At 62.8% G+C, this 215,479-nt stretch carries 218 protein-coding genes, 1 tRNA gene and 1 CRISPR repeat array; of the genes, 127 read left to right on the top strand and 92 right to left on the bottom strand.

All coding sequences use genetic code 11. From position 1 onward, the window contains the following. Nucleotides 1-1,108: a CRISPR direct-repeat array (repeat unit 26 nt; unit sequence ACCCACGCACCCGTGAAGGGTGCGAC). Between the two features lie 294 nt (nucleotides 1,109-1,402). The 8 genes from cas2 to QMC96_01510 all read right to left on the bottom strand — a co-directional run bounded on the left by cas2 (nucleotide 1,403) and on the right by QMC96_01510 (nucleotide 10,113). Continuing rightward, nucleotides 1,403-1,690, bottom strand: coding sequence for a CRISPR-associated endonuclease Cas2 (gene cas2, locus QMC96_01475; GenBank protein MDI6875422.1), 288 nt, complete (start codon nucleotides 1,688-1,690; stop codon nucleotides 1,403-1,405). 13 nt (nucleotides 1,691-1,703) lie between these two features. Further along, a complete protein-coding gene (gene cas1c / locus QMC96_01480; protein ID MDI6875423.1) occupies nucleotides 1,704-2,735 on the bottom strand; it encodes a type I-C CRISPR-associated endonuclease Cas1c in 1,032 nt (343 codons plus the stop codon). A 65-nt stretch (nucleotides 2,736-2,800) separates the two neighbouring features. Continuing rightward, nucleotides 2,801-3,487 carry a CRISPR-associated protein Cas4 gene (gene cas4, locus QMC96_01485; protein ID MDI6875424.1) on the bottom strand — a complete coding sequence of 229 codons (687 nt, stop codon included), beginning with the start codon at nucleotides 3,485-3,487 and terminating at the stop codon, nucleotides 2,801-2,803. Further along, nucleotides 3,484-4,335 (bottom strand): type I-C CRISPR-associated protein Cas7/Csd2, encoded by an 852-nt coding sequence (gene cas7c / locus QMC96_01490; protein ID MDI6875425.1) that lies wholly within the window; start codon nucleotides 4,333-4,335, stop codon nucleotides 3,484-3,486. Before cas7c ends, cas4 begins: the two co-directional genes overlap by 4 nt. 2 nt (nucleotides 4,336-4,337) lie before the next feature. After that, nucleotides 4,338-6,230: a type I-C CRISPR-associated protein Cas8c/Csd1 gene (cas8c, locus tag QMC96_01495; protein MDI6875426.1), complete on the bottom strand. Its 1,893-nt coding sequence runs from the start codon at nucleotides 6,228-6,230 to the stop codon at nucleotides 4,338-4,340. Continuing rightward, the gene (gene cas5c, locus QMC96_01500; protein MDI6875427.1) at nucleotides 6,227-6,892 is read right to left on the bottom strand and encodes a type I-C CRISPR-associated protein Cas5c; all 666 of its coding nucleotides are present in this window, start codon (nucleotides 6,890-6,892) and stop codon (nucleotides 6,227-6,229) included. The genes cas8c and cas5c overlap by 4 nt, the downstream gene beginning before the upstream one ends. A 7-nt stretch (nucleotides 6,893-6,899) precedes the next feature. Further along, nucleotides 6,900-9,167, bottom strand: a complete 2,268-nt coding sequence (gene cas3 / locus QMC96_01505) for a CRISPR-associated helicase Cas3' (GenBank protein ID MDI6875428.1) — start codon at nucleotides 9,165-9,167, stop codon at nucleotides 6,900-6,902. 712 nt (nucleotides 9,168-9,879) lie between these two features. Continuing rightward, nucleotides 9,880-10,113 carry a DUF2795 domain-containing protein gene (locus QMC96_01510; GenBank protein MDI6875429.1) on the bottom strand — a complete coding sequence of 78 codons (234 nt, stop codon included), beginning with the start codon at nucleotides 10,111-10,113 and terminating at the stop codon, nucleotides 9,880-9,882. Between the two features lie 1,085 nt (nucleotides 10,114-11,198). On the opposite strand from QMC96_01510, the gene ruvC reads away from it, so the two are divergent. The 3 genes from ruvC to ruvB are packed head-to-tail and all read left to right on the top strand — an operon-like array spanning nucleotide 11,199 to nucleotide 13,274. Beyond that, nucleotides 11,199-11,693 (top strand): crossover junction endodeoxyribonuclease RuvC, encoded by a 495-nt coding sequence (gene ruvC / locus QMC96_01515; GenBank protein MDI6875430.1) that lies wholly within the window; start codon nucleotides 11,199-11,201, stop codon nucleotides 11,691-11,693. Next, nucleotides 11,671-12,267 (top strand): Holliday junction branch migration protein RuvA, encoded by a 597-nt coding sequence (ruvA, locus tag QMC96_01520; protein MDI6875431.1) that lies wholly within the window; start codon nucleotides 11,671-11,673, stop codon nucleotides 12,265-12,267. Before ruvC ends, ruvA begins: the two co-directional genes overlap by 23 nt. A 2-nt stretch (nucleotides 12,268-12,269) precedes the next feature. Further along, nucleotides 12,270-13,274, top strand: coding sequence for a Holliday junction branch migration DNA helicase RuvB (gene ruvB / locus QMC96_01525; GenBank protein MDI6875432.1), 1,005 nt, complete (start codon nucleotides 12,270-12,272; stop codon nucleotides 13,272-13,274). Between the two features lie 49 nt (nucleotides 13,275-13,323). Here ruvB and ligD read toward each other — a convergent pair whose 3' ends face one another. Further along, on the bottom strand, nucleotides 13,324-14,715 hold the full coding sequence (gene ligD / locus QMC96_01530; protein ID MDI6875433.1) for a non-homologous end-joining DNA ligase: 1,392 nt from the start codon (nucleotides 14,713-14,715) through the stop codon (nucleotides 13,324-13,326). A 1,487-nt stretch (nucleotides 14,716-16,202) separates the two neighbouring features. Between ligD and QMC96_01535 the strand changes: the two genes are divergently transcribed. Together QMC96_01535 and QMC96_01540 are read left to right on the top strand one after the other, a co-directional pair. Beyond that, on the top strand, nucleotides 16,203-17,360 hold the full coding sequence (locus QMC96_01535) for a Xaa-Pro peptidase family protein (protein ID MDI6875434.1): 1,158 nt from the start codon (nucleotides 16,203-16,205) through the stop codon (nucleotides 17,358-17,360). A gap of 624 nt (nucleotides 17,361-17,984) precedes the next feature. Next, the gene (locus QMC96_01540) at nucleotides 17,985-18,290 is read left to right on the top strand and encodes a hypothetical protein (GenBank protein ID MDI6875435.1); all 306 of its coding nucleotides are present in this window, start codon (nucleotides 17,985-17,987) and stop codon (nucleotides 18,288-18,290) included. 115 nt (nucleotides 18,291-18,405) lie between these two features. On the opposite strand, the gene QMC96_01545 is transcribed toward QMC96_01540, so the two are convergent. Further along, a complete protein-coding gene (locus tag QMC96_01545) occupies nucleotides 18,406-18,792 on the bottom strand; it encodes an HNH endonuclease signature motif containing protein (protein ID MDI6875436.1) in 387 nt (128 codons plus the stop codon). A 446-nt stretch (nucleotides 18,793-19,238) separates the two neighbouring features. Between QMC96_01545 and QMC96_01550 the strand changes: the two genes are divergently transcribed. Next, nucleotides 19,239-19,601: a VOC family protein gene (locus QMC96_01550; protein MDI6875437.1), complete on the top strand. Its 363-nt coding sequence runs from the start codon at nucleotides 19,239-19,241 to the stop codon at nucleotides 19,599-19,601. 461 nt (nucleotides 19,602-20,062) lie between these two features. Further along, nucleotides 20,063-20,617, top strand: coding sequence for a hypothetical protein (locus tag QMC96_01555; GenBank protein MDI6875438.1), 555 nt, complete (start codon nucleotides 20,063-20,065; stop codon nucleotides 20,615-20,617). 126 nt (nucleotides 20,618-20,743) lie between these two features. On the opposite strand, the gene QMC96_01560 is transcribed toward QMC96_01555, so the two are convergent. Together QMC96_01560 and QMC96_01565 are read right to left on the bottom strand one after the other, a co-directional pair. After that, nucleotides 20,744-21,613, bottom strand: coding sequence for a universal stress protein (locus tag QMC96_01560; protein MDI6875439.1), 870 nt, complete (start codon nucleotides 21,611-21,613; stop codon nucleotides 20,744-20,746). 474 nt (nucleotides 21,614-22,087) lie between these two features. Continuing rightward, the gene (locus QMC96_01565; GenBank protein ID MDI6875440.1) at nucleotides 22,088-23,458 is read right to left on the bottom strand and encodes an MFS transporter; all 1,371 of its coding nucleotides are present in this window, start codon (nucleotides 23,456-23,458) and stop codon (nucleotides 22,088-22,090) included. A gap of 305 nt (nucleotides 23,459-23,763) precedes the next feature. On the opposite strand from QMC96_01565, the gene QMC96_01570 reads away from it, so the two are divergent. Then, a complete protein-coding gene (locus tag QMC96_01570; protein MDI6875441.1) occupies nucleotides 23,764-25,044 on the top strand; it encodes a WS/DGAT domain-containing protein in 1,281 nt (426 codons plus the stop codon). A gap of 217 nt (nucleotides 25,045-25,261) precedes the next feature. Further along, nucleotides 25,262-25,981: an AAA family ATPase gene (locus tag QMC96_01575; GenBank protein ID MDI6875442.1), complete on the top strand. Its 720-nt coding sequence runs from the start codon at nucleotides 25,262-25,264 to the stop codon at nucleotides 25,979-25,981. Here QMC96_01575 and QMC96_01580 read toward each other — a convergent pair. The 7 genes from QMC96_01580 to QMC96_01610 form a co-directional block, all read right to left on the bottom strand. Then, nucleotides 25,978-26,796 (bottom strand): methyltransferase domain-containing protein, encoded by an 819-nt coding sequence (locus QMC96_01580; GenBank protein ID MDI6875443.1) that lies wholly within the window; start codon nucleotides 26,794-26,796, stop codon nucleotides 25,978-25,980. The genes QMC96_01575 and QMC96_01580 overlap by 4 nt on opposite strands. A gap of 97 nt (nucleotides 26,797-26,893) precedes the next feature. After that, entirely contained in the window at nucleotides 26,894-27,481 is a 588-nt protein-coding gene (locus tag QMC96_01585; GenBank protein MDI6875444.1) for a YIP1 family protein, read from the bottom strand. 617 nt (nucleotides 27,482-28,098) lie between these two features. Beyond that, nucleotides 28,099-28,767: a fasciclin domain-containing protein gene (locus QMC96_01590; GenBank protein ID MDI6875445.1), complete on the bottom strand. Its 669-nt coding sequence runs from the start codon at nucleotides 28,765-28,767 to the stop codon at nucleotides 28,099-28,101. A gap of 93 nt (nucleotides 28,768-28,860) precedes the next feature. Continuing rightward, a complete protein-coding gene (locus QMC96_01595) occupies nucleotides 28,861-29,919 on the bottom strand; it encodes a DUF2795 domain-containing protein (GenBank protein MDI6875446.1) in 1,059 nt (352 codons plus the stop codon). A 184-nt stretch (nucleotides 29,920-30,103) separates the two neighbouring features. Continuing rightward, nucleotides 30,104-30,343, bottom strand: coding sequence for a hypothetical protein (locus QMC96_01600; protein MDI6875447.1), 240 nt, complete (start codon nucleotides 30,341-30,343; stop codon nucleotides 30,104-30,106). Between the two features lie 141 nt (nucleotides 30,344-30,484). Beyond that, entirely contained in the window at nucleotides 30,485-32,005 is a 1,521-nt protein-coding gene (locus QMC96_01605; protein MDI6875448.1) for a family 43 glycosylhydrolase, read from the bottom strand. Nucleotides 32,006-32,020: 15 nt separating this feature from the next. Continuing rightward, on the bottom strand, nucleotides 32,021-32,203 hold the full coding sequence (locus QMC96_01610; protein MDI6875449.1) for a hypothetical protein: 183 nt from the start codon (nucleotides 32,201-32,203) through the stop codon (nucleotides 32,021-32,023). 237 nt (nucleotides 32,204-32,440) lie between these two features. Between QMC96_01610 and QMC96_01615 the strand changes: the two genes are divergently transcribed. After that, nucleotides 32,441-32,944: a GNAT family N-acetyltransferase gene (locus QMC96_01615; GenBank protein MDI6875450.1), complete on the top strand. Its 504-nt coding sequence runs from the start codon at nucleotides 32,441-32,443 to the stop codon at nucleotides 32,942-32,944. Nucleotides 32,945-33,521: 577 nt separating this feature from the next. On the opposite strand, the gene QMC96_01620 is transcribed toward QMC96_01615, so the two are convergent. Beyond that, nucleotides 33,522-33,755 carry a hypothetical protein gene (locus QMC96_01620; GenBank protein MDI6875451.1) on the bottom strand — a complete coding sequence of 78 codons (234 nt, stop codon included), beginning with the start codon at nucleotides 33,753-33,755 and terminating at the stop codon, nucleotides 33,522-33,524. 164 nt (nucleotides 33,756-33,919) lie between these two features. On the opposite strand from QMC96_01620, the gene QMC96_01625 reads away from it, so the two are divergent. After that, nucleotides 33,920-34,135, top strand: coding sequence for a hypothetical protein (locus QMC96_01625; protein ID MDI6875452.1), 216 nt, complete (start codon nucleotides 33,920-33,922; stop codon nucleotides 34,133-34,135). 52 nt (nucleotides 34,136-34,187) lie between these two features. On the opposite strand, the gene QMC96_01630 is transcribed toward QMC96_01625, so the two are convergent. Next, on the bottom strand, nucleotides 34,188-36,164 hold the full coding sequence (locus QMC96_01630) for a PAS domain S-box protein (GenBank protein ID MDI6875453.1): 1,977 nt from the start codon (nucleotides 36,162-36,164) through the stop codon (nucleotides 34,188-34,190). Between the two features lie 1,176 nt (nucleotides 36,165-37,340). Here QMC96_01630 and QMC96_01635 point away from each other — a divergent pair. Continuing rightward, nucleotides 37,341-37,736: a HEAT repeat domain-containing protein gene (locus QMC96_01635; protein MDI6875454.1), complete on the top strand. Its 396-nt coding sequence runs from the start codon at nucleotides 37,341-37,343 to the stop codon at nucleotides 37,734-37,736. A gap of 174 nt (nucleotides 37,737-37,910) precedes the next feature. Here QMC96_01635 and QMC96_01640 read toward each other — a convergent pair whose 3' ends face one another. The 3 genes from QMC96_01640 to QMC96_01650 all read right to left on the bottom strand — a co-directional run bounded on the left by QMC96_01640 (nucleotide 37,911) and on the right by QMC96_01650 (nucleotide 40,917). Then, the gene (locus tag QMC96_01640; GenBank protein MDI6875455.1) at nucleotides 37,911-39,311 is read right to left on the bottom strand and encodes a M20/M25/M40 family metallo-hydrolase; all 1,401 of its coding nucleotides are present in this window, start codon (nucleotides 39,309-39,311) and stop codon (nucleotides 37,911-37,913) included. A gap of 106 nt (nucleotides 39,312-39,417) precedes the next feature. Continuing rightward, the gene (locus QMC96_01645; protein MDI6875456.1) at nucleotides 39,418-39,951 is read right to left on the bottom strand and encodes a DUF1579 family protein; all 534 of its coding nucleotides are present in this window, start codon (nucleotides 39,949-39,951) and stop codon (nucleotides 39,418-39,420) included. Between the two features lie 342 nt (nucleotides 39,952-40,293). Beyond that, complete coding sequence (locus QMC96_01650; protein ID MDI6875457.1) at nucleotides 40,294-40,917, bottom strand: hypothetical protein; 624 nt, start codon at nucleotides 40,915-40,917, stop codon at nucleotides 40,294-40,296. 291 nt (nucleotides 40,918-41,208) lie between these two features. Here QMC96_01650 and QMC96_01655 point away from each other — a divergent pair, with 291 nt between their 5' ends. Further along, nucleotides 41,209-41,424 carry a pyridoxamine 5'-phosphate oxidase family protein gene (locus QMC96_01655; protein MDI6875458.1) on the top strand — a complete coding sequence of 72 codons (216 nt, stop codon included), beginning with the start codon at nucleotides 41,209-41,211 and terminating at the stop codon, nucleotides 41,422-41,424. A gap of 147 nt (nucleotides 41,425-41,571) precedes the next feature. On the opposite strand, the gene QMC96_01660 is transcribed toward QMC96_01655, so the two are convergent. From QMC96_01660 to QMC96_01670, 3 genes are all read right to left on the bottom strand, one after another. Then, nucleotides 41,572-42,117, bottom strand: a complete 546-nt coding sequence (locus QMC96_01660; protein ID MDI6875459.1) for a cupredoxin domain-containing protein — start codon at nucleotides 42,115-42,117, stop codon at nucleotides 41,572-41,574. Nucleotides 42,118-42,205: 88 nt separating this feature from the next. Further along, nucleotides 42,206-42,973 carry an ABC transporter permease gene (locus tag QMC96_01665; GenBank protein MDI6875460.1) on the bottom strand — a complete coding sequence of 256 codons (768 nt, stop codon included), beginning with the start codon at nucleotides 42,971-42,973 and terminating at the stop codon, nucleotides 42,206-42,208. After that, the gene (locus QMC96_01670) at nucleotides 42,960-43,916 is read right to left on the bottom strand and encodes an ATP-binding cassette domain-containing protein (GenBank protein ID MDI6875461.1); all 957 of its coding nucleotides are present in this window, start codon (nucleotides 43,914-43,916) and stop codon (nucleotides 42,960-42,962) included. The genes QMC96_01665 and QMC96_01670 overlap by 14 nt, the downstream gene beginning before the upstream one ends. Before the next feature lie 528 nt (nucleotides 43,917-44,444). Here QMC96_01670 and QMC96_01675 point away from each other — a divergent pair. Continuing rightward, nucleotides 44,445-44,822, top strand: a complete 378-nt coding sequence (locus QMC96_01675; GenBank protein MDI6875462.1) for a DUF5518 domain-containing protein — start codon at nucleotides 44,445-44,447, stop codon at nucleotides 44,820-44,822. Between the two features lie 37 nt (nucleotides 44,823-44,859). Here QMC96_01675 and QMC96_01680 read toward each other — a convergent pair whose 3' ends face one another. Further along, entirely contained in the window at nucleotides 44,860-45,702 is an 843-nt protein-coding gene (locus tag QMC96_01680) for an alpha/beta fold hydrolase (protein MDI6875463.1), read from the bottom strand. Nucleotides 45,703-46,004: 302 nt separating this feature from the next. Between QMC96_01680 and QMC96_01685 the strand changes: the two genes are divergently transcribed. From QMC96_01685 to QMC96_01700, 4 genes are all read left to right on the top strand, one after another. Continuing rightward, nucleotides 46,005-46,481: a pyridoxamine 5'-phosphate oxidase family protein gene (locus QMC96_01685; GenBank protein ID MDI6875464.1), complete on the top strand. Its 477-nt coding sequence runs from the start codon at nucleotides 46,005-46,007 to the stop codon at nucleotides 46,479-46,481. Nucleotides 46,482-46,524: 43 nt separating this feature from the next. Continuing rightward, entirely contained in the window at nucleotides 46,525-47,880 is a 1,356-nt protein-coding gene (gene ftsA / locus QMC96_01690; GenBank protein MDI6875465.1) for a coenzyme F390 synthetase, read from the top strand. Between the two features lie 58 nt (nucleotides 47,881-47,938). Beyond that, nucleotides 47,939-48,535 carry a DNA-3-methyladenine glycosylase gene (locus tag QMC96_01695; protein MDI6875466.1) on the top strand — a complete coding sequence of 199 codons (597 nt, stop codon included), beginning with the start codon at nucleotides 47,939-47,941 and terminating at the stop codon, nucleotides 48,533-48,535. A gap of 97 nt (nucleotides 48,536-48,632) precedes the next feature. Then, nucleotides 48,633-49,169, top strand: coding sequence for a heme-binding protein (locus tag QMC96_01700; protein ID MDI6875467.1), 537 nt, complete (start codon nucleotides 48,633-48,635; stop codon nucleotides 49,167-49,169). A 152-nt stretch (nucleotides 49,170-49,321) separates the two neighbouring features. On the opposite strand, the gene QMC96_01705 is transcribed toward QMC96_01700, so the two are convergent. From QMC96_01705 to QMC96_01725, 5 genes are all read right to left on the bottom strand, one after another. Then, nucleotides 49,322-49,939: a hypothetical protein gene (locus tag QMC96_01705; protein MDI6875468.1), complete on the bottom strand. Its 618-nt coding sequence runs from the start codon at nucleotides 49,937-49,939 to the stop codon at nucleotides 49,322-49,324. Nucleotides 49,940-50,580: 641 nt separating this feature from the next. Continuing rightward, nucleotides 50,581-51,330, bottom strand: a complete 750-nt coding sequence (locus QMC96_01710; protein MDI6875469.1) for an ABC transporter permease — start codon at nucleotides 51,328-51,330, stop codon at nucleotides 50,581-50,583. Beyond that, nucleotides 51,330-52,319, bottom strand: coding sequence for an ATP-binding cassette domain-containing protein (locus QMC96_01715; GenBank protein MDI6875470.1), 990 nt, complete (start codon nucleotides 52,317-52,319; stop codon nucleotides 51,330-51,332). The genes QMC96_01710 and QMC96_01715 overlap by 1 nt, the downstream gene beginning before the upstream one ends. Next, the gene (locus QMC96_01720) at nucleotides 52,297-52,797 is read right to left on the bottom strand and encodes a PadR family transcriptional regulator (protein ID MDI6875471.1); all 501 of its coding nucleotides are present in this window, start codon (nucleotides 52,795-52,797) and stop codon (nucleotides 52,297-52,299) included. The genes QMC96_01715 and QMC96_01720 overlap by 23 nt, the downstream gene beginning before the upstream one ends. A gap of 88 nt (nucleotides 52,798-52,885) precedes the next feature. Next, the gene (locus QMC96_01725) at nucleotides 52,886-53,053 is read right to left on the bottom strand and encodes a hypothetical protein (protein ID MDI6875472.1); all 168 of its coding nucleotides are present in this window, start codon (nucleotides 53,051-53,053) and stop codon (nucleotides 52,886-52,888) included. Between the two features lie 218 nt (nucleotides 53,054-53,271). On the opposite strand from QMC96_01725, the gene QMC96_01730 reads away from it, so the two are divergent. From QMC96_01730 to QMC96_01750, 5 genes are all read left to right on the top strand, one after another. Then, nucleotides 53,272-53,544, top strand: coding sequence for a hypothetical protein (locus tag QMC96_01730; protein ID MDI6875473.1), 273 nt, complete (start codon nucleotides 53,272-53,274; stop codon nucleotides 53,542-53,544). A gap of 180 nt (nucleotides 53,545-53,724) precedes the next feature. Then, on the top strand, nucleotides 53,725-53,898 hold the full coding sequence (locus tag QMC96_01735; protein MDI6875474.1) for a hypothetical protein: 174 nt from the start codon (nucleotides 53,725-53,727) through the stop codon (nucleotides 53,896-53,898). After that, the gene (locus tag QMC96_01740) at nucleotides 53,880-54,269 is read left to right on the top strand and encodes a DUF1003 domain-containing protein (GenBank protein ID MDI6875475.1); all 390 of its coding nucleotides are present in this window, start codon (nucleotides 53,880-53,882) and stop codon (nucleotides 54,267-54,269) included. The genes QMC96_01735 and QMC96_01740 overlap by 19 nt, the downstream gene beginning before the upstream one ends. 571 nt (nucleotides 54,270-54,840) lie before the next feature. Continuing rightward, nucleotides 54,841-55,320, top strand: coding sequence for an Hsp20/alpha crystallin family protein (locus QMC96_01745; GenBank protein ID MDI6875476.1), 480 nt, complete (start codon nucleotides 54,841-54,843; stop codon nucleotides 55,318-55,320). 1,153 nt (nucleotides 55,321-56,473) lie between these two features. After that, nucleotides 56,474-56,683 carry a YHS domain-containing protein gene (locus tag QMC96_01750; protein MDI6875477.1) on the top strand — a complete coding sequence of 70 codons (210 nt, stop codon included), beginning with the start codon at nucleotides 56,474-56,476 and terminating at the stop codon, nucleotides 56,681-56,683. A gap of 29 nt (nucleotides 56,684-56,712) precedes the next feature. Here QMC96_01750 and QMC96_01755 read toward each other — a convergent pair whose 3' ends face one another. The 5 genes from QMC96_01755 to QMC96_01775 all read right to left on the bottom strand — a co-directional run bounded on the left by QMC96_01755 (nucleotide 56,713) and on the right by QMC96_01775 (nucleotide 61,312). Beyond that, nucleotides 56,713-57,543, bottom strand: coding sequence for an META domain-containing protein (locus QMC96_01755; GenBank protein ID MDI6875478.1), 831 nt, complete (start codon nucleotides 57,541-57,543; stop codon nucleotides 56,713-56,715). A gap of 45 nt (nucleotides 57,544-57,588) precedes the next feature. Continuing rightward, a complete protein-coding gene (locus QMC96_01760) occupies nucleotides 57,589-58,158 on the bottom strand; it encodes a hypothetical protein (protein MDI6875479.1) in 570 nt (189 codons plus the stop codon). 600 nt (nucleotides 58,159-58,758) lie between these two features. Beyond that, the gene (locus tag QMC96_01765; protein ID MDI6875480.1) at nucleotides 58,759-59,502 is read right to left on the bottom strand and encodes a PRC-barrel domain-containing protein; all 744 of its coding nucleotides are present in this window, start codon (nucleotides 59,500-59,502) and stop codon (nucleotides 58,759-58,761) included. 102 nt (nucleotides 59,503-59,604) lie between these two features. Next, nucleotides 59,605-60,354: a DUF2795 domain-containing protein gene (locus tag QMC96_01770; GenBank protein ID MDI6875481.1), complete on the bottom strand. Its 750-nt coding sequence runs from the start codon at nucleotides 60,352-60,354 to the stop codon at nucleotides 59,605-59,607. Between the two features lie 199 nt (nucleotides 60,355-60,553). Beyond that, on the bottom strand, nucleotides 60,554-61,312 hold the full coding sequence (locus QMC96_01775) for a hypothetical protein (GenBank protein MDI6875482.1): 759 nt from the start codon (nucleotides 61,310-61,312) through the stop codon (nucleotides 60,554-60,556). A gap of 318 nt (nucleotides 61,313-61,630) precedes the next feature. Between QMC96_01775 and QMC96_01780 the strand changes: the two genes are divergently transcribed. Together QMC96_01780 and QMC96_01785 are read left to right on the top strand one after the other, a co-directional pair. Continuing rightward, nucleotides 61,631-62,443: an ABC transporter substrate-binding protein gene (locus QMC96_01780; GenBank protein MDI6875483.1), complete on the top strand. Its 813-nt coding sequence runs from the start codon at nucleotides 61,631-61,633 to the stop codon at nucleotides 62,441-62,443. Nucleotides 62,444-62,575: 132 nt separating this feature from the next. Next, the gene (locus tag QMC96_01785; protein ID MDI6875484.1) at nucleotides 62,576-63,664 is read left to right on the top strand and encodes an EamA family transporter; all 1,089 of its coding nucleotides are present in this window, start codon (nucleotides 62,576-62,578) and stop codon (nucleotides 63,662-63,664) included. Nucleotides 63,665-63,789: 125 nt separating this feature from the next. Here QMC96_01785 and QMC96_01790 read toward each other — a convergent pair whose 3' ends face one another. From QMC96_01790 to QMC96_01805, 4 genes are all read right to left on the bottom strand, one after another. Beyond that, nucleotides 63,790-64,476 (bottom strand): amino acid ABC transporter permease, encoded by a 687-nt coding sequence (locus QMC96_01790; protein ID MDI6875485.1) that lies wholly within the window; start codon nucleotides 64,474-64,476, stop codon nucleotides 63,790-63,792. Further along, nucleotides 64,477-65,238, bottom strand: a complete 762-nt coding sequence (locus tag QMC96_01795) for an amino acid ABC transporter ATP-binding protein (GenBank protein MDI6875486.1) — start codon at nucleotides 65,236-65,238, stop codon at nucleotides 64,477-64,479. A gap of 5 nt (nucleotides 65,239-65,243) precedes the next feature. Then, nucleotides 65,244-65,921 (bottom strand): amino acid ABC transporter permease, encoded by a 678-nt coding sequence (locus tag QMC96_01800; protein MDI6875487.1) that lies wholly within the window; start codon nucleotides 65,919-65,921, stop codon nucleotides 65,244-65,246. Nucleotides 65,922-66,049: 128 nt separating this feature from the next. Beyond that, nucleotides 66,050-66,844, bottom strand: a complete 795-nt coding sequence (locus tag QMC96_01805) for a transporter substrate-binding domain-containing protein (protein MDI6875488.1) — start codon at nucleotides 66,842-66,844, stop codon at nucleotides 66,050-66,052. 381 nt (nucleotides 66,845-67,225) lie between these two features. Here QMC96_01805 and QMC96_01810 point away from each other — a divergent pair, with 381 nt between their 5' ends. Beyond that, nucleotides 67,226-67,849 (top strand): hypothetical protein, encoded by a 624-nt coding sequence (locus QMC96_01810; protein ID MDI6875489.1) that lies wholly within the window; start codon nucleotides 67,226-67,228, stop codon nucleotides 67,847-67,849. Then, nucleotides 67,828-68,049 carry a hypothetical protein gene (locus QMC96_01815; GenBank protein MDI6875490.1) on the top strand — a complete coding sequence of 74 codons (222 nt, stop codon included), beginning with the start codon at nucleotides 67,828-67,830 and terminating at the stop codon, nucleotides 68,047-68,049. The genes QMC96_01810 and QMC96_01815 overlap by 22 nt, the downstream gene beginning before the upstream one ends. Before the next feature lie 423 nt (nucleotides 68,050-68,472). On the opposite strand, the gene QMC96_01820 is transcribed toward QMC96_01815, so the two are convergent. Then, on the bottom strand, nucleotides 68,473-70,284 hold the full coding sequence (locus QMC96_01820) for a thiamine pyrophosphate-binding protein (GenBank protein MDI6875491.1): 1,812 nt from the start codon (nucleotides 70,282-70,284) through the stop codon (nucleotides 68,473-68,475). Nucleotides 70,285-70,614: 330 nt separating this feature from the next. Between QMC96_01820 and QMC96_01825 the strand changes: the two genes are divergently transcribed. The 10 genes from QMC96_01825 to QMC96_01870 all read left to right on the top strand — a co-directional run bounded on the left by QMC96_01825 (nucleotide 70,615) and on the right by QMC96_01870 (nucleotide 78,763). Further along, the gene (locus tag QMC96_01825; GenBank protein MDI6875492.1) at nucleotides 70,615-70,980 is read left to right on the top strand and encodes a hypothetical protein; all 366 of its coding nucleotides are present in this window, start codon (nucleotides 70,615-70,617) and stop codon (nucleotides 70,978-70,980) included. 97 nt (nucleotides 70,981-71,077) lie between these two features. Continuing rightward, nucleotides 71,078-71,569, top strand: a complete 492-nt coding sequence (locus QMC96_01830; GenBank protein ID MDI6875493.1) for a hypothetical protein — start codon at nucleotides 71,078-71,080, stop codon at nucleotides 71,567-71,569. A 442-nt stretch (nucleotides 71,570-72,011) separates the two neighbouring features. Continuing rightward, on the top strand, nucleotides 72,012-72,467 hold the full coding sequence (locus QMC96_01835; GenBank protein ID MDI6875494.1) for a hypothetical protein: 456 nt from the start codon (nucleotides 72,012-72,014) through the stop codon (nucleotides 72,465-72,467). Nucleotides 72,468-73,485: 1,018 nt separating this feature from the next. Beyond that, nucleotides 73,486-73,902 (top strand): hypothetical protein, encoded by a 417-nt coding sequence (locus QMC96_01840; protein MDI6875495.1) that lies wholly within the window; start codon nucleotides 73,486-73,488, stop codon nucleotides 73,900-73,902. A gap of 24 nt (nucleotides 73,903-73,926) precedes the next feature. Continuing rightward, complete coding sequence (locus QMC96_01845; protein MDI6875496.1) at nucleotides 73,927-74,250, top strand: hypothetical protein; 324 nt, start codon at nucleotides 73,927-73,929, stop codon at nucleotides 74,248-74,250. A gap of 73 nt (nucleotides 74,251-74,323) precedes the next feature. Further along, the gene (locus tag QMC96_01850) at nucleotides 74,324-74,773 is read left to right on the top strand and encodes a hypothetical protein (GenBank protein MDI6875497.1); all 450 of its coding nucleotides are present in this window, start codon (nucleotides 74,324-74,326) and stop codon (nucleotides 74,771-74,773) included. A gap of 214 nt (nucleotides 74,774-74,987) precedes the next feature. Then, nucleotides 74,988-75,398 (top strand): hypothetical protein, encoded by a 411-nt coding sequence (locus tag QMC96_01855; protein ID MDI6875498.1) that lies wholly within the window; start codon nucleotides 74,988-74,990, stop codon nucleotides 75,396-75,398. A 744-nt stretch (nucleotides 75,399-76,142) separates the two neighbouring features. Further along, a complete protein-coding gene (locus QMC96_01860) occupies nucleotides 76,143-77,279 on the top strand; it encodes a protease inhibitor I42 family protein (GenBank protein ID MDI6875499.1) in 1,137 nt (378 codons plus the stop codon). 130 nt (nucleotides 77,280-77,409) lie between these two features. Then, nucleotides 77,410-77,898 (top strand): NAD(P)H-dependent oxidoreductase, encoded by a 489-nt coding sequence (locus tag QMC96_01865; GenBank protein MDI6875500.1) that lies wholly within the window; start codon nucleotides 77,410-77,412, stop codon nucleotides 77,896-77,898. A gap of 238 nt (nucleotides 77,899-78,136) precedes the next feature. After that, the gene (locus tag QMC96_01870; protein MDI6875501.1) at nucleotides 78,137-78,763 is read left to right on the top strand and encodes a fasciclin domain-containing protein; all 627 of its coding nucleotides are present in this window, start codon (nucleotides 78,137-78,139) and stop codon (nucleotides 78,761-78,763) included. Between the two features lie 66 nt (nucleotides 78,764-78,829). On the opposite strand, the gene QMC96_01875 is transcribed toward QMC96_01870, so the two are convergent. The 4 genes from QMC96_01875 to QMC96_01890 form a co-directional block, all read right to left on the bottom strand. Continuing rightward, nucleotides 78,830-79,381 (bottom strand): hypothetical protein, encoded by a 552-nt coding sequence (locus QMC96_01875; GenBank protein MDI6875502.1) that lies wholly within the window; start codon nucleotides 79,379-79,381, stop codon nucleotides 78,830-78,832. A 73-nt stretch (nucleotides 79,382-79,454) separates the two neighbouring features. Next, complete coding sequence (locus tag QMC96_01880; GenBank protein MDI6875503.1) at nucleotides 79,455-79,652, bottom strand: hypothetical protein; 198 nt, start codon at nucleotides 79,650-79,652, stop codon at nucleotides 79,455-79,457. 22 nt (nucleotides 79,653-79,674) lie between these two features. Continuing rightward, nucleotides 79,675-81,069: a radical SAM protein gene (locus QMC96_01885; protein MDI6875504.1), complete on the bottom strand. Its 1,395-nt coding sequence runs from the start codon at nucleotides 81,067-81,069 to the stop codon at nucleotides 79,675-79,677. Beyond that, nucleotides 81,066-81,878 (bottom strand): hypothetical protein, encoded by an 813-nt coding sequence (locus tag QMC96_01890; protein MDI6875505.1) that lies wholly within the window; start codon nucleotides 81,876-81,878, stop codon nucleotides 81,066-81,068. Before QMC96_01890 ends, QMC96_01885 begins: the two co-directional genes overlap by 4 nt. 221 nt (nucleotides 81,879-82,099) lie before the next feature. Between QMC96_01890 and QMC96_01895 the strand changes: the two genes are divergently transcribed. Next, the gene (locus QMC96_01895; GenBank protein ID MDI6875506.1) at nucleotides 82,100-82,483 is read left to right on the top strand and encodes a hypothetical protein; all 384 of its coding nucleotides are present in this window, start codon (nucleotides 82,100-82,102) and stop codon (nucleotides 82,481-82,483) included. A 503-nt stretch (nucleotides 82,484-82,986) separates the two neighbouring features. Here QMC96_01895 and QMC96_01900 read toward each other — a convergent pair. From QMC96_01900 to QMC96_01910, 3 genes are all read right to left on the bottom strand, one after another. Continuing rightward, nucleotides 82,987-83,757: a CPBP family intramembrane metalloprotease gene (locus tag QMC96_01900; GenBank protein MDI6875507.1), complete on the bottom strand. Its 771-nt coding sequence runs from the start codon at nucleotides 83,755-83,757 to the stop codon at nucleotides 82,987-82,989. A gap of 815 nt (nucleotides 83,758-84,572) precedes the next feature. Next, nucleotides 84,573-85,151 (bottom strand): YIP1 family protein, encoded by a 579-nt coding sequence (locus tag QMC96_01905; GenBank protein MDI6875508.1) that lies wholly within the window; start codon nucleotides 85,149-85,151, stop codon nucleotides 84,573-84,575. Between the two features lie 283 nt (nucleotides 85,152-85,434). Beyond that, nucleotides 85,435-85,890, bottom strand: coding sequence for a ferritin family protein (locus tag QMC96_01910; GenBank protein MDI6875509.1), 456 nt, complete (start codon nucleotides 85,888-85,890; stop codon nucleotides 85,435-85,437). Between the two features lie 405 nt (nucleotides 85,891-86,295). On the opposite strand from QMC96_01910, the gene QMC96_01915 reads away from it, so the two are divergent. The 8 genes from QMC96_01915 (at nucleotide 86,296) to QMC96_01950 (ending at nucleotide 90,797) form a co-directional block, all read left to right on the top strand. Further along, the gene (locus QMC96_01915; protein MDI6875510.1) at nucleotides 86,296-86,721 is read left to right on the top strand and encodes a hypothetical protein; all 426 of its coding nucleotides are present in this window, start codon (nucleotides 86,296-86,298) and stop codon (nucleotides 86,719-86,721) included. An 8-nt stretch (nucleotides 86,722-86,729) separates the two neighbouring features. Beyond that, on the top strand, nucleotides 86,730-87,128 hold the full coding sequence (locus QMC96_01920) for a hypothetical protein (protein ID MDI6875511.1): 399 nt from the start codon (nucleotides 86,730-86,732) through the stop codon (nucleotides 87,126-87,128). Beyond that, on the top strand, nucleotides 87,125-88,057 hold the full coding sequence (locus QMC96_01925) for an ABC transporter ATP-binding protein (protein MDI6875512.1): 933 nt from the start codon (nucleotides 87,125-87,127) through the stop codon (nucleotides 88,055-88,057). Before QMC96_01920 ends, QMC96_01925 begins: the two co-directional genes overlap by 4 nt. After that, nucleotides 88,054-88,752 carry a hypothetical protein gene (locus QMC96_01930; GenBank protein MDI6875513.1) on the top strand — a complete coding sequence of 233 codons (699 nt, stop codon included), beginning with the start codon at nucleotides 88,054-88,056 and terminating at the stop codon, nucleotides 88,750-88,752. The genes QMC96_01925 and QMC96_01930 overlap by 4 nt, the downstream gene beginning before the upstream one ends. 12 nt (nucleotides 88,753-88,764) lie before the next feature. Beyond that, nucleotides 88,765-88,959, top strand: a complete 195-nt coding sequence (locus tag QMC96_01935; GenBank protein MDI6875514.1) for a helix-turn-helix transcriptional regulator — start codon at nucleotides 88,765-88,767, stop codon at nucleotides 88,957-88,959. A gap of 794 nt (nucleotides 88,960-89,753) precedes the next feature. Beyond that, complete coding sequence (locus QMC96_01940; GenBank protein ID MDI6875515.1) at nucleotides 89,754-89,957, top strand: hypothetical protein; 204 nt, start codon at nucleotides 89,754-89,756, stop codon at nucleotides 89,955-89,957. Beyond that, on the top strand, nucleotides 89,954-90,172 hold the full coding sequence (locus QMC96_01945) for a hypothetical protein (GenBank protein MDI6875516.1): 219 nt from the start codon (nucleotides 89,954-89,956) through the stop codon (nucleotides 90,170-90,172). Before QMC96_01940 ends, QMC96_01945 begins: the two co-directional genes overlap by 4 nt. A 352-nt stretch (nucleotides 90,173-90,524) precedes the next feature. Continuing rightward, nucleotides 90,525-90,797, top strand: coding sequence for a hypothetical protein (locus QMC96_01950; protein ID MDI6875517.1), 273 nt, complete (start codon nucleotides 90,525-90,527; stop codon nucleotides 90,795-90,797). 56 nt (nucleotides 90,798-90,853) lie between these two features. Here QMC96_01950 and QMC96_01955 read toward each other — a convergent pair whose 3' ends face one another. Continuing rightward, the gene (locus tag QMC96_01955) at nucleotides 90,854-91,180 is read right to left on the bottom strand and encodes a hypothetical protein (GenBank protein ID MDI6875518.1); all 327 of its coding nucleotides are present in this window, start codon (nucleotides 91,178-91,180) and stop codon (nucleotides 90,854-90,856) included. Between the two features lie 306 nt (nucleotides 91,181-91,486). Here QMC96_01955 and QMC96_01960 point away from each other — a divergent pair, with 306 nt between their 5' ends. The 5 genes from QMC96_01960 (at nucleotide 91,487) to QMC96_01980 (ending at nucleotide 95,369) form a co-directional block, all read left to right on the top strand. Continuing rightward, on the top strand, nucleotides 91,487-92,830 hold the full coding sequence (locus QMC96_01960) for a PAS domain S-box protein (GenBank protein ID MDI6875519.1): 1,344 nt from the start codon (nucleotides 91,487-91,489) through the stop codon (nucleotides 92,828-92,830). A gap of 11 nt (nucleotides 92,831-92,841) precedes the next feature. Beyond that, nucleotides 92,842-94,140 carry a GNAT family N-acetyltransferase gene (locus QMC96_01965; protein ID MDI6875520.1) on the top strand — a complete coding sequence of 433 codons (1,299 nt, stop codon included), beginning with the start codon at nucleotides 92,842-92,844 and terminating at the stop codon, nucleotides 94,138-94,140. 19 nt (nucleotides 94,141-94,159) lie between these two features. Further along, nucleotides 94,160-94,606, top strand: a complete 447-nt coding sequence (locus QMC96_01970; protein MDI6875521.1) for a DUF2115 family protein — start codon at nucleotides 94,160-94,162, stop codon at nucleotides 94,604-94,606. Continuing rightward, nucleotides 94,504-94,773 carry a DUF2115 family protein gene (locus tag QMC96_01975; GenBank protein ID MDI6875522.1) on the top strand — a complete coding sequence of 90 codons (270 nt, stop codon included), beginning with the start codon at nucleotides 94,504-94,506 and terminating at the stop codon, nucleotides 94,771-94,773. Before QMC96_01970 ends, QMC96_01975 begins: the two co-directional genes overlap by 103 nt. Nucleotides 94,774-94,871: 98 nt before the next feature. Further along, nucleotides 94,872-95,369: a flavodoxin domain-containing protein gene (locus tag QMC96_01980; GenBank protein MDI6875523.1), complete on the top strand. Its 498-nt coding sequence runs from the start codon at nucleotides 94,872-94,874 to the stop codon at nucleotides 95,367-95,369. A gap of 496 nt (nucleotides 95,370-95,865) precedes the next feature. On the opposite strand, the gene QMC96_01985 is transcribed toward QMC96_01980, so the two are convergent. Beyond that, on the bottom strand, nucleotides 95,866-96,447 hold the full coding sequence (locus tag QMC96_01985; GenBank protein ID MDI6875524.1) for a PHP-associated domain-containing protein: 582 nt from the start codon (nucleotides 96,445-96,447) through the stop codon (nucleotides 95,866-95,868). Nucleotides 96,448-96,597: 150 nt separating this feature from the next. Continuing rightward, nucleotides 96,598-97,107, bottom strand: coding sequence for a hypothetical protein (locus tag QMC96_01990; protein MDI6875525.1), 510 nt, complete (start codon nucleotides 97,105-97,107; stop codon nucleotides 96,598-96,600). 186 nt (nucleotides 97,108-97,293) lie between these two features. Here QMC96_01990 and QMC96_01995 point away from each other — a divergent pair, with 186 nt between their 5' ends. Beyond that, complete coding sequence (locus tag QMC96_01995; GenBank protein ID MDI6875526.1) at nucleotides 97,294-97,854, top strand: manganese efflux pump; 561 nt, start codon at nucleotides 97,294-97,296, stop codon at nucleotides 97,852-97,854. A 416-nt stretch (nucleotides 97,855-98,270) separates the two neighbouring features. On the opposite strand, the gene QMC96_02000 is transcribed toward QMC96_01995, so the two are convergent. After that, nucleotides 98,271-99,683: a dihydropteroate synthase-like protein gene (locus tag QMC96_02000; GenBank protein MDI6875527.1), complete on the bottom strand. Its 1,413-nt coding sequence runs from the start codon at nucleotides 99,681-99,683 to the stop codon at nucleotides 98,271-98,273. Between the two features lie 43 nt (nucleotides 99,684-99,726). Between QMC96_02000 and QMC96_02005 the strand changes: the two genes are divergently transcribed. From QMC96_02005 to QMC96_02020, 4 genes are read left to right on the top strand one after another with little or no spacing between them, the layout of a single operon-like run. After that, nucleotides 99,727-100,392 carry a PHP domain-containing protein gene (locus QMC96_02005; protein ID MDI6875528.1) on the top strand — a complete coding sequence of 222 codons (666 nt, stop codon included), beginning with the start codon at nucleotides 99,727-99,729 and terminating at the stop codon, nucleotides 100,390-100,392. Then, entirely contained in the window at nucleotides 100,389-101,180 is a 792-nt protein-coding gene (gene truA / locus QMC96_02010) for a tRNA pseudouridine(38-40) synthase TruA (GenBank protein ID MDI6875529.1), read from the top strand. The genes QMC96_02005 and truA overlap by 4 nt, the downstream gene beginning before the upstream one ends. A gap of 57 nt (nucleotides 101,181-101,237) precedes the next feature. Then, nucleotides 101,238-102,095, top strand: coding sequence for a Clp1/GlmU family protein (locus QMC96_02015; protein MDI6875530.1), 858 nt, complete (start codon nucleotides 101,238-101,240; stop codon nucleotides 102,093-102,095). 55 nt (nucleotides 102,096-102,150) lie between these two features. Further along, the gene (locus QMC96_02020; protein ID MDI6875531.1) at nucleotides 102,151-102,597 is read left to right on the top strand and encodes a VOC family protein; all 447 of its coding nucleotides are present in this window, start codon (nucleotides 102,151-102,153) and stop codon (nucleotides 102,595-102,597) included. Between the two features lie 103 nt (nucleotides 102,598-102,700). On the opposite strand, the gene QMC96_02025 is transcribed toward QMC96_02020, so the two are convergent. Continuing rightward, entirely contained in the window at nucleotides 102,701-102,913 is a 213-nt protein-coding gene (locus QMC96_02025; GenBank protein MDI6875532.1) for a hypothetical protein, read from the bottom strand. Nucleotides 102,914-103,113: 200 nt separating this feature from the next. Here QMC96_02025 and QMC96_02030 point away from each other — a divergent pair, with 200 nt between their 5' ends. Then, the gene (locus QMC96_02030; GenBank protein ID MDI6875533.1) at nucleotides 103,114-103,320 is read left to right on the top strand and encodes a hypothetical protein; all 207 of its coding nucleotides are present in this window, start codon (nucleotides 103,114-103,116) and stop codon (nucleotides 103,318-103,320) included. 6 nt (nucleotides 103,321-103,326) lie between these two features. Here QMC96_02030 and QMC96_02035 read toward each other — a convergent pair whose 3' ends face one another. Then, nucleotides 103,327-103,980 (bottom strand): hypothetical protein, encoded by a 654-nt coding sequence (locus QMC96_02035; protein ID MDI6875534.1) that lies wholly within the window; start codon nucleotides 103,978-103,980, stop codon nucleotides 103,327-103,329. A gap of 124 nt (nucleotides 103,981-104,104) precedes the next feature. On the opposite strand from QMC96_02035, the gene QMC96_02040 reads away from it, so the two are divergent. The 4 genes from QMC96_02040 to QMC96_02055 are packed head-to-tail and all read left to right on the top strand — an operon-like array spanning nucleotide 104,105 to nucleotide 106,854. Next, nucleotides 104,105-104,989, top strand: a complete 885-nt coding sequence (locus tag QMC96_02040; GenBank protein ID MDI6875535.1) for a thiamine pyrophosphate-dependent enzyme — start codon at nucleotides 104,105-104,107, stop codon at nucleotides 104,987-104,989. Beyond that, nucleotides 104,980-106,092 (top strand): transketolase C-terminal domain-containing protein, encoded by a 1,113-nt coding sequence (locus QMC96_02045; GenBank protein MDI6875536.1) that lies wholly within the window; start codon nucleotides 104,980-104,982, stop codon nucleotides 106,090-106,092. Before QMC96_02040 ends, QMC96_02045 begins: the two co-directional genes overlap by 10 nt. After that, nucleotides 106,085-106,612, top strand: a complete 528-nt coding sequence (locus tag QMC96_02050) for a 2-oxoacid:acceptor oxidoreductase family protein (GenBank protein ID MDI6875537.1) — start codon at nucleotides 106,085-106,087, stop codon at nucleotides 106,610-106,612. The genes QMC96_02045 and QMC96_02050 overlap by 8 nt, the downstream gene beginning before the upstream one ends. Continuing rightward, complete coding sequence (locus tag QMC96_02055; protein ID MDI6875538.1) at nucleotides 106,609-106,854, top strand: 4Fe-4S binding protein; 246 nt, start codon at nucleotides 106,609-106,611, stop codon at nucleotides 106,852-106,854. Before QMC96_02050 ends, QMC96_02055 begins: the two co-directional genes overlap by 4 nt. A 1,253-nt stretch (nucleotides 106,855-108,107) precedes the next feature. Here the strand turns inward: QMC96_02055 and QMC96_02060 are convergent. The 3 genes from QMC96_02060 to QMC96_02070 form a co-directional block, all read right to left on the bottom strand. Next, nucleotides 108,108-108,473: a hypothetical protein gene (locus QMC96_02060; GenBank protein ID MDI6875539.1), complete on the bottom strand. Its 366-nt coding sequence runs from the start codon at nucleotides 108,471-108,473 to the stop codon at nucleotides 108,108-108,110. A 366-nt stretch (nucleotides 108,474-108,839) separates the two neighbouring features. After that, on the bottom strand, nucleotides 108,840-110,492 hold the full coding sequence (thsA, locus tag QMC96_02065) for a thermosome subunit alpha (protein ID MDI6875540.1): 1,653 nt from the start codon (nucleotides 110,490-110,492) through the stop codon (nucleotides 108,840-108,842). Nucleotides 110,493-110,546: 54 nt separating this feature from the next. Next, the gene (locus QMC96_02070) at nucleotides 110,547-111,458 is read right to left on the bottom strand and encodes a transcriptional regulator (protein ID MDI6875541.1); all 912 of its coding nucleotides are present in this window, start codon (nucleotides 111,456-111,458) and stop codon (nucleotides 110,547-110,549) included. Nucleotides 111,459-111,505: 47 nt separating this feature from the next. Here QMC96_02070 and QMC96_02075 point away from each other — a divergent pair, with 47 nt between their 5' ends. From QMC96_02075 to QMC96_02095, 5 genes are all read left to right on the top strand, one after another. Continuing rightward, nucleotides 111,506-112,783, top strand: a complete 1,278-nt coding sequence (locus QMC96_02075; protein ID MDI6875542.1) for a tRNA(Ile)(2)-agmatinylcytidine synthase — start codon at nucleotides 111,506-111,508, stop codon at nucleotides 112,781-112,783. Between the two features lie 81 nt (nucleotides 112,784-112,864). Beyond that, nucleotides 112,865-113,788, top strand: coding sequence for a deoxyhypusine synthase (locus tag QMC96_02080; protein MDI6875543.1), 924 nt, complete (start codon nucleotides 112,865-112,867; stop codon nucleotides 113,786-113,788). Beyond that, complete coding sequence (gene pyrF / locus QMC96_02085) at nucleotides 113,785-114,420, top strand: orotidine-5'-phosphate decarboxylase (protein MDI6875544.1); 636 nt, start codon at nucleotides 113,785-113,787, stop codon at nucleotides 114,418-114,420. Before QMC96_02080 ends, pyrF begins: the two co-directional genes overlap by 4 nt. A 165-nt stretch (nucleotides 114,421-114,585) precedes the next feature. Then, on the top strand, nucleotides 114,586-114,948 hold the full coding sequence (gene nrdD, locus QMC96_02090) for an anaerobic ribonucleoside-triphosphate reductase (protein ID MDI6875545.1): 363 nt from the start codon (nucleotides 114,586-114,588) through the stop codon (nucleotides 114,946-114,948). Further along, a complete protein-coding gene (locus QMC96_02095; protein ID MDI6875546.1) occupies nucleotides 114,945-115,835 on the top strand; it encodes an adenosylcobinamide amidohydrolase in 891 nt (296 codons plus the stop codon). The genes nrdD and QMC96_02095 overlap by 4 nt, the downstream gene beginning before the upstream one ends. Here QMC96_02095 and QMC96_02100 read toward each other — a convergent pair. Beyond that, nucleotides 115,832-116,026 carry a DUF1858 domain-containing protein gene (locus QMC96_02100; GenBank protein MDI6875547.1) on the bottom strand — a complete coding sequence of 65 codons (195 nt, stop codon included), beginning with the start codon at nucleotides 116,024-116,026 and terminating at the stop codon, nucleotides 115,832-115,834. The two genes, QMC96_02095 and QMC96_02100, sit on opposite strands and share 4 nt — an antisense overlap. Before the next feature lie 115 nt (nucleotides 116,027-116,141). Here QMC96_02100 and QMC96_02105 point away from each other — a divergent pair, with 115 nt between their 5' ends. Together QMC96_02105 and QMC96_02110 are read left to right on the top strand one after the other, a co-directional pair. Continuing rightward, nucleotides 116,142-117,365, top strand: coding sequence for a nucleotide-binding protein (locus QMC96_02105; GenBank protein MDI6875548.1), 1,224 nt, complete (start codon nucleotides 116,142-116,144; stop codon nucleotides 117,363-117,365). 1 nt (nucleotide 117,366) lies between these two features. Further along, nucleotides 117,367-117,957 carry a nucleic acid-binding protein gene (locus tag QMC96_02110; GenBank protein ID MDI6875549.1) on the top strand — a complete coding sequence of 197 codons (591 nt, stop codon included), beginning with the start codon at nucleotides 117,367-117,369 and terminating at the stop codon, nucleotides 117,955-117,957. A 23-nt stretch (nucleotides 117,958-117,980) separates the two neighbouring features. Here QMC96_02110 and QMC96_02115 read toward each other — a convergent pair whose 3' ends face one another. Beyond that, nucleotides 117,981-118,328, bottom strand: a complete 348-nt coding sequence (locus QMC96_02115; GenBank protein MDI6875550.1) for a hypothetical protein — start codon at nucleotides 118,326-118,328, stop codon at nucleotides 117,981-117,983. A 522-nt stretch (nucleotides 118,329-118,850) separates the two neighbouring features. Here QMC96_02115 and QMC96_02120 point away from each other — a divergent pair. Then, nucleotides 118,851-119,021, top strand: a complete 171-nt coding sequence (locus QMC96_02120) for a hypothetical protein (protein MDI6875551.1) — start codon at nucleotides 118,851-118,853, stop codon at nucleotides 119,019-119,021. Nucleotides 119,022-119,045: 24 nt separating this feature from the next. Here the strand turns inward: QMC96_02120 and QMC96_02125 are convergent, their stop codons facing one another. From QMC96_02125 to QMC96_02135, 3 genes are all read right to left on the bottom strand, one after another. Then, entirely contained in the window at nucleotides 119,046-119,678 is a 633-nt protein-coding gene (locus QMC96_02125) for a recombinase family protein (protein MDI6875552.1), read from the bottom strand. A gap of 113 nt (nucleotides 119,679-119,791) precedes the next feature. After that, the gene (ribB, locus tag QMC96_02130; GenBank protein MDI6875553.1) at nucleotides 119,792-120,499 is read right to left on the bottom strand and encodes a 3,4-dihydroxy-2-butanone-4-phosphate synthase; all 708 of its coding nucleotides are present in this window, start codon (nucleotides 120,497-120,499) and stop codon (nucleotides 119,792-119,794) included. Next, the gene (locus QMC96_02135) at nucleotides 120,492-121,160 is read right to left on the bottom strand and encodes a DUF120 domain-containing protein (GenBank protein MDI6875554.1); all 669 of its coding nucleotides are present in this window, start codon (nucleotides 121,158-121,160) and stop codon (nucleotides 120,492-120,494) included. The genes ribB and QMC96_02135 overlap by 8 nt, the downstream gene beginning before the upstream one ends. Nucleotides 121,161-121,282: 122 nt before the next feature. Between QMC96_02135 and QMC96_02140 the strand changes: the two genes are divergently transcribed. From QMC96_02140 to QMC96_02155, 4 genes are read left to right on the top strand one after another with little or no spacing between them, the layout of a single operon-like run. Continuing rightward, on the top strand, nucleotides 121,283-121,993 hold the full coding sequence (locus tag QMC96_02140; GenBank protein ID MDI6875555.1) for a helix-turn-helix domain-containing protein: 711 nt from the start codon (nucleotides 121,283-121,285) through the stop codon (nucleotides 121,991-121,993). Then, nucleotides 121,987-123,042 (top strand): hydroxymethylglutaryl-CoA synthase, encoded by a 1,056-nt coding sequence (locus QMC96_02145; GenBank protein MDI6875556.1) that lies wholly within the window; start codon nucleotides 121,987-121,989, stop codon nucleotides 123,040-123,042. Before QMC96_02140 ends, QMC96_02145 begins: the two co-directional genes overlap by 7 nt. Further along, nucleotides 123,039-124,199 (top strand): thiolase domain-containing protein, encoded by a 1,161-nt coding sequence (locus QMC96_02150; GenBank protein MDI6875557.1) that lies wholly within the window; start codon nucleotides 123,039-123,041, stop codon nucleotides 124,197-124,199. Before QMC96_02145 ends, QMC96_02150 begins: the two co-directional genes overlap by 4 nt. Nucleotides 124,200-124,201: 2 nt before the next feature. Beyond that, the gene (locus QMC96_02155; protein MDI6875558.1) at nucleotides 124,202-124,600 is read left to right on the top strand and encodes a Zn-ribbon domain-containing OB-fold protein; all 399 of its coding nucleotides are present in this window, start codon (nucleotides 124,202-124,204) and stop codon (nucleotides 124,598-124,600) included. A 3-nt stretch (nucleotides 124,601-124,603) separates the two neighbouring features. Here the strand turns inward: QMC96_02155 and QMC96_02160 are convergent, their stop codons facing one another. Beyond that, nucleotides 124,604-125,521, bottom strand: coding sequence for a methyltransferase (locus QMC96_02160; protein MDI6875559.1), 918 nt, complete (start codon nucleotides 125,519-125,521; stop codon nucleotides 124,604-124,606). Between the two features lie 44 nt (nucleotides 125,522-125,565). Between QMC96_02160 and hmgA the strand changes: the two genes are divergently transcribed. Further along, nucleotides 125,566-126,774 carry a hydroxymethylglutaryl-CoA reductase (NADPH) gene (gene hmgA, locus QMC96_02165; protein ID MDI6875560.1) on the top strand — a complete coding sequence of 403 codons (1,209 nt, stop codon included), beginning with the start codon at nucleotides 125,566-125,568 and terminating at the stop codon, nucleotides 126,772-126,774. Nucleotides 126,775-127,320: 546 nt separating this feature from the next. On the opposite strand, the gene rimI is transcribed toward hmgA, so the two are convergent. Continuing rightward, nucleotides 127,321-127,803, bottom strand: a complete 483-nt coding sequence (rimI, locus tag QMC96_02170; GenBank protein MDI6875561.1) for a ribosomal protein S18-alanine N-acetyltransferase — start codon at nucleotides 127,801-127,803, stop codon at nucleotides 127,321-127,323. Nucleotides 127,804-127,878: 75 nt separating this feature from the next. On the opposite strand from rimI, the gene QMC96_02175 reads away from it, so the two are divergent. Further along, entirely contained in the window at nucleotides 127,879-129,135 is a 1,257-nt protein-coding gene (locus tag QMC96_02175; GenBank protein MDI6875562.1) for a DUF1015 family protein, read from the top strand. 43 nt (nucleotides 129,136-129,178) lie between these two features. Next, on the top strand, nucleotides 129,179-130,051 hold the full coding sequence (gene hisG / locus QMC96_02180; protein MDI6875563.1) for an ATP phosphoribosyltransferase: 873 nt from the start codon (nucleotides 129,179-129,181) through the stop codon (nucleotides 130,049-130,051). Nucleotides 130,052-131,046: 995 nt separating this feature from the next. Here the strand turns inward: hisG and QMC96_02185 are convergent. Beyond that, nucleotides 131,047-131,214: a DNA-directed RNA polymerase gene (locus QMC96_02185; protein ID MDI6875564.1), complete on the bottom strand. Its 168-nt coding sequence runs from the start codon at nucleotides 131,212-131,214 to the stop codon at nucleotides 131,047-131,049. A gap of 376 nt (nucleotides 131,215-131,590) precedes the next feature. Here QMC96_02185 and QMC96_02190 point away from each other — a divergent pair, with 376 nt between their 5' ends. From QMC96_02190 to QMC96_02215, 6 genes are read left to right on the top strand one after another with little or no spacing between them, the layout of a single operon-like run. Next, nucleotides 131,591-132,109, top strand: coding sequence for a hypothetical protein (locus QMC96_02190; GenBank protein ID MDI6875565.1), 519 nt, complete (start codon nucleotides 131,591-131,593; stop codon nucleotides 132,107-132,109). Further along, nucleotides 132,106-133,212: a hypothetical protein gene (locus QMC96_02195; GenBank protein ID MDI6875566.1), complete on the top strand. Its 1,107-nt coding sequence runs from the start codon at nucleotides 132,106-132,108 to the stop codon at nucleotides 133,210-133,212. Before QMC96_02190 ends, QMC96_02195 begins: the two co-directional genes overlap by 4 nt. Then, the gene (locus tag QMC96_02200) at nucleotides 133,206-133,748 is read left to right on the top strand and encodes a hypothetical protein (protein MDI6875567.1); all 543 of its coding nucleotides are present in this window, start codon (nucleotides 133,206-133,208) and stop codon (nucleotides 133,746-133,748) included. The genes QMC96_02195 and QMC96_02200 overlap by 7 nt, the downstream gene beginning before the upstream one ends. Next, nucleotides 133,736-134,119: a hypothetical protein gene (locus QMC96_02205; protein MDI6875568.1), complete on the top strand. Its 384-nt coding sequence runs from the start codon at nucleotides 133,736-133,738 to the stop codon at nucleotides 134,117-134,119. Before QMC96_02200 ends, QMC96_02205 begins: the two co-directional genes overlap by 13 nt. Continuing rightward, nucleotides 134,100-134,549, top strand: a complete 450-nt coding sequence (locus tag QMC96_02210; protein ID MDI6875569.1) for a hypothetical protein — start codon at nucleotides 134,100-134,102, stop codon at nucleotides 134,547-134,549. Before QMC96_02205 ends, QMC96_02210 begins: the two co-directional genes overlap by 20 nt. A 9-nt stretch (nucleotides 134,550-134,558) precedes the next feature. Beyond that, the gene (locus QMC96_02215; GenBank protein MDI6875570.1) at nucleotides 134,559-135,338 is read left to right on the top strand and encodes a hypothetical protein; all 780 of its coding nucleotides are present in this window, start codon (nucleotides 134,559-134,561) and stop codon (nucleotides 135,336-135,338) included. Between the two features lie 294 nt (nucleotides 135,339-135,632). Here QMC96_02215 and eif1A read toward each other — a convergent pair whose 3' ends face one another. Beyond that, nucleotides 135,633-135,941, bottom strand: coding sequence for a translation initiation factor eIF-1A (eif1A, locus tag QMC96_02220; protein MDI6875571.1), 309 nt, complete (start codon nucleotides 135,939-135,941; stop codon nucleotides 135,633-135,635). Nucleotides 135,942-136,238: 297 nt separating this feature from the next. After that, complete coding sequence (locus QMC96_02225) at nucleotides 136,239-137,144, bottom strand: flavodoxin family protein (GenBank protein ID MDI6875572.1); 906 nt, start codon at nucleotides 137,142-137,144, stop codon at nucleotides 136,239-136,241. Nucleotides 137,145-137,309: 165 nt separating this feature from the next. Here QMC96_02225 and QMC96_02230 point away from each other — a divergent pair, with 165 nt between their 5' ends. Then, entirely contained in the window at nucleotides 137,310-138,491 is a 1,182-nt protein-coding gene (locus QMC96_02230) for a PLP-dependent aminotransferase family protein (GenBank protein MDI6875573.1), read from the top strand. A gap of 290 nt (nucleotides 138,492-138,781) precedes the next feature. Here the strand turns inward: QMC96_02230 and QMC96_02235 are convergent, their stop codons facing one another. Further along, nucleotides 138,782-139,111, bottom strand: coding sequence for a type II toxin-antitoxin system PemK/MazF family toxin (locus QMC96_02235; GenBank protein MDI6875574.1), 330 nt, complete (start codon nucleotides 139,109-139,111; stop codon nucleotides 138,782-138,784). Nucleotides 139,112-139,377: 266 nt separating this feature from the next. On the opposite strand from QMC96_02235, the gene QMC96_02240 reads away from it, so the two are divergent. The 5 genes from QMC96_02240 (at nucleotide 139,378) to QMC96_02260 (ending at nucleotide 143,105) form a co-directional block, all read left to right on the top strand. After that, nucleotides 139,378-139,539 carry a hypothetical protein gene (locus tag QMC96_02240; GenBank protein MDI6875575.1) on the top strand — a complete coding sequence of 54 codons (162 nt, stop codon included), beginning with the start codon at nucleotides 139,378-139,380 and terminating at the stop codon, nucleotides 139,537-139,539. Between the two features lie 545 nt (nucleotides 139,540-140,084). After that, nucleotides 140,085-140,708: a hypothetical protein gene (locus QMC96_02245; GenBank protein ID MDI6875576.1), complete on the top strand. Its 624-nt coding sequence runs from the start codon at nucleotides 140,085-140,087 to the stop codon at nucleotides 140,706-140,708. Between the two features lie 125 nt (nucleotides 140,709-140,833). Then, nucleotides 140,834-141,727 (top strand): metallophosphoesterase, encoded by an 894-nt coding sequence (locus QMC96_02250; protein ID MDI6875577.1) that lies wholly within the window; start codon nucleotides 140,834-140,836, stop codon nucleotides 141,725-141,727. 63 nt (nucleotides 141,728-141,790) lie between these two features. Continuing rightward, nucleotides 141,791-141,973, top strand: coding sequence for a hypothetical protein (locus tag QMC96_02255; GenBank protein MDI6875578.1), 183 nt, complete (start codon nucleotides 141,791-141,793; stop codon nucleotides 141,971-141,973). Nucleotides 141,974-142,403: 430 nt separating this feature from the next. After that, nucleotides 142,404-143,105 carry a PIN domain-containing protein gene (locus tag QMC96_02260; GenBank protein MDI6875579.1) on the top strand — a complete coding sequence of 234 codons (702 nt, stop codon included), beginning with the start codon at nucleotides 142,404-142,406 and terminating at the stop codon, nucleotides 143,103-143,105. Between the two features lie 150 nt (nucleotides 143,106-143,255). Here QMC96_02260 and QMC96_02265 read toward each other — a convergent pair whose 3' ends face one another. Next, nucleotides 143,256-143,495, bottom strand: coding sequence for a YwbE family protein (locus tag QMC96_02265; protein MDI6875580.1), 240 nt, complete (start codon nucleotides 143,493-143,495; stop codon nucleotides 143,256-143,258). 2,899 nt (nucleotides 143,496-146,394) lie between these two features. Between QMC96_02265 and QMC96_02270 the strand changes: the two genes are divergently transcribed. Beyond that, nucleotides 146,395-146,838: a DUF3887 domain-containing protein gene (locus QMC96_02270; GenBank protein ID MDI6875581.1), complete on the top strand. Its 444-nt coding sequence runs from the start codon at nucleotides 146,395-146,397 to the stop codon at nucleotides 146,836-146,838. Between the two features lie 27 nt (nucleotides 146,839-146,865). On the opposite strand, the gene QMC96_02275 is transcribed toward QMC96_02270, so the two are convergent. Continuing rightward, entirely contained in the window at nucleotides 146,866-149,415 is a 2,550-nt protein-coding gene (locus tag QMC96_02275) for a cation-translocating P-type ATPase (protein ID MDI6875582.1), read from the bottom strand. An 884-nt stretch (nucleotides 149,416-150,299) separates the two neighbouring features. After that, nucleotides 150,300-151,532 carry a hypothetical protein gene (locus QMC96_02280; protein ID MDI6875583.1) on the bottom strand — a complete coding sequence of 411 codons (1,233 nt, stop codon included), beginning with the start codon at nucleotides 151,530-151,532 and terminating at the stop codon, nucleotides 150,300-150,302. An 886-nt stretch (nucleotides 151,533-152,418) separates the two neighbouring features. Between QMC96_02280 and QMC96_02285 the strand changes: the two genes are divergently transcribed. Continuing rightward, nucleotides 152,419-152,751 carry a GlpM family protein gene (locus tag QMC96_02285; GenBank protein ID MDI6875584.1) on the top strand — a complete coding sequence of 111 codons (333 nt, stop codon included), beginning with the start codon at nucleotides 152,419-152,421 and terminating at the stop codon, nucleotides 152,749-152,751. A 220-nt stretch (nucleotides 152,752-152,971) separates the two neighbouring features. Beyond that, on the top strand, nucleotides 152,972-153,493 hold the full coding sequence (locus tag QMC96_02290) for a tetratricopeptide repeat protein (GenBank protein MDI6875585.1): 522 nt from the start codon (nucleotides 152,972-152,974) through the stop codon (nucleotides 153,491-153,493). Between the two features lie 65 nt (nucleotides 153,494-153,558). On the opposite strand, the gene QMC96_02295 is transcribed toward QMC96_02290, so the two are convergent. The 6 genes from QMC96_02295 to QMC96_02320 form a co-directional block, all read right to left on the bottom strand. Beyond that, nucleotides 153,559-154,104, bottom strand: a complete 546-nt coding sequence (locus QMC96_02295; GenBank protein MDI6875586.1) for a hypothetical protein — start codon at nucleotides 154,102-154,104, stop codon at nucleotides 153,559-153,561. 1,134 nt (nucleotides 154,105-155,238) lie between these two features. Further along, nucleotides 155,239-155,559 carry a hypothetical protein gene (locus QMC96_02300; GenBank protein MDI6875587.1) on the bottom strand — a complete coding sequence of 107 codons (321 nt, stop codon included), beginning with the start codon at nucleotides 155,557-155,559 and terminating at the stop codon, nucleotides 155,239-155,241. A 70-nt stretch (nucleotides 155,560-155,629) separates the two neighbouring features. Then, nucleotides 155,630-156,967, bottom strand: coding sequence for a diadenylate cyclase (locus QMC96_02305; GenBank protein MDI6875588.1), 1,338 nt, complete (start codon nucleotides 156,965-156,967; stop codon nucleotides 155,630-155,632). 264 nt (nucleotides 156,968-157,231) lie between these two features. Continuing rightward, on the bottom strand, nucleotides 157,232-157,693 hold the full coding sequence (locus QMC96_02310; protein ID MDI6875589.1) for an LEA type 2 family protein: 462 nt from the start codon (nucleotides 157,691-157,693) through the stop codon (nucleotides 157,232-157,234). A gap of 117 nt (nucleotides 157,694-157,810) precedes the next feature. Next, nucleotides 157,811-160,237 carry an ATP-binding protein gene (locus QMC96_02315; GenBank protein ID MDI6875590.1) on the bottom strand — a complete coding sequence of 809 codons (2,427 nt, stop codon included), beginning with the start codon at nucleotides 160,235-160,237 and terminating at the stop codon, nucleotides 157,811-157,813. A 406-nt stretch (nucleotides 160,238-160,643) separates the two neighbouring features. Then, entirely contained in the window at nucleotides 160,644-160,922 is a 279-nt protein-coding gene (locus tag QMC96_02320; protein MDI6875591.1) for a 2TM domain-containing protein, read from the bottom strand. A 199-nt stretch (nucleotides 160,923-161,121) separates the two neighbouring features. Between QMC96_02320 and msrB the strand changes: the two genes are divergently transcribed. The 3 genes from msrB to QMC96_02335 all read left to right on the top strand — a co-directional run bounded on the left by msrB (nucleotide 161,122) and on the right by QMC96_02335 (nucleotide 164,717). Further along, entirely contained in the window at nucleotides 161,122-161,610 is a 489-nt protein-coding gene (gene msrB, locus QMC96_02325; GenBank protein ID MDI6875592.1) for a peptide-methionine (R)-S-oxide reductase MsrB, read from the top strand. 496 nt (nucleotides 161,611-162,106) lie between these two features. Then, the gene (locus QMC96_02330) at nucleotides 162,107-162,934 is read left to right on the top strand and encodes a YhfC family glutamic-type intramembrane protease (protein ID MDI6875593.1); all 828 of its coding nucleotides are present in this window, start codon (nucleotides 162,107-162,109) and stop codon (nucleotides 162,932-162,934) included. A 355-nt stretch (nucleotides 162,935-163,289) separates the two neighbouring features. Continuing rightward, on the top strand, nucleotides 163,290-164,717 hold the full coding sequence (locus QMC96_02335; protein ID MDI6875594.1) for an amino acid permease: 1,428 nt from the start codon (nucleotides 163,290-163,292) through the stop codon (nucleotides 164,715-164,717). On the opposite strand, the gene QMC96_02340 is transcribed toward QMC96_02335, so the two are convergent. Next, nucleotides 164,698-165,435 carry a hypothetical protein gene (locus tag QMC96_02340; GenBank protein ID MDI6875595.1) on the bottom strand — a complete coding sequence of 246 codons (738 nt, stop codon included), beginning with the start codon at nucleotides 165,433-165,435 and terminating at the stop codon, nucleotides 164,698-164,700. The two genes, QMC96_02335 and QMC96_02340, sit on opposite strands and share 20 nt — an antisense overlap. A 251-nt stretch (nucleotides 165,436-165,686) precedes the next feature. Here QMC96_02340 and QMC96_02345 point away from each other — a divergent pair, with 251 nt between their 5' ends. Further along, on the top strand, nucleotides 165,687-166,058 hold the full coding sequence (locus QMC96_02345) for an ATP cone domain-containing protein (protein ID MDI6875596.1): 372 nt from the start codon (nucleotides 165,687-165,689) through the stop codon (nucleotides 166,056-166,058). Nucleotides 166,059-166,549: 491 nt separating this feature from the next. Here QMC96_02345 and QMC96_02350 read toward each other — a convergent pair whose 3' ends face one another. After that, a complete protein-coding gene (locus tag QMC96_02350) occupies nucleotides 166,550-167,623 on the bottom strand; it encodes a TIGR00341 family protein (GenBank protein ID MDI6875597.1) in 1,074 nt (357 codons plus the stop codon). 159 nt (nucleotides 167,624-167,782) lie between these two features. Further along, nucleotides 167,783-168,934: a DUF11 domain-containing protein gene (locus QMC96_02355; GenBank protein ID MDI6875598.1), complete on the bottom strand. Its 1,152-nt coding sequence runs from the start codon at nucleotides 168,932-168,934 to the stop codon at nucleotides 167,783-167,785. Nucleotides 168,935-169,183: 249 nt separating this feature from the next. On the opposite strand from QMC96_02355, the gene QMC96_02360 reads away from it, so the two are divergent. Continuing rightward, entirely contained in the window at nucleotides 169,184-169,720 is a 537-nt protein-coding gene (locus QMC96_02360) for a tetratricopeptide repeat protein (GenBank protein MDI6875599.1), read from the top strand. Nucleotides 169,721-169,947: 227 nt separating this feature from the next. Next, entirely contained in the window at nucleotides 169,948-170,439 is a 492-nt protein-coding gene (locus QMC96_02365) for a hypothetical protein (protein ID MDI6875600.1), read from the top strand. A gap of 648 nt (nucleotides 170,440-171,087) precedes the next feature. Here the strand turns inward: QMC96_02365 and QMC96_02370 are convergent. Next, nucleotides 171,088-171,471: a hypothetical protein gene (locus tag QMC96_02370; GenBank protein MDI6875601.1), complete on the bottom strand. Its 384-nt coding sequence runs from the start codon at nucleotides 171,469-171,471 to the stop codon at nucleotides 171,088-171,090. A 439-nt stretch (nucleotides 171,472-171,910) separates the two neighbouring features. Further along, entirely contained in the window at nucleotides 171,911-173,986 is a 2,076-nt protein-coding gene (locus QMC96_02375) for a cation:proton antiporter (protein ID MDI6875602.1), read from the bottom strand. A 386-nt stretch (nucleotides 173,987-174,372) separates the two neighbouring features. On the opposite strand from QMC96_02375, the gene QMC96_02380 reads away from it, so the two are divergent. From QMC96_02380 to QMC96_02415, 8 genes are all read left to right on the top strand, one after another. Beyond that, complete coding sequence (locus tag QMC96_02380) at nucleotides 174,373-174,603, top strand: hypothetical protein (protein ID MDI6875603.1); 231 nt, start codon at nucleotides 174,373-174,375, stop codon at nucleotides 174,601-174,603. Nucleotides 174,604-174,733: 130 nt separating this feature from the next. Continuing rightward, a complete protein-coding gene (locus QMC96_02385; protein ID MDI6875604.1) occupies nucleotides 174,734-174,913 on the top strand; it encodes a hypothetical protein in 180 nt (59 codons plus the stop codon). 176 nt (nucleotides 174,914-175,089) lie between these two features. Then, nucleotides 175,090-176,064: a TIGR03885 family FMN-dependent LLM class oxidoreductase gene (locus tag QMC96_02390; GenBank protein ID MDI6875605.1), complete on the top strand. Its 975-nt coding sequence runs from the start codon at nucleotides 175,090-175,092 to the stop codon at nucleotides 176,062-176,064. 9 nt (nucleotides 176,065-176,073) lie between these two features. Continuing rightward, a complete protein-coding gene (locus QMC96_02395; protein MDI6875606.1) occupies nucleotides 176,074-178,053 on the top strand; it encodes a glycoside hydrolase family 15 protein in 1,980 nt (659 codons plus the stop codon). Between the two features lie 222 nt (nucleotides 178,054-178,275). Beyond that, a complete protein-coding gene (locus tag QMC96_02400) occupies nucleotides 178,276-179,283 on the top strand; it encodes a TIGR03885 family FMN-dependent LLM class oxidoreductase (protein MDI6875607.1) in 1,008 nt (335 codons plus the stop codon). After that, on the top strand, nucleotides 179,255-181,216 hold the full coding sequence (locus tag QMC96_02405) for a glycoside hydrolase family 15 protein (GenBank protein ID MDI6875608.1): 1,962 nt from the start codon (nucleotides 179,255-179,257) through the stop codon (nucleotides 181,214-181,216). The genes QMC96_02400 and QMC96_02405 overlap by 29 nt, the downstream gene beginning before the upstream one ends. Before the next feature lies 1 nt (nucleotide 181,217). Beyond that, complete coding sequence (locus QMC96_02410; GenBank protein ID MDI6875609.1) at nucleotides 181,218-182,642, top strand: Nramp family divalent metal transporter; 1,425 nt, start codon at nucleotides 181,218-181,220, stop codon at nucleotides 182,640-182,642. A gap of 153 nt (nucleotides 182,643-182,795) precedes the next feature. Continuing rightward, nucleotides 182,796-184,091: a sodium-dependent transporter gene (locus QMC96_02415; GenBank protein MDI6875610.1), complete on the top strand. Its 1,296-nt coding sequence runs from the start codon at nucleotides 182,796-182,798 to the stop codon at nucleotides 184,089-184,091. 664 nt (nucleotides 184,092-184,755) lie between these two features. Here QMC96_02415 and QMC96_02420 read toward each other — a convergent pair. Together QMC96_02420 and QMC96_02425 are read right to left on the bottom strand one after the other, a co-directional pair. Further along, entirely contained in the window at nucleotides 184,756-187,278 is a 2,523-nt protein-coding gene (locus QMC96_02420) for a cation-transporting P-type ATPase (GenBank protein ID MDI6875611.1), read from the bottom strand. Between the two features lie 1,706 nt (nucleotides 187,279-188,984). Beyond that, nucleotides 188,985-190,406, bottom strand: coding sequence for a sodium/glutamate symporter (locus QMC96_02425; protein ID MDI6875612.1), 1,422 nt, complete (start codon nucleotides 190,404-190,406; stop codon nucleotides 188,985-188,987). Between the two features lie 926 nt (nucleotides 190,407-191,332). Here QMC96_02425 and QMC96_02430 point away from each other — a divergent pair. Beyond that, nucleotides 191,333-191,803, top strand: coding sequence for an Hsp20/alpha crystallin family protein (locus QMC96_02430; GenBank protein MDI6875613.1), 471 nt, complete (start codon nucleotides 191,333-191,335; stop codon nucleotides 191,801-191,803). Nucleotides 191,804-192,111: 308 nt separating this feature from the next. Here QMC96_02430 and QMC96_02435 read toward each other — a convergent pair whose 3' ends face one another. The 3 genes from QMC96_02435 to QMC96_02445 all read right to left on the bottom strand — a co-directional run bounded on the left by QMC96_02435 (nucleotide 192,112) and on the right by QMC96_02445 (nucleotide 195,017). Then, entirely contained in the window at nucleotides 192,112-192,738 is a 627-nt protein-coding gene (locus QMC96_02435) for a PAS domain-containing protein (protein ID MDI6875614.1), read from the bottom strand. A gap of 217 nt (nucleotides 192,739-192,955) precedes the next feature. Beyond that, nucleotides 192,956-193,354 carry a response regulator gene (locus QMC96_02440; protein MDI6875615.1) on the bottom strand — a complete coding sequence of 133 codons (399 nt, stop codon included), beginning with the start codon at nucleotides 193,352-193,354 and terminating at the stop codon, nucleotides 192,956-192,958. A gap of 1 nt (nucleotide 193,355) precedes the next feature. Next, nucleotides 193,356-195,017 carry a PAS domain S-box protein gene (locus QMC96_02445; GenBank protein ID MDI6875616.1) on the bottom strand — a complete coding sequence of 554 codons (1,662 nt, stop codon included), beginning with the start codon at nucleotides 195,015-195,017 and terminating at the stop codon, nucleotides 193,356-193,358. Between the two features lie 164 nt (nucleotides 195,018-195,181). On the opposite strand from QMC96_02445, the gene QMC96_02450 reads away from it, so the two are divergent. The 18 genes from QMC96_02450 to QMC96_02535 all read left to right on the top strand — a co-directional run bounded on the left by QMC96_02450 (nucleotide 195,182) and on the right by QMC96_02535 (nucleotide 210,473). Continuing rightward, complete coding sequence (locus tag QMC96_02450; protein MDI6875617.1) at nucleotides 195,182-195,652, top strand: RDD family protein; 471 nt, start codon at nucleotides 195,182-195,184, stop codon at nucleotides 195,650-195,652. A gap of 156 nt (nucleotides 195,653-195,808) precedes the next feature. After that, a complete protein-coding gene (locus QMC96_02455) occupies nucleotides 195,809-196,099 on the top strand; it encodes a hypothetical protein (protein MDI6875618.1) in 291 nt (96 codons plus the stop codon). 54 nt (nucleotides 196,100-196,153) lie between these two features. Beyond that, entirely contained in the window at nucleotides 196,154-196,582 is a 429-nt protein-coding gene (locus QMC96_02460) for a hypothetical protein (GenBank protein ID MDI6875619.1), read from the top strand. 4 nt (nucleotides 196,583-196,586) lie between these two features. After that, a complete protein-coding gene (locus tag QMC96_02465) occupies nucleotides 196,587-196,976 on the top strand; it encodes a zinc ribbon domain-containing protein (GenBank protein MDI6875620.1) in 390 nt (129 codons plus the stop codon). Between the two features lie 401 nt (nucleotides 196,977-197,377). Continuing rightward, on the top strand, nucleotides 197,378-197,851 hold the full coding sequence (locus QMC96_02470) for a DUF1890 domain-containing protein (GenBank protein MDI6875621.1): 474 nt from the start codon (nucleotides 197,378-197,380) through the stop codon (nucleotides 197,849-197,851). Beyond that, on the top strand, nucleotides 197,830-198,117 hold the full coding sequence (locus tag QMC96_02475; protein MDI6875622.1) for a DUF1894 domain-containing protein: 288 nt from the start codon (nucleotides 197,830-197,832) through the stop codon (nucleotides 198,115-198,117). The genes QMC96_02470 and QMC96_02475 overlap by 22 nt, the downstream gene beginning before the upstream one ends. A gap of 28 nt (nucleotides 198,118-198,145) precedes the next feature. Beyond that, the gene (thiM, locus tag QMC96_02480; GenBank protein MDI6875623.1) at nucleotides 198,146-198,955 is read left to right on the top strand and encodes a hydroxyethylthiazole kinase; all 810 of its coding nucleotides are present in this window, start codon (nucleotides 198,146-198,148) and stop codon (nucleotides 198,953-198,955) included. Beyond that, nucleotides 198,945-199,595: a thiamine phosphate synthase gene (gene thiE, locus QMC96_02485; protein ID MDI6875624.1), complete on the top strand. Its 651-nt coding sequence runs from the start codon at nucleotides 198,945-198,947 to the stop codon at nucleotides 199,593-199,595. The genes thiM and thiE overlap by 11 nt, the downstream gene beginning before the upstream one ends. A 157-nt stretch (nucleotides 199,596-199,752) precedes the next feature. Then, the gene (locus QMC96_02490; protein ID MDI6875625.1) at nucleotides 199,753-201,819 is read left to right on the top strand and encodes a copper-translocating P-type ATPase; all 2,067 of its coding nucleotides are present in this window, start codon (nucleotides 199,753-199,755) and stop codon (nucleotides 201,817-201,819) included. Between the two features lie 533 nt (nucleotides 201,820-202,352). Then, a tRNA-Cys gene (locus tag QMC96_02495) sits at nucleotides 202,353-202,425 on the top strand. Between the two features lie 13 nt (nucleotides 202,426-202,438). Continuing rightward, nucleotides 202,439-203,800, top strand: a complete 1,362-nt coding sequence (gene pscS / locus QMC96_02500) for an O-phospho-L-seryl-tRNA:Cys-tRNA synthase (GenBank protein MDI6875626.1) — start codon at nucleotides 202,439-202,441, stop codon at nucleotides 203,798-203,800. Next, nucleotides 203,797-205,092 (top strand): O-acetylhomoserine aminocarboxypropyltransferase/cysteine synthase, encoded by a 1,296-nt coding sequence (locus tag QMC96_02505; GenBank protein ID MDI6875627.1) that lies wholly within the window; start codon nucleotides 203,797-203,799, stop codon nucleotides 205,090-205,092. Before pscS ends, QMC96_02505 begins: the two co-directional genes overlap by 4 nt. Before the next feature lie 2 nt (nucleotides 205,093-205,094). Beyond that, entirely contained in the window at nucleotides 205,095-206,567 is a 1,473-nt protein-coding gene (locus tag QMC96_02510) for a homoserine O-acetyltransferase (protein ID MDI6875628.1), read from the top strand. After that, nucleotides 206,564-207,088, top strand: coding sequence for a threonyl-tRNA synthetase editing domain-containing protein (locus QMC96_02515; protein ID MDI6875629.1), 525 nt, complete (start codon nucleotides 206,564-206,566; stop codon nucleotides 207,086-207,088). The genes QMC96_02510 and QMC96_02515 overlap by 4 nt, the downstream gene beginning before the upstream one ends. Nucleotides 207,089-207,122: 34 nt before the next feature. After that, nucleotides 207,123-207,611: a DUF1890 domain-containing protein gene (locus tag QMC96_02520; protein ID MDI6875630.1), complete on the top strand. Its 489-nt coding sequence runs from the start codon at nucleotides 207,123-207,125 to the stop codon at nucleotides 207,609-207,611. Continuing rightward, the gene (locus tag QMC96_02525) at nucleotides 207,590-207,874 is read left to right on the top strand and encodes a DUF1894 domain-containing protein (GenBank protein MDI6875631.1); all 285 of its coding nucleotides are present in this window, start codon (nucleotides 207,590-207,592) and stop codon (nucleotides 207,872-207,874) included. The genes QMC96_02520 and QMC96_02525 overlap by 22 nt, the downstream gene beginning before the upstream one ends. After that, complete coding sequence (gene thiI / locus QMC96_02530) at nucleotides 207,875-209,059, top strand: tRNA uracil 4-sulfurtransferase ThiI (GenBank protein MDI6875632.1); 1,185 nt, start codon at nucleotides 207,875-207,877, stop codon at nucleotides 209,057-209,059. It begins immediately after the preceding gene. Nucleotides 209,060-209,528: 469 nt separating this feature from the next. After that, nucleotides 209,529-210,473: an ABC transporter substrate-binding protein gene (locus tag QMC96_02535; GenBank protein ID MDI6875633.1), complete on the top strand. Its 945-nt coding sequence runs from the start codon at nucleotides 209,529-209,531 to the stop codon at nucleotides 210,471-210,473. A gap of 86 nt (nucleotides 210,474-210,559) precedes the next feature. On the opposite strand, the gene nadA is transcribed toward QMC96_02535, so the two are convergent. Next, nucleotides 210,560-211,468, bottom strand: a complete 909-nt coding sequence (gene nadA, locus QMC96_02540) for a quinolinate synthase NadA (GenBank protein MDI6875634.1) — start codon at nucleotides 211,466-211,468, stop codon at nucleotides 210,560-210,562. A 237-nt stretch (nucleotides 211,469-211,705) separates the two neighbouring features. Between nadA and QMC96_02545 the strand changes: the two genes are divergently transcribed. From QMC96_02545 to QMC96_02555, 3 genes are read left to right on the top strand one after another with little or no spacing between them, the layout of a single operon-like run. Further along, entirely contained in the window at nucleotides 211,706-212,821 is a 1,116-nt protein-coding gene (locus tag QMC96_02545; protein ID MDI6875635.1) for a SufD family Fe-S cluster assembly protein, read from the top strand. 21 nt (nucleotides 212,822-212,842) lie between these two features. Continuing rightward, nucleotides 212,843-213,187 carry a hypothetical protein gene (locus QMC96_02550; GenBank protein MDI6875636.1) on the top strand — a complete coding sequence of 115 codons (345 nt, stop codon included), beginning with the start codon at nucleotides 212,843-212,845 and terminating at the stop codon, nucleotides 213,185-213,187. A gap of 22 nt (nucleotides 213,188-213,209) precedes the next feature. Next, entirely contained in the window at nucleotides 213,210-214,205 is a 996-nt protein-coding gene (locus tag QMC96_02555) for a radical SAM protein (protein ID MDI6875637.1), read from the top strand. A gap of 58 nt (nucleotides 214,206-214,263) precedes the next feature. Here the strand turns inward: QMC96_02555 and fdhD are convergent, their stop codons facing one another. Continuing rightward, entirely contained in the window at nucleotides 214,264-215,034 is a 771-nt protein-coding gene (gene fdhD / locus QMC96_02560; GenBank protein ID MDI6875638.1) for a formate dehydrogenase accessory sulfurtransferase FdhD, read from the bottom strand. Further along, nucleotides 215,024-215,479, bottom strand: a 456-nt coding sequence (locus QMC96_02565; GenBank protein MDI6875639.1) for a TIGR00268 family protein, incomplete at its 5' end; no start/stop codon positions are given. The genes QMC96_02565 and fdhD, both read right to left, overlap by 11 nt.

Consider the following 215,479-nt stretch of genomic DNA (forward strand, 5'->3'; position numbering starts at 1 on the left):
ACCCACGCACCCGTGAAGGGTGCGACCCGACCACCCTTCCAACCCCTACCCTGGATTACCAATTTCAACCCACGCACCCGTGAAGGGTGCGACACAGGTACTTGGGGGGATACGGCTGCCTGCATACGGGACAATTTCAACCCACGCACCCGTGAAGGGTGCGACATTAACATCTATAAATGTTACTGGTTCCGATGATAATTTCAACCCACGCACCCGTGAAGGGTGCGACTCCCGTTTCTGTAGTTGCTTTACAGACAACTCCCTATTTCAACCCACGCACCCGTGAAGGGTGCGACCCGTTTATAGTCCAGTTACCAGTTTCGGCAGCATAATTTCAACCCACGCACCCGTGAAGGGTGCGACTTCCTGTAATCGTCAATTTTTTTAGCAATTAAAAATTTCAACCCACGCACCCGTGAAGGGTGCGACCCTATTTGGGCTTCTATTATTACAGCTAATACCAATTTCAACCCACGCACCCGTGAAGGGTGCGACTTCGCGGATTATGGAATACGTCTCCCCCGAAACATATTTCAACCCACGCACCCGTGAAGGGTGCGACCTTGCCTCCCGCCGTTTGTATAAATTTGCCATACAAAATTTCAACCCACGCACCCGTGAAGGGTGCGACTGGCAATTAAAAAACAGAATACACAAATATAGAAATTTCAACCCACGCACCCGTGAAGGGTGCGACGTTAATCAGTTCGCGCTTTTTGGCTTTAACCTCTTCTATTTCAACCCACGCACCCGTGAAGGGTGCGACCCCCGATAGGACGTGCGTGGCGGTCGATGTATTGCTATTTCAACCCACGCACCCGTGAAGGGTGCGACTGTATACGTATCGTCGGGATTAACGTAAAATGCTAATTTCAACCCACGCACCCGTGAAGGGTGCGACCCGGGGCGGAGCTCTACCGGGTGCTATCAGCACTATTTCAACCCACGCACCCGTGAAGGGTGCGACTGCGGCACATCTGCACTCAGGCACGGGTATACTGGCTATTTCAACCCACGCACCCGTGAAGGGTGCGACTTTTTCTCTATCTGTCATAATATTAAATGATACTAAAATTTCAACCCACGCACCCGTGAAGGGTGCGACTGCAAACAATCCGTATCGGCCCCTCACCCATGCATGAGACAGGCGGGAGGATACCGGATCTATTGACACTCTATCCGCAGGCGGATAAATGTTATTTTCAACAGACAAACAAATCAAATATATATATTAAAACAATTATATTAATTACCGCATATATTCCAGAGTAGATCTCCCCATCGAGCTCAATCGCCCATCATATATACAGGTGTTGCCATACCGCAAAGATAAAATATTGTTATAAGAAGAACCCCGCGAACCTCTCGAGAAATCACTGTTCGCCGGAGGTTCGCAGAGTTATGCAACTAATAAACCTTCCGGATCGTATCCACCCTTTGCACCAAAATGCTCCACACGGTTTTTCCAGTTTTTCCCAAGGTAGTAGAACCGGAGACTATCCTTATCCTGGTCAATGATTCCGCAGAGAGCATGTTTAAGCTTTATGAATTGAGCGGGATCGACAAGACATTCGAATACTGAGTTCTGAACACGCTGCCCATAATTCACGCACTCGGCCGCCACCCTGCGAAGCCGTTTCCTTCCTTCGGGAGTCTCTGTATTAACATCGTATGTTACCAGAACCATCATCCAGAACACCTCAATTCATGAAAAACGGCGGATAACCGTCGATATCCCTCCGCAGGAAACGGGCCATCAGCATTGCCTGCACATATGGGAGGAGTCCGATGGGTATCTTCTCGTTCAGGTACGGGTGTGAAATCGTATCTTGCTTCCGTTTCTGCCAGGCTCCAATGACCGCTTTCCGCCCCCCATCCGTAAGGATAACACCCCCATTCTCCTTCCTATAAAAATCGCCACTGCCGATCTGTTTCATGTTCACAAGGTTCAGGGCAAGACGGTCAGCCATAAATGGTCGCAGTTCCTCCATCATGTCAAGTGCCAGCCCAGGACGCCCAGGTCGGTCGGTGTGGAAAAACCCAACGTAAGGGTCAAGCCCCACGGTCTCCAAGGCGGACTCGACGTCATGCGCAAGGAGTGTGTACAGAAAAGAGAGTAGCGCGTTCATGTTGTCCAGTGGCGGTCTTCGGCTCCGTTCACGCAGGTAAAATTCATCCTTCTGCTTTAGGATTAGCTCATCAAGCGTTATGAAGTAGAATTTTGCACAATTCCCCTCAATTCCACGGAGCGCATCGGCAGAATCAGAATCTTCGATCTTTAAGAGATTCTCGATCAGTAAAGCATCCACCGCCCGGACCCTATCGCAATCAATGATGTCCCTGTGATCGCGGATGCCCCGTCCGAGAACTGTTCTGCAGTTCACGATCTTGGCAGTGATGAAAGCCTTCGCAATCTCCAGTGACTCTTCGCGATTATCCGCTTTCCGGTACTGCGCCCGCCGGAGCAGAACATTGCCACGAACTCGCCCGCTCACCCGTGCCAGGAACTTCCCTGACGGCGTTAAAAACGAGAGACCGACATTGTTGTCTGCACAGAGCCGCATCAGCTGAGGGCTTGTCCCCATGTATCCAAAACAGACGATACCCTCGAGGTTGTGGATGGGAATACGGAATCTCTCCTCGTTGTCAACCCTGACAACGACGTTTTCCCTCTCGCGAGTCAGGAACGCATCCGGAGTTGTCACGTACAGCGTATTCAACAGTTTTCTCATATGTAGTGTCTCCTGACTGAAAGGTCGGTCTCTGGGAAATCAGCTAACTATTTATCCCTCAACACTCACACATCCCCTACACAGGCGTCTTTTATGTGTTTTCGCACATACCTGTGGACTGAAAGGTTCTTCTTCGTCAACTTCGGCATACAGACATGCTGAAGCGAACAGAGGTTGCACCTCCGGGAGGGATCGGCAGGAGGCGTGGCACCCTTTATAAAGAGGTCATGCATCTCTTCCGATAACGAGTGCACCCGATCTCTGAGCACATCCGATATCAAAAGCGGCACTCTCTTCCGTATCTTGTGGTAGTAGAAATCTCCCCTATCAACGTGAACGCCGAACATCTCCTCAAGACATATAGCCTGTGCGCACAGCTGAACCTCGTCACGTTCGTCGATCTTCGGTTTTCCCCGCTTGTACTCCACCGTCCTCATCGTCCAGAGTCCAGCGCGGCCTGGAAGGGAGACACCATCCTCAGAGCGGACGTACTCGACCACGTCTGCCACGCCGTAGAGCCCAAGAGCGTACGAGACAAGAGGAAATGCTCGTGAGATCACGACATCGCCGCGGCTCTCGGTGAAGAACGAATCCTCCACCCGCTCGTGGACGAGACGACCCTCCGCCGTCTGCAGGTTCTCCTCCCACTGGCGCTCGACGTGAATGAGCGCCCACTGCCGCCGGCAGAAACAGAAGTGCTGGATGCCCGACAGTGCCAGCAGTTCATCGTCGGTATACCGCACCGCACTCATATCTTTTCGATTATCTCGACGCCAGAAGGCACGTTTTTATCAACGGTGATCCGATAATCCTCAAAGGAACGGGGCGGCATATCCCCCGATATGCGCTCCACTCTTACCTTGTCGAACAGAACGTGGGATTGACAGCACCCCAGCGGCGTGTCGTGCTTGAAGACGATGAGTTTCCGAGCGGACATCTTGCCTCTCGATGCCGAGTGGTCATGCTCGAACATATTGATCAGGCTCTCCCAGAAGAGTGCCAGGTCGTCCTCGGAGAACCCCGTAGTCTTCTGAGCAAGGTGTGCGGAGATGTACCCCTCAACGCGGTAGAGCGCGTACGGGACGATCTGTTTCTTCCCCATCGTCTGGCCTTTCTCAATGTCTTTCTCATTCGTAACCGCCTGTCGGGTGATTGTAACTTCCTGCTGGAATATCGGGTCGATACTGCGGGCAAAGTTGAGCTGCACAGGCCCTCTCACCTGCCCGCAGTTCACTTCCGTTGTCATCACTGCACCGAATGTACGGATATCGAAGAAGTTCCTGCACATGAACTGGGTCAGTTCATTATCCTTCGGTTTTTTGCTGCTGGGTTCGATACCGAGATAGTTGTATGCCCTCTTGTTCTGTTCATTCAGGATCAAACCGGACTTGACATAGATCTCATACCCGGGAACACCGCTCTTTACCAGATCGACATAATCCCTGACTTTCCTCTTGAGGCAGACATCTGTTACGATACCATGTCCGGTCTGTGGATCAATCCGCGGCATATTCCCCATATCGGGATCGCCGTTCGGATTGCCATTCTCGACATCGAATAACAGTACAAACTCATACCGGTTTTTGATAGGTTCGCTCATAATCACTCACTCTCACGTGCAATCTCGTCTCTCTTCTTGAAGAATGCCTTTCGCTGGTGGTAATAGCCGAGCATGAACATCCCCTGCTCCTCCAGGCTCAGATATGCGGGAAACTCATCCACGCCCTCCAGCGTTTCTTCGATACCTTGGGATATCTTGAATCCCCATTCGGACTTGGCGATATGGTGCTGTGCAAGTTTCAGCAGAACTGGGAAGACCACCGCGGGTGTCGTCGATGCGCTGGCGAAGTACTTGCTGTTAATCGTGCTCTTCATCTCTCTGTTTGTTTCGGCCTGCGCCTTTTCAAGCACTGCAAACAGCCGCCCAAGGCGATACGCCACATTCGAGTTCTCTACATTCAGACTCACGTTAATCATATCCTCCCTTAAATTCGTCAAACCGGCTCTCGCAAGCCGCAGCAGGTAGGCTTTGATAAAGCCTGCCCTGATTGAGTTAATCGACCGCTCAACCTTCGTCCTGTTGAGTATAGCACTGTACATCTGGACAGGATACGGCGTGCCAGTCAGGATCGACCTCATAACGAGACCGCCGAGGAGAGGGGAAGCGGCTTCATTATCGGAACTTTTTGCGACGGTCTCCTTTAGCAGACGGTACAGCGAAACGTACCGCGGGTCGTAATCATCCCTGACAATCTCCATATCCAGATGATGACGCGCCGCTCTCACGATGAAATTTCCAAAACTGTCCACATGCCAGAATCGCACCGCGAGTCGCGCGTTGTTGGGGGAGAGTCCAAGCATATAGAAATTTGTCTCGGGGTTCGCCCCGATATCCTCGGTATGGATCTTCTGGCCCTTCCGAACCTTATCGAGAATATCCCTCATCTGTTCAATCTTTAGCCAGTTTTCTTTTCGCACCGGATCGGAGGGGATCTCACCATTGCTCTCCGCCACACCCTCATGCGGATCGAAAAAGAAGTTCACAATCTCCTCGCAGGCGGTTCCACTCGTCTCTGCCCAGAAGATTACCGTTGTATCGGCAATTTGCATGCGGTACTCCGGGTGGGAAAGGAGGTAGTTCAGGGCGGTGGTGTATTTGAACACCGACAATTCACCTACAGGGGCATTGAAACTCTGTTTTTTCCCGTACGAACAGAACGAGTCATCATTGAAGCTGACAAGAGAAGCGCCCGACATCTGGGCACCGACAACATTCTTGATAGGATACTGGTGTATGCGGGCTACTGTATCCAGTTCCCCCGTAACGAGACACTGAGCAGTAAAGGTGTCATCATCTTCGTTATTGAAGTAATATTGCTCCCAGGCTTTCATCACGGAAGGTTTTTTGTGCAGAAGTGTCCCTTCACATTCAAAAACACAATTCCCGCCATTAAGGAGCTCATTCATATATTCCACGATCTTAGGATGCTTGTTGAAGTTTTCCGGGTTCCAAGCATCCAGGAATTTAAAGAGAGCCCAAATACCGGAGTCGTCTAGGAAATCGAATACCTCGTGCTGTCGGGCCTTGAAGGCCTCAAAGCAGTCGCGCGAACGCTGATGGACTAAAACGACCTCTGTTTCACTCTCGGCCAGAATTTTGCAATTGAATGGCTCATCCTTCTGGGAAATCTTCAGGAATTTATTTTCAAACTCGCTTCTTTTAATCTTCTCGACACCGAAAATATACCTCGCGTTGTCACACAGGACGTAAGGTGCAATACCTGATGTACGCGTCGGTTGCAGAGGCACATCCATAACCCTAGGCCGCGGTTTTTTGTCATCGCTCCGGAGATCGGCGATATACGACAGCTCCCCCTCGCGACTGAGAACCAGCGCAAACGAGATCTTTCCGCTGCTATACCCAGGACGGGAGATCGCCGCATCCTCGTCCTCCGCCAAAATGTCGTAGTATCGGCAAAGGGACTGAATGATCATGTGACCCCTCCGAAGGCAAGACACCGTTGTACATCGATGACACCGCCCACCATGACTGCACGGTAAAAGATTGCCTTCATATTGTCATCAAAATCTATATCATAGAGCATAAACCCGAGATCCTTCTCTCCGGTGTAGCAAGATCTCGGCATCTCACCCTCGATAAGCTCGAACCGAACTGGGAACTCACGGCAACCGAAATAGGGTTGGTGGAAACACTGCCCCTTCCGAATTCTACGGAGTGCCATGTTGTAATGCTTCTCGATGGTGTCCTCGGAGGTAGCCTCGTTGGTCACTTCGAAATGTGCTTCTATCCCATAGCAGACGTCGCGCAGCACCAGAGATGCCCGTTGAACCGCGTCTTTCGTTGCATCCTGAAAAAGAGTTACATCTTTTCCATGAAATGCACTCTGGACTTTTCCCACGGGGATTTTGCCTGACCTCTCGTTCCGGCGAACATTATCGAACTTTATCGGATTTAGAACATGAATTTTGTCGATTTTCCAACGAATAGCAGGTTTCCAATGTATTGCTTCGAGAATACCCCGTGCAGCGGAGGGTGTTATAACGTCATAGCTCACCCGCTCTGTCTTCATCTCGGGTCGAGTGAAGCAGGCGTAATCGCCCCAGACTTTCAGCCGTACTCCATATCCAATTGCCATCACCACCTTAAACAATCAATAGTGATCCCTCCCCACCAATACTTTTTCTATTTATAAGTCCGATAACTTCGGAGTATTCGCTCATATCGTTGAGCACATAGAATCTATCGCCGAAAAGGTTGATTTTACCTGCGCGTTCCAGATCCCCAAACTCATCGGGGTAGATGCTGATCGTATACCCCTGCAGGCGTCGTGTGTACTTCCAGGGCGACTCGCTGTTACGCAGTTCATCGGCGAGAGCTCTCCCCTCGTCGCCATAGGGAATGATGAGATCCTTCGTGCCCTGCTCGATAATACTGAACTTCCATCCAACATCTTCAAACGGGAATGCTAATTCGCTTAACCCCTTCTCAAACGACGGCAGTATTTCCCTTCGGTCGAGCCCTTCGTCGCCCTTGTACGAATAGAGCTTCTGGAAATAGGCCTCGACAGCCGGAAGAGAAAGCGGATCGCCATGCGCATCCATGACCATCCTGCCGATCTCCGCAGTCAGTCGTTGCCAGCTGGTAGCCTGGCCGTACCGCTCCGCCGACCGGAAGATATAGACATCGCCCCGCTCAGCCCTCCCCTCGCGGTTGCACCGACCGGCAGCTTGGGCGATGGAGTCGATGCCGGCTATTGATCGATAGACGACGGGGAAATCGATATCCACACCGGCCTCAATCAGCTGGGTAGAGATGACGCGGCAGTCGGCACCCTGACGGAGCAGTTCTTGAATCTCCTTCAACTGCCTTCTCCTGTGGACGGGGCACATCCGTGCGCTCAGGTGGTAGCACTTGCCGTGCTTCGAGAGCGCGGCATGCAGATGTTGCGCATGCGCCCTAGTGTTGACGATGCACAGAACCTGCCTATGCTCTTGCAGCCTCGCAGAGAGTTCCTTATCGCTCAACGACCCGAGATCGTTCACGCATACCCGCCGAAACGCTTCATATAACTCAGCGGGCGACTGCACGATCTCGACGGGCTTGATGCTATCGTCCAGAAGATCTCCAAGTTTCGGTTGGGTTGCCGTGCAGATAACGACTGTTGAGCCGTAGTTACAGACGAGCTCGGAGAGAGCCTGAAGGCAGGGCCTCAGGTAGTCTGTCGGCAGCATCTGGGCCTCGTCGAGTATAATCACGCTCTGCGCAAGGTTGTGGATCTTTCTGCATCTCGACCGTCTGTTCGAGAAGAGCGACTCGAAGAACTGGACGTTTGTCGTCACGACGATCGGCATATCCCAGTTCTCCGCCGAGAGTTTAAGGAAATTCTCCACAGAGGCGGCATCATCATCAGCTATGGTCTTCGGGTCGAAGTTGCTGTGATGCTCAAGCACATTCCGGTTCCCGAAAATCTCTCTGAACTTCCCGGCGTTTTGCTCGATGATGCTCGTGTAGGGGATTACATAAAAGATCCTCCTCAGCCCGTGCTGTCTCAGGTGGTCAAGCGCAAACCCCATCGATGAGAGCGTCTTCCCCCCGCCGGTCGGGACGGCCAGGGTGAACATCTGTGGAGGGGAGACTGCCATCTTTCTGCATTGCTCGTAAATCCCCCTCCGTCGCGTGTTGATCTCGGTCTTCTCTGCTGTCGAAAAGAGAGTCGCCATATAGTCATCGAACTTCTGCGACAGTCTCTCGAATGAGTCGTACCGCCCCCGGAGGGAGGCAGAATCGGGGTCCGCAAACGCTTCCGTGTCAAGGGAATCCGCATCGACGAGACACGAATAGAGCATGCGCGTGAAAAAGGCTATCGAATAACCTTTTTTCTTCTGAACCGGTTTCAGTTTAGGGCGGAATCTCGTAAGATCGGGAGCCTGGATCTCGTCCGAATAGGCCGAATAGTCTGGAATAAATTTATTTCCCATACGCCCCTCAAGTCCGGTTTCGCTGCTGCCGTAGTTCAAGAGGCCGCCATGATGCCCGGTGATGATATACTCGAGAATACGGCTGAGATGCTTTGGGTACAGAGCCCTTGCTTCTCGCGCGCCGGCGGTCGAGTGATCGACCCGGATATCGACACCTTCCAGGCGTTTCTGGAACTCGGACGAGTATTTTCCGATATCGTGCAACAAGCCTCCGGCATAGGCAATATCGGCAGCACCGAAACTATCTCCAAATTTCGATGCAATATCTGCCACGTTGCGAAGGTGATCAGAGAGCACCTGCCAGCCCCGCTTGTCGGGAGCGCCTGTAGAATGCGCATAATACATGGATGAGGCCTCAGATCTTACGGTTCGACGTAAGGAGAATAAACATAGCCGTTTTTCATCAAGTACAATTCTGTATGTGTGGTACATCCCGCTATCCGCTGAGAAGCACGAAGATCTTTGTTTGGGGCCCGGCTCGAATGGCCGGCTTTCGGATTCGTGAAGAAGCCCAAGCATCCGCAGGTCATGCAGCAGAAGCGGGAGGATCTGGCATGCTGGTTGGGGGAGGATGGATGTCCCTGAGAAGGAGAGAACTTTCGATCTCGAAAGCATCGTTGGAGAGTCGTCCAGCATCCCGGAGAGCGATTGTCAAATGCGAGAGGGAGGGGGTGCGCCCCCTCCCCCTCAAGGTCCCCCTCCCCCCATGGTGCGATAGGGGGGCAGGATCCGGGTCGCAGGATGAGGACGTGTATTGCGAGATCCGATGTTCCAGTACAGAAATGGGCGGCTATCCTAAGTATCCTAAGCAGGGTCTATCGCAATTCGTTGAGACACGACGGATGAATACCGGCCCTTCCTCGTGACCCTCGCCCGGGATCGGCGGCCCGGTGCCCCCAGGGCTCCTTCGCGTTCACCCACTGGCGCAAAGAGAACGGGCCGTATTGTTCGACCACAGTTGCAGAAGAACAGGGCGTGGCGACCCCGTCGGAATCCTTAGGAACCGATGCAGCGAGGAATTCGGGCCCGAGCTGCCCTCTATGACGGCCTGGTTCACCCACAGCAGCCGATCCACCGGCATCCCCCGCATGCGATCGGGGCGATGAGGTGCGTAGGGGGTGTTGTCCATAAAAAAGAGTATGCCTTATCGGATCTCTCCAAAAGCCCGGCTGACATCGGTGGGTCCGTTGAAATCCCGGTCCGGCAGCCTGCGGATCACATCCATGATGGTGTCGGGAGCGTTGTGTTCCCGAGCGGTGTTCATCAGCTTCTGTTTGTCCGCGGGATAGTCGATGCCTGCGAGGTACTTCTGGAGCGATGCGGGACTGACTTCCCCCTGCCCGGTGCTCATGCCTCTTCTACCTTCCTCTCGAACCATGCCGTTCAACTCCCGTGCGCTAGGCGCACCGCCCCCCTTCACACCCCCATAGTTTATATACTTTCCCCAAATCCGGACGATAAAGCGCGGGCGTAAACCGTGATTGGAGGAGGATCTCCTCCCGATGCCGGGGGCGATCTGCGGTCCCCCCGAAGTGTGCATCCCGGACGCGGTAAACGCCGCGCGCCCCGGTATGCCGTGCGGCGTGGGACACCGCCGAAATCTGCAGGGCTGCCAGGAACCCGGCTACGGGTCAGCGATGATCTCCAGCCCCGCGAGAGGGGAAGGGCGAAGGCCCCGAGCGGGGCGCATCGATCCTATCGCCTCTATCCGGGGCTGGATTAAAAAAAGGCACAGGAAGAAGGTATCCCTGCTCCAGCTCGCATTTGGGTGGTAGATGCAGTCTCCTGCAAGGCCTCATGAGGCCCCCTCTGCCCCACTCCATGCCCCGCAGGGGCTGCAGCCCCGTAATGGTTATAGATGTATATATATCTTTGGGCATCCGAAGTCACGGAGGAGCCCCATCGGTGTATCCGATGCCGGATGCGGCCGATGGGAGAGGCAGGAGCGTGCCGCCCTGCGGGAGAGCCAGAGTGACCCGGGGCCGTCGAATACCGGAAGGCGAAGCCGGTAACCTCGTTTCGCTGGGCGGCATCCGTGGGCGGACAGGCAGGATCTGCTGCAGGGATGCGCACGGTCCGTCCGCTACTGCCATAGCGCACCTCCCTGACCGCCCCCGGGCCCCCACCACGGCTACGATGGATCTCTCCCGGAGGTCCACCCCCGGGGGGAGCGGGAGGGGGGAGCACGCATTGCGGCAGTCCCGCCCATCCTGCGGCGGCCGGTATCGCGCTGGTGCTGCAACATACCCGCTCGTGCGGTGGAGATACTCCCGCAACGCCCTGACAGCGCGACAACGGGACTGCCGGAGAGACCGCGGCAGTGCAGGACGCGAAATGGAGCGGCGCACGGATGCTGCCTCCCGTGTGTCGCATCCCGCCGTCACTTCCACGGTGCATAGATTAGATTGAAGGCAGTCTGCCGCCAACACTGTGTGCAGGAGTCTGGAGAGCAGGGGGTCCGCGATGATCGTCATCGGCATCGATCCCGGGCTGGCGCGCGTCGGGTATGGGGTACTCGAGGTAGAGCGCGGTGCCGTGGAGCCGCTCTGCTATAACTGCATCGAGACCTCGGGAGAGACGATGCGGACGTCCCGCCGCCTGCTGGACATCCACATCGCCCTGGAGGCGATCCTGGATGAGTATCCCCCGCAGTGGCTCGCCGTGGAGAAGCTCTTCTTCTCCCGGAACATCACCTCCGCGATGAACGTCAGCGAGGTGCGCGGGATCGTGCTGCTCACCGCGGAGCAGCGGGGGATCCCCATCGCAGAGTACACCCCGAACCAGGTCAAGCTGGCGATCACCGGTTCGGGAAAGGCGGACAAGCGCCAGATGCAGGAGATGGTGAAACGGCTCCTCCGCCTGGCGGAGCTCCCGAGACCGGACGATGCGGCCGATGCCCTCGCCATCGCCCTCTGCCATATCCATACGATGAGACATGATCGCACATCTGAACGGTGAACTGGCCGCAATCGGCGACAGATGGGTGGTTCTGGACGTCAACGGCATCGGCTACCGCGTGTACGTGACCCGCCCCACCCTGGAGGAGCTGCAGTCCCGCGAGGGGCGGGTGCGTCTCTGCACGCACATGGCGGTGCGGGAGGATGCCATCGCCCTCTACGGATTCCTGAACCAGAACGAACTCGAGGTATTCAGGATCCTGATCGGGGTGAGCGGGATCGGCCCGCAGATCGCGATGAACATCCTCTCCCAGATCGGGATCGAGGATCTTGTGCTCGCAATCGTCGGCCAGGACGAAGGGATCCTGACGAGCATCTCCGGCATCGGCCAGAAGAGCGCCAAACGTCTGATCCTGGAGCTGCGGGACAAGATGCAGAAGGTGAACGGGACCCTGCTGCCGGCGGCGGGGGTGCAGGGGCGGGCTGCCGTGCGGGATGCGGTGAGCGCCCTCGTCTCGCTCGGATTCACACCAAAAGAGTCGAAAGACGCCGTCCTGGCCGCGGCGGGTGAGATCGGGGACCCCACGGTCCAAGTCCTGATTAAGGCGGCTCTCGCGAAACTGAAGGAGCGATAGGTATGACAAAACGCATCGTCACCCCCCAGATTCGGGCGGACGACATCGAGGATCTGGCGATCCGCCCGGCCCGCCTGGAGGATTTCGTCGGGCAGAACCAGCTCAAAGATACCCTGAAGATTGCGATCGAGGCGGCCCGCCTCCGCGGGGAGCCGCTGGACCATATCCTCTTCTCCGGGCCGCCGGGCCTCGGGAAGACCACGCTCGCCCATATCATCGCCCGCGAGATGGGGTCCGAGATCAGGACGACGACCGGACCGGTGCTGGAGAAGCCCGGGGATGTCGCCGCGATGCTCACTGCCCTGAACCGGGGGGACGTCCTCTTCATCGACGAGATCCACCGCATGAACCCGATCGTCGAGGAGATCCTCTACCCCGCGATGGAGGACTTCTTCATCGACGTGATGATCGGGGAGGGTCCGAGCGCCCGCTCCGTGAAGCTCACCCTGGAGCAGTTCACGCTGATCGGAGCCACCACAAAGCAGGGTCTGCTGGGATCGCCCTTCCGAGACCGCTTCGGGATCCTGTCGAGGCTGGATCTCTACTCGAAGGAGGACCTGTCCCGGATCGTGACGCGCAGCGCCTCGATCCTGCAGATCCCGATCACGGCCGATGGAGCCCGGGAGATCGCCGCCAGGAGCCGGGGGACCCCGCGGGTCGCGAACCGCCTCCTGCGGCGGGTGAGGGACTACGCGCTCGTCAGGGGGGACGGCACCGTGACGGCGGAGATCGCCGACCAGGCTCTCGCCATGCTGCAGATCGATCCCCTGGGTCTGGACGAGCTCGACCGCCGCATCCTCTCGGTGATCGCCGAGGACTTCGGCGGGGGGCCCGTCGGGGTGAAGACGATCGCCATCTCGGTCGGGGAGGAGGTGCGGACGATCGAGGACGTCTACGAGCCCTACCTGATCCAGATCGGGTTCCTGAAGCGGACGCCGCAGGGGCGGGAGACGACGGCTGCGGCGCGGAGCCACCTGAAGCACCCGCAGAAGACTCTGCCGGGATAGAGGCTGCCGCATGCGGTCGGCGGTGCCCCCGCGCGGGCACGGCATCTCCTCATTCGGACGCCTTGAAGAGGAGCCAGCTCCCCTCCTCGGCCTTCTTGAAGCGGATGAAGACGTAGCGGCCGTGCAGCCGCTGCCCGTTCAGCATCACCTCGATCTTGTCTGGCTCCCAGGTCCTGGCATCGTAGGTGCCGGCGTCCCAGATGGAGATGGTGCCGGCCCCGTACTCCCCCTCCGGGATGGTCCCCGCGAAATCGATGTACTCCAGAGGGTGATCCTCGGTCTCGATTGCCAGGTGACGCACCCCCGGCCGCTCGGGCACCCCCTTCGGCACCGCCCAGCTCTTCAGCACGCCGCCCCGCTCCAGGCGGAAGTCGAAGTGGAGGCGCGTGGCGCGGTGCTCGTGCACCACGAAGCGGCTCCCCCCCTCCCCTGCCGAAGCACCGCCCGCGGGCTCCGGGGTCCTGACGAAGTTCCGCCGCTCTCGGTACTCCGCCAGGGTCTCGCTCCCCCGGGACCGGGCTGCCGTCCGGCCGGAAGGGATGGGATCCAGGGCGGGCAGGCGCTGCCGCTGCTCGAAGATCCCCTTCCAGGGGTCTTCCCGCTCCAGAACCGTGCGGAGGGTGAACGCCTCAGGGCGGACGCCCCGTGCGAGTTCCTCCCAGGCGAGCGGGGTGGAGACCGTCGCCGCGGGAGTCGCCCGCAGGCTGTAGGGGGCGATCATCGTCCGCCCCTTCGCGTTGAGGAGATAGTCGAAGAAGACGATGCCTGCCTCGCGGGTGCGTGCGACCTCCGGGACGATCCAGGGATTCTCGCGGGCGAGGTTCCGCCCCACCCGGTGGACGAACTCCCGGGTCTGTTCGAAGGTGTGGACCCCGTCGAGCGGGACGATCACGTGGACGCCCCTCTTGCCGGATGTCTTCGCATAGCCCGCGAGACCCAGGTCGTCGAGCTTCTCCCTGAGCAGCAGCGCCGCCCGGGCCGCTTCGGGGAAATGCGCCGGAGGCTCCGGGTCGAAGTCGAAGACGGCGCAGTCCGGCACATAGATCGAACCGCCGCGGGAGAGGGGGACATGGAGCTCAAGAGCCGCCAGATTCGCCAGCCAGAGGAGGGTGTCGGTATCGCCGGCCACAACGTAGCGCACGTCCTTTCCCTTCGACTCCGAGGGCTGGAGCGACGTCTCCACCCAGTCCGGGGTGCCCGGAGGGGCATTCTTCGAGAAGAACCGTTCCCCCGCGATGCCGTCCGGGTAGCGGACGACCGAGAGGGGGCGATCCTTCAGGAAGGGGAGGAGGCGGGGGGCCGCCTCACGGTAGTAGCGGATCACGTCGGCCTTCGTGATCCCCGCCTCGGGGTAGAGCACCTTCTCGGGACGGGTGAACGCCACGCGGGCGGACGGATCTCCTGCACGAAGTCGCTCTCCGGCTTTCATATCCTCTCCCATCAGGAGAGGATGGGGAGTCGATGTATTTAAATTCCGTCGGGTCCCCGCGAGATTCTGGGCCTGACGGGATGATGGGCCGGAAAGGTGGACTTCATGGTACCATACGGCCCCGCGAGCAGGGGAATATTCGATGCATCCCCGTTCATGCAACGGGCATGCCTCGGGCCGGCAGGCAACGAGTGGAATCGAACCCGGAAACGAATCATTTCCCGTGACAATTCCTCTTCCTGCAGAGGCGGTAAATGACTCTGGAAGAACTCCGCCTCTCAATATGCGGCGATGAGCGGACTGGCGAACGGCTGGGTGAGACCGGGGGAGATCGGGGGATCCTCTGCCCTGAGGCAGCGTCTCGCAAGGCTCCTGTCCATAGCGCAGAATTGCGTCCCCCTTCGTCTGCCAGTTTGCCAGCACCGCGAGGCGGTAACATCCTGCAATCATGAGCGAGTGACCCGGTTCGCTCTATGCTGCGGGTGCGCGCGAAGCTGCGGGAGCCCGCGGAGCTCGGGGGACGGGCAGGAGATACCGGCGGATCTCCCGCGACGCCTGAAGCAGACAACCCGTCGGCCTCAACCGTTCGGGCTGCCCCAGGCAGCCACTTCCAGAGAGGAATGAAGCGGACCGCCCCCCCCTCCGTCTTCTCCACCTCGTTCGGGAGAAGGAGTTCCTCCCGCACCCGGGAGCCGTGGAGGTCTGCCAACGCGATCAGCGCTCTCTCCTCCCAGGCGGAGCGGGCATCCGTATTCGAGATGTCGGTTTCCAAGAGCGAACGGTCCGCAATATCTGACGACGTAATCGAATTTGTCCTGTTTCTTCCAGTAATCGACTTCGTGGCCATGATTCTTGAGTTCGATGAAGACGAGGTTCTCTGCAGGCCTTCCCTCGTCTTCCGGAGGCCGGAACGATACGGCTTCCGGAGGCCGTCGCCGGTGCAGCAGATATTCGTTTTTATTCCTTCCCTGATGCGCTTGCCGAGCAGATGCGAAAGCCGGCACTCCGCCGACGCGAGCGTGACGGGATCGTGCGGCAGATCCCCGTCCGAGAAGCTCGCACATTCCCAAAAAGTCGAGAGGGCGGACCGCTTCCGGTCGCAGGGCGACTTCGCCCGCCGCTCCCCGCCTTCGACAGCCTGGATTCCATCGCGAGGATGAGGCATGCCGCATCCGCGAGTTCGATTATCGAGCCATCCGGTTCGATCATGCCCCCCCTTCGGAGCAGAGGAATATCGGATGCCCTGCGGAGAGAGCGGCAAACTCACATCCATGGGCAGGAGGGGGGGTAAAAGCGTTATTCCCGGGATGACGGGCCATTCCGATTGCATCGAGCCAATGCCCCGCCCTTCGATGCCGCGACTGCGCACCCGTGTCGCTCCTGCAGGAGGGGCGACGCCCCTGCGCACCACCGGGCGGGAACTGTTCGGTGCGGTAAAATAGGATCGTCGCCATACTCCCTGTATGCAACGAGTCCCGCGGGCGGAACTGGATAACCGGATGACCCGGTTCCGGGATCGGATGGATGCCGAGAACCCGGACTGGGAGCTGTCCGCCATCTTCGGGCGGATCAACATCTACTACTATACGGGCACGATGCCGGATGGGATGCTGCTGATCCCGCGGGACGGCGAGGCGGTGCTCTGGGTCCGCCGTAGCTACGAACGGGCGGTCGACGAGTCCCTCTTCGCCGACATCCGGAGGATGGACAGTTACCGGGACGCGGCGCGCGACTGGGGACGGGTGCCGGATGCGGTGCACCTGGAGACCGAGGTGGTGCCCCTCGCGCTACTCCAGCGGTTCAGGAAGCACTTCTCCTTCTCGGAGGTGCGGTCGCTGGATCCGGCGGCGGCGAAGGTTCGATCGGTGAAGAGCGCGTACGAGCTGAGTCTTCTCGAACGGGCCGGAGCGATCCACCGCCGCGTGCTGGAGGATGCGGTGCCCGGCATCCTGAGGGAGGGGATGAGCGAGGCGGAGTTCGGGGCCGAGGTCTTCGCCGCCATGGTGCGGGAGGGGCACCACGGGCTGGTGCGGTTCGGCATGTTCGGAACCGAGATCGTCGTGGGTCAGCTCGGCTTCGGGGAGAACTCCCTCTATCCGACCTCGTTCGACGGTCCGGGCGGATGCCGCGGGATCGGGCCTGCCGCGCCGGTGCTCGGCAGCCGGGAGCGGCGGCTCGAACGAGGCGACCTGGTCTTCGTCGACAATGCCTGCGGCGTCGAGGGCTACCACACCGACAAGACGATGATCTACATGTTCGGCAAGGCTCTCCCCGAAGCGGCGGTGGAGGCCCACCGCCGGTGCGTCGGGATCCAGGAAGAGCTGGCATCGATGCTGCGGCCCGGCGTCACCCCGTCGGAGATCCACGGGAGGATCGCGGAGGGCCTGACGGCAGAGTTCCGGACGAACTTCATGGGTTTCGGGGAGCGGCGGGTGAACTTCCTGGGCCACGGCGTCGGGCTCCAGGTGGATGAGCCGCCGGTGATCGCGAGGGGATTCGACGAGCCGCTGGAGGAGAGAATGGTCATCGCGCTCGAGCCCAAGAAGGGGATACCGGGCGTCGGGATGGTCGGCATCGAGAACACCTTCGTCGTCACGCCCTCGGGCGGGCGGAGCATCACGGGAGAGAGCCCGGGTCTGATCCCGGTGGGATTCTGAGGAGCCGTGGCTCCGCATCATCCCGAAGGATGAGGGGCGATAGCGGCCTGAACGTGCCGCGTTGCCGCAGCCGGGGGCGGCGGCTGCGCTTCGGGGAACATGCAGGCGTTTCTCCGTCCATGCTGGTGAGCGCGAGCGACTTTCGGTTTACGGGTCAAGGAATAGCCTGCGATAGTCGATCCAGGGAAGGCTGTGGACTGTACGGCTTCCCGATCTCCGGACGGGGGCGCATGGCAGCGATGATCCCGAAAGAATGTTACGGAATACATCATTAAAGGTCATTGTCGCGTCTTCCGAACGGGAATGCCGCCTGCCGGGCCTATCTTCTGGCTGGCGTTCATGGCGGATGCAGGGGCGTTGTTCTTCCGTGCCGCATGCATCCGCTTCCGGTTGTCCGAAGAGTAGTCGATCCCTTCCGGAGGGGGATATGCCGGATTCCCCGATACTCTGTTTCGTCTCCTGGGAAGCCAGGGTCTTCTCATCCCCCTGCCGTGCCGGCACCGCCCGTTCTTCCAGGGGCAATCCGTCTGAAGCGGTATGCGTCACCGGCGCATGCCGGGCGGCAGACGAGAGCCGGTTAGGAATACATTTATACCTATCAGGGGAAATGGCAGGCGAGAGAGCATGATAGTAGTCGTGACCATTCGGCATCCCCCGGAGCTGTGTCTGGCGCGGAGCGAGTACGAAGCGCAAGGAATGCGGTGGATCGAGACGATGGAGGATCGGGCGAAACAACTGGGGATCACGATCCACGGTGCCTATCTATCGACGATAGAGCATACGTTTTACTTCGTCCTCGAGGTGGATCGGGTCGCTGCGATGGCAGAGTTCTTCGGACCGCCGATGCTGACGCATCATACGGCCCGCATCTCGCCGGTGATCAACCTTCAGGAAGCAAAGAGTCTCACGTTCATCTCGGAAGCCACCTGAGCCGGTCGCTCACGGCGGCTGGACCGCAGGTTGGACCCGTACCGCGACGGATCTCTCAAAGGAGTAGCATCCTCTCGGCTGAGATCCTGGCCGGGGGAGCTGCGAACCCTCGCTGTCAGGCCACCCGGTAGGTCATGTCCATCTGGGTCGCCTCGTAGAAGACCCGCTCGAGATCGACCTCCGGCGGCGTGTAGGGCGGCGGATTGTAGGACAGGATCTCTTTTATATGTTCCCGAACGGGCACAGGGCGATCGCGGACCAGCTGCCGCTGCTCTGCCCGCGAGCATCCTAGGGCGTGGATGTCGAAGTGACAGCCGGGGCACAGGACGAGGATCCAGGAATCGAGGTTCTCCACCAGAACATTCTTCCCGGGGATCCGGTGAACCTCCAGGTTCCGCAGGGGATACTCGCGGCCGCAGAGTTCGCAGGCTCCGCCGACGGCCAGTTTGATCTTCTTGGCCTTCAGCGGGGAGAGATCGGAGGGGAAGGTCACGATGCCCACCCTGTACGCAGGGGTACCTCCCGGTATCTATAAAAGTTTGCCGTGCAAGGCCATTCCGATGGAAGTGGACAAGAGTGCAGGTTCCATCGGGGCAGTTCGCATTCATGCAACCGGATGCCCCATCCCCCCCTCGCCCGGTGAAGGGGACCATGCGCGGCTGCGGTCAGTGAAGGGGGGGATACCTGCATAACTGCCTATCCTGAAGCGAAAGCCTGCCTGAACCGGAAGATGCTGTCACGGCACAGATGGCTCGTCGTCTCGATGACAGATGCGGGGATCCCCCGATACGCGGCGGATGCAGGCACGCACGTCCTCGAGAATCGGATAGGGGCCAGCGATCTTCGGGGTGCGGCCCTTTCCCCCTGTCGGCACGATACAGGATTCAACAGGCTCGAATGGTTTCACGAATAACAACCTGCATATGGGAGGAGGTTGCAGGAGCGATCATGCCGAACGTCGTGCATGTCGATATCCCGGCGGACGATACCGAACGGGCCCGGAAGTTCTACGAGAGGCTCTTTGATTGGAAATTCGAAGCCCCTCCGGGAGAAATCGAGTACTACCTGTTCGAGCCGACGGGTGCGCCCGAAGCCCCGGGCATGGGACTCGGAAAACGGGGAGCCCCGGACCAGAGGATCACGGTCTACTTCGGCGTGGACTCGATCGCGAAGTACCTGAAGAGGGTCGAGGAACTTGGGGGAAAGGTCTCGCTGCCCTATATGCCGGTCCCCAGCTTTGGAGGCCTCGCCATCTGCGTGGATACGGAGAACAACACCTTCGGTATCTTCGAGCCGCATCCGGAATCCTAGAGTGGCGACACCTCCCTGCGGCGCCGGGGAGATCCTGTGACGGTCTCCGTTTCCGGATCCTCCGGGTCCCGGGAGTACCCGATCGTGCCGGAATGATCCGCAGGACCCTGCAATGCGGATTGCCCGAGCCCTGGCCGCACGATGCCGGCGGGGCTCCGGAGATTCGGCCGAATCTCCCGATTTTCGCTGATCTCTTTCCGCATCGTGATACGCAGGTCTGCGAACTGGCGTCAGGACCCGATCGCCGCCGCAACGCAGGGATTGTTCCGGATCCGGCGAACCCCCCGATGCCCCCGGCGCCACCCGGGTTCGCCCCGATCGCACTACGGCTCGTTCGGCAGACATCCCCTGAATGTCGCGTTCCCGCATGCGTCGCCCTGCATGCCAGGATCTCGCGGGGTAAGTTCCGCCATGCACGCCGAGCACAACGATTATTGCCTCTGTCGGAGAGGGAGACATCCATGCGAATTCCTGATCTGCGTACCATCCTGGTCGTTGGGATCGTCCTGACGGTGCTGTGCATCCCGGCGTCCGCGCACTCCCCCTCCAACCTCGTTCTCTCCTACGATCCCGCGAAGGGGGAGCTGCAGGCAACCCTCACCCACCGGGTGGAGGATCCTGCCACCCATTACGTGCGGAGCGTCAGCGTGGAGGAGGACGGGGGCCCGATGCTGCTGGTTACAGAGTACACGGACCAGCCCTCCCATGACATCTTCACCTACTCGTATCCCCTCCCGATCGCGCCGGGGACACGGGTGCGGGTGACCGGGGAATGCAACGTGGCAGGAGAGATCCAGCGGGATTTGGTGATCGGCGGAGAGGCGACGCCTGCGGCAACGACACCGTCGGGGGCAGTGACCCCCAGGATCGCGGGATTCACACTGGTCGCGGTCTGCATGGCCCTGGCGGTTGCAGGCGTGACCGCCCCCAGGATCAGGCGACTGGCGGGCGCTGAACAATCCTGCATGAACTGCGATCGGCCGGACTGCGCCAGAGAGGGTCGCGGGGAAAAATAGCCGGTATAGGGCTTTCCTCGATTTCTCAGACGGCATCGCCATACGTATGGACCTGTATACCCGCGGCCCCGAAAGGCGGCAGGTATGCCGGGTGCAATGCGGTGTCCGGGAGGATAGTCCCGGGACTCACCCCTGAGCCCCGCGGGATTCAGGCAGTCTCACGACAAGGACCGGCCGTCTCACCGTATTGACGATATTGAACGCGGTGCTGCCGAGGAGGGCCGCGTTTGCCCGCCCCCTGCCGCGGGAGCCCATCAGGATGAGGGAGACGTCCTCCGCCTCCGCGACGCGGTCGATCTCATGGGTGGGAAGACCTGCCCGCACCCGCACCCGCACGGAGAAACCCCGGCGGGCCAGATCGTCGCGCAGTCTCCCAAGAGCCGCCTCCGCGTCCTCCGTGCGGGCCTGCAGGACCTCCGGCGCGACCGCCGGGGCATCTCCGGGAGAGACGACATGCGCCAGGATGATCTCGCCGAGGGACGGCAGGCGGGGCAGGAGGTCGAGCGGAGCGCTCGACGATTCCGCGAGGTCGATCGGCACCAGGATGCGGGAGAAGATCATCGGGCAGAACTGCTCGTATCGCGGCCCTTCCAGTGTGTCGAGGACGCGGTGACGCATGATGAGCACGTTCGTCCGCGCTCCGCGGAGGACCGCGGAGGAGACGCTGCCCAGGAGGGCCCGCTCCAGGATCCCTTTCCCCCTCGCGCCGATGACGATGAGGGAGACCCGCTCGGACTCCGCGATGCGGAGGATCGTACCGGCTGCATCGCCCGCCGGTTCGACCCGTGCCGTAACGGAGACTTCCCCGGCCTGCAGCATCTTCTCCTCCTCCGCGAGCTTTAGCCGGGCGGCATCGGGCGATAGCCCCTCCTTCCCGTCCGGCGAGATGGCGTGAAGGAGGATCACCTCCCGTATCCCCGGTATGGAACGGACGCAGCGTACGACAGCGCGGGCATAGGGGGAGAAGTCCGTGGGCAGGAGCACTTTCTCGAACATCTTACCTCCATCCTGAGCGGGCGACCATAAAAAAGGCTCCCCCTGCGGCTTACAGGCATGCTGCTCGGAGGATTCTCTGCCCCCATTCGTTCGATGTCCGGTCGGACGGTGAAGGTAGCGCAGGAGACTGGCAATGCATTCCTCTCTTACTGCCGACTCCCTTGAAGATCGTCGCACTGGCGGAGGGGGACGGGGAGAGGGTGCGCTCCCCTCCCTACTCCGGTGGATCACCCGAACATCGGGACACCAGTAAGGGGTTTGGAGGGCAGGCAGACCCTATCGACCTCCCTCCATTAAAATCAGATAGTAATAACACTTTGTTGGAGTCCCTCGCATCTCCAGGGACATCCGGGAGGCTCGGTGGACATGACACGCGGGAGCTCACCCCCTCTGGCCTGACCCTGTCGCAACTCGGGAGGTGGAAACAAGCCATCTCCCTGCATGGATCGTTCGACGAAGGATCCACCCTGCCGATCACCGCACCGCTCCCCGTACGGAGGAGAAAACCACGCCGAAGATGCAGAGGACGGTGAAGACGGCAAAGGCCGTATGAACGACCATGAGGAACTGCGCCGAGAGTTCCGGCGTGATCTGGACCCTGCCCAGGTAGACGGCGAAGATCAGCACGGCGATGGCCATGCTGAGCATCTGCCCCAGGAGCCGCATCGTGCCCAGCGTGCCTGACGCCACGCTGTAGAACCGCTTCTCGACCGAACTCATGATCGCGTTCGTGTTGGGCGAGGAGAAGAAGGCGAACCCGAGCCCGAGCAGAACAAGGCATCCGACGAGGTAGAGGAGGGGAGTATCGGGATTCAGGAAGGTGAGGAGGAAGAGGCCGACCGCGATCACCGCCATGCCGGCCGAGGAGACGATGCGGGGCTCCACGCGGTCGGAGAGCCTGCCGGCGTAGGGAGAGAGCGTTGCCATGACGAGCGGCTGGGAGACAAGGATGAGCCCGGCCGTCTGCGGGGTGAATCCCCCGATGTACTGGAGGTAGAGGGAGAGGAAGAAGGTGACCGCGAACGTGGCGCTGTAGTTGATCAGGGCAGCGAGATTGGAGAACGCGAAGACGCGGTTGCGGAGGAAGAGGTTCACGTGCAGGACGGGGCTCTTCTGGCGGGCCTCGACGGCAAAGAAGAGCAGGAGACCGGCGGTGCCGGCGGCGGCGAGGGCGATGCCGCCGATCTCGGGGAGGAGCGTGAACCCGGACAGGAGGCTCGCAAGGGAGAGCCCGTAGATGACCGACCCGGCGAGATCGAACGGTTCGCCTCTCGCCTCCGCCCATTCTCCCGCGAGTCTCCAGTGGACGAGCGCCACCGTGAGGATACCGAGCGGGACGTTCACGAGGAAGATGCCCCTCCAGCCGACGTACTGCGTCACGAGCCCGCCCAGGAAGGGGCCGGCAGAGAGCCCAACGTAGACCGCCGTGGTGTAGAGGCCGAGCACCCGCCCCCGCTCGCCGGGAGGGAATACCGAGGTGAGAATCGCGACACCGGTGCCGAAGATCATCGCCGCGCCCATGCCCTGGAGGACGCGGAGGACGATGAGCACGATCGATGAGGGGGAGAAGATGAGTAGCAGGGAAGCGGCCGTAAAGATGGAGAGTCCGCTCACGAAAACCTTCTTCCGTCCGTGGATATCCGCGTAGCGTCCGAGCGGTACCAGAAAGATGGCGGAAGCGAGGAGGTAGGCCGTCGAGACCCAGCTGAGCGCCACGGCGTCCATGGCGAACTCCGTGCCGATGGTCGGCAGCGCGATGTTGACGGCAGAGTGGTCGAACGGCGTGATGAAACCCGCGAGCACGGCCACCAGCAGGGCCACCCCCCGCATCCCGGTATCGTTCATGCAGGTCTTCCTCCTGTACGGAGATAGATCAGCCCCGCAAATATAGGTGCATGGTTCGCGGTATCCGCTTTAGCAGAGGTTTCGCGCCGGACGACAGGGCTTCCGCATGCAGGAGAGGGGGATGAGGCACGCGAGAGGCAGATCCCAGGGCAGCGCCGCTTGCCGCCCGTGGCAACCTGCCCGAACAGGATACGCTCCCGGGGATTCGGAAGGCATTCTGGCGACCGCTGCAGAACATTGTCTTTCTGAAAGTATTTCTGCCGGGAGGGTCGACCTATTCTGGAAAATCAGGCAGGGAGCTCTTCGTGCATACCGATCAGAGAGTGTTTCCGGCGTCGCCCCAGGACCAGATGCAGGCGATTGCGCGGGCGTACGTCGACCAGCAGATCCACTGCGTCGTCTCGTTCCGGGGGAGGCTCGATATCCCCGCCCTGAAGAGCGCGCTCCGCGCCCTGGCATCCGTCGAGCCGTCGCTGGGCTGCCAATTCACCGTCCGCGGCGGGAAGGGCTGCTGGGAGCTCCGGGAGGACGCGGGTGGAGACGGATGCCTCTCCACAGTCTGCACCGATACGCCCGATGCAGCGGTGCAGCGGTTTGCGGCAGGAGAGGCGCGCGCCGAGCGGGATCCCCTGGTGCAGGCGCTCCTCGTGCGTTCGGACTCGTGTGATACGCTCTGCCTCAAGGTCAACCATGTCGTCTCCGACGCGGCGGGCGTAAAGGAGATCGCCTGCCTTCTCGGCGATCTCTACTCCCGCTACCTGTCCGACGGCGACTATCGCCCCCTTCGGGGCACGTTCCGGGACCGCAGCCCCTGGCAGCTGCTGCAGCGAGCCGGGCTCTGGAACCTGCTCCGGTCCGTGCCTGCAGGCATGCCGGCGTGGCCGCGGTTCCGCCTGCCGTGCCGCAGACAGGGCAGGCCCGGGGGCGCGTTCGCCCTCCGGACCGTGGGGCCGGAGCAGTTCCGGCAGATCCGGCGGCGTTCGAAGGCTGCGGGCGCGACCATCAACGACGTGCTGCTGACCGCCTTCTTCCGGGGCCTCTGCCGCACCCTGGACCCGCCGCAGGGCGTGCCGCTCCCCGTCCAGGTCTCGGTGGACATGCGCTACCTCCTGCCGGAGGGGGAGAAGTGCCCCATCTGCAATCTCTGCGGGGCGCTCTTCCCCGCATTCGCCTGGCAGCCGGACGAACCCTTCGACGCCACGCTCGCCCGGGTGAAGGAGCGGATGGACCGCTGCAAAAAGGTGAACCAGGGTCTTGCCAGCATGCTGTTTGCCTCGGGCGCCATGATGCTCGGCTACCGTACCAGCGAGAGGCTCCTCCGCAAGGGGGCGCCGGGGAAGAGGACGTACCCGCTGCTGAGCAACATCGGCATCATCGACGAGAAGCGGCTTCGGTTCGGAACCGTACCGGTATCCTCGGCATACTTTCTGAGCCCCATCATGCTCGGCAGCAGCCTGATGATGGTCGTCTCCACGTTCCGCGAGACCATGACCTTCTCCATCGGCTACAACCCCGGGTCCGTGGCGACGGAGTGCATCGAGGGGCTGATCGGCACCATCCTGCAGGAACTCTCCTCCTTCGCCTGACGGCGGTCAGGCCGCAAAGGGGGCAGCCCGTTCGCCGGGGCCGTCCTGTAGCCTGCCCGGTGACCCGTGCGATGGCAGGGCAGGCCAGGCTGTTCCTGCCGGCAGTGCGGGTGCAGCACCCACGCATCTCCGGCCGGTATGCAGGAGGGCGTCCGCCATTCCGGCGGAGGGGGCTTTCTGCAGAGAAGTATATGAGGGGATGGAGTAGAGTAGGTACGTGCACATCCGGAGCGTCCGCCTCCTCCACGACTGCTATCCGACACGGGACGACTACCCGTTCAACCTGGAGATCTTTCAGGAAACGGACTCGCTCGAGTTCCAGAAGGCGGTGACGTTCTTTATCGGGGAGAACGGGACTGGAAAATCCACGCTGCTTGCCGCCATCGCCCGGGCATGTGGCATCGCCATCTGGGAGGACACGGATGGGCGGCGCTTCCACTACAACCGGTTCGAGCAGGAGCTCTACCGCTGCATCCGGATCGGGTGGATCCGGGAACGCGTTCCGGGCGCCTTCTTCGCCTCCGAGATCTTCCGCAACTTCGCCCGCCTGCTGGACGAGTGGGCGGCAGCCGATCCGGATTTGCTGCATTACTTCGGCAGCGAGTCCCTGATGGAAAAGTCCCACGGTCAGAGCCATATGGCGTTTTTCCGGAGCCGTTTCCGCATCAAAGGGCTGTACCTTTTGGACGAACCGGAGAACGCTCTCTCGCCCCGCATGCAGCTGCAGCTGCTGGGGCTGCTGCGGGAGATCGGCGCGGCGGGTGACGCCCAGTTCATCATCGCCACGCACTCCCCTCTGCTGCTCGCCTGCCCCGATGCGGAGATCTTCAGCTTCGACGCCCGCCCGATCCGCAGGGTGTCGTACGAAGATACCGATCACTACCGGATCTGCAGGGATTTCCTGAACGATTACCGGCGGTACCTGGCAGATCGCTAGGGGGAGCGCTTCACTCCGATCCCCTTGAAGAAGGTGTAGGAGAACGAACCGCCGGGCTCTGTCGTGCGGTAGAGGTCGCGGATCCCCCGCTCCCAGGTCTCCCCGTCAACGAGACCCCGAGCCAGTGCCTCGTCCCGCACGCCCTCGACCATGGCGATGAAGATGTTCCGCACGCCCTGAATGGTCTCCGGGCGGCTCGCGTCGGCGTAGGTGCAGCGGGGGGTGACCGAGACATCAGTATAGCCGGCGTCCCGCAGCAGGTGGAAGAGCTCCCGCCCGATGAAGGCGTTGCCACCCATCCCCTTCTGGAGATCGACCAGGCACCGGATCGTCCGCCGGGCGTGCTCGCTGTCCGGGTGGAAGAAGGCGGAGCCGTGGTCGCCCTCGATCACGGTGATGGTCCCGCCGGGGCGGAGTACGTCCTTCAGCCCCTCCAGGGCCCGTAGCGGATCGGGGAGGTGCTCGAGAAGGAAGCAGACGAAGACATGGTCGAAGGTTTCCGCCGCGAATGGCAGGTGGTATACATCCGCCTGATGGAATGCCACGTTCGTGCAGCCGGCTGCCCGCACCCGCTCCTCCGCCCGGGCCAGGGACTCACGAAATATGTCCACCGAGACGAATGCGGCCCCGGGGCTGTTCCGGGCCAGGATCACGGTCTGGGCCCCGACGCCACAGGCGGCCTCGAGAACCCGGCTTCCGGGCGGGTAGCGTATGCCGCCGTGCAGGAGATCGGAGAGTCGGTTGGCCTGGTAGGCCAGCCGCTCTGCTTCCGCATCCGAGCGGCCGTGGACATAGTCGGAGGATGTGCGCGCCATGGGGCGTTCGTCTGTACCAGTGGCCTCGCATGCACTTAAAACCCACCAAATACGCTCGGGGAGGTCCCGGGCACTCCCGGAAAAATGCGGATTCGGTTCAGGCAACCATTCCCGTGACCTCCTGCACAACCCCGGCGATCAGGAGGACGAGCGCGGCCACCAGCAGGACGAGAAGGACGATGGCGATCACGACGGGGATGATCACGGCGAGCGCCGCCCGCAGGGTGGAGATCTGGTGGAGCTCCCGGATACCGATGATCCAGAGAAAGACAGTATAGATGAATGCCAGGAATCCGACGATGGGAATCCAGCCTAGGAGCATCACCGGGGTGTCGCCGTAGATGAATGCCTTCAGCGTCTGCACGACGCCCATCCGTCCACCGGCCAGGACGACAAAGAGATGGACGATCAGCCCGCCGACGAACAGCAGAACGATGTTCCCGATCAGCGACCCGAAGAACGAGACGATAAACGAGAGCGGCCCGACCGCCGGTGCCCCTCCCATCGACCATGGCGCCGCTCCGAACCCGATAAGGGAAACGAGCGCCGTCAGGACGGCGTTGATCAGGATCAGGATGACGAAGTATACGAATGCGGACTCGAAACTGTCCGCCCTCGATCTGCGGAAGGTCTCCACCGGCTCGAGCAGGAACCCCCGCGCCTTTGCGACGAATCCGTCGGGCATGCAGCGTAGTGGTTCCAGCGGAGGATAAAAAGGTGTCGGGCATCCCGAGATTCCCAGTGAGTAAGAATCAATCCGGCCACGGAGAGGCCCGGAGAAGGATGCTGAATGGATCCCGGGAACGTGGGAAGCGCGGGGTATGAGCGAAAGCGATCCAGGAGCGCCGCAGGTCCGCGTACGGGATAAATCAGCCCAGAATCCTCCGCCCCTGCATTATGGGCAGATGCAGCAGACCGGGGTTGAGAACTCATCACATACGGGGCGGAGAATACCACGGAAGGCGCCGAACGGGCATTCATCCCCCCTCCGGGTGAGCCAGCCCCGCCTCTCGAGAAAGCCCTCCACTGCGGCACGGCGTGCGGCCGGGAGCCGTATCACTCCCGCCCGCAGTAGCGGCGGGCGGGGGGCAGCGGCGTAGGTCGAGCCCGATCTCACCTGTCCGGCGGTCCCGCACCAGCGGGCTACCGGTGCCGTGAGATGGCACCAGAGCCTTGCCGTCCCCCGAGAGGCTCTGCAGCGGCAGGGAGAGCCGCCGCTGGCGGATGCCCCCTGCTCCACGGCAGTCCGAACCCACGGTGAACCCCGGGGACGGCGCCGCCCGCATCCTGTCCGAGAGCGGATCAGCCCGAGGGGGTGGTGTTGGGCGGAGCGGTGGTCGCGGTAGGGATGGCCGTCGGCGTCGGCGTGTAGGTCACGTTGGGACGCATCAGCACGGCATCGATCGGATAGACGTAGCCGTTGGACGCCTGGATGGCGCCGGCGGTATCGATGGCGGCGCCGTTCACCATCAGGTTGCCGCCGGTTCCGGCGAACGTGAGCGGATCCCCGCTCAATCCGGAGACGTTGCTATTGACCAGATGCGGGAGCCTGTCGGGCGCGTAGCTGCCGGGGACGATATGGTAGCGGACCAGCTGGGTCAGCTCCCCCTCCGGCTGGTTGAGGAGGATCTCGATCGTCTCGTTGGAGAGCCGATCGAAGGCGTCGTCGGTCGGTGCGAAGAGCGTGAAGGACTGGTTTCCGCTCAGGGTAGTGCGGAGGAACGTCGTGTCGGCCTCCCGAATCACCCGGGCCAGCGTGGTGAACCGATTGTCCGACTCTACGGCCTCGATGACGGTCGGGGCGGAGGGGCGGACCGCAGGTGTCGGCGTTTCGGTCACGGTTCCCGCTGCCGCGGTCGTGGCGGTCGGAGGGGGGGTCGCATTCCCCTGAGGGGGTGCCGTGCAGCCTGCCAGGAGGGCCGAGACGGCCAGAACTGCCAGCAGGATCAGGATGGCATGCCGGATCTGCATGGCCGAGACGGATACCATTCCAGGCAATAAAGGTTCCGCCCGACCGCCGCTGCACTGCGCGGCAGTATCGTCGGCGCACAGCAAAAAAAAGAGTTATTTGATCCGCCCGAACTCCTGACTCACTTCCGCTGCGGAGCGGTACTCCCTCTCCTCGAACCGCCGCAGCGACTCGACGACGGCTGGCGGGGCGTTGTTCGCTTCGGCATGGCGGATGAGATCCTGCTTTCCCGCGGGGTAGTCCATGCCCCTCAGGTAGGACTGCAGGCCCGCCGCACTCACGTGCTTCAGGGCTTCCTCTTCGGCCATCGGCCGCATCTCCCGCGGCGCCTCGGAGATGGTCCGCATGCGACCCGGTTCTTTCACGAGACCGAACTCCCTGCTGACGTCGGCGGCAGAGCGGTACTCCCTGTCCTCGAACCGGAGCAGGACTTCGTGCACGCTGGACGGGGCGCGCTGCTCCTCGGCGTGGCGGATGAGATCCTGTTTCCCGGCGGGATAGTCCATGCCTTTCAGGTAGGACTGGAGATCGGCAGCGCTGAGGTGCTCGAAGCCCGCTCCGGTGGCGGCCATCCCGCGCTCCTGCACGATCTCGGTCCGAGCGGCGGGCGGCATCTCCTCCTGCGTCGGGACACGTTCCTCACGCCGCCCGCCCCTCATGGCGGTTGTCATCTGCTTGAAGCTGGTCGCAGTTGCCGCTGCCTCTATCGGCACCTCGGCGCGTTCCCGCTCTGTCGGGGGCGGAGGCGTCACCCCCGGGGCGGCCTCCATCGGGCGGGCAGCGGGCGGACGGGCTGTCTCCACGAGATCCCAGTTCGGCTCCACGGGCGGATTGTCCATGTCGATGCCTTCTGCCTGTTCGAGCCGCTCCTTCGGGATCGGTGCGACCAGCACCTTCTCCTCGGGGCGGGGCGTTATGGCTTCCCAGGGAATGGCGAAGTGCTTCGCCCCGACGCCGGGGACGCCCCCGTACGCGAGGACGGCATAGACCACTTCCCCCGCGCTCACGTCCAGCATCAGGTCCTCGATCGTCCCGAGATCCTCCCCCCGGGTATTCTGGATCCTGGTCTTTTTCAGGTCCTTCGCGGAGAGAACCCGCAGTCCTGCAGTGCTGCGGCTCCCTTCCACTCTCCTGTATCCCGTCTGTCTTTCCATAGGCTACCATCTCTCGGTTTCTTATACACGCTTGAGGCGTAAGGCCCTCAAGGCGGGCGGAGGGTAGTGTCAGTTGAATGTTATAAGGTTATCGCGGATCCGCTGCATCGACGTGGGTCCTGCCGTGACGCACCGCACGAGGAGGCAGGGTTCGCGGTGGCGGGTGCCCCCGGGAAAAAGATGGTCAGGTGGAGACGATCAGGATCGCGCCCATGGCGAGGAGCACGATGAGCGCAACGAAGAGGTACGTGATCGGGATGCAGCCCAGGCTCGCCCCAGGGCCTCCGGACCGTCTCCCGGCTCGCCCCAGCGCGACGATGGCGACGCCGGCGACAGCAACGAGTGGCAGCGCGAGCCCGAGGCGGGTCCCGGAGCTGCCTGCCGCTACATCTTCGGGTCCGTGGATTCCGGCGGATCCGTCCACCTGGAGCCCGGAGGCGGGATGAACGCGCTCACCCCCGCTAAATCCGGTCCGCGTGTCGTCCCCGGCGTCGTCTGCAAAGGCGGCTTTCAGGAGGGCATCCCCGGAATGTGCCGAGGCAGAGAGTTCGGCCCGGGGGAGAGGCTAGATTCGGAGATCGTCGATATAGAGTGCACCTGCGGGATTTTTGACGCGGTAGAACAAGAACGCGTTGATCCGGGAGGGGCGGGAGGCGAGTGCGATGTCGGCGATCTGCTCCCGCACAACGCCAGATGCGTCGAGAACGGTGTAGCTCCAGGTCCCGTCCGCAAGGGAGTAATCGACGACGATGCGATACCATTCACCCTTCATTCGCACGAAAGTGCCAGATTTTAGCATGTCTCCATCTTTGTACTGGAGTTTCATGTTCGTGTACATCTGGAGGGCGATCACCTCGGCGTTCCTGTCGCTCAGGCCGTAGAGGGCCGAACTGGACGAATCTTTCGCGTTGACCCAGAAACTGATGCGGCCTGAATCCGAGTTCGTGAAAACGCGATAGCACTCATTGGAGGGGGTTACGGCGATCTTCAGGGATCGGCTCCCGCGGATCGAGGTATCCGTGGAGAGACTGAACGCCGTCGAGGGTTCATTCTCCGAGGTATGCACATCCGGGAAGAGAGTGGTGTCGCCGAGGGCGGAGTGTGCCAGAGTAAACAGGCCCATCTTCCAGGCAGAGCCTGATTCGACGGCATAGTAGAACCGGACCGGATCTTCTGCCAGGACGAACGTTGCGTCGGTGAAGACCGGGGCCGGAGTATCGAGATCCCTGCCGAAGCCGGAGGTGCTGCTGCGCGGCGTGTTCAGAACGACCCCGACGAACTCGCGGTCCTCCGGGTGGAACAGGGGATTGCAGCACCGGTAAAGCTCCAGAACAGCGTAATCGGACCCCGCGTATTGGTGTGTCACGAGGAGGTAGTACATCTCCCCGACCCGGAAGGGGAAGGGGCAGAACCTCTGCCCGACGAACAGGGGGTTGTCCGGATCGCCCCTCCACTCCCGCAGGTTCGGGGATGTAACCAGCCCCAGTTGGCGCTCCCCGACGCCCCCGTGGCCGGCGCCGCCGTAGTTGTTGACCCAGAGGTGATACACGCCGTCAACCTTCTGGATGCCCCAGGGTTCGGCGCCGCCGCCGGACCAGCCCGTCGCGGGCGGATTCTGATAGACCGGGTTCGCGGGGTCTTTCCTCCAGACCCCTTCGGGGTGCGAGGCGGTGGCAAGACCGACGGCGGTGATGCCCCCGTCGTCGTACCCGCCGTAGATCATGTAGTAGGTTCCACCTTCCTTCCAGACCATCGGGCAATAGACTTTCGTGCTGTCCCACCCGCCGGCGCCGCCCCGGGTCAGGACCAGCGATCTATCGTCCCAGGTTCTGCCGTCGGTCGCCTTGCGAACGTAGATGTTCGCGGCGTAGGAGGTGTAGAGATAATAGGTTCCCCCCTCCCGGTAGGCTGCGCCGAACGTCTCGCCGGCTTCCAACGCCGCAAACGGCGTTGCTGGGTCTATAACGCCTTTGACTACCGCCGATTCGAAATCGTCAGCATAGATCCCCAGCCCCATCGCCGGCGAGGCCAGCAGCACCAGCAGGACTGCAGCCAGATACTTTTTAGCATTCCGGCCAGTAATCATGCCCTCAGCCTCCAGTCACATCAGAGACGAGGTAACCGCCCATTGTGGTCGAAAATCGTCCAGCCCTATCGCCAGGGTGGGAAGAGGTACGGCAGCAGCAGGCGAAACCATGAATGCAACGCTATGCTTCGAGAGATCGCAGAGAGTGGAGGGTGTGGCATCCTGCGGCACGTCGGCAATATCCTGGACGATATTCATCTGGGTTCTATGGGCGCAGACAAAGGTATTAATGTATTGGTCAATGTAAAATTCGCACGGCGCTGCTGGTGCGTCGAGATGCACCAGCACCTCCACTCCACCGGATCCAGGCAAACGGCCGGGTATCAGGGCACGGGCACCGTATCCTCGTGCTCCCTCCCGCAGGATTCCGGGCGGGCGGTCCCTGCATAACCCTTATCCTCTTCTCCGCAGGAGAAGCTATCCGGGGAACGAGCCATGATCCGCCACGCCGCCGTCGCGCTGGAACCGCTGGACGAAGACGACCTGCCCGCCCTGCACGCAATCGTCTCGGAGCCGGAGGTGAACCGCTATCTCGACCTGATCCCGCCCATCCCCCTGCAGAAGACACGCGAGTTCGCCGCCACCGCGACGGCGGGCGGCGGCAGGATCTGGGGCATTCGCGTCGATGGGATGCTGGTCGGGGCCGTCGGGATCCTGCCGGGGGAGCCGGGCACGAAGCTCTCCCACAGCGCCAGCCTCTTCATCTACCTTACTCCCCGCTGCTGGGGCCGGGGCATCGGTTCGGCGGCGCTGCAGGCGGCCCTCGGCGAGGCGGAGAGACTGGGCTTCGAGCGGATCGAGGCGCTGGTCGCGGAGTCGAACGTGCGGGCGCTCGGGCTCTTCCAGCAGAACGGGTTCGCGGTGGAAGGGCGCCTGCGGCGCGCCTTCAAGACGGGATCGGAATACCAGGACCTGATCCTGCTGGCGAAGCTGCTGTAACCATCGATCCGCCTCGATAGGCTCCGGAGCAGAACATGCGTCCTCACCGCCCATGCTACAGTGGCAGGGGAGAGTCACCCCACCGGACTCCGTTCGCTGAAGCGGGTGCGGGTGTCTTTCCCGTCCATATGGCATCCGTCGAACGATGCCGGGAATGCCGTTCTCTCCCCCGCTGACTCTTCGCCTTGGTGTGACAGATCGGGGGCGGGGATTATTCCAAAAAGCGATGTACCGGACGGATACGCGTACTCCCATCCCGCTCACCCCGGAGAGCGATCAATTCGATCGCATGCGCAACGATGAAGGAGGGATCTGTCGCAGCGAGACGTGTCGGGGCAGTGGGGGGAGAGAGGTGCGCCACGAAGAACCCCATAGGTGCGATGGGGGGATATGGAAGGGTACGCAATCCTGAATAGGCATCTGAAACGCCCCGGGGGAACGGGAAGTTCTCCCGCGGAAGCCGACTCGTCACTCTTCCGAGCGGCTCGGGCTGATGCCCCTTCCCCGCTCGGGCTTTGCCATTCCAGCGATACACGCGAATGCCGCTCCGCTGCAACGATTATACACTCCTGCATCCTCACCGGGGACTTCTATAGCCGCTACAAGGAATTCCAGCGCGCTGCAGAATGCCGGAACGCTGCTGTTCATCGCCGGCGCGGTCATCCTCGTGGAGATCATCACTGCCGAAGCCGCGTATCCGGCCTGCAGCACGTCTCGGAACGAGATCGGCGATCGGGGAGCGGGCGCGTCCGCCGAACGGCATCATCGTGCAGCCGGACGCCAGCATCTTCAATGCCACGATGATCGTCACGGGCCTCCTCATTCTCGCGGCCGCCTGGCTCGTTCACCGGGGCTTTCGGGATCCTCCGGCGGCCGTCCTCATCGGCCTGGCGGGCATCGGCGCCGCCGGGGGATCTTCCCCGGCACCACGGGAGTTCCGCACACCCTCTCCGCCCGGATCACCTTCATCGCCGGATGGCCGTCGGCCATTGCCGTCTGCCGGGGGGACTGTGCGCTGTTCCGCTGCATCCCGTTGGCGAGGGGCTGATCGCGCTCGTCACCCTCTTCCTCGCCTGCATCCGGGGCGAGGGGCACCCGCTCATCTTCCCGGGCCCCGGCGGGATGGAGCGCTGGGTGGCCAACCCGATCGTGCTCCGGGAGCTACCCGATGGGAGATGCGGCAAGGTATGAGCCCCTGCGAGCGTGAGCGGCGCCGTATGGCAAGAGACGCGCATCCCGCAGGCTACAGGTCCGGGAGGGTGAATGAGAAAGTCGAACCCTTCTCCGGCTCGGACTGGACCCAGATCCGCCCGCCGTGCCGCTCCACGATCCGTTTTGCAATCGCCAGGCCCATGCCGTTTCCAGGGTAGCGGTCGCGGTGATGCAGCCGCTCGAAGATGACGAAGATCTTCCCGTAGTAGTCCGGGTGAATGCCGATTCCGTTGTCCTTCACCACGAACCGCCATGCTCCCTCCTCGCGGCAGGCGGAGATGCGAATGCGGGGCGGGACGCCCTCCCGCCGGAACTTCAGGGCGTTACCGATCAGGTTCTGGAAGACCGTCCCCAGCTGGAGGTCGTCAGCCCGGACGGTCGGAAGTGGATCGCACTCGACAGTGGCGCCGCTCTCGGCGATCTGGGGCTCCAGGATGGCGAGGGTCTTCTCGATCACCGACCGGATGTCCGTCTCCTGCAGCCGGAGCCCCTGCATGGCCAGCCGGGAGTACTCCAGCAGGTCGTTGATCAGAGCGTTCATCCGGCTTCCGGCCGCGACGATGTTCCGGATATACCGCACCCCCGGTTCGCCCAGCCGGTTCCCGTACTCTGCGTCCAGGAGCTGGGAAAAACTCACGATCGCGCGGAGCGGCTCTTTCAGGTCGTGGGACGAGACGTAGGCGAACCGCTCCAGGTCCTCGTTGGACCGCTTCAGCGTCGCCGCAAAGACCTGCAGTTCATCTTCCACCCTCTTCCGCTCGGTGATATCCCGCAGGAAGACCTGGACTGCGGGCCTGCCCCCGATGAAGGTGCGGCTTCCCCGACCCTCCACCCAGATCGGCGTCCCGTCCAGGCGGAGCACCTGGAGCGGGATTATGGGGGAGACCTCCCCCGCCAGATCGATGCGGATATTCTCGCGGATGGCATCCCGATAATCGGGATGCACGATGCTCATCACGTCCCTGCCGATCAGATCGCCAGTATGCGAGGCGCCCAGCATCTCCATCCCCGCCGGATTGATGTAGACGATCCGCCCGTCCTGGTGCACCAGGATCCCGTCGGGGGAGAGTTCCACGAGGCTGCGGTACTTCTCCTCGCTCTCCCGCAGGGTCGCCTCCATATGTTTGCGCGCTGTGATATCGATCGCCATGGACTGCAGCGCCAGCTCTCCCTCGAAGAGGATCGGCGCGACCGACTGTTCCACCCAGCGGATTCCCCCATCCTTCCGCAGGACGCGGTACTCGATGGATGGAGGAGCAGGAGTTCCCCGGAGGCTGCGTGAGATATGTTCGCGGAGCCGTTCCCGGTCCTCGGGATGGGCCAGGCGGATCACGTCCTCCGTCGAGAAGGAGAGGAGCTCTTCCCGTGAATAGCCGCAGATCTCGAGTGCCCTGCGGTTGGCGAAGACGGGGCCGCTACGGGTGAAGATGGTGAGAGACTGGAGCGATCTGTCCACCAGCAACCGATAGACCTCTTCATGACCGCAGCGATCGGTGATATCCCTCATGTGGACCTGAACCGCGGGGGATCCGTGGATCTCCACAGGCGCGGCGGTCACCTCGACCGGGACATGCTTCCCGCCGGGAAGCGTCATGGGCATCAACAGGGGAGGGAGTATCTCGCCCGCCATGACCTTATGGATGTCGCCCTGGAGGGCGTCCCGCTCCCCCGACGGGAGGACGTCAAGAACCGACCGATCCTTCATATCCCCGATGCCGGTCCCTGTCAGCCGCAGGGCAGAGGGATTGGCGTAGAGGAGCCGGCCATCGCGGTCGTGGACGACGATCGCGTCGGGAGATGCCTCCACGAGGGTGCGGTACAACCGCTCGCTCTCCCGGAGGGCCGCGTTCTGCTCGCGGAGGCGCCGGATCTCCGCTTCGCAATCTGCCGCGAGACCATCCAGCAGTTCCCGCGCTCGGGATTGCCGTGCAGGAGGGATCTCCCGGATGATGTCCTGCAGGCGGTCATGGAGCGCCTCCACCTTCGGCCGAACGTCCTCTGCAGGCATGGATCTTCGCCCTGTCTCCCCCGCTGCACCGTCCCGTGGGCGGAGAGGCTTCAACTATCATATCCATGTGTATACAATTAACTTTCCCCTTTATTCTTCCCTCAGGCGTTCCGGCATGCCCGCACTCGAGACGAGCGCTTCGGGAGGGCCGGCCATGTTCGGGGATGATGCGGCATTCTCCCGGGGCGGCAGGGGATCGCGGGCACGACCGCCTCTTGCCCCTCAAGCACGGGCGGAGGGCGAGAAGGGTCCGCTCCAGCGCCCCTCCGCCGGTGAAATGTCCAAAGGGCGGATCCTGTCAGGCGCGGGCAGGCAGCAGAGGTCGCTCACCGGCGCCTGCATCTCTCCCGCTGCCGGAGATGGGATGGAGAGAGGCATCGGCACCCCGCCTCCCGCGACAGCGGCGCAGCGGGAGCCTGGAGAAGCCGACGATCGCCCGCAAGGGCTCACGGGATGCAGTTCCGTCCTCTCGCATTCGGAGACGTCGCGGATCGCCTATCGCAGAATCATGGAGCCCGGCCGGTCGCACAGCTGGCTGACAGAGATCGATGCGGGGAAAGGATTTTGCCCTTCCGCGGCGGCTTCCCCTGCGAGAGGCGCCAGATCCTTCCTTCGGACGAGGCGATGCAATCGGGGGGGTCCTCGAAGGCGCTCTCCGCCGGATGCGGCAGCGGGCCGCCCCGGGGCCTTCCCGATCGTCGCGGTTGCTTCCTAAATGACGACGCCCGCATCGGTCGTCAGGTAGCCGTCCGGCGCGAAACGGGAGGGATTCCGTTTCGCGCCGGTGCGCGGCCCTGAAGGCCCTCGAGAATTCCTTTCGTTCTCCCGGACCTGCGGAATCCCGGCCGGATCGGGCCGTTCACCGCTTTCCGGGTCGCCACTGTGCCCGGGCGTACCGGAAGGCTCTGGATCGGTGCAGCCGGATCCACCCATCGGCGGGCACGGCGGGCCCGCTATATTGTCAATGATTAATTATTTATAATTTGAGGGTCTACAGAGTCACCGATGTACCTGACCATCCCTTTGCCAGACGGAACGGGTACACACGTCACTGCATCGACCGGAGGTGCCGCAGGGCATGGCAAGCGGCACGCCATTTGCGCATGAACGGCCATATTCTGCATGTTATGGCAGAAAGGGCGTTTTTTTAATAGTTCCAAAAAAGTGGATGATAGCATGAGCGCGGAAGCAGAAAGGCCACGGAGATACCAGGACGTATACACCTGGATAGGGCGGCTGCGGGACCGGAGCCATCCCGATGAGCGGCTCCGTGCCATCGAGGCCCTGGAATCGCTGAACGATCCGAGAGCCGTCGCTCCCCTTGTCGAGGGGCTCAACGACGACGACCCCGAGATCCGGAAGCGGTCAGCACAGGCCCTGCTTCGCCTGCAGAGCGTCCGTGCGGTGGATGCGCTGGTAGAACGGCTGATGGACCAGAACGAGCACTGGATGACCCGGCGTCTGGCCGCAGAGTCCCTGCGGAGGATAAGGGGGGCCCGTGCCCTGGAGGCGCTGGCACAGTTCCAGCCACGGCAGGACCCTGCCGGGGTGCCGACCGGGTCAGGCAAGTAGATCGAGGAGAGCGCCGGTCGGCGAACACCGGGGCATCGCGGCCCGGCGTCCCGTGGATCGGGCCCCCGGTGCGGGAAAACGCCGCCCCGATGATGGTCATCCGTAGGGAGAGCGCACCTGCCGAAAGACAGGCTCCGCCGCCCGGACCGGACCCGGGACGAGATCCGCTCCCGCTCAGGGAGGCCGTCGATTCGCCCCGGCAGGCGGCTCATGATTCTCCTCCCGACAGCCCCGGTCGGATCTCCCCAGACGAAGCAGAAGAAGGCACGGGGCCAGGATCGTCCGCTCGAAATCCCCGAGATCCAGGCTCTCGTTCGGGCCGTGGATGCGGGAGCGGGCGAGATCTTCGCTGCCCCAGAGCACGAACTCCGCATCCGGCACCGCCTGCCGCAGGGTGTGCAGGAGGGGGATCGAGCCCCCGCCCCCGATCTCCTGTACGGGTCTGCCATATGCCGTCTCCATCGCCCATTTTGCCGCCATATGTACGGGCCCCCCGCGAGGACATACGAATCCCCTGGATGCCCGGAACTTCTCCACCTCCACCTGCACGCCCCAGGGAGCGGAGCGGCGGAGGTGCTCCATCAGGTGCTCGAGCTCGCGATCGGCGTCGGCTTCCGGAGCGGTGCGCATGCTGATCCGCGCCCGGGCCGACGGGACCAGGATGTTGGATGCATCCTGGACGCTCGGGGCATCGATTCCCACCACGTCGATCGCAGGCCCGGACCAGAGGCGGGAGGTGATCGTGCCGCTGCCGATCAGGTCGACGCCGTCCAGCAGCCCGGCGGTTCGGCGGTAGAGCTCCTCGGGGAAACCGGCCCCCTCCCAGAGGTGGTTCGTGAGGGCGGGAACCGCCACATCGCCATTCTCGTCATGGAGACTGGCCAGGATCCGGCAGAGAGCGGTCAGAGCATCCGGGGCCGGGCCGCCGAACTCACCGGAGTGGACCGCATGGTCGAGAGTGCGGACCGTGATCGTGCTGCCTGCCTCGCCCCGCAGGGTGGCGGTTAGCGCCGGCTCCCCCGCGGTGAGATTACCCATGTCGGCGATCACGAAGGCGTCGCAGGCGACGAGGTTCGGATTCTCCGCAACGAACCGGGCGAGGGAGTCCGTTGACTCCTCCTCCCCCTCGATCAGCACTTTCACGCCCACGGGAGGGCGGCTCCCGAACGCCCGTATCGTTGCCGCGTGAGTCAGGATCCCGCACTTGTTGTCTGCAGCACCCCGCCCGCACAGCCGCCCGTCCCGCACGAGCGGTGTCCAGGGATCGGTCTCCCAGCCCTGCTCCCGCGGCGCCGGCTGCACGTCGTAGTGAGCGTAGAAGAGCACGGTCGGGGCGCCGGGTGGAGGGCGGATCTCGCCGTACACGGCCGGGTAGCCGTCCGGTATGGGGAGCAGCCGGGCGTTCGGGAGGCCGTATGCCTGCAGGAGGTCCAGGGTCGCGTTCGCCATCCGAAAGACCGGTTCGGGCGGAAAACCGCTGAAAGCCACGGAGGGATGCCGGATCAGCTCGCCCAGATCCTCGATCGCCGCGGGCATCAGAGCATGTATCATTGACCGGAGCGGTTCGGGATCCATCATCCTCCCCCAGCTGCACCCGATAATACCCTGCCCATCGGAAACGAGCAGGAATGCGGAGCCTCTCCGGCACTGCGCGGCGGGATCGACAGCAGGGCAGGGCGTTTCATGCCACGGGCTTCAGGATCCGCTCTCCCACCGGTTGCCACGGTCCGCCGTCGACCGACATCTCTGCCGTCCAGACGATGGCATTGGGGTCGCTGATATCCCAGGTGAAGCGGAGCTGGGCCGGGGTTTCCCGCGCCGAGTACATGACCAGCCGGTCCCCTTCGAACTCCCCGCCGAACAGGAAGGCGACACCGTTGCTGTCCACCCCAACAGCGCGGTATTCCTGGGCCACCATATCCCAGCCGATCAGGAGGCGGGCCTTCCAGGTCAGCATTTTCCTGCCCTGGATGTACTGGTCCTGCTCGAGCTCGCAGGAGAGCCAGAGCCCGTCCAGGATCCACGCGCCCGTCAACCGCCCCTCCGTCTCCATCTCCGGGGATCCGGGACCCGCCGCGTTGGGAGGGATCGTGCCGCTCCACCGGAAGGTGCGGTTGAAGAGCGCCAGAGAGCGCGTCTCGACGCCGGGCGAACAGGGGCGGGGGGTCCACTGCATGCCGGTGAAGGGGCGCGGTTCTGTTGAGCCGTTTGACATCGATCTCACCGGAGAGCCAGTGGTGCTTGCGTGGATATAAACAGTTTGCGATCGGGAGGGATTGCGCTGTATACCCGCGAGGTAGGGAAAAGGCAGTCAGAGCCTCTGCATATCGGAGGCGGGATGCCTCGAAATTGTCCGAATAGCCAAAAAGGCGATGCCGGATCCTTGAGATCGGTAATAGGCATCGTTGTTCGTTTCGATATGGGCGTCGCCCTTCAGGACAGGTCCCCCGGCACCTGCAGGTGCCGGATCGGCGGACTCCGCAGGGCCGGGTGACCGTTCCACCAGTACAGAGGATTATGAAATCCCGTGAACGGCGAGGCTGGGCTAAACACCCGCTCAGCGACGATCGTCGTCATCGTCCCGATCGTCATTTTCGTCGCCTCTTGTTGGACTTCCCGTGGGCAGGGTCCCTGCCGGCGTCGGCAGCGGGGTTGGGATACGGCTCGCCGAGGGGGTGGCGTTCCGGGCCAGCCGGGTCAGGTTCAGCAGCGTGAAGTTCTGGGCTGTCACGTTGAAGGGCACGATCGCGATCCGCCCGTTCGCCGTCTGCTCGGTATCCACGGCCGGATACTCGAAGACGTCCGGCTGGCCGGCATCCCTGTGCAGGATAGCATAGAGCGTATCGGCGGCGACGAGAGTATGGACGGTGACTGTTACGTTGGTCGTGGTTCCATTCTCAACTGCCGTGTAGCCGATTACTCCGCCGGGGTTGCCGAAGAGGTTATTGTGGATCACCAGCCAGCCGCTGCCATTGCTCGTGACCGACTCGACCGCCACAGTTCCCAGGGTGGCATTGCCCGCAATCCTCTGGTCCGCGACGGCGATGGCCGGCGTCACGTTCGCTGTGATGTTCTCCCCCGAAGACGGGGCTGTCACATTCTGGTCACCGACCTGGGCGCAGGCCAGGCCCGCCAGGGAGACCAGTACGGCTGCCATCATTATCCAGCGCAACGATTTCATGCTCATTCTCTCCCGGTCAGGGGAGGGCGTCCGAACGAGAGCCGGGCACGCCCCGTCCTGGAAGCAATCCCCCCCTCTCATCCCGGTCGCCCCCGCAAGGGGGGACCGCTGCACATGCCTGTAAGGGTTTAATAAGTTTCGGGTGCTCCCGCGTCCATGCGGAACCGGAGGTTGCGAGGAGATCGGACGTGATGGCCGGAATTGCAGGGGAAGTCTTCGGCCCGGCTGCCGCAGAGTCCTGATAGCAGGGGTTTAACGGGTTCTCGATCTCCCGCCCGACGGTGCCTGTCCATGGTCAGGAGGCCCGAAGAACTCGTCGAGATGCCGGAAGAGCGGCACACGGTCCCGATAGCCACCGCGGGGGAGGCTGGACAGCCGAACGTGACTCCCAAGTACTGCATGGTTCGCGGCGAGGAGACCCGGATTCTCAACGAACTCTGCGTCCGCCAGACGTACGAGAACCTGAAGGAGGCTTCTGCCCCCTTCCGTGCTGCGAATCTCCAGTAACCGGTGGAGGATGACGGATGGGGCTAGGGGCCGTTCTGCGCTGCTGAGTTCGAACCAGACCGCCGTCCCGTCATCGCCCCGCTTTCGATTCCGCAAATCCCGCGGCGATCTCCCATCCCTCATTTTCTGGGAGATGCATTCCTCCCCCTATTCCACGATGAAATCCCCGTTCATCTGCTCCGGATGGACATCGCACTGGAAATAGTAGGTGCCGGGCTCCTCCGGAGCCGTGAAGGTGTACTCGATCGCAGCGGGTCCGGTCACGATCTGGCCCTGGAAGATGGGATCCCGGGCGGTGGAGTCCTCGTACACGGCGAGATTGTGCGGGATGCCGTCATCCCGGTTGTCGAAGTTGATCGTCACCTCGGCTCCTGCGGGCACCGTGATAGTATCCGTATCGAAGGCCATATTATCGGCCGCGATGTTCAGGGTCACGGTCTGGTTCTCGCCGCCGGGCACGGGGGTGGCTGTCGTTGTGGTGGTGGGCGCGGTTGTTTCGATGGTGGTGGGAACGGTTGCAGTCTCTGCAGGCGTGGTGGCGGGAACCGTGGTGATTGTTCCTGCCGGTGTTGTCGCAGGAACAGTGGTCAGCGGCGCTGTCACGTTCTGGCCGCCCGGCACGGTGCATCCGGCAACAAGGATCGCGCACGCCAGGAGCACCAGGGATACGAGGAGTGTCTGTCTCGGTCGCATGGAGCGGGCATAGGATGAAGGACGTATTTCAACTTTATCCCCGGCAATTGGAATCTTGGCCAATCCCCCCTATGAGGGCATGCCGCTCTTACTGGTTGAACCTCCGATAGAGCCTGTCCGCTGCGAACTGGAAGGTAAGGACGAATGCCAGGAGTACGAGAAAATCCGTAATCGGCCCGAATCGGGAGGCGCCCTGGTAAGCATACTGTATCATGTCGTTTCCATAGGTGAGCGGAGAAAGGAGCGCGATAGCCTGCCCGGCCGCGGGCATGGACTCCAGGGGGATGAAGACCCCGGAGACGAAGATGAGCGGCAGCCGCACCAGATTCAGCAGGGACATCACCTCTCCCACGTTCTCAGTCGGATAGGCAGCAAAAAGGGTTCCCATCGTGGCGAAGCAGAATGCCGTCAGCACCATGCCCAGGCCCAGCAGGACGCCTGACAAGATTGGCGTTCGGAACAGCAGGAGGCCAATCACAAGCGGCAGGGCGGCGATGCCAAGGCTGTACAGGAACCCGGAGAGGCTTTCGCCCAGCACGAGGGCATGGAAGGAGATAGGGGCGGAGAGAAGACGGTCAAAGGTCTTCACCCGCCGCTCGATGGGGATCGAGACCGGCTCGATGGACGAGGCCGAGAAGAGGAGGGTGATCGCGATCAACCCCGGAATGAGCATACCCGGCGGAGCGTTCCTCCCGCTGGCGAAGGCGAGGAACATGAAGAGAGGGAAGAGAAGCCCCGAAACGATGATGTTGGGTTTGAGGTAGTAGGTGCGCATGTCCTTCCGGGCAATCGCCCAGGCAGCGGCGAGCTCGCGGTGCAGGCGGGCAAGGGAGCCGGAAAGGTTAATCGATGGCACGGATGCCGGCCTCCCCCCGCTGCAGTCCGGTCAGGCGGATGAAGACATCCTCCAGGCTCGGGCGAAGCGTGGCGATGCTGATCACCCGCAGGTGATTCCGGCGGGCGTACCCCAGGATCTCCAGAAGCACGCTAGAGGGATCCTCCGTGAAGAGCCGGAACTTGTCGCCCTCCTTTCGGACTTCATTCACGCGGGGAAGCATCTGGAGCTCGACCGAGCGTGCGGGGTCGCTTCGGTCGAACGCGACCTCGATCGACTGGACAATCTGGATCGTTCGCTTCAGCCGCTCCGGTGTATCGATGGCGGCGATCTGCCCGTGGTTGATGATCGCCACGCGATCGCACATCAGGTTTGCCTCCTCGATGTTATGCGTCGTGAGAAAGACGGTCACCCCCTGCTGAGCCAGATCCCCGATGACCGTGCGGATGATCAGGTTGCTCTCGACGTCGAGCCCGGAGGTGGGCTCGTCTAAAAAGAGGAGCCGGGGGTTGTTCACAAGACCCATGGCGATCGTAAGCCGCCGTTTCATCCCCTTGGAGAACTCCCGCGCCCGGTCGTGGCGGCGTGCATGCAGCCCGAAGGTGCGGAGCAGCGTTTCGGTACGCTCCTCACGCTCGATACGGCCTACATGGTAGAGCTCGGCCGTAAAGATCATGTTCTGCCAGGCGGTGAGATCGTCGTAGACGTTGGAGGTCTCGGGGACGATCCCCATGCACTGCCGGGCGAAGAGCATCTCCCGCTGGATATCATGGCCGAAGATCGAGGCCGATCCCGAGGTCGGGCGGGTGATCCCGGTCAGGATGCGGATGGTGGTGGTCTTTCCGGCCCCGTTCGGGCCCAGGTATCCAAAGATCTCCCCGGCCCGGACGGAGAAGTTCACGTCCTGCAGGGCGACCACGCGGTCGAACCTCTTGGTGAGATGTGCAACCTCGATGGCATCCATGCACTTAAAAGTTCTATACCGGAAAGCCGTAAATACCCTTTGAGCGCCACCCGGCAAAGGATGGTCTTTACTCACGGGAGGGCTCCATGAGCGCATAGGATAGAGCGAGGTTGCCGGCATCGGGCGATGGCGAGTATCCGTGGCGTATCGATCCAGCAGCATCCTTCCGGGCCGTGCGAGAGTGCCCCTACCGCAGTGAGAGGACGATTCCGCGGCGCCCATGGATTGCCGCAAGCCGGATGCCCCCCCGTTCTCCTACCGCGATGCAGGCGACCGGGCGTGAAGCCCGGTCGTCTCACTCGTCCCGATACCCGTCCGAAAGCGCCCGTCCCCGGAGCGGGATAGAATCAGGCAGTCTTCGAGAAGTTCACGCCGCGGTCGCGTAGTGGAATCAGCGGTGGGGGGAACATCGGCTACCAAATCCCATAACCTATCCCCTCCTGATCGATCGGCGGCTTCACTACCTGTCAGTAAAACCTGCCCCAAGAGTTAAATATCCGGTCACCGTTAACCCCCGCGGGCGAATACATGGCGTACTACTATACGACGGGCAACTTCTGGTTTGGCGTGATCGTAGGCTGGGTCGTGATGGTCCTCTTAAACATCTGGGTCCCCGTGCTGGGGCCCATCCTGGGCGGTCTGGCCGCCGGGCTGATCGCCGGGCGGGGAGCGGGCAACGGAGCTCTGGCGGGGCTGATCGCGGGGGTGCTGGGAGCCATCATCGTCGCGATCTTCCTGGTGCTCGGGATCACCCTGCTGACTGCAGGCATCGACTTCCTGAATATCGGAGGCATCCAGACCATCACAGGGCTCGCAGCAGCCGTGGTCCTCTCCATCCTCGTCCTCGGCTACATGGCCATCCTGGGCCTGATCGGCGGGGCGATTGGGGGAGCGATCCGCCCGTAACCGGATTGACCTGAAAAAGTATCGGACCCTCTCCGGGCTATTCGGAGGTGCCGCTCCCCGGGCAGAAGGCCTGCGGTCGGGTATCCGGGTCCCGGAGGTACTCCAGGATCCGTTCGATCGCTTCGGTATTCCGGGGAAGGCGAACGTGGCAGTAGCGGCCGGGGGCGCAGGCGAGCTCCGCCGGGTCCGCGGGAAGGATGTCGAACCCGGCGCCGCTCAGATACGAGTCCGAGTGCGGCACGACGCCGTCTCCATGGTAGGTCAGCCGCCAGGCGCCGCCGGGAGCGATCTCCCAGGTCCGTCCACCGAAGCAGGGAAAAAGGTCGGGCGTGGCCGTGCGGTTGGCGGCGAGGATCATGCGGTAGGCGACATCGTCGCGGGTGCCGGCGTCCCGCAGGCGGGCCATCGCGCGGCTCTTCGGACGGAAGTCCTGGACAATAGGGTCCCGGGAGGGATCGTAGCCAGCCGGCACGAAGACCCCGGCCAGCTGCCGGATGATCGCCTCGCCGTGTTCGGGATCATGGAAGAGTTCGGCCATCGAGGAGCCGTTGTTCGGGGATCCGATCTGGATCAGCTGCCGGACCGGCTCGCTTCGGGCATCCCCGTCCAGCACCTCGAGCAGGTATCGGGCGATGACACCTCCCATCGAGTGGCAGACCATGTCCAGGGGGCCGCTGTATCCCCGCTCCTCCCGCCGCGTTGCGACGTACTCCTGCAGTGCAGCGGCAACATCGTGGAGGGGCGCATCCCGCATCCCCGCATGGCTGAAGTTCCAGCACTCGAGCGACTCCTGCCCCAGACGGGGTATGAGCCGGTTCCAGATGCCGGGGTGGCTCTTCCAGCCGTGCACCAGGACAACGGGAATGCCTCGGGGACACATGCAGGAGAAACGTTGGGCTTCAGCCCATTTGGCTTTTTTCATACCGGCAGCCCCTCAACCCCGCCCCAAGGTGCTGCTTTGCTGCCCCCTCGCCTGCATGAGGCCGCATGAAAGACAGGCCCTCTTCTCGGTCACGGGCTTTCCCGGCCCGGTGAGCGACAGCGACCGAATGCCGTGTATGCGGCGGATCCATCGAGACGGGAGTGAACGGCTGCTGCAATCAGGCCACCATATGTCGATGCCGGATGCATGGGGGGAGGGGGCGGATAAGTTAAATAACCTGTAGAGACGGAGGGGAGAGCATGGAGATCGTAAAGATACCCAGGATGGAGAAACAGGACTACGATCGGCTCATACGGGACAACTACATGAGCCGGATCGCGTTCCGGGGAGAGGAATTCCCGTACATGGCCCCCTTCCTGTACGTCTTTGACGGACGCTACCTCTACTTCCTGCCGACCAAATACGGGAAGAAGATAGAGCTCTATAAAAACGACCCATCCGTGATCGTGGAGATCGAACAATATGCACCGGACCTTTCCAGCTACCACTTCGTCACACTGCAGGGGGAGCTTGCCGAGGTGACGGGGGAGGACGCAAAGCGGGCGATCAAGGAGCGTTTTGTTGCCCGGATCAAGGAGAAGCGGATCTCGAAGAAGTTCCTGGCCGCGCTCGGACACTCCCCCGCAGAGCCCGTCGAAGCCCTCCTCCACGGCGATCGCACCCTCGTATGGAAGCTGACCAACGTCCGGGAGATCGTGGCCCTCAAAAACCCCTGACGCAAAACGCCACCCCCGCGATACGAAAAGCGCACATGCGATCATGACCGGCCAGAACTTCTTCCGCCCCGATATCGAGACGCTGGAGAGGGACGCCCTCGACGCCCTGATCGATGAGCGGATCCGCTATACCGTTGCCTACGCGAACGAACACTCTCCTTTCTACCGCTCCTGGTTCCGGACACATCAGATCAACCCGGCAGAGATCCGCACGCACGAGGATCTCCTGACCTTGCCCATCATCTCGGGGTCCGATATCCGCAGGCACCAGCCGCCGGAGACGGAGGAGTTCGAGTTCCGCAGCGCCGACTGGGAGGATCTCTTCACCATCCACGAGACGAGCGGGACCAGCGGGACGCCCAAGAGCTTCTTTCTGACCTGGCAGGACTGGGAGCGGTACGCGGAGAAGTACGCCCGGATCTTCGCCTCGCAGGGATTCGTTCGGGGGGACAGGATCATCATCTGCGCCTCGTACGGCATGAACGTCGGGGCGAACACCATGACGCTCGCCGCACGGGACCTCGGGGTCACCATCGTTCCCACGGGGAAGTGCTCCTTCCCCTCCCGCATCCTCCGCAGCTACCGCCCGACCGGGATCGTCGCGAGTGTCTTCAAGCTGATCCACCTGGCCCGCCAGCTCCGGCTCGACGGCATCGACCCCCGCGACACCACCCTGGAGAGGCTGGTGGTGGGCGGAGAGGCCTTTGCCGACGAGGCGAGAGACTTCGTCGCCGAACTCTGGGGCGTCGACGCCTACAACACCTACGGCAGCACCGAGGGGACGATGTGCGGGGAGTGCGTCCAGCGAGCCGGGCTGCACGTGCCGGAGGATCTGGTCCACATGGACATCTACGACATGTCGACGCACCGCTTCGTGGCGGACGGGGAGTGCGGGCGGATCGTACTCACCACGCTCCTCCCCATCGGGGCGAAGGCAGGGATGCTGCTCCTGAACTACGACACCGAGGACACCTCTGTCGTCCTCTCGCGGGAGAAGTGCCCCTGCGGGAGAACCCATATGCGGATCTACAACCCCCAGCGGGAGGCGGAGACCTTCTGGATCCGGGAGACGCCCGTCAATCGCGTGGACATCGAGCGCGGAGTCTTCCAGCGGGAGAACATGGACTACCTGACGGGGGAGTACGAGGCATTCCTGTATCCGGGGGAGGACCCCGATGCGACCGTCCTGCAGGTGAGCATGGAGAGCAGCGACCCGGCGAGCTGCAACCGGGACCTGATCTCGGAGAACTTCGCCCGATCCTTCTTCCACTGGAAGCCGGAGCTTAAAAAGCAATATCAGGAGGGGCTCTTTACGATCGCATTCAACTTCACGGCCCCACGCGAACTGGAGCTCTACAGCCTCTCCGGGCGGCCGAAGAGGCTCGCGGACCGCCGCTGAACGGGCGGAAGGTGCAGGACGCCCACTCATATACCGGTAAGTCCACAATACTACCGGCATGATCCTTCAGCAGGCCTTCTACGAGCAGGATACCGTAGGCGTCGCAAAGCAGCTCCTCGGGTGCTACCTGGTGCACCTGGAGGGTGAACGGACCGCGATCGGGCGAATCGTCGAGACGGAGGCCTACCTGGAGAAGGATCCGGCGGCCCACTCCTATCGGGGGATGACGCGGCGGAACAGCGTCATGTTCGGCCCCGTCGGGCACGCTTACGTCTACCTCATCTACGGGCTGCACACCTGCATCAACGCCGTCAGCGGGCGGGAGGGCGCCGGGGAGGCGGTGCTGATCCGTGCCCTGGAGCCGCTCGAGGGGGTCGCCTGGATGCAGCAGCGGAGGGGCGTCGAGAAGATACCGCTCCTCTGCAACGGGCCGGGGAAGCTGACGGAGGCCCTCGGAATCTCGCTTGCCTGCAACGGGATACCGCTCTACGAAGGTCCGATACAGATCTGGGGAAGGGACAGCCTGCCGATCCACCGAATGGCGGAGATGCCCCCGATCGTGCAGACGACCCGCATCGGGATCACGAAGGCGGCAGAGCGGCCTCTGCGGTTCTACCTGGCAGGGAACCGGTTCGTCTCGCGGCGCGAACGCTGACCCGTGCAGAGTTCCCTCGTTCATCCGGGAGAAGGCCGCCGGCAAAAGATACGGGAACCAGGATGTGTCGGGACGTCCGGGACTGCGGACGAGTGCGATGCGAAAATTAATCATCCCGTACGGTGTCAGCCCGGCGCGGCGAAGATCCGTGGCAGTGACCCTGCAGTACGAGAAGGTGGGCACCATCGGGGAGGTAGAACTCCGAAGATATCCGAAACTGCTGGTGGCGTGCGCACCCCGGGTCTCGGACTACGAGGCCCACATGATCCTGTATCGTTACTTCTCCGGCAGGAACCGGGGGAACGAACGTCTCGAGATGACAGCGCCGGTGATCTCCGACGAGGATCGGATGTGCTTCGTGATCCCCTCCGGGATCTCCCGCGAGAAGGTTCCGGAACCGCTGGACGACCGGATCCGGATCCTGGAGATGCCGGAACGGGAGATAGCGGCACTGCGGTTTTCAGGGCACGCCGACGAACCTCTGGTGGCCCGGGAGACGGTCCGCCTCCTATCCATGCTTCGGGAATCCGGGTACAACATCGCGGGATCACCCTTCCTGATGCGCTACAACCCCCCGACCGTAGCCGGACCGCGGAGGCGGAACGAGGTGGCAGTCGAGATCCGGCGGGTGTAGAGGGGACCGCAGAACCTCGACGATACTCCGTGTCGGCTACCTTCATCCGGTGCCGATGCCCCTCTCCTGAGCGGGGGGGCGTTAAAAAAGGGGTGAACGGGGAGAAGATGCCCGTCCGCGCGCCCATCAACCGCTGATGACCGGTCGGGCTTCTAGAAGGACGCCCCCGCGCCCATCTGCTGCGGTGTCTCTTCGGGGGTCATATTGGCCGTCATGTTGGCAACCGGTCCGGTCACGGCTCCGGGGGGTACGCTCTGGCATACCTGCGTCAGATTCTTGAGAGTGAAGTTCTCCGCCGTGACATTGAAGGGCGCCTCGAGGATCGTACCGTTGACCATGACGGGCGTGTCGGTGGGCGGCCATTCAAAGGCACCCGGCTGCCCGAGATCCAGGTGCAGTTCGGCGATGAGCGTATCCGTCGCCGTCACGGAATCGATGAGGACCGTTACATTCTGGGTCGTACCGGGCTGGACGGGTGCGAATCCCACGAGTCCTCCGGGCTCCCCGAGGAGGCTGTTGTGGATCGCCACCCATCCGCTGGTGTTGATGGAGACGTTCTCGACAACGACCGTTGCGAATGTGGCGTTGCCCGTGATGGTCTGATCGGTCACGGTGATAGCCGGCGTTACATTCATGGTCACGTTCGCTCCGGGAGTTTCGTTCGCTCCCGGTGTCACGTTCGTCACGTTCTCCTCCCCGTTCTGGGCGTATGCGATGCCCGCAACGGAGAGGAGCAGAGCCGCAACGAAGATCAGTTTCAGTATTCTCATGCTCTTCCTCCTGATACCGATTTGTCTGCCTCGACCGCACTCGAGCCCTGCTGCGGGGTCGACAGGAACGGCGCGAATCCCCTCCGGGGGTGTCGCATCCCCCGCAGGACAACCCGCACGGGGAACTGACACCCGCACGGGGGATCGGTCTCCATGATCGCACACCTTTATAGCGTTTTGGGTGCTTCGGCGGGGTATTGCCAGATTCCCGGAAAGCCGGGGAGGCATGGCAATGCTATTCTGCCGGAACGACAGCAACGGGGAACCGGAGCCGGTCGAAATCCCGGGCTGCCCCGAAGCCCCCCACAGCCCTTCTCGACCTCATGGATTGGGTCCCGGTGCGGGGGGTAGAGCTTCGCATGGACGGGAATGATGACAGGGGGCGAACCTCCTCCGGAATCCCTGCGCAGGGAGTTGCGGAACGCGACCATGCAGAAGCTCCTGCCCCGGAAGAACCGGGAGACGGGAATGCGGGGGGATGCGATGGTTCCCGCCGGAATATGTTCTGCTCCGCAGCACCCCGCAGAGTGCGATAGACTCCGACACTCGAGATGCCGGATTTCGGATCCTGGTGGCCGCTGCGTATCCCGCTTCTGTATCTCGCAGGGCTGGAGGAGGGGGGCGGGGCGGGCGCTCCCGCCTCAGAGGCGGATCTTGCGGAACAGATAGGCTCCGCTCACCGTCGTCGCCAGGGCGAAGGTCCCGAGGACCGCCAGGCTCATGATCGGGTTCACCTGCGAGACGCCCGACAGCCCGTAGCGGATCCCCTCCACCCCGTAGGTGAGGGGATCCAGGAGCGTAACCGGCGCCGCCCAGGAGGGCAGGCTGCTGATGGGGAAGAGGGCGCCCGACAGCCCGAAGATGGGGAAGACCACGAAGTTCATGATCAGCTGGAACCCGTGCATGTCCTCCATGCGGGATGCGATGGCGATGCCGAACGCGGTGAACGAGATCCCGATCAGCACCATGAACAGGATCGCGATCAGGAATCCGGGCGGGCTGGCAATCCGGAGCCCGACAGCGAGCGACAGCACGAGAATGATCATCCCCTGGATGAAGGCGGTGGTCGCCCCTCCAAGAGTCTGCCCGAGCATGATCTCCAGGCGGGAGACCGGCGCGACCAGGGTCTCTTTCAGAAACCCGAACTGCTTGTCCCAGATGATCTGGATCCCGGCAAAGACCGAGGTGAATAGCACGCTCATCGCGACGATGCCCGGGATCAGGAACTGGATATAGTCCGCCCCGAACTCCGGGATATGGACGACCGAGTTCAGTCCGAACCCCAGGAAGAGCAGGAAGAAGAGCGGCATGCTGACGCTGCCGATGATCCGGCTCTTCGAGCGGAGGAACCGCTTCAGGCTCCGCAGCCAGATGGTGTAGACGATGTCCATCAGGACCGCCTCTGCCGCCGCTGGAAAGCGCGTATCATCTCTTTCGCGTCCGTCTCCTGCGCGCGGATTGTCTTGCCGGTGAAGTGGAGGAAGACGTCCTCGAGCGTGGGTTTGTGGATCGCGATCGACTCGATCGGAACGTTCTCCCGGCTGAGCAGGGTCACGATGGCGCTGAGGTGCTCCTCCGCGTTCTGGAGGCCGATTGAAACGGTGCCGTCGTGCTGCTCCAGGCGGGCGACCCAGGGTTCGCGCAGGGTCGCAGCAACCCCCTCGGGGCTGGGGGTGCGGATGGTCACCACATCCCTGCCGATGCTGTTTTTCAGGCTCTCCGGCGTCCCGAGGGCGACGATCCGTCCGTGGTCGATGATCGCCACGCGGTCGCAGAGGCGGTCCGCCTCCTCCATGTAGTGCGTGGTGAGGATGATCGTGATCCCCTTCTCCCGGCTGAGCCGGGCGATGTACTCCCAGATGAGGTTCCGGGTCTGCGGGTCCAGCCCGAGCGTCGGTTCGTCCAGGAAGAGCACGCGGGGGTGGTGCAGCAGCCCGCGGGCGATCTCCAGGCGCCGCCGCATCCCCCCGGAGAAGGTCTTGACGGGGTCGTCTTTCCTCTCCTCGAGACCCACCAGCCCCAGGAGTTCGGCGATCCGCTGACGGCGGATCTCGCCCGGGATGCGGTAGAGCCGCCCGTGGAAGTCCATGTTCTCGTAGGCGGTGAGCTCCTCGTCCAGGCTCGGATCCTGGAAGACAACCCCGATCGACCGCCGCACGCCGTCCTCGTCGCGCTCTATGTCCAGGCCGTTCACGGTGGCCGTACCCGCCGTGGGCTTGAGCATGGTGGCGAGCATGGAGATCGTGGTGGTCTTGCCGGCCCCGTTCGGGCCGAGCAGCCCGAAGATCTCCCCCGGCTCGATCTCGAAGGAGATGCTGTCCACCGCGGTCAGGCTGTCGTAGCGTTTGGTTAGGTTCTCAACGCGTATGGCTGCAGGCATTGTTCCTCTTCAGTTCCTCAAGACAGTGTTCCAGAATTCTTTCAGCGTGGCCTTCCTTTCCGGGGGGACACTCCTCCAGTGCGCCCTGGATTTCGTTCTGAAGGGCTTTTATGCGGGAATTCTCGGCTCCGAAGATGTCGAGGATGAGGTTTCTGTACGCCTCCATCCTCTTGTGCGACTCCTTTCCCCGCTCCCGTATAGCGCGCAGCGTGGCTCTCCCCTTCGGCGTCGGTCCGTAGAGGGTGCGGGAACGTTTCCCGGTAGCCAGCACGGCGATCAGGCGTTCCTCCTCCAGCTGGTGAAGCACCGGGTAGAGAGTCCCCTTGCTCGGGATCCACTGGCCGCCGCTCCTCTCCGCGATCTCCCTCCGGATATCGTAACCGGATTTCGGGCCCTGCTGGAGGGCGTGGAGGACGAACAGCGCCAGCAGACTCCGCCTCTTGCCGCTATGGGATCCGAACTTCAACAGGCTGGGCATGGAATAGTCCGTTTTCGAACTGTCATCACGTATGGAGCGGGGGAGGAGATAAAAAGCGATCGCCCCCTTTCCAAATCCTGATCACCCGTCAGGGCGACGCGCCGAATTCACGGATGCTGCCGCGCACGCAGCTGGCGAAGACGCCGAAGGTGCAGAGAGCGGTAAGGATCAGGAAGACGACCTGCATGCTGGTGAGATTGAGAGGGTAGACCCCGGGGGTCACCTGCACCCGCCCCAGAACGAGCGAGAAGACCATCGGGACGGCTGGCTGCGCGGCCAGGATCAGTCCGGCCGCTGCAGGGCTCAGGCGCGGGGGTGCGGGAGATAGAGGGCGAGGAACCGACGGTATAGGTCGGCGCGCATCGATCAGGGCGGCGAGGCTCGAGAAGGAGGATCCGGCGTTTCCCGGGAAGATGCGGATGTCGGGGACCGGGCTGTCGCACCGCAGCTCCCACCCCCAGGAAGCCTGCGAGGATGAACGTCCCGAGCGTGATACTGGCCGCTGTCAAGGGGTCCGGGACGGCGGCCAGCCCGTACATCACGCCGGAGAGGGCGCCGGCGCAGAGAATCGAGTCCGGCAGGTCGAACCGCGCACCCGCTGCCGCGATCCACCCCGTCTGCACTCTCCGAACGGTGAGCCCGAGGACCGGCAGGCCCAGCGGGACGATCGCAAAGAAGATGCTCCGCCAGGCGATGTACTCCGTCAGGATGCCCCCGGTGAACGGACCGGATGGCAGACCGGCATAGACCGAGTCGAGCGTGATCCCCGGCGCTACAGGGCAGCACGCAACCGGTGCAGTCGGACCTCCCGGAGCAAGGGCCTGCCAGGTCTGCGGAAGAGATAATTTGCGGAGCCAGACGGTGCCCGTTCGGGCGGTTCCCTCCGGGATCGCGAAGCATATTCGGCGGGAACACTCCGAATGTTCTTTGGATGGGTTTGTCTGCATGGTGGATCTCAACCGTTACGGCACGGCGTACCTGGCCGGGATGCGGGAGAGGGAGCGGGACGAGATTGCCCGTCTCGAGGAGCGTGCGGAGAGACGGTGGGAAGACCTGGAGCTCGTATCAAAAACGTCGGCACCATGTACGACGAAATTCTGACGCTCGGGGAGAGACTGGCAGACATGCTGGCCGATTTTACCGGCAGCTGGCTCTTTATCGGGCTGTTATTATTGGGCCTCATCGCCTGGACCGCGATCAATGCCGCTCTGCTCATGATCCGTCCGATCGATCCCTACCCCTTCATCCTGCACAACCTCATCCTCTCCTGCATCGCGGCTATCCGGGTCCCGGCTATCATGGTGAGCCAGAAGCGCGAAGAGGTCCGTGACCGCCTCCCTGCCGAGCAGGACTACCAGGTGAACCTGAAGGCGGAGAGGGAGATCGACCTCCTGCACGAGAAGAATGATCGTCTCCTCCACGAGCAGGGGGAGGGAGGCTGCTCGGGATCCAGAAGATCCAGGTGGACCTGAGGGAGGAGTTGGCCCGGCAGATGGACGCAGCCGCATCGGCAGCCCCTATGCAGTCCGCAGAGCCATCCTCTTGAATATGCAGGCATGTACGGAGTTGGTTTCCGGCTCGGCCCGGTAGTGTTTCGAAAGAGCCAGATCTTCCAGGCATTCTCCGGTGCGGACTCGGGCGAAGCACCTGGGACTGCCCTCCAGGTGCCCCGATACCCTGCGGGCAGTGGTTCGCCGGAAGCATATGTCCGGTTATTCGTTCTTTTCCTGTGTTCCCGTGGCATCGAGGCGGATGTCCGCAGGGATTCCGAAGACATCGCGTCCTCTCTTACGCCATCCGACCTAAAAGAGCGGGCAATTCCATCGCCTTCCCTCATCAGGCTGCGAAATGCCTGCAGAACGGCACGGATGGCCGTTCCCCGGTTTCAAAGCGATGGCAAAATACAATCCGCAGCCGGCTGTTCTCGAAGGGCGAGGGTGGCGGCGGTAGAGGGGTCTTGCCGCATGCTGACGGATGGGGCGGTTGTGGCCGCGAATGCTTTTTATATTCGGGATCCCTCAAGATGACCTGCAGGTGAATGACATGGCATGGAGAGGGCCACCCTATGGGTTCCGTCGGCAGTTCGACGAGATCATGGCGGAGATGCAGCGCCGATTCGACGAGATGATGACCGGGCTCGGGGAGTTCGGGCAGCAGGCCGGAAGGCAGGCGGGACGGATGCTCCCCGCGCTCCGCAGCGCCGAGATGCATGTCGATGTGCGGGAGCACGGCGACGAAGTGATGGTGGTCGCCGATCTCCCGGGCGTGGAGCGGGAGGATATCTCGATCCGGCTCCTCGATCCCCGGACGCTGCACCTAGCCACGCGGCGGGAACGGACGGTGGCGCAGGAGGAGGGGGGTTACTACCTGCGGGAGCGCACCTACGGGGCGATGTCGAGGACCATCCTCCTGCCGGCCGAGGTCGCCGAGGAGGGGGCGCAGGCGACGTTCCGGAACGGCGTGCTGGAGGTACGGCTGAAGAAGACGCCCGAAGCCCGCGGAAAGGAGATCCCCCTTGCCTGATGGAGCGGGATGGCGGAAGGGGCTTCCCGCACGATCGGGCCGGGGCCGCTCCAGGAGTCCGTGAGCGGGAATCATCCCGCGGACTCCCCCCGCGGGATCCGCCGGCATGCAGACGGCGCAGAAGGAGAACGCGGAGTCGATCGGGCCCGCAGCAGGTCCGAACCCCGAACGGAAAAGCGGCAGAGGATCTGCGGAAGCGCATGATGCGTGCGTAGCCGCCCGGAAACAGTCCGGGTGATGCGGGGTGCCGAATCGGTGCGGGCAGACGATCGCGATCAGTCTCCCTGCAGCCTGCCGCCTTTTCCGGCCGTTCAAGGCCCTCCTGCGAGGAGAGCGATAACGGTTGCGCCTCGTGGGGGAAAGGGCGATCCGGCACTGTCCGCCCGATCGTGCACGGCGCGATGCCAGCTTCTTCCGATCGGGGGGCATACCGGCGCGATCGGATGCCGCCGCCGGTCCCTGCGGACTGCCTGCCGGTAAGTGCGTTCCCGGGATGTGTGCGATTGGTGGATCCGCCAACCGGTGACCCCCGATACGAGGGCGGTTCGCCGTATCCAGGGGGCACTGGTGGGGGGTGCCGTCAGGATCGGGAATGCTCCCGTTTGGGAGAGAATTTGAGGCGGGGATGCCCCCCCTCTCCCGGGCAAAGGAGGCGCCAAGCCCGATACCCCGGGGGCGCAGCACTCCGATGCGATTTCGCGGTCCATCCGATCCGCACAGGATCGGCCCCCGGGGGGGGGAGTGGGCGTCTTTTCGTCCATCCCTGCAGACGCCCCTGCCAGGTCCGGTTCATCCCGCCGATCGGAGCCTGCGCCAGCGGGATGCGGCCATCTCCGATCTCGCAGGAAGTGTTCGGGCTCGACCGATCGCCATCCTGCTCCCCGCGTACAGCCCCCTTTTCGCCGGGGGTACACCTTCCTCAACCAGAATCCCTGCTCCTTCCGTGCGATGCGAAATGGACGGCCATCTCTCCACGGCTCCCTGCAGGATCCTTTCCCATCCCCCGAGAAGGGGCCGCAGAGTGCGGAAGCGGATCTTCCAGGGGATGGTCCCGCCCTCCCGTGGCGCAGTTCATGCTCGCGGTCGGGGTGCGGAGTCGCCACCGCCGCAAAGGATATCAGGAAGGAGATGCATCAGGAATCAGGATGCGAACATGATAATCGATCCGGTATGTCAGAAGGAATTGAACGGGGATATCGTCCCCCTGTCCAGCCGATACCGAGGTGTGACCTACTACTTCTGCGATCTCAGCTGCAAGAAGCAGTTTATCATGAATCCGGAGCGCTACTGCGAGAGTATGCAGATGTCATCCGGGGTGATCGCGGTGCCGCTGCACGAGGATCAACGGGCCGTCCCGCTGTGAAGGGATTCCGGAATCTCGATACCCTGTTTTCATCGAGAGTCCTCGGCGGCAGCGCGGAAGGAGAGGACTGTCCTGTTGGCAGCCCGGATCGAGAGCCAGTCTCCGTACATCGCATACTCCTCCGCCGATCCGAGGAGATCGAGGAATACGGCCTCCTGGGCCGCGACAGGCGCCGGACAGGATCTGCTGCTGGCGACCCGCACCGCTCCCACCCTGATCGCAGGGCCGTTGCTGGCGAATTCCGCGGCGTACTGGTTGCACCCACCGGAACCCGTCACCCGTCCGTCCGCCGAGAAGACCGCCGTGACCGTCGAACCGGCGCGGGGCAGGACCACGGCATTGTCGGAGGCATAGCTCTCAAGCACCCAGACCGTGCCGCTGAACGGCCGTGGGTCGGGCCCGGTGTCCTCCTCCATTACGAGGAGCGCTGACCCGTCCGCGGACATGAGTGTCAGACGCCCCCCGTCGATGCGGTATTTCTCCACGGCTGCCAGCAGGTCCAGGTAGGCGCTCTCCTGGTCCATGACCCCCTGCTCCACGCAGTGGATTTCTGTCTGCCCGATCGGATCGAATCGGAGCGACGAATCCCGGATGGTGTACTCTGCGAAGTAGACGTTGCATCCCGAGGAACCTGACGCCAGGGAACCTTCGAAGCGAAGGGTGATCGCCGTTCCGTTCAGGACGCCAGTGGGAACGCCGTCGTCCCGATAGGAGACGAGACTCCAGCCGCGGGAGGTCAGTTCTGATGCGCCGCCTTCCGTCGGCAGCGGCACCACGCATCCGCTGCCGAATATGGTCGCCGCTGCCAGTACCGCCAGGATGATCAGGGCTTCCGCCCCTTCGGACCGCAGGGCATGCATAGGGATATCCTTGCAATCGCTATTAGATAAACGCTGCTTTGCCCCCTAGAGGATCAGCGAGACGAGACCGAGAGCGGCTGCCATCACCACCGCGGATGCAACCGTCCAGCCGAAGATCATGACGGCGACCGAGATCGGGCGATCGAACCGCAGGATCCAGGCCACGATGGGAGTGCCGTAGAGGGCGATCCCCGGGATCCAGATGGTGGGGATGAGCATCAGCACACCGAACCGCTTGAGTACCGGGTACTGGAGGATCCGCTCGTCGATCCTCTGGATCCATCCCTGGAACCGCCGGGATTGCTGCGCGAAGATGTCGAGCGCATAGAACACACCCAGCATGACTGCAACGGCGACCGAGGTGGTGAGGACCAGCACCAGAATCGGGTGGATCCCGAACCCCAGCCCCACCGCGGCCGCCGCTGCCTGCAGGAGGAGCGTCGATCCGACGAGGGAGAGCACGACCGGCGGGGCGATGCCGAATATGAGGCCGAGCCCAAGCGGAAGGACCAGCAGAAAGAGGGGAACGAGGATTGCTGCCCGCAGGATCAGGAAGTAGCACCCTCGGCGGGAGAACTGCCGTATGCAGGCCCGAAGGGCGGGAACACCGTGCATGCCCGGCACTGTAGCGCAGCCCCTGTATAGAACCCTTGCCCCGAACGGCACGGCGCCCACGACCCCCGAAGCCCGGCATCCCGTCCCGGGAAGAGCTGGCCTTCAGGTGTGGGGACGGGTGCCATCCGCCGGGTACAGTGCACGAGCCTCCCGATCCGTCTCGGATACCTCCTCCTCGTACCGACAGAAACTGCACAGGAAATGCCAGACGGGGCCTCGGGCTCCCGGTACGATCTCCAGCAGGGTCCTCTCCTCGGATCCGCAGATAGGGCACCGGAATGGGTTGTACACGACTCCTCTCCGCTCAGGTGTGATGCGGGCTCCCTCCCGGCCACACCTCTGATCACTGTCTCGACGGCGCACCCGCCGCCCCCAGTGCCGCGCGGCAGCCGAACTCCCGGTGCAGAGAACTGATAGCGGGGAGCGGGATTGCGGATCTGCACCCGCGCGGCTGCCGCGGGATCGGCAGGCAGGCCCGTGCGGATCGACCGGATTCCGGCAGATCCCACGGAGGGTTATCGTATCCGTCCAAACTCCTGGCTTGCGTCGATGGCGGAACTGTACTCCCGCTCCTCGAACTGCTGCAGCGGTTCCAGGGCCTCAGGAGAGGCGCCGTGCTCCCGCGCCCTGGCGATTCAGCCCCTGCTTGTCGGAGGGGCAGTCCACGCCCCTGAGGGACTGCTGCAGGTCGGCGGCGATCAGACGGGTATGGGCGGCTCCTGCATGCCGCTCCGCCCCTGCGAGGGATGCCGGCGGGGTGGCCAGCGGCATCTCCGCGGGAGGGGACGCACGGGACGCCCCTTCCGCAGGCAGCGGCTCGGCGCGGGATTCGACCGGGATCACCACCTCTCCACCGGATCGAGCCGTCTGCGTCGCACCCACGGGCGCGATCGGCGTGAGGGGCCGGATCGGGGCGATCGCCGTGGCGGCCTCCTCCCGCAGACGGGAGGGTTCCTGCACCTCCACCGGCAGCGGTCGGGCCGATCCGACCGGCGTCCAGTCACCGGCGATCGGCCGGGCGGTTCCATCGAAACCGGGCAGACGTTCAAGCCTCTCCTTCTGGATACCTGCGCAGAAGGCGCCCTGGCCCGCCTCCGGAACCAACGCCTCCCGGGGGATGGCGAACATCTTCTCCGCGACACCGAGCATGCCCCCGAAGGCGAGGGCGGCATAGACGATCGCCCCGCTGTTCAGGTCCAGCACGTAGTCGCGGACGGACCCTATCTCCTCGCCCTCCGGGTTCCGGACCCTTGCTCCCCGCATATCCTCGATTCTAACCAGCCGAAGGTGCGTTACAGCCTTCGCCCGGCCTTCCGCGATCGTCGCTACCCGCACGTCTGCCATCGCTATCTTCCCGATGTCACGGCAAGATGGGACATGACGCGGCGGAGTTCCAAATAGGTTTCGGCGCTCCCCGGGGTCCGCCGGATCCTCCCTGCAGCAGGATCAGCGGATCCTGCCGAACTCCCGGCTCACGTCGGCAGCGGAATGATACTCACGGTCCTCGAACTGCCCCAGCACCTCGATGACGGAAGACGGAGCGTCGTTCCCACGCGCGCGCCCGATCAGGTCCTGCTTCCGGGCGGGATAGTCCAGGCCCCGGAGGGCGTCTTGGAGATCGGCGGCGCTCAGATGTTCCTCCGCCGCCGTAACGCGTTCCTGCATGATCTCCGGTCGGGCCGCCGGCATCTCCTCCGTCGCAGCCACCCGCTCCTCCGCCGCAGGCCGCATCGTCCCGCGGGGCTCGGTCGCAGCGACCAGCGTCACCTCCGCGGGCTGCGAAGCCGCGATCTCCCGCTCGCGGGGCGGGATATAGGTCTCGGTCGTTGCCGGTCGCGCCGGTTCCAGAGGGCGGCGCAGCTCCTCCTCGCGCCGGGGTGCCGTCGCGTGCGGGCCGGTGATCAGCGTCCAGTCCCCCTGGCGGGGCCACTGGTTCCGGTCGAATCCGGGATCGCTCTCCAGCCTTTCCCTAGCCGCATCGATGATCACCTCCCGCTCCTCCGGGCGGAGGGTGATCGCCTCCCAGGGGATGGCAAACAGCTTCTCGCCGTAGCCGAGAATCCCTCCATATCCCAGCACTGCATAAATCACCTGGCCGCTGACAGCGTCGAGCACCAGGCTCTCGATCGCGCCGAGGTCTTCCCCGGCCGTATTCCGCACATGAGCATCCCGGATATCCCTCGTGGAGACCAGCATCTCGCCTTCTCTTCTCCGCGGTCGGATTTCTGGCGCAGTTTCTGCTCCTGCATTTACCATCTCTTCACCTCCTGCTTCGTCTGCTGCGAGCACCCGGCTCGCGTGGCAGGTTGGCGGATGGAGTCCGGCACTACATAAAGGTTGCTTCAAATATGCAGAAGGGTGTTGAGGGCTGGTCTACACGGGAACAAAAAGGATGTTATTTCTTCTGCTCCTGCTGCCTGACCTTCTCCGTTTCATGCTGCATGGAGCTCATCAGGTCCCCCATCATCCGTGGGGCACGGTCACGGAACCCGAAGAAGAAGAAGAATGCAATCGCCGCACCGACGCCCAGGCCCACGCCCCAGGCAATCGGCGTGATGAAGGTGTAGATGATCGTGAGGTCGATCAGCAGCTGCTCGAGCGCGAGGATCGCGACCACGAAGTAGAGGAACGCCCGCAGGACCATGGCGAACAGTCCCATGAACTCGATGTTCTGGGATCGCCCGTAGGAGTGCAGGAAATCCGCCAGCCAGTCGACCAGGATAAAACCCACCACCAGGATCAGGATAAAGGCGATGACGTTGGGAATGTACGCCGCGATGTTCGCCACCAGGACCGTGAGCACGGTGATCTGGAGCACCGCAATCGCCGCCAGGATGGCAATAAGATAAATGAACCACCGGACAAGGAGATCCATCAACCGGACGATACTGGTTCCGGTCTGTTCGATATACTGGCCTACGGAGGTCTTTCGAACGGCATCGTCGACTCCTATCCGATCCAGAACTTCGGCAACGACCCGGCCCAGGAATCTCCCGAGAAGCCAGCCAACGATGAGGATGATGATGGCTACCACGAGATTGGGGAGAAACGCGATGATCGAGGCGAGCGTCTCCTCGATCTGTCTCTGGACCGCGCTTATCTGAAACATCATGAGCGAAACCGTCATGGGATCACCGAGGGGGTAGTCCCTCATGGAAATATATATAGGTTTCGCAGATTCGGCCATCTAGAGGCTCTGTGAGGGGGTTATTGATGCAACGGGAGGGCAATAGCCCTTACATTCACCTTTCACGCCTCAAGATAGAGCCTATTGCACGCAGAATTCTCTATCTCCCCCGGATGGCCGTGGATCGCTCCGCCCCTCCCCGCGGAGCGGTGGCCCCCACCGCCGTATCCCACCGATCCTGGAGGGGAGACGTGAATTGAGGCATTTTAATACTGTGCAATAAGAAAATATCGCAGAATACGCAATTAAAAAGATATTTACATCTGCATTGTCAATCAAAATCTCATGAAGAAGGTTATACTCCCTTCTCTGGTTGTGTCCGCGGTAGTTCTGGCCGTCCTCTTGGCAGGATGCGCCGGCACCCAGACACAGGTTCCTGCCACGGATGCAGGAACCCCGACGACGAGCACACCCCAGATGAAGACATATAAGGTCGGCATCGACGTGCCCTACCCACCCTTCTCGTATATCGACGAGAAGGGCGTGGCCACGGGCTTCGACGTGGAGTCCATGCGCTGGATCGCCGAGAAGAAGGGCTTCAACGTAGAGTTCCAGCAGACCGCCTGGGATGGGATCATCCCGGCGCTCGAGGCCGGCAAGATCGATATCATCCACTCGGGGATGACGATCACCGAGGAGCGCGCCCAGAAGGTGAACTTCACCATCCCCTACTGGACCGTGAACCAGGACGTTGTAGCCCTGAACACATCCTCCATCACACTCGAGGACGTGCTCGCCGGAAGAGCGAAGATCGGCACGCAGCGGGGCTGTACGGCCGCCATGTGGATCGAGGAGAACCTGATCGAGAAGGGGCTGATGCCGGAGGACAACCTGAAGACCTACGATAATACGCCGCTCGCCGTGAACGATCTCGAGGCGGGACGGATCGATGCGGTCATGTACGACGACCTGGTGCTCAAGGACATCGTCGCCGGCAAACCCGTCAAGACGATAGGATTTGTCGAGACGAAGGAGCAGTTCGGGATCGCGGTGCGGAAGTCGGATGTGGAGCTCCTGAACACTCTGAACGAGGGTCTCGCGGAACTCCAGGCCGATCCCTACTGGCAGGAGCTCATCGAGAAGTACAACATGAAGTGAGCAGGTCTCTCTTCTCTTTTTCGGCAGTTCCGGGGCGCTCCGTGGGGTGCAGCAGGGCGATGGCCGGACGAAGCGGCGTGCGGGGATTCGCACCCTATATCACCCCGGAAGACGGATAGATACGGTATATCCATGCCCTCCTGGTCGCGGAACCCGCTGATCTTCGGCCTGATGACCGCCGCCCTCTTCGGCGTCGGCACGCCATTCTCCAAGCTGCTGCTCTCCGAGGTCCATCCGCTGACCCTCTCCGCCCTCCTCTACATCGGGAGCGGAATCGGGACGCTCGGGCTCCTCCTGCTGGTCACGCGCGACGGAAACGGCAGGGCGCATCGGGAGGCGGCCCTGCAGCGCGGAGACCTGCCCTGGCTCTGCGGCGTGATCGTATTTGGCGGCTTCCTGGCCCCGATCGCCCTCATGAACGGGCTCGCGAACACCCCTGCGGAGACCGCCGCCCTCCTGCTGAACTTCGAGGCGGTGGCGACGACGCTCATCGCCGCGTCTCTCTTCCGCGAGTCGATCGGGAGCAGGGTCTGGCTGGCGCTCGCGCTCGTCACGGCGTCCTGCATCATCCTCTCCTGGGACCCGCAGGCGATCGGGGGCATCTCGATCCCGGCGCTCGGAGTGATCCTCTCGACCGTCTTCTGGTCGCTCGACAACAACGTCGCCCGCAACATCTCCGCCAAGGATCCGATCGTTATCGTCTCCCTGAAGGGGCTTCTCGGTGGATCGATGGCGTTTGCCGCCGCTCTCATGCTGGGGGCGGCCTGGCCGGACCTGAACACTACCGTTGCCGCGATGATCCTCGGGTTTACCAGTTTCGGCGGGCTCACGAGCATGCTCTTCATACACGCCCTGCGGGGGATCGGCACCGCCCGATCCGCATCGCTCCTCGCCGTCTCCCCCCTCTTCGGGGTGACGGTCTCCCTGCTGATCTTCGCGGAGATCCCCGACCTGCGGTTCTTCCTGGCCGCCCCGGTCATGGCGTGCGGTGTCTACCTGCTCGTCGCCGAACGGCACTCGCACGAGCACCGCCACGAGCCGCTGATCCACGAGCACCGCCACTGCCACGACGACCTCCACCACAACCACGAGCATTCGGCAGAGACGCCTCCCCCCGGGCCCGATGGCGAGCACTCCCACCTGCACCGCCACCCCGAGCGGGTGCACGACCATCCGCACCGCCCGGATATCCACCACCGCCACCTGCACCGCAGATCGTAGGATGGGGCGGCGGGCAGCCTGCCGTGAACCCGCCCGGGGCCGCAACCGGTTGTCCGGGGGATGGGCCGGTCTGGCTGTCAGGCCAGCACGGGCGGGAAAAGGGATGGCAGTCCTGAAATTTCCGGTTACAGGGTTGCCCGGCTCTTCCCGTTGAGCATGCCGGGAATGGCGACCCTCTTCTCGAGGAGGTGGACGGCGAGCGTGGTGATGGAGACGAGCGCAAGGTATATCAGCCCGATCGCCAGGAACGTCTCGGTATAGGTGAAGTACTTCGTCGCCACCAGTTTCCCCGCCCCGCTCAGCTCGACGAGCGTGATCATGTAGGCAAGCGACGAGTACTTGATCAGATAGATGAACTCATTCGAGAGCCCGGGGATCGCCCTCCGCAATGCCTGGGGGAGCACGATCTCCCGCACGGACTGCATCCGGGTCATTCCCAGAGCCTGGGCGGCGGTGATCTGGCCTTCTTTTACCGATTTGATGCCGCCACGGATGTACTCCGAGTTGTACGCCGCGTTGCAGAGGACGAAGCCGATCACCGAGGCGACGAAGGCGTTGAAGGTGATCCCGATCGAGGGCAGCCCGAAGTAGAGGATGAAGAGCAGGAGGAGGAGCGGGGTGCCCTTGATGAATACAACGTAGGCCTTGCAGAGGCGGGAGAGGACCGGACCGCCGTACTGCCGACCGACCGCGATCCCCGTCCCGAGCAGGAGCCCGAACGGTGCAGTCCATGCGATGAGCGCGAGCGTGGTCCAGAGACCCTTTACCAGCGCCGGCCCGAGAACCACGGAGAAGTAGGTCGCCGTGTCCATCTACGCCCTCCGCTCCAGGACGTCCGAGAACTGGTTCAGGTAGCCCTTCGCCCGTGTGAACCGCGGATCATAGAGGAGGTCGTTCGGCGACCCCTGCTCCACGATCCTGCCCTTCTCCATGAAGAGGATCTCGGTCGCAACCGAGCAGGCAAACCCCATCTCGTGGGTGACGACGAGCATGGTCATCCCCTGCCGCGCGAGCTTCTTCATCACCTCCAGCACCTCCCGCGTCAGCTCCGGGTCGAGCGCGGACGTCGGTTCGTCGAACATGATCACATCAGGATCCATGGCGAGCGCACGCGCGATGGAAACCCGCTGCGCCTGCCCGCCAGAGAGTTCGGCCGGGTAGTGGTCCGCCCACTCCTCCATTCCCACCTGGCGGAGTTCGAAGAGCGCCTTCTCACGGGCCGCCTTCGGATCCATCTTCTTCACCTTGAGAAGCGCGATCTCCACGTTCCGCAGTGCCGTCAGGTGATCGAAGAGGAAGAAGTTCTGGAAGACCATCCCGATCCGCTGGCGGTAGTGGTGGATACGGTGGCCGCAGTTCGTCACCTCCTCCCCGTGCAGCCAGACCCTGCCCCGATCGGGCGGGGTGAGCTGGTTGATGCAGCGAAGAAGCGTGCTCTTCCCCGTCCCCGACGGGCCGATGAAGACCTTGGTCTCTCCCTTGTGCACCTCGAAGGAGACACCCCGCAGGATCTCCTTGTCCCCAAACGACTTGTGGATGTCCTCCACCCGCAGAATGCACCTGTCGTCTTCCATTGGATCTAGCCCTCCGTCGTCGCAAAGCCGGGAATGGCGATCCTACTCTCCGCGTAGGTGATCACCCGCATACCGGCGTAGTTCAGCAGGATAAAGATGAACGCGCACACCAGGTAGATGGGAATGGTCACGTAGGTCTGCGCCACGATCTGGGACGTCCGCGTGAGGAGTTCGGCCACGCCGATCGCATAGCAGACGGCGGAGTCGGTCAGGATCTCAGGGTACTCGTTGGACCAGCCGGGCAGCGCGATGCGGACCGCCTGCGGCAGGATGATGGAGCGGATCGCGGTGCCGCGGGGCATCCCGAGAGACATGGCGGCGATCATCTGCCCCTCCCCAATGGACTGAATCGCCCCGCGGAATATCTGGGACTGGTAGGCAGCCCCGCGAAGCCCGAGCACCACCGCTCCCACCACGAAGGCCGAGAGATCCTGAAGGCCTATGCTGGGGAAGATCCCGAAGTAGAAGAGGAAGAGCAGCACCAGGATGGGCAGACCGCGGAAGAACCATACGTAGGCGGCGGTCGCGGCCCGGATCGGCCACCCGCCGTACACCTGCGCCAGAGCCATGGGCAGCCCGAGAGTCACCCCGATGAAGAGCGCAATACCCACCAGCCCGAGGGTGACGCCGATGCCCGTCAGCAGATACGGCGTCCAGATGGAAAGGATCTCAAAAACATCCATGCATTCGTCACCCGGAAATCGCCCCGCCCGGTGTGCCAGCGGATGGAACGGGGGAATCGATAGTAATAGTGTTGTGGGGATGGAAAATATGTCTTGTTATTTTATCCTCAAAAACAGGAGATGGGCGTTCAATCCATCTCGTACTTCTGCTTCAGATCCTCCCAGTAGGGATCCGCCATCAGCTCGGTGAGCCCCTCGTTGATGGTCGCCAGGAGCTCGGGATCGGTCTTGCGGACGGCGACCCCGTAGAGCTCTCCCGTGTCGATCTCGCCGATGATGTGCAGGGGCTTACCGGCAATCGCATCGAGCATCGGCGGGGTGTCGTAGATGATCGCATCCACGCGCTTGTTCTGCAGGTCGGTGGCAGCGAGCGGGAAGCTGTCGTAGAGGACCAACCTGTTCTCCGCCATCAGGCCCTTCTCGATCAGGTTCTCCTCGACCCACATCGCTCCCGTCGTGCCCCGCTGGGCGCCTACTTTCAGGGTGCCGCCCAGGAAGTCGTCCATGGTGAAGTCCGTGTCGTCGTGGATGGAGACGGACTGGTTCACCTGCCAGTAGGGGATGCTGAAGTTCACCTGCTGGGCGCGCTCCTCGGTGATCGTCATACCGGAGTAGATCAGGTCGATCTTGCCCGCAATGAGCGAGGGGATGATTCCGTCCCAGGCAGTCGGCTGGAACGTGACCTTGAGCCCCTTCTTCTCGGCGATCCAGCGCATCGAGTCCACGTCGAACCCCGCGACGCTGCCGTCCGGGTTGACGTAGCTGTAGGGGGGATACTCTCCGTCGATGCCGACGATCAGCGTCTTCTGCTGGGGCCCCGTCGTCTGGGATGGGGTCTCTGTCTGCGTGCTGGCACAGCCCGCGACGAGGGCTGCCACTACTGCCATGAGCACCAGAACCGGAAAAAGGACTTTCCTGTTCATGATCGAACAGTACGGAGCCCACGCTATTTAGCATTTATTAAACTGATGGCTGTGTCGCACGATTGAAAATCGCCCTGTCCGTGGGTTGAAGGCGGTTCTGCTCGGGTTGCACGTCTGCCGGAGGGGTGCGGATCAGCCGTGAGATCCCGCGGTCAGGGCATCGCACACGGTTGGCATAGATTCAGGTTCGGGAGAGTGTACCGCGCTCTTCTCGGCCGCCTCCCCGGCAGTGGGCGGAACACTGGGAGAGCGGGGCTTCTGCACAGCGCCCGGTATGCCACAGCCAGCAGCACGGTTCGCCGCGAGCGGTGCAAAGCCGCCCCGAATCGTATACGGTTAAATGCCGGATCGGAGAACCTACACCCGGCAGGGATACGCGAGATGGTGTTCTGGGCAGAAAGAAGAGACCTCTCGAACAGGGAGATGGACGCGATCCGGGAGTGGATCCGGTCCGGCCACGGGGTCAATGTCTACCTGCGGGACCCGGGGCAGCTGCCCCCGGAGTACCGTACCGGGATGCGGGCGTACGTGCGTGCGCTGGATTCGGCCATCTACCGGTCGAGGCTGGACAGGGAGTCGGTCGATAGGATCCGGGCGGTGCAGGGCGGAAGGGCTCCGCAGGTGTTCAGGGGCATGGCCGGCCCGGACGCCGGGGCGGTGCTGGAGCGCGTGCGGACCGGCGTAGAGCGGTTCAGGGATGCCGGCTACCAGCCCTTCACGGCGAGGAGGGACGTCGTGACGGAGTGCATCTGGAGCGCTGCAGAGCCCCGGGTGGTGTTCGCGGTGCCCTGCACCGTGGGGGAGACCGCGCTGTACATCGGCGGGAGCGATCACGAGGTGATCTTCCCCCGGAACACCGCCTGGCGGGTCCGCAGCACCGAAGAGATCGTCCTGGCGGACGGGGTTGCCACCCTCGTGCGGATGGGGCGGGAGCCTGCAGAAGGGCAGGGCGGAGAGCGAAGAACGGCCGGAGGGGGTGTCCGATGGGCCGGAGTGAAAGGCTGATCGATACCGTGAGGGCGGTGGACGCGATCCTGGAAGCAGCCGGGATCGGCCGTCAGGAGCACCGACAGCGGTTCGTCTGGGAGAGCGGCGATCTGCAGGTGACGGGGACAGAAAATCCGGCTGAGCTGCGGAAGACGGAGCGCAAAGAGGCCCGGCGGCCGGAAGAGAGAAAGCCGGAGAGAGGGCGGCACGGATCCTGATTTCGATTCCATGCGGGCGGCAGCGTCCAAGTGGCAGTGCCAGCACCAACGCCGGTATCGGGGAGCAGGAACCCCATCCCCAGGGCTCCGCCCCCTCACGCGGATACGGCAAGCCCGCTTCTCGGGAGCACTCCCCGGGGAGTTCGGACAGGATGGCCGCCGGCTTCCGTTCCTGTACCGGGGAACAGTTCTATGAAGCAGGCCGCATCACAGGCACTCTCCCCTCGGGGCTGCCGCATCGCGGAGGTGGGCGCACCCTCTCTTCCCATTGACCGCCGGGGCGGTGCGATCAGACCTTGCGAGATCCTCCCAGGCAGAATTCGAACATTCACTCTTTTTTTGCGTCCGCCCTGCTCCGCGGTGCAGCAGGGCGGAAAGAGGAGAGGGACCGCTCGCAACGATCGGGGAGATGGGGTTGCCCCATCAGACTATCCTCCGCGGATCGGTCTCCACGTCCACGATGACGGGTCTGTTCAGGCGGATAGCCTCCAGGACCGCCCCGCGGAGCTCGGCAGGCCTCTCCACGCGGATGCCCGCTCCCCCGCAGTTCTCCGCGTAGGCGGCAAAGTCGGGGTTCGTGAGTTCGGTGCCAAAGCCGGGGTAGTGCTCCAGCTTCTGCTCCACCTGGATCATCGCCAGCTCGTGGTTGTTCAGGACGACGATGACCATCGGGAGGTCGTACTTCACCGCCGTCACGAAGTCCGCCATCGCCATGGAGAACCCGCCGTCGCCGCAGATGCAGAAGACGGTCTTCTCTGGATAGGCGAGTTTGGCGGCGATCGCCGCGGGAAACCCGTATCCCATGGTGGCCAGGTAGCCGGACATGGTGAACCGCTGCCGCTTCATCCGGAAGTTCCGTCCGAACCACCAGTGGTTCTCTCCCACGTCCACGGTGATCACCGCGTCGGGGGGAACCGTCTCGGAGAGGACCTTCATGATGTAGGGCGGGCGGATGGGAACGGCATCCGGATCGGCCTCCCGCTCCAGCAGGTCCGCCCAGGCACGCTTCATCCGGTCGATGCGGGAAAGAACGTCCTTTTCTGGCCGTGGAGCCACCCCGGCCGTCAGCCGGGGGATGACCAGGCGGCAGTTGCCCCAGAGCGGCACTCCCTTCGATCCCTTGCCCAGCCTGACCGGATTGATATCCACCTGGACGAGCGGCTTGTCCGTGGGGACGGCGGTGAGCTTCGAGAACCCGACGCCGAGCGTGATCAGGAGATCGGCCCCGTTAGCGAGTTCCCGCGCCTGCGGGGACCCGACCGAGCCCAGGATCCCGACGACCCACTCGTTGTCCTCGGGGAGAATACCCTTGGCGCGGTAGGTGGTCAGGATCGGGGCCTGGATCCGTCGCGCGAGGTCGAGCACCAGTTCTCCGTCGTTGTAGGCGCCAAATCCTGCGATGATGAGGGGATCCTCCGCCGCATCGATCGCTTCGATCGCCCTCTGCAGCTGCGCGGCGTCGGGCACGATGTGGAAGTCGGTGATGCAGGTCTCGCGGCGGCAGAATCGCACATCCAGACGCTGCTTCTGGATGTCGTTCGGGACCGAGAGCTGGGCCACACCCCGCTCCATGATTGCCGTCTTCAGCGCCCGGGTGAGCAGGAGCACCGCGACGCTCCGCTCGTAGACGGTGTTGTTGAAGACCGTGATCGGGCGGAAGAACGCGTCCTGGTCGATCTCCTGGATGTTGTAGGGTCCGGTATACTGCTTCTCCACCTGTCCGTTCAGGGAGAGGACCGCCGCCCCGTCCTCCCGGGCATCGTAGAGTCCGGTGGTCAGGTTAGTGGCCCCGGGACCGGCGATGGTGAGGCAGACGGCAATCTTTCCCGTGAGCTTGTTGTAGGCGGACGCTGCCATCGCTGCGTTCTCCTCGTGGCGGACCTGGATGTAGCGGATTTTATCGCTCTTCCGTACTGCGTCCACCAGGCCCAGGGAGGAGGAGCCGGGGATGCCGAAGACAAACTCCACATCCCAGGCCTCCAGTTCGCGGACGAGAACCTCCGAGACGGTCGTCTCCGCCACCGCGTGCACCTCTTCCCCGGGGAGGCGCTCGAATGCGTCTTTCTCCGCACCGCAGACCGGGCACCGCCAGTCATCCGGCAGACTCTCGAACGGGGTGCCCGGCAGGGTATCCGTCACCGGTTCTCCCCGCTCCTCGTCGTAGACGTAGCCGCAGACCGTGCATCGCCATAGAGCCAACCACATCTCCTCCGCTCCACCAGACAGGCGCATCATTCTATATAAATATCGGTGCGGCCGCATCCGGAGAGGACGGCGGAGTGAGGAAGGTCCGTCCTGCGGGCATCCGTTCGGGCTGCAGCCCGAATGCAGACCCCATCCTGCTCGTCGCCACCGGCAGAGATGCCTTGCTCCTTCGGGGCGGAAGCGGACGGGAGGCCGCGATCCCGCCGCGCTCCCCGTACAGCCGCCGGGAATCGTCATTTTCCCTGTAGAACGCTGCATGGCCATTCAGTGGCCATGCAGGAGGACAAATTGGGTCAAAACGGCAAATGCAGAAGAGAAAGTATATGAATCGGCAGCGGATCAACTTTGAATGAGCCGTCTATGCCTCTTTATCATGTTGAAGACGAGAAAGATAGACATATTGCTGCTATCATACGGCTCCTGAACGAAGTGGACGATCATGTGAAGCAGTTGAGGGACCTGCAGAACGTAAAGAACCGCCACCCTGCTTTTGTGATGCAGGATGCCGCAGAAATATTCGAGAAGTGTTTCTACAAGTGCCAGGTCGCCGAAGACCTGATCAAGCAGGGATATGGGCGGGCGTTCCTCAAGCGGCAGCAGAGAGACGATCTCAACCATCAGCTCGCGGAGGCGGTGCAGCGGATCATCGGACAGTCGCGGGAATCGGAGCTCCTGATGCAGGTTCTCCGCGAGCGGTTCGGCGTGGATGCGAGCGGTCAATCGTAGGAAATGCGGTCTGCCTTCCAGACCGGGCGGTGCCGGGAAGCCGCTGAGGGGGCGCAGGCACGGTTACCCGCGGGCACCGTACGGCAGGAGGACGACAGTGGCGACAGACGTTTACCTGAAATGGGATGGAAAGGATGAAGACGCCTTCCAGAGGAAGTGGCTGCAGAAGGGGGACTACAACGCCGGCGATATCGGATACCTCCACGCGCACGGGAACATGGTCAACGAGATCCGGATCCTCCACCGCCTCTTCCCCCCCGAGTACTGGGACGCGCTGGAACCCATCCCGTACGACTTCGAGGCGAACTGGAGCCGGCTGGAGACCTGGGCCCGTGTGTACCTGGCCGCGGCGCTCACCGGACGGGTGATCGATCCGCACCGGGAAGGAGTGCAGGATCTGCACGGGTTCTGCGTCCTTCTCTCGGAGTTCCTGCAGGGGCTCGAACAGGATGCAGGGATCGACACCGCCGCCACCCTCCCGGGAGATCTGAACTACTCCGTGATGTGGCTCAACTCTCTCTACAACTTCTTTCACCTGGGGTTCACGCTCCAGAAGAGCGGCAGGGATCCGAAGATCTTCATCTGCTGAAAACCAGATGCGGAAATTTCGATCGTCCATACGCTGGACGAGCCGGAAACATATTTTATATCTATTATTTAAATATATTCTTATTTCGAATAATTAATATTTCAATATATTATCATTTTTAATTAGATATTAAGACATATTTGAGAATACTTTATAAATATGAGAATTTATCTATTGCTTAAACTTTAATAGTTGAAAAAATACCTTCCCGTTAATGTCAGATCAATATTTCGATGCTCTCATTGACAGGGTTCAGTCAGCAAAGGCTGTACTGCTGCAGAACTGTGCGATTCCAGAGTCTGCCGGAGGCGGGGGGGGCTTCGGCGGAACCGCGCCGACGGTATACAATGCCGATTTGGAAGAGGCGCGTCGCTTCAAGAAAGCAGTCGATGAGGTCCGGTCATCGGACAGGTATGCCAGATCACCCTCGGAGGGGAAACACATGGGAATCAACGGTAAGATCCTGGAGAGTACGCTGGATGAACTGAACAACGCCATCGAGGATGGCAGGATCGCCTTCCGGAACCTCATCATCCTCTCGAATGCCACGTTTGCCATCGGGCTCCTGCTCCTGCTCATAGCAGCGATATCAGGACTGATCCTTCAGAATGAGATTCTTGCCATCATATTCGGATTCTTTGGCATCTTCGCCGTCGTCACCATCTTTGTCATGAAACCCAATGTGGAGATCCAGCGGGCCCTCTCCAACCTGATGCAGGCTCAGGCTGTCTTTTTAGACTATTACAATCAGCTGCACTTCTGGGCGCCCAACGTGGAAGTGGCAGGCAGCATGGAGGACAAGCGCCAGGCAAGCCAGGCCCTGCACGACTCCACCACGTTTGCCTTGAAGGCCATTCAGGAGTATGTGGAACCGGTGAGATCGGATCGATTGCGCTGATCCGGATACAGATCGGGGAACGATTGGTTCCCCAATTTCCTGATCCTCGGCCGGATCATATCCGCATTGAGCGAGGAACGGCAGGATTTGAGCGGATTCGCCATCTTCCTCCCCGAATGAGGAGATTCCGCCCGCAGGGTAATTTCGATAAATCCTTAATAATAGCAATAGCATTTTTACTAGACGGCGATGGTATAGATATTGGGTATAGAGATTCTGTTCATTTGACACCTTCCACCTTTCCACCCCCGGGGAGATGAGCCATCGTCGTCACAATACTTATTGTGGCACGGTGAAATTACTATTTCGCAAGGCAGCACTGCAGGCAAAAGCGCCGCGATGATGCAGGCCTGCTCAGCACATCCTCCGGCGGCAGATGCCACGCCCGCGCCCCGCCCCCTTCAGGGTCGTCGAAGGCCGGCGAGAGACACCCGTTTGCCGGGTGGCGTCCCCGGGAAGACTGCGGTTCCTGGTGCGCCGCGGCGACGATAGAATCGCTGTTTTGCCATGACAGCAGAGCGGATTCCCCTCACTATGTTCCTCGCGGGTCACGCAGATGCGCTCCGTCTCTTCGAGGGGCGGAGGCTGCTCGTACCGGCGGCATAGAACACCTGCAGTGATTGCCGCCACTGCGCGTGCACCGGATCGAAGTGGGCAATCCGTATCCGCAACCTGGCCGGGATAGGCTTCCCGCTTCGCGGGACTGGAGACCTGCCGGTGGCGATAGAGCGGAGCGATCTCGATCGGCTCTGCGAGCTCGTCGCAGCCCGGAGAACAGCCGTCGATGCTCAGATTGGGATGGTGCAGGCGGTGCGGCAGGCCCTGAACCTCGAGGCGTCCGGGTGCAGATTCCGCCTCTCCGTGGTGTCAGCAGACGGTAGAATGGCGTGTACAGGGTCGCCATTCGAAAAATTCGACAGCGAAATCGGCGCGTTCTTGTCCCTGCCGTCCGTACGGCCGACCTCTGCCAGGGCGGTCGGAGCGCCGATGGCGCTCCACCCCGGTACGGAGTATGGGGATGTCGAGAGTCAGTATCCCAGCGGGCGGACCGCTGCCGGGGATTCCTCGCTGGAGGGGCGGAACCTGCCCGGCTGCACTTTCGTCTCTGCGATCGAAACCGGGCCACGAACGGGCGCGGGAGTGCGCCCGCTCCATCCCGGAGGCGATCCGGCGGCAGGAGGGGATCACCGCCTCCCCGGGCATCGGCCCCTGCCAGGTGGTAGCCAAGATCGCCACTGACTTTAAGAAGCCAAACGGGCTCACCCCGGTGGAACCGGATGCGGTGCGGGAGTTTCTGGCACCGCTGCCCGTGCAGAAGATACCGGGCGTCGGACCGAAGACCGCAGGGGAGTTGCAACGATCGGCGATCTCGCGCCGCCCGCGACGTCCAGCAGCTCATATCCCCCTTCGGGCGGTGGGGCCTCGTCATGCATGACCTCTCGGCATCGACGATCGGGAGGTGGCGGGAGGATCGGGGTGCCGGTCGGTCAGCCGGGAGGTCACGTTCGAGCAGGATATCGCGGACCCTGGCGACCTCTACCGCACGCTGGATCTGCTGGCGGAGGATCTCGCCGACACCCTGAGGGACGAGGGGCTGCGTTTCCGCACGCGGGCCTGCACGCTGGGGCACACGGCAGACGACATCGCCCTGATGCGGAAGGGCGCCCGCGAACTGCTCGCCAGCCTCCTGGACGGGCGGAAGATACGCCTCCTGGGCCTGCGTCTCTCCTCCCTCAGCGCGGTTTGCGCACGGCAGACGCGCCTCGAGGACTTTGTCCTCTGACCACAGAGCCGGTGGGAGGGCCACCGGTGCCACCCTGCCACAGCCAAAACATTAATCTGGCATCGCCCGGCATATGCAGCCCCGATGGGGGATAGACGAAGAAGGGGGAGAGACGGGCATGGGCGGTCATGAACGGGGCGTCGGCGGCACGGGCGAGATTCCAGCCTCCCGCGATCGGTCCATCGTACACCACCTGGTCGCCATCGAAGGCTTCCAGGATGAGGCCCGGCAACGGTTCCGGAGGGTAATCGACGATAACCGGTTGACCGGCACGGAGATGCGGGAGTGCCGGGAGCTGCTTCTCGAGATGCAGAAGGTCTTCTCCTGGTTCAACAGCCGCGTCGCTTACCACCGTATCGCGATGATGCGGCTGATTCCTGAGTCGGAGGCCAAGCGGAAGGCCATCGCGGCACGGCAGGAGCAGAACCGTTCCCTGCGCCACGTCCACTGGTCCCGCAGACGCCCCCCGCACGATCGGGCGGAGAGGCGGGATTCTGCGGAGAAAGGTCTGAAGCCGGAGTAACTGCTGCCGTGAATGCGGATACCCTGCCGGCACATCGGACGGACCGATCCGTGCGATTCCGGCGGCCGAAGGGGCTGCTGCCGCCATCTTCGGCAATCCGGGAAGGAAACGGCCTTGCCCTCAGGAGAGCGGACCCCGGCGGTCAGCCTGAGACGCGAGATCGCGGCCACTCTCCAAAGGTATATGCCATAGCGGGTGGAAAAATCAATTCGGTATGGACGGATTCATCGCGCTCTCGCTCGTCATCATCGCCTGCATCGTCCTCCTCGCGATCGGGATCATCCTGCGGAAGCCCTGGGAGATGAACGAGGACGGTCCGGGTGAGTACTGGATGGGCACGGGGATCGCCCTCGGGACCGCGAGCGGTCTGGCGGCGGGGCTCGCTGCGGGATACGCCCTGGAGAACATTCCCGTCGGCGTCTCCCTCGGCCCGGCGATGGGTGCAGGGATCGGTATCGTCCTCGGGACGCTGCTGAAGTCCAAGTATGCGTCCCTGCACCGCAGACTGACTCCAGCGGAGCAGAATCTGCGGATGTGGCTGATGATCGCGTCCCTGTTCCTGCTGCTGGGCGTCATCCTCGCCCTGGTGGGGCTCTTTGTCGGGCGGGTGCTGGGCGTATACTGAGTCGAGTCGCTCCTTTTTAATTTTGTAAGATGACGGGCATCCAGAGGATCCTGCCGGAGAAGCATCCCGCATGCCCGACCGCCCCGGCCACGGCAGTGCCGCTCGGGCGTAGCGTTAAGGTAGCCTCCAGGCGCTTGCCCCTTTCCCCCGTCTCCCACTCGTGATGCGATAGGCTCGGTATCCGGATCTATCCAGGATCCGTTCTTCCGAGATAGATCGGGACCAGATCGTATTGGCATCCCAGACCCTATCGTAGAACGGGGGTGGGGGAAATTGGGGGGGGGCGCCCCCTCAGTGCGATAGGACCGAATCGTATTCCCGCCTAACACGAACCAGGACGACCGGTCAGCACAGGACTGAGCGTGTCCGCTCCTGCGATCCGAAGCAGACAAGGAAATGGTGGATTCACAGCGCCATCGCCTCGAAAGAGAGCCTTCCACATCCGCCCCGGGAGCGGGCGAACCTGCTGCCGGGGACAGGGGAACAGGAGCGTGAAAATCCCTGTCTCTGTACGAGGGCCTTCACCCGCCCCGGGCGAGGAGCGGGGGCATGGCAGGGAGAAGGGAGATTTCCACCGCCCGGGAGCATAAGTTCTGGGAATTTTCACAGACTGCTTCGGATGGACTTTTCCATCCCGGCCCACAGACGCCCTGAATCCGAATAACTCCAAAAATTTTTGGAGTTTACTAAAACCCTAAATAGATACAGGGCGATACCCATGGGTACGCGAAGGAGAAAGCACACATGAAAATACGCCATGCTGCGGCAGCGGGCCTTCTCGCCCTCTGCCTCGGATCGATCCTGCTTGCCGGATGCCTGGGAAGCGGAATCGGGAGTCCGGAGGGCAACACGACCCCGAAGGAGGCCCAGGTTGAGGGTGCGACCTATAGCTTCGACACCACGAACGATGGCGAGGCCTACTACGTGGGTCTGAACGCAACGGTCAAGCTCCGGCTCCCCGAGAACCCGAGCACGGGATACGGGTGGCAGCTCAACACCACGCCCGGTCTGGTCGTCACCTCGGACGAGTACACCCCGAACCGGACTGCCGGGGAGATCGTGGGAGGGGGCGGATACCATACCTGGCACATGAAGGCGACGACCGAGGGCATCGAGACGATCAGCGGCATCTACAAGCGTCCCTGGGAACCGACCTCCGGCAACGAGACGACGTTTGCGCTGCACCTCTGGGTGGTCTCCGGCGAGGCCGTACCCTACCTGCTCCTGACCATGGACGCGAACGGATCCGCCGTCCAGGTGGAGCCCAACCAGACGTTCCGGATCCTGCTGCCGGAGAACCCGTCCACGGGCTACCAGTGGCAGATGAGCATCCCGTCGGGGCTGCGCCTGGTGGAGCAGGGATTCGTCGAGCCCTCCGAACCGATGCCGGGTGCAGGCGGATTCCACTACTGGGACGTCACCGCTAACGGGAGCGGCGAGCAGACGATCGCCGCGATCTACAAACGCCCCTTTGAGCCGACCTCCGGCAATGAGACCCGCTTCGAACTGACCATCCAGGTGGGGAACGCGTCGATCCCCGCCACGCCAACCGGCATGCCGGCGCGGTTCAGCGTGTTCACCGCGGAGGATGACGGGAAGACCGTAGAGGTGCCGCTTGAGGACGAGTTCAACCTGCGGCTGCCCGAGAACCCCTCCACCGGCTACTCCTGGAACCTCACCCTGACGCCGGGGCTTGCGGTCGTGGCAGACGAGTACATCCCGCCGTCCGACTCGGCCCCGATGCTGGGTGCGGGAGGCGTCCGCTCCTGGCATATCAAGGCGATCGGGGAGGGGGAGCATAAGGTCGCTGCCGTATACAAGCAACCCTTCGACCCGACCTCCGTCGAGGACACCTTCAGCATGAACGTCACCGTGACCTGAATCGGGCACCCCCATCCATTTTTCTAAAGGCTCGGGAACAGCAATGGCCGGAAGCCTCTCCGTGCGAGTGCCGACATTCCCGCAAAATTAATACCAGCAGAGTCCCTTTCGTGCACGGGAAAGGGCTGCGATGAAAATTCTGATCGTCTACTACTCCTGGCAGGGCCACACCGAGAAGGTAGCGACCGCGCTTCGAGAGACGCTGGATGCCGATCTGGAGAGGATCGTTCCCCAGACGGAATCCGGTATGGGCTCCAAAGCGATGAAGGCAGCGCTCGGGCTGCGAGCGAAGATCCGCCCGGCCAGGACGGACCTGAGCGATGTGGACTACCTGGTCGTCGCGACGCCGATCTGGGCGGGCAGAGTGCCGCCCTATATCAACGAGTATCTGGCGCAGGTCTCGGGAGCGTCGGGAAAACCCTTCTCCGTGCTCACGGAATCGCGATCCCCGGGCGTGGCAAAGGCGGTGGCTGCCGTGCGGGGACCTCTGGAGAGGAAGGGCATGCGGTTTGTCTCATCCGCCTCCACCCTGGAGGCGAACGTCGATGCCGATGCCATCGATACCGTCCTCGCGGAGTTTGCCGATACCATCCGCAAGGCCAGGCCTGCCCGGGTATAGCGCCTGCGTCGCAGGAACGCTCTCTGGCAGCCGCAGGCCCTGGGGGAGCGGCACCTTGAACCGGCTGCCATGGATTCGCCACGGCAGGATACGAGGAATTCTGGGCGCATAACCCGACAGTGCCATCGGCAGACTGACTGTATCCCGCCCGGGGAGTCACCACAACCTTTATGAATGCCGAGAGAATTACTGTTGCCCTTTTCAAAAGAAGGGAGGGAAATAGAGCATGATCCGACGTATGGCACTCCTGTTCATACTCCTGATGTCCGGGGCGATCCTGATCAGCGGATGCACCACGGATACGGGACCCACGACCCCGACACCGACGGCAACCACGCCTGCTGGAAACGTCACTCCCACGACGACCCCCGCCCCTGCGGGGCAGACCATCGCGGAGATGGTGGCCGAGGGAGAGCGGTTCGAGACCCTGGCTGCCGCCCTGGATGCGGCGAACCTGACAGAGATCCTGGACGGGCAGGGGCCGTTCACGCTCTTCGCCCCGACGGACGATGCCTTTGAAGAGCTTCCCGATGGAACGGTGGAGGCGCTGCTTGCAGACCCCGAGGGAGACCTGAGGACTGTGCTCCTCTACCATCTCGTCCCGGGAGAGTACACGGCTGCGGAAGTGGCAAACCTGACAACCCTCGAGACGGTCGAGGGGAGCAACCTGACGATCAACGTCACGGGAGGACAGGTGACCGTAGACGGCGCTGTGGCGATCGTCCCCGACCTGCAGGCGGAGAATGGCATCATCCACGCGATCGATGCGGTGATGATGCCGCCCTCGGTCGACATCACGGTGAATCTCACTGCCCCCACCCCGACACCGACCACCGGGACCCCGGGGGGTGGAGGAGGCTACTGATCCTGCCACTCCACCTTCTTTCTTCGTTCCTGCCCCCGCACGGGGGAGTGTGAAAGGGTATTCGGGCTATGTACCCGGGAGGACCGTGAGGACCCCCATTGCGGTCAGGAGCGTTGCAGCGACGCTCGCGAGAAATCCAAGCATCATGAGCAGAATCGACTGCCGTCGGTTCCAGCCCAGGATCCAGATGAGCGGAGGACAGACATAGAGGCCAACCGTCATCACGCCGGGTACGAGGGCAATCAGACCGTACCGCCGGAGCATCCGCGAGCTGCCGTACTTCCGCTGAGCCCGCTCGATAAAGGCGGCTACCCGCGGCGATCGCTCTCCCAGCGCATCCAGGACGCTGAAAGAGAACAGAATAACGGAAAAAGCGCTTGAGGCCATGACGATGAGCACATATCCTGGCGGAAGCCCGCTGGCGAGGCCGATAGCCGCCGCACCGTACTCGATCGTGAACGTGGATACAACGAGAGAGCAGGTGAGCGGGACGGAGATGCCACATATTTGAGACAGGATCAGGGGGAGACAGATTCCAAAGAAAATAGAGGCAGCGACGTTTAGCAGAGTTGCTCTCTCACTCCCGGAGCCTGCAAGTGCGTAGTCGAGTAAATCCATGTTTCGCCCGGATAGTCCAGCCAGATCCTGCGGGGAGAACGTCCTATTCAGCCCCTCTCGCCTGCACCGGTGTTCACTTCCGCATCGCGATGGTGCGGGTGTCCGCGTCGATGAGATAGCCCTCCGGGTTGTTGAGAAGATCGAGGGCATTGATCTTCATATCGATCAGCTCGCGGTACTCCAGGAGTGTGTTCCTGGTTTCATTGCCCTCCAGCCAGTAGACGCGGATTCCATCCTCGCGCTGGACGCCCTGGATGATCACCTGCTGCATGGCGGATCGTGGTGCGGTGCTGCTATATTAAGGATCCGAAGCGGTCCGGGTCCGCCCCGTCACCCTCCCCGTGTGCATCGTGCATATCGATGCCCTCCGTCGCGTCAGCAGCCCTTCTGCGGCCGAACTTCTCCAGAGTATCCTCGATCCGATTGCGAAGCCAGGCTTCGTCGAACTCCGAGGGATACAGGAATCGCACCTCATTGGCGTGGCTCCAGTCCGTCATGGGGGTGTCCCCCATCACGCGGGAGAAGAGTGGCGTCCCCGGAAGAGGGAGGGGCACGTTGAAGGAGATGGACGAGAGGGGGAGGGGGAGCGCGAGGCTGAACGTGCTCTCGATGGACTCGACGCTCTCTCCGGGGTAGCCGACGATGAAGAATCCCGCCGTCTCGATCCCGGCTGCATGGAACAGCCGTGCGGCGGAGATGCCATCCGCGACCGTAGTGCGCTTCCCCATCAGCTGGAGCGTTTGGTCGCTCCCGGACTCCAGGCCCAGGTATACCCGGACGCAGCCGGCATCCCGCATCTGCTCCGCAAGCTGCCGGTTCAGCCGATCGACGCGGGACAGACAGGTCCAGGTGATCGGCAGACGCTCATCGATCATCCTTCGGCAGAAAGACAGAAGGAACTCCGTATCCAGGGTGAAGCAGTCGTCCGCGATCCACAGGCGGTCGTAGCCCAGGGCGAGGATCTGCCGGATCTCCTCGAAAACCCGGTCAAGTGAGGGTTTGCGAAAGAGGTCCCCCCAGACGGGGCGCGAACAAAAGTCGCAGGAGAAGGGGCAGCCCCGGGTGATCAGGATGCTGGTTGCCCTGCACCCTGCCTTCGTCTGCCAGTGGCGCTGATACAGGCTGTGCGGCAGGTCGCTCCGGTCCGGCAGAGGGAGCGTGTCCAGGACAGACACCGGGTGGTGAATGGGCGGCAGGGAGAGAGTGCCGCTCCGGGTGTGCAGGTAAATCCCGGGGTAGCGCGAGAGCTCCAGGCCTTCCAGGCCCCCCTCCGGAAGGGCGAGGTAGTCCCGGCAGAACTGGGGGAAGGTCACATCCGCCTCGCCCCGGAAGACCGCATCGAAGCGATCGGCGAACGGCCCAGGATGTACGGTGGGAAGCGGGCCTCCCGCCAGAAAAAGGGCCTCCGGCAGCCGATTCGCAAGGGCCGACCGCAGCCGGAAGGCCGGTCCGCTCAGGGTGACCATCACAGATATCCCCACGATGGACGGCTTGAAAGCGGCGATGCGTTCCACTGCGTCCGAAAACGTCTCGAAGGTGCAGTCGAAGATCCGCGTGGGAATCCCGAACTCCCGCAGCTGGCTCGCCAAGGATGCGATGCCGAGCGGCGGGAAGAGCAGGTCCACGGGATCGTTCTCCCGAAAATAGGGGTAGATCAGGGCAACAGCAGGATCCGCCTTCCGTCTCATCCGCGGGATGCCTCCGCGATTTCAATCTCGTAGCGGATGGCGGGCGCATCCGTCGGAGACTTCCCATCACCGGTCAGCTCGAGGATAAATCCAGCCCACGAACGCTCGTCTGTTTTTTCCCGTCCCCGGAAGATACGGAACATGGTTCCAGGACCCGGTTGCGCCGCGGTGATCCGGAAGAGGAGCCGGTGTGCGGGATCGTACAGGGCGTCTGTGGGGAATACGCACGGGATCCTCTCCCAGGGCGGCGGCGCCTGCAGGGGGCCGGCCCCCCAGGCGGCCGTGAAGTAATTCGCGCTGAGTTCGTTCATCAGGTAAACGGCTGGAGGGGGCTCCGTGAAGGCATCCACACCGCAGTTCACCACAATCGTCCCTCCCGAGACTCTGTACTCGAAACAGACCTCACCGACAGGACTCACGGGCTGTAAAGAGGGGTGAATGGAGAATAGGTTCCGGGTGGGAAGAATGCAGGGAAGCATATGGCGCTGGAAGGGTGTGAGCCGCATGTAGAGGTCGGCAGCCCTTTCCAGGCAGCGCGTGAGAGGATCCATGCATCTCCCGTGGATTCTCCATTCCAAGCAGGTGTCCAGGGTGTCCGTATGAATCCAGTGCTGCGAGTCGATCTGCCTCCTCCGGATCCGGCGGGAGAAGTAGGTTCTCTCCCCGGTTCGGAAGGAGGGTGCTCCAATCCCCATCCCTTCCCCGGTCAGGCTCGTCCCGTCCGCACTGACGAGGAGACCTCGAGAGAGCCCTTCCGAGATGCCCTGTCCCCGGTAGTCCGGATCCGTATAGATCGAAAACGAATGCACTCCAGGTAGAGTATAGCTCAGTACCATAAAAACCTGGATCTCCCTGCGCCAATCTGGCGTCGCCTTCCCAACAGAAGATCGTAGAAGGTGCCTGGAACCTGAATCCTGGGTACATGTCGCAAGGCAGGAAAGTTCCCGATTAAAAAAGATGCGTTTCTGCGGGGCACATGCAGAAAGCATATCGGAAACATCTTGAAGGGAGGATTGCATAAAAGTTTGCGATGCCCCTGTTGCTGGATCTCGAGGAAGCTGTAACTGACCGTATCGATGAAGAGGCGAAAGCAGAAAATATCAGCAGGGAACTCTGGATCCGCCTGGCCATCAACCAGAAGCTCAGGACTTTGGGCATGCACGAGCTCCCCGAAAATTCCCCCGATGAACCGCACATGCAACCGGAAGAGATCCAGGTGCTTCGCGAGCAGGTGAAGAGGCTGCGCACGATCCTCCGGACAAAAGACGATGAAATCCTATGGCTCCGCTGGGAGCTGGAAAAACTCCCGGATCGTCTGGAAGAGCTGGCTCATGAATCCTTCTGGGAATGCATCTCCCGATACTCGAGAAAAATTGCGCCTCCATCGGAGAGCGGACAGATCCATTCAGCGTGATGCATGTTGCAGGGATCCGGCCATTGTTCGAAGGTACCTGGAGTTTGCCGTACGATTTCCGCCTCGGGCAGCTGCATGAGATCAGTATGACCGTTGCCGCCATCCGGTGCTGACCACCCGACGGAGTCAGGCCCGATCGTGCAACAGCCGCAATCAGCCTCTGGCCCTCGACGGTTCGGTTGTGGCCTCACGGTGCTCTTGCGTGCAGGATGCACGCAAGGCGGGTATGGAGCGGAATCAGGCATCTTCAGCGATATCCTGCACATGCTCAACCGTCGGAGGAGGGATGGGCGCTCCGGACAGCGTTGAACGGCTCCGCCGTGATTCAATCGGAGAGACGGTGGCACGGCAGAAGAGACTCAATCGATCCTGCCGTGCATCCGACCGATGCTGCCCTTCCATCCCGACGGCGGGAGAAGGCGGGCAATGGAGCTGCTGGATTCCGAAAGGGTGCGATGGGATCGCGGGAGTGGCTGCATGGCTTCTCCGCAGCATACCCGAGGTTACCGCCCCGGGTCCTCCGGCGGAGACCTCCGCACCTGCCCCGGACGGAGCAGGTACAGGCCGTAGAGGCTGAAGACTGCCCCCAAGATCGCGGTCTGGACGAGGGACGAGAGAGCCTGCGGCGGCACGGCAATGCTTCCCTGGACCAGCAGGCTGTTGAAGTTGATCAGGGCGTGCAGGAGGATGGGCGGCCAGAGACTCCCCGTCCGCACCACGAATGCGGCAAAGGTGATGCCGATTCCCACTGCGGCCAGGCTGTCCACGAGGGTGAATACGGGATCCCACAGCCCGCTCAGGGCGTTGAGGAGATGGGGCAGCCCGAAGAGCAGGGCGGATAGGATGACGGCCAGGTAGAGGCCCACGGGACGGAGCGACCGAAGGATCAGCCCGCGGAAGAACGTCTCCTCGGCAAATCCCACGAGGAGCATGAGCACTGCGTACGTGACGATGGTCCACGGATCCGTGACCTCGATGCCCTCCAGAAAGGGCAGGAACGCGGCGACCAGGGGGAGCAGGTAGATCGGGAGGTGGCGCAGACAGCCCAGGGTCAGGAGCCCGCACTCCTTCCACCATCCAAGGGCAGTGAGGAGGAGAATCGCCACGCCGGAGAGGATGAGGTCGGCGGCGAGGAGCTGCCCGAGCGTGGGGAGGCGGAGCAGGATCTGCATGACGCCGGCGAAGACGAGAGTTGTCAGAAAGATAAGCCACAGGAGGAGCGCCAGTCCGATCGGATTTTCGTTCGCCATCCGATCCAGCCCGAACCACGCCATACCGACGCTCACTCCCCGTGAACAGTCCTTCTGCCTGCACGCGGGCATGGGTCTGTTCGCTCTCTCCCCGCGGTGCATCCATGCCGCACGAACCCCGGAGCGGATCGACCCCGAACCCGCTGGAGATTCGCATCTGCCCGTATGCGTGCGGACCATAGATAGTTTTGCCATGCGGGCCCGGGAAATTTCTGGATGGTTTGTGCCAGTATGCCTTCCAGATGGTTCCATAAAAAGCCTTTCCGCCCGCACAGCGCAGGCGGGGCTGAGGTAGGGGCGTGGCCGCGCATCTCCCCAGCCACGGAATGCAGAGGGTCCGGCGGCGGTTCGTGGATCGCCTGCGTGCCCGGCATTCCCGCTCCCGCTGCGCTCTCGCGGAGGCGGATGTGTCGTCCCCGCCCCTGCGCCTCGATGCGGATTGCGCCGGCGTCGGGTTCAGGAATCCCGTCCCGCCCGGTCGATCGCTGCATCGGTTGGTAATACTTTATTAACCCCGGTGGCAAGTGGAAATTATGGCAGGGCGAAGACGACGCAGGATCTGCACCCAGTGCGGCAGTACCACAGACACGGTCTACTCGGATGAAGAGTGGAAAAATATGGGGCAGATGTGTGAAGAATGCTATATCCTTGAGTTCCCCAAGGGGGAGTATGAGGAGGACGATCTGAGCGGTAACGCGGAGGATTGAGCGGAAGCCGTCTCTGTTCACGAATCCCTCGGCAGCCCGTGGGGGCGGTGCGTGAAAATCCCGATATGGCTGCTGCCCTGCTCCAATACTCCAATCCTTCTCGAAAAAAAGGTTCTGCCGATCCCCGAACCCTCACGCGATCTGCGACGATACTGCCGTTATGATGAATGCCGCAAAGAGTATGGCAGCGACGATCGCGATGGCGATGAGAATGAGGATCGGCGCGAGAACGGCAAGGACTGCCCGGGTCGTCGACATCTCCTGGAGTTCACGGATGCCAAAGACGAAGAGCACCAGGGTATAGAGTGCTGCCAGGAAGTTGACGATGGGTATCCAGCCGAGGATCAGCGAAGGCGTGTAGCCGTACGCGACTGCCTTGAGGGTCTCGGTGATGCCTCTTCTGCCTCCGAAGAGGTAGACGAAGATGTGAAGGATGACGCCCAGGATGAACAGCCCGATGATACCCCCGATGATGGAGGCGATGAAAGCACCAATCAGAAACACACCCGAGCCGAAGGGCATGCCCCCGGGAAATCCCGGTATGGCCGGTTGCGGCATGACGGCGGCAACGATGGTGGAGAGAACTGCATAAACGACGAGCAGAATGAGATAGTAGATGAATGCATCCTGGAACGTATCCCCTTTCGCCTTCTGAAAGCTCTCTACGGGACTCAGGAGGAATCCTTTGATTTTACCGATGATATCGTCCATCATGCGGGATATGTCAGGCGATCAGGATAAATGCTTTTCCATAGCCCCTTTGCAGGCACTGGTCTAACTGAGCTGCGCTAGGAGGCATTCGACGCAATATAATCGAGATCCAGGGAGTCGCAAAACATGCAGGCATGCAGCACCGAAAAAATCTTTCACGATACGGTCCCTTGTGCCAGGAATGCCGGGCCGGATCAGGGCGGTTCTGGCTCAGAACCGGCTCCAGCATGCCGCACTGGGATTGGTTCTGCCGGACAGCAGCCCGGCAGGAGTATCTGCGCCTTTACCAGACCTCGGGATAGGCCATGTCGGTGTAGATGTCCTCGAGATGGTTCTTGTGGCCGCGCTCCATCTTCACCAGCTCCTGGAACATCCGCTTCTGCTCCGGATCGGAGCTCGCGCTGGCGAGCTGGGTGTACATCTGCATCGCGTCCAGTTCTTTTTTCATGGCGAGCACGAGCCCGTCCAGGGGCTTCATGTCGGGCGAGAGCCTGGGTTCGCCTACCGTCTCTACGACTTTATAGTCTTTCGTCTCCAGAAATGCCAGCTGGCGAGGCTCCTTTGCTAGAAGCCCCTGGAGGAACTCGCGGTGTTTCGTCTCTTCGCCGGCGAGCTCGTTGAAGAGCTTCTTCAGGTTCTGGTCCTTCACCCTTTCAGATACAGTGCGGTAGAAGGAGTAGGACTCTACCTCGCGGTCAATCGCTTTCGAGAGAATATTCCTGTACTCTTCTGCTTTCATGTGACATACCTCCTGTCAGGAGGTCTAAAGGCTCAGGATCTATATAAGCGAATCGTGATTCTGAATGGCATGGTGGGTCGGCTATCGTATCCGACCTCGTCGCTTTGAACCTGCTCGCGTTGATTGTCGTTATAGAGGGAGGACACCGTTTTCAGATGCCAACGAGATCATCCCGGCGCCGTGTTGACCCGGACCGCCGGATACCGCCCCGTTTCCCCTGATTAAAGGGCCCGGCCCTATCAGCCTCCAGGTCGGTTATAATAGCAGAGATCGGGGGGATCTGAAACGAGCATTGCAGCAGCGGCACTGTCGCAGGTAAAGGAACGCCGGCTCCAGGGGGAGGCCGTGGAACCACGAGGAAAATAGTTAGATATTTATAACAATGTGTTGTAAATTTCTAACACAATGTGGCATGGATCTAACATCGGGCCTGGCACAATGGAACGGCGATACGCCCTCTGGTTCATCTGGGGGCTGGGGCTGCTCGCCATCGGCATTCTGGGAACGCTGATCTTTCCCCGCGGTCTCGGCGAAGGGAGCACTGCCATCCTGATCACCTCCGGCATCGTCGTACTGGTCGCTACGTCCGCCAAGCTGCTGCGGTGCGGTGAGGGGCCGCAGCAGGACGAGCGGACGCGGAGAATCGGGGCCTGGGGGCTCTCCTACTCCTGGTTCACCACGTTTCTGCTCCTGTTCGTCCTCTTCTGGATCGATTACCTGGAGCTGATCCGCCTGGAAACCCAGGCGGTGCTGCTCGTGCTGGTGTTGACGATGGCGCTCTCCGCACGCCTATTCCAGTGGCACTTCTTCCGCCGGGGGGACGTGGAATGAGCGCGGGAATGGTCAGCGTTGGGAACCGGTATGCGGTACAGACGCTCATCGGTCTCGCGGTTCTCCTCACCGGCGTCGTCACCCCTCTCCTCTGGCCTACGGCATCTCCCTGGATATCGCTCTTCCTGATGCTCGCCGGTATTGGCTTTTGCCTCACGGGTCTCGTGATGCTCTGGAAACCGCCAAAGGAGCCTGTACATGACGAGTGGACACGGAAAATACGTGCATACGCGTTCTCGTATGCCTGGATGGTCACCTTCTTCATGATAATCGGTCTGTATGTGGTCCAAAAAATCCAACTCGTCCTCCTCACGGCTGAAGAGACGCTTGTCGTGCTCTTCTTCGCCACGACGCTGAGTGGAGGGGTGCTCCAGTGGCACTTCGTTCGCCGGGGGGACGTGGAATGAGCGTGATCGAGGTGCAGGACCTGACGAAGGCCTTTGGAGGCAAACGGGTCCTGAACGGTCTCCGCTTCAGCGTCGAGAGGGGCGATGTATTCGGCTTCCTGGGCCCCAACGGCGCCGGAAAGACCACCACGATGCGCATCCTGCTCGGGCTCCTCTCGCCGACCGCAGGCGTTGCCCGCGTCCTGGGCGCCCGGCTCGCGGATAACGGCGAGCTCCGGAAGCGAGTGGGCGTGCTTCTCGAGAACAACGGGTTGTACGACCGCCTCTCCGCGTACGAGAACCTGGAGTACTACGCCGGGCTCTACGGCGTGGACAGACCCGGGAGGCGGATCGAGGAGATGCTGGAGTTCACCGCCCTTTCCGATCGCAGCACCGACATGGTGGGCACGTTCTCCGCTGGGATGAAGCGGAAACTGGGGCTCGCCCGGGCGATCATCCACGAGCCCGAGATCCTCTTTCTGGACGAACCCACCTCCGGGCTCGATCCCGAGGCGCAGATCCTGGTGCGGGAACTCATCCTCCGCCTCTCGAAGCAGGAGAATATGACCGTGTTCATGAGCTCCCACAACCTCGACGAGGTCCAGCGGGTCTGCTCCCGGGTCGCGATCCTCCAGGGCGGAACCATCCAGGCGTTCGACACGATGGACAACCTGCAGGCCCGTTCGGGACTCCCGCAGTTCGAGATCCGGCTCGCCGATCCCGCACAGCTCCCGCAGGCCCTGCAGCTCCTGGAACGGATGCCGCAGGTGGAGAAGATCTGGAGTGCGGACGGGCGTGTGCTGCTGGCGCTCGCCCCCGGCGCGGCCTCGGCGCCACTGCTTGCGGCCCTGATCGGGCAGGGGATCGGTGTGGAGGAGGCGCGAAGGGTCGCCCGCACGCTCGAAGAGATCTACCTCGGCGTGGTGCAGCAGGGCGAGGTGTCCCCATGAATGGCATTTTAATCGTTGCCCGAAAGGAGATCCGGCAGATCTTGAAGAGCCGCAACGTGCTCGCCACCGCGATTTTGTTCGTGATCATCTTCGGGGGGATGTCGGCATCCTCAGCTATCGGCCGCGAGGGGACGGGGCAGCTCCTGGATCAGCTCGGGTTCTCCCTGGTTCTCGTGCTCGGGATCCTCATGGGCTACATCTTCTCGGGCCAGGCGTTCCTGCGGGAGAAGCAGGGCGGGGTGATCGAGACGCTCCTCTGCAGCCCCCTCACCCTCGAAGAGATCTGGCTCGGGAAGGTGCTCGGGGTGACGGTTCCGGCCTACGGGATCACGCTCCTTGCGGCCGCCCTGATCGTCGGGATGGCAAATCTCCTCTCGACGGCGACCCTGATACCCTCCGTGCCCGTGCTCGTGCATATCGCTACAGTCGTCCCGGCCTTCATTGCGGCGGCGGTTGGTCTGCTCGGGTTCGGGCAGCTCCTCCTCGGACTGCGCGAGAACCAGTTCCTCAACTTCGCCATCATCTTCGCGCTGGTCTTTTCAATCAGCATCACGCAGGGTGTTCTCGGGCCGGACTTCATCGTCTCCTGGAGCGTGGTGGGCGGGACGCTCGCTCTCGCGGTATTCCTGCTCCTCCTCACCCGCTGGCTGACGCGGTTTCTCGACCGGGAGCGGATCGTCCTCACGATCCCCTGAGGGGGGGCAGCCATGAAGACACGCATTCGGGAACTGCGGGCGCGGCACGACCTGACGCAGGAGGAGCTGGCGAGGAGGGTGGGGGTTCGGCGGGAGACGATCGTCTTCCTGGAGAAGGGGACCTACAACCCCTCCTTAAAGCTCGCCCATGCGGTCGCCCGGGCGCTGGACACCACGATCGAGGACCTGTTCATCTTCGAGGACTGAAAAAGAGGCAGAAATCGTGTTCTCTGGGAGACCGTCCGAATCCTGTTTGCCCCCGTAAATTTTCCACCGCGGTACTCGACCCTTTGCGAGGGCCGGAACCCGATCTTCTCCCTTGCTATCCGCCCGGGTGGACGGTGAGACGTAAGGAATTTGAACCGTTGACGGGGGGCTTGGGCAATGTGAACATTACTTCCGTCGAATGGGGGGAGTGGTTCTTGAAGGGGGAGGGGGCGCGCCTCCTCCCCCTTTGCCCCTACCCCCGCGGTTCGATACCCTTCAAGGAAGGTGAATCAGGGGCGATACTTCCCCATGCCACTAACCCGCCAATCGTATGCCATCGAAGGGATGATAGATCCTGACCTTAACCTCTTCCTGTGCCCCATTCCACCTGCGATAGCCCATTCTCCGTGATACAAAAGGATATGGTCAGATCGCTTCTCATCGGAAAGGACGCGGCTGCGGTGCGAAGCCTCTCATCCCCGGGTTTCTCCAAAGAGCCTGAATATCCCACGCCGGATCCTGTAGCACCAAGGGGGAAGAAGATCCCGGGGGAGAGGACTCTGGTCGATCCCTGCACCCCATTCTGGGGACGCAGTGACGAGTGGGGGACGAAATACCTGTGACCGCACGTTCATGCATCCGGGATGATGCCGAAGACTCATCCCGGATGAACTCCTCCATTTCCATCCGGGATAGTGATAGCGGGGCTGTGCCGCCTTTTATCTGTCATCAGGTTATTGAACTGTGCGAACAGCGGTTTCATGGTCCTTCCGCAGTCAATATGAGGCAGTATTGTGGCGGTAGCAATCGCTGGAGAGAATCGCACCGGAACGTTCGGGGCGGTTACGGCGGTGGGCGAGATCCCGTTCAGCGTCGAAGACGGCGAGGTCTTCGGCGTCCCCGAGGGCGGGGTGCGGGATCGCGTCGAACGATCCCTGCAGGCCATCGGGCTCCGGGAGAGCGGGGACGATCGTGTGGGGGATTCTCCACGGGAATGAAGCAGCGGCTCGCCGCCGCCAGCGGTCGCCAGGCGCTCGCGGGGAAGGACGGTATATCATGGTTCTCTCTCGGGAAGATGCGCGGATCAGCCTGCAGGTCGATAGGAGAGACGATACCGGAGGTGATCGCCTCGATCGTGAGGAACGGCAGCGCGATCCTTCACGCGAAGTTCCGCGAATACTCCCTTGAGGAGATCTGCTTCGAGATCCGGTAGAGGGGGAGGGGCGGAGGAACCGGCGCAGTATCCGGGCCCTCGCCGCCAGGGATCTGGGGGGTGCGCAGAAACCGTATTGCCATAGCCGGGGCAGCGGTGCTCTTCGTCGTCTTGCCGTCGTCGCTCCCCTCATCTTCAGCGGACTGCTCACCGGGCCCTCTGCGGCAGAGGACGCATCCGCCGAAGAGTTCACCGGCCTCGTGCCGCCGCAGCAGCTGTCCATGACGGAGAATCCGACGCCGTCCCAGCCGCACATCGTGCTCTTCCTCGGGTACCTGTTCGCACCGCTCCTCCCGGTGAACCCCCTGATGGTCGCCCGCGTCGTTGCCGCTGAGACGTTCGTCGGGAAGAAGTGCTCCTCCTCACACCGACGGTTGCGCTCGTCGGCGTCTCCGTCGCGGTTCCCCTATCGGCGAAGGTGAGCACGGTCATGGAGGCCTGCCAGGCATCGAGTACGCTTGTCCTCGTTCTGGTCCTCCTGCTCTTCGGGCGGCTCGCCGGCATCCTCTTCCTCTCGCCGGCGGTGCAGGCGGTCATCGGTGAGGGGATCCTTCTCCAGGATCTGCTCCTGATCCGCATCGGCACACGGATCTTCTCCCGCAGCGAGCTGATCGCCCGCGTGTAGGGGACGACCGCGGGATGCCGCATGCTGGCCTGGAGGGAGTGTGAGACCTCCCTGCCTCAAATCTCCAGGATATCCTCCCTATCGGCGGACGCTCCCCGCTGCTGCGGCGCCACGCTCTCGACGCGGGAGATGAGGGCTTCGACCCTCCCGTCGTTGAAGAGCGCCTGGAATCCCAGATACTCGCGGCGGTTCAGGATCAGCACGCCTTTCCGCTTCATGGGACGTCCATCCTCCCCCGTCGGGTTGATCTCGACTGCCAGGGACGCGGAGCGGCTCTTCGTGGGGGGCAGCCGCAGTATCGACACCCCCGGGACCGAGCTCTTCTTCCGCTCCCAGTCGCTCCCGCCCTCCAGGAAACCCCTCAGAATCTCCGTCGTGTTCATGGGGGAGGCTTCGCAGTTCCGGCATATAAGCTGCCTGCGGGCAGCGTGAAAGAGAACCGCTGCACACGCGGTTCCGCAGACCCGCACTCTTCCTACGCTGCACCGTCGGCCTTGCCTGTCGCCCGCGAAACCGCTGCCGCGATGGTGAAGGGGCCATCGAAGACCCCTACTATTATCACTGGCAAGAGCAATCACTCTGTGTGACCAAGAGCGCAGGAGACCCCGAATGCGGTTCGGGGCAGTGTGAGGAAAACACGGGAGGCGGCGCTGCGATGGCGGCAGATACCTCCCGCGGAGGAGGGGACGATGCCGGGTAGATGGCGGGAATCGGCATTCCAGGAGGAATGGTCCTGGGTCCTGGCGATTGCTGCCTCTACTCTTGCCGCCTTCGCCCTGAACGTCTACGGGCTGCTGTACGGCATCACCATCGTCCTGCCCCACCTCATCTACCTGCCGATCGTGATCGCCGCCTACCGGTTCCCGCGGCGGGGTGTTCCCTTCGCCGTTCTGCTCGGGGCGGCGTACCTGGGCATCGTCTACGCGCTCGGGGATGCAGGTGCAGCCGTATTCGCATCGGCTGCGAGCCGGGCCGTCGTCTTTATCGCCATCGGTGCCGTGGTCGCCTACCTCTCCCTTCACCTGAAGGAGGAGGAGGAGCGATACCGCGGGCTGTTCGAGTACTCCGAGGCGGGATCGTTCCTGGTGCGGCTCGAGGGAGAGGATGGGCGGATCGAGGAGGCAAACCAGCGGGGGGCAGCGCTTCTGGGTTATCCGGCGGATCGGCTGGCCGGGAGACCGATATCCGAGTTCTGGTGCGACAGAGACGCCGCGAAACGGTTCTTCGAGCGGATGGCACGCGAGAAGCAGGTGTCCGGCCAGGAGGTTGCACTGAAGCGGGCGGACGGGAAGCCCGTGCAGGCTCTCTTCTCCGCCGGCACCCTCTCCGGCGGGCGGCTGATCCTCACCCTTGTGGATATTACGGAGCGGAAGAATACCGAGGATGCCCTCCGTGCGGCAAACGAGAAACTCAACCTGCTGGGAGGCCTGACCCGGAGCGACCTCCTGGCCTCGGTCGACCGCATCTCGCGGACGCTGGAGGGGGGCGAGCGGCAGTTCTCGGATACTGCGATGCTGCACTTCATCCACACCCTCCAGGACCTCGCCCGCTCGCTGAGGAGGCGGATCGAGCTCACGCGGGACTACCAGGATCTGGGGAGAGAGCCTCCTGCGTGGCAATACGTCCAGGGGCTGATCCGAAAGGAGGCGGAGAGTCTGGACCTGAAAGGGATCTCCCTCCGCCCCTGGGTGGAGCGTCTGGAGGTCTACGCCGACGGTATGCTGGGGAAAGTGTTCCACAACCTCCTCGACGACTCCGTGCAGCACGGCAGGACCGTCTCGGAGATCGTCATCACGTACCGCCGCACTGACAACGGTCTCGATCTCTACTACGAGGATGACGGGATCGGCATCCCGGATGCCAGCAAGAAGGCGATCTTCGAGCACCGATCGGATAGGCCTTCTGGATTCGGGCTATTCCTGAGCCGCGAGATCCTGGGAATCACCGGCATGCAGATCGAGGAGTGCGGAGAGTACGGCAAAGGGGCGCGATTTGTGATCCATATTCCTGCAGAGAGGTACCGAATCGTGTGAGGGGAGAGATCGTGCACTACAGAAAGGTCCTGGTTCCAACGGACTTCTCGGAGTCCGCAAGGAAGATCGTGGAGTCCATCCACGAGGTCCCCGGCGTGGAGGAGGTGATTCTGGCGCACATCCTCGCCGCCACACCCTATGCATCCCGATCCTGGACGGAGGGGGGCGGTTCTCCGCTGGAGACAGTCTATGCCGAGCTCCGTCCCCTGGAGCAGCACCTCGAAGGGCAGGGGATTCGGGTGACCACGATCGTGGAGACGATCGGGGATGCCGATGTGCAGGGGGCGATCGTCTCCCTGGCGGAGCGGGAGCACGTAGACCTGATCGTGATGGCGCCCCGCGGACAGGAGTACAGCGGCGGCTTTCTCATGGGATCCGTATCCGGGAACGTATTCCGGAACGCCAGAAAGGACATCCTGATCGTCCCGCCTGCATCCCTCCTCGGGGACGGTAGGCGGGCCCTCCTCTCGACCGTGCTCGTACCGACCGACTTCTCGGAACCATCCCTCGCGGTGCTCCGGAGGCTGGAGAAGGAGCAGGGTATCGGGTCGGTCGTCCTGCTGCATGTGGTGAGCGACGAGGAGCGGACCGATCTCCAGAAGCTGCGTGCACAGGGGGCCGAAAAGAGACTGGGGCTCCTCGTGGCGGATCTGGAGAAAGCCGGGATCCGGGCTGCTTCCGTCGTCCGAAGCGGCAAAGCGGCACCCGTCATCCTGGGGGTCGCCGCAGAGGAGGACGTCACCCTGATCCTGATGTCCCGCGTGGGGCGGATGGACTCCATCCGCAACCTCCCCCTCGGATCCGTGACCGCGGATGTGGCGAGGGATGCGCGGAGACCGATGCTGGTCCCCTTTGTAGCCGTGGAGGTGAAAGTCGCCACGCGGGAACTCCGGCGGGAGGAGTTCCCCCTGGCGGAGGAGATATGGCTGGACTACCACCAGACCAAGGCGGATCCCGAGAACGACCGCATCTTCGGGGTGTTCGTAGACACCACGCTGGTCTCGGTCGCGCGGTGCAAACGGCACCCGGACGGATACGAGGTCGACGCCATCTTTACCCCGCCGCAGTACCGGGGCCACGGATACGCAAACAGGGCGGTGGGAGCGCTCGTGGAGGCCTGCCACCACGATACGCTCTACATGCACTCGGTGCTGAACCTGGTCGACTTCTACAGGAAGTTCGGGTTCGAGCCGATCGACGAGAACGAACTCCCGCCGACGATCAAGGCGCGGTTCGGGTTCGCCATGGGGGCGCTCGAGGGGTCGAACGTCCGTCCGATGCGGCGGCTGCCCCGCCACCCGTACTGTTAAGGTCCTGCCGAGGAGGACCGTGCCAATCCTGGAAAAAACCTCCCCCTCCACGCATCCCGAAGAATTGAGAAGGGTCGCGACGATCTGCGACCGCCTCCGGGGAGCCCGGACGCAGGGGGAACTCGGGATGCAGATTGCCCAGGCGGTGACGGATTGCTCTCTCCACGATCTCCAGCGGATTGGCGGAAGGCTGAAGCGGGAGATCGATCGCCTTCCCTCCCCCTATCGCGAAGCGGTCCGCCCCTATCTGACAGAGCAGCTCTTCGGCAGTCACCACACGCTCCTGACCCTGTCCCGTGCAGGAGCCTTCCACAGGATGGGATCCCCCTGGCAGACGGAGACGCTGCCACGGCCTACTGGAGAATGGTTCCGGCCGGCTGTCTCTCCTGGGATCGTGCCGAGAGAGACCCGGATCTGCGGAGTCCGCGGCTCCGTTTTTTCTACTATCTGGTCTGCGGGTTTCTGATGTTTGTCAGGGACAGCCCGGGGCATCCGGTGGGAACGCCCTTTCCCGGAGGATTCCACGTAGAGGAGCGGAACCGCTCGTACTACTGTCCTATCCGCAACAAGGAGAAGGATGTGGAGTTCTCCATCTGTACCTTCTGCTCCACGAGGCAGAGCGATGTGCCCTGAAAGATGGGGGTGCGATCGCAACGGCAACGAAATCTCAAGAGCTCTGGAGCCCAGATGGATCCAAACATTTTTTTGAGGCGGTTCAAGAGTACTGGCAGATGAAGATTCTGGTCGCTTACGCAACGCGGGCCGGATCCACCGCCGAGATCGCCGGGGTCATCGGGAAGGCGCTGGAGGATGCGGCAATGGAAGCGGACGTGCGGAATATCGCAGAGATCGTCGATCTCGGATCCTGCGACGCTGCGGTGATAGGATCGCCGCTGTACATGGGCAAGGTGCTCCGCGAGGTCGCCCCGTTCATCCAGCAGCACAGCCAGGAGCTGGCGGAAATCCCCTTGGCCGCCTTCGTCGTCGGCACCAGCATGGTCGGCCGTGAGGAGAAGTTCCGCGAGCAGGCAAGGACGATCATGGCCGGGGCGATGCTCCCGATCCGCCCCCGCGAGATCGGCGTCTTTGCGGGCGCCCTCGATCCCGACAGGATATCTGTCGGGGAGAGGGCCGTCATCAAACTCGTCAAAGCCCCCTACGGAGATTTCCGCGACTGGGATGCCATTCGAGCCTGGGCCGGACATCTTCCCGCGATCCTGCGGGACTGACAGGGACGCCGCACCTTTCTCCCCCCGATCGGGCACACGAGTCCGCCGAAGGTGAGAATCGAAGATCCTTCCCGCGGACCGCCCGCGGCAGCGGGAAGGATCCTCGGGATCGAACGCGGAATCCCGCAGAAGGCCAAATCGGGATAGATGCACCGTACGCAGGGGACTATTCCCGGAAGAAAACACGCGCAACCCGTTTTCCCTGAGACGGTGCTGGAGATCGAGGACCGATTGCAGGGACGATGCCCTCGTTCCCGCACCCCGCATGGGCCCTATCGGAGGAGGGGTGCACCCTTCCCCGGAATCCCCGCACGCGGTACGCGATTACTCCCGACCAGAATCCTGCCTCTTTCGCCCTCCTGCGATTGATCCCCCGCTTAGGGATTCGCGATACTCCTGCAGATTCTTCGAACGGATCCCGACTGTTCGAAAGATGGAGGGAATTGAATGAACAGACGCTCACACGTACGAATCGCACGCCAGACCATTCTTGCTTCTACCGGAACGGCACCACCGCACATGAGGGAGGCTGCTCCAGGTACAGGGCGGCTCTCGAGAGGCTGGCCAGAAACTCCCGCGGTGTCTGGAACGGCTCCACCTCCACGTAGTTCTTGAAGAGCTCGATCGGGGTATGGGCATCGGAGCCCGCGGAGATGGGTTTTTTCATCCGCCGGGCGTACGTCACGGCCTTGTGGTTGTCCCCGGGGAAGCGGTTCCGTCCGTTGTAGCCCTCGATGATATCGATCCGCCCGATGACAGCGTCCAGCACGTCCCGCCTCAGCACCGACGTCCGCCGCCGTGAGAAAGGATGCGGGACCAGAGCCAGCCCGTCCTGCCCGGCGATGATATCGAGCGTCTCCTCCGCGGAGAGGCCGCCCTTCACCTCTTCCGTCAGAAACAGACCCACGATCTCGCCGCTCTCCGTCTTGATCTCCTCGGCGAGGATCCGGGGTACGGAGGGATCGGCGGCGCGGATTGCCTGCATCACCCTTCGGGATCCCTCGATACTGTCGTGGTCGCAGACCATGGGCACGATCCCGCGCTGTCTCCAGGCCTGCACCAGAATACGCGGCGGCATGGCCGAATCCCTGGAATGCTCCGAGTGTACGTGCATGTCTATCTTCAGGGTCCCGGACGGGGAATGCAACTCTGCCAGACCTCTCCTATCCATGGGGGTCTCCTCCTGCACGGAACCCGGTGCCCGGGAGTTCCGGTGGTGCCTCTCCGCTCACGCCGGCGGAGGCGGGGGGACGATGGCGCAGACCGGGAGCACCGTGTTCTTGAGGTTCTTCTCCCGCGCAAAGGAGTAGAGCGCTACCACCTTCTCGCTCCCGTTGCAGACGAAGATCTCTCCATCCCTCTCCAGCACCGCAACATCGAGCTTCAATTCCGCACGGTTCAGCTCCTGCCTGTGGGCACGGATAGCGGCGAGGATGTGAAGACGCTCGCAGTACTCCTCCATGTCGATGGGCGGCTCTGACAGGGCCTGCTCGACCTCCCGCACACGGAACCGCCGGGTCAGGCCTGTTCCGAGAGTTGCGGCCCGGATCGTGCCCAGATGCTTCCAGCGGGTGTACAGATCCCCGATCTCCTCGAGCCCCCGGATCTCCCCCGAGTACACACGCGCACCTTTCAGCACCTGCTCCAGCGCCCAGCGCTCCTGGGCGGCACACAGCCTCGAGGCGATGCCGTGCACCTCCTCCCAACGGCATTCCTGCCGGTTCCTCACGGTTGCCATGCTGCCAGCCTCGAACAGCAGAACGTGTCAGCAGGAACAGCTCTGTGTCCGCGATTCGATATAAATAGCTACGACCCTGCGAATCCTGCAGGCTTTCCGTCCATCGCATCCATCCATCGACCATCCCTTCCCGGCAGACCAAGGCAGCAGAGTAGTTATGCGATCCGACCGGAAGATTCCGGGGACATGGATCTCGTCACGCCGTTTCTCATTGGCATCGGCCTCGCGATGGACTGCTTTGCCGTGTCGCTCGCCATCGGAGCCGGAAAACCTGCAAACAGGGCTGCAGCCGCTCTCGTTGCCGGCCTGTTCTTCGGGGGATTCCAGGCGGGGATGACTCTCCTCGGGTGGGGGGCGGGAGAGGCGCTGCTGATCCTGCTCGAGCAGGTCGGTCCTGTCGTCGCTGCCGCACTCCTCCTCTTCATCGGCGCGCGGATGATCCGGGAGGGCCTGGAAGAGGGATCTCCGGCGGAAAGCACGGATCCGCTCTCGCTGGCGCCGCTGACCGTCCTCGCTCTGGCGACGAGCATCGACGCCCTCGCCATCGGGTTCGGCATCGCCGCCGTCAACCTCCCGGTCCTCTCTTCCAGCCTGATAATCGGCGGGATATCCCTGCTCTTCTCCGTCGCCGGGGTGCTGCTGGGCGTTCAGCTCGCCGCGATCCTGGGAAAGAGGGTCGAGATCCTGGGCGGGATCGTGCTGATCGGCATCGGGATCCGGATCCTGCTGGAGGCATTCCAGCCGTGAAGTGGCGAAGATGGCGCCGCCAGGATTCCGCACCAGGATGCCGATGGGAGCCGGGCGACCGATGTCCACGGCCTGCGGCGGCACGATGTGCGCATGGACGGATGTGCGATGACCGCATGAGGGGGTCGACGAGACCGCCACTCTGCACGCGGTGCACCGGGCTGCCTGCCTGCCGATAAAAAGGCCGTTGCGTCCACGGGGATGCCTGTGCAGCCCGCCCCACGATACTCGCCCCGCCTGACGACAGGCCGGATCCATTCTATTCCGCCGTGGGCGGATCCGATAGGGGACCGGCATAAACTGCGGGAGGAGGCTCCCGCCGGCCTCTGCATCGCCTCCCAGACCCCGACCCCGCACTGCTGCATGCTCCCGACCCGCTCCCCTCACCGCAATCGCAACCCCTGTAAGGATCGTGGTCAGAACGGCCCGTCCTGCTCGAAGCTCCTCCCGAAGCGGATCGCCAGCTCCGCTTTGTAGAGCTCCTTTCCCAGGTAGGCCGCATGGTCGAGTCGGGATAGGCTGCCCTCCGTCAGCAGCGTGTAGAAGACGTCCTCCCAGTGCCGCCCCCGAACGGCACGGCATCCGTGCACCGCCACGATCCACTCCCCCTCGATGCCGATGCGGATGTTGCCCCGCGGGTCGTAGACGATCTCCTCCGGCATGGGCGCCGCCCGCATATCGGCGGTGTAGGAGAGGGGGGGCTCGCGTCTCCGCCGCTTCTCCTTCAGGACCAGGAGGTCGAGGCCGAGATCCTTGGGGTAGGGGCGGTCCCGCGCCAGCAGCATCATCTCGGTCGCCCGCCGCATCTCCGCGATCGAACCGCGGGTCTTGTCGGAGTGCTCGCTGATGAAGATGACCGCCGCCCCGAGTTCGTGGGCGATGCCGGCAAGTACGGCGTTGGCGCCGATGGAGTCGGCATCCAGCAGCTCGACGACGTTTCCCGCACCGAAGAAGAGCGGCCTCTCGATCCCCTCGAACCGGGCGAGGGATGCCGTCAGGCCGGATCCCACGGGCATGAGCAGGGGATCGGCGACGATGCGGCGAATCCCCATCTGCTCCGCGGTCCGCAGATTCTCCGCAAGCGTCCGCTCCCCGGGGACGATCACGGCGGCAACATCCCGATCGGCCACCTGCGCCCCGACGACGGGGAGGTTGCCCTCGTGCAGGCTGAGCACCAGATCGGCGCGGGAGAGGGCGGCTTCGATGAGCACGGGATCCTGCGTATCCACGGCGAGCGGCCCGGGAGTACCATCGAGCATCGAAAAACAGCGTTCCACATCCTCGGGCGTAGCGTCGAACCCGAACCCGAGATCCACGATATCAGCCCCCCGCTCGAAACAGCGTGCGACCTCGGCAACGATGTCCCCCCGCCGGTGGGCGTCCATGATCTCCGCCAATACCTTCATCCTCGATCCCCCGCCGATCTTCACGCCACGGAGCGTGAACACGCAATCCGCCTCCTCTTCCGCCCGCGCGATCCTTCGGATCGCCTGCTCCCGCCGGATCCCGGCCAGGAACTCGTCGGCGGGGACGGTGCGGGAGAGCTCCACGCTCCCCAGGAGAGCGAGCACGCTGGCGAGGTCCGCCGCGTGACGGGGTCCGCGGTAGACCGGGACGCCCATCTCCCGCTCCACGTCGAGGAAGGACGCCGTGCACATGCCGGAGACGATCGCCATGTCGTACCGCTCCTCCTCAAGCAGGGTGCGCAGCTGGCGGGGGGTGAGGAAGGATGCGATCTCTCCGGTGACCACGACCTTCGCATCGAGCCCTCGGGCGGCATCCTCGACGATCGAGGCTGTGGCAGCCCCTGTGGGGAGCAATATGCGCATACGCACCCTTAATATGCGGGAGGATAAAAACGGATCTGATCCGATGCTCAAGTGCGACCTCCACATTCACTCCAATTTTTCGCGGGACGGGGAGAGCAGCGTGGAAGAGATCCTGGATCGGGCAGAGAAGATCGGGCTGGACGCCATTGCCATCACAGACCACGACCAGACGGGCGGTGCCCGCTTCGCCCTGGAATGCGAATCGCCCGTCTTGGTGATCCCCGGGATCGAAGTCTCGACCCGCCAGGGGCACCTGCTGGTGCTGGGCACGGTCACGCCGCTGCCGGCGAAGCGCGATATCCTGGAGACCGTGGCGCTCGCCCGCTCCCGCGGGGCCCTCACAATCCTTCCCCACCCCTACCACATGTGGCGGCATGGGGCTGCCCTGAAGATGCGGGCCAGCGTGGAGGCGGTGGACGCGATCGAGGTTTTCAACAGCCGATTCCTGGTCGGCACCGCCAACCAGAAGGCTGCTCGGATCGCCCGCCGCTACGGTAAACCGGTCGTGGGCGGGAGCGACGCCCACCATGCCAGGTTCGTCGGATTCGGGCTCACGTACATACGGGCAGAAAAGAACGCGACGGCCATCTTCCAGGCGATCCGCCAGGGAAACACCATCGCCGGCGGACGGATGACCCCGCTCAGGACCTACACCCGCCAGTCGATCAAGAGCGCATGGAAGCGCGTGGAGCGCCGAGTGCGGCGATGAGACTGGCATTCCGTGTCTCCTACCTCGGAGGGGGGTTCGCCGGCTCCCAGGTGCAGCCCGGCTGCCGCACCGTGGAAGGGGAGTTCGTCGCCGCCTGCCGCAGACTGCAGCTCTTCGCCGATCGTCGTGAGGCACGGTTCTCCTTCTCCGGGCGCACCGACAGGGGCGTGCACGCACGGGGGCAGGTCTGTGCATTCGACACGGACGAACCCGAGCGTGCCTTATCGGGCCTCAACCCCCAGCTCCCGCGGGACTGCTGGTGCACGGGGTACGCCGAGGTGGATGCGGCGTTCCACCCGCGCCACGATGCCCGATCCCGTACGTACCGCTACTACATACCCGAAAATGGCCTCGATATCTCCGCGATGGACCAGGCGAGCCGGCTCTTCCTGGGGCGGCACGACTTCTCGTGCCTGGCCCGGATGGAGGCGGGGCAGAACCCGGAGCGGACCGTTCTCGCCGCAGGCGTCACCCGCGAGGAGGGCTTCGCCGTTTTCGAGGTGACCGCGGAGAGCTTTCTCTGGAACATGGTGCGGTGCATGGCAACCGTCCTCACCTGGACGGGGTGCGGCATCTCCGACCCGGTCCTCGTGACGGATCTGCTGGAAGGGAGGTGCCGCGAGCGCCCCCCGGCTGCTCCGGCGGAGGGTCTCGTTCTCTGGGACGTAGACTGCGGCATCCCGTTCCTGCCGCTGCCGCGGGACCGCAGGAGCGTCGCACATCTGGAGACGGTCCGCCGCCACCACGCGGTGATGGAGAAGGTCTGCCGGGGGCTCATCCCGCCGTAAGATGCCGTATGCGTTTATATAGCTGGACCCCCACCCCTGCGGGCAGGTGAGGCTGCAATGACCGTGGTCGAACCGGAGTGGCAGGCGCTCTGCAGGCAGATCCGGGGATCGGCAGGACGGGATGTGGTCTACGTTCTGGGCGGAAGCGACCGGGGGAAGACCACGCTCGCCCGCCACCTCGCCGCCGCCCTCGCCCTGCACCATCCGACCGCATTCATCGACTGCGACATGGGGCAGTCGGGGATCGGGCCCCCTGCCACGGTGGGCATGCGGGTGCACCCCGGCGGCGAGCATCTCCGCTTCGTGGGGTCGACAAGCCCGAGCGGGCACCTGCTCCAGACGCTCGCCGCCGAAAAACGGCTGCTGGAGAGGGCGCTGGCGCTCGGCGCAGCGAAGGTGATCGTCGACTCGTCGGGGTTCGTCTTCGGATCGGTGCCCGAGGAGTTCCAGTTCCAGACGATCGATCTCCTCCAGCCCGACCACCTGGTGGCGATCCAGCGGGGAGAGGAGCTCGAGGACCTCCTGGACAACTTCCGGCGGCACCCGGCGATGAGGATCCACCGCCTCGCCCCTTCCTTTGCCGTTGTCGAGAGGGGGAGGGAGCAGCGGAGGGCATACCGTGAGCGGCTCTTTCGAGAGTATTTCCGGGACGCCCGAATTCAGGAGATCCCGCTTGCTGCCCTCGGCGTGCACGGAAGAGTGCCGGTGGGCGGTGCAGCAGACACCGAAAGAGGCCTGCTCGTCGGGCTGAACGACGCCGAGAACTTCCTCCTCGCCCTGGGAATCCTGGAGGACTGGAAGCCCGAAGAACGGACTCTCACGGTCTTCGCCCCGCCCTACGAGAGGGACTCACTGGCAACGATCCAGTTCGGCTCCCTGCGGCTGGACCGCAGGAGCCTGGAGCGGCAGGGGTGATAAGAGGGCTGCGGATACGATAGGTTCATCAGCGGGGAGGGCGAGTGGACCCTGCATGCCGTCAGTGACATGGTTCGAGATCCCTGCCCGGGATCCCGAGCGGGCGCGAAGGTTCTACGCAGAGATCTTCGGCTGGCAGATCCGCCCGTTTCCCGCCCCGAATCGGCGCTGGCTGATCCGCACCGCCGGTCCTGGCGCCAGCGCCGGGGCTTTGACGAGGCGCGAGGCGGCTGATCAGCCCATCACCCTGTTCATCAACGTCCCCTTCCTGGACGAATACATGCGGAAGGTGAAGGAGCGCGGCGGCGAGATCCTCTCCGATGTCGAGGAGGTCCCGGACTGGGGCTGCTTTGTCACCTGCAGGGATCCCGAGGGGAACCGCTTTGGACTCTGGGAGTCGGTGCAGGGCAGAATGCCGCAGGCGGGGCTGCCCGCAACTCCGCCGGTCGAGACGGAGTTCCTGTCTCCCGAGCCGGAGCTGGAGCCCCGTCCCCAGGAGTGAGGGCGGGACTGCTGCAGCCCCCTCGGAATCGGGAGCGCCGCCTGCCGTCGGGCGGGCAGATCCCCCCGCCGCTTCGCCGTACGGAACCGCAGAGAGCGGTTCGTCAGATTCTCTCCTCGAAGTACTTGACAGCCTCCGGCGTCCACTCCTCGACGCGGGTGTAGAAGTAGCGCACGAGATCCGGCGGGGACTCGTTGATGGACTCCCTCACCTCCCCGATCATGGCGGGCGGGAGGTCGTCCTGTTCGGAGAGCGTCTCCTTGATCTTGTGCACTGCCTCGTCCACGTCTTCGCGGGTCTGCCAGACATCAACCATGCTTCTGTCTCTCCTGCGGGAATCTGCTACTGCTTTTTCTTATAAAAAAGTATCCCCAATCCCATCGGTTCGATTCCGCGGGAGGGATCCCTTCCGGAGCGTCCTGCGGGTCCGGAAGACTCCTGGCGTTGCTGCGGGCGCCCCCGCTGCATCTTCAGCCGGACCGGTATGCCTTTAGCGTGAGCGATCTACGTACTGCCATGCCAGAGAAGCTCTGTCCCATCGACAAGCAGCCCTGCATGGGCGGGCGATGTGCCATCTACAACGAGGAACTCCGTCTCTGCTCCTGGGCGGCCCTCGGGGGCGTGCGTGCGTCCCGCGACGAGGATCGAACTGCGGAATACGAAGCGGCGAAAAAGGCCCGCGACGAGAGGTCGAAGCGCTACCGCGTCCACCTCTTCGACTGAGCGTGATCAGGCCGGGCGGGCCTGAATGTTCGACGGGAGGAGCCGGCCGACGATGAACTCCGGCATCTGGTCCGACGTCTTCACGGAGAGGTAAAACCGTGCATCCGTCCCCACCATACCGCGGTACTCCGCGAGCACCTTGAAGTCGAACTTCAGGACCGGGATCCCGAGGACAGCTATGATCGCCCGGCGGGCCGAGATCTCCTTGACCTCGTTCAGGGCGATATCCTCCCTCTGCTTGTTGACTGACAGGGTTACGCTCTCCGCGCTGGGAATGGCCAGGATCTCCACGTTCCCGAGCTGCACCTTCTCGCTGTTGGGAAATATGACATCGTAGGTGGTCGTATAGGGATATGCCGCGGCTCCCGGAGAGTCGGCGAACGTTACCCCCATGGTGAAGAAGGCCGCGAGAACGAGCACCAGCACCGCGCCGGCGGCGATCAGGATCCGTTGCGTCCGACGGGACAGGTTCTGTCTCCGTTCCCGTATGACCGGGCGAACTTCCCGATGGACTTCGGGGGGCTCGGCGCAACTCTCCACAGCAGGCCTCTCTGCCCGGACTGCGGGAGCTGGCGCTGCCGGCGGTGAAGTCCCCGTGACGGCTCCTTCCGGGATGACATCGATATCTTTCGGATCTTCAGCCATTTCTCCCACTTCCATGGAAAAGGGGGATTTTGAACTATATAAGAATGGTGTTTGTATTGGCTCTGCTCCCCGATCGATGGCAGCGAAGGCTCAAAAATATCATAATTGTTCGCGACAGACTGTACTGGCGAGGAACTGAATGGCTGAAATCCCGAAAGAGGAGTATATTTTTAAGTGCACGTCAGCCTGTGCTGGCTGCAGTTCAACCCTCTGCCTGCGGTACGTTCTCAAGGCCGCAGGTCCCGATACCGTTCTCATCGTGCCGGCCTGCTGTACGAGCGTGATCCAGGGGATCTACCCCCGCACGGCCATGAACATACCGGTCTACAACATCGCGTTCGCCGCAGCAGCCGCCTGCGCATCCGGCATGAGCTCGGCCTATCGCGCGGCAGGGAAGAAGACCAACGTGATCGTCTACGCCGGTGATGGAGGGACGGTGGATATCGGGCTGCAGGCACTCTCCGGAGCGTTCGAGCGCGAGACAGATTTTCTGTACATATGCTACGACAACGAGGCCTACGGAAACACCGGCATGCAGCGATCCGGCTCGACACCGCTCGGTGCGCTGACGACGACCACGCCGGGCGGCAAGATCCACAAGAAGAAGGATATCGACGGGATCGTTGCGGCGCATTCTCCACCCTACATGGCAACCGCCTGCAGCGCCTACCCCCTCGACCTCTACAAGAAGGTGCAAAAGGCGCTCTCCATCCGGGGCCCGACCTTCATCCACATCCTCGCTCCCTGTCCGCCGGGCTGGCGGTTCCCCGCGGATAAGACCATCGAGATGGGAAAACTCGCGGTCAAAAGCGGCATGTGGATCCTCTGGGAGCGCGAGCACGGCAGGCTCACCGTCAGCGGGCCCTCGCGGGCGGCGATGAAGAATCCAGCGCCTCTGGAGTCGTATCTCAAGGCGCAGGGTCGGTTCCGGGGTCTGGATGCGGCAACGGCGGATGCCCTGCAGCAGCAGGTGCAGGAGAATATCCGGCGCATCCGGTGCGAGGTGGAGGAGCCATGCGCATGATGGCGACGGGAAACAAGGCGGTTGCGGAGGCGGTGCGGCAGGCAAAACCCGCCGTCGTGGCCGCCTACCCCATCACCCCCCAGACCGAGATCGTGGAGACCATCGCCAGCTTTGTCTCCGAGGGGAGCATGGAGAGCCAGTACATTCCGGTCGAGAGCGAGCACTCCGCCATGGCCGCCTGCATCGGCGCCAGCGTGACCGGCGTGCGGACGTTCACGGCCACCAGCTCCCACGGGCTGCTCTACATGCACGAGATGCTGCACTGGGCGGCCGGCGCCCGGCTCCCCGTTGTCATGGCGAACGTGAACCGGGCGCTCGGTCCCGGCTGGAACATCTGGGCGGAGCACACCGACGCCTTCTCCCAGCGGGACACGGGCTGGCTGCAGGTCTACGTCAGCACCGTGCAGGAGGCCTATGATGCCACGCTGATGGCGTTCCGGATCGCGGAGCACGGGGACGTCCTCCTTCCGGTTATGGTCAACCTGGACGGCTTCTCCCTCTCCCACATCAATCAGCCCTTCGAAAAGGTGGAGCTCGGCGATTTCATCCCCGATATGCGGCTTCCGCACGCGATCGATACGGCGAACCCCCGCGGCTACGGGCCCCTCACCGGACCGGAGGAGTTCTACAGGTTCCGCTGGGATATCGAGCGGTCGATGCGGAACGCACGGGCGGTGATCGAGGAGACGGAGCGGGAGTTTGCGGAGCGGTTCGGCCGCTCCTACGGCTGGACCGAGGAATATCGCGTCGAGGATGCGGACGTGGTGATCGTGGCGATGGGAACGCTCGGAAAGGAGGCGGAGGTCGCCGTCGATCGCCTCCGCGAGGAGGGGGTGAAAGCCGGCTCCATACGGATCCGCTGGTTCCGCCCCTTCGCCCCGCTCGACCTCGGCGGGCGGGACGCGGTGGTGATCGACCGTGACTACTCCTTCGGATTCGGGGGAGTGCTCGCCCGCTCAATCCGCTCCACAACGGGAACCGCGCCGTACTCCGTGATCGCGGGGCTCGGCGGCCAGGAGGTCACCTACGAGGATATGGCCGGGTTCGTGCGGGAACGGCGGCCCGGGGAGGAACTCTGGTTCGGGGTGAACAGCCATGTATGAAGTGCGGGTCCACTCCCGGGGCGGCCAGGGCGGGGTGACGGCAGCCAAACTCCTCGCCGAGGCGGCGGTCCTCGACGGGCGCTACGCCACCGCCTGCCCCTTCTACGGGGCGGAGCGGCGGGGTGCGCCGGTCGTCAGCTTCGTGCGGATCGACGACCGCCCCATCCGCATCTACAGCCAGATCAAGCGGCCGGACCTGGTCGTGGTGCTGGACGCCAGCATCATGGATACGGTGGACGTGCTGCAAGGCCTCAAGGAAGGTGGGACGGTGCTCCTGAACAGTTCGAAAGACCTGCAGCTCGACGGCTACCGCACTCTCGAAGTGGATCTCACGGGCATCGCCCTCGCCCTCGACCTGGTGGTCGCAGGGAGCCCTATCCTGAACACGCCGGTTCTCGGGGCGCTCGCAAAGCTCGGAATCGTCAGCCTGGACTCGGCAAAGCAGGCGATCCGGGGGACGTTCAAGGACGAACGGAACGTGCAGGCCGCTGAAGCGGCGTATGCGGAGATGGTGGTATGAGCGAGCGTCTGGCGATGAGCCGCCCCGTCGAAGGGGCCTGCGGCAGGACCGGGGCGTGGAGGACCTTTCGCCCCGTGGTGGACAGAGAGAAATGCAACGCCTGCGGGCTCTGCGCCCTCTACTGCCCCGAGGCGGCGATCGACGAGAATCTCGACGTCGATCTCGACTTCTGCAAGGGCTGCGGGATCTGCGCCAACGAGTGCCCGAAAAAAGCGATCGCGATGGAGCGGGAGGAGCGGTAGAGGAAAAGCCTCTCCCCTCCCGAAGAGAGGGGAACGATCGCCACTCGTACAGGGCCCTTATCACTCCCCTGCACGGCAGAGAAGATCGAACCCGGGCCAGCATCCCCGATCCTCCCTCTGCCTCCGACTACCCGGGCTCATGCTGCACTGCAGTTCCATGCAATCGCGCCGGAATGCAGAAGAGCGGTGTGCGCAGTCAGCCTTCATGGAGGTCATCCCAAAACCACATTCAGCATCATTATTGCGAGGGACATGCAGGGCAATCGATCAGCTGCTTGACTCTGCAGAAAATGGCGACCTTATGATTTCGAACAAGAGAGGTAGTTCGCATGGTTCAGTTGACACCGGTACTCCCTGGCGATCGACGGCGGGGATGGTTCCAATCGCCTCGAAGATCTCCTTTCCTTCAAGCGGGGCAGCATGGGAGGAGAATCTGCCGCTCCACCTCCCCACCTCAATTTCCCGCAGCCCTGCAACCGGGACTCACGCGGGGAAGGTTTGTCTGCAGGTTTTTTTCTTTCACCCATCCCCCGGTTCACGCAGGAAATCCCGCCGCCGTGCAGCTGTTGCACACATTTGGTATCTCTTTGAAAATTCTTAATAATAATATAAATAATATTAATAAGTGTTACTAATAAGAAAAAATTTATTACCAATAACGCCTATCCTTCCATGAGGAGTGTGGAGCCTGTGCAGGGCAACAATCGCCTCAACCGACTGCACGTCCCATGATACCGATAAAGGAATTCGGGCTGCAATACTCCTCTCCTTCTCCATCTTTCTACCGGGTTTCTCGCTGCCCGCTCGCAGCGTCTCCTGCGTAAGACACGACTCTCGTACTCCGCGTTCGTTCTCCCCATGGCGAGCGGAATGCCATATTCTGTAACATTTCCCGCTGTCTCTTCCTGGGTGCGCCCCATTCCCGAAAACCGCCTGAAAGTGCCATGCTGCCGGGGCCGCCGTACTGCCATCGCGATTGTTCACGGCCTCTCCACGAAGAGGATGAAATTGCAGCAGGATGGACCTCGCGCGCTGTCCGCTTGAGGTGCCATATCCTCCAATCGGTCGGTAACCTTCTCTTTCGTACAGCGCGCGGGACCGGGATGGGGTCCTCCTGCCGGGGTTGCGGGAATGGTCCGGGGCGTGCATCGCCGTCTGAACGAAGACGGGAGGAACGTTCAGGCGCGCAGGGGTTGCCTTGCTCTCCGAACGGGACTGCGGGAGCCGCAGTGGGCACCGGCCGGCGGGACGACTCACTCCGCCTCGATCGGGCACTGGGCGATGTACTCCAGGTTGAACTTGTAGAAGTGGATGAAGTCGCAGTTGCGGCAGTGGACCGTGAACTGATCGCAGCCGATGGTCAGGTCGTGGGGCCCCTCCGCGCGGCAGTGGGGGCAGACCGCTGTGGCGACCAGGCTCCAGACATCGTAGCAGCCGATCTTCGTATAGAGCCCCTTCCGCCCCACCTCCTCGATCCGGGGGATGAAGATCCGCGTGGCCCCGCAGTTCGGGCAGACCACCTGGGCCTGGCTGCGCACCGCTTTTATCACCTGATCCACTTCCTTTCCGCAGTTATAGCAGGAGCAGCGGTGCTTGGTGAAGATGAAGCGTTCGCTCATGGATGTACCTGACGGTGCAGACATTAAAAGGTATGGTGAATGAAGCCGGTGGGATGCAGCGCTCCGAATCAAACCCGCTATCAAGGGCCGCATATTCACCGGGCGAGCGGGGACAGGAAGAGCGCATCGTGCACGCCTCCCTGCCGCTCGCTTCCCGGCCACCCTTATTTCAGACTCCAGGCCCGGAGGACGGCTTTACCCGATCAGATTCCCCAATCCGGTGCAGGATCCGGATCTCACACCGGGAAGTTGCGTTATTCCCACGGGAAGAAGGACATTCACCATGCTCTCCTGCCCGCATCCGTGGATCGTTGGTAAAATACGATTTCTGGTTGAGGGGGAAAAAAGATGAGGCGTATCCGGGACCTAGAACTCGCCGCCCATACCGCCCATGCCACCCATGCCGCCCGCTTCTCCCGGAGGCATGCCACCTTCCGGCGGTGCGGGGGTCTTGGATGAGGCGATGACGTCGTCGATGCGCAGGATCATCATGGCGGCTTCGGTCGCGCTCGAGATCGCCTGGGTCTTGACCCGCAGGGGCTCGACGACACCCTTCTTGGTCATGTCGACGGCCTTGCCCTCGTACACGTCCAGACCGATGTTCTTCTTCCCCTTCTCGTGCGCTGCCCGGAGCTCGACGAGCATGTCGATTGGGTCGAGGCCTGCGTTCTCGGCGAGGGTGCGGGGGATGATCTCCATGGAGTCGGCAAAGGCGTTGATCGCCAGCTGGGCGCGCCCGCCGACCGATGCGGCATAATCCCGCAGCCGCAGGGAGAGCTCGGTCTCGGGGGCGCCCCCGCCCGCGATGTACTTCTTGTCCTCGATAACGACGGAGACCACGTTGATCGCATCGTCGATAGCCCGCTGGAGTTCGTCGACGACGTGTTCGGTTCCACCGCGGACGATCAGGGATACGGCCTTCGGATTCTTGCACTTCTCGACGAAGATCATCTCTTCGCCGCTCACCTTGCGCTCCTCGACGAGACCGGCGTAGCCGAGCTCCTCGGCGCTGATCGCGTCGATACTGGAGACCACACTGGCGCCCGTCGCGCGGGCGAGCTTCTCCATGTCGCTCTTCTTGACCCGGCGGATGGCGAGCACCTTGGCCTTCGCAAGGTAGTGCTGGGCGATGTCATCGATGCCCTTCTGGCAGAAGACGACGTTGGCACCGCTCTGGACGACCTTGTCCACGATGTTCCGGATCATCCGCTCCTCTTCGTCCAGGAATGCCTGGAGCTGGTCGGGGCTGGTAATGTTGATCTCGGCGTCGACTTCCGTCTTCTTGAACTCGATGGGGGCGTTCAGGAGCAGAATCCTGGCGTCCTCCACTTTCCGCGGCATCTGGGGGTGGACACGCTCCTTGTCGATGATCATGCCCTCGATGATCTCGGAGTCCTCGATGGAGCCGCCCACCCTTTTCTCGATCTTGACGTTCTCGGGATCGACGGTGCCATCCTCGTCGGCGACCATGGTGACCGCCTTGACGACGAGCTGGGTCAGGGCCTCCTTCGCCGCCTCCGCACCCTTGCCGGTCATCGCCGTGCTGGCGATGTTGACGAGCACATCGGTGTCCTTCGGAGTCACGCCGAGCGCGATCTCGTTCAGGATCTCTTCGGCCTTCTCGGCTGCGAGGCGGTAACCGTGGGCGATCACGGTCGGGTGAACCTCCTGGTCGAGAAGGTCCTCCGCACGCTTGAGGAGTTCCCCGGCGATGACCACGGCGGTGGTCGTGCCGTCCCCAACCTCATCGTCCTGGGTCTTGGCCACCTCGACCATCATCTTGGCGGCGGGATGCTCGATGTCCATCTCCTTCAGGATTGTGACGCCATCGTTCGTGATCACCACGTCACCGATGGTATCCACGAGCATCTTGTCCATCCCCCGCGGTCCGAGGGTCGTTCGCACGGCATTGGCCACCGCCTTGGCGGCCGCAATGTTGGCACCCTGGGCATCGCGTCCGCGGGTGCGGCTGCTGCCCTCCTTGAGGATTAAAATCGGCTGTCCTGCGAGTTGTGACATGGAACATCACCGTTTTTGCGGTGAAATAGTTGGTTTGTAGTTCTATATAAAATTTTATTCTTTGATCAGCTCGATGAGTTCCGATCCATCCTCGAGAGACCGCAGGCGTTTCTCGCCGAGGACGAGGGTCTTGCCGATCTTCTTCTGCTTATCGTAGTTCGCGACGATGCAGAGCGCGTGCACCCGTGCTACCTGGGAGATGCTCCCGATCAGGGGGGCACGCTTCTCCACCCGCTCCGCCGACCCGTAGCCGGTCAGGATCGTGTCCTTCTTGAAGAGGGCGAGGACCTCGAAGGGTGCACGGCGGGTGGCGTGGAGCTCCATGCCGATGCGCTCCAGGTCGGACGGTACGTCCTGCGTCGTCTGCTCGGGGATGTGGGGAGGGCTCGAGGGGGCATGGAGGAGATCGATGGGGATGGAGATGGCAGTGTCGAAGATCTCCTCGATTCTGGCGGCGATATCCACGGTCGTCCCCATGCCGCTCTCGTACTTGCTGATGGTCCGGCGGGAGACGCCGAGCATGTGCGCCAGATCGCCGAGGGAGAGGTTGTGCCGCTCCCGGAGGCTCCGGAGCAGCACGCTGTCGATGCTCACGTACAGCCCTCCCGGCGAGGCGTAGATCAGCGGGGGGATATTGTCGACGAAGTAGTCGTACAGGGTCGCCGCGTTGATGGCGAAGATGCCGTGGCGGATGTAGGCGGCGCCCCGTTCAAGCACCGCGTCGCGGGCCCGCTCCCCCACGATCAGCGGAGACGCCAGGAGGTGGCGGGCGATGAGACCCAGATCGAATGCGATGTCCTCGCTGACGCTGTCGATCTGGGCGACCACCTTGATGATCACCAGAAACCGCTGGTTGCCGCAGATGAGGTCGAAACTGCGGGGGCGGATGGTGCAGGGCTGGGAGACCTGGTAACCCGCCATCCGCATGATGCTGGTGACCATCTGGAGGAGCTCTTCCAGGGGCATACTCTTTAAGAACCGATATAGTGTATGTTGGTAATAAATATAGGGTTATGCGCATCGGGATCGACGACACGGACTCGCCGGCCGGCATGTGCACGAGCTACATCGGGGCAGTGCTGCGGCAACGCCTGGAAGAGCGGAAGTTCTGCGTCTCCGGAGCCTGCCTCCTCCGCCTCAACCCCAATGTCGTCTGGAAGACGCGGGGGAATGCGGCGATCTGCATCGAGGCGGAGGGGGATCCGGACCGGGCGTTCTCGATCGCCTGCGCGTGCGTGGAGGAATTTGCAGATTTTTCCGCGGAGAACACCAACCCGGGCGTCGTCGTCACCGAGGAGAGGATCCCCTCCGGTTTCTATTACCGCGCAGTCCAGGGGTTCTGCGAGATCTCGGAGGCCATCCGCCTGCTGGAGACGTCCGGTGCGCGGTACCGGGGCTACAAGAACCGGCGGGGGCTTGTGGGAGCCACGGCGGCCGTCGCGAGCGAGCTTCCCGACCGCACCTACGAGTTCCTCGCCTACCGCAAACCCGAGCGCTGGGGGACGCCTCGGTACGTGGAGAGGGAGACCCTCTTCCTCGCGGATGCAAAGACCTACCCGCACACCTGGGACACTGTGGACCGTAGGAACGATGCGGTGGTCTGCGTCCCGCACACGCCCGATCCGGTCCTCTACGGCATCCGGGGGGAGAGCCCCGCCTGGGTGTCGTATGCCGCCCATTTTATCCGCTCCGAAGAGCCGGAGATCGAGCAGATTTACGCCACCAACCAGGGGACCGACGTGCACCTGATACCCGGAGTCATCGGTGCGCTCGAGGAGGGGAGGTCCTACCGGGTGGAGGGGACGGTCGCTTCCCTCCCGGAGACCCGCGCCGGGGGGCACGTCTCCGTCCTCCTCGGAAGGGACGGAAGCACGCTGCGCTGCATGGCCTACGAGCCCACGAAGGAGTTCCGGGACGTCGTACGGGCTCTCCTCCCCGGCGACCGCCTGATCGCGGCGGGAAGCTACAAGGGCGGCAGCCTCAATCTGGAGAAGATGTGCGTCCGTTCCCTGGCGGCGGCGGTGGAGAAGCGCCCCCCCCTCTGCCCGGCCTGCGGGCGGAGGATGACCAGCGCGGGGAGGGGGAAGGGCTTCAAGTGCAGGTTCTGTCCGGGTCGTGCGCAGGCTCCGGAGCTCCGATCCGTCGGGAGGGCGATCCGCTGCGGCTGGTACGAGGTGCCGCCGATCGCACGCCGCCACCTGGCAAAACCGCTGGTACGGTTCACCCCCGCGGAGCGGGAGTGCGGGGACCGCCCCTGCATCGCGAGTGCCGTTTCGCTTCCGGGGAAATGAAGCGGGCGTGCACCACGGCGGGATGCTGAAATTCCTTTATGGTCTGGTACACGCATATACTAGTGGGGGAACGGGAGGGAAATGGACGAACCAGTACAGCAGGTGCGGATTCTGCCCGGCATGAGCGTCGCCGATCTGGTGGAGCAGATGGGGAGTGCCGGAGCGTTCAATGCGGGCGCTCTCTATCGCGCCTCGCAGATCTACGAGGACATGCTGCGGGACGCATCCGCCACGCGGTTCTTCGGGCTTGCCGGGGCGATGGTGCCGGCAGGCATGGGCGGGATCGTCGCGGACCTGATCGAGCGCGGCCACATCGACGTGCTCGTCTCGACCGGCGCGAACATGGTCCACGACATCATCGAGGCGATCGGCTGCCGCCACCTCCACGGCACTGCCAGCGGCTCGGACACGGAGCTCCGCCACCGGGAGATCAACCGCATCTACGACGTCTTCCTCCCGAATGATGCATTCTGCAGGTTCGAGGAGTTCGTCCAGGGCGTATTCGCCGGGCTCGAAGAAGGTTCGGCGCACTCCATCAGCGGACTGCTCCGGCGGATCGGGGAGAACCTGGATAGCGGCATCCTGGCTGCCGCGGCACGGCAGAACGTCCCCGTCTTCTGCCCGGCGATCCAGGACTCCATGATCGGGCTCCAGTACTGGCTCTTTCGAGAGACGCGGAAGGTGCCGGTCGATGCCTTCCTGGACATGAAGGAGATCATCGACCGCTGCTTCGCTGCGGAGCGGGCGGGGGTGCTGATCCTGGGCGGCGGCGTGCCCAAGAACTACATCCTCCAGTCCATGCTCCTCGCTCCGAAGGGGTTCGACTACGCGGTCCAGCTCACCGGCGACCGTCCCGACCTCGGGGGTCTCTCGGGGGCAACGCTGGACGAAGCCCGCTCCTGGGGAAAACTCCAGGAGGAGGCGGTATCCGCGACCGTCTACGGGGATGCGACCATCACCTTCCCCCTGCTGGTGGCCGCCGTCCTGGAGAGGCTGCAAAGATGACGGACCTGATCCTCGCCCTGGACGTGCGCGACCCGGCGCAGGCGGTCGCGGTCGCGACCGCCTGCGCGCCCTTCATCGATGCCGTCAAGATCGGCTATCCTCTGGTGCTCGCCAGCGGCCTGCGCATCGTCGGCGAGCTGGGCGGACTCGGACTCCCCGTCATCGCCGACTTCAAGGTGGCGGACATCCCGAACACCAACCGCCTCATCTGCGAGACCGTCTTCTCCGCCGGATGCGACGCCGTGATCGCCCACGCATTCGGCGGTTCGGACGCGCTCTCCGCCTGCGTGGAGGTGGCCCACCGCCACGGAGGAGCCTGCTACGCCGTGGCGGAGATGAGTCACCCCGGGGCGACCGAGTTCTTCTGCCCCGAGACGGCCGACCGGCTGGCGGCGCTGGCGGTCGCGGTCGGTGCGGACGGGATCATCGCGCCCGCGACCCGCCCGGAGCGTGTGCTCCGCCTCCGCGACGTCGTGGGAGGGCTGAAGATCTACTCCCCGGGCGTGGGGGCCCAGGGAGGGGATATCCATGCGATCGCACCCATGGTGGACGGGGTGATCGTGGGCAGAACCCTGTACGAGGCTCCCGATCCAGCGGCTGCGGCAGAGGAGCTCGGCTGGATCCGCCGATGATGAGAGAAGGGAGAACGGCCCCCGTTCTCCGCACGGAAGGGCGGATGCGCATCTGCCCGAATGACGAGCCCTATGAGTCGGTTGAGGCGGATCCTCTGGCTTTTTGTGCGTCATTTGCGCGGTTCGGGGTGATAATTTTAATAATCCGCTGATCTATGTAGTAGTATGGACTGGACACCCGAACAGCGCGCACTCGCGGAGAAGTACAGGGGTCTCAAGGAGATTCCGGTCGAGGAGCGCAGGTACAAGTGCTATTCCTGCCACCACGTGGTGGACCGTATACCCTGCCCGGAGTGCGGGGAGGTGAGCCTCGAGATCATGTGCCCCCTCGATCACTGCGAGTGCTCCCACGACATTGTCACCGGCATCGAGTACTGTCCTCTCTGCGGCGCAGCCGTTTGCCCGTCCTGCGGGTCCCACGACGTAGTGCAGATCAGCCGGGTGACGGGCTACATGCAGGACGTCTCCGGGTGGAATGCCGGTAAACAGCAGGAACTGAAAGATCGGGTCCGTTACACGGTGGCATGAGGTATTTCATCCGGGAGGCGACCCTCTTTCTCCGGGGCGACTTTGTCGGCGCGAGTACCGCCGTCCATGGCGGTATCGGACGCGTCTCCACGATCTTCAACCACAGCGTTCCTGAAGACTGGGACGGGTCTGATCCCCGTGCCTATATCCAGCGCCTGGCCCGGCGGGAAGGGTTCGGCGAAGATGCGTTCGGTCTCCTGACGGCTGTTGCGTTGAGCAACCTCTGCATCCTCCAGTACGACATGCTCACGGTGTTCGTCACCGCAGGGGTGAGAGAATCTGCTCCGGCGCTGCCCGGCACCATCAACCTGATCATCTACAGCCGCGAGGGGCTATCGCCCTCCGCTCTCCTGGAGACGATCATCGTCGCCACCGAGGCGAAGACCCGGGGGCTGCAGGCGGCGGGCTATTCCTGTACCGGAACTCCGACAGACGCCGTCGTGGTTGCCAGCGAGGGGGAGGAGAAGCACGTCTACGCCGGGGTTCTCACCGAGGTGGGGAGACGGGTGTATGCCGCCGTCCAGTTCGGCGTGGAGCAGGCGCTGAAGAGGCATGCCGGAACAATCCGGAGGGACGCACCCTCCTTCTTCGTATACAGCCGATACGGCGGGGATCACTGGGTGGAATGGAGGGCGGAGGGGTGCCCCTACTATCCCTGCCACTTCCCGGGGCAGGTCTGCGACTTCTGCTACTGTCCGTTCTATCCCTGCGGGGATCCGGCTCTTGGCGAACTCGTGGAGAGTTCCACCAGTGGAGAGATCTGGAGCTGCAGCCGCTGCCATCTTCTCCACCTGCCGGCGGTGGCAGAGTACCTGAAAAGAAACCCGGAGGCAACTCTCCGGGAACTGAAGCGCTATCGGGACCGCCTGGAAAAGAAGATAAGTTAGCTCTCGGCGACGCCCAAGGCGTCCAGCAGCTCTTTCAGGGGAATCCCGTGAACTTCTGCTGCCTCGCGGATCGTCTCCCCGCGGGCGACCGAACACCCGAGGCACCCCATACCGAACCGGAATAAAACCTGGGCGGATTCGGGTTTTTCCCGAAGCAGCTCCATTATTGTACTGTCTGCCGTTACCGTCATGCTCAGTTTATCTGCGCTACCGGTACTTAAGTGTTCTTTCCGCCTGCAGTTTCGCACCGTGGACCTATGCTTATAAGGTTTGAAGAACGCCAGATATAAGCTGGAGATGTAATATATGGAAGTATCCACCATTGTCGAAAGAATCTCCCAGAAAATCGAACAGAAAGGCGTTCAGGCCGACAGGAAAAAGATCGAGTCCAAGATACGGCGCCTGATCGAAGAGTTCGGAGTGAACCCCGCCGAAGCCGAGCGGACGGTGATGAACGAGGTCGCCCGCGAGCACTCGATCACGCCCTCGGGCGGCAGCCGGTCGACCGACCTCCTCGAGATCGGAACTCTTGTCCCCGGCGAGTGGGTGTCAGTGCAGGGAAAGGTCGTCTCTCTGTCCAATCCCCCATCCCCCAGCATCGCCCAGAGCGGCATCATCGCCGATTCCAGCGGTGCGATCCGGTTTGTGGTCTGGTCCAGCGCCAACGCACCCCGCATGGAGCAGGGCAAGTGGTACCGTCTGGAGTCCGCCGTGGTCGATTCCTACAAGGGCATGCCGAACCTGAAGATGCACTCGGGCACGACGATCGTCGGCGTGGACTCGGACGCCATTCTGCTTCCCAGTATATCCCCCATCGCCGATCTGAAGCCCGGCGTGGGCAGCATCCGTGCGAAGATGGTGCAGGAGTGGGAGCCCTCCCACGAGCGAATGCTCCAGACGGGGCTCCTCGGCGACGAGTCGGGCACGATCAAGTTCACCATCTGGAAGGACGAACCTGAGAAGGAGAAACTCGCGCCGGACACGGTCTACAACATCTACTACGGCCAGGTGGACGAGTTCAACGGCCGCCTCTCCCTGAACCTGAACACCGCGGTCTACATCGCCGACGAGGGCGACATCGAGGTGGGTGCCGGCGATGTCGCGAAAGGCGTGATCGTCCACATCGCGCCCGGCTCCGGGCTGATCAAACGGTGCCCCGTGGAAGGCTGCAACCGCACCCTCTCCCGCCAGAACTACTGCCCGATCCACGAGATCCAGCAGAAGTTCCGATACGACCTCCGCCTGAAAGCCGTCCTCGACGACGGGACCAGGAGCCGGAACATCCTGTTGCAGCGGGATCTCGTGGAGCAGCTTTCCGGCATCACCCTGGACGAGGCGATCGAACTGGCGGAGAACAACCCGCTGGGAATGGACGAGGTCTTCTACCGCCTCCGGGATGCGACGATGGGGCGGTATATTGCATGCCGCGGCAGCGAGATGGACGGCAGGATCCTGGCCCGGCAGTGCGAGAAGCTGACGTTCGATCCTGCGAAGCTCGCGGATCTCCTGAACCGCGCGGGAGGTGCCTGATATGGCCGAGAGGAAGGGAGCCGGACCGCGCCACCGCGAGGGGTTCGAGCGCGAACCGGCGCGCCGGGTTTTCGCCGCCGAGCTCCGCGAGGTGAACCTGCAGTTCAAGGACGGGGAGGACGAGAAAAGCCCCAGCTATATCCTGCTCCCCACCGGTATCCGGGCCAACCGCATTTTCTTCATCGGGACGCTCACCGAGAAGGAGCGCCGCGGGGACCAGAACATCTTCTACCACGCGCGGATCTCGGATCCGACCGGCACGTTCTTCGTCATCGCGGGCAGCTACCAGCCGGAGGCGATGCAGCAGCTGGCGAAGATCGAACCCCCTGCCTTCGTTGCCGTTGTCGGAAAACCCAACGTCTACCAGTCCCCGAGCGGTGCCGTGCTGGTATCCATCCGTGCAGAGTCCATCGTGACCGTGGATGCCGACACCCGCAACTGCTGGGTGATGGACACCGCGAAGAGCACGCTGGACCGCCTGGACCAGTTCGGTTCGACCGAAGACTCCGAGAAGGCGAAGGCGCATTACAACACCGATCCTGAAGTCTACAGGAAGATGGCGTACGATGCGCTCACCCAGCTGAAAATATAACCTTTTTTCGACCGTCAGGGCCCTTACGGCAGATACCAGTAGAGGAACAGTGCGGACCAGCCTATCATGTACGTGAAGAGGTACCCGGCAATGGTCCGCGGCACGATCTGCTGCAGCCGGCGGGATCCGGAGGAGTACAGCCCCTTCAGCCTCTCGTGGTTGCGCAGGTACTCCTTGAACCGTGTCACTCCGGGGATCCGGGAGATCAGGCTGTCCAGGGGGTGAACGATGATCTCCGGCAGGAGGAGCCCGATGATGACCGAAACCAGGAGCTGCAGGCCCCAATCGGGCACGAACGGGTTGGAGAAGAGGAGCCAGATCGTAAAGAGCACGGTCTTCCCGCTCACCAGCCCGATCATATGCATCACCATACAATTTTATCCCCTGCATGAGATAAAATCTTGGAAATTGGCCTGCGGAGAGACTCATCCGCACCGGATCTCCATCACCTGACGCAGATGGCCCGCCGTTCTGCCGTGGATACGGATAGCGCTGGTATGCCCTGCCGCATCCCCGGGCGCAGCGGGACCGCTCCGGAGCAGGGAGGTGCGCCTTCATCTCCCGGTTATGGCCGGTTCTCCTGCCCGTCCTCCCGCCATGCGCGAATCCGTCTCCCTGCCCGGGATACCGTCCAGACCGAACCTCTTCCCGTGAACCGGTGTCCGGATCTCGTGTGCTCACGACGGCAGTCCTCCCGCCCCAGCACCGGGGTCAGCCGCACGAAGATGGGAGGGCGTCCCCCCTTGCGGCCATCTTTCGGGATCCCCTCCTCCCGCTCCGAACGGATCAGAAGCCCGAACCTTCCCCGACAGAACCCGATGGGCTGAAGCGGTCAGACCGCCCGCGGGAAGAAACAGTATGTTTTTATCCCCCTTTTCATCTAACACCTCCCCGTGAGCAGTATGGATGACAAGGAGTTAACGGATCTCCTCAAGCGGATCAAGACGAAGGATCTCAAGGACGCCGCCCGGCAGAGGAACATCCCCCTGGGGCGGTGCCCGACGAAGGTCGATATCGCGCGGAAACTTCCCGATGACGTGCTGAAGGAACTGGCAAAAGAGTGATGGGTGCGGGAACGGGGCCGCCCATCACGGGGCGCTGGTCTTGTTCCCCTTCCACTCGCCTTTCAGATCCGGGTAGTCGGCCAGGATCTTGCTGACCGTGCTGCGGCTCACGTTGAACATCTTGCAGATCTGGCCGATGCTGGTTCCGGCCCTCCGCACCGTGAGAAGCGCTTCCATCTGGCCCGGATCCAGAGCCTTTGGTCTTCCGATGGATTTCCCCGTCTTTCTGTTCTGCTTCGGGCGTGCCGGAGCGCTCTTTTTTGCCGCGGTCTGGTAGAGCTCCATGAACGAGACGAACTCCAGAATTGCCTCTCTCCTCTTCTGCGGCTCGTCCATGTGCCCGATGAAGTTTTGATCGGCAAAATAGACGACATGGCCGGCGTGCGTGAGTTTCTTGATCTCCTCGAGGGCGAGATCGAGGTTTCTGGAGAACTCGGGGATGCTGTGCAGGATGACGGACTCGACGTTGGTGTCAGCCGCATACTTCAGCATCTCACGATAGAGCTCCCGTTCCGACGGCGCCGATTTCGAGCGGTGATCGTGAAAGATTTTATGGATATTGAACCGGTAGCGGGCATACTTCTGGACTGCAGCCAGTTGCTCCTCGTATTCGCCCCGTTTTCGTGTATTCAGATATACAATCGCGTCTTTTTTCATCTGAAAGGTACTGCTGTATATAGATATTTATTTTTAACGAAAATTTTTGACTTTTCAAACATGCAATTTGATAAAAAAATGAAGATAACACGGGATGCATGCAGATGGCAAGGTTATCGGATCTGATGATTGCCGGGTCTCCACCGATCCAGGACCTCCCGCCCCTCGACGAAGACCAGCCCGTGCCTCCGTGCATACCGCATTGCATCCTCCTTAGAGAGGGCAAGACCGCTCTCGTCGTCCAGCATCTCGCAGATCGCCACCGCCGGTGTAATGCCTGCAAAGGCGGCGAGTGCGACTGAGAGTTCCGTCTGGCCGCAACGGCGATCCAGGAGACCCTCTGCCGCCCGCAGCAGCGCCACGTGACCGGGTGTGCGGAACAGCCGGTTGAACTCCGCTCCCCCGCCATTGAGGGACTTTTTTACCTGGTTGGCGATCTCGTTGATCGTCAACGCCCGGTCGTTGTCCGTGATCCCCGTGAACGTCCGGCGGTGGTTCACCCAGAGGGAGAAAGACGACCGGTTCTTCGGATCGTAGGGGATCTCCCCGAGCCTCTCGGTGACTCCCTGGATGGAGGGCGAGACGCCCGTCAGGCACTGGCTGAAGATCTCGCTCGCGAATGGCAGACCGAGACGGGCAGCCGCAAGCGGATGCACTGCCGTGCAGATGAGCCCCCCACCGTCTTTGCGCATCTGGCGGATGTGCCGTGGCGTGACGGCATCCGCCCGTATGGCGAAGTCTGTCTCTCTCTCTCGATCGTCGAAGTCGTAGAGCAGGATGAACTCTCCTGCCCGCAGTGCGTTCAGCGCATCCTCAATCATAGGTTATCTCCAGGTTCACTCGATCGCTGTCCGAGAGGTTCAGTGCCGTTCGGAGCTCCACAGGCGCGATGACCTCGATGATATCGTCCGGATAGTGGGTCCGTCCCGGAACGATCATTGCGCACGGGATGCTGTCGATTCTGCAGATCCGCGCTCGGGCGTCCCCGAATGTGCGGTTCTCCTTCTCGAATCCCCGGATCACCTCCCAGTCCAGGGCGTCGATCTTCCTGCGGATCTGCATGCTCGCCGGATCCAGCTTGATATTCAGTGTGCCGGGGAACGGTTCGAATCCCAGGCGTTCCAGGAACTGCCGGCGGTACTCCGGAAGGCTCATATAGTAACGCCCCTCCCCGACACCGCTGATCACCGTGCCCGAGAGGACGTAGTGTCGCTTCTCCCGTCCGAAGATGCGGGCATACTCGGAGTACTCCCGCTGCAGCTCCCGCTCGCCGTTCTCCGTGATTGTGACGTACTGTCCGTCGGCACGGACGGACCGTTCGATGAGCATCTGGGTCTCCAGGGACTTGAGACGGCGGGAGACGGTCTGGGGGCTGAGGGATAGCGTCCGGGAGAGAACCTGGGACGACACCCAGATCGGTCCTTTGTGGCCCCCCATGAGGGCCAGAGCCTTTAAAAACCGCAGATCCTCCGCCTCGACCATGCGTATCATTATTGGGATGCATCCTATATATGGATTGCGGGGCGCCGCTCTCCGGGAAGTTCGGGAAATGTCGAAATGCTATTCGTTAGTTATTTAACACTCTCCGGTGTACCTGATCTGCTATGAAATCCGGATTGCGTCATCAGCTTGCCGAGAAAATGGCAGGAGAGATTACGCTTTCGGATATGCCCGGCCAGGCATTGAAGAAATGGCGAATGAGCTTCAACATTCCGCAGGGCGTTCTCGCAGAGCGGCTGGGAGTCTCCCCCTCGGTGATCAGCGATTACGAAGGAGGGCGGCGGAAGAGCCCGGGAACGGCAGTCGTGGGTAAGATCGTGGACACGATCCTCTCCATCGACGAGGAGAACGGCGGCAAGTACATCAAGAAATTCGCCCGGATCCTCTACTCCGATATCGAGGACGATGTCATCTACGACATCCACGACTATGCCTCCCCGATCCCGCTGAAGGACTTCGCCGAGTGCATCGGCGCCGTGCCCCTCTGCGGCTCCCTGGAGCAGACGATCTACGGCTACACGATCATCAACAGCATCGCGGCTATCATGAACCTCTCCGCCAACGAGTTCAACCGCATCTACGGCTGGAGCACGGAGCGGGCCCTGATCTTTGCGGAACTGACCGTCGGGAAGTCGCCCATGGTCGCGATCCGTGTCACGCCCTTCAAGCCCCGCTGCGTGGTGCTGCAGGGCGTCCGCCCCGAACAGGCGGATCCACTGGTTCCGCGGCTGGCGGAAAAGGACAGAATCACCGTACTGTGCACCGACATGTCGGTGGAGAACATCATCAGCGCATTGAGGGAGAAAGCATGGTAGGCATCATGACCTACGGGGTGTATATCCCGAGGTTCCGGATAAAAATCGAGGAGATCACCCGGGTCTGGGGGGCGAACGCCGAGGACGTCAGCAGCGGACTCGGGGTGTACGAGAAGTCGCTTCCCGACGTGGACGAGGATACGGCGACGATTGCCGTCGAGGCGGCTCGATCGGCGCTGGATCGGCGCGCCATCCCCCCGTCGGAGATCGGCGCGATCTATGTCGGGAGCGAGTCGCACCCTTACGCGGTGAAACCCACGGCGTGCACCGTCGGTCAGGCGATCGGCGCGACCCCCTGCATGACCGCCGCAGACTACGAGTTCGCCTGCAAGGCCGGAACGGCCGGCATCCAGACCTGCATGGGCTTGGTGCGGAGCGGAATGGTGCGGTACGGAATGGCGATCGGGGCGGACGTGGCCCAGGGAGCACCCGGCGATGCCCTGGAGTATACAGCGGCGGCCGGCGGGGCTGCCTTTGTGATCGGGAACGACGACCCCATCGCCCGCATCCACAGAACCTGCTCCTACACGACGGATACACCGGACTTCTGGAGGCGCGAGGGGCAGGACTATCCGCGGCACGGCGGGCGGTTCACGGGCGAGCCCGGATACTTCAAGCATATCCAGGGCGCCTCCGCGATGCTCCTGGAGCAGGTGCATAAGACGGCAAAAGACTACACGTATGCCGTATTCCACCAGCCGAACGCCAAGTTCCCCCGCAGGGTGGCGCAGCTGCTCGGCTTCTCCTCCGATCAGATTCGTCCGGGACTGGTGGTTCCCCGGCTGGGGAACACCTACAGCGGATCCTCCATGATCGGGCTTGCCGCCACGCTGGATGTTGCAAAGAGCGGCGACACCATCTTTGTGGCCTCGTTCGGCTCGGGGGCCGGGAGCGACGCGTTCGATATCGAGGTGACCGACGCGATCGAGTCCCCCGATCTCTTCGACCGGGATGCCGCCCCGTCCGTCGTCCGCCTGCTGGAGAATCCCATCTACGTCGGATATGCACAGTACGCCAGACACAAGGGAAAGATCGTGATGCAGCGATGAGAGACGTGGCCGTGATCGGGGTGGGGTGCACCGCCTTCGGGGAGCACTGGGGCAGTTCGTTCCGGGATCTCTTCGTCGAGGCGGGGACCCTCGCCCTCGAGGACGCCGGCATTGCCGGCGAGCAGATCGACGCCCTGTACGTGGGAAATATGAGCGCAGGGCGATTCGTCCAGCAGGAGCACATCGGGGCCCTGATCGCCGACTATGCCGGCCTCGCCTCGTTCCACATACCCTCCACGCGCGTGGAGGCGGCGTGTGCGTCCGGAGGCCTGGCCTTCCGGCAGGCGGTGATTGCAGTCGCCAGCGGTATGGAGGAGATCGTGGTCGCCGCGGGCGTGGAGAAGATGACGGACGTCGGGACCGGGGTTTCCGTCGATACTCTCGCCGGTGCTGCCGATCGCGAGTGGGAGGGATTCATCGGCGCGACCTTCCCCGGCCTGTACGCGATGATGGCGAACGACTACATACACCGCTATGGCCTGACCCGCGAGCAACTGGCGCAGGTGGCGGTGAAGAACCACTACAACGGGGCGAGAAACCCCATTGCCCAGTTTCAGCAGGAGATCTCGATCGATACCGTGATCAACTCGTCCCTGGTCGCCGATCCCCTGCGGCTCTTCGACTGCTCTCCCATCACGGACGGGGCGGCTGCGGTCGTGGTCGCACCCCTCGAGCGGGCGCGAGAGTTCACCGACACTCCGGTGCGGGTGCTCGCCAGCGTCCAGGCGAGCGATACGATCGCCCTGCACGACCGCCGGGATTTGAGCACGCTGGATGCCACCGTGCACGCAGCGCGGCGGGCGTTCGGGCAGGCGCGGCTGCAGCATCGGGACATCGACATGGTCGAGGTGCACGACTGCTTCACGATCGCCGAGATCTGCGCCATCGAGGACCTAGGATTCTGCGCAAAGGGCGAAGGCGGGCGCCTCACCGAGGAGGGCGTGACCGCTCTCGACGGCGATCTCCCCGTGAACCCGAGCGGCGGCCTGAAGGCCTGCGGGCACCCGGTGGGAGCCACCGGCATCAAGCAGATCTGCGAGATCGTCCGCCAGCTGCGCGGCGAGGGGGGCGGACGCCAGGTGGATGGCGAGATCGGGATGACGCACAACGTGGGTGGAACCGGAGCCACCGTTGTCGTCCATATCCTGGGGGTGTGAGGATGTCGGTCGCAGGATTCTGGAGAAAGATACCCCACCGCTACAACCTGCTCGGCACCCGCTGCGAGACCTGCGGGCGGCACTTCTTCCCGCCCAGAACGTTCTGCCCTGAATGCCGGCGCGACGGGAGGATCGTGGAGCACCTCTTCAAGGGGACGGGGACCGTCGTCACCTACACGGTGATCCGCACGGCGAGCGACCAGTTCGACCGCTCAACGCCCTACGTGCTGGCGATCGTGCAGCTGGACGAAGGGCCCCGGCTCACGGCCCAGATCGCGGTCCGCCCGGAGGACGTGCGGATCGGGATGCCGGTCCGCCGTGTCTTCCGCCGCATCGCCGCGGACGGCGACAGCGGGATCATCCACTACGGGACCAAGTTCGTCCCCGTGGAGCAGCCGTAAAAATCACTCTTTTCGCACGCGGACGTCGTAGACCGCGTGCCAGCGGGAGGGGGAGTAGGAACGGACCATCCGCTCCGTCTCCACCACCCCCCCGTGCTCCTCGATGAGCGCGCGATACGCCCCCTCCTCCGACTGGAGCGCGTAGAAGTGGATGGTCCCCCCCCGCCGGCAGAGACGGAATGCCGTGTCGAGAAAGCGGAATGCGGCGAGCGGCAGGTTCATGACGACCCGGTCGAAGGCGCGGTCGAAGATGCTGTCCAGGCGGGCGGCATCCGCGAGCACGGGCAGGACGTTCGTGCGGCGGTTCAGGCGGATGTTCCCGATCATGAGGTGGACCGCGGCCGGGTTGATATCGACTGCCGCCACATGGTCCGCCCTTGTCGAGAGGACGATCGAGAACGGTCCCACGCCGGCGAACATGTCCAGGATCCGCTCGCCGGGGGCGATCTGCGCGAGGACGCGCTGGCGCTCGCTGGAGAGCCGGGCGGAGAAGTAGGCGAGGGCGAGATCGATCTCGAAGCGGTGGCCGTACTCGGTATAGCGCGTGCGGGTGGTGGGAGTGCCAGCCAGCACCTCGAAACGGCGGGTGCGGTACTCCCCCTCCACGTCGGAGAGCGGGAGGAGGACGGTGTGCAGGGAGGGGCGCAGCTCCAGGAGCTGCCGCGCACCTTCGCGATCCGCCTCTTCCATCAGAGCGATCCCCCCCACCTGCTCGTGGTGCGGGAGTTCGGGCTGCTCCGGTAGCGCTTCGAACACCTCGCGCGCCGCCCCCTCCACGGGCTCGGTGACGGGAAGGACGAGCGTATCCCTCTCCGTGCGCGGGCGGAGGCGGCGGTCGAGATGCCCGCTCTCGATCAGCGAGCGGCGCACCTCCTCGCCCCGGGCCTTCGGCACCCGCACGCCCCACTGCTCAACACGCACGGCAATCACCGCCCATCTAATATCTGTAGAACGTAAAACTATTCATGGATGCTTATTTTGAGAGGCTGAAATCCGGTGCCCTCAAACTCTACGCCTTGGAGCGCGAGCTGCCGCCGCACGAGGCTGTGCGGGTGCGGCGGGAGTTCGTCGAGCGGGAGAGGGGTGTGCAGCTCCCGAAACTCGGGGCATACGCGATCGGAATCGAGCGGGTGGTGAAGAGGAACATCGAGAACATGATCGGGGCGGTCCAGGTGCCTGTCGGCGTGGCCGGTCCCCTGGCGGTGCGGGGGGAGTACGCGAACGGGGAGTTCTACCTGCCGCTCGCCACCACGGAGGGCGCGCTCGTCGCTTCCGTGAACCGGGGCTGCGGCGCGATCACGCGATCCGGCGGGGCCGACGTGCGCATCCTGCGGGACGGGATGACCCGGGCGCCGGTCTTTGCCGCACGGGACGTCGTGCATGCCCGCGATGTCGTGGCCTGGGTGGAGGGGCACGCCGATGCGATCCGCGCGGCGGCGGAGTCGACCACGTCCCACGGGCGGCTCCTTTCGGCCACCTGCTACGTGGCAGGAACGAGCGTCTTCGTACGGCTCGAGTACGATACCAAAGATGCCATGGGCATGAACATGATCACGATTGCGAGCGAAAAGGTGGGCGAGGTAATCGAAGAGGGGACGGGAGCCCGTCTGATCGCCCTCTCAGGCAACATGTGCACTGACAAGAAACCGGCGGCGATCAACGCGATCGAGGGGCGGGGCAAGACGGTCGTGGCGGGCGTCCACCTCCCGGATGCGCTCATCGAGGAGATCTTCAAGACGGACGCCACCCGCATGCTCGAGGTGAACTACCGCAAGAACCTGGTGGGATCCGCGCGGGCGGGCTCCCTGGGCTACAACGCCCATGCGGCGAACGTCATCGCCGCGACGTTCCTGGCCACGGGCCAGGATGCGGCCCACGTGGTGGAGGGCTCCAGCGTCATGACGACCGCGGAAAAGACCGATGCAGGGATCTACGTCTCGGTCACCATACCCGCCCTGCAGCTGGGCACCGTCGGCGGCGGGACGGGCATCGACACCCAGCGGGAGTGCCTGGAGATCCTGGGTGTATACGGGGGAGGAGACCCGCCGGGGGCGAACGCCCGGAAATTCGCCGAGATCCTGGCGGCAGGTGTGCTCGCCGGGGAACTCTCCCTGCTCGGCGCCCTCGCCGCCCAGCATCTCGCCCGCGCCCACAAGGCCCTGGGGCGGGGATGAGAATACTTACTTTATCGAATTCGTTGAGCGCCTGCTGGACGGGGATCGTCTCTGCCGGTGCGCTGCCTGGATGCCCCTGCGTCGCAGTCTGTCGGGTTCGTTGCTCCACTAGCGACGTGCCCGCCTACGCCTTGCACAGCACCAGGACGATCCCGTGCTGCCGATCATCCCTACGGGCAACAGGAGCGGCCGTTCCCCCTCCCCCGGTGCGACAGGCCTATGGGAGGGGGAGAATGGATTGCATCGTCGATGCGCCAGGAGCGATGCGTGCCATCGACCCGGCGAGTCGAACGGTCTCGATCCTACCGCATAGCATAGGCGGGGGAAATAGGAGATCGGGAGCGCACATTCCCCCGTTCTTTCAGGAGAGGATATCGCAGAAAGGACCGGCAGCGTCCTGCGGACGTGCACCCCGATGCTTGCGCAGCCTGTTTTTGAAAAAGACTCATCCTCGGCTCGTATGCCCGTCGGAGAACGACCATCGTGTTCCGAACTGTATCGTGGATCCTTCGATGCTATCCGGCATTCCCGAACTGCAGGAGGGCATCAATAGTAGAACTCCCGCATCATCAGAATAGCGTCTTCGCCGTCCGAGTAGTAGGCCGGAACCCGGTACACCGGGTTGTAGCCCAGATGGCGGTAGAACCGCTGGGCCGCCGTATTCGAGGCCCGCACCTCGAGGATAACCCCGCTCACACCGGCGACGGCGAACTGGTGCTCCGCCCTCCGCACGAGTTTTGTGCCAATACCGCGATTCCTGCATTCCGCCCTGACGGCGAGGTTGCAGATGTGTCCGTAGATGCCGTCGCCCATGTCCTCCATCGCTCCGGCGAGGAACCCGACGATGTGCCCGTTCGACTCGGCCACGAAGAACGAGGAACGGTTCCACTCCATGGTGAGGATGAATGTCTCCGGATCCCAGGGTTCGATGAACGAGGCGTTCTCGATCTCGCAGATGACAGGAATGTCAGATGGACGCGCTCTTCGAATATTTACGGAGTTGCTGGATGGAACGCTGTTGCTGGACATGGCTGGTCGTATCTGGATATCATATAATACAAACAGGTAAAAATGTTTACCCACAACTACTATAGGCAGGTGCTTATGGTCAGGATTTACCCTTTCGGCGCAATACGCCCGGATTCCGATCTGGCTCCCCGTATTGCCTCGGTTCCGTATGACGTTGTGAGCGCGGAAGAGGCTTCTTCTGAGATCGATCGGAATCCCCTGAGTTTCCTGCGGGTAATCCGATCCGACGCTGAACTGCCCGAACTCCCTGCAAACGACGGACGGGTCTACGCCCTCGCGCAGAAGAACATCGAGCAGATGCTCTCGAACGGAATGCTCCGAGAGGACGCCGACCCTTCATTTTACATCTACCGTGTGATCGACGGCAGTCGCACCTATACGGGGCTCGTGGCCTGCCTCTCCGTGGACGACTATATCGAGGGGCGCATCCGCCGGCACGAGCTGACACGCTACGACAAGGAGGCGGACCGCACGCGGCACATCGATGTCGTGAACGCCAACACAGGCCTGGTCTTCCTGCTCTACCAGGATCCGGGATCGATCTGCCCCTACCTGGAGGAGCTCGTCCCGGCCTCGCCGAAGGTAGCGGAGGTGGCGGCGAACAACAGGTCTATCCACCAGATTTTCCCCATCACCGATGCGGCCGAGCAGAAGCGGCTACAAAACCTGTTCGCCGGCGTTCCCTGCCTCTACATCGCCGACGGGCATCACCGTGCCGCCTCTGCAGTGAACGTCGCCCGGCAGCGGCGGGCAGCTGGCACCGCGAGCCGGGAGGCCCAGCGGTTCATGGCGGTGCTGTTCGCCCACGACAGGGTGAAGATCCACGGCTACAGCCGCCTGGTGCGTGACCTGGGCGGCATGTCGGTGGATGAGTGCCTGGAGAGACTGAGAGAGGTCGCGGAGGTATACCCCTATGGCCCGATCGAAGGCGCGAAGTACCAGATCCCCCCTTCCCGTTCGCGGGAGGGCTTGCACATCTTCCACATGTACCTGGCAGGGACATGGTACGAACTGGCAAGATCGGTCGACCCCGCAGCAGACGCCATTCACGCCCTGGATGTGACGGTGCTCCAGGAGAAGATCCTGCAGCCGCTGTTCGGAATCGCGGATCCCCGTGCGGATCCCCGCCTCCACTACATGGGAGGCGCAAAACCCCTCTCCGATCTGGAGCAGATGGTGGACGGCGGGCAGTATGCGGTCGCGTTCGCGATGCAGCCCGTGACGGTGGAGCAGGTCTTCTCCATCGCAGATGCGGGAATGGTGATGCCCCCCAAGTCCACCTGGTTCGAGCCCAAACTCCTGAGCGGGCTCGTGGTGCACCGCCTCGACTGAAAGTACGAACATTCATAAAATCAGCATCCCCCATTTTTTCGGTATGATCACAATCGCCCTACCCAAGGGGAGCCTGGAGCAGCAGACCCTGCAGGTCTTCAAAGAGGCCGATCTCGAGGTGAAGCGGACGGACCGTGACTACAGCCCGCGGATTGCCGACGAGCGGATCGGGAAGGTCAAGATCCTCCGTCCGCAGGAGATCCCGTCCTACGTCCAGCGCGGCTACTTCGACCTGGGAATCTCCGGACTGGACTGGGTGCGCGAGAGCGGCGCCGAGGTTGTGGAGGTGGCCAACCTCTCCTACAGCAAGGGGGGCGAGGGAAACGTTCGGATCGTGATCGCCGTCTCGGCGGACGAGCCGATCGACTCCGCGACCGAGATCCGTCCCGGAAGCCGGGTGACGACCGAGTATCCCAACATCACGAAGGCATTCTTCGAGTCCCTGAGTATCCCTGTCCAGCTCTTCCCCTCCTACGGCGCTTCGGAGGCAAAGGTGCCCGACCTCATGGACGTGGTTGTCGACCTGACAGAGACCGGGACGACCCTGCGAAGGAACGGGCTGAAGATCGTCGGGCAGATCATGGAATCCTACACGGTTCTGATCGCCAACTGCGACTCCTGGGCCGATCCGCTGAAGCGGAAGGCGATCGAGGAGATCCGCACCCTCCTGATGGGCGTGATCGAGGCCCGGGGGCAGGTGATGCTCACCATGAACGTCCCGGCAGCGGCTCTGGACGAAGTGACCGCCCTCCTGCCGGCGATGAAGAGACCGACGGTGAGCAGCCTGCACGGCCTCGACTACTTCAGCCTCCAGACGGTGGTGCCGAAGAACCGGGTGAACCAGCTCATCCCCCGCCTGAAGTGCGCGGGGGCGGAAGATATCCTTGAGATCCCGATCACGAAGATTGTGCGGTGAACCCGATCGACGGCCGAACCCTGTTTCAATCCTGTTTTTTGGGCAATTCTCCCCCCGTACCCGCCTGAATGCATTCTCATCCCGGCAGCTACGCCGGGGTAATCCAGACTCCATCCCGTGATCGCCCTGCGACGGGAGGCGGTGCGAGAAAGTCGCGCGCAGCGGATTATGCGCTCCCGATATCCGGAATCGAACGGCACTGGACGTAATCCTGTCGCATTATTGGGGCGACGCGTCGGTGTCGCCCGTTCATCGATGCGACATGCGGATCGGAGGGTATCTGCATCCAGGACGGTGCACCAGGATCTCCACGGATGAACACCCACGGTTCTGCTCATCGCTGGGTCGGTATGAGGATCGATCGGCGTCCGATCCGTCCCTCGATCTCCTGCGCAGGCCGTATCGCACCGAAGGGGGAGGGGTCATGGAGGGGAGTGCCCCCGCAATCGATAGGTCTTTCGTCAAGGGGCAAGACCGACCGTAACGAACCTCGCCAACGGAGATGGTCCGGGTCCGGATTAGTCTGGCTCGCGACGGTTGCATCTCGTCCAACCAGTCTTACCGGAATTCCGGGGAATGGGTCGGAAGGAGCGATTGCCCCCTCCCCGGTCGCTGCGCCGAACGACCTGCGACCGATCGCGGGTGTGGGAAGAGATCGTGATTCGATGCGGGGAACGATGGGTTCCCCGCAGTCATTTCGCCTGGGGGCGGCATCCCGTTACAGCCGCCGATTCGGTTGGCATTGCACCGAACTGGGCAGATGGGAGGGCATTTCTTCCGGCAGAATGCTCCGGATCCTGCCTGTCGCAGGGACGGCAGCCCGATCCCACAGCAACGATACTGCGGGGGGAAATGGATCGGCCTCCCGGACGGGAAGGCCTGATGAAGTTCAACCGCGGCGACTCGGAACGAGACGTATCGCTCTCAACCGGGCAGCATGCCGCGAAAGGAACCGGTCCATGCGCCGGTCAGGTTCGGATGCAATGCCTCAACCTTCAGAACCGGGGTTTCCTGTGTTTGGGAAGACACTCGCGGCAGTATACGGGTCTTCCCTCCGTTGGCTTGAAGGGAACCTCGCACTCCCTTCCGCAATCAGAACAGATCGCTTTATGCATCTCTCTGGGCCCGAAGCTCCGGGGGCCTCTAAAACCTCTGTCATTCATCCTATAACTCATGCAGACTGGAATCTGCAGATCAGTGTGAACGAATCCGGTATAAATAAGTATGCAAGGGCGATCTGCCGGAGATGGGGCCAGTGCGTCCCGATCACGGATTGCAGTATCCCGCTGGCCCGCCGGAGAAGCGGAAGGTGCCCTCCCGAGGGCCGGGCATGCACCGGCACGCGTATTCCTTCAGATATTCGAGCGATGGATATCTCCAGCCTTAAATAGATTAATTCAGGAATATCATCCAGCAATCAATTTAAGAATGTTTATATTTGACCTTGTGAAACAAAGGAGTACAAAAGAGCGACTCGCCATGAAATCTGCCATTCTTCTGCCTGTCCTGGTTATCGCCTGTTGCCTCTTTTGCGGCTGCATGGAGACGCAGGAGGCCGCTCCCGCGACTTCCACCGCCACGGACCGGGGGATAGCAGACATCACATCGCCCTATATGCCCGGCTCCTCGACCCTTGCGGATGCAATGAGGGAGCTGGAGTACTACGACTCCCGGGGCCTGATCGACGCCAGCAACCTCTCCATCCGCCAGGTGAGCGGATTCAAGGTGGGGGCGGACGGCAGCGCAGGCACGTGGGTTCTCGGTGTGCAGCGGGAGGAGGGCGCAGAGCTTCTCGTATACACGAACGATGAGTGGAGAAGCAACGTCTGGGAAGCGGATCTACCGGAAGGGGAGATCGATCTGGACCGTGTGCTCTCCCCCGAGGCGCTCTACGAGCAGCAGCGGGACGTGATCGGGGAGGCGATGCATCTGCGGAACACGACCGAGAGCTCTCTCCACCTGGAGGGTGAAATCTACACAGTGACTGTCGCATCAAAGACGGATTTCGCTGTGATCTCATTCAATGCCGTTACGGGGGAATTGATATCGACGTTATGAAGGACGAGAGCGGACAGCTCCCGATCGATTTTCTGGCCGGGTTCACCATCTTCATCCTGGGGCTGATCGTGGTCGCGGCGATGGTTCCCGGGCTCCTCGTGGGCCTGCAGCGGGCGACGGCGATCGACTACGATGCCGTCGCCTACCGCACCGGCGCTATCCTGACGCAGGACCCCGGGGACCACTATCTCCCCCGGTATGCTACGCCCTGGGAACTGGAGAATGAATCGACAGAGTTCGGCAAGGACCAGATCGTGCGGTTCGGCCTTGCGGTATCCAAGGACACGCCGGGCATCCTCTCGTATACGAAGGTGGAAAAATTCTTCAATGGCACTTTCAAAGACGATCATGATGTTTATCGCCAAAAGGCAATATTTGGAGATATCCCCTATCAGTTCAACATCTCATTGAAGCTACTTGATGGATCTAAACGCTGGCAGGTTGGAAACCCTCTTCCAGATCACAGCTCCTATGGATACATCCGGCATGTCGTCAAGATCAAAGAGTGGAGCTCCGCCACATTCATTGTCTCAGAAACCGACTCAGTAAAATATCCTTTAAACACATCCTTTAGCTCATCACCGACGCACAACACAACGTTTGAACAGTTCACAGTCAGGATAAACTTCACCGAGCTCGCAGCACGAAAAGATCAACCGCAGTATGAGGTCAATCCGGATATTGAACGAACAACCATTACCATTCGGAATGTGACGGCGCCATTAAACCAGACAGTATCCACCAATATCACGGAAATTGGACTATACAAAGGAACGACTGCACTTCCTCTCGGCGATATTCAGTATTGGTTCGCGATTAACGGTAATGGCAACTATACTCTCGAACCGAATGAGCCGATTAATAACCAGACATATATGACTTTAATACTGGATCCCATATCGAGATTGCCGCTTGGTCAGAATGATCTCCTGGACATCAAGTTCAACGTATCCTATCAATTCCCTGAAAATATGACTGAGCTAAGCAATGAGGATATTGTAGCCCGCAATTATACAGTGCTGAACAGCACGTATTACTACAATTATTCGACGATTACGCAGCCTCCGCTCAAGCCCGCCGTCCTGGAGGTGGCGATATGGTAAACGACGAGGGGCAGCTCTATACCCTGGAGGGGATCGCTGCGGCCTTGATCATGCTTGTCAGCATGTACCTCGTCCTCGGCACTACAGTGGTGTACACGCCGGGAGACACGCACATCACCGATATGCAGCTGGAGCAGCTGGGCAGCGATGCTCTTCGGATGATGGATACGCCTTCATCCATCGGCAATGAGAGCGATCTCGTCAAGTGGGTGAAATATCAGCAGGGAAATTTATTCGCCCAGAATTTCACTTCTTATATCCAGAGCAGAGCGACAACCACCGATACAGGATTGCAGTTCAATGCCACGATTTGTTATCGGCAAAAAGATTCGACCAATATCAGCTGCTATCCTTTCGCAAATTCAACCCAGCCATATAGCGGTCGGGACCCTGCGGTCCGCGTGACACGATGGGTTCAAGTTGAGTGGGATAATAGTGCTTCGACGCCTTCTATACCTCCCCCTCCTACCCAACCAGGGATAGATGCCACTCGACCACAAGTAGTTCTCTTGGAGGTGCTCATATGGAGAAGCTGAACGACGAGGGCCAGTGGATCATTCTGATCGCATTTTTGGTGAGTGTGGCGATCTTTTTCCTCGCTCTGGTATTGAACCAATCCACGGTTATCGGGCAGACAACCGCCGAAGGTGTGCTGGAGTTCCCGAAGAATGATATCCAGGATCTGCGGGATGAGATCTTGAGTATAGAGGATAGATGGAGCGTTCTTTCGTCTTCAGATAAACAACGAATAATCGAAGACATTGTTCTTCTCGCCCAGCACCGCAAGAATGCTATCGTCGATTTCCAGATAGGTCCTGAGGTCTGGATTTCAGGAACCAGGTATAACACGGTGAAAATCCACTACAACAACGGGGTGACGGTTTTTGATGAAACGCTCTACCACTGAACGGGAGGAATCGGAGGCAGCTGTCACCACGATGGTGGAGTACATGTTGATCAGCGGCATCCTCGTTCTGTTGCTGATTGTGATCATGTTCATGGCGAACGAAGTGTTCATGGAGAGGCCCGCAAACCAGGTGCGTTACTACGCATTCACGGACATCGGGAACGGTATCAGCACCCGCATCGTGGATATCTATCTGATCGCCCCCGAAAACGGCACGATTGAGACCATGTTCGATATCCCCGACGATGTCATGCTGACCCCCTATTTCGTGGACGTTGAAGGGACCCAGCAGAATCAGGAGATCATGGTACACCGCGGCGATGTCAAGAGTTACATCTCGCTGGCGGGAATCGGGGCCACGAAAGGTGTGACGGGCAACACAACCGGAAGCGGGTGGAACAGGATAATTTACGACTCCAAGGGAGTGTAGGTGCAAGATATGATGAAGATCGATAGAGAACAGGCTGTATCGGAAGCGATCGGCTTCATGGTGCTCTTCAGCCTGGTGACGCTGGGCATCGCCCTCGTATCGCTGTACGGCTACCCGGTGCTGATGCAGCAGCAGACCAGCGCACACGAGCGGAACATGGAGCAGACGATGATCGTGCTGCAGAACGATATCAAGAGTCTCTGCTACAAGAACGTGCCCTTTAAAGAAACATCCTTGAGTGTGGGAGGGGGCTCCCTCTATGCACACAATTCCGGGGCACTGGAGCATCCAAGTCAGACATTCACTGTCAGTTATCCTCCCGGCCGGGAGATTATACAGGACTTCAAGCCGGGGGAGTTAATTTATGAATCCGACGCCGGGGACGCCATGCTGATCATCGAGAATGGTGCGGTCATTAAGAAGCAGGAGGACCAATCCGGCTCGGTTATGCTCGCAGAACCTCGATGGTTCTATGACAATGATACAAAGACTCTGGTGATTAACAACATCGAGATTACAGCAGATGGCGTTCTCTCGCGCACGGGCGTGGGTGTCGTACGGATGCAGGTCAGCTCCCCCGAATATAACGAAACGGAAATCGACGTGGGCGATACCGTTGAGATCGAATACAAACCTGCACCGGGAAAATTTGATTATTCGACTGCCTGGAGAAATTTCCTGACAGGATCATCGTTGGAGATGGTCCCCGCGGGCTCCAACAAATATAGACTAGACGGTGTCCAGAAGCTCATCGTAAAAACATACAGTATCAACATCTTAAGCCTCTAAAGACTTTTTAGGTCTCAAGTTTTTGCTCTATCCAAAAGGTCAACCCAAAACATTTTTTAGTCTCATGATTGCGGGGGGAATGCATGGCAATCGATCGTCTGCTCGACTCCGCAGCATTTTGGGATGTCCTCCAATGTAACCGATGATTATCAATATGGATTCAGGATGAACCCGGTAAGCAGATTGGAATGAGAGAAGAGCCCGGATATGCGCACGATCGAGAAGCTCGCCGATACATTTCCCGGGTATCTTGCTGATAAGATTGCCAGAGGAGTAATTTTCCGGGGATAGGGTTTATAAGTATTTATTCCGCCGCAGCCACTCCACCTGCGGTCCCGTATAGCGGTAGATGATATCGCACTTCTCGTCCTGGAAGCTCCAGGGGACCACGATCAGGATGTCCCCCTCCCGGATCCAGACCTTCTTCTTGATCTTGCCCTTGATCCGCCCGAGGCGTGTGACACCATCGAAGCACCGCACCTTGATGTGGTTCGCCCCCATCATCAGTTCCGCGCACCCGAACATCTCGCGGTTCCGTTTCTGCGGCAACCGCACGCGTACGACCTCATCGCTGGGCTGATTGTTCGGTTTCTTTTCGGTCAGTACATCATCCCCGTTGCATCCCCACCGGGATCCTGTTTGAAATACGTAATTTTTGTCCTATAAGAATATATCTGTTCCTCTTAATAAATTACCCGTGATACTGCCGCGAGAACCGATAATCGGCAAGAATCCGAACAGAACAATAGCAGGGCATGGCAGGGCGCAGCACGAGGGGGGTGAAGAAAGCCCGTGCGAGGTTTCATGATTCCGATGTGCGAGCGGGTAACTTGATCTGGCTGCCCGACTCGGAGTTGTCCTGCGATTTTCTGTTCGCAGCAGGCCAGTCACTGCGGCGATTCATCCGGAATATTCCTGCATACACGCCCGTATCAGCCCCTTCACCCGATCCTCCATACCCGGCACCTTCTGCACGTCCCGCAGCCTGTCCATGTCATCGACCCGAATCTCCCCGGACGGCTGGATGCCGAGGTTCCGCAGGAAGGCGTTCAGGACGGGCGTCACGCAGCGGAAGTTTTCAGGCCCTTTCCTGCCGGCAACGGACAGCACCAGACCCTTCTGCCCGGTCGGCCCTCCGGAAAGCGTCCGTTCCGCGTGGTAAGACTGGCAGCGGTCGATGAGCAGCTTCAGGCTGCCCGGGACCGTATTGGTGTACACCGGCGAGCAGACGATGACGAGTCCCGCATGCCGGATGGCGTGGATGACGCCGGCCATATCGTCCTCGTAGATGCAGACACCGCTGTTGTAGCACTGGTAGCAGCCGATGCAGGGGCGGATGAAGAGATCGTCCGCATGGATCACCCGGGCCGTCTTCCGGAGATCCTCCACCGCGTCCCGGCACCAGCGGGCGAGGACGCTGCAGTTCCCCCCGGCCCGCGGGCTCCCCTGTATTACGACCGCGTCGGTGGGAGGTTCGGCCGGCGTGCAGCGAATGCGGGGTTTGCGGCGGAGGTACTCGACTGCCTCGCCGGGACCGCCCCTCAACTCCTGCTCCCACTCCTCCGCCTTCCGCAGGGCTTCAGACTCCGCACGCAGGGAGACCGTCGGGGGATACTCGTAGGTGTTGGTGCGAAAGACGGCTATCTCCTGGCCTCCGATATCCAGCCGCACGGTGAAGCGCACCATGCCGGGATAGACCGACGTGAGGTCCTCCCTGAATATCCGTATCGTACAGATCTCCCCGTTGATACTCCGCACCCGCTCCAGCACGAGCCTCTCGTCGTTGCCTTCCTGCCTGTCCCCCATGCAGCCTCTTCCGTTGCCGTAAAGAAAAGGAGATGACTCTCCCTGTACAGTTGCATCCTGCCTCTATTAAGAGTAATCCCGGCAGCGGGATCCCCCGGAATCCACCCGCAGAACGCCGCCTCTCATACCTTTATTGCCCCTCCGAGCCCATACTGGTACCATCCGATGCAGTACAGGTTCGCCGATCGCATGGCCCGGGCTCCCCGCTCTTTTCTGGGCGAGCTCTTTCGCGTCTCCGCCGATCCCGGGATCATCTCCTTTGCCGGAGGCCTGCCAGGCTCCGAATTTATCGACGTGGAGGGGATAGCCCGGGCTGCCCGCGGGGTGATGGAGGACGAGGGGCGGATCGCTCTGCAGTACACCACGACGGACGGCTACCTGCCTCTCCGGCAATACATCGCCGATCGCTACCGCGCCCGGCTGGGCCTGCCCGCCGAGGCAGCGGAGATCCAGATCGTGAACGGCTCCCAGCAGTGCCTCGATCTCGTGGCCAAGATCTTCTTAAACAGCGGCGACCACGTTGGCGTCGAGCGCCCCGGGTACCTGGGCGCCATCGAGGCGTTCTCCCTCTACGAGCCGCAGTTCCACACGGTTCCGCTGGAGGAGGACGGCCTCGATCTCGAGAGTTTCGATTCGCTCCTCCATGCCTGCCCGCTGAAGTTCTTCTACGGCATCCCCAACTCCCAGAACCCCTCCGGGCGGACCTACTCGCAGGAGAAACGGAAGGCGATCGCGGAGATGCTCGACGGCAGCGATACCCTCTTCTACGAGGACGACGCCTTCGGGGAGCTCTTCTTCGACGGAAATCCCCGCCTGCCGATCGCGAGATACCTGCCCGAACAGACGGTGATGAGCGGCTCGTTCTCGAAGATCGTCGCTCCCGGGATGCGGATCGGCTGGATATATGCACCTGAGCCGGTTCTCCGCCAGTTCAACGTCGCCAAGCAGGCGGCAGACCTGCACTCCAACTTCCTCTGTCAGAAGATCCTTCACCGCTACCTGGAAGAGAGCGACCTCGATACTCATGTCCGCCGGGTCGCCACGATCTACGGGGAGAACTGCCGTCTGATGTGCGACATCATGGACGACCGGTTCCCGCCCGGCGTCACCCACACCCGTCCGGAAGGGGGGATGTTCCTCATGGCGGCGCTGCCGGAAGGCGTCTCTTCGATGGAGGTCTTCGCCGCGGGAATCCGCCGGAAGGTGGCGGTTCTTCCAGGCGTGCCGTTCTACGTGGACGGAGGCGGTGAGGACACGATCCGCCTGAACTTCTCCAGTGTCGATCCGGAGCGGATCAAGGAGGGGATGGCCCGCCTGGCCCGGGTGATTGCGGATTTGGCGGGGTAGCTGCGAATCCCCTCCGCGCACCCGCGCGGGAAAGCCCTTAAGGGATCAGGTGAAATCCTCATCGAGAGACTGTTGGCGGCTCTCTGGCGTTCTCAAGGCGAGGTCCCCGCTCCCCCTTCGTGTGACAGAGAGGCTTCCCCCCGTCATTCAGCGTCCCGGGCTGTCGCACGATCCCCCTCCCCGTGGGGAGGGGGGAATCGTCGACGGGTTCTCCGCGGTATCGGTGAATGCACCGGAGAGCGTCTCTACAGAGTCCCCTGCATGCAGACGGACAGGAATCGGCACCGCGTTCAGCCTCGCCTCTTTCCTGCCGGCCTGCGGATGCCGGCGAGCGCTTCGGCCGTCAGCCTCCCTTTCCTCCCGCGGATCGCGGATGCCCGGATCGTCGACGGATAGGCCGTCAATGCATAGCTCGTCCCGAAGATGTCGAGTCCTCCCTCGACGAAGTCCTCGAGGGCGATGGGAGTGGATCGGGTATCCGCAGGCGCCCGGCTGGAGAGCGGAACGACCTCCAGCGTGCCGTCCTCCCCGGCGGATACGACGACGGCCGGGCGGACCTTGCACGCTCTCCCCATGGGAATGTCCGCAAGCACGACATCGCCCGGAGCGTACCGGCCCATGCCGATCAGGTCGGGGGCGCAGGAGCATAAAAGGATACCCTCCGCCCGCAAGGCCGAAGGTGCGGGGAGCGCAATCCGGCAGGGAGCTTTCCGTGCGGGCCGGAGGAAGGATCTGTTGGGGTTCTGGTCGCACAGGTCACGCGGCGTGCGTTCCGCCCCGCTTCGCGCTCATCGGATATAACGCCATCCTCCCGCTGCTGCCCCGGAGGAGTGCGACAGCGAGACGGCCAGAGCCATCCTTGCCCGCCGAAGGAACATCCGGGGCGGTGTGCAGCCGGAGGGGGGCGGAGTACGGACTGCCGGCGGGAAGCGGCACGACCACGGTACTCTCCGAGTGCGGCTTCACCTGCCACCGTCTGGACAGCCGGGAGATCTTCTTCCCCGCCGCACCGGCGAAGAGAGACGAATTGCCGCCTCCGGGTCCGTGACGGCGGGTCGATCCCCGCGCCTTGCTGCGGGAACGAGCCCTTTGCCATACCAGCATCATCCCGGGGTATGTTCGTGGTCGGGTGGAGAAGAGGGCTGCCGCTATCCGCTGGCTCATGAAATATCGCACCTAACCGCGATCAGGAGACCGTCGCCGTCATGCAGGGGTCAACCTCTGCCATCGCGTGCCCGACGCGCAGGGGACCATGCGATCTTCCCGCCCTCCCACGGCAGGGACGGCACCCGACCGGACTCGCTCCCATCGCGCGGAAGGGGCGGTGAATGCACCTCCACACCCTCAAGAACAGGCGGCAGATGCGCGGGACACCTGCGGAGGCTCGGGCTGAACCGCGAGTCCCGCTGCAGGCGCGGAAGTGTTGCTCCCGGGATATTCCGCCGGGCGCTCGATCCCGGAACAGGCCGAACCCCGCAGCAGCGCGCCTGCGCGCACCGCCGGCGACGCACGGAGTACCCCGCTCCCGGAGGCTGCCGCCACCCGAGGGTTTATCAGGGGAGGGTTCCCAGTACACCCTGGAAATCGCGCCCCATGGAATGCGAACGGGAATCACCGGGTATCTACCTGGCATACTTCATTCAGGGGCTCATCCTCCTGAACGTCCTCGTCGCCCTCTATACCGGCGACTATTTCCTGACCACCACCACCCTGTTCGCGTTCCTCCTGACGATGGTTCCCTACTTCGTCGAGAGGAACAGACGCATCTGCCTGCCCTGGGAGATCAACCTGCTCATCGTCATCTCCATCTACCTCCACGTGGCGGGGCACGTCAGTGAATACTACATCACCATTCCCTTCTACGACAAGATCGCCCACCTGGTATCCTCGATCACCATATCCGTCCTCGGGTTCGTCAGCGTGCTCCTCGTGGACCGCTTCAGCAGTCTCCGCCTCACACGCCCCATGATCGTTCTCTTCATCGTGGTCTTCACCATGGCCCTCGGCGCGTTCTGGGAGATCTACGAGTTCGCCTTCGACCGGCTCCTCGGCACCGATCTCCAGCACGGTCTGGAGGACACGATGTACGACCTCATCTTCAACCTCTGCGGCGCCCTGATCATCGCGGGTGTGGGCAATTTCTACCTCCGGCGGCTTACGAAGGAGCAGATCGTGGAGCAGTTCGTGAAGGCGCCCATCCCGAAGAGAGAAGGGTGAGACCGCCGGCTGCCCCGGCGACGTACGACCGATTCGGGCCACTTGAGGGCACGATCGGATCCCGGCGATGCGGGACAGGATCGGACCTATTATTATTCAGGAAATTAATATAATTGCGATCGAATTTGGAGTTCTCGCATACGTACCTCCTGGTGGGATTCCTGATCCTCCTTCCCACGCTCTTCGGCTACATGGTCTGGGAGGCGCGTACGGTCGATGTGACCACGCTCTACATCGATGGTGCACCGCAGGGGATCGTGTTCGTGTCGGACCCCCATCTCAAAGACAGCAACATCGAGCACGTTCGGAACACCATCCGCGAGATCAATGCACTTCACCCCTCGGTCGTCCTCGTCGGCGGCGACTTCGCCAACGGGAAAGAGACCGATTTCGGCCTCCATTCGATCTGGAGCGAGATCGATGCGCCGGTATACGCGGTACTCGGCAACCACGACTACCGTGTGGGGGCGACGTTCTCCAGCGGGCTGCAAAGGACGATTGCCGTCTCGATGATGGAGTTTCCCGCCGATGGCTACGACGTCGCCTCGCTGCGCGGCGCGGGCACGGACACGGCATTTGCGGATGCGCTCGTCCACGAGCTGGAGAAGAGCGGCGTGCGGGTGCTGAGGAACGAGTACGTGGATCTGTCCATTGACGGGGAGCCGCTGCGCATCGTGGGAGTCGACGACGCCTGGGCCGGGATGGCCGATCCTCCCGCGGTTCCTCCGACCGACGCGTTTACTGTCTACCTCATCCACGAGCCGCAGTGCAGGGCGGCATGGGACGGCGACCTGATCCTGAGCGGCCACACCCACGGGGGGCAGTTCATCGTTCCCTTCCTGAGCCAGATCAACAACCGGGGAATCGTCGAGCTCTTCGGCTTCCAGCATCGGGACGGGCCGCCGACCTACATCACGAGGGGGATCTGCGGCTCCAGCGTCGCCGGCGTGGATCTGCGGTTCAACTCGCGTCCCGAGATCGTGATCATCAATCCCGCGAACGGAACGGCTCCTGCCTGAAGAGGGAGCCGGCGGCACATGCGGTCCCGACACCCTCATATGTCCATACGGCAACCGTATCCCATGGAAGCGTATGCCGGGGGGATTGTTGGGGAGATCCAGTTCTCCCGCCAGGAGCGGGGCTACTACGTGGAGCTCTTCGATGCGAGCGGCAGAAAGCGGGGACGGACCGGCTACTATATCTCGGAGGCAAAGGCAAGGGAGGCGGCACGGAAGCTGGCCGTGACTCTCGCGCGCGAATCGTGAGACAAGTTCGGGCGATGCAGGAGGGGGCAAATGCGGTATCGGATCCTCTTCTGCCGGTGCTGAATGCGGCGATGCATTCACCCGCTCCAATGCTGCAGCGAGGGGGGGACAGGGCACGATACGGCGGTAGCCGATATCCGGGCGCGCTGCACGAGGTTCGTGCCGCCCGGCTCGATACTTCCGCGCCCCTTCCCCGCGTGCTGATGATCCGTATCCGCATCTTTCCGAGGGGGCGGTGCCAACAGATTTCCCGCCCTGCATCCCATAGGGCTGTCGCGCGATGGGAAGAAGGACCGGGGAGATCTCCCGTTCCCGAACCGTCAGGCAGCGATGGGCCCGATCGACCGCCCCTCCCGACGGTGCGGCAGGGACACCGATTCGCCGCGGAGCCCCAAATCCTTATCTGCGATGCAGTACTCAAACGCGCACGATGCCGCGCATTTTCCTGGATACCAACGTGCTTCTGGGCCTCTACGATGCGGACGCAGATCCCCGTTGCATATGCGCGGACCTCCGGAAGGTCAGATCCAGCCTTGTGGCGACCCGTGTCGTCCTCGACGAGCTCCTCCGGAACCGCGACAGGATTCTCTTCCGAAACGCCGCACGCATCGAAGAGGGCGGAGTATCCCTGCTGCAGACGCCCTTCTTCCTGCAGCAGACGCAGGCGTTCTCCTCGATGAAGGAGACTGCGGATGCCTACAACCTCGCCGTCGCATCCCTCCTGGACGAAGTCCACCGGATGATGGCAGACCCGGCCCATGATCCCGTATACAGTGCGATCTCCCGCCTGTTCGAGGATCTGCCGCTGTTCGAATGGACGGACGGGGATGTCGAGCGGGCTCACCGCAGAAAACTGATCGGCAATCCTCCCACGAGCCAGGGGAAGAACACCCTGGGGGACGAGCTGAACTGGGAGCTGCTCCTGAGGCATGTGCGGGACGACCTGATCCTGGTGAGCCGGGACAACACCTTCCGCCAGCACGCCGCCTTCCTCGCGAAAGAGTTCCGTGAGAAGACGGGAAGGCGGATCCGGATCACGGATAGACTCTCGGATGCCCTGACGGAGCTGGGAGAGGAGCCTTCTGAGGCGCTCCTGGCGTTCGAAGAGGGTTGGAAGAAGAGACCGCCCTGAACGCCGCCGTTCAGGCCGGTCCATCCCCGATGCAGTCGTACCCTGGTGCATGAGGGGGGATCGGAAAAGCGATGCCGGGAAGGTATGCCATATCGGCAGTCGAGACCATAGCCCTGCCTCTGCCCGTGGATGGGGCTTATCACGCCTGACTCACAGGATCCGCTGCACTCTCCCGACGCGCCCGTCCTGCAGGCGCACCTTGATGCCGTGGGGATGGTAGGCGGAATTCGTGAGGATCTCCCGGACTATGCCCTCCGTCCGCTTTCCGCTCCGCTGATCTCTCTTGGCCACAATCAGTACGGCGGATCCCGGGCGGATGCTGTTCCTGTACCGCCCGTCCCTCTCCGAGCCCCCTTCGCGCACTGTTCGTCCCGAATCGCTCTCCTGCATGCGGTTATCCTCCGCGGAACCCTGGAAGGGCGGCCCTTCCGCGGAAACTGTCTATATCACTTGGACCCTGCCGCACTTCAAGGTATGCACGCAGTTCGCCCCACCCGGGTATGGTGGAAGGGTCTCACTCGAGGGGCCCATCGAAGGCGGAACATGCGGAACATGCACCGGGCCGGCGAACCCCGCCTGCAGATAGGCTGTCTGCCAGGGCTGACCCTGTCGCACGATTCCCGGCACAGGGGGACGGTCCGCGGGAAGGGGCATGATACGCCGGAGAGCGTCTCTTTCGGGAATGGCAGTCCCCCTGATGAGAGCGCTTCCCTTCGTCTGGCAGGGGGAGGTTCGCGGGGGTTACAGAGCCGTGGAAGGATGCGCTTCTGCTGAAGAAGGTCGATGAGTTTACCCGCAGGAGGTATTAACGTGATGCAGGTTCAATATGTACTGGCGAGATCGCAGCCGATTCGCGGGAAGTGAACTATTACAAGAGAGATGCTACAGAAAACGCGAAGACACAACCATTTCCGGTGCCAGTGGTGCGGTGCAAAATTCGCCGACCGCATTGCCTTCACCGCCCACAAGCGCGCCTGCCGCACAGCGGCGAAACAGAAGTGATCAACCCCCAGAACAGTTGTTACTCAAGGATTCGACGAGCGGGATGCTCTGCGTTCTGGCAGGATAGGCCCTCGGGTCTCCAGAGTATCCCGATGCCCCTGCAGGGTATCGGCGCCCGGCAACCCTGACGCGCACTTCGCCGATGCAGGAAGAGACGCGGTGTCGAAGGCAGGGACGTGCGAAACCCGCCCCCGAGCGGGAGAGTCTCATGGGCGGCTCCATGCCCCGCGAATCCGTGCCGCCCATCGAAAGGAGCTCTCGCGAGTATGCCTCCGTTCCCCGCCGCGGCGTGCGGGCGGCAATGGCAGCCTTTCCCGCCCGCACCGCACATGCGCTTCAGCATGGGAATACCGGTTTTGACTGCAGCACCCTGAATGGCCTCACGTGGCCGCGCAAACCAGCTCGCACGAGAATAATGTGTCCAATCCGGGAACAGAGACGGCAGCCGCTGCCGGGGAGGGAACTTCCCGCACCGAATGGCGGTTCCGGGCGGAATCGGCGCATCGCCCGGAGGGGACTCCCCGGGGGCCTTCCCTGTGCCATTCGGGGAGCATAATGAGATCTTCACTGGGAGTGCAAAGCAGTACCGCCTTGCGAAAATTCTATCTCTCTCCAAGAGAGGTAATTCATCAGAGGTGGTCTGTGACTCTGGAAATGCAGCGGTCTATCATGGAGTATCCTCCTCGGGATCATACGTCCCTGCTGCACGCGGGGGTCAGGGAGGATGCATCCTCCCCGGTGTCCACCTGTCCGAACTGCGGCAATGCGACTCACCGCCTGATCACCATCCAGTGGAAGGCGGATGGCGGGCATGCGACGTGCTGGGCATGCCGGTGGCGATGGGATATCCCGAGGCGGTAATGCGGCGCTCGCAACCGGAGCGGAGCTCTGGCGCCGCACTGCAGGCAGGGACGATCCCACAGACGATGATGCAAACCCGGTAGCGGCTGGCGCATCGCCCCTGCGGGGCGCACCTTCTTCTGCCCCCTTCGACAGGGATCGTCCGCCCCGCAGGGAGCGGATATCCCGGCGGCGATCCTGCGAGCGTTCGTCCGTCGTTTCCGACCTCTGTATGGCGCAGCATGGCCGGACCGATCTCCCTGGACCTCACGGGCAAGCGAATGCGAGGCCTGCTCCCCCTGCGGGAGGATCGAGAGGGCGATTCTCCCCTCCCGGGCAGGAGATCGCCGGCATCTCCACCGGGTTCTTCGCACTTCGAGAGACCGCCCGCCCGTGCGGGTCGAAGCCGACCGGGCCGTCGGCTGCTTCGAACGCCCGCAAAAAACCGCGTAGTAGAGTTTAGGCTCGATATGGCAGCAGCGGAGTAGAGGTTAAATTTCTCAGCGGATCTGCCCGATGGACGGCAGCGGTGGAGACCTGCTCTGGCGGTTCCGGGATATACCGGCTCCGCAGAGGTCCGGCAGATGTTTCGGGACTGCCGGAACCAGGAACTATCCGAAGGGAGCAGCCTGCCCGCCGGGGGCCGCTGCTCGTGGCTACGGAGGCCTGCCGGCGATTCTGCCCGGAGGTTCCGCGGCGCGGATTCTCGCGCTGCAGGAGACGGCAGAGCGGCCATTTCTCGAAGCCGCAGCCGCAGAGAAAGGGCGCATGAACTCCGCTCTCTTCCCCGAAGATCCCGTTCGCTGTCTGCTTTCAGGTGGCGAAGCGGAGCGCAGTGCGGGACAGTGGGGGAGATCGCCGTGCGGCCTATCTCTCTGGAGGCATGGGCTGCACAGCATGGCGTGGCAAGCAGGTATTCGCGACGCTCGCACCGGCGGATTCTGCAGCGACACCCGGAAGAGTCGTCCGGGCGATCGGGATCCCCGGTCCAGTATTCAGAGAACCCTCATCGCCATGGCGGGTCCGTTAGGGTCCGCTCGTCTGCCGCGCGCGGCAGCCCTGCGATGGGAAGAACGAACGCCTGCTGTTCCTCGGAGAGGGCGATGTGGCCCTCACCACGCGAATGCTCCAGGGCTCCTGCCAACCTCCGCCGGTTCCTCCGGTATGCGTGCCGTGACCCTCCACAGAGGTTCTCCCGGCGCAGGCTGACGAGGCACCCCCCGGTCCGTCCGGTGGAACAGGCGGATGCCGGAATCCCTCCTCCCTCCACGGAGGATCGCGGATACCCGAGCTCCCGAAGGGAGAACCGCTCGAATCTTCCATCTCCTGCCCGAAGAGGCAGTTCCACCCGATGGCGGATCTCTGCAGATCAGCTCCTCCGTCAGTCGGAAACGAACCGGGCCCGGGATTATAAAGACGTTAATAATGCGGAATCCAAGGGATGATGATGAAAATCCCATGGGCTCTCCTCCCAGCAGTTCTGGCGACCTTCAGGGTGCTGACCGCCGGCTGCATCGGCCAGAATGCGGAGCTTCCCGCCGGCGAGGCGGCTGAGGTGCTGGCATACGCAGAGCCGATCGCCGACAATCTCCTGCTGGGATTCAACGAGAACAACTACACGCAGTACTCGCAGGATTTCAGCCCGCAGATACGAGAAGGGTTGACCGAGGCCCGGTTCGCCGGGACACGGGAGAAGGTGGTATCCCGGATCGGCCTGTATGTATCCCGCGGGAGCCCCGTCGTGACACAGAGCGGGGACTACATCGCCGTGAACTACAAGGCGGATTTCGAGCGGGAGCAGGGCGTGGATGTCCGTGTTGTATTCAGGAAGGGGGATCCGTCCCACCAGATTCATGGGCTCTGGTTCAACTCGCCGAAACTGCGCAGCTAATCCCAGAAGTCCTTCCCCATTCCACACTTACCGGGCCGCTCTCCTCCGGCGTACGCGCTTGAAAATCTCGAACCAGAAGACGCTCGCGATCCCGACGGCGATGGCCGATGCCATCTCCATCCCGTCGAGCGGTGCAAACTGGAACAGTGCACGGAGGGCGGGGATCGTGAGGACCAGCCCCAGGAAGAACACGGCAGCGGCGATCACCACCCAGAGTGCACGATTGGGCCTTTTAAAGGTTGAGACGAGCGTGCTCGACCAGGAGCGGTTGACCGCGATCAGCCCGAGGTTCGCGATCACGATGCTGGTGAACGTAAAGGCCCGGGCTTCGTCCACATCCAGACCGCGGGTCGTCAGCAGGGAGAAGACCAGCAGGAGGGCGAGCAGCACCACTCCGCCCTGGACGAGCGCCAGCAGCACCGAACTGCGGTTGAGGATCGACTCGCCGCGGGCGCGCGGAGGCCGCTGCATGAGATCGGGTTCGGCCTCTTCTGCCTCGAAGACGATGGAGCAGGCGGGATCGATGATCAGTTCCAGGAAGACGACGTGCACGGGCAGGAGGACGAGAGGCCAGCCGAATATGATGGGGAGGAGGGACATGCCTGCAATAGGGACGTGGACGGCGATGATGTAGGCCATGGCCCGGCGAAGGTTGTCGAAGATCCTCCGCCCCATCCGGATCGCTGCCACGATGGAGGAGAAGGCGTCGTCCAGGAGGACGAGGGAGGCCGCTTCCCGGGCGACATCCGTGCCCCGGGCACCCATGGCGATCCCGATGTCGGCCTCCTTCAGGGCCGGGGCGTCGTTCACGCCGTCCCCCGTCATCGCGACGGTGTTCCCCGTTTCCTTAAGAGACGAGACGATCGCTAACTTCTGCTCCGGCACCGCCCGGGCAATCACGGATACGCGGTTGATCCGCTCGCGGAACTCCTGCGGCGGCAGGATCTCCACATCCGGACCGGTAAGACAGTCCCGCTGCGTGCCGAGCCCGATCTGGGACGCGATCTTCATGGCGGTGGCAGGATAGTCGCCCGTGATCATGATCACCCGCACGCCGGCCGACTGGCACTCGGCGATTGCATCCGGAACCCCCGGGCGGACCGGATCCAGGAACCCGATCAGGCCGAGGAAGGCGAAGGGGAACTCGTGCTGCCCGGTGGGCAGCTCGCCGATCCGGAAGGAGGATTTTGCCACCCCGAGCACCCGCAGCCCGTCGCCGGCCAGGGACTGCACCTGGCGGGAGAGTTCCTCCAGCTCCGCCTTGGAGAGATGGCAGAGGTCCCCGATCGCCTCGGGTGCCCCCTTGGCGGCGATGACGTACTCCTGACCGTCCGGCGAACGCCAAACGTTCGACATCGCCAGGAGCTCCCGCGAGAGGGGGTACTCCTCCACCAGCTCCCAGCGGGCGTGCAGGTGCTCGGTTCCGGCCAGCCCATCCTGCCCCAGGCTGACGAGCGCCCTCTCCATCGGGTCGAAGGGATCCCGTTTGCTGGCGAGGATGGCGTATTCCACCAGCTCGTGGCAGAATTCCGGGAGAGAGGGATCCTGCAGGGCCGATACATCACAGCGCTCCCCCTTCGCCATGAGCTCGACGACGCGCATCCGGTTCTCGGTGAGCGTTCCGGTCTTGTCCACGCAGAGCACGGTCGCCGAACCGAGCGCCTCGATGGCCGTCACGCGCCGGGTCAGCACCCGGTTCTGGGAGATCCTCCATGCCCCGAGGGCGAGGAAGACGGTCAGGACCACCGGGAACTCCTCCGGGAGGATGGCCATCGCCAGGGTGATGCCGGCGAGCAGCCCCCCGATCCAGTCGAACCTTGTTACGCCGTAGACGACGACCGTGATCAGGAAGAGACCGAGCCCGATGGCGGCGATGTTCCGCACGATCCAGCGGGTCTCCTTCTCGAGCGGGGTCTCGTCCACGCCGACCTCCGAGAGGGTCCTGCCGATCTTCCCGATCTCGGTGTTCCTGCCGATCGCTGTCACTTCGGCGAGCCCCCGCCCCTGGACAACCAGGGTGCCGGAGTAGACCTGCGGCTGATCCTCTCCGCCCGGCTGCGAATAACCGCCCACTTCACCGGGGAATTTGCGGACCGGCACGGATTCGCCCGTGAGGATCGACTCGTCGACGAGGAGGTTCTTCGAGTCCAGGATGCGGGCATCGGCCGGTACACGGTCCCCCTCCGAGAGGAGGATGAGGTCGCCCCGCACCACTTCCCGCCCCGGGATGCGCTGCCGGGTGTGGTCCCGGATCACCAGCGCCCGCGGGCTGGAGAGGTTCTGGAGGGCCTGGAGGGCGTTCTCCGTCTTCCGCTCCTGGTAGACGGTGATGCCGATGATGACAAAGACAAAAAAGAGCAGCATCAGCCCTTCCTGGATGTCGCCGAGGAAGAAGTAGATGGACCCGGCGCCGACCAGCAGCAGGAACATCGGCTCACGGAAGACCTCCAGCAGGATCGAGAGGGTATTTCTCTTCTCCGCCTGGGGAAGCTCATTGTAGCCCTCCCGCTCGTGCCGCCTGGCAACTTCTTCCGAGGTGAGGCCTTCGAGGGTGTCGATGTCGATCGGCGGGGTCATTCTGTTTTGCAGACCGATCTGTATGCTCCCGCTCCCTAAATAGTTGCAGCTTGCGGTTATGGTGGCTGGAAAAATTAGGAAAAGGCGACCTGTCGGAAGAGCCGAATCCCTCTCTGGGATTTCTTACACACTCGTGGGAGGGGGCTTTGCCCCTGTCTGGTTAACGGTCCGATGGAACTGGACTGACGGGGACATCCCGGATGATCCCCACTTGCGAGGCGCTACTCCGCACGTGGGAACAGTCATAGATCCCAGGGCATGCCTGAACGATTCTCCTCGCGTCACTGTGCTCATAGCATAGTACAGGGAGGGGGCGCCGCCCCCTCCCCTGAGCCCCTCCCCCCCCTGGTGTGATAGGCCTATGCCTATATGAGGAGCGAGAATAGGTGTCCCCTGAGGTCTGGTTCGGCCTCGGGAACATTCTCGCAAGGGTGACGAAAAAATCTCTTTATCATTCCAGAGTAAGGCTTATCACACGCAGGGGTGGGGGCAGTTGGGGGAGGGGGGTGCACCCCCCTCCCCCAGCAAAGCCAGAACACCCTCTCCCTCGATAGACCATCTATGGGAGGATATCCTGCCCTCCCCATGCGGGCCGCGAATCGATGAGCCAAATAGATCTGCCGCCATCGTGAACGCCAGACAGGGTCGGAGAGAGGATAAAAATAGAGATTGGATCTTTTCAGAATCCCACGAATCTATCGCGGGGACCGGCCGGATTCGATCGCGTCCGGGGAGGAGTCCAGAGGAGCCCCGACCGCGGCCCGATAGGACCGTCTCTCTCCCTGGATCAGGCAGGGGATCTCAAGGGGGCGGCCCATGTGCAGTGCAGGGGGAATAGGCGTAGAAAATACGCTTCTTAAAAAATGGATAGGGTTCATGCACCATCACTCCGCAAGACAGTGGCCCGGCCCGATTAACCCTTCGTTGTAGCTCTCCAGAGTGTCCTTCCAACTCCTTACACTGCCCTTGTCGCCGTTAGACAGCGTGCCCCAATCGTCTTTGTCATGGGATGCCAGGAACTCGTCCGCTGCTCCCACGGCGTCTACGATTGCCGTGCCATCGGCCCCGTTCGCGACGTTCAGCTTGGTGGCCAGCAGGTGGGCGTAGAGGTTGACGATGCCGTTCGAGTTGGTCCCGTGCTCCTCGCTGGAGAGGATGTACACGGCATCCGGTGTCGTGCCCACCTCGATACTCTTACCAGCCGATGCGGTTCCAAGCCAGAGAGGCAGCAACCCGGTTATCATGTCTTCCTGGGGTCCGAAACCACCACGGTTCTTCCAGTAACCGACACCGTAGGTACATCCAGTGGTCGGGCAGACTCCGGTTGAGATAGTGACGGTGACGGAGTCAGAGCAGATCTCTCCGGAATCGCTCTCGGTCAGGGTGGCGGTGTTCATCAGATCGACAGTTTGCTCGCAGAGTGCATCGACATTCGCAATGGTAATCGAGTATTCACTGTAACCTGTGTCGGTGAAATGCAAGGAATCCGGACCAGAGGTGCAGCTGAAACCGTCAGGGCAGGTGAGTGCGTCGGTTACATCGGCCTCGTCATCGATGTAGATGATCTCAAGAGTCGGGGAAGCAAACTCGGATGAATTCATATGATCGTTATTCGGGGAGGCTACCGTAGCAATTACCTTGTTGCGATATTTTAAAGCGCCTGCTACAGGAGTGAATTCAATTTCAAACGAATAGGTGCCCATTTCTTTGGGGCCTAACTGGGCCGGTCTGATCGTCTGGGATGCTCCCGATAAATCCCGCCAGGAACCTGTACTAAGCCTGTACTGCACCTGATCGACAATGGTCAGGTCGGCTGTGGTGTGTCTTTCATGAGTATTGGTCACGTTAATCTGCCCGCGGACGCCATACCGTGTAACATTCGACACTTCCGTTCGCGTTGCATCGATAGTGTAATTGACAGAACCTGACTCTCCGACTCCCAGCGTAAGGGTGTCGAGATCGGAGGATTTCTCTACAGTCCAGTCATACGTGATCGTCCTTTCCCAGAAGCCAGCGGCTGTACTCGTAACATCAAGAGGGGTTGGATTGGCAGCCGACACTGAAGCAGCCAGGATGCAGAGGCCTATCATCAGGCCCGCGATGAGGTAGCGTTTCATTTCGCATCATCTCCCGGGGAGGGCTTGAGCCCCTCCCCGCATTGCCGATCGTCCCCGGAGGCGAGATCGTGCAGGAGGGATCCAGTCTGCACGGTGTAGAGCAGCTGCACCTGTCTGGGGGTCGGCAGGTGCATGGTGCGAGGGGCGCTGTCACCTCCGGGACTGCGACAACACTGCGTCTGATATTTAATTATATAAATCTACCTGAAAACCAATATTATGTCACCATATTAGCAACAGAAGTTAAATTATAATTTGATATTTAGTAATATTTAAATATATCATTATTAAATGATACAATAATAAAAAATAATATAAATATATTTCTAATTGATTTTTTCCAATCCTTTGAAAATGCCGGATGAAATACCCCCGATGGTGCCGTCGGGGAACCGCCGCCGGGGATCGACTGGCATGAAACTCCCTGACGCTTCGGTCGCTCTCCGGAGGCTTCACACTCCCGGGAGGGTCCGATCCATAACCATCGCGACGGTTCTGCAGGGGTATGTGAAAACTGCATTAAACGTCTATTTCTTCATTCTATGGCTGAATTGCCCGGCGCGCTCCTATCCGACGCTTGTACAGCCTTGTTGTATCGAGGTCCGGCCCCTGGCAGACATCAGTCCCGCATCCGCCTGCCGGAAACCATCTGCACCGGATGCCTGCCCGATCGTGCAGCCCCTGGCCCCCCTTACGGGGGGAGAATCGAAACGGCAGCTCATCCGCGAGCAGGTTCACCAATTCCACGCGGAGGTGCAACGGCAGCATCCAGCAGCCTCTCCCCTGGACATCAGGGCCGCATCGGACGTTCGGGGCGTCCATTCGGCCGGAGAGGACGGCGGCGCCAGGGATCCCTTAATATCTGGGGCGCATCCTTCTCTTCACCATGGAGTATCTCTATACCGCCCTCCGATTCATCGTCGGGGGTCTGATCGTCGTCGGGGTTCCGTATCTCGCGGAGTACATCGATCCCCGGTTCGGGGGCCTCCTCACCGTCGCACCGATCGCCACCATTCTCGCGTTCATCTTCACACGCCTCGAGACAACCCACGAGATCACGCAGAGCCTGGTGGAGTCCTCGCTCTTCTTCGCGATCCCCTTCGTCCTCTTCCTGGCCTCGCTCTACCTCCTCCTGCAGCGGCTCTCGTTCGCCCCCGCCCTGATCGCTGCGCTCCTGATCTGGCTGGGCGGGATCCTGATCGTGTTCCGGCTCCTGTGATGCCGCATCCCCTCACGCCGCTCGGCGGATCCCCCTGCCGTTCATCGAGAGGGCGACGGTGCCGCCCTCCCGGGTCCCGAAACCGGACCCGGGGCATCCGCGGCGATCCGAGGGGTTCCTGCCCCGTTCGGGCGAAAGGCCGCGCCTGAATCCCTGCTATCGACCGGGACCGTTCTGGAAAGTATTTATCCTGGCATTCCCTTCTTCAAAAAGGTAGCACATGGGACTGCTGGCACAGATCACCGGGACCGTGCGGAAGCACCCGATCCGCTCCCGCCCCCCGCAGAAGAAGATCGAGACGGTGAGCACGGGCACGACGCTCGAGAACCTGAACGGGGAGGCGACCGCCCACGCCCGGGCCGGAAGGTACGGCGAGGCGATCCGCTGCTACGACCGCATCCTGGCGATCGATCCCAATCAGGTCCGGGCCTGGATCAACAAGGGCAACTGCCTCTGCAACCTCCGGAGGTACGACGAAGCCCTCGGATGCTACGATCTGGCGATCGCCCTGCAGCCCAGGGATCCCCTGTTCCGGACCAATAGGGGAATTGCCCTGGAGCGGATGGGCCGAGCCCGCGAGGCAATCCGCTGCTTTACCGAGGCGATCGAGCTGGACCCGGGGTGCATCGAGGCCTGGAAGGCTCGTGGGCGGACCTGCCAGCGGATGGGCATGGTTGCCGAGGCCCGGGTATGCGAGAGGCAGGTGCAGGCTCTGGAGCAGCAGGCGGCAATCGAGACCTGATCCGCCATCGAAGGGCCACCTTCTTCAGGAGCATGCCACTCTCCCGGGAGCCGTCACGCCGCGATTCAGGAGAGCCGTTCCAGCCCTCTTCTCTTCAGCCGTAAATCCCGCCGATAGCGGAATGTGGAGCATATAGCGGAGCTCCCCGACCGTGGAGAAGTTCCGCATCTCCCGCAGCACCTGGACGATCGGTGCACGACGATGGACCGGTCCCTCTCCCCGCTCTCGCGCACGCAGGCGAGACGGTGCAGGGAGAAGAGCCCGATGGCAAAGGCGAGGACGAAGAAGTCCCAGTCCTGGAGCGAGAGCGTGGGAACCGCATAGACCGCAGACGGATCCTTCCAGGCGAGCTCGCGGGCCGCGAAGAAGTCCACGCAGAGTCCGACGAGCGCCGGCGCGACCCCGGCGACAAAGGAGTTGACCACGCCGATCACGGCCAGCTGCGCCTTCGCCGTCTCGCGGGGTGCGAGTTTCATCCCGATGTAGCCGCCGGCGAGGGTTACACCGGCGGTGGAGAGCCCCATCACCCCGTGAATGAGGATGAGGAGAAGGGCGGTATACGAGTTCGGTCCCGGCACGGTGGCGAAGGTCCACCCCGGGATCGCCAGCATGAAGAGCGGGCCGGCCAGGGAGAGGGCGGGTCTTGTTGCTGTAGCGGTCGATCATCCTCCCCCTTCTGGGGTAGGAGAGGACGCTCGCCACCTGCGAGAGGACAGAGAGCCCTATCACCTCGGTGATGGAGAGCCCGATGTTCTGGAAGAGGTAGACGGTGAATAAGGGGGCCGCGAGGTTCGCCGCGAAGCTCCCGAGGGCAAGAAAGACGATCAGGTTGCGGAAGGTCTCGCCCTTGAGGGACCGGCGGAAAATATCGCAGAGAGAACTCTGTTCGTTCCCCCTGCAGCGCGGGCTCCGGGATCCGGCCGAGCATGCAGATCCCAATGTATCCGCAGAGCACGCCTCCGACGAAGATGATGGAGTAGCCGACAGGAACACCCTCGGGATGCCCGAGCTTCCACCAGTCCAGAAAGGCGCTCGCAGCCGGGGAGAGCACGATCCCGACCGGGAGGGCGAGGGTCCACCTGCGGGAGAAGAACGAACCCAGGGTCTCCCGGGGGACGAGGTCCCGCGTCCGGGAGCTCCACCTGCAGCCTCCGATAGGGGATATGGCCGCATAGAGGCCGGTCATGAGGACGAAGAGAGGAAGGGCGAGCTTCGCGTCGAAGAAGGGGGGGCAGGGCCGCGATGCCGAGCCATGGCGTTCGTGCAGCCGTTGATGTCAAAAGGCGGATCAGGCGGCGGTTCCGCACGCGGTTGATCGCGCAGACAGCGGGAATCTGGATGAGCGCCGCCAGGATCCCGATCATCGGGTTTGAGGCCCCGAGCGGGAGGGCGAAGGCAGCCATGAAGACGCCTCCCGTGAGGGAGACCACGGCGTGTGTGGCGATGTCGTCGTAGAGGACATGGCGGAGGGCGGCGGCCACTTCCTGGGAGAGAGGGAGGTCTTGGGTTCGATGCGGGGGAGCATGGTGTGAACTATCCGTGGGGTGCCGTATGATGTACGGTCTCCACCTTGAGCTCCGCCAGGGGTATCGGGAAACCGTGCGCAACGGGTCGCCCCGGGGGATGCTGCACGGGTTCCCGGCATCATGGCCAAAAAGAGTTCCAGCGCCTCTTCAGCGTGCGCTACCAGCTCGGTGTTACGGGGATGCGCATCGTCCGCCGCAACCCGGTGCTGTCTTCGGGGATCACTTCTGCGAAATGTTCCCCGGACCGGGGATCACCAGGCAGGTGCCATTCACGCAGCCGCAGTGGCCGACCCCGCAGTCGATCGGCCCCTCGCAGCTGAGCGTGCAGACGACACCGCTGCAGTTCGGGGCTTCCGCAGCGACGGTGCAGGAGGTCGGGTGGCAGCACTGGGCCGGAACGCAGTCGGCATCCTGCGTGCAGACCGTCTGGTTGCCGGCGGGCGTGGTCGGGGTGGCGTTCGCGGGAGGCGCCGTGGTGCACCCCGTGCAGAGGAGCAGGAGCGCGAGCCCCAGCAAGATGAAGATCGCATGCCGTTTCATGGGAGGTTACTGGAGAATGGCAGGGATATCAGGGTTTCGGTGGAGCGGCGGGGTGCAATACACTTTTTTTTCAGCTGTGCGGCTGAGGGGGGTTCTGCGAGAACGGGCTGACCGTCCTCAGGAGCTTCCCGTCACGCAGGATCGAGATCTTCCCGCCGCTCTGGGAGACCACGATCCCGATGGAACGGGTCATCCGCGTGATGGCGGCGATGGAGGAGTGGCGGGTGCCGAAGCCCGACGGCAGGCGGACGAGACTCGTGTCGACCGTGATGTATCGCGCCGCTGCTGCGATGGTGCCGTCTCCCTGGACGACGAAAGCGCCGTCGAGCTGCGCCAGCTCCTTGATCGCCTCCCGCATCTCGGGGCGGGTGATCCTGCGATCCTCGGGAGGATGCCCCTCGAAGGGGTTCAGGATCAGCTGGCGCGAGTGCGCCAGCACCGCATCGGCATCCCCTACGACAAACGCGGTACCGACCTTCCGCCCCTCCCGCCCCTCCAGGGCGAGTTCGAGGGCGATCCGGAATACGGCATCCAGGGTTCCCGCCTGGATGTCCGAGCCCTCCGGGATCAGATGCTGCCACCAGGAGTCCCAGGATCTGTTCAGGATAGGAGGCGGGGCAGGAAGGGTCGGGGACGGTCCCCCCGCTCCTCCTGCACCCTTCCGCCTCTGCACCAGGCTGCCTCCCGCCAGCAGGGCGATCCCGACGAGTACCAGGATGGCGAGTGGAAGGACGGGGAACGCCCCCCCTCCCGGGGGAACGGGAGTTGCGGTCTCCGTCGGGACGGGGGTCGTCGGCTGCGGGAGCGGGGTAGGTTCAGGAGGGGGGGTCGTGGGGAGCGATGCCGGGGGCGGCTCCGTTGTGGCTGTGGGGGAAGGCGAGGGCAGGGGCAGCGTGGTGGGCTCCGGGGCGGTCGTCGGCGGAGGGGCGGGAGGGCGGATCACGCGGATGGCCCTGCTGTAGGCGCTTCCCGGCAGGGGAAGGCCCTGTTCGTCCATCTCCTGGACCTGGATGGCGGTGAGCGAGGGGGACGCATTCGGCGGGACGCTCCCCTCCAGCCCGATCTCCACCTGGACCGGGGTATCGTTCGGGTAGGAGAGGGAGAAGCCGTACAGCACTGCCTCGCCTCCTCGAAGTTCGAGATTCTGGCGGGAGACGCCGTCCACAACGATGGTGAAGTTCCATGCGGCCTTGAGCAGATCGGTGGAGAAGTTCAGGGTATGGTTGGCGGGAAAGCCCTGAGTGCCCGGGGATGCCAGCTGCAGCGTTCCCGATACCTGGATTGGATCCTTCGGCTGAACGCCCTCTGCAGGGGATACATCCATGGAGAGTACGGAGAACGCAGAACCCGGAGCGAGCATCCCTGCCAGGAGAACGAGAACCAGAACGAGCCGGGCACTGCTGACCATAGGGACACCAAGAGTTTTTTCTCAGGGCAACATGGAGTGCCCCCAATTAAATTGTAGTGTTTTTATCTATTGTATTGTATATTAAATTTTCATTCGACCGCGGATGCGGCGGGGAGCCTGAGCCGCACCATCAGTTCCGCTCGATGCTCCCGGACTTCTTCCGGTTCTCCAACTGCAAAGATGACGTCTTCCAATCCTTCGAAGGATCCGTTCCGCCATATGCGGGTGAAGGTGATACCATGCCGAGGCCGTCTCCTCTCGTCTTCACCCTCGAAGGTGCAGCTCTGTAGTCTGGTTGAACGGCACCTCGAAAGCGGTGACGCCGAGATCCAGGGTGGCCGAACCCTCCACTGCAATCGTGACCGTACCGGCCCGTAGAGCCAGCAGCAGGGCCTGGATCAGGCTCCGGTTATCCAGGGTGACCGGAACGGCGACGGCCGTTGAACCCCGGGGCGGGATCTCGAAACCTCCCCGCTCCCCATGTCCCAGAAAGACCCGCCTGCCGTCCTCGATAAGATAAAGGTCGAACGATACCCGATCCAGGGTGGCCCCGAGGGGGTTGGGATTGCTGATGTTCAGGTGCAGGAGGAGCCCCGGGCTGCCCGGCGTGATATCCACGATCTCGAGGCCCTCCACAGTCACGGCAGGCTCCTCGTAGAAAGAAGTAAGGCAGCCGGCAACGCAGAACAGACCGACGGTAAGGAGGGGGGCGGCTATCTTTCTCATCGCAGGTTTCACCGCCATCCCGGCACCGATACGTCCTTTTCGCACTGCCGCATTGAGGAATAAGGGAAGATCCGAAACGCCCCTCGGGGTCCGCAGGCCCCGTCCACCGCTGCACCATTACCGTGCCGGGAGCCCGAACGGCTGGTACTCCTTCAGGGTCTCGGCCATCTCCTTGAGCCGCCTGTCGACCCGGTAGTTCACGGTCCCCTCGGGGTACGATCCGTCCGCCTGCCGCTCGCCGGCGGGAACGCCGGTCAGCACCTCGATCCCCTCGTCGATGGTCTTCACCGGGTAGATCCTGAACTTGCCCGCCCTTGCCGCCTCGACGATCTCCTCTTTGAGCATCAGGTTCTGGACGTTGCTCTCGGGGATCAGGCAGCCCTGGTTGCCGTTCAGCCCCTTCGCCTTGCATACCTCGAAGAATCCCTCGAGCTTCTCGTTGACGCCGCCGATGGCCTGGACCTCCCCTTTCTGGTTCACCGAGCCGGTGACGGCGAGGTACTGCTTGATGGGCAGGTCCGAGAGGGCGGAGAGGATGGCGTAGAGCTCGGTGCTGGAGGCGGAGTCGCCTTCGATCCCGGAGTAGCTCTGCTCGAAGACGAGCCGTGCCGAGAGGGTCAGGGGCTTGTCCGTGGCGTACTTGTTGTTGAGGTAACCGGAGAGGATGAGGACCCCCTTGGTATGGATGGGGCCCCCCATCGCCGACTCCCGCTCGATGTCGATGATCCCCTCCCGCCCGATCCCGATGCTCGCGGTGACCCGGGACGGGCGGCCGAAGGCGAAGTCCCCCACGCTCATCACCGAGAGCCCGTTTACCTGGCCGGTCCGGGTTCCCTCGGTGTCGATCAAGAAGATGTCGCGTTCGATGTACTCCTCGATCTTCTTCTGGACGAGGTTGGAGCGGTAGATCTTCTCCTCGATCGCGCGGTTGATGTGGGAGGCGGTGATCTGATCGGCGCCCTCCTGAAGAGCGTAGAAATGCGCCTCGCGGACGATGTCGGCGATGGCAGCGAATCGGGTTGAGAGCTTCAGCTGGTCCTCGGCGATGCGGGAGCCGTACTCGACCACTTTGGCGATCGCCCCGCGGTCCAGGTGCTTCAGGCTGTTCTCCCGCACCAGGTTGCAGGCAAAGTCCGCGTACTTGTTGGCGTTCTCATCGTTGCGGTCCATGACGATGTCGAAATCGGCCTTCACCTTGAAGAGCTCCTTGAAGTCCGGGTCGGCCATGTAGAGGATCTGGTAGATCTCCGGCGTGCCGATCAGGGCCACCTTCAGGTCGAGCGGGATCGGCTCGGGCTTGATCGTCTTCACCGTGATGAACCCCCATCGCTCTCCGGGCTCCTCGATCTGGATCTTCCCGGTCTTCAGCGCGGTCTTCAAGCCCTCCCAGGAGAACTGGGCCGTCGGGCTGCGGAAGAGATCCTCGACGTTCAGGAGGAGGTAGCCGCCGTTCGCCTGGTGGATGGAGCCGGGGCGGATCATGGTGAAATCCGTGGTGAGCGCCCCGAACTGAACCTCCTTCTCCAACTTGCCGAAGAGGTTCTGGTAGGTCGGGTTCTGCTCGTAGACCACCGGCGCCCCCTCGTCGCTGCCGTGGCCCACGAGCACGTTCACCTCGTACTTCCGGAACACCTGCTCCTGGAGCTGCTGCAGCATCGCCTGGATCTGGAACGGGGCCTGTTGCTGCTGCTGTTGAGGTATACCCAGGAAGATTTCAAGGTTTTCCAGGATATCCTTCTGCACGGCCTCGATATACAGGGGAATCTCTTCGATCGCGCTGTATTTCTCTTTTAGATGCGTGAGCAGGTAGCCGATCGCATAGAGCGTCACCTCGCGGTTCAGGTTCTCGACCGCCTCGGCACCCTGCCGCTCGATCTCCTGGATCTGCCGCGAAACGTCCCGGAAATCGACGTTGAGCTCCTCCCGCCTCCGCTGGATCTCCTCCCGTTGCTCGGGCGGCAGGGCGAGGAACTCCTCCTGCGGCAGCGGCTGGCCCCCGACGATGGGAATCGCCAGGATGCCCGCGGGGCTCGGCTGGATTAAGAATCCCTTCGCTTCGGCTCTCTTGTTCATCTCCGCCAGGAGTTCGTTTCTCTTCGCCTGGAGGGCCCCGAGGACCTCGTCCCGGCGGGTCGCGTACTCCTCGCTCTGGAAGACCTTCGGGAGCGTCCGTTTGGCCTCTTCGATGAAACTGGCCATATCCTTCTTGAAGGGTTCGCCCATGCCCGGCGGCATGCGGATTGCGTTCGGTTCGTAGGGGTTCGCGAAGTTGTGGACGTAGATCCAGTCGCTCCCCCGGGGCTTCTCCTTCTTGATCTGGTCCAGGAAACTCTGGACCGCCGTTCTCCTCCCGGTCCCCTGGGCACCGGCTGCGTAGACGTTGAACCCGGGCTGCTTTATCTCCAGGCCGAACCGGAGTGCCCGCAGCGCCCTCTCCTGCCCGATGATCTCCTCGAGCGGCCGCATCTCCTCGGTGCTGGCGCACTGTATCTTCGCCGGATCGAAGATATTGCGGTACTTCTCTATCGGTAGCGGTTGAATCATATCACCCTGCTCCTGTTATTAGGCTCAATATCTCCCGTGTTAAAAAAGATTCCCCTATCCCAACTTCCGGGGACGTTTATCAGGACAGATCCAGAACGAACACGATTCGTTCTGGCGATGCCGGGATGCCTTCTCCCACGGAGCGATCTCCGCGGCACCTCCGATGCGGCCATGCAGAATTCCATCGGCCAGGGCGGGTGCGATCTCTTTCCCTCTTACAGGGTCCGGTATCGGAAATAAACGCAGGATCCGCTTACCGGGCAGTCAGCCTGCGTCAGCGCGCTGTTTTGCGACAATGGGTGCAGGAACCCCTGATCGGCCCCTGTTCGTCGTTCTTGCATGCGAAGCCCCGCTCTCGAACGCGGGAGGAGAGAGGATCGATGGCCGACCGGCAGCGGGGATCGACCTACCGCTCTCCCCGCTTCAGACGCTGGTACTCCCGTTCTGCCATCCGCTCCACGTACGCCTTCCCCCGGAACGCACCGAAGTAGTGGACCACGATCCCGGCGCCCCACCCGAAGAGCGGAAAGATGAACCAGGGGAATGTGCCGATCCCGCCTCCGAACCACCAGAGAACGATGAGAAAGAGATTTACGGTCGCATAGATGGCGAAATGAATGTAAAACCCGATCTTCTCCTGCACGCTCTCCCGTGCCAGGGCCCTCAATTCTTCATCCGTCGGCATTCCACGCCCCCTGCGGTTAACAGTAACCGGCTCCATGCGTCTGTATGCTCATGAGGGATAAAGATTCACATGAATCCGCCCCGGGAGGAGCCCGGCGGCTCCAGGAGAGACCCTGGGCCCCGACGCTGGATCCTGGGCATGCTCAACGAGGCAGACCCCGAGAGGGCAGAAACAAAGGCTCTTATCCTCGATCGCCACCATGGGCAGTGGTGAGACAGCCATGGCCCAGGAGCATGCAGCCGGGATGGTTCCCATATACAGTGCCCGCACGGGACAGGTCGAGAACCGCCGCAGGATCCGCAGGAGCGACGCAGAGTGGCGGCGGATCCTCCCGCCGGAGACCTACCGCGTCGCCTGCCGGAAGGGCACCGAACCCCCGTTCGCCAACAGGTACAACGACTTCCACGAGAAGGGGATCTACCACTGCGCCGTCTGCGGCATCGACCTCTTCCGCTCCGATACCAAGTTCGAGTCCGGGACCGGCTGGCCCAGTTTCTGGGCTCCGGTATCGGAGCTGAACGTCCGAACGGAGGAGGATCTCTCGGGCGGGATGCGCCGCATCGAGGTGCGCTGCGCCCTCTGCGGCGCCCACCTGGGGCACGTCTTCGACGACGGCCCCCCGCCCACGGGAAAGCGCTACTGCATGAACTCGGCATCCCTGCGGTTCGTTCCAGAGAAAGCGCCTTGAGGCGAGACGGGAGGAGAGGGATCCCTCTCCGGGATAGCGGCACCCTCGCGGGGGAGGGGGCGAACCTTCCACCCGCACTCTCAGGAAGGGGTTGAGCCCAAGGCCCTCGGGGAAGGCAACGACGATCTCCCCTGGAGTCCATCACAGGCGGGAGAGGGGCAGAGCCTCCTCCCCCGCCTGTTGCTTTAGGGCCTGCACAACCGAGGAGAGCGGGGGGAGCAGCCGCTGAACGGCCCCGTCTGCTTTCGCGCGACAGGAGAGGTTCGTCGCTCCCGAAAGGGCCCCATCGCAATGGCGGGGTAACGGGTGGAGTGGGTGCTCCGTCCTCCCCCCTGCTGCGATGCAGCCTGCAGGATTGGACGCAAGGCAGCGGATCCCGGTTCGATCCGTGGGCGATGAGCAGGCCCGGATGACTTCCGCATCGGACACACCCCGGGCAGCCCCGGAGAGGGACTGAAGAGAAGATATTTCAATGCGGAACGGCGAATCGGTTCTCATGGACCCGCTCGTCGTTCTCTCCTTCGCGATCGCGATCCTCCTCGAGATCGTCGTGCCGCTGGGGGTTGCCTGGTGGCTCGTGCGGAGGTTCGCCCTCGCCTGGCGGATATTCCTCTACGGCGCCCTCTTCTTCATCCTGGTCCAGGTGATCCACACGCCGCTGGTGCTGTTCACCCAGACTCCCATCGCCATCGCCCTCAACGGGATCTTTCCGGACCGCACGATCTCGCTGGCCGTCTTTGCGATCATCCTGGGGTTCCTTGCAGGCCTCTTCGAGGAAGTCGGACGGTATCTGGTCTTCCGCTGGTTCTTCCGGCCCCGCAGCATACCGCTCTCCACGGAAAACGGGCTTCTCTTCGGGGCGGGCTGGGGCGGCGTGGAGAGCATGCTGGTCGGCGGGCTGGTCTTTCTCACCCTGCTCTCCTACGTCACCGCAGCCCCGCTCACCGATGCCCGGATCGAGGCAATCAACGAGAGCCTGGGCGGCACCCTCACCGAGGAGCAGATCGCGGCGATCGAGGCCCAGAACCAGGCCCTCCTGAACCTCACCCCCCTGGATCCCCTGGTGGGCCTCCTGGAGCGGCTGATGACGTTTCCCATCCAGATCGCACTCACCATCCTGGTGCTCTTCGCGGTCGTGCAGGGCCGCCCTCTTCTGCTGCTGCTTGCCATCCTCTGGCACACGGCCCTGGATGCCCTGGCCGTCTTCCTGGCCGCCACCGCAGGGATCGCGGCCGCAGAGATCTCTGTTGCGGTGAGTGCCGTCATCGCCCTGGCGCTGATCTGGTACACGTGGCCGAGAGTCCCGAAAGCCCGGAGCCTGTGAGAGTTGGGAAGAGCGGCCATAAATGCACGGACAAGTTCCGCGAGGATCGGGGGTAAACACGGGCTATTGTGGCGGAAAGCGGTTTCGGTGGCCGGGCGGGAAGGGGATGTACGTTCGGACGGGATGAGAGCGCCTTCTCTCTGGAGCGGGAAGAGCAATCGGGAACAGTGCAAGATTCCCGCTGGGGATGGGAACAAAAAAAAAAAAGTCTCTCAATCGCACGAATGTGTGGGAAAAAGTGGGTGCGAAGCCCAAACCCTGATGACCGGAGAGCGGTCCTCCTGTTCAGCCAGCGATTTCTCCAGAGCCTCTGATCTGAACCTTTAAAAGCACGCGTCCCCATACCGTTCTGCCGATGCATACTCGTGCACCACCTCCCGCCCGCCGCATCCTCCAGACCAAGCCCATCTCGCAGCTCGTAGAGGGCACGAAGGGCGAGCATGCCCTGAAACGGGTGCTGAACCCGTTCGAGCTCGTCCTGCTCGGGATCGGGGCCATTGTCGGGACCGGCATCTTCGTCATCACCGGGGTTGCCGCGGCCAACTACTCCGGCCCGGCACTCGTCGTCTCCTTCCTGATCGCCGGCACCGTCTGTCTTTTTGCCGCCCTCTGCTACGCGGAGTTTGCAGCCATGGTCCCGGTGGCCGGCAGCGCCTACACCTACACCTACGCCTCGCTGGGAGAGATCTGGGCCTGGATCATCGGCTGGGACCTGATCCTGGAGTACGCGGTCGCCATCGCCGCCGTCGCCGTCGGCTGGTCGGGCTACGTCGTCAACCTCCTCGCCGCAGGGGGGATCACGCTCCCCGCCGCACTCGTGAACCCCCCGGGTGTCGCGGGCGGCACTGTGAACCTCCCCGCGATCCTGATCATCGCCGCCATCACCGCCCTCCTGATCGTCGGGGTCAAGGAGAGCGCACGGGTGAACGCTGTGATCGTGACGATCAAACTGGCCGTGGTCGCCCTCTTCCTCTACCTGGGATACAGCCGCATCCAGCCGGTCAACTGGACCCCCTTCATGCCCTTCGGGTGGGGCGGCGTCATCACGGGCGCGGCGATCGTCTTCTTCGCCTACATCGGGTTCGACGCCGTCTCGACAGCCGCCGAGGAGGTGAAGAACCCCCAGCGGGACCTCCCCATCGGGATCCTGGGCTCCCTTCTCGTAGCCACCGCCCTCTACGTCCTGGTCTCGCTGGTGCTCACCGGCATCGTCCCGTATACCGAGCTGAACGTGCCGGCACCGGTCGCGTTCGCCCTGGACCGGGTCGGCATCCCCTGGGGCGGGGCGCTCGTCTCCGTCGGGGCGCTGCTCGGCATCACATCGGTGCTCCTCGTCCTCCTCTTCGGCCAGACCCGGATCTTCTTCGCGATGTCCCGGGACGGGCTCCTGCCGTCCACCTTCAAGGAAGTGCACCCGGTCTTTCGAACGCCCGTCAAAGTCACGCTGCTGGTGGGGCTGGTGACCGCGACCATCAGCAGTCTCCTGCCCCTGCAGGCGATCGCCGAACTGGTGAACATCGGGACACTCGCCGCCTTCATCATCGTCGCCGCCGGGGTGATCGTGCTGCGCCGCACGCAGCCCGACGCACCCCGCCCCTTCCGCACTCCGCTGGTGCCATTCATCCCCCTCCTCTGCATCGCCTCCTGCCTCGCCCTCGTCCTGGCCCTGCCCACCGTCACCCACCTGCGGTTCGTCCTCTGGCTGGCCCTGGGACTCGTCCTGTACCGGTTCTACGGTATCCGCCACAGCCGGCTCCAGGAGGCTATGCGACAAGCAGGATGAGCGTATACGCCAGCGCTCCGGCAAAGAAGGGGATGAGGCGGCTCTGCCGCTCCGCGGGGAGCTCCTCTTTTAAGACATTCAGGATCACGCCCCCGGCGAGGAAGGCGGCGAGGACGGCGATGAGCGCCACGGGGACCTCGGTCAGGATGCCGACCGTCCATCCGAACACCAGGGCGCCGACGAGGATCCACCGTCCGGTGCGGTTGTACTCGCCCCGGTGGTCCTTTTTCAAGCCATAGTCTGTCACGAGGAAGTGGAGCCCCATGGCGACGGCAAAGAACGCCAGGCTCTGGAGCCCGGGCCGTTCGCGGTGGACGACCAGGTAGCCGATCAACAGGTTGTAAAGTGCAAACGAGAGAATGTGCAGCCAGTACACCCGTGCGCTGGTGGTGCTATCGCGGTACCTCTGCTTCGGTCTCTTCTGGGACTCCCGCACCACCCTCTCCAGACCATAGAAGACAAGCAGCCCCAGGAGGGCGATGATGTAGACATGGTTCTCCAGCAGGACGAAGGTCTGGGGGACAACCCTTCCCACCACCATCTGCCCGGCGGAGAGCTCGGGGAGCAGGCGGACGAAGATGTAGGCGACCGACACCCCGCCGGCGAGGGAGAGCCAGCGGCTGCGGGGGATGACGTCCAGGAACCGCAGGTAAGCGGCGGCGAGGTGGACGGCGGCGAGCGCAGCCACGGCCAGGGCAAGCCCTGCGGGAGAGGCCATGGGGGGAGATGGCGGTTTCACTATTTAAGCCGGAGGTCGTGGAGCCTGAGAAAAATTTTATACAAGATCCGCTATTGGCTCCCCGCAGGCTGTGGCTTGCACTATGCCAGAGTTGAGTCAGACCAACCCAGGGTTTGAAAGACTGCATTACCCGCCGAAATATTGGATTCGAACAAGACTCCGTTTATCCGGCGGGAGAACGCACAGGCTTGCAGAGGAACGCAAAAAACGTCGCACAGGAGGATGAAAACATGGCACAAGAGAGAGGAAGATCCCCTGCCGAGGAGCAGAGGGAGCGGATCGAGAAGATGTACGAGAGCGCCCGCAGGGAGTTCGGCGGGATCGCCGGCATGAAGCCGGTCAGCTGGCAGGAGGCGAAGGTGGCCAAGGGCACAGGCCACATCGAGGAGTTCAATCCCGATAAAATCAAAGAATCGGTGAAAAAAGCCGGCGCCGACGAGCAGCTGGCCACGGATGTTGTGGAGGACATCAAGAGGACGACCCACACGGGGATGACCACCGCCGAGATCGACCACGACGTCCAGTACATCCTCAAGCGCAGGGACATGGATACGTACAAGAACTGGATGCAGTGGAAGGAAGAGCACCACAAGATGCCCTGACGGGGTTCCAGAGTAGGAACCCCAAGAGAACTCTTTTTACAAACCCCCGGGAGATCGGGCTGGGATTGAGACCGGACCCGACAGTCGATCGCCCATGCTCATCAGCCCCGAGCACGCGGCAATGAGTGTGCCCGCTTTTTCCACTCGACTTCGTCGCTGTCGCAGCAGGAGGGCAGGTCCATTGAGGGAGCGAATCACCATGCGTGGATCCCGGGGCAACCATATACACGGGAGACAACGAATCCCCTGCCGAAACCACCGATGGATAATTGGACTGCTGCCATTCCGCGATCATAGGGCGGGGGAACTCCCGGGAGTGGCCATCGTGCTCGCGGATACGGGCTATTTCGCACCGCTCCGCCCCCTTCCGGGAGGCGGAGCGGCGGTGAACCTCATCATCGTGGCAGGTGCAGGGCCCATCAAGCGTTGATCGATGCCGCGTGCAGTTAATACGGCATCGAGCGGTGAAAAGGGCATCAGGAGATCGAGGATCATCCAGCCACGAAGGAGAGCCCGGTCAGCAGGATGATGAAAACGGCCAGGATCAGGACGATGCGGGTGAGCGCCTTTCTTGCCCGGAACCGCTGGAAGAGGTCACGCGGCCCGATCTCCAGCGTCGTCACCGCCAGGATGCTTCCTGCAACCAGCCCCACCACGTTCTGCAGGGTCAGGATGAAGGCCTTCAGGGCTCCGGAAGGATAGATGACGAGCGCGATCCCCGTCACGACCGCCGGGGGGAGGAGCGCGGCGGCAATCGCCACCCCTGCGATCCCCTCGGGGATGCCGCGGGAGAGGGCGACGATCGTGGCGAACCCGAGGAGGATCGCCATCACGATGTAGATCACGTTCGCGTCCATGCGGGCGGCGATCTCCGGGGTCAGCGGGAGGGGGAAGACGAGAGAGAAGCTGAACGTCACGAGCACGGCCACTCCGATCAGCATCGCCAGGAGCAGGACGATGATCCGCACGCATCTCCCGATATCCTGCATGCTCCCGATCGCCGCCTGGATGGCGAGGGCGTAGATCGGCCCGAGGAGCGGGGCGAGGAGCATGGCGCCGATGACGATCCCGATATTGTTCAAAAAGAGCCCGATCAGCCCCACCATGCCGGCGATGCCGGCGAGCAGGACGGTGCGGCTGTCCAGCCGGGTGTAGCCTTCGGTCTGCGAGACCATCTTCTCGATGGTCATGTCGCTCCGGGGCTGGCGCAGCATCCGCACGCGCTCCTTCATCTTCTCGAGGGCCGGGGAGATGACGAAATCCGGCGAGGAGACCTCGACAAGGACGTCCTCGTCGGCCGGATCCATCGTCTTCTCGATCCTGGTTATCAGCCCGGTCCAGACGGGGCGGCTGAACTTCGAGCCCGTGCCCTTCGCGGCGTCCAGGGCATCGTAGGTCTTCTCGATCATCTCCTCGAGCATCTCGTCCAGGACAAAGACCGTGATCCGCGTCCGCCCCTGGCGCTCCTCGGTGAAATAGAGCGTGTCCTTCAGATAGGGCTCCAGTTTCTCCGCCTGCTCTTTCGATACGGTTATCGTCACCTTCTTCATGGGCAGAGCATCCATCGAGGGTATGGGACCGTAGCATTAATACTCTTTGTGATAGCCAGTCTGAAGGAAGAAAGACCTTCCGCAGGGCTGAGTGCATCCCTTCAGGGGGAGCAGAATGCACGGAATATTCGGGTGAGAAGGGTTCAGAAAAGGATGGGGGAGAATATTGCCGGATCACTCTTCGGCGGTCTTCTTGGCGTAGCCCTTTCCGCGGGGAGTGGGGGTGACGTCGGCACCGTCACAGGTCTGATTCTGGCACTGCTCCTGGGTCCGCTTGACCTGTCCCTTGGCCTTGCCGTTCGAGGGATTCTCCTGCGGCGGGACCCCGGTCTCCTCAACGAGACCTTCCGGGTCGGGAGTGGTGGCCGCAGTCTCGATGTACTTCCTGGCCTGGCCGGGGCTCTTCATGCCCTCGGGCAGGGTCGAGATCAGCGTTGAAGCCTCTGCAGGGAGCGGATCGTCCTTCCTGAATCCCAGGAACTTCAGGATCCTGTCCAGGAAGGAATCCTGACGCTGTTCGTGAATCAGGCGAACCTCGTCGCCCCCTTCGACCCGTATCGCCTCGCCTCCCACCACGATCGTGCCCGTGCAGTCGATCGTGGCGTTCTCGGCGCTGGTGTTCACCAGATCCTGCCGGTTGAACCTGGCGATGATCCTGGCAAAGGCACTCTCGGGATCCCCGGCGCCCGCGATCTTCAGGTCGAGGGCCGGAGCGCCGTTGCAGGTGAGGTTGCTGTTGGCAAGATCGATTGCATCCGCTGCATATTCACCCGTGATGTTCACGAAGACGTGGAAGATGCCGCGGCTCTTCAGGTTGAGCGTCTCGGGCTTGATGATGATCCGTCCGGTGAGGTCGGTCGGGGCCTTCACCTCGACCTCCGCCGAGGCGTTGTTGTCGGACGTGTCCGAGTCGTGAATGTCGTACTCCGTGATGTTCGCCCAGTTGGTGTAGGTCCCCGCAGCGGCGAACCGTGTGACGAGGGTCAGGGTCGTGTTACTCTTGCCCGCCAGGTTTTCGATGGTCCAGACACCGGTGGTGCTGTTGAATTCGCCCGATCCTGAACTGTTGGAGGCATATACCGATGCGAGGTACACGGGGCTGCCGTTCCCGGCGAACAGTGCGTCCTCCACCGTTACGTTGGCACTTGAGAAGTCGTTGTTCGTGACGCATACCTTCCAGGTGACCGCATCGCCGGTGTAGACCGCGGATGGGCTCACACTCTTTGTGATCGTGATGTTGCTTGCTGCCGCTGCCGCAATGGTGCAGCTCAGCAGCAGCAGGCTGACGAGAACGATCTGCGCGATGTGCATGCATCTCTTCGTCATGATCAGAGATTCGATGGCGGATCGTATATATTCCTATAATCCGGGCGGTGCATGCATCGAACCGCTTGGTTCGATGGTTCGATGGCTCCAGCATACCCCGTTCTGCAGAGACCCTGCCCCGCTTCTCCCGCCTCCGGGCGCGGGCGCGGCAACTCATGATTTCCCAAAAACCGCCTGACAATCCTGTAATTTTAATCCAATCTCTACAAAGTATTTATCATGACGCGTCGTTTCTCCTTTTACGAATAGGTGGTAGGGTTGGGACTCCTCAAGACAGTGGCCGGCACCCTCCGCGGCATCGCCCCGCGCTCGAAAAAAGGCGAGAGGGCGGCAGAAGAGGTCCGTGCAGACGCCACCATCGCAGACCTGAACCAGCAGGGGAGTGCGTATGCACGGAGCAGCGAGTACGAGAAGGCGCTGGAGTGCTTCGACAGGATTCTGGAGATCGAGCCGCGGCAGATCCGTGCCTGGAACAACAAGGGCAACTGTTACGCCAACATGGGCATGCTCGACGAGGCTCTCGCCTGCTACGAACGGGCGCTGCAGCTCAGCCCGGAGGATGCGCGCATCTGGAACAACAAAGGAGTGATCCTGGACGCCATCGGTCGCCCGAAAGAGGCCGTCAGGTGCTTCAACCAGGCGATTGCCTTGAATCCCGATTTCATTCCGGCCTGGGAGAACAAGGGGAACACCCTGCTTCGCCTGAACCGCGTGGCCGAATCCCGCCAGTGCCAGAACCAGGCGGAGGAGCTGAAGCGCGGGTCGTTCAAGGTCGTCGACTCCTGACAGCCGCCTTTTTCCCGAGCACGACAGCGGAGAACGCCGCCTTCCCCCTCCGGGGCGACCGCATCCCGCGGGGGTCGAGAGGATGCGGTGCAGAGGGGTGTTCCATCCCTTTGCGTGGCATGACGTGGGCCAGCAAATCACGTTCGCCCATGGCGCGGGGGTCGGTATTGTTCGATGATACTCTTAGGAGTATCAAATCCTGATGCCTTCACCACGAAAGATCAGGCATGAAAAAATACAGCAGAGAAGATCAGAGACGGATGGCGGCATGGGCTGCAGACTGCGCCGAACGGGTACTTCCGTTATTCGAGGAGGCGTATCCGCAGGACGACCGGCCACGCCGTGCCCTCGAAGCATGCCGGACATGGGTCCGCACGGGCGTGTTTATAATGGGTGAGATACGTGAAGCTTCCCGTGCCGCCCATGCCGCCGCCCGCGAAGCGAAGGAGAATCATGCGGCCAGTTTTGCTGCGCGTGCTGCAGGCCAAGCGGTGGCGACTGCGCATGTCACCCAGCACGCCTTCGGCGGTGCTTACTATGCCCTGAAAGCCGTTGCAGCAACCAACCCCGGTGATGCTGAGGTTGCAGTTGACAGGGAGCGCGATTGGCAATCGCGGCATCTTCCAGAAGATCTAAGGCAGGAATTTCTCGCCAGGGCGATCATTCAAAAACGCCCCGACGGAATTTTCATCAAGATTGAAAAGGACGGGGATTTTTAATTATTGAGAATCGGGCGCCAAGAACAACCCGAAGATCTTGCAGATTTCCCGGCATCAAAAAGAGAATCCGCCCTGTGGAGAGGGAACAGGATAAAGGTCGGCACCTCGCACGCCAGAAGCAGGCGGGTGCGCATCCTTTCCCAATTCCCGCCCCCGCAGTGCGAAGAGCCCTCTCCAAGGGTTAAAGGTCGTCGTCTCTTCCGGTCTTCCGGACCGTGCAGGATCTCCCCGATACCGATATGCATCCGCCCCGGAGAACGGATTATCCGGCATTGGAGCCTGTCGCAGCAATGGCGGGGCATCCGCCGGCCGCTCCCGGCGCCACGAAGGAAACTGCTCTTGAGAGCGAGGTCCGATTCCGGATCTTCCGGGATTGCGGGTGCTGCAGCTCCAGAGCCGCCCAGTCCCTCCTAAAAAAACATCTCTCCGCAGTCCCCCCGTGCGGGATCGAATGCGCCATGCCGTCCCGAGGGACAAAGTGGAGCCTTGTGAGGCGCCTGGATCCTGCACCGTAGCGGGATAGGGGCTGGGGGGGCAGGAATATTCTTCGTTCCCGACGCAGGCAGGTGACCCGAACTCCAGCGGGGATTCCCCGGCCTCTCGCCATGCCTCGGGGAACGCCCGATCTCCCGCTCGACCTCGATCGCGCTACCTGGACAGCGTGCGGCGGTGAAAATCGTCCCAGATGGGGATGGCAAACTCGGCGACCTCGTGCAGGTTGTACCATGCGGCATCGAAGTTGCCCCCCAGGATGTTGCCGGCCGCGAAGTCCAGCTGGTCCACCACATTCCGGTAGTATTTCTGGTACTCCTCGTCCGGCAGGTCTTTGGCGGGCTGGTCGCGGATCTGCTCCACCGCGTTCAGGAGCAGCTTCCGGATATCCTGCATGCCTCCTTCGGATATCTCGCCCCTCTGCTGCAGTTGCTCCCCAAGGCGCAGCAGCTGCCGCAGCAGCATGAGTTTTCCCTGCAGTTCGAACGCATACCAAATCCGTGGAGCACCCTCTTCGTGCTGCAATCCTCTCGGATCCATGCCAATTGCATGTGCAATTACCCGATATATGTTTCGGTTCGCCGGGAGGGGGACATGGGGAGATGCCTGCACGCGCGTTCATCCCGGTTCTCCGCCCTGTACTGCGGCCCTGCCGGTGGACTGCGCGCCGCCTGGATTGCATCTGCGATTCCCGCTCCGTTCATGGCTCCGCCGCTGCCGGGGGATGCCGCCCGGCTGCTCGGCTTCGTCTCTGCTGTTTTAAAATCTATATTCAGAAAAAGCGTTCGAATACGGGAGCCAATACGGCAAATCCCGATAGTGAAGGTATACATATCCAGGAGACCTTCTGTTAAAATACTATGACAATATCCTCTGCGATACGGAGCCTGTTCAAAGGATCCCGGAAACCGAAACGACAGCTGAAGGGGAGGGTGCACGCTGCCGCCCGCCGCTCTTCCCAGCGAGATTTATAGCGTTTTTAGCCGCTCCCGGAACCTGTGGGCTGCTCGGAAGGTTTTCCGGCCGGAGCATCCGCCGCTCCCCCCTCCTCCCTTTTGGGCGCCTGGAAGAGGGTGGAGGCCCGCGCAACAGGCTCTGGCATGCCCTGGACGACGACGATATCGTGGGGTCTGAGCTCCGTCTCCCCGCCGGGATTGGTGATTGTCCGCTGCCCCCGCAGGATCGCAAGGATGAGCACGTCGAACCGTTTCCTGAGGTTGATGTCGCCGAGTGTCCTGCCCGCCACGGGAGAGCCGGGCTCGATTGTGTAGGTGACGATGCTGACGTTGGACATGCGGTAGATCAGATCCGAGAGCGTCGAGGGGAGTTCTTTTGGGTTGCGGAGCATCTGGTAGGTGTCCGAGCGGATCTCCGTGATGAGCCCCTCTATGCGGTCCCGGGGGATGAGGAACTTGTTCAGCACCCGGGTGAAGATCTCCACCGAGGTCTCGAACTCTTCCGGGATTACCTCGTTGGCGCCCAGATCCTGGAGGGGCGCCACCTCCGTCAGGTACCGCGTCCGCACGATGATGTAGAGGTAGGGGTTCAGGCGGCGGCAGAGTTCCACGATCTGCCGCGTGGAGACCGGATCGTTGATCGCGATCACGGCGATGCGGGCCGACTCGATATCGGCATGCGTCAACACCGCCTCCGTCGTGGCGTCCCCGTAGTGGATCGGCTCGCCCGCCGCCTGCTCCCTCCGCACGGTCTCCGGGTTCATCTCGATGATGACGTAGGGGATCCCGCCGGCTCGCGCCGCCCGCGCCAGGTTCCTCCCCGTCACGCCGTAGCCGATGATCACCAGGTGCGCTGTTAAGTATTGGCGGGGGGACTGCTCGACAGGGCAGCGGGCATCCAGGAGGCGGTGGATGAACCCGATACGGCAGAGCCGATCGGAGAGCAGCGGCCCGCCGCCGATGACAAAGGGTGTCAGGGCCATCGTGATGAGGGCGGTCACCAGGAAGAGCTGGTATATGTCCGGGGCGAGGATGCCGTAGTCGAGGCCGCTCCGGGAGAGGATGAAGGAGAACTCGCCCACCTGGGCGAGGGCGAGCCCGACCAGGGTGATGGTGCGGATCGGATAGCCCAGCACGATCGGGACAACAGCAGCAATCAGCCCTTTTCCGACGATCACGCCCACGATCAGGAGCAGGACCAGCCCGAGGTGCTCCAGCAGGAATCCCACGTCGAGCAGCATCCCCACCGACACGAAGAAGAAGCTGGTGAAGATGTCGCGGAACGGCACGATGCTCCCAATCGCCTGGTGGCTGTACTCGGATCGGGAGATCAGCAGACCCGCGAGCAGGGCCCCGAGCGCGAGCGATACGCCGGCGATGGATGCGAGCCAGGCGACGCCAAAGCACATGACGACGATGAAGAGCAGGAATAGCTCGCGGTTCCTTGTCCGCGCTATCTGGTAGAGGAACCAGGGTATTCCCCATTTCGCGGCCGCAACGAGGATGACGACGATGAGGACGTCGATGGCGAATATCGCGTAGAGGGACTCCATGCTGAACGCCTGCACCGCGGCCGGGGAGGAGATGCTGGCAAGGAAGGGGATCGCCATGATCATCGGGATGGCGATGATGTCCTGGTAGATCAGGGTCCCGAGGATGATGCTGCCGTGCGGGGTGGCGATCTCCCCCCGCTGGTGGAGGATCCGCAGCACGACCGCCGTGCTGGAGAGGGAGAAGAGGAAGCCCAGGAGGACGGCCTCGGCAAACGGCATACCGGCAAGGGTCGCGAGGAAGAAGGAGAGGAGGAACGTGAGGGAGACCTGGATGGACCCGCTGACGGCGAGAAGGTTCCGCATCTGCCAGAGGTGCTTGAAGGAGAACTCCAGGCCGATGGTGAACAGGAGCAGGATGATCCCGATCTCTGCGAGGACGTTGACCTCTTCGACGGACTGCACGATGCCGAGCACGCTCGGCCCGACGATGACGCCCGTCAGGATGAACCCAACGAGCGGCGGGATGCGGAGCGGATTGAAAAGCAGCCCCACGATGAGGGAGATCCCGAAGATGAGGACGATGGCGTTTAACAGTTGCAGTTCCATGCTCGGTCCCGTGCTGGACTCTCCGCGGTATTGCGCGTACGATCCGTAATTTTTCTGCGATCCAAGTAGATTAGGTTTTATCCTTCATGCCGGAGAATGCTGCATCCCGCAATCCATCCGGTGAAGAACCTCCGCACCGCCTCCCGGGTGCCGGACAGCCACGGACAGCCTTTCTTCCCCGGATCCGCACCCCCGGGAGCGGGATCCCTGTCCCTCCTGCGGAAGGGAATCGCGATGATTCTCTTCTCGCCGAGTCCATCGATCGCCCCCGCGGGGGGCATCTCATCGCGGAGAACTGGCGTTGTTACGAGGTGCTTTCCGCAGCCGCCTGCTGTCCCTGGCCGCCGGGGACTCCGTGGCATACGTCTTTGTCCGCCGGGCAGGTATTGGCGGGAGAGGTATTCGAGAGTGCGCTCGCCTTGCCGGATCACCACATCTGCCTCATCTCCCTCGTCGGGCTGGTCACGTTCTACGGTCTGGAGAAGGTGGTGCAGCCCGGGAGATCGGGAGGAACGGAGCGGGATGTGCATGCAGGCGTCTCCTGGGTGCACAGCGCATCCTTTACCTTCTGCAACACCCATAGCGGCTACCTGCCGGTGCATCGGGTGGACCCGTGACCCCTCAGCCTGGCGTTCTTCTCCGTCGCGGGCTGCACTTTTTCGTGAACGATTATGCTCTCCGATAGGCTCACCGCGATCCCTACGAGCAGACCGGGCAGTGGATCCTGGCCATCGCCCTGATGTGCGGATGGACGATCGGGACCCTGACCCGGGTCCCGGAGATCTCATCGCCGTGCTTACGGCCTTCCTGGTGGGCGGCATCATCCCGAACACGCTCAAGGAGGAGCTGCCCGAAGGGCGCGAGAGCCGGTTCATACCCTTCCTCCCGGGAGCGCTGATCTACGCCGTTTTGCTACTGGTCGTATAGGCCGCATGCAGGATCCGGACATAGAGCGTTCGAAGGCGAAGATACCCCGGTGCCCCCGCACGGTTCGTCCCGGGGCAACCATCGCCGCTGCTCACCTCCATCGAGCGGACAGGCCGAGGGGACAGATTTTTATGGTGTCGCCGCACGGAAGAACCCATCATAGGAGAGTGCGACGGTTGGGAGCGAGGACGGCGGGCATCGGCTACCATGCATCCCATGAGCAGTTCCCTCCCGGGCGGCTGCTCGATCTGACCCGCGCGGCAGAGTCGGCCGGGTTCGAAACCGCCATGGCATCCGATCACTTCAAGCCCTGGAGCGAGAGCCAGGGGGAGAGCGGCTTTGTTTGGTCGTGGCTCGGAGCCGCGCTGCAGGCCACACGGTTCCCCCTGGGCGTTGTGACCGTTCCGGGGTACCGCTACCACCCGGCGATACTTGCCCAGGCGGGGGCCACCCTGGCCGAGATGTTCCCCGGGCGGTTCTGGATGGCGGTCGGGAGCGGCGAGCAGCTGAACGAGAGCATCACGGGCGAGCGGTGGCCGACCGGAACGGAGCGTGATGAACGGCTCCTCCGCTGCGTGCAGGTGATGCGGGCCCTCTGGGCCGGAGAGACGGTGACATCAAAGGGATTGGTTCGTGTGGAAAGTGCGCGGCTCTACACCCTCCCCCGCCAGCCGCCGCTTCTCCTGGCAGCGGCGACCTCCAGAAAGACGGCGGAATGGGCAGGCGGCTGGGCGGACGGTCTGATCACTGTTGGCGGACCGAACTCGGATATCGAGGGGACGATCGAGGCATTCCGCGAGGGAGGAGGCGAAGGCAGCTCCGTCTACCTGAAAGCGGACATCTCGTATGCGCGGACCGAGCAGGAGGCGCTGGAGGGCGCCTGGGACCAGTGGCGCTACCTCGTGCACGGCGGGAACACCATCGTCAACACCCGGAGCCCGGCGCTGTTCGAGGCCTTCTCCCGGCATGTGCGGCCCGGAGATATGCCCAATCACCTGTGGATCTCGTCGTCTCTGGAAAGATACACCGAATGGCTGCGGGAATGCCTCGCGCTCGGCATCGACCGGATCATCCTCCACAACGTGAACCGCGAACAGGGAGCCTTCATCGAGGACTTCGGCCGCGAGGTGATCCCGGCTCTGCACGCGTGAGGTACCGTCATGGTCCGTGCACGGGACTACAAGCCGATCTCGGCATACGGGGCGATCGGGAACATGCGCACTGCTGCCCTCGTCGGGCGGGACGGCTCCATCGACTGGTGCTGCCTCCCCCGCTTCGACAGCCCGAGCGTCTTTGCCGCGCTCCTGGATGCGCAACGGGGCGGACGGTTCCGCGTCTCGGCGGAGGCAGCCGGCATGGGCGAGCAGCAGTACGTCGATGGGACGAACGTGCTGAAAACGAGGTTCAGCGGCCCGGAAGGAGTTCTGGCGGTGACCGACCTGATGCCGCTCGCCGGCGATCTGCGTCAGCCCGGCACGTCCAGCACCCGCCCGGAGATCCACCGCATCCTGGAGTGCGAGGACGGTGAGGTGCTCGTGGACGTGGAGTGGTCCCCTCGGTTCGACTACGGCCGCATTCTCCCCCGCATCCGAACGGCAGGGAGAGGCTGGTTCGCCTCCGGGGGCAACCAGGGATTATCGCTCTCGCCGCTGGAGGAGGGCAGGCTCCGGGACGAAGGCCGCGGTTATATCCTGCGTGCGCGGTTTCGGATGGAGAGTGGGGATAGACGCGCTCTCGTTGTCCGCTGGAACACGGAGGAGACCGAATACACCCTCCGGGAGGCGGACGAGACCCTGCAGCAGACCGCCGCGGCCTGGCGGGCATGGGCATTCACGACGAGCGATGCGGCTGGCTGGGCCGGGAGCTATCATCCCCTCCTCCTCCGCTCCAAACTGGTACTCAAACTGCTCGATCACGCAGAATCGGGTGCCATCGTGGCCGCGCCGACAACCTCCCTGCCGGAGGCGATCGGGGGACGGAAGAACTGGGACTACCGCTACGCCTGGATCCGGGACGCCTCGCTGACGGCACAGGCCCTCATCCCGCTCGGGCACGGGGAGGAGGCGGTGTCGTTCCTGGCCTGGATGGAGGAGGTCGAAAGGCTGCACGCGGATGCGGCGCTCTTTCCCCAGCCGCTGTATGCCGTCGACGGGCAGGAGGCTCCGGAACAGGTCGAGCTGCCCCACCTCGAGGGCTACCGCGGTTCGAGGCCGGTGCGCATCGGCGGGGTATCCCGGGGTCAGCTTCAGCTGGATGTCTTCTTCTACCTCCTGGATGCCGCCCTCGCACTCTCCCGAATGGGCCGCCCGCACGGTCCGGACACCATGGGTTTCCTCCAGAGGATGGCGAACCGCATCGGCGACCTCTGGAGAGAGCCGGACCATGGGATCTGGGAGTGCAGGGGCAGGCCACGCCACTTCGTGCACTCCAAGGTCATGGCATGGGCGGGCCTCGACAGGGCAATTGCCCTTTTCGAACTGACCGGGGCGGAGGGAGACGCGGATCGGTGGAGGCGGGAGCGGGAGAACGTGCGGAGGGATGTCCTGGCGAACGGCTACGACGAGGAACTGGGATCATTCGTCCTCTACTACGGATCGAAGGGCCTCGACGCCGCCAACCTCCGCATTCCCATCCTCGGGTTTCTCCCTGCAAAGGACTGCCGGGTGCAGGGGACGATCGGGAGGACCCTGGAGAGGCTCACCCGGAACGGGTTCGTACATCGCTACTGCACCGATGCGGGTCTTCCGAAGGGGAATGGCAGCATGCACGAAGGTGCATTCGTCCTCTGCACCTTCTGGCTGGCGGATGCGCTCTTGCTCTCGGGGCGGCTTCGGGAGGCCCGGGGCATACTGGAGAACGTCGCCCGATCGGCAAACCACGTCGGCCTCTTCGGCGAGATGGTAGACCCGGCCGATCGAAGCATCCTTGGCAACTTTCCCCAGGGATTCAGCCATCTCGGTCTGATCACCTGTCTCCTGTATCTTGCCTGCGCCGAGGGGAGGGAGATTCAGGGGTTTGCTCCGGCGCACCGGCTGCGTCGGGAGCGGCCAGGAGTGGCAGCAACCCGTCGGGTGCCGGAGGGCAATCCGTCCGATCAGCCTCCATCCGCACGGAAGAGCCGGCGGAACGGGCGTGCCTGAAGGGTCGCGCATTCGCGCGGCAGCCGCGGAATACCGTGCATACCTGCGGCGAATCCCAAAATGGCGGAGCTGCCGGTCCCGCCCTCACCCCCACTCCCCAAGGCTTGAGGTGCCGGCTCGGGGCGATCGCCGGCACATCCGGATCGCACGGGAGAGAAACATTATTATGCGTTCTCTCTATGGAGTCCTGCCGTAGCGTTTGAATGCACGGAGGAGGACAGGATGGACAGGCTTGAAATTGGCTATCACGCCTCTCACGAGCAGTTTTCTCCAAGTTCCCTGCTGGAGCTGGTGCAGCTGGCAGAGGCTGCCGGTTTCCAGGCGGTAACCTCGTCCGACCACTTCTACCCCTGGAGCGAGAGCCAGGGGCAGAGCGGGTATGCCTGGTCCTGGCTCGGGGCGGCGATGCAGGCGACGGCGATCCCCTTCGGGGTGGTGACGGCGCCGGGATACCGCTACCACCCGGCCATCGTGGCGCAGGGAGCTGCAACGCTCGCGGAGATGTTCCCCGATCGGTTCTGGCTCGCCCTCGGGAGCGGCCAGCTGATGAACGAGGGGATCACCGGCACCCGATGGCCTCCCAAAGCGGAGAGGAACGAGCGGCTGCTGGAGTGTGCGGAGATCATCCGCAGGCTGTGGGCCGGAGAGACGGTCACGCACCACGGCCTTGTCAGCGTCGAGTTGGCACGGCTCTATACCCGACCGGAGACGCCGCCGCTGCTGTTCGGCGCGGCGATCACCCCGCAGACGGCGGAGTGGGTGGGGGGCTGGGCGGACGGGCTGATCACCACCAGTCGTCCTCCGGAGGATCTGAAAGAGGTGGTAGACGCGTTCCGCCGGGGCGGCGGCGGCGGGAAGCCGATGTACCTGAAGGTGGACGTCTCCTATGCAGCGGACGAGGCGGATGCCCTCCGCGGGGCATGGGAGCAGTGGCGTTACAACGCCTTCCCGAGCTCGGTGAACACCGGCATCCGCCTGCCGGAGATGTTCGATGCGGCGTCCCGGTTCGTCCGACCGGAGGACATGCGCGAGAGCGTGCGCATCTCTTCGGATCCGGAGCAGCACATCGCGTGGCTGCGGGAAGATGCGAGGCTCGGGTTCGAGCGGCTCTTCATCCACAACGTGAACACCGGGCAGAGGGAGTTCGTCGAGTTCTACGGCTCGGAAGTCCTTCCCGCCCTGATCGGCAAGGAGGCTTCGCATGCCGCCGCAGTATCAACCGATCGCTGATTATGCCGCTATCGGGAACCTCCGCACCGTCGCGCTGGTGAGCCGGTACGGTTCGATCGACTGGTGCTGTTTCCCCCACCTGGACCGCCCCAGCGTATTCGCGGCCATCCTCGACGCCAACCGCGGCGGTCGGTTTCGAATCGGAGCCGCCGGAGCCGATAGGGGGGAGCAGCGCTATCTCGGCGACACGAATGTGCTGGAGACCCGCATTCAGACGGGTACAGGTCTGCTCACGCTGACCGACTTCATGCCGCTCCGGGGGCGCATCCACGGTACCGGGAACTCGCACGGGGGCGAACGCTCCATCGCCCCCTCGGAGATCCACCGCATCCTCGAGTGTTCCCAAGGAGCGGTCACGGTGGAGGTCGAGTGGTCCCCGCGGTTCGATTACGCCCGGGCCCCGACACGGATCGAGCCTGCCGGGGAGGGATGGGTGGCGGCGAGCGATGCGGGGATCCTGGCCCTCGGGGGAGCTGTTGATGCGGTTGTCTCGGACGGGGAATTCGGGCCCTTCCTTCAGGCGCGGTTCCCGATGCACGACGGCGAGAGGCGGGTGCTGGTCACGCGCTGGGGCACGCGGGACGTTTCGTTCGACCCGGTATCGTCCGTGGATCTGCTGCAGCGGACCGCCGCGGCCTGGAAGAACTGGGCGCACCAGGAAGGTGCGCTGCACTCGGAGGCATGGGCCGGCGGCTGGCTCCCGATGCTCATCCGCTCGGAGCTCGCCCTCAAGCTCCTGACGCACGCCGAGAGCGGGGCCATCGCCGCCGCCCCGACCACGTCTCTGCCGGAAGGCATCGGCGGGGTGCGGAACTGGGATTACCGCTACGCCTGGATCCGGGATGCCTCGCTGACGGCGCAGGCGTTCATCGCCCTCGGTCACCGCGAAGAGGCGATCGAGTTCTTGAACTGGATCGTGCGGGTCTCCGAGCAGCACTTCGAGCAGGGGGAGGCGCTGCAGATCATGTACGGCGTCCACGGGGAGGCTGATCTGGACGAGCTGGAGCTGGATCACCTTGACGGCTACCGGGGTTCCAGGCCGGTGCGGATCGGGAATGGGGCGGCAAAACAGAATCAGCACGAGGTGTACGGGGAACTGCTCGTTACGGGCTATGAACTCCTCCGGCGGGGGGAGACGCTAAATCCTGAGATCCTGACCTTCCTCGGCTGGATCGCCGACCACGTGTGCGCCGTCTGGAAAGAGCCGGACCATGGGATCTGGGAGGTCCGCGGCGAACCGCGCCACTACGTCTATTCCAAGCTGATGAGCTGGGTCGCCCTCGACTACGCCGTGCATCTCGCCGAACGATTCGGGCTGCAGGGGGATGTCGGGCGGTGGAGGCGGAACCGGGATGCGATCCGTGACGACATCCTCGAGAAGGGCTACGATCCCGACCTGCGGTCGTTTGTCATGGCCTACGGTTCAAAAGAACTCGACGCTGCCAACCTGCGGATGCCGATGTTCGAGTTCCTCCCCTTCGAAGACGAACGCGTGCGGGGGACGGTCGATGCGACGATGGAGCACCTGATGGAGAACGGGCTGTTGTACCGCCATAACGCAGAGGACGATCTCCCGGGAGAGGAGGGGACGTTCGCGCTCTGCACCCTGTGGCTCGTGGATGTGCTGGCGCTCTCCGGGAGGCATGCAGAGGCGCTGGAGATCTACGAGAACATGCTCGGGCATGCGAATCACGCGGGGCTCTTTGCAGAACAGATCGATGCTGAAACGGGAGAGTTCCTCGGCAACTTCCCCCAGGCCTTCACGCACATCGGCATCATCAACAGCGCCCTCTACCTCGCCTATGCCGGGGGGAGGGATGTTCCAGGGCACGCCCCCATCGGCACTCCCGATCACCGAAGAACGCTGGGCCGCGCCCATGCGGCTTACCATCAGGCTGCAGTAGAGACTTCGGCCGACGGGAGACAGAGGTAGAATGCCTGGAGCACCAGGGCCTCCAGGGGAGAGAGAGATCGCGGCACCCCCTCCACGGGGGTGGGAACTCCTGCAGTGGGTGGGGCCGGGGATCATCTGGATGATCTCTGCCATCGCGACGGGAGAACTCCTGTTCACGCCGAGGATCGCCTCGCTCTATGGTTACACAGTGCTCTGGACCCTGATCCTGGCGATCTTCCTCAAGGCGCTTCTGGCCCGCGAGATCGGGAGATATGCGGTGGTCACGGGAGGTTCTCTCCTCCAGGGTATCCGGAAGCTGCCGGGACCTGTCAACTGGGGAGTATGGCTGATCGTCCTGCCGCAGCTCTTCGTCGCCGTCACCACGATCGTCGGCATGGCCGGTGCGGCGAGTTCGGCGATCATCCTCGCGGTGCCCGGCGGCTTCACCTTCTGGGCGATCGTGTCCCTGCTGATCTCCATCGCCCTGGTATTCTTCGGGAGGTACCGGGGCGTGGAGCGGGCCTCCATCGGGATGGCGCTCGTCATCATCGTGGCTCTGGTTATCACCGCCGGGGTTGTATTCACGGGGGCGGCCCCCCTGGCAGCGGGGCTGGTGCCGGCGCTTCCCCCGGATGTCGACTTCACCGAGGTCCTCCCCTGGATCGGGTTCATGATGTCCGGCGCCGCCGGCCTGATCTGGTACTCCTACTGGCTCACGGCCCGGGGATACGGTGCTGCGCATTACACCATCGGCAGCCGGAGAGGGACCCTGGAAGAGCCCGAGGAGGCGGTGCCGGTCATCGAGGAGGGCGAGAGCGTCGACATCTCCGCTCTTCCCCGCGAACAGCAGCAGCGCCTCAGGGGGTGGATCCGGATCATGACCGTCTCGACCACCATCGCGTCATCGATTGTCCTCGTTCTCCTCATCTCCCTGCTGATCCTGGGAGCCGAGCTGCTCCGTCCGCAGGGTCTCCTTCCCCAGGGGCCGGAGGTGACGGCGGTTCTCTCGGTGCTCCTCGGGGATGTCTGGGGACCGGCAGGAGCGTGGCTGATGATCCTCGCCGCATTCTTCGCGTTCTGGAGCACGCTCGTTGCAAACCTGGACGGCTGGACGCGGATGCTCGGGCAGGGATCGATCTTCATCGCCCGCCAGTACCGGGCGGCGGGAAGATGGGTCTCGATGGGATTCTACCGCTGCGTTTACCTGTTCGGTCTCATGGGGGCGATTCCCATCGTCCTGATCTTCTTCATACCGGAGCCGGTGACGTTCCTGATCATGGCCGGCATCGTCGAAGCCATCCACATACCCGTGGTCGCGTTCGCGACTCTATACCTCAACTGGAGCACCCTCCCCGAGGAGTTCCGGCCCTCAGCGCCGGTCGCACTCCTCACTCTCGTCGTGGGGATCTTCTTCTCGGGCTTTGCCCTGTACTACTTCTCTGTCGAGTCGGCGGCACTGCTGTAACGGGCAGGCCCGACGGTGGCGGGGTCGCCGCTGGTTCGAGCGGATCGTCTGCCGCCCGTCTCCGGGAAACGCCGCATCGGTAAGCGGGCGCCAGAATACCAGGAGCCTTACGGAATGGTTATTTATACGAACAGACCCAGGTGCTGGAGAGAGATGGCCCGGGAGAGATGGTCGAGCGGAATCGGATTCATCCTCGCCAGCATCGGCTCTGCCGTGGGGATAGGGAACATCTGGAGGTTCCCCTACATCGTGGGGACGAACGGCGGCGGGGCGTTCCTGGTCCCCTACCTGATCTCCGTCTTCCTCTTCGGCCTGCCCCTCATGCTGCTCGAGTTCGCCGTCGGGCGAAACCTGCAGACCTCGGTCGGCCCGGCCTTCCGGGCCATCAGGAGGAGGTTCTTCCCCGCGGGCATCGCCATCATCGCCATCCTCGGCCTGATCCTGAGTTACTACCTGGTGATCACCAGCTGGGTCCTTGCCTACGCGCTCTTCTTTCTGATCCAGCGGCCGGTGGACTTCGGTGACTTCACCGCCTCCTACTACCCCCTCGTCTTCTTCCTGGCTTCCGCCCTTGTCGTGTTTGCCACGGTGCGGTCCGGGGTCCAGGAGGGGATCGAGCGGATCTCGCGGTTCATCATCCCGCTCCTCTTCCTGCTCCTCCTGCTCCTCGTCGCCTTCTCCCTCGCCCAGCCGGGCGCTCCCGCAGGCATATCGTTCTACCTCACGCCGGATCTCGCATACCTCTCCGATCCGCTCGTCTGGGCGGCCGCCTTCGGGCAGGCGTTCTTCTCCCTCTCCGTGGGGATGGGCATCCTGCTCACCTACGGGAGCTACCTGGAGCGGGAGAACCTGTTCCGGAGTGCAACGATCATCGTTGTCGCCGATATCCTGATCGCGATCCTGGCGGGGCTCATGATCTTTCCCCTGGTCTTCACCTACAACCTGGATCCGGCCGCCGGGGTGAACCTGGCGTTCGTCACCCTGCCCGCGGTCTTCGGGGAGATCCAGTTCGGAGCGCTTCTCGGGGCGCTCTTCTTCTTGATGCTCTTCCTTGCTGCACTCACTTCCGCGGTCTCCATGCTCGAGGTTCCGGTGGCAACTGTCATCGACTCGTACGGGATGCCCCGAAAGAAGGCGACCCTTCTTGTCTGCGCCATCATCCTCCTGCTCGGGCTCCCGTCCGCCCTCAGTTACACGGCCCTGCGGCTGGAACTCTTCGGGGTTCCCTTCCTGGACATCTCCGACTACGCCTTCGGGACGCTCGGGCTCATCGTCGCAGGGCTGATCGTGAGCATCGTCGCGGGCTGGTTCTTCGAGCCGGCGCGGCTTTTCGAGGAGCTGGGGGGGAGCGCGAGCCTGCAGCGGGTTTACCTGATCCTGGTCCGCTACTGCATTCCGTCCGTTCTGCTCGTCACCCTGATCGCCAGGCTCTCCGGGATCACTGCGTAATTGCGCGAAGGATAATGGCCGTTGAATCGCTCCATGCGGCCAGCGCTGTTGAAGGATTGGCAAAAAGGAGAGATGGGAGAAGCCCGCCTATATCCGCGGAGATGGGGAAATACAATCATCGGATGCTGGATTCCCCAAAGGATCATCATAAGCGGTTCGAGCCGGGTTGAAGTGTAGAGGCCAGCCATTCCCTCTTCAAAAAATGGTTCTATCGCACTTGAGGAGGGAGGGGGGCCAGAGGGGGAGGGGGCGCGCCCCCTCCCCATCCCCCGCTGGTACGATACCCGGGATGGTCTGTCCGATACCCCTTCCTGCGATGGCCTTGATGGCATGGAGCCGCAGGTTCAGTGTGCCAGGAGGGTTGAGCGGGCCTCAGGCCCCGTTCCACGGGCGGCGTACGAACTCGCCTGCGTCTTGAGGGCCTGCCATATCGTGGCGTAGTATGCCAGACCAGCCTTCCGGAGAGGCTCTATCCATGGTATGCCATGCACCCCATCGGGGGAGAGGGTGCGATGCGCGGGACGAGAGGCGAAGTCGAACCGTCACCCCACGATATGAGGCATCTTTGAGAGAAGACGCCGGACGGCCCTTCTGCCGAACTGGCTCCCCACCAATGTAGCCCGTGCCATCCAGAGCCGATGCCAGGATCGCCCGGCGGCCCTCTTCAGCCAGGTCTTCTCGCATCCCTGTCCACACAGTACTCCACCCACTTGATCAGCTCCACGAGCGCAAAGGCGATGACGGAGAGGAGGGCGACATACGCCCACTGCGACGGGGCCAGGGGCACGGCGTTGAACCAGCCGGGAACCAGGTAGATGGCGATCAGCTGCAGGACGAGCCCGATCAACACCCCGAGGAAGATGAGAGGGTTGATCGTCAGGCTGCGGCGCACGTTCATGAAGAAGGGTTCGCGCTCCTTCTGCGCCTGGATGCCGTTGAACCACTGGAATCCCACGAATGCGGTGAAGAGGATCGCGACAGCGTTCTCGTAGGGAAACTGCCGGAGCAGGTGTTCGAAGAGCAGGAAGCTGGCGATGCCCATCACCAGCCCGAAGAGCAGGATCCTCGTTATCTGGCGGCGATCGAAGAACTGCCGCTGGGGAGGCGTCGGGGGGCGGTTCATCATGTCCCCTTCCTCTTTTATGAACGGGAAGAACTTGTCCTGGACGCCGTCCGTCACCAGATTGATCCAGAGGATCTGGATGGGGAACAGGGGGAGCGGGAGCCCGGCAAAGATGGTCGTGCTGATGAGCGCCACTTCGGTGATCGAGGTGGAGAGGAGATAGTAGATCACCTTCCGCACGTTATGGACGATCACCCGCCCGTTCCGGATCGCATCGACGATCACCCGCAGGTTGTTGTCCACGATCACCATCTTGGCGACGCTTTTTGCCGCCTCGGTCCCGGAGCCCATCGCGATCCCGAGGTCGGCAGCCTTCAGCGCCGGGACATCGTTCACCCCGTCGCCGCTCACCGCGACGATCTCGCCCCGGTCCTGGAGAACCCGCACCACTCTGTACTTATGCTCGGGAAGCACCCGTGCAAGCACCGTTGATGTCTTGAGAGCGGCGAAGAGTTCGCCGTCGCTCAGGGACTCGATCTCTCTGCCGGTCAGCACTGTCTCCCCCTCCTTCCAGATCCCGACCGCGGCGGCGATCGCCCGGGCTGTCAGCGGATAGTCGCCGGTGATCATCGTCACGTGGATGCCCGCCTTTCGAGCGGTGAGGACCGCCTCGCGCACCCCCTCCTTGGGGGGATCCAGGAACCCGACGAGGCCCACGATATCGTAGCGCCACATATCGGGATCCTCGCCGTGCCAGTCCCCCGCACCGAAGGCCAGCACCCGCAGTCCCGCCCCGGCCATCGCCCTGAGCCGCTCCTCCAGTTCGGGAAGCCGTTCAGGGTTCTCCGCGCGTTTTGCCAGCTCCTCGAACGCCCCCTTGATGAAGAACCGCCGTGTGCCGCCCACATCGTTTGCCGCTGCCATCAGCTTCATCGACGTATCGAACGGGAAGACCCAGGTGCGGGGGTAGCGCTTCCGCAGCGCAGCATAGTCTGCGGCCCAGCGGGAGAGGGCGACATCGATGGGGTCGCCCATGCCCTCGCGGGCGTCGTTGCAGAGCGCCGCCGCCAGGACGAGGTCGTCGGGATTGAGGGCATAAACGTCCTGCACGGCCAGCCGCCCCTCGGTGATCGTGCCGGTCTTGTCGGAGGCGATCACCGTGGCGCTCCCGAGCGTCTCCACGGACGGGAGATGCCGGGTCAGGGTCTGCTTGCGGCTGAGGGCGACCGCCCCGATCACCATCACCAGGGTGACCACGAGGGGCAGCCCCGCCGGCACGGCGGAGACCATCTGGGCGACCAGGAGGTAGGCGATGCCGATCGCCTCCCTTCCCTGCAGGAACCCTATCGTCCCGACCAGGGCGAGAAGGATGATCAGGAGCACGGCATACCGTACGGAGAAGTGACGAATCGCCCGCGTAAAGGGGCTATCCGGGGACGACTCCTGCGCCTTCTCCGCAATGGTGGCAAGGTAGGTGCGGTGACCGGTGAAGACTACAAATCCGCTTCCCGATCCCCGCACGACGGTCGTGCCTGCCAGCACGCTGTTGACCATCTCGTACGGCTGCGCCTCGGGGCCCAGGAGGATGCGGCTGTCCTTGGTGACCGGGATCGACTCGCCGGTGAGCGTCGCCTCATCGACCATCAGCCCGGCGCTCTCGAAGAGACGGATGTCCGCGGTGACGAGATCCCCTTCTGCGAGGTGGATGACATCCCCCGGGACGAGCTCCGAGGACGGCACCTGGATACGTTGCCCATCCCGCACGACGGTGACTTTGCTCTCGGTGAGTTTCTTCAGGGCCCGGATGGATGTCTCGGCACGGAGTTCCTGCCAGTATCCAATGAATCCGTTGACCAGGATGATCGCGACGATGAGTCCGAAGTCCTTGATATCCGCGGCGAACAGGGAGATGGCGGCGGCACCGATGAGAATGTAGACGAGAAAATTCCGGAACTGCTGGAGAAAGATCCGGAAGCGGTTGATCTCCTCTTCCTCGAGGACATTTCGGCCGAACCTCTCGAGCCTGGCACGGGCTTCCTCTGCAGAAATCCCCTGAAGGGTTGTATCGAGCCGTTTGAGTACCTCATCGGTGTCCATTGCATGGTATATCTCTCGCTCAGCCATCGCCGTACAGAATAAACACCCGTGCTCCTATTTATGCGTACCCCGTGCGGGAAATGCCGGTACAGTTAGCCCATCTTTACACAAGGCTGCACCAGAGGGGGGGGTGAGGGCGGGAATCCGATCGTGTGCGGGAGCGTGGGGAACGGCAGAGGCCCTCGATATCCCAATATGCCAGTTCCGATCGCCTGCACCGGCACCGTGCCAGCGACAGATGCACCAGGACGAGTGAAAAGGCAGGGGGAACCCATGCACCAGATGGATAGTAAAAACGAGCAATGTTTGCCGCGGCTCATCTCCTGGAACCTGACGCACCGCTGCAACCTCCCTTGCGCCCACTGTTACCCGGATGCCGGTGCAACCGGGGATGACGAACTTTCCACGGAGATGGCGAAGCGGCTGATCGATCGGATCGCCGCCTTCAGCTTCCCGATCCCGGTACTGAGCGGCGCTCCCACCGGCTCGGACCGAATCTGCCATGGCTCTCCTGCAGGCATTTCGGGATCCGTTTTCATGATGCTTCGCGACAAACCAGGCTGGTGGCGGCATCGGCGTCCTACAGCTTCAGGCCCCTGCGCCCCACCCGGGAGGATCCGCAGCGTTTCTGTCTTGGCAAGACGAAGCGTCCCAGCCTCTATGACGGCCGTCAACCCGAGGGGGAATGTCTCTGAATTTCCTGGATGAAAGAAATCCCGTATACCGGGCAGCGGGTCGAAGCCGCAGTCGCTTACCGGCCTGAGGCGCCGATAGGCAGGGGGTATACAAGAGTATCCTCAAAGAGGTGTGCACCGAACCCGATTGCCGGCAGGATGGACCCTCTGCACGGGGCACCCCCAACCGCGAGAGCGGGCACATCGCGAGAATGCCAGATCCAATGAGTGCCGCACAATCATGCAACGCCCCTGGAAGAGAGGGGAGAACTGCGATACAGCTCCCCCCCGAAGCCAGAGAACTCCCAGATCGACGACGTCTGCCGATGCCCCCAGGTCAGGAGCAAGCGCACTCGCGACGATGATCCATGCATGATCGCGGCCGACCAGATGCAGAGGGACCATGTCCGCAACGATGGCAATCGCCGGCGAGACGAGGATGCGCTCAAGAAACATGCGTGTTATCAGGATAGGCTATGCAAAACGATAACTCGAATGGGCGCTGTCGAGTCATTCGAGAAGGCGCAAGGAGACCCATTCTGGATGTCAGGATTCTCGAGGGGCAATCTCTCCTGAAGGGTCAGGGCGGTGCTTTCACCCCTTGCGATAGGGCGTGTAAGGCATCTGGAGAATCAGCCCGGAATTCTCTCCAAGCCTGAGTAGCACAAGGAATATCCTCAGCATTGGGGTATATCCCGCTGCAAGGGCGGGCGTACTTGGCAGGAGGACGCTGGATCTCCAAGATCGATTCCAAATGGAGGGTCAGCGGCCGAACCAGAGCTCCGTGGGAGGGGGAGGGAAAGATTTCAGCCGCAGCCGGAGCGGGAATCGCACTGCAGGGGAGAGGGACTGCAACGCCTTCTCCCACCAGACGATAGGCGGGAAAAACCAGCCTTGATCCTCGCACGGATTATTTAATGGCGTTATCCGCATCCCTATCAGGTCACCCGGGTGAAGAGCGGGAGCGGTCTGGAGAGCCGCGAAATGCCGCGTGGTCTTCTTCAGGGCAGTCGAATCGGCGACAAGGGGTTTCCGCATATTATCCCACCCCGGCCGTCTTCACCCTCGCCCGCGGATGAACGCGAAGTATCCGACAAGGAGCCAGGCGATCATCAGGGCCGCCGTCAGTCCCAGCATCGCCACGGGCCCGAACCGGAAGATCAGCGGCAGCGAGGCGGCTGTGAAGAGCCCGCCCCCCACGATCGGCTCGAACAAGAGCTGCTTATAGCCGAAACTCTCCACCGTCAGGGTACGGTCGTCCGGATCCGCCATCCGTGCAAGGAGCAGGCCCGTAGCGGTCATACCCATTCCCTGCCCGAAGTTCGGAATGCCCCGCTCGAACCAGTACCTGCGGATCAGTCTGGGCGAAAGGTAGAGGAACGCAAGGGTGTTCCAGGCGATTCCTGTAATGGCAAGGATGAGGAACGGAATGAAGTGCTTCTCGATGATCGCCAGCGACAGCGTGGCGACGGCGGCGAGGATAAGTATGTCGAGGGCGGTACCGGAGATCTGGTTCACCAGGGCCCGGTTCACGCGGTCTCTCAGCCCCACGCGGCCGAGCGCAATCTGCAGGACGACACCGCCGATCATGGCAAGGGGAAAGAGGGGGATGTACCGCATCAGTTCGAAGTCTGGAAAACCCGTCAGGTTCCGCGACAGCTCTTCCCCGTAGATGAGGAGCTGGAGAAGGATCCAGCCGATGGCGATTGCCAGGGCAACGATCCCCAGGTGGATGGACAGGGGCTCGACGGCGATATCGGGGTACTCTTTCTCTTCAAATGGGTTCACAGGTTTGAGTTCGATCGAGATCTCTCCCTCCTCCGGAGAGCCCCCTGCCCGGGGGACCCCTGCGATCCCCGAACGGACAGCCCAGTTCACCAGGACGATCCCGAGGACCACTCCCATGACCACCCCGACCGTTGCCAGCCCGAGGGCAAGGTCAACACCCTCCTCAAATCCCAGCGCCGTGAAGGAGGGGGATAGGCCGGCCGCGGTTCCGTGCCCGCCCTCGAAACTGATCTCGATGAGCGCTCCGGCCATCGGCGGAAGGCCGAAGATGGGTGTCAGGATCAGGAGAGAGAGGAGGATGCCACAGACATACTGCCCCCAGGCAACCACCTGCCCGTAGGTCACGACGGGCCCGGCGATGGACAGGATCTCCCGCAGGTTGGGAATCGTCTTCCCGAGAAAGAGGGTTGCAAACACCACGCTGATGAGGAGCACAGGAATCTCTGACCATACCTCCAGAACCTGTCCTGGAAGGAGACCGCCGCCGAGGGGCGCAGCCGGGCCCATGAAGTGCGTGATGATGGCGCCGAGAACCTGGGGGCCGATGAGAACGGCGAGGAGCCCGGCGACGATCGAACTCGGCAGAAAGAGAGAGCGCAGAACGCCCACCCTGTTCCGCACGAAATGGCCCAGGAGCAGCAGGAGCAGGAGCGCCACCATGGCGATAGAGACCATCGTCACTTCCATGTTCATTCCCTGCCTGCATTCCTTCGTTCGAAGCTTCTGAAGAGTCTAACTGCAATCTTCAGGATAACGTTTTCGTGTCTCCTGCAGCACTCATTCGCGCACAGCGCTGTGCGCGAATGACGCCTGAAGGTAAGTGCTATCCTCCGCGAAGAGCCTCACCTCCGGAAACTACCGGGGATCTGCCGTTGAAGAAGCATGCTCCCAGTGCATCGCAATGATCCCGGCACGGTGCTTTAGCGGCCGTTCCAGGATGGGGCGTTGCCGGTAGTCCGGGGTACCGTGCATCGAGATGCCAGATGTCCGGATACCCAAGCGTTTTCTATGCCTCTTACTATCGGAAGTTGAGCAACTGCATTCTGCATGGTGCTGCATAGTCTGTTAAAGAAGCAAAGACCTTCTCCATGATCGGGGATACAGCCGCGCCCTCCTGCCGGCGCCGTCCGGTCCAGCCTCCCGTTCCCGAGACGGGGCATGAATCCATCGTGCTTATACGTCTTAAGGAGAGATCCGGGCCTTAGAAAAAGAAGTTAAGGAGGATTGTCCTATCTCATCGATAGCTGGGGCAGTCCGCCGGATCTGTTGCTGAGGGTCCAGCAAAAACCGCCGGGAAAGAATCGGGCCGGATCTATTTAGCGTTTGGGTGACTTTTGCCATCGGAGTAACCATGGTCGGCCCGTTCCGTCTGCCAGGCAATCCCTCCACGGTCCGGGTATCCCAACGGGCGGCAGAATGAAGCTGCCGGAGCTGCCCAAAGAAACCTGTATCGGATCCTGGCACCGGTCCCGCTTCAGGCGATATCTGACATTGCCGCCATTCCTGCCTATGCAGGGGGACCCGAAACTGCATGGGGGATGTTGACGAGAGCGGGTTTATCACCGATGCGGGAAGTATGGTGGATCGATCTTCGGTGATTACCTGAAGGTGTGACAGTGATGACGTGGAGAGGAACCCCCTTTGGAATCTGGGGCGAATTCGACGATCGGGCTCCCGAGGTGCAGCGGCGGCTCCGGGAGCAGAAAGAGGCGTTCGGTATCCCGCGGAAGCCGGTGGAGACAGGCAAAGAACGCGGGTCTTCGGCGGAGGGTGGCGGGGACGTGCACGTGGATATCCGGGAGTCCCCGGATGAGATGGCGGTTGCCGTGAGCATTCCTCCGTCGCAGGAGCTGGGGCTCGCCATCCGTCTCCTCGACCGCAGGACGCTGCGTATCGAGGGCGGAAGCGGATCCGGGACGAAGGGCGATCTCCGCCAGCCGATCCGGACCGTATTCCTGCCGGCAGAGGTGACGGCGGAGGGTGCCCGCGCCCGCTTCGACGGGGGTCTGCTCGAGGTGCGCCTGAAGAAGTCCATGGACATGCGCGGAGAGATCCCTCTCGAGCACGGGCGGCCCCCACCCCGGGGATAGGGGTCGGGCAGCGGAGCTGCCTGTCCGCAGTGACAACGAGAGACCTTTCTTTTTACCTATCGGGACGCTTCGTTCCGCCCCCGCATATCCCGGCAGCATCCTCGTACAAAACAGATCGATCCGTGGACGGGACAGCCGGATATTGAAGCAGACGGCTTCGGCGGAGTACCGGAAACCGTCTGCCGGATGCCCGTAGCACTGTCGCTCCCACGCTGGCGCCATGGGTCAGATACGCAGCGGCATGGGGGGGGGTGCCGGTTACCGAAGAGGCGGGAGGGTGAACCCTCTCCTGCAGGGCCCAGAAATATTCATACCTGCGCCGGAGACGGCGGCGCGATCTGCCCGCCGGCGGGGGCGCGGCGGGTGACGTCCTGGACGATCGTGGCCGCTCCCGTCACCTCCTTCTCCTCGTTCAGGATCGGGATGCAGTGCGCCACGATCCGGAGCGGGTCCCCTCCCGTGCGCGACAGCACCATCTCCACGTTGCAGACCGGCTCCCCGTGGTAGACGGACCAGATGGTCGGGAGATCGCTGAGCGTGTAGGGTATCTTCTTGCCGTAGGTGAACGGAAGCTCGATCCGGCTCTGGAGGTCCATGCCGCGGTTCAGCGGCCTTCCCAGGATCCGTTCGGCGGCCGCGTTCGCCACCAGGATGCAGGGATTGCTGTCGGTCACAATAATGCCTTCTGGCACGTTCTCGAAAGCGGCATTCAGCAGAGATATGCAGTCTTCCACGGGATCCGAAGATCTGGATCGGGAGATCGAACGCACCTCTTCGAGCGCCCGCGAGAACCTGCCGAGCAACTCCAGAATCCGCGCATCCGAACCGGGGGATGGCGTTCCCGCCAGTTCGGACAGTTCCCGGAGGTGCAACCTCATCTCCTCGAAGAGCGCTGAGACGGCACGACCTGTCTTACCACCCTTGGTCTGTCTCATAGTATCCTGGTTTACTATCCCCCTCTCAAGCTATAAGAATCCATGCGTCGCCGGAGCGCAGCCCGGCGATCCCCTGCCCGGCAGTCCCATAAAAGCCCGGGCAAAAGAGATTCCGGATCGGATTCTTCTCGGGCCCGGCAACCATTTCCTCTGGAGAACAGCGGCTGCCGGCACCCGCCGCAGATCCCCCGGCACCAGACCCGGTGGAAACGTGTGTTCAGATGACGTCCAGGATGGACTGGATGCAGCGGAAGTATCCGTCGAGATCGCCGGGCTTGACGATGAAGCGGCTGATTCCGAGCTCCTCCAGGGGAGTGCGGTCCCCCGGATCCATTCCCGTCATCACCACGACAGGGATATGCTGCAGGCGGGCGTCTGCTCGGATCTCCCGGAGCACCTCCCAGCCGCTCTTCCGAGGGAGGTTGATGTCCATCAGGATGAGATCGGGCAGGGGAGTTCCGGAAAAATCGCCCTCCTTCTTCAGGTACGCCATCGCCTCCATGCCGTCCCGGACGACCGTGAGGGTGCACGGCACCGCCGACTCGCGGAGCGCCTCGCCGGTGAGGCGGGCAGACGCCGTGTCGTCCTCGATGAGCAGGATCTCTTTTCGCTCCATATCATTCTCCGTGGTCTGCCGCCGGCAGGGTGAAGTGGAAGGTGGAGCCCTTCCCCGGTTCGGACTCGACGCCGATGGCACCCCCGTGCCGCTCCACGATCCGCTTGCAGATGGCGAGCCCGATCCCCGTCCCCGAGTACTTCTCCCGCCCGTGGAGCCGCTGGAAGATGACGAAGATGCGGTCGAAGTACTGCGGCTCGATCCCGATCCCGTTGTCCCGCACGCTGAACCGCACCATGCTGCCGTCCCTCTCCGCCGCGATGTGGATCCGCGGGGGTTCGTCCTCCCGCCGGAACTTGATCGCGTTCGCGATCAGGTTCTGGAAGACCTGCTGGAGCTGCGTCGGGTCCGCCAGCACCGCCGGGAGCGGATCGTGCGTGACGACGGCGCCGCTCCTCTCGATGCCGGAACGGAGGTTCTGGAGAGCTGCCGCCAGCACGGCATCCGCGACGGCGACCTCGAACGGTCTGCCCCGCGATGTGACGCGGGAGTACTCCAGCAGATCGTTGATCAGCGCCTGCATCCGTCGCCCGCCGTCCACGATGTAGCGGATGAACTCGTCGGCCTCCGGGCCCATCTGCCCCTTGTACCGACGCTCCAGCAGCTGCGCGTAGCTGACGATCGCCCGCAGGGGCTCCTGCAGGTCGTGGCTGGAGACGTACGCAAACCGCTCCAGGTCCTCGTTGGACCGCTTCAGGTTCCTGGCATACTCCCGCAGCTCGGCAGCGTAGCGCTTCAGGGCCTGCTCCACTTTCTTCTGCCCGGTGACATCCTCGAGGAGCGGCAGGTAGTAGAGCAGCCGCCCTTCCCGGTCCCGCAGCACCCGAATCCAGACGCGGCCCCAGACGATCCGCCCGTCCTTCCGCACGTACTGCTTGTCCCGGGTGTACTCCTCGATCTCCCCCCGTTCCAGGCGCTGCAGCTGCTCCCGATCCTCCTGAATCTCTCCCGGGTGCGAGAAGTCGGCGAATGTCATCGCCCGCAGTTCGGCCTCCGGGTAGCCCGTGATCGCGGTGAACGCCGCGTTCGCGCGGATGAAGCGGAAGTCCGGCGCAACGATGGCAGCACCCAGCGGGGACTGGTCGAACATCCGCCGGAACAGCTCCTCGCTCTCCCGCAGCGCCTCCTCCATCTGCTTGCGCCTCGTGATGTCCCGCAGGAATACCTGGACTGCCGCCCTTCCGCCGATCCAGGTGCGGGTCCCCCGCCCGTCCACCATCGCCGTGGAGCCGTCGAGCCGGCGGATCTTCACCTCCATGGGGGGCGTCAGCACCCCTTCGAGATCCCGCGCGATCGTCTCCCGCACGACGTCCCGATAGGCGGGATCGACGATGTCCAGGATATCCTTCCCGATGATATCCCCCGGATCGGCGGCTCCCAGGTACTCCAGCCCGGGCGAGTTCACATACAGGATCTTTCCCTGCATATGGATCAGGATCACATCGGGGGAGAGCTCCACGAGCATGCGGTATTTCTCCTCGCTCTCCCGCAGCGCCTCTTCGACCTGGCGGCGCCCCCGCTCCACCCTTCTCAACTCGGCGTTCTCCCGGCGGAGAGCGGCAATCTCACCCTCCAGCTCCGCGATGCGATCGGCGATATGCTCTCCCCGCACCTCTGCGTCCGGGCGGCTGGCCGTTTTCCGTATCGATGGATTCTCCGTCACACGCAGCACCGAGGGACGTGATGAAAAACGTGGAGAGAAGATCGCCCCCTCACTACATAATACTGATCCTCCCGTTCGGGGGACGGCGGCCCGCATCCCGGTGCGCGGATGCAATGGCTTAATCTGGATGGATGAGGATAGATGGAGCTGGAGAGACTGGCCACATGGTGACTATCCCCCTTGCGCGCTGGGAGACGCGGTTCTGGGCCTGGCTGATCGATATCATCATCGTCACGATCGTCTACAGCATCGCGGCCGGGGCGCTCCGCCCCCTTGCCCCGGGGAGCGGTATATGGGACTTCCGGATCGGCGGGTTCCCGACGGCGGATATCGGGCTTCAGAGCATCGTCCTCTTCCTCTACTGGACGATCCTGGAAGGCTACCACGGGAAGTCCGTGGGCAAGATGGCGCTCAGCATCCGCATGGCCGGGCGGAGCGGGGAGGCGATCAGCTACGGCGCCGCCGCGATCGAGAGCTTCGGGAAGGCGTTTCTGCTCCCGATCGACTGCCTGATCGGCTGGCTGGCGATGCCGGGCTCCAAGCAGCGCCTCTTCAACCGCCTCTCGAACACGATCGTGATCCGGGACACGTACGAACCGCCCGCGGGCGTGGAGTACCGGGTCGAGAAGGAGTGACGGGCGGGCTGCGATCCCGCTTCAGGATCGCGGGCCGAGGAGCCCCCGCCTTGCGTCGGGAGAGGAATCGGCCCTCTGTATGACCCAATCCAATTTCACCCCGCAGAGGCATTCTTTACGCCGGGCGAGGGGCAACCGCGACGGTGCATGCAATCGGTGACGAAGTTGCGGTTGTTTGTGTCTCCCGACGAGCGGCGGATGCTGTTCGCCACGGTGGAGCGGTACAATGCAGCCTGCAACGCCGCCTCATGGGTTGCCTTTTCCGAACGCCAGTTTTCTCACATCGGCCTGCAGAAGCGGCTGTATCGCCACGTCCGGGAGACCTTCGGGCTCTCGGCGCAGATGGCCCAGCCTGCTGAACGCAAGGTTGCCGGGAGTTACCGGAGCACCAAAGAGGCGATCAGGGAGCAGAACAAGGTGCTCGCCGTTCTCGGCAAACCCAAATAGTCCCTCGCCGAGCTCTCGGTCCGGGAGCACGGGGCTATCTGCCACGGTGCCCGGGTGCTCTCTATTGGGCAGAACCGGGTGAGCATCCGGACGCTGGATGGTCGGATCAGACTCCGGTACAGCAAGCCCAAGCACTTCCCGGCGGTCGCGACCGTCAAGCCGACCGGTCTCGTCTACCGGGACGGTGCGTTCTGGCTCTACGCGGCTGTTGAGACCCCGGATGTTGAACCCGCGGAAGCCACCGAGTCTCTGGGGATCGATCTCGGCGTGGTGACGATCGCCACCACGAGCGACGGGGCAACCTTCTCCAGCGAGACCCCCGAGAGGGTGCGGCGGTACGGCCGACTCCGCGGGATCCTCCAGAAGACCGGGACCAGGTCGGCCAGGAGGAGACTGCGGCGGATCTCCGGCAGAGAGCACCGGTTTAAGACCGACACCAACCACGTCATCGGCAGAAGGCACGAAGCGGGGGATTGCTCTTGAAGACGTGAAGGGCATCCTCCTGCGGACCACGGTTACGAAGGGCCGGGGCGAGCGATACCACAAGGGGGCGTTTCACCAGCTCCGATCCTTCATCGAGTACAAGACCCGCCGGGTTGGAGTCCGGGTGATCGACGGAGCGTATACGAGCCAGCAGTGCAGTGTCTGCGGGTTCACCCACTCCGACAACCGCCCGGACCAGGCAGCGTTCCGATGCCTCGCGTGCGGGCATACCGAGAACGCCGACATCAACGCAGCCAGGAACATCGCTGCCCGGGCCGCCGTCAACCGGTCTTTTGCGGTCTGCTCCCCCGACACCGGGGAGAGGTTGAATCGCAAGCCCAGAAAGAGCATGGCACCACGCACGGTAGCATGCCCCGACTTCAGTCGGGGGTAGTTGACCGTTGCAGGGATTCTTTTGATATACCCGCGGAGTCAGGGCTGTCCGGGTCCGGGAGTGGGTTATCGTACCAGCAGGGGGGTGGGGCACAGGGGGGAGGAGGTTGCGCGACCCCCCTCCCCGCTGGATCCGCCTCCCACCTTAATGCGATAGACGTGTCTATCCCAGAGTGGCATCGCGTGAGGAGGAATCCCTCCCCATGCTCTGCCGATCCTGCGCCGCCCCGCACCGGGAGACGAGAGGAAAACCATCCTGTTATCTTGCCGTATTCTGAACGGGACGCCCGACACGAATGCAGCGCCGATCCCCCCTGTCAGGCCCTGATGACGCCCTCCCTTGACCGCCCGTAAGACCGTGCAACTAATAGCCTTCCGCGCCAAGATCACTCCGGAACTTGCATGACAGACACCGCACACGAGCAGGCGCTGCTCCTCATGGGCTGTCCGGAGGTCCCGGTCCAGATGGGTATCGGGCTCTACCTCGCGCACATGCTCCGCACGCACGACCGGGACGTGACGGTGGCCGGCAACCCCTCCGTCCTCCAGCTGCTGCGGACGTCGGATCCGGGCCGGTGCTACGTGACCCGCATGATCGACCTCGACCGCTGCATCGAGGAGATCGTGGAGAAGCGGCGGGACTACGACCTCGTCATCGTCTTCGCCCACAACGATGCCGGCATCTCGTACGCGGCGACGATGCGCCACATCTCGAACGGACGGATCATCGTGCTGATCTTCGGGAGGAACGCGGAAACGCTCGCCGGGCAGGTCGACTTCCCCTGCGAGACGATCGTGGCGGTGGCGGTCCATAACCCGATGGAGCTCAAGAAGAAGGTCGACGAGGCGTTCGGATGGCGTGCATCGAGGAGCTGAACAAGGAGGTCATCCTCTCCGGCGCCACCTTCCAGGAGTGCCGGAAGTACGTCGAGGGGCACTACGCCGAGGTCTACTACGTGGACCCCGGCTACAAGATCTTCGACAAATACATCATCGGCGTGCCGCCGATCGCCATCGGGATCGAGGGGGAGGCGATCGTCTTCCCGTTCACGAAACCCTGCTACGGGACCTACCTGCTCCGCATCCGCTCCCCGGAGGAGATCGCGAGGGTGCGGAAGAAGGGGAGAGAGAGGAGATCCTAGACAGAACCGCTGTGTGAGAGGGGATAGTATGGATAGAATGGCAATTGCTGACCTCCTCGCCGCCGTGCGGGCGAAGAGGCCGCTTCTGCACCACATCACGAACTGCGTCACGATCAACGACTGCGCCAACGTCACGCTCTGCATCGGGGCAGCGCCGGTGATGACCGTCGCGCCCGAAGAGGCGGCCGAGATGGCGGCGGCAGCCGATGCCCTCGTACTGAATATCGGAACGCTGGACGCTGTCCAGATCGAGTCCATGCTCCTCGCGGGGGCACGGGCGAACGACCGGGGGATCCCGGTCGTGCTGGATCCCGTCGGTGCCGGAGCGACCCGCCTGCGGACGCAGTCCGTCCAGCTCCTCCTGGAGCGGCTGGAGATCGCGATCCTGAAGGGCAACGCCGGGGAGATCGGGGTCGTCGCCGGCAGCGGCGGGTGTGTCCGCGGGGTCGACTCCGGGGGGGTGACGGGCGACCCCGTGGCGGTTGCGCGGGATTATGCGCGGGAGAGCGGCATCGTCGTGGCGATGACGGGGGAGACCGATGTCGTCACCGACGGGCGGCGCGTCCTCCTGGTCGAGAATGGCGATCCGATGCTGGGAAGGCTCTCCGGCACCGGGTGCATGGCCTCCTCGATCGTCGGGGCGTTCGCCACGGTCGCGGACGACCGCGTCCTCTCGTCGGCGGCGGCGCTCGCGGCCTTCGGCCGGGCGGCGGAGCGGGCGGCCCCCATGTCGAACGGACCCTACTCGTTCCGCACGGCGCTCTTCGACGAGATCTACCGTCTTGCGCCCTCCGACCTGGCAGAGCACGCGAGGGTGAGGGGTGCCGATGAACTTTGACCTCTACGTGGTCACCGACGAGGAGATCTCGCGCGGGCTCTCGCATGCGGAGATCGCCCGCCGCGCGGTGGACGGGGGTGCGGACGCGATCCAGCTCCGCGACAAGCGGATGTCGGGGCGGGCCCTGTTCGAGGCCGCGTGCGAGATCCGCTCGATCACGCGGGCGGCGGGAGCGCTCTTCATCGTCAACGACCGCCTGGACGTGGCCCTCGCCGCCGCTGCCGACGGCGTCCACCTGGGGCAGGACGATCTTCCGCTCCGCTGCGCCCGGGCGATCGCGCCCCCGCATTTCATCGTCGGGGTCTCGGTAGGCAGCGTGGACGAGGCGATCCGCGCCGAGGAGGAGGGCGCCGATTACGTGGCGCTCAGCCCCACGTTTCCCACCGGCTCCAAGGCGGACGCCGGTCCCGGACGGGGGCTGTCGACGCTGCGGGCGATACGGTCCGCCGTCTCCCTGCCCCTGATCGCGATCGGGGGCATCGGGCCCCGCAACGCGGAGGACGTGATCGACGCCGGAGCGGACGGCATCGCGGTCATCTCGGCGGTCGTCGGGCAGGACGACGTGGAAAGGGCTGCACGGGACCTGAAAGCGCTGATCGCCTCGACCAAGGCGCGGCGCCGGCGCGGCTGCATGCGGTGATCCTCCCGTTTCTGCGGCATCGGCCCGCTCCGCCTCCCCCCCTGCTCGCACCCGCGGCAGCCGATGGTTCTCTGCAGCGGAGGTCGTCCCTACCAGGTGAGGGCGGGCGCCCCGTATCCGATACCTATACATCGTTGCCCAATCACAGGTAGGAGCGATGGAGCGCGATCCCGCCCGCCGCCATGCACACGGTCCCCATGCCCCCACTGAAGGTGCGGGGCAGCAGTTCAGGACGCAACCGATAGAGGGCGTCCGGCAGGAGCCCCCGAAGACGCACGGGGCGGACGGCGGGCACCGGCACGCGCTCGCGGACTATAAGCGCCGGTTCGTCGTCTCGCTCGTCCTCACGATCCCCATTCTCGTCCTCTCCCCGACCATCCAGATGCTGTTCGGGTTCAAGGCCGATGTTCCCTATGCAGACTACATCGTACTCGCCCTCGCCTCCGTCGTCTATACTTACGGCGGCTACCCGTTCCTGCGGGGAATCGTCGATGAGCTGAAGGCGCGATTGCCGGGCATGATGACCCTGATTGCGGTCGCGATCACCGTTGCCTACGTCTACAGCGCCGCAGTGGTCTTCGGTGTACCGGGCGAGGGGTTCTTCTGGGAGCTCGCGACCCTGATCGACATCATGCTGCTCGGGCACTGGATCGAGATGCGGTCGGTGCTCGGGGCGTCCCGGGCCCTGGAGGAGCTGGTGCGGATCCTGCCGCAGGAGGCGCACCGTCTCACGGATGGCGCGACCGAGGATGTGCGGATCGAGGTGCTGGCCGTCCACGACCGCGTGCTGGTGAAGCCCGGCGAGAAGATCCCCGTCGACGGCGTGGTGATCGACGGCGAGTCCAGCGTGAACGAGGCGATGCTGACCGGGGAGTCGCGACCGGTCGCCAAACGGGCGGGAGCGGCGGTGATCGGGGGCTCGATCAACGGGGAGGGCTCGCTCGTCGTGGAGGTGCGAAAGGTGGGCGCGGATACCTACCTGAACCAGGTGATCGAGCTGGTGCGCCGGGCCCAGGAGAGCAAGTCCCGCACGCAGGACCTCGCGAACCGGGCGGCCTTCTACCTCGTGGTGATCGCTCTGTCCGTCGGCGCACTGACGTTTATCGCCTGGATGTTCCTTCTCCGGGATCCTGGATATGCCGTCGAACGGGCGGCGACGGTGATGGTGATCGCCTGCCCCCATGCGCTCGGCCTCGCCGTCCCCCTGGTGGTCGCGGTCTCGACCGCCCTCGCTGCGCAGGCAGGGTTCCTGATCCGCGAGCGGCAGGCGTTCGAGCGGGCCCGGGAGATCACGGCCGTCCTCTTCGACAAGACCGGCACCCTGACCGAGGGTCGGTTCGGGGTGACGGATATCCTGGCGTTCGGCGACCTGGACGGGAACGAGGTGCTGCGGCTGGCAGCATCCCTCGAGGCGCGGTCCGGGCACCCGATCGCGCAGGGCATCCTGCGGGCCTCCGTCGAGAGAGGGCTGGAGCTGGCAGTTCCGGAGGGGTTCCGGGCGATCCCCGGTAAAGGGGTCGAGGCATACGCTGCCGGGCGGCATCTGAGGGTCGTGAGCCCGGGCTACCTTGAAGAGGAGAAGATCGCGGTCACGGACGAGCGGGTGGAGCGGCTGCAGCGGCAGGGCAAGACGGTCGTCTTCCTGCTCGGGGATGGCAGCCTGCTCGGGGCTCTCGCACTCGCCGACATCATCCGCCGTGAGTCCCGGGAGGCGATCGCGAGGCTGAAAGAGATGGGGATCCAGTGCATGATGCTGACCGGCGATAACCGCCACGTTGCGGAATGGGTGGCCGGCGAGCTGGGGCTGGACCTGTTCTTCGCCGAGGTGCTGCCGCACGAGAAGGCGGAGAAGATCCGCGAGGTGCAGGAGGACCACGTGGTGGCGATGGTCGGCGACGGTATCAACGACGCCCCGGCGCTCGTCCAGGCGGACGTGGGGATCGCGATCGGGGCCGGCACCGATGTCGCTGTCGAGAGCGCGGATATCGTGCTGGTGCGAAACGACCCCCGCGACGCCGTGGCGATCATCGATCTCTCGAAGCGGACCTATGCCAAGATGGCGCAGAACCTCTTCTGGGCGACGGGATACAATACCATCGCCATCCCGCTCGCGGCCGGGGTGGCGAGCGGATACGGGATCGTCCTCACGCCGGCGGTCGGGGCGATCCTGATGAGCGCGAGCACTGTTCTCGTGGCGATCAACGCAAGGCTGCTGCATCGGTAGCCCTGCACTAGGGACGTCGTGGCTCGAAGGATGCACCCGATAGTAAGAATTATGTCCGATATGCTTGAGAGCGATAAAAGAGGGGGTATCCATCGCAGAGAGCAGCTAGGGAGTACTCCTTTCAGACGTCCGGATGCTGGCAGAGGGATCCAGAGAAGTTCCTCAAAGAAGAAGGCTCGATCGAGGGCACGCACTTTGGTGTGACGAAACGACAATAAGTCAGGGTTGACATGGAGGATCCACCGGCATGATCACCAGGATGAATACCATGATCTATGAATCAGATCCTCTCCGCAGGTTCCGCTGCTCGTCCGGTAAAATTCTGTAAAACCATCGCCACAGCCTGCATACGGCTACTAAGGGTGTCGAATCGTTCCCGTCGACAGCCCCGTAGCACTTTTACAAAGAACCATCCCGGGCGAAACCACAGGTTGTTCGAACCGCAGATACGGCCAGGCTCGGGGATCAGGAATACCTTTATATAGGTTCATCTGCAACGTATAAATCACAATTGTGAATCTCGATTGTGAACTGCCGGGGTGGCAGAGCGGCTGATGCGTCTGACTGCAGATCAGATCCCCGTGAGTTCAACTCTCACCCCTGGCTCTCGAGGCCCTGCATGAATACGCGCGTCCAGAAACTGTTCGAGGCGGAGTTTATCCTCGAGGATATCCGCGAGATCTTCCGCCAGTCCACGCCCGACGGGCTTACACCGGATCAGGAGTGCGAGTTCTCCCGTCTTTTGGCCGATCTCAAAGGAGCCGTCGCAGATCTGGAGAGCGGGCAGGGGAAGCCGAAACCCCCGAAAATTGCAGACGGCATCGACATCCGCACACGCGAGGAGGGGTCCATCAACATCCACCCGATCCAGCGGGGAGGACGCCTCACGGCGGCGGCACGGAAGGCGGTGATCGCGTACGGGGATGGCTACTCCACCTGTGACTTCTGCCGGAAACCCTTCCGCCTGGACAGGATCACCCGCCCCGACATCGCTGGCTTCCACGCGGATCTGGCGCGGTTCGTCGGCATGGAACAGGCACGGGTTGTACCGGGTGCGCGGCGAGGGTTCCAGGCGGTGGTCTCCGCGCTGGCCGGTAGAGGGGATACGGTGATCGTCTCGGCCCTGGCTCACTACACGGAGTTCCTGGCGATCGAGCAGGCGGGCGCCGTCGTCAGGGAAGTGCCGCTCGATGAACGGAACCTGGTGACTGCCGACGCCACGGCCGATAAGATCGAGGATGTCCTGCGGGAGAGCGGATCGCTGCCGAAGCTGATCCTGATCGACCACTTCGACTACCAGTTCGCCAACGAGCACGACGTTCGCGGGATCGCGAGAGTGGCAGAGCAGTATGGGATCCCCTTCCTCTACAACGGCGCCTATTCCGTCGGGCTGATGCCGATCGACGGGAAGGAGATCGGCGCCGATTTCGTCGTGGGATCCGGGCATAAGAGCATGGCATCCGTCGCACCCTCGGGGATCCTTGCCACGACCGACGAATGGGCCCCCATCGTCTTCCGCACAACCGGGATGACCGGGGATGTGACAGGACGGAAGTTCGGGGTGAAGGAGGTGGAGATGATGGGCTGCACGCTGATGGGCGCGACCCTCATCTCGATGATGGCCTCGTTCCCCGCCGTCGTGGAGCGGACGAAGCACTGGGACGAGGAACTGAGAAAGACGAACTACTTCCTGGACCGGTTCCTCCGCGTGGAGGGAAGCAGGGTGCTCTCGGAGTATCCGCGGAAGAACACCCTCACGAAAGTCGATACCACGGGCAGTTTCGACACCGTGGCACGCACGCACAAGCGCCGGGGGTTCTTCTTCTCCGACGAGCTCTCGTCCCGCGGGATCGTCGGCGAGTTCGCCGGGGCGACCCGGACCTGGAAACTGAACACCTACGGGCTCACCTGGGACCAGATACGCTACCTCGCCGATTCGTTCGTGGAGATTGGAGAAAAGTACGGTTTTGTGAGATCATGAGAGAGAGACACTACAAACTGGATACCCTGGCCGTCCACGCCGGGCAGGCCCCCGACCCTACGACGGGATCCCGGGCCGTTCCGCTCTACCAGACCACGTCGTATGTCTTTAAAAACTGCGATCATGCGGCCAACCTGTTTGCCCTCAAGGAACCGGGGAACATCTATACACGGATCATGAACCCGACGACGGACGTCTTCGAGAAGAGGATGGCTGCAATCGAAGGAGGGACGGGGGCTCTTGCGGTCGCATCCGGTCTGTCCGCCGTGACGCTCGCCCTGCTCGCCGTCACCCGCCCGGGGGACGAGATCGTCGCCGCGAACAACCTCTACGGCGGGACATACGAGCTCTTCAACTACACATTCCCAAAGCTCGGAAGAACGATAAAATTCGTTGACTCCTCGAGACCCGAAGAGTTCCGGGCTGCAATCACCGGCAGAACCCGCGCCGTCTTTGCCGAGACGATCGGGAATCCCAAGCTGGACGTACCGGACTTCGAGGCGATTGCCGCTATCGCGCATGCAGCCGGCATACCCCTTGTCGTCGACAACACGGTCGGGATCGTGCTTGCCCACCCGATCGACCACGGGGCGGATATCGTCGTCCACTCCGCCACGAAGTTCATCGGCGGGCATGGGACGTCCATCGGGGGCGTGATCGTCGATTCGGGACGGTTCGCGTGGAACAACGGGAAGTTCCCCGAGTTTACGGAACCGGATCCCAGTTACCACGGGCTCCGGTACTGGGACGCCTTCGGGAACGTCCCGGGGCTCGGCAACGTCGCCTTCATCTTCAAGGTGCGGGTGCAGCTCCTGCGGGACATCGGCGCTGCACTCTCGCCGTTCAACGCCTGGCTCTTCCTGCAGGGCCTGGAGACGCTTCCCCTCCGCGTGCGGCGGCACTCGGAGAATGCGCTGGCGGTGGCAGAGCACCTCTCCGATCACCCGAAGGTCGCCTGGGTAAACTACCCCGGGCTTGCAGAGAACCCCAACCACGCGCTTGCCTCCCGATACCTCAACGGAGGGTATGGAGCGCTGATCGGCTTCGGGATCAAGGGGGGCAGACAGGCGGCAGTGCGGTTCATCGAGAGCGTGCAGCTCTTCTCGCACCTCGCCAACATCGGGGATACCAAGAGCCTCGTGATCCATCCCGCCACGACCACCCACCAGCAGCTAACCCTGGAAGAGCGGCTGCAGACCGGAGTGACGGATGACTATATCCGCCTCTCCATCGGGCTTGAAGATCCTGAAGACCTGATCTACGAGCTGGATCGGGCGCTCCTGAACGTGTGACCATGAAGAAGGGCTCTGTCGGCACGGTAACGACCTCCCTCTATGCGCTGGAGGAACCCCTGGAGCTGGAGAGCGGCGCGGTCCTGCGGGATGTCACCCTGGCCTACGAGACCTACGGCCGATTGAACCGGGAGAAGAGCAACGCCATCCTTATCTGCCACGCCCTCTCCGGCGATGCCCATGCCGCCGGGATCCATGCCGAGGATGGCAGGAAGGGCTGGTGGGACATCGTCATCGGGCCCGGCAAGGGCTTCGACACCGAACGTTACTTCGTCGTCTGCTCGAACGTGCTCGGGGGGTGCAAGGGGTCCACCGGTCCGGCATCCACCAACCCGGAGACCGGCAAACCCTACGCCCTCTCGTTCCCGGTGGTCACGATCCGCGACATGGTGGAAGCCCAGAAGAGGCTCATCGACCACCTCGGCATCCGCCAGCTCTACGCGGTGGCCGGAGGATCCATGGGGGGGATGCAGGTGCTCCAGTGGTGCGTCTCGTACCCGGAGAGGGTGCGAAAGGCGATCGCCATCGGGACGACGGCCTACTCGACCCCGCAGCAGATCGCCTTCAACGAAGTGGGGAGGCGGGCAATCACATCGGACCCATTCTGGGCGCAGGGGGATTACTATGGCAGGGCTATTCCCTCCCGGGGTCTTGCTCTCGCCCGCATGGTCGGGCATATCACCTACCTCTCGGACGAGTCGATGCACGCGAAGTTCGGGCGGAACCTGCAGGCTCGCGAGAAGTACGGCTACGACTTCTCCGCCGAGTTCCAGGTGGAGAGCTACCTGCAGCACCAGGGAGACGCGTTCACCCGGCGGTTCGATGCCAACTCCTACCTCTACATCACCAAGGCGATCGACTACTTCGACCTGACAAAGGACGGGTCGCTCATCAGCGGATTTTCCGGCGTCCGATCGAAGTTCCTGATCATCTCCATCACCTCGGACTGGCTCTATCCCCCGTACCAGTCGCAGGAGATCGTCTCGGCGCTCTCTGCTAACGAGGCGGACGTCCAGTACTGCGAGATCCGCTCCAACTACGGGCACGATGCCTTCCTCCTGGAAGCCGGTCAGCTGAACTACCTGATCTCCCGCTTCCTCAACCATACCGTGGTTCGGGATGTCATGGTCCAGGATGTGCCGGTGATTGCCGAGAGCGCCTCCATCGATGATGCCGCGAGGCAGATCATCGAACGAGAGGTGAACCACCTGCCGGTGCTCTCCGCGGACGGCCGCCTGGCGGGGATTGTCACATCCTGGGATATCGCGAAAGCGGTCGCCGGGCGCCACCGGTGTCTGGAAGAGATCATGACCCGGACCGTCATCACGTCCACCGCCGACGAGACGATCGAGGCAGCGGTAAAAAGGATGGGGAAATTCAACATCTCTGCTCTGCCGGTCGTCGATGCGGACCAGAGGGTGATCGGGATCATCTCCAGCGACGGCATCAGCAGCCTGGTGGGGCGGTGCACATGAGGATACTTCTGCATCACGCCGATCGGATCTGGTACAGGGCGACCCGTCGGACCCGCATCGCGGAGGAGCTGGGAGAGCGGGAGGGCGAGATGCACGACTGCGCCGTCCTCTTCTGCTGCATCGAGAAGCTCGACGAGATGAACCCGGGCCACGTGATCGAGAGTGCAAAGGAGAACATCCTCGAGCGGCTCGGGAGACTGAAAGTATCCCGTGTGATGCTCTTTCCCTACGCCCACCTCACGAGCACCCTGGGGTCGCCGGAGGTCGCCCTGCTCATCCTCGACGGTCTCCTGCAGGGACTCCGCAGCGAAGGGCTCGAGGTGCAGAGAGCGCCTTTTGGCTGGTACAAGGAGTACGAGCTGAAGAACAAAGGGCATCCCCTTGCCGATCTCTCGATGACCCTCTGCCCGTACGAGGGGCGGGAATGCGACTTTCTCTGTCCGTACTGCTATAACCCCCTCCGTTCCGGGGATGTGGTGCAGGCAAGGAGGGGAGAAGGGGCTGCGGCACCTCCCGAGTGAGTCGTTTTGTGTGATAGTTACCGAGGAGGCTACTATGACAGATCAAGAGAATTATGATGAAGAGAAGGGCACCGCTCTCCTGCTGATGGGTTGCCCCGAAGTACCGGTGCAGATGGGTATTGCCCTCTACCTCGCCCATCTGCTGAACAGAGAGGGTTGGAATGTCAGCGTGGCAGGGAACCCATCCGTACTCAATCTGCTCCGCGTATCGGATCCGCAGAAGCACTACGTCAGGAGACTGATCGATCTCGACCGCTGCATCGAGGGTATCGTCGAGAAGAAGCAGCGCTACGATCTCTGCGTGGTCTTTGCCCATAACGACGCCGGCATCTCCTACGCGGCGACGATGCACCATATCCTGCCCTCCCGCCTCGTCACGGTAGTATTCGGCAGAAATGCCGAGAACCTGGGCGGACAGATCGACTTTCCCTCCGAGACGATCGTGGAGAAGGCGGTGCACAATCCCTCCGGGCTGCGGAGGAAGATCGACGAGGTGTTCAGGTGGCCTGCATCGACGAGATGAAAAAGGAGATCCTCCTCAGCGGAGCCACCTTCAGGGAGTGCCGGGAGTATGTGGAGAAGCACTATACGGAGATCTACTACGTTGAACCCGGCTACAGGATCTACGACAAGCACATCATCGGCGTGCCCCCGATCGCCGTCGGGATCGAACAGGACTTTATCGTCTTTCCCTTCACGAAGCCCTGCTACGGGACGTTCCTCCTCCGGATCGAGGATCCGGTCGAGGTGGCGAGGTTGAAGACCCAGCGACGAAAACCGACGTAAATGCCCGCGTCTCTCGATGGCAGCATCTCCACGGACGAAACCGGACCGGAACAACCGGAGGAGCGGTCCGGCCTGGAATGGCTCTGGATGGTGCGGTACTCGGAAATAGCTCTTAAATCGGAGCCGGTGCGGCGGCAGTGGGAAAAGGTCCTGGTCACGAACATCCTGCAGGTCCTCCCCGGCGTTCGTGCGGAGCGGGAGCGGGGGCGGATCTGGCTCTCGGGGAGGGTCGACCCGAAGAAGCTTAAAAAGGTCCCGGGAATCACCTCCTTCTCGCCCTGCCTCTCCTGTACTCTTTCAGAACTCCACGGGACGGTGCTCCGGGCAGGCGCTCATGCCCGCCTGGATGCGGCTGCATCCTTTGCCGTTCGCGTCCGGCGTACGGGAACGCATCCGTTCACCTCCCAAGAGCTAGCCGCCGATCTGGGGGATTGCATCTCCCGCCAGTATCCCCAAATCCACGTGGACCTGATGCATCCCGAGAAAGAGATCTCCGTGGAGATCCGGGGCGACCGCTGCTATGTGTACACCCAGCGTATCCGCGGGCCGGGCGGGATACCGCTCGGCGTGGAGGGAACCCTCGTCGTGCTGATGTCTGGGGGGATCGACTCCCCGGTGGCGGCGTGGATGATGATGAAGAGAGGGTGCCGCATCGTTCCCCTCTACATCGGCCTCACGGGATTCCTGGACGAGACCGCCCTTGGCCGTGTGGAGCGGGTGATAGAGCGGCTGCAGGAGTACCAGCCGGATATCGAGCTCGCCGTGATCCAGGATGACTACCTGCAGGCTGCAAGGGCGGAGCTGGTGCGGGAGGGGCTGGAACGCTACATATGTCTCATCTGCAAGCGGAGGATGTACCGCCTGGCGGAAGAGCGCGCCCGCGCCATCGGGGCGAAGGGTATCGTGACCGGGGAGTCGCTGGGCCAGGTCGCCTCCCAGACGCTTGATAACCTCGAGGTTCTCTCCGATGCCGCAACGATACCGCTGTACCGCCCCCTGATCGGTTTCGATAAGGAGGATATCGTGCGGATCGCACGGGAGATCGGGACCTACGAGCCATCCACGATCCGCACGACCGGCTGCCGGGCGGTCCCGGCAAAACCCGCGACACGGGCGGATGTCGATCGGATCCGGAGAATCGAGAGGAGGATCCAGGAGAGCATCGGAGGAGCGGCTCCGATCTGACACTTGGTGGGTCCGGCAGCAACGATCTGCTCTTGTCGCCCTTCGAGAGAGAGGGAGGAGGGGGTGCAACCGGCACTGCCGGTATTCCAGAATAAGGGAGAGCATGCTCTGGGACCAGAGACCTCGCCCCTCCCGCTCCCCGCTTCTCCATGCGATAACCCTGATATAGAGAGGCATCTCTGTTATCGCGATTCACAGTCCCATATGGGCCAATCGCACTAGTCCCCTCCCCTCGGAGAGGGGAGGGGGCGGCCCTGAAAGGGCCGCGGGGAGGGGAGGATCCAGACCACTGTAACCGATAGAATACCATGGGTTAGGTGCAAAAATGCGCCGCGAGGGTTTGTCTGCAGAGCGCTGCAACCCGGGGCTCGGTACAATCTTGCTGCCGGATCCCCATTCAGAGATCTCTTCATGGCACGTGCAGGAGCCGGAGATTTCTTTATAAACGACCACACCGATCGAGTTGCACATGGACCGGGATCGCATGATCCGGATTGGCCACCTCTCGACAGTGTACCATACATCGTTCCTTCTTCGGAGCACGCCGACCCTCAGCGACCAGGGCATCGATGCACGCTGGACGCTCTATCCCTCCGGGCCGGACGTCATCGCTGCGATGCACGAGGGTGCGGTCGACGTCGGATACATCGGTCTCCCGCCGGCCATGATCGGCATCGATCGCGGACTCTCGATCCGATGCATCGCCGGCGGCCATATCGAAGGCACGCTCCTGATAGCGGGAAAGGGGGTTCAATCCCTGTCCGAGTATGCGGGGACGGGAGAGTTCCTGGAACAGTTCGCCGGGGGCGTGATCGGAACTCCGCCCAGGGGGTCCATTCACGATGTCATCGTCCGCGACCTGCTGGATCGGTATGAAAATATCGCGATCAGCGTGCGCAACTACCCGTGGGCGGACTTCCTCCCGGATGCCATCGAGCGGGGCGAGATCGCCGCTGCCGCCAGACTCTACACCGGAGCCAAGATTGTCATTCCTCCGGACCGGCTCTGGCCCTTTAACCCAAGCTACGGCATCCTGGTACGGCAGGAGATGCTCGGGCGGGATGATCTCCTGAAGAGGTTCCTGCTCTCCCACGAGGCGGCATGCGAGATGATTCGGAGCGATCCCGCCGCCTGCGCCCGCATCGTCGCGAAAGAGGTCCGGATGGTGGACGCGGCGTTCGTGCTGGAGGCCTACCGCATCTCCCCCAAATACTGTGCCGCCCTGCCCCTGGAGTACATCGGATCGACGATGAAGTTCATGCGCGCACTCCATCGTCTCGGGTATACATCCCGCCTCCTGGAGGACGAGGAGATCTTCGAGCCGTCGATCATCCGGGAGGTGCACCCCGCCCCCTACCACTACGACGATGGCATCCATGCGGGGGCAGAAGCCCGGGTGGGGAGCGCTCCTTAGAAGGCAGAGCGGCAATACAGCAGCCAATCATTGCCTCTTGTCACGGGTGCAGGGGGATCGTGTCGCATCAAGACGTTTTTATCCTGTCAAATTTCCAGCATCCTCTCGATCGCCACCCGGGCCCGCATGGCTGTATCTTCTGGAACGGTGACCCGGGGCTGGAGGGCGAGAAGGGCATTGTGGACCTTTACAAGATCGGTCTTTTTCATATTGACGCAGACAGCTCGGGGCGATAGGGGATAATACTGTCTCTCGGGGCACAGTTTGCGGATGCGGTGGAGGATGCCCACTTCGGTGCCGATGACGTACTCCTCCGCCCGCCCCGAGCAGGCATGCCGCAGGATACCGGACGTGCTGAAGACGTGATCCGCGAGGTCAATCACCTCGGGGCGGCACTCGGGGTGCACCAGCACCTCCGCATCGGGGTGAAGCCTCCGCGCTTCCTGAACTTCTTCGGGTGTAAAACGGTCATGGACGATGCAGAACCCTTCCCAGGGGAGGATCTCCTTCTCCGTGAACCGCGCCACGTAGCGGCCCAGGTTATGGTCGGGGATGAACAGGACCCGATCCGCCTCCACGGACTCCACCACCTTCACGGCATTTGCAGAGGTGCAGCAGATATCGCTCTCGGCCTTCACCCCGGCGGTCGTATTCACGTAGCAGACCACCGCGGCGTCCGGGAACCGCTCCTGCAGCACCCGCACCTCGCCGGCGGTGATCATCTCCGCCATCGGGCAGCAGGCATCCGGGGCGGGGAGGAGCACCTTCTTCTCCGGAGAGAGGATGGCGGCCGTCTCGGCCATGAAGTCCACACCGCAGAAGACGATCACCTCGCCCTCCAGGGATGCGGCGGCCCGCGAGAGCTCCAGGGAATCCCCGACCAGGTCGGCGATATCCTGGACCTCCGGTAGCTGGTAGTTGTGCGCCAGGATGATGGCGCTCCGCTCTTCCTTCAGCTGCAGGATTCTTTCCTGAATACCCGGTTCTTCTGCCATTCGTCTCTGTTGCACCTCTGTCGCACTCCCCGTGAGGAGAGAAGGGTGTACGATACTTATATATGTTCACAATTGTTAATAAGCATGTTCTCGATCGTGAAGTATCCGGGCGGCTGAGCGTGGATGCGCTGGATTCAGGACAAACGTCCCGTGGATTCAACTATCTTCCGAAGGGGTGCCGCTATAAAGATATTAAGAGTGCAGCTGAAGTTCCAGGGATAATTCGGGGGAGCGTTAATGGCAGCAGAAGTAAGAGACAGACAGGCCTTTTCGAAAGAGGATGTAGAACGGTTGCTACAGTCGGGAATAGAGGTGGAAGGAGCGAACCGCTGCGGCAGCTACCTGCAGACCAACCAGGATATTCTGCATGCGACCTGCGCCGAAGAAGGGATCGAGGTGCTCTCTATCGGGGATGCCCTCAAGAAGTACGACTGGCTGAAGGACTACGCCTGGAAGGTGGTCCCCGCGGACAAGGACGAATACACCCGGTACGTGGCGGCGCAGGAGAAGCCGGCCGGGTATGTCATCATCGCCCGCAAAGGGAGCAAGAATATCCTGCCCGTCCAGGCCTGCCTCTACCTTGGAAAGACCCAGATCCAGCACGTGCACAACATCCTGATCGCCGAAGAAGGGGCCGAGCTGCACATCATCTCCGGGTGCGTGAGCGGGGCGCAGACGGGAGAGGGTGGAGCGCATTACGGGATCAGCGAGTTCTACGTGGGGAAGAACGCGCAGATCAGCTTCACGATGATCCATACCTGGGGAGAGGGGATCGACGTCTATCCCCGGAGTGCCGCCGTCGTGGAGGAGAACGGGGTCTTCATCTCGAACTACGTCTGCATGAAACCCGTTCGGAAGGTCCAGATGTACCCGACGGCCCGGCTCGCCGGGGAGAACGCAGTGGCACGCTTCAGCAGCATGATCGTCGGATTCCCCGGTTCCACGCTGGATGTCGGCTCCCGGGCGATCCTGGAGGCGAGAGGAGCCAGTGCAGAACTCATCACCCGCGCCATCACCCAGGGAGGGACCATCATATCCCGCGGCAACATCGCCGGGAAGGTCGCGGGCACCCGCGGGCACCTGGAGTGCAAGGGATTGATTTTAAAAGACGGCACGATCGACGCCATCCCGGAGATCGAGGGCTCCGTCGTCGGGACCGAGCTCTCTCACGAGGCCGCCGTGGGCAGGATTGCACAGGATGCGATCGAATACCTGGAGGCGCGGGGGCTGAGCGAGGAGGCGGCAACGGCGACCATCGTCCGCGGATTTCTGGATGTGAAGATAAAGGGGCTGCCCGATGCGCTCCAGAAGCAGATCGATGCCACGATCGATGCCGCGGAGAAGGGTTTCTGAAGGAAGCTAGGGGAGATTCGCATGGCACGGACCCTGTCGGAGAAGGACTGGGGCATCCTGAAGGGACTTGCCCCGGAGTGCTCGGATACGATCTGCTCCGGCTCCGGTGCTGCGTACCGCTCGATCCTGCCGCCGCTGGCGAACCACTACGCCAGCGATGCGAACGATTTTGAGGATCGCCTCGGGCGCCTGGACACCGAAGACCTCCGCTACCTCGTCGACCTGGTCCAGGATGGATCCGAGAGCCTCTCCTGCGTTCCCCCCGCGTATGCGGAGATCTTCCTCGGGATCGTCGCGAAGCGCCTCTCCCGGGTCCTCGCCGAGCGGATTCTCGAGATCTACGAACAGTCCGGGGAGTGCTCCTGACCACCCCCGGAAGAGGTGGACGATGCCACACGACATGACCGCCGAAGAGAAGGCAGAACTCATCAGCATCGGAAGTGCGGATATCGATGCTTCGCTCCTCGGAGAGGAGTTGAAGACGGCGGCGACCGCCGGGCCGGGTGCCGGGGGCGAGTCCTTCTTCGTCCGATCCGGAGCCCGGAGAGTCCGCCTGTCCATCAACCCGAACTCGCCGATCAAGGTGATCCGGGATGGAGACGGCGTTGCCGTGGTCCGGGGCGGGCGCCTCATCACGCGGGGCATCCTGGAGCAGCCGCTCTGCCACTGCCCGAGGCAGGCGTATATCACCCTCTCCGAACGCTGCATCTATAACTGCCGCTTCTGCCCGGTCCCGAAGATCCAGGGACCGCTGAAAGACATTCCGACAGTTCTGCGGATGGTGGAAGCTGCCGCCGCCACGGGGGAACTCGAGGCGATCGCCCTGACGAGCGGTGTCGCGGACTCCCCCTACCTCGAGGCGGAGCGAGCGGTGGAGGTGGTGAAAGCGCTCGCGCGGGAGTACGACCTCCCCATCGGGGTCTCGATCTACCCCACCTGGAGGTCCAGTGAGGACCTCTTCGCCGCAGGAGCCACCGAGATCAAGTACAACGTCGAGACCATGGATCACGCGCTCTTCTCCCGTATCTGCCCGGGGCTGGACCACCGCTTTATCCTGGAATCTCTTGCGAAGGCGGTGCCCATCTTCGGAAGGGGCCGTGTCGCCTCGAACTTCATCATCGGTCTCGGCGAGGACGACGCCTGCGTCCGGGAGGGCGTGACGGTTCTTGCCGAAATGGGTGTGATACCGATCCTGCGCCCGATCACGGCATCGCCCCTCCGGGCCGGCGAGATCGCCGTGGACCGCCCGTGCCCGGAGCGGATGTTGCGGCTCTCGCGGATGGCGAAAGAGGCCCTTGAGCGCCATGGCCTGCGGGCGGATCGCGCAGAGACCATGTGTCTCCCCTGCACCGGGTGCGATATCACGCCGCACCGCGATGTATGACCGAAACAGCGCAGGTCATCAGCGTGCGCTGGCAGTCTTACGAGGGAGGCTGATCAGGTTATTGGTGCGCTAATGCACCCTCGATATGTTCCGGGTGCGTGTAGATGTTCATCTTCCCCGCCCGGACGAACCCGATCACGCAGAGCCCTGTTCTCTCCGCCGTCTCGATCGCGAGGCTGGTCGTCGCCCCCCGGGATGCGATGATCGGGATGCCTGCCACCAGGCATTTGCGCACCATCTCGGAAGAGATCCTCCCCGAGGTGAGGGCGAAGCTGCGGGAGAGATCGATGCCCTCCCGCAGGGCACGGCCGATCACTTTGTCGAAGGCATTGTGCCGCCCGATGTCCTGCGATCTGATGATCAGGCCGTCCCCTCGCGACAAACCCACAGCATGGACCCCTCCTGTCATCTTGTGGATCCCGGAATCTTCAGTCAGGAGCTGCTTCATCCCCTCCGCTATAGAGGCAGCGGATACTGCAAATGCGGACGTTATTCTCGGGAGTCTCTGGAGATCAAAGGGCGAGGAGATCCCACCGCACCCCGATAGGACGATCTTCTTCGCGCCGATCGCCTTGAACAGGTTCTTCGTGAGCACGTTCACGATGTTCTTCTCCACTTTCATGGATTCGATGTCATCTATCCCCTCGATGATCCGCTCTGTGTAGAGGAATCCCACAACGAACTCCTCGATCTCGTTCGGGCTCACCATGGCGGTCACGGCAGTCCGCCCGTTGACGTTCACCGTCAACGGCGTCTCCTCGACGACGGTGTGAATGCCAGCGGTGAATTGGCCGTCGTTCACCCTTATGATCGGGAACTCACGCTGCATTCTGCCGATCTCCGGTTTCCGCAGATGCGCGAGGGGAGTGCACCGCATCCATGCTGCCGCTGCGGAATCCCCGCAGATCCAGCGTGACGTAGACGAACCCCAGGTCCTCGAAGGCCCGCACAACCTCGGCCCGCATCGCAAACAACCTCTCCATCGCAGCGGGCTCCACCTCGATCCGCGCCAGGGGGCCGTGGACCCGCACCCGCACCTGCCCAAAGCCGTGATCCCGGAGGAACTCTTCGGCAGCCTCGATCCGCTCCAGCTTCTCCGCGGTAATCTCTTCTCCATAGGGGATTCGGGAGGCCAGGCAGGCGCTGGAGGGCATGTCCCAGAACGGCAGGTTCCTCTCCCGTGCGATGCGGCGGATATCCTCCTTCGATATGCCCGCCTCGACGAACGGGTGGCAGATCCCATCCTCGTCGCAGGCGGCGATCCCGGGGCGGTG

It is taken from the genome of Methanomicrobiales archaeon, from assembly GCA_030019205.1.
Lineage (GTDB): Archaea > Halobacteriota > Methanomicrobia > Methanomicrobiales > JACTUA01 > JASEFH01.

Excerpts from the sequence above, each read along its gene's own strand:
- cas2 (MDI6875422.1), bottom strand. The coding sequence starts at position 1,690 with ATGGTTCTGGTAACATACGATGTTAATACAGAGACTCCCGAAGGAAGG.
- cas1c (MDI6875423.1), bottom strand. The coding sequence starts at position 2,735 with ATGAGAAAACTGTTGAATACGCTGTACGTGACAACTCCGGATGCGTTC.
- cas4 (MDI6875424.1), bottom strand. The coding sequence starts at position 3,487 with ATGAGTGCGGTGCGGTATACCGACGATGAACTGCTGGCACTGTCGGGC.
- cas7c (MDI6875425.1), bottom strand. The coding sequence starts at position 4,335 with ATGAGCGAACCTATCAAAAACCGGTATGAGTTTGTACTGTTATTCGAT.
- cas8c (MDI6875426.1), bottom strand. The coding sequence starts at position 6,230 with ATGATCATTCAGTCCCTTTGCCGATACTACGACATTTTGGCGGAGGAC.
- cas5c (MDI6875427.1), bottom strand. The coding sequence starts at position 6,892 with ATGGCAATTGGATATGGAGTACGGCTGAAAGTCTGGGGCGATTACGCC.
- cas3 (MDI6875428.1), bottom strand. The coding sequence starts at position 9,167 with ATGTACCACACATACAGAATTGTACTTGATGAAAAACGGCTATGTTTA.
- QMC96_01510 (MDI6875429.1), bottom strand. The coding sequence starts at position 10,113 with ATGGTTCGAGAGGAAGGTAGAAGAGGCATGAGCACCGGGCAGGGGGAA.
- ruvC (MDI6875430.1), top strand. The coding sequence starts at position 11,199 with ATGATCGTCATCGGCATCGATCCCGGGCTGGCGCGCGTCGGGTATGGG.
- ruvA (MDI6875431.1), top strand. The coding sequence starts at position 11,671 with ATGATCGCACATCTGAACGGTGAACTGGCCGCAATCGGCGACAGATGG.
- ruvB (MDI6875432.1), top strand. The coding sequence starts at position 12,270 with ATGACAAAACGCATCGTCACCCCCCAGATTCGGGCGGACGACATCGAG.
- ligD (MDI6875433.1), bottom strand. The coding sequence starts at position 14,715 with ATGGGAGAGGATATGAAAGCCGGAGAGCGACTTCGTGCAGGAGATCCG.
- QMC96_01535 (MDI6875434.1), top strand. The coding sequence starts at position 16,203 with ATGACCCGGTTCCGGGATCGGATGGATGCCGAGAACCCGGACTGGGAG.
- QMC96_01540 (MDI6875435.1), top strand. The coding sequence starts at position 17,985 with ATGATAGTAGTCGTGACCATTCGGCATCCCCCGGAGCTGTGTCTGGCG.
- QMC96_01550 (MDI6875437.1), top strand. The coding sequence starts at position 19,239 with ATGCCGAACGTCGTGCATGTCGATATCCCGGCGGACGATACCGAACGG.
- QMC96_01555 (MDI6875438.1), top strand. The coding sequence starts at position 20,063 with ATGCGAATTCCTGATCTGCGTACCATCCTGGTCGTTGGGATCGTCCTG.
- QMC96_01560 (MDI6875439.1), bottom strand. The coding sequence starts at position 21,613 with ATGTTCGAGAAAGTGCTCCTGCCCACGGACTTCTCCCCCTATGCCCGC.
- QMC96_01565 (MDI6875440.1), bottom strand. The coding sequence starts at position 23,458 with ATGAACGATACCGGGATGCGGGGGGTGGCCCTGCTGGTGGCCGTGCTC.
- QMC96_01580 (MDI6875443.1), bottom strand. The coding sequence starts at position 26,796 with ATGGCGCGCACATCCTCCGACTATGTCCACGGCCGCTCGGATGCGGAA.
- QMC96_01585 (MDI6875444.1), bottom strand. The coding sequence starts at position 27,481 with ATGCCCGACGGATTCGTCGCAAAGGCGCGGGGGTTCCTGCTCGAGCCG.
- QMC96_01590 (MDI6875445.1), bottom strand. The coding sequence starts at position 28,767 with ATGCAGATCCGGCATGCCATCCTGATCCTGCTGGCAGTTCTGGCCGTC.
- QMC96_01595 (MDI6875446.1), bottom strand. The coding sequence starts at position 29,919 with ATGGAAAGACAGACGGGATACAGGAGAGTGGAAGGGAGCCGCAGCACT.
- QMC96_01605 (MDI6875448.1), bottom strand. The coding sequence starts at position 32,005 with ATGATTACTGGCCGGAATGCTAAAAAGTATCTGGCTGCAGTCCTGCTG.
- QMC96_01610 (MDI6875449.1), bottom strand. The coding sequence starts at position 32,203 with ATGAATATCGTCCAGGATATTGCCGACGTGCCGCAGGATGCCACACCC.
- QMC96_01615 (MDI6875450.1), top strand. The coding sequence starts at position 32,441 with ATGATCCGCCACGCCGCCGTCGCGCTGGAACCGCTGGACGAAGACGAC.
- QMC96_01625 (MDI6875452.1), top strand. The coding sequence starts at position 33,920 with ATGGCCGTCGGCCATTGCCGTCTGCCGGGGGGACTGTGCGCTGTTCCG.
- QMC96_01630 (MDI6875453.1), bottom strand. The coding sequence starts at position 36,164 with ATGCCTGCAGAGGACGTTCGGCCGAAGGTGGAGGCGCTCCATGACCGC.
- QMC96_01635 (MDI6875454.1), top strand. The coding sequence starts at position 37,341 with ATGAGCGCGGAAGCAGAAAGGCCACGGAGATACCAGGACGTATACACC.
- QMC96_01640 (MDI6875455.1), bottom strand. The coding sequence starts at position 39,311 with ATGGATCCCGAACCGCTCCGGTCAATGATACATGCTCTGATGCCCGCG.
- QMC96_01645 (MDI6875456.1), bottom strand. The coding sequence starts at position 39,951 with ATGTCAAACGGCTCAACAGAACCGCGCCCCTTCACCGGCATGCAGTGG.
- QMC96_01650 (MDI6875457.1), bottom strand. The coding sequence starts at position 40,917 with ATGAAATCGTTGCGCTGGATAATGATGGCAGCCGTACTGGTCTCCCTG.
- QMC96_01655 (MDI6875458.1), top strand. The coding sequence starts at position 41,209 with ATGGTCAGGAGGCCCGAAGAACTCGTCGAGATGCCGGAAGAGCGGCAC.
- QMC96_01660 (MDI6875459.1), bottom strand. The coding sequence starts at position 42,117 with ATGCGACCGAGACAGACACTCCTCGTATCCCTGGTGCTCCTGGCGTGC.
- QMC96_01670 (MDI6875461.1), bottom strand. The coding sequence starts at position 43,916 with ATGGATGCCATCGAGGTTGCACATCTCACCAAGAGGTTCGACCGCGTG.
- QMC96_01675 (MDI6875462.1), top strand. The coding sequence starts at position 44,445 with ATGGCGTACTACTATACGACGGGCAACTTCTGGTTTGGCGTGATCGTA.
- QMC96_01680 (MDI6875463.1), bottom strand. The coding sequence starts at position 45,702 with ATGTGTCCCCGAGGCATTCCCGTTGTCCTGGTGCACGGCTGGAAGAGC.
- QMC96_01685 (MDI6875464.1), top strand. The coding sequence starts at position 46,005 with ATGGAGATCGTAAAGATACCCAGGATGGAGAAACAGGACTACGATCGG.
- ftsA (MDI6875465.1), top strand. The coding sequence starts at position 46,525 with ATGACCGGCCAGAACTTCTTCCGCCCCGATATCGAGACGCTGGAGAGG.
- QMC96_01695 (MDI6875466.1), top strand. The coding sequence starts at position 47,939 with ATGATCCTTCAGCAGGCCTTCTACGAGCAGGATACCGTAGGCGTCGCA.
- QMC96_01700 (MDI6875467.1), top strand. The coding sequence starts at position 48,633 with ATGCGAAAATTAATCATCCCGTACGGTGTCAGCCCGGCGCGGCGAAGA.
- QMC96_01705 (MDI6875468.1), bottom strand. The coding sequence starts at position 49,939 with ATGAGAATACTGAAACTGATCTTCGTTGCGGCTCTGCTCCTCTCCGTT.
- QMC96_01710 (MDI6875469.1), bottom strand. The coding sequence starts at position 51,330 with ATGGACATCGTCTACACCATCTGGCTGCGGAGCCTGAAGCGGTTCCTC.
- QMC96_01715 (MDI6875470.1), bottom strand. The coding sequence starts at position 52,319 with ATGCCTGCAGCCATACGCGTTGAGAACCTAACCAAACGCTACGACAGC.
- QMC96_01720 (MDI6875471.1), bottom strand. The coding sequence starts at position 52,797 with ATGCCCAGCCTGTTGAAGTTCGGATCCCATAGCGGCAAGAGGCGGAGT.
- QMC96_01725 (MDI6875472.1), bottom strand. The coding sequence starts at position 53,053 with ATGGTCTTCTCGCTCGTTCTGGGGCGGGTGCAGGTGACCCCCGGGGTC.
- QMC96_01730 (MDI6875473.1), top strand. The coding sequence starts at position 53,272 with ATGAACGTCCCGAGCGTGATACTGGCCGCTGTCAAGGGGTCCGGGACG.
- QMC96_01740 (MDI6875475.1), top strand. The coding sequence starts at position 53,880 with ATGTACGACGAAATTCTGACGCTCGGGGAGAGACTGGCAGACATGCTG.
- QMC96_01745 (MDI6875476.1), top strand. The coding sequence starts at position 54,841 with ATGGCATGGAGAGGGCCACCCTATGGGTTCCGTCGGCAGTTCGACGAG.
- QMC96_01750 (MDI6875477.1), top strand. The coding sequence starts at position 56,474 with ATGATAATCGATCCGGTATGTCAGAAGGAATTGAACGGGGATATCGTC.
- QMC96_01755 (MDI6875478.1), bottom strand. The coding sequence starts at position 57,543 with ATGCATGCCCTGCGGTCCGAAGGGGCGGAAGCCCTGATCATCCTGGCG.
- QMC96_01760 (MDI6875479.1), bottom strand. The coding sequence starts at position 58,158 with ATGCACGGTGTTCCCGCCCTTCGGGCCTGCATACGGCAGTTCTCCCGC.
- QMC96_01765 (MDI6875480.1), bottom strand. The coding sequence starts at position 59,502 with ATGGCAGACGTGCGGGTAGCGACGATCGCGGAAGGCCGGGCGAAGGCT.
- QMC96_01770 (MDI6875481.1), bottom strand. The coding sequence starts at position 60,354 with ATGCTGGTCTCCACGAGGGATATCCGGGATGCTCATGTGCGGAATACG.
- QMC96_01775 (MDI6875482.1), bottom strand. The coding sequence starts at position 61,312 with ATGAGGGACTACCCCCTCGGTGATCCCATGACGGTTTCGCTCATGATG.
- QMC96_01780 (MDI6875483.1), top strand. The coding sequence starts at position 61,631 with ATGAAGAAGGTTATACTCCCTTCTCTGGTTGTGTCCGCGGTAGTTCTG.
- QMC96_01785 (MDI6875484.1), top strand. The coding sequence starts at position 62,576 with ATGCCCTCCTGGTCGCGGAACCCGCTGATCTTCGGCCTGATGACCGCC.
- QMC96_01790 (MDI6875485.1), bottom strand. The coding sequence starts at position 64,476 with ATGGACACGGCGACCTACTTCTCCGTGGTTCTCGGGCCGGCGCTGGTA.
- QMC96_01795 (MDI6875486.1), bottom strand. The coding sequence starts at position 65,238 with ATGGAAGACGACAGGTGCATTCTGCGGGTGGAGGACATCCACAAGTCG.
- QMC96_01800 (MDI6875487.1), bottom strand. The coding sequence starts at position 65,921 with ATGGATGTTTTTGAGATCCTTTCCATCTGGACGCCGTATCTGCTGACG.
- QMC96_01805 (MDI6875488.1), bottom strand. The coding sequence starts at position 66,844 with ATGAACAGGAAAGTCCTTTTTCCGGTTCTGGTGCTCATGGCAGTAGTG.
- QMC96_01810 (MDI6875489.1), top strand. The coding sequence starts at position 67,226 with ATGGTGTTCTGGGCAGAAAGAAGAGACCTCTCGAACAGGGAGATGGAC.
- QMC96_01815 (MDI6875490.1), top strand. The coding sequence starts at position 67,828 with ATGGGCCGGAGTGAAAGGCTGATCGATACCGTGAGGGCGGTGGACGCG.
- QMC96_01820 (MDI6875491.1), bottom strand. The coding sequence starts at position 70,284 with ATGATGCGCCTGTCTGGTGGAGCGGAGGAGATGTGGTTGGCTCTATGG.
- QMC96_01825 (MDI6875492.1), top strand. The coding sequence starts at position 70,615 with ATGCCTCTTTATCATGTTGAAGACGAGAAAGATAGACATATTGCTGCT.
- QMC96_01835 (MDI6875494.1), top strand. The coding sequence starts at position 72,012 with ATGGGAATCAACGGTAAGATCCTGGAGAGTACGCTGGATGAACTGAAC.
- QMC96_01840 (MDI6875495.1), top strand. The coding sequence starts at position 73,486 with ATGTCGAGAGTCAGTATCCCAGCGGGCGGACCGCTGCCGGGGATTCCT.
- QMC96_01850 (MDI6875497.1), top strand. The coding sequence starts at position 74,324 with ATGCAGCCCCGATGGGGGATAGACGAAGAAGGGGGAGAGACGGGCATG.
- QMC96_01855 (MDI6875498.1), top strand. The coding sequence starts at position 74,988 with ATGGACGGATTCATCGCGCTCTCGCTCGTCATCATCGCCTGCATCGTC.
- QMC96_01860 (MDI6875499.1), top strand. The coding sequence starts at position 76,143 with ATGAAAATACGCCATGCTGCGGCAGCGGGCCTTCTCGCCCTCTGCCTC.
- QMC96_01865 (MDI6875500.1), top strand. The coding sequence starts at position 77,410 with ATGAAAATTCTGATCGTCTACTACTCCTGGCAGGGCCACACCGAGAAG.
- QMC96_01870 (MDI6875501.1), top strand. The coding sequence starts at position 78,137 with ATGGCACTCCTGTTCATACTCCTGATGTCCGGGGCGATCCTGATCAGC.
- QMC96_01875 (MDI6875502.1), bottom strand. The coding sequence starts at position 79,381 with ATGGATTTACTCGACTACGCACTTGCAGGCTCCGGGAGTGAGAGAGCA.
- QMC96_01880 (MDI6875503.1), bottom strand. The coding sequence starts at position 79,652 with ATGCAGCAGGTGATCATCCAGGGCGTCCAGCGCGAGGATGGAATCCGC.
- QMC96_01885 (MDI6875504.1), bottom strand. The coding sequence starts at position 81,069 with ATGAGACGGAAGGCGGATCCTGCTGTTGCCCTGATCTACCCCTATTTT.
- QMC96_01895 (MDI6875506.1), top strand. The coding sequence starts at position 82,100 with ATGCCCCTGTTGCTGGATCTCGAGGAAGCTGTAACTGACCGTATCGAT.
- QMC96_01900 (MDI6875507.1), bottom strand. The coding sequence starts at position 83,757 with ATGGCGTGGTTCGGGCTGGATCGGATGGCGAACGAAAATCCGATCGGA.
- QMC96_01905 (MDI6875508.1), bottom strand. The coding sequence starts at position 85,151 with ATGGACGATATCATCGGTAAAATCAAAGGATTCCTCCTGAGTCCCGTA.
- QMC96_01910 (MDI6875509.1), bottom strand. The coding sequence starts at position 85,890 with ATGAAAGCAGAAGAGTACAGGAATATTCTCTCGAAAGCGATTGACCGC.
- QMC96_01915 (MDI6875510.1), top strand. The coding sequence starts at position 86,296 with ATGTGGCATGGATCTAACATCGGGCCTGGCACAATGGAACGGCGATAC.
- QMC96_01920 (MDI6875511.1), top strand. The coding sequence starts at position 86,730 with ATGGTCAGCGTTGGGAACCGGTATGCGGTACAGACGCTCATCGGTCTC.
- QMC96_01925 (MDI6875512.1), top strand. The coding sequence starts at position 87,125 with ATGAGCGTGATCGAGGTGCAGGACCTGACGAAGGCCTTTGGAGGCAAA.
- QMC96_01930 (MDI6875513.1), top strand. The coding sequence starts at position 88,054 with ATGAATGGCATTTTAATCGTTGCCCGAAAGGAGATCCGGCAGATCTTG.
- QMC96_01935 (MDI6875514.1), top strand. The coding sequence starts at position 88,765 with ATGAAGACACGCATTCGGGAACTGCGGGCGCGGCACGACCTGACGCAG.
- QMC96_01945 (MDI6875516.1), top strand. The coding sequence starts at position 89,954 with ATGAAGCAGCGGCTCGCCGCCGCCAGCGGTCGCCAGGCGCTCGCGGGG.
- QMC96_01955 (MDI6875518.1), bottom strand. The coding sequence starts at position 91,180 with ATGAACACGACGGAGATTCTGAGGGGTTTCCTGGAGGGCGGGAGCGAC.
- QMC96_01960 (MDI6875519.1), top strand. The coding sequence starts at position 91,487 with ATGCCGGGTAGATGGCGGGAATCGGCATTCCAGGAGGAATGGTCCTGG.
- QMC96_01975 (MDI6875522.1), top strand. The coding sequence starts at position 94,504 with ATGGTTCCGGCCGGCTGTCTCTCCTGGGATCGTGCCGAGAGAGACCCG.
- QMC96_01980 (MDI6875523.1), top strand. The coding sequence starts at position 94,872 with ATGAAGATTCTGGTCGCTTACGCAACGCGGGCCGGATCCACCGCCGAG.
- QMC96_01985 (MDI6875524.1), bottom strand. The coding sequence starts at position 96,447 with ATGCCGCCGCGTATTCTGGTGCAGGCCTGGAGACAGCGCGGGATCGTG.
- QMC96_01990 (MDI6875525.1), bottom strand. The coding sequence starts at position 97,107 with ATGGCAACCGTGAGGAACCGGCAGGAATGCCGTTGGGAGGAGGTGCAC.
- QMC96_01995 (MDI6875526.1), top strand. The coding sequence starts at position 97,294 with ATGGATCTCGTCACGCCGTTTCTCATTGGCATCGGCCTCGCGATGGAC.
- QMC96_02000 (MDI6875527.1), bottom strand. The coding sequence starts at position 99,683 with ATGCGCATATTGCTCCCCACAGGGGCTGCCACAGCCTCGATCGTCGAG.
- QMC96_02005 (MDI6875528.1), top strand. The coding sequence starts at position 99,727 with ATGCTCAAGTGCGACCTCCACATTCACTCCAATTTTTCGCGGGACGGG.
- truA (MDI6875529.1), top strand. The coding sequence starts at position 100,389 with ATGAGACTGGCATTCCGTGTCTCCTACCTCGGAGGGGGGTTCGCCGGC.
- QMC96_02015 (MDI6875530.1), top strand. The coding sequence starts at position 101,238 with ATGACCGTGGTCGAACCGGAGTGGCAGGCGCTCTGCAGGCAGATCCGG.
- QMC96_02020 (MDI6875531.1), top strand. The coding sequence starts at position 102,151 with ATGCCGTCAGTGACATGGTTCGAGATCCCTGCCCGGGATCCCGAGCGG.
- QMC96_02025 (MDI6875532.1), bottom strand. The coding sequence starts at position 102,913 with ATGGTTGATGTCTGGCAGACCCGCGAAGACGTGGACGAGGCAGTGCAC.
- QMC96_02030 (MDI6875533.1), top strand. The coding sequence starts at position 103,114 with ATGCCAGAGAAGCTCTGTCCCATCGACAAGCAGCCCTGCATGGGCGGG.
- QMC96_02035 (MDI6875534.1), bottom strand. The coding sequence starts at position 103,980 with ATGGAAGTGGGAGAAATGGCTGAAGATCCGAAAGATATCGATGTCATC.
- QMC96_02040 (MDI6875535.1), top strand. The coding sequence starts at position 104,105 with ATGGCTGAAATCCCGAAAGAGGAGTATATTTTTAAGTGCACGTCAGCC.
- QMC96_02045 (MDI6875536.1), top strand. The coding sequence starts at position 104,980 with ATGCGCATGATGGCGACGGGAAACAAGGCGGTTGCGGAGGCGGTGCGG.
- QMC96_02050 (MDI6875537.1), top strand. The coding sequence starts at position 106,085 with ATGTATGAAGTGCGGGTCCACTCCCGGGGCGGCCAGGGCGGGGTGACG.
- QMC96_02055 (MDI6875538.1), top strand. The coding sequence starts at position 106,609 with ATGAGCGAGCGTCTGGCGATGAGCCGCCCCGTCGAAGGGGCCTGCGGC.
- QMC96_02060 (MDI6875539.1), bottom strand. The coding sequence starts at position 108,473 with ATGAGCGAACGCTTCATCTTCACCAAGCACCGCTGCTCCTGCTATAAC.
- thsA (MDI6875540.1), bottom strand. The coding sequence starts at position 110,492 with ATGTCACAACTCGCAGGACAGCCGATTTTAATCCTCAAGGAGGGCAGC.
- QMC96_02070 (MDI6875541.1), bottom strand. The coding sequence starts at position 111,458 with ATGCCCCTGGAAGAGCTCCTCCAGATGGTCACCAGCATCATGCGGATG.
- QMC96_02075 (MDI6875542.1), top strand. The coding sequence starts at position 111,506 with ATGCGCATCGGGATCGACGACACGGACTCGCCGGCCGGCATGTGCACG.
- QMC96_02080 (MDI6875543.1), top strand. The coding sequence starts at position 112,865 with ATGGACGAACCAGTACAGCAGGTGCGGATTCTGCCCGGCATGAGCGTC.
- pyrF (MDI6875544.1), top strand. The coding sequence starts at position 113,785 with ATGACGGACCTGATCCTCGCCCTGGACGTGCGCGACCCGGCGCAGGCG.
- nrdD (MDI6875545.1), top strand. The coding sequence starts at position 114,586 with ATGGACTGGACACCCGAACAGCGCGCACTCGCGGAGAAGTACAGGGGT.
- QMC96_02095 (MDI6875546.1), top strand. The coding sequence starts at position 114,945 with ATGAGGTATTTCATCCGGGAGGCGACCCTCTTTCTCCGGGGCGACTTT.
- QMC96_02100 (MDI6875547.1), bottom strand. The coding sequence starts at position 116,026 with ATGACGGTAACGGCAGACAGTACAATAATGGAGCTGCTTCGGGAAAAA.
- QMC96_02105 (MDI6875548.1), top strand. The coding sequence starts at position 116,142 with ATGGAAGTATCCACCATTGTCGAAAGAATCTCCCAGAAAATCGAACAG.
- QMC96_02110 (MDI6875549.1), top strand. The coding sequence starts at position 117,367 with ATGGCCGAGAGGAAGGGAGCCGGACCGCGCCACCGCGAGGGGTTCGAG.
- QMC96_02115 (MDI6875550.1), bottom strand. The coding sequence starts at position 118,328 with ATGGTGATGCATATGATCGGGCTGGTGAGCGGGAAGACCGTGCTCTTT.
- QMC96_02125 (MDI6875552.1), bottom strand. The coding sequence starts at position 119,678 with ATGAAAAAAGACGCGATTGTATATCTGAATACACGAAAACGGGGCGAA.
- ribB (MDI6875553.1), bottom strand. The coding sequence starts at position 120,499 with ATGATTGAGGATGCGCTGAACGCACTGCGGGCAGGAGAGTTCATCCTG.
- QMC96_02135 (MDI6875554.1), bottom strand. The coding sequence starts at position 121,160 with ATGGTCGAGGCGGAGGATCTGCGGTTTTTAAAGGCTCTGGCCCTCATG.
- QMC96_02140 (MDI6875555.1), top strand. The coding sequence starts at position 121,283 with ATGAAATCCGGATTGCGTCATCAGCTTGCCGAGAAAATGGCAGGAGAG.
- QMC96_02145 (MDI6875556.1), top strand. The coding sequence starts at position 121,987 with ATGGTAGGCATCATGACCTACGGGGTGTATATCCCGAGGTTCCGGATA.
- QMC96_02150 (MDI6875557.1), top strand. The coding sequence starts at position 123,039 with ATGAGAGACGTGGCCGTGATCGGGGTGGGGTGCACCGCCTTCGGGGAG.
- QMC96_02155 (MDI6875558.1), top strand. The coding sequence starts at position 124,202 with ATGTCGGTCGCAGGATTCTGGAGAAAGATACCCCACCGCTACAACCTG.
- hmgA (MDI6875560.1), top strand. The coding sequence starts at position 125,566 with ATGGATGCTTATTTTGAGAGGCTGAAATCCGGTGCCCTCAAACTCTAC.
- rimI (MDI6875561.1), bottom strand. The coding sequence starts at position 127,803 with ATGTCCAGCAACAGCGTTCCATCCAGCAACTCCGTAAATATTCGAAGA.
- QMC96_02175 (MDI6875562.1), top strand. The coding sequence starts at position 127,879 with ATGGTCAGGATTTACCCTTTCGGCGCAATACGCCCGGATTCCGATCTG.
- hisG (MDI6875563.1), top strand. The coding sequence starts at position 129,179 with ATGATCACAATCGCCCTACCCAAGGGGAGCCTGGAGCAGCAGACCCTG.
- QMC96_02185 (MDI6875564.1), bottom strand. The coding sequence starts at position 131,214 with ATGAATGACAGAGGTTTTAGAGGCCCCCGGAGCTTCGGGCCCAGAGAG.
- QMC96_02190 (MDI6875565.1), top strand. The coding sequence starts at position 131,591 with ATGGAGACGCAGGAGGCCGCTCCCGCGACTTCCACCGCCACGGACCGG.
- QMC96_02195 (MDI6875566.1), top strand. The coding sequence starts at position 132,106 with ATGAAGGACGAGAGCGGACAGCTCCCGATCGATTTTCTGGCCGGGTTC.
- QMC96_02200 (MDI6875567.1), top strand. The coding sequence starts at position 133,206 with ATGGTAAACGACGAGGGGCAGCTCTATACCCTGGAGGGGATCGCTGCG.
- QMC96_02205 (MDI6875568.1), top strand. The coding sequence starts at position 133,736 with ATGGAGAAGCTGAACGACGAGGGCCAGTGGATCATTCTGATCGCATTT.
- QMC96_02210 (MDI6875569.1), top strand. The coding sequence starts at position 134,100 with ATGAAACGCTCTACCACTGAACGGGAGGAATCGGAGGCAGCTGTCACC.
- QMC96_02215 (MDI6875570.1), top strand. The coding sequence starts at position 134,559 with ATGATGAAGATCGATAGAGAACAGGCTGTATCGGAAGCGATCGGCTTC.
- QMC96_02225 (MDI6875572.1), bottom strand. The coding sequence starts at position 137,144 with ATGGGGGACAGGCAGGAAGGCAACGACGAGAGGCTCGTGCTGGAGCGG.
- QMC96_02230 (MDI6875573.1), top strand. The coding sequence starts at position 137,310 with ATGCAGTACAGGTTCGCCGATCGCATGGCCCGGGCTCCCCGCTCTTTT.
- QMC96_02235 (MDI6875574.1), bottom strand. The coding sequence starts at position 139,111 with ATGGGCCGGTACGCTCCGGGCGATGTCGTGCTTGCGGACATTCCCATG.
- QMC96_02245 (MDI6875576.1), top strand. The coding sequence starts at position 140,085 with ATGGAATGCGAACGGGAATCACCGGGTATCTACCTGGCATACTTCATT.
- QMC96_02255 (MDI6875578.1), top strand. The coding sequence starts at position 141,791 with ATGGAAGCGTATGCCGGGGGGATTGTTGGGGAGATCCAGTTCTCCCGC.
- QMC96_02260 (MDI6875579.1), top strand. The coding sequence starts at position 142,404 with ATGCCGCGCATTTTCCTGGATACCAACGTGCTTCTGGGCCTCTACGAT.
- QMC96_02265 (MDI6875580.1), bottom strand. The coding sequence starts at position 143,495 with ATGCAGGAGAGCGATTCGGGACGAACAGTGCGCGAAGGGGGCTCGGAG.
- QMC96_02270 (MDI6875581.1), top strand. The coding sequence starts at position 146,395 with ATGAAAATCCCATGGGCTCTCCTCCCAGCAGTTCTGGCGACCTTCAGG.
- QMC96_02275 (MDI6875582.1), bottom strand. The coding sequence starts at position 149,415 with ATGACCCCGCCGATCGACATCGACACCCTCGAAGGCCTCACCTCGGAA.
- QMC96_02280 (MDI6875583.1), bottom strand. The coding sequence starts at position 151,532 with ATGAAACGCTACCTCATCGCGGGCCTGATGATAGGCCTCTGCATCCTG.
- QMC96_02285 (MDI6875584.1), top strand. The coding sequence starts at position 152,419 with ATGGAGTATCTCTATACCGCCCTCCGATTCATCGTCGGGGGTCTGATC.
- QMC96_02290 (MDI6875585.1), top strand. The coding sequence starts at position 152,972 with ATGGGACTGCTGGCACAGATCACCGGGACCGTGCGGAAGCACCCGATC.
- QMC96_02295 (MDI6875586.1), bottom strand. The coding sequence starts at position 154,104 with ATGCTGGCGATCCCGGGGTGGACCTTCGCCACCGTGCCGGGACCGAAC.
- QMC96_02300 (MDI6875587.1), bottom strand. The coding sequence starts at position 155,559 with ATGAAACGGCATGCGATCTTCATCTTGCTGGGGCTCGCGCTCCTGCTC.
- QMC96_02305 (MDI6875588.1), bottom strand. The coding sequence starts at position 156,967 with ATGGTCAGCAGTGCCCGGCTCGTTCTGGTTCTCGTTCTCCTGGCAGGG.
- QMC96_02310 (MDI6875589.1), bottom strand. The coding sequence starts at position 157,693 with ATGAGAAAGATAGCCGCCCCCCTCCTTACCGTCGGTCTGTTCTGCGTT.
- QMC96_02315 (MDI6875590.1), bottom strand. The coding sequence starts at position 160,237 with ATGATTCAACCGCTACCGATAGAGAAGTACCGCAATATCTTCGATCCG.
- QMC96_02320 (MDI6875591.1), bottom strand. The coding sequence starts at position 160,922 with ATGCCGACGGATGAAGAATTGAGGGCCCTGGCACGGGAGAGCGTGCAG.
- msrB (MDI6875592.1), top strand. The coding sequence starts at position 161,122 with ATGGGCAGTGGTGAGACAGCCATGGCCCAGGAGCATGCAGCCGGGATG.
- QMC96_02330 (MDI6875593.1), top strand. The coding sequence starts at position 162,107 with ATGGACCCGCTCGTCGTTCTCTCCTTCGCGATCGCGATCCTCCTCGAG.
- QMC96_02335 (MDI6875594.1), top strand. The coding sequence starts at position 163,290 with ATGCATACTCGTGCACCACCTCCCGCCCGCCGCATCCTCCAGACCAAG.
- QMC96_02340 (MDI6875595.1), bottom strand. The coding sequence starts at position 165,435 with ATGGCCTCTCCCGCAGGGCTTGCCCTGGCCGTGGCTGCGCTCGCCGCC.
- QMC96_02345 (MDI6875596.1), top strand. The coding sequence starts at position 165,687 with ATGGCACAAGAGAGAGGAAGATCCCCTGCCGAGGAGCAGAGGGAGCGG.
- QMC96_02350 (MDI6875597.1), bottom strand. The coding sequence starts at position 167,623 with ATGGATGCTCTGCCCATGAAGAAGGTGACGATAACCGTATCGAAAGAG.
- QMC96_02355 (MDI6875598.1), bottom strand. The coding sequence starts at position 168,934 with ATGACGAAGAGATGCATGCACATCGCGCAGATCGTTCTCGTCAGCCTG.
- QMC96_02365 (MDI6875600.1), top strand. The coding sequence starts at position 169,948 with ATGAAAAAATACAGCAGAGAAGATCAGAGACGGATGGCGGCATGGGCT.
- QMC96_02370 (MDI6875601.1), bottom strand. The coding sequence starts at position 171,471 with ATGGATCCGAGAGGATTGCAGCACGAAGAGGGTGCTCCACGGATTTGG.
- QMC96_02375 (MDI6875602.1), bottom strand. The coding sequence starts at position 173,986 with ATGGAACTGCAACTGTTAAACGCCATCGTCCTCATCTTCGGGATCTCC.
- QMC96_02385 (MDI6875604.1), top strand. The coding sequence starts at position 174,734 with ATGGACGATCGGGACCCTGACCCGGGTCCCGGAGATCTCATCGCCGTG.
- QMC96_02395 (MDI6875606.1), top strand. The coding sequence starts at position 176,074 with ATGGTCCGTGCACGGGACTACAAGCCGATCTCGGCATACGGGGCGATC.
- QMC96_02400 (MDI6875607.1), top strand. The coding sequence starts at position 178,276 with ATGGACAGGCTTGAAATTGGCTATCACGCCTCTCACGAGCAGTTTTCT.
- QMC96_02405 (MDI6875608.1), top strand. The coding sequence starts at position 179,255 with ATGCCGCCGCAGTATCAACCGATCGCTGATTATGCCGCTATCGGGAAC.
- QMC96_02410 (MDI6875609.1), top strand. The coding sequence starts at position 181,218 with ATGCCTGGAGCACCAGGGCCTCCAGGGGAGAGAGAGATCGCGGCACCC.
- QMC96_02415 (MDI6875610.1), top strand. The coding sequence starts at position 182,796 with ATGGCCCGGGAGAGATGGTCGAGCGGAATCGGATTCATCCTCGCCAGC.
- QMC96_02420 (MDI6875611.1), bottom strand. The coding sequence starts at position 187,278 with ATGGCTGAGCGAGAGATATACCATGCAATGGACACCGATGAGGTACTC.
- QMC96_02425 (MDI6875612.1), bottom strand. The coding sequence starts at position 190,406 with ATGAACATGGAAGTGACGATGGTCTCTATCGCCATGGTGGCGCTCCTG.
- QMC96_02430 (MDI6875613.1), top strand. The coding sequence starts at position 191,333 with ATGACGTGGAGAGGAACCCCCTTTGGAATCTGGGGCGAATTCGACGAT.
- QMC96_02435 (MDI6875614.1), bottom strand. The coding sequence starts at position 192,738 with ATGAGACAGACCAAGGGTGGTAAGACAGGTCGTGCCGTCTCAGCGCTC.
- QMC96_02440 (MDI6875615.1), bottom strand. The coding sequence starts at position 193,354 with ATGGAGCGAAAAGAGATCCTGCTCATCGAGGACGACACGGCGTCTGCC.
- QMC96_02450 (MDI6875617.1), top strand. The coding sequence starts at position 195,182 with ATGGTGACTATCCCCCTTGCGCGCTGGGAGACGCGGTTCTGGGCCTGG.
- QMC96_02470 (MDI6875621.1), top strand. The coding sequence starts at position 197,378 with ATGACAGACACCGCACACGAGCAGGCGCTGCTCCTCATGGGCTGTCCG.
- QMC96_02475 (MDI6875622.1), top strand. The coding sequence starts at position 197,830 with ATGGCGTGCATCGAGGAGCTGAACAAGGAGGTCATCCTCTCCGGCGCC.
- thiM (MDI6875623.1), top strand. The coding sequence starts at position 198,146 with ATGGATAGAATGGCAATTGCTGACCTCCTCGCCGCCGTGCGGGCGAAG.
- thiE (MDI6875624.1), top strand. The coding sequence starts at position 198,945 with ATGAACTTTGACCTCTACGTGGTCACCGACGAGGAGATCTCGCGCGGG.
- QMC96_02490 (MDI6875625.1), top strand. The coding sequence starts at position 199,753 with ATGGAGCGCGATCCCGCCCGCCGCCATGCACACGGTCCCCATGCCCCC.
- pscS (MDI6875626.1), top strand. The coding sequence starts at position 202,439 with ATGAATACGCGCGTCCAGAAACTGTTCGAGGCGGAGTTTATCCTCGAG.
- QMC96_02505 (MDI6875627.1), top strand. The coding sequence starts at position 203,797 with ATGAGAGAGAGACACTACAAACTGGATACCCTGGCCGTCCACGCCGGG.
- QMC96_02510 (MDI6875628.1), top strand. The coding sequence starts at position 205,095 with ATGAAGAAGGGCTCTGTCGGCACGGTAACGACCTCCCTCTATGCGCTG.
- QMC96_02515 (MDI6875629.1), top strand. The coding sequence starts at position 206,564 with ATGAGGATACTTCTGCATCACGCCGATCGGATCTGGTACAGGGCGACC.
- QMC96_02520 (MDI6875630.1), top strand. The coding sequence starts at position 207,123 with ATGACAGATCAAGAGAATTATGATGAAGAGAAGGGCACCGCTCTCCTG.
- thiI (MDI6875632.1), top strand. The coding sequence starts at position 207,875 with ATGCCCGCGTCTCTCGATGGCAGCATCTCCACGGACGAAACCGGACCG.
- QMC96_02535 (MDI6875633.1), top strand. The coding sequence starts at position 209,529 with ATGGACCGGGATCGCATGATCCGGATTGGCCACCTCTCGACAGTGTAC.
- nadA (MDI6875634.1), bottom strand. The coding sequence starts at position 211,468 with ATGGCAGAAGAACCGGGTATTCAGGAAAGAATCCTGCAGCTGAAGGAA.
- QMC96_02545 (MDI6875635.1), top strand. The coding sequence starts at position 211,706 with ATGGCAGCAGAAGTAAGAGACAGACAGGCCTTTTCGAAAGAGGATGTA.
- QMC96_02550 (MDI6875636.1), top strand. The coding sequence starts at position 212,843 with ATGGCACGGACCCTGTCGGAGAAGGACTGGGGCATCCTGAAGGGACTT.
- QMC96_02555 (MDI6875637.1), top strand. The coding sequence starts at position 213,210 with ATGCCACACGACATGACCGCCGAAGAGAAGGCAGAACTCATCAGCATC.
- fdhD (MDI6875638.1), bottom strand. The coding sequence starts at position 215,034 with ATGCAGCGTGAGTTCCCGATCATAAGGGTGAACGACGGCCAATTCACC.